The sequence below is a fragment of the Sphingomonas prati genome, assembly GCF_014643515.1.
GTDB lineage: Bacteria > Pseudomonadota > Alphaproteobacteria > Sphingomonadales > Sphingomonadaceae > Sphingomonas_R > Sphingomonas_R prati.
Genome location: NZ_BMJP01000002.1, coordinates 226,666 through 451,326, shown reverse-complemented (window position 1 = coordinate 451,326; position 224,661 = coordinate 226,666). Strand labels below are relative to the sequence as shown.

Here is a 224,661-nt window from a genome sequence, read left to right as displayed (position 1 = left end):
GAAATGGTGATCGAAAAGGCCAAGCGGCTGGTCGAGCACAAGAAGGATGTCGTCATCCTGCTCGATTCGATCACGCGTCTCGGCCGCGCCTACAACACGGTCGTGCCGTCGTCGGGCAAGGTCCTGACCGGCGGTGTCGACGCCAATGCGCTGCAGCGTCCGAAACGTTTCTTCGGTGCCGCGCGTAATATCGAGGAGGGCGGCTCGCTCTCGATCATCGCCACCGCGCTGATCGACACGGGCAGCCGGATGGACGAGGTCATCTTCGAAGAGTTCAAGGGCACCGGTAACTCGGAAATCGTGCTTGATCGCAAGATTGCCGACAAGCGCATCTTCCCGGCGATCGACATCGGCAAGTCCGGTACCCGCAAGGAAGAGCTGCTGGTCGACAAGACCAAGCTCAGCAAGATGTGGGTCCTGCGCCGTATCTTGATGCAGATGGGCACGATCGACGCGGTCGAGTTCCTGCTCGACAAGATGAAGGACTCCAAGACGAACGAAGATTTCTTCGATTCGATGAACAGCTAAGCGACAGGGCAGGACAAGCACCATGATGGAACTCTGGGGTCATATCGTTAGCGACTTCTCGAACATAACCCAGCCGTCACAGCTGGCGGCGTTCGGGCAGGTTCTGCTGATCGACATCATGCTGGCCGGCGACAATGCAATCGTCGTCGGTGCGCTGGCCGCCGGCCTGCCCGCGGATCAGCGCCGCAAGGTCATCCTGATCGGCATCGCGGCGGCCCTTGTGCTGCGCGTGATCTTCGCACTGCTCGTGACGCAGCTGCTCGCCCTGGTCGGCCTCGTCTTCGCCGGCGGCATCCTGCTGCTCTGGGTCGCGTGGAAGATGTACCGCGAGCTTCAGCCCGGCGCGTCGGCCGAGGATGGCGACAGCAACGAAGCCACCCTCAAGAAGCCGCGCAGCTTCGCGCAGGCCGCCTGGGCCGTCGCGCTCGCCGATGTGTCGATGAGCCTCGACAACGTCCTGGCAGTCGCCGGCGCCGCGCGCGAACATCCCGGCATCCTGGTGCTCGGCCTGATCCTGTCCGTCGCGCTGATGGGCATCGCGGCCAACGTGCTGGCCCGCGTCATCGAACGCTATCGCTGGATCGCCTATATCGGTCTCGCGGTCATCGTCTACGTCGCCGGCAAGATGATCTACGACGGCCTGATCGACCCCACCGTCGGCGTCCTCACCCTCTTCAACTGAGCCCAACGAAAGGGGGGCGGTGTCACTCGACACCGCCCCCCTTTTTTATGTCTGCAAAAGATGAATAGCGGGTTGGCGTCCTAAACTCCCTCCCCCCACCGGAGGGAGGGTCGGGGAGGGGGGCCGAAATGGACGGAACGTCGGTGCGTGTCCAGGCGGACACAGCAAACCTTCAACGCGTCACCAAGAAACACCCCCCACCCAACCCTCCCCCCGGTGGGGGGAGGGCTAAGCACTACCCGATATACTCGGCGAAAAACGCCTCGGTCCGGCCATCGGCCAACCGCGCCGCATCGTCCACGCGCCGCGACCCGGACGTGGCCGCAAAGCCATGATCCACACCGGCATAGTCATGGATCGTGACGTGGGAATTGGACCCCAGCCCCTCGCCGATCGCTTCGCGCGCGGCCGCGTCGATGAAGTGATCGTCACCCGCGAAATGCAGCATCAGCGGCTTGCCGATCGCATGCGCCTCGCCCAGCTTCTGGTTGATGCCGCCGCCATAATAACCGACGCTCGCATCCGCATCGGTCCGCGTCGCGGCCAGATATGCGATCAGCCCGCCCAGGCAATATCCGACCACGCCGACCTTCGCCGCGTCGCCCCGCGCCGCCTTGATCGTCGCCTCGACGTCGCGCATCGCCGCGTCCAGATCGAACTGCTTGTAGAAGCCGAACGCGCGTTCCATCTCCGCCGGCACATCGGGGTCCAGCTCGACACCCGGCTCCATCCGCCAGAACAGGTCCGGCGCGATCGCGAGGTAGCCGAGCGAGGCCCAGCGATCCGCCTTCTCGCGAATCCCGGCGTTGATCCCGAAAATCTCCTGGATCACGACGATCGCGCCCTTCAGCGTGCCGTCCGGCTGCGCGCGATACGCCGGCATCATGTCGTTGCCGTCCAGCGTCGCGATTTCGATGCGGTCACCCAATGCTCTTCTCCAATAACTGCTTGCTGCCTATCTACAGTGGGATGCCGCACCCGGCCATCCCTCGACAGGGCGGTCGGCGGATGCGATGCCGGACGGCGACAGCGGAGAGAGACCCCATGAAGATCACAGTCGACGTCGATTGCACGCCGCAGGAAGCGCGCGCTTTCATGGGCCTGCCCGATCTCGAACCGCTGCACGCCGCCTATCTCGACAAGATGAAGCGCAACATCGACGAGGGGATCACCCCGGACTCGCTCCAGGCAGTGCTGAAGAGCTGGGCGCCGATGGGCGAAGCCGGCCTGATGCTCTGGAAGCAGCTGTCCGACCAGATGGGCAAGGCCTCGACGCGCAAATAACCGCGGTGACCGACACGATCTTCGCCGTCTCGTCCGGCGCCCCGCCGGCCGGGATCGCCGTCGTGCGGATCAGCGGCCCGTCGGCCGACACGATCGTCCGCGCCGTCGCTGGTCGCGCCGCCGCACCGCGCCGCGCGACGCTGCGCACCTTCCGCGACGGGGCAGGGGAGGTCATCGACCAGGGCCTCCTCCTCTGGTTCCCCGGATCCGCCACCGCGACCGGCGAGGACCTCGCCGAATTCCACCTCCACGGCGGCCGCGCCGTCGTCGCGCGCATGCTCACGGTCCTGGCGACCTTCCCTGCCTGTCGCCTCGCCGACCCCGGCGAGTTCACCCGCCGCGCCTTTGCGAACGGCCGCATCGACCTGCTCGAGGCCGAAGCGCTCGGCGACCTCCTCTCAGCCGAGACCGAACAGCAACGCCGCACCGCGCTCGCGATGGCCGACGGCACGCTCGGGCGACAGGTGGACGCCTGGCGCACCGCGATCCTCCGCCTCGCCGCACAGGTCGAGGCCAGCCTCGACTTCGGCGACGAAGACCCCGAAGTCCCGGACGGCATCGGCATCGCGACCCAAGCCGAACACATCGCCGCAGCCCTCGCCACCGCACTGACTGCCCCCGAGGTCGAACGGGTCCGCGACGGGATCGCGGTCGTGCTCGCCGGCCCGCCCAACGCCGGCAAGTCCAGCCTGCTCAACCGCATCGCCGGCCGCGACGCCGCGATCGTCTCCGCGACCCCCGGCACGACCCGCGACGTCGTCGAGGTCCCGGTCGCGATCGACGGCACTGCCTATCTCCTGTCCGACACCGCCGGCCTGCGCGATGGCACGGACGAGGTCGAACGGATCGGCATCGCCCGCGCCCGCACCCGTATCGCCGACGCGGATCTGCTGCTCTGGCTCGGCGACGATCCACCCCCTGCGCATCCCAGCACGCTCTGGCTCTTCCCCCGCGCCGACGCCCGCCCGGACCAGTCCCCGCCGGACCGTCTCGCCGTATCGAGCGAGACAGGGCAGGGGCTCACCCCCCTGATCGCCTGGATGCAGGCGCGCGCCGCCACGCTCCTCCCCACCACCGACGCCCACGCCATCTCGCGCCGCCAACGCGCCGAACTGACCGAAGCCCACCTCGCCATGCGTGACGCGGCGACCGAAACCGACGCCGTCCTCCAGGCCGAGGCGCTCCGCCGCGCCCGCCTCGCGCTCGATCGGCTCACCGGCCGCTCCGGGTTCGAGGACCTGCTCGACAGCCTGTTCGGGCAATTCTGCCTGGGCAAATGATTGTTCCACGTGGAACAACGTCAACCACAGGTGCAAATCCGCGTCGACTTTGCTACGCGCCGGATATGGAACAGGCTTATGATGTCGTCGTCATCGGTGGCGGCCACGCCGGGTGCGAGGCCGCGGCCGCGGCCGCACGCCTCGGCTGCACCGTCGCGCTGGTCACGATGCGGGCCGACCGGATCGGCGCGATGTCGTGCAACCCCGCGATCGGCGGGATCGGCAAGGGCCACATCGTCCGCGAAGTCGACGCCTGGGACGGCATCATGGGCCGCGCCGCGGACGCCGCCGCGATCCACTACCGCATGCTCAACCGCAGCAAGGGCGTCGCGGTCCACGGCCCGCGCATCCAGGCCGACCGCACCCGCTACGCCGCCGCCGTCCAGTCGGCACTCGCCGCCTACCCGAACCTGACGGTGGTCGAGGCCGAGGTCGACACCCTCGTCCGCACCGGCGACCGCATCACCGGCGTCAGAACCCGCACCGGCACGCTCGCTGCGCAGTCCGTCGTGATCGCCACCGGCACCTTCCTTGGCGGCATCCTGCACAGCGGCATGACCGCCACCCCCGGCGGCCGTGTCGACGAACGCGCCGCGACCCGACTCGGCCAGCAGTTCCGCGACTTCGCCCTCCCGATGGCGCGCCTCAAGACGGGCACCCCGCCGCGACTCGACGGTCGCACGATCGACTGGGCCCGCCTCGACCGACAGGCCAGCGACGCCGAACCCTGGACGATGTCGCCCGACACGCAGACCTCGCGCCTGCCGCAGGTCCACTGCGCCGTCACGCGCACCAACCTTGCCACGCACGACATCATCCGCGGCGCGCTCGATGTGTCGCCCCTGTTCTCCGGCCGCATCACCGGCTCCGGCCCGCGCTACTGCCCGTCGATCGAGGACAAGGTCTTCCGCTTCGGCGACCGCGACGGCCACCAGATCTTCCTCGAACCCGAGGGGATCGACACGCACGCGGTCTATCCCAACGGCATCTCCACCTCGCTCCCCGCGTCCGTCCAGCAGCAGTTCCTGTGCACCATCGCCGGCCTCGAACAGGTCGAGATCCTGCAGGCCGGCTACGCGGTCGAGTACGACTATATCGACCCGCGCGCGCTCGACGCCACGCTCGCCGTCTCCGGTTTCGCCGGGCTCTACTTCGCCGGCCAGATCAACGGCACGACGGGGTATGAGGAAGCGGCCGGGCAGGGGCTCGTCGCAGGCCTCAACGCCGCCGCCCACGCCCGCGCCGCCGACACCATCCTGTTCGATCGCACCGCCAGCTACATCGGCGTCATGGTCGACGACCTGACGTTGCAGGGCGTCACCGAACCCTACCGCATGCTCACCGCGCGCGCCGACAACCGCCTCCACCTGCGCGCCGACAATGCCGAAGTCCGGCTCGCCCCGCAGGCGATCGCCACCGGCGCCGTCCGCTCGACCAAGCGCCACGCGATCGAACGCCGCGCCGAGGCCCGCGCCGACGTCCGCGCCACGCTCGACACCGCGATGACGCATCCCCCCACCGCCGCCACGCTGCGCCAGTCCTTCTCCGGCCCCGACGCCCTCGCCACGGTTCAAACCGCAGTCCCCGCCACGCGCGACCACCCCGACGCGATCGTCACCGAGATCATCGCCGACCTGCTCTACGAGCCCTATGTTGAACGGCAGCGCGCCGACGGCCGTCGCCTGCTCGGCGGTGCGAACCTGCCGCTCGGCCATGTCGACTATGCCACCATCGGCGGCCTGTCCGCGGAGATGATCGAGAAGCTGCGCACCGCCGCCCCCGCCGACCTCCAGGCCGCATCGCGGATCCGCGGCATCACCCCGGCGGCGCTCACCGCGATCCTCGTGCAGGCGCGCCGCGCGGCATGACCGAGACGCCGCAAGATCTGCTCGCCGCCTATGCCGACCTGGTCCGGGACGAGGCCACGCGCCAGAACCTCGTTTCGGCCGCCAGCCTCGACGCGTTCCAGACCCGTCATATCGACGACAGCGCGCAGCTGCTCGATCTCGCCCCCCCCGGCGGCCGCTGGCTCGATATCGGCTCCGGCGCCGGCCTCCCCGGCATTGTGCTCGCGATCCTTGGTGCGGAGGTCCGGCTCGTCGAAAGCCGCCGCCTGCGTGCCGAGTTCCTCGCCCACTGCATCGAAACGCTGGGCCTGAAGGACCGCGCCACGCTCCACGCCGGACGGATCGAGACGATGGAAACCGAGCGCTTCGACCGCATCACCGCGCGCGCCTACGCCCCGCTGCCCAAGCTGCTCGACTCCGCGGTGCGCTTCTCGGACCGCAACACCGTCTGGATCCTTCCCAAGGGCCGCACCGCGTCGTCGGAACTGGATACGGTCCGCGGAACATGGCAGGGTGAGTTTCGCGTCGTCCCCAGCCGGACCGATGCCGACGCCGCGATTGTCGTGGCGACCAACGTCCGCCAGAACGTCCGCCGCAAGGAGCCGCGATGATCCGCATTGCCATTGCGAACCAGAAGGGCGGCGTCGGCAAGACCACGACCGCGATCAACATAGGCACCGCGCTCGCCGCATCCGGCTGGCGCGTGCTGCTGATCGATTTCGATCCGCAGGGCAATTGCTCGACCGGCCTCGGCATCCACCAGAACGAACGCGGCGCGTCGAGCTACGAGGTCCTGCGCGGCGACAGCACGCTGGTCGACGCCGCGATCCCCACGAAGGTCCCGCGGCTCGACCTCGTCCCCGCCACGGTCGACCTGTCGGGTGCGGAGATCGAGCTGATCGATTTCGAGCATCGCACCCACCGGCTCGATGCCGCGATCAACGCCGCCCCCCCCGGCCGCTGGGACGTCTGCCTGATCGATTGCCCGCCCTCGCTGGGCCTGCTGACCATCAACGCGCTGGTCGCCGCCCGCCTGCTGCTCGTACCGCTGCAGTGCGAGTTCTTCGCGCTCGAGGGGCTCAGCCAGCTGCTCACCACGTTCGAGCGGATTCGCTCGCGCTTCAATCCCGGCCTGTCGATCCTCGGCGTAGCGCTCACCATGTACGACAAGCGCAACCGCCTGTCGGAACAGGTGGCACAGGATGTCCGCGCCTGCCTCGGCGATGTCGTGTTCGAAACCGTCATCCCGCGCAACGTGCGGCTGTCGGAAGCGCCCAGCCACGGTCTGCCCGCGCTGATCTACGACCATCGCTGCTCGGGGTCGGAGGCGTATATCGCGCTGGCCCGCGAACTGATCGGGCGTCTGCCCGCGCCGGCCAAGGCGGCTTGAGAGGATGAGAATGAGCGGCGACGGGACCAGCGTCAGGAAACGGCCCGGTGGCCTCGGGCGCGGCCTCTCCGCGTTGCTGGGGGAGGTCGAGCGCGAAGCCCCGGTTGCCGCCGACGGACAGCGCAGCCAAGGCGTCCAGTCCGTCGCGATCGCCGCGATCCATCCGCACCCCGGCCAGCCGCGCCGTCACTTCGACGAAACCGCGCTGGAGGAACTGGCGCAGTCGATCGCGGTTCGCGGCGTCTTGCAACCGATCCTCGTCCGCCCGCATGACGGCGGTTACCAGATCATCGCCGGCGAACGCCGCTGGCGTGCGGCGCAGCGCGCGCACCTGCACGAGGTGCCGGTCATCGTCCGCGCGTTCGACGACGTCGAAACGCTCGAAGTCGCGCTGATCGAGAATATCCAGCGGCAGGACCTCAACGCCATCGAGGAAGCCGAGGCCTATCAGCGGCTCATCACCGACTATGGCCACAGCCAGGAAGCGCTCGGCAAGCTCGTCCACAAATCGCGCAGCCACGTCGCCAACCTGGTCCGGCTGCTCGACCTGCCCGAACCGGTCCGCAACGACGTGTCAACCGGCGCGCTCTCGATGGGCCACGCCCGCGCGCTCGTCACCGCCAAGAACCCGATGGTCCTTGCCCGCCAGGTCATCGACCGCGGGCTGTCCGTCCGCGAAACCGAACAACTCGCCCGCGACGCCCGCGCGCCTCGTCAACGCACCGGGGTCCCCGCGAAACCCGCCGCCCCCAACGAGGACATCCAGTCACTCGAACGCCAGATCGGCGACCTGCTCGGCCTGAAAGTCACGATCGCCCACAGCGACGACGGCGGCAGCGTGACGCTCCGCTACGCCACGCTCGATCAGCTCGACATGATTTGTCAGCGCCTGAGTGGCGAGGCGATCTGAGGGGCGATCGTCGAAGGCTGCGGTTTACGCCAATCGAGCGAGGTGAGCCCCACGAGTAGAGGTCCAACCCCCCAACCCGTTTGGTTCGAGCCTGTCGAGAACTCAGTGCAGAGTTCTCGACAGGCTCGAACCAAACGGATTTGGGCTAAATCCCAAGCCTAACAACCAAAACCCCGTCCATCCCCAGCGAAGTCGAGGGACCCTTCGAGCGCAGTCGAGAAGCCCGCATTGCCCCACGGCTGCGCCCGGAGAAGCGTGGCATGACTGCGCTAGGCACGGACGGACTTGAGAGCGCTGATTTAAATAGGCCGGAAGGCTAACCTCGAACAGTTCCCCGGCGAAGGCCGGGGCCTAGGTGAAACCCCTCCACCAAGGCCCCGGCCTCCGCCGGGGAACAACAAAACCTACCCCCGCCGCCGCGCCTGCCGCCCGATCGCGAACAGCTCCTCACCCAACCCGGCACCCCCCGCGGACCTCGAAGACTTCGCATCCCGCTCAGCCCCCGCCAGCCGCTCCAGCGCGCGTGCCAGTGCCGGCGGGCTCCACCGCGTCACCTGACGCTCCACGATCCCGCGTTCCTTGAAGAACACCGCCTTGCCGGCCCCCGCCATCGCCTGCGTGACATTCGCCCCACCGGCCACCTCCGCCCGGATCGCGGACAGCAGCAACACCCGCCGCACCAGCGCACGCAGCACCGGGATCGCCTCGCCCGCCGCATCGATCCGGGTCAGCGCCGCATCCAGCGCCGCCAGATTCCCATCGAACGTCGCATTCACCAAAGCGCCAACGTCGCCCTCTTCGGCGTCGGCGGATAGCGACGCGAACCCCACCGCATCCAGCTCCACCGGACGGTCCGGCGCCGCATCCAGGAACAGCGCGAACTTGTCGATCTCCTGCGCCAGCAGCGCACGATCCCCGCCGCTCGCCGCCGCCATCCGCTGCGCGATGTCCGGGCTCATCCGAACCCCCCGCGCTTGCCCCATGCCGAGCGCGATGCGGTCCGCCTCCGCCCCCTCGGGCAGGTAGGAGATGCACGCCATCACATCGAGCCGCGCCGTCGCCAGCTTCACCAGTTTGGCATCCTTGCGCAGCGCGCCCGCCACCACGATCACCGGATTGCCCGCGCCCGGCGCCTCCATCAGCGCCTCGGCCGCCTCGATCATGTCGTCGCCCGCCGGCTCGACGCGGATGTAGCGCTTGTCCCCGAACAGCGACATCGCCATCGCCTCGTCCGACAGCCGCGCCGGGTCCGCCTTCAGCCCCGCGCCGCTCAGGTCGATCCGCTCGGCCCCCGCCATCGCCTTGCCCAGCCGCGCGGCAAGCTCGCGTGACCCAGACTCGTCCGGTCCGTAGAGCAGGAACATGCGGACCGCGGGGTCCGGCTTGTCCAGCGCCCGCTCCATCTGGGGGCGCTTCAAAATCACTTGGGTGGTGCCGTCCGCTGCGCATAGAGCGCGAGGCGCGCCACGATCTGGTCCGCGATGTCGCCCGACAGCCGTTCCAGCGCCGTCTCCTCGGCCGCGATCAGTGCATATTCCGAACTCACCACGTCGATGCCCGCATCCGAACTGGCGGTCGCGTCGAGCAGCACCGTGCCCGCCGTCGCATCGACCAGCCGGTAGCGCGCGCGGAGAGTCCGCCGCTCGCGCGTCACGGCCTGGTCGGTCCGGATGCCGAACCCGGTGATCTGGTCGTCCAGCTCGACCTCGACCCGCGTCTTGGCACCCGCGCCGCCGGTCAGCCGGGTCGCCAGCGCACCCTGCATGAAATAGCCCGCCTTGCCCGGGATCGGCGCGACCGCAACATCGGCCAGCGCCGTCGCCACAGGGCCGCTTCCACCACCGGCATAGACCGGCCGCAGCCCGCATCCGGACAGCATCACCGGGGCAGCCAACACCGCCAGGACGAAGCGCAGGCGCCTCATGCGACGATATTCACGAGGCGGCCGGGCACCACCACGATCTTGCGCGGGGTCGCGCCGTCCAGCACGCGGATCACCTTCTCGGATGCCATCGCCATCGCCTCCAGCGCGCCCTTGTCCGCGTCCTTCGCGGCCGTCAGCGTATCGCGCAGCTTGCCGTTCACCTGTACCGCGATCGTGACCTGATCGTCGACCAGCATCGCCGGGTCGACCGCCGGCCACGCCGCATCGGCGACCAGCCCGTCGCGACCCAGCCTCGCCCACGCTTCCTCCGCCAGATGCGGCACCATCGGCGCGACGAGCAGGATCAGCGTCTCCGCCGCCCGCGCCCGGTCCGGACCCGCGGGGGCCTTCTCCAGCGCCGCGACGAAGCTGAACAGCTTGGCCACCGCCTTATTGAACTGCAGCGCGTCGATATCGTCCGCAATACCCTGGATCGTGCGATGCCGCAGCCGCTCCAGCTTCGGCGCAGCCCCGTCACCCGCCGCACCCGGCTCGGTCAGCCGCCACACGCGCTGTACCAGCCGCCACGCACCCTCGATCCCGGCCTCGCTCCAGGGCAGGTCGCGCTCCGGCGGGCTGTCGGACAGCATGAACCACCGCACCGCGTCCGCGCCGTACTGGTCGACGATCGGCCCCGGATCGATCGTGTTCTTCTTGGACTTGGACATCTTCTCGACGCGGCCGACCGTTACGGCCAAGCCCGTCGCCGTCTCGAACACACCCTCGTCGCGCCGCTCGATATCATCGGGCGACAGCCATTTCGGCACGGTCAGCACTTCGCCCGTTTCGGTCCGTTCCTCGACCGTGCGGGAATAGGTCTCGTGCGTCACCATCCCCTGCGTGAACAATCCGGCGAAGGGCTCCGCCACGTCCAGCCGCCCGATCCGGTTCAGCGCGCGCGTCCAGAACCGCGCATAGAGCAGATGCAGGATGGCATGCTCGACCCCGCCGATATACTGCCCCACCGGCAGCCACTGTTCGGCCACCGCCTTGTCGAACGGCTTGTCGTCCGGCTGGCTGGCGAAGCGAATGAAGTACCAGGACGAATCGACGAACGTATCGAGCGTATCGGTCTCGCGCCGCGCCGGTGCCCCGCACGCCGGGCAATCGACATGCTTCCACGTCGGATGGCGATCGAGCGGATTGCCCGGCACGTCGAACGTCACGTCCTCCGGCAGCACGACCGGCAGCTGCTCGGTCGGCACCGGCACCACGCCGCACGCGTCGCAATGCACGATTGGGATCGGCGTGCCCCAGTAACGTTGCCGCGACACGCCCCAGTCGCGCAGCCGCCACACGGTGGTGCCTTCGCCCCAGCAGCTGGCCTCCGCCCGCGCGATGACCTCCGCCTTCCCGGCCTCCACGGTCATGCCGTCCAGGAACCGCGACTGCACCAGCACACCAGGCGCACTGTCCGCCTCGTCGCCCACCGGTGCATCCGCCAGATCGGCGCTGGCCGCCACGACGCGGGTCACGGGCAGCTGGTACTTCCGCGCGAAATCCAGATCGCGCTGGTCGTGCGCCGGCACGCCGAACACCGCGCCCGTGCCATATTCCATCAACACGAAGTTCGCGACGAACAGCGGCAGCGTCCAATCCGGATCGAACGGATGCACCACGCGCAGTCCGGTATCGAAGCCCAGCTTCTCCGCCGTCTCGACCTCGGCCGCCGCGGTCCCGGTCCGCTTGCACGCCGCGATGAAGTCGACCAGCGCCGGATCGTTCGCGGCCAGCGCCTGCGCGATCGGGTGATCCGCCGCGATCGCCGCGAAACTCGCGCCGAAGATCGTGTCCGGCCGCGTCGTGAAGACTTCCAGCGTCTCATGCCCGGGCAACGGATCGCTGATATCGAACCGAAACTTCAACCCGCGGCTCTTGCCGATCCAGTTCTCCTGCATCGTCCGCACCTTGGCGGGCCACTGGTCCAGGTCACCTAGCCCGGCGAGCAGGTCGTCCGCGAAATCGGTGATCCGCAGGAACCACTGGCTCAGCTTGCGCCGTTCCACCAGCGCGCCCGACCGCCATCCGCGTCCGTCGATCACCTGTTCGTTGGCCAGCACCGTATGGTCGACCGGGTCCCAGTTCACCGCGCTTTCCTTGCGGTACACCAGCCCATGCGCGAACAGGTCGAGGAACAGCGCCTGTTCCTGCCCGTAATAATCCGGCTCGCACGTGGCCAGCTCGCGGCTCCAGTCGAGCGCGAAGCCCAGCCGTTTCAGCTGGGTCCGCATGTCGGCGATGTTCGCGCGCGTCCAGGCGCCCGGATGGACACCCTTCTCCATCGCGGCGTTCTCGGCGGGCATCCCGAACGCGTCCCACCCCATCGGGTGCAGCACCTCGTGCCCCGTCATCCGGCGATAGCGCGCCAGCACGTCGCCCATCGTATAGTTGCGGACATGCCCCATGTGGATCCGCCCGGACGGATAGGGGAACATCTCCAGCACGTAGCTTTTGGGCTTCGGGCTCGCGTCGTCCGCCTCGAACGTCCCGCGTTCCGCCCAAATCACCTGCCAGCGCGGATCGGCGTCGAGCGCGTTGAACCGCACCGGGGCGGACCCCTGCGGCCCTCCCGTCGTCTGGCCTTCAATCGTCACGCGCGGATCAGCCGGCAACGGCGGTACGGCGCAGGTCGCGGGCCTTGGTCAGGATCACCTCTTCCAGCTTCTGCACGGTGGCCGCCTGCACCGGCGCCTCCGCCCAGCGCCCGCCCTGATACACTTCGCGCGATGCCGCGACGCGCAACGCGTCGGCGCGCAGGTCCTGGTCGAGGATCGATACCGTCACCTTCATCCGCTCGGACGGCAGCGCCGGGTTCTGGTACCAGTCGGTCACGATCACGCCGCCGTTGGAATCGACCTGCCCCATCGGCATGAACGACAGCGTGTCGAGCGCGGCGCGCCACAGATAGCTGTTCACCCCGATCGTCGTCACGCGCGACGGGGCCATCGCGGTCGCGATGCGCGCCTTGTCTTTGCCGCCGCCGCATGCGGTAAGCGCGACGAGGCCGAGGATGAGCGCGGGGGTGAACAGACGCATGACGGTACCTCGATAGGCAACAGGGCAGGGTCGTCCGAAGACGACGGGATCGCCCTTGTTATAGAGCCTCGGCCTACGCCCGCAAGCACGCGCCCCTGCAGTCCGCCCGAACCCAGATTGTGGAGTTGATGCAACAGGGCTGCCGATATTTGCGGGGCTCGCTGGTGACGGGCAACCGCCATGTGCTAGCGGGGTTTGCAAGGGGTGCAGGGAATGAGGACCATGGCGGCGAATCACGCCATTGCTGGGATGACGGGGGCACTGGGTGCGCTCGTCCTGCTTGCGTCCGTCGCCCTTCCGTCGGGCGCCGACGCGGCAACGCAGCGTCGTCGCATTTCCGGTGCCTCGGGCATCTCGCTTCCGTCGGCCAGCGGCATCGGGTCGTTCACCCCCGCCGCCGCCGATCCGCGCCGCGCTGCGCTGGCCGGCATGTCGGGTCTGAACAGCAGCGGGTTCCGCTTCACGCCGTCCACCACGATCGGCAGCCGCCGCGCCGTCACCGTCGCGGTCCGCGCGCGCGCCGCCAATGCGCGGATCGAGGCGCAGCGCGCCGGCATCATCACCAACGTCGCCAACCTGTCGCTCGCCCCGTCGGCGTACAGCCTGGGCGCGTCGGTCGGCTGGAAGAAGTTCGCGCTGTCCGGCGATTTCGCCAAGACCGAGGGCAATCTGCTCCCGATCGACAACGAGGCGATCGACCTCGGCGTCAGCTACACGAACCGCAAGTGGAGCACCAAGCTGCAGCTTGGTGCGGATCGCGTGACGGGCTCGCGCCCGTCGCTGCTCGGCGCGGATCAGACCTATTCGGTCGACCTCGGCGGCGCCTATGCGCTCACCCGCAACCTCGATCTGGCCGGCGGCCTGCGTTACAAGACGCAGCGCGAGCGGCTCGACGCGACCGCCGACCAGCGTCGCGACAGTCAGGCACTCTACATCGGGACCGCCTTCCGCTTCTGATCCCGGCTCGACGCTCTCGCCGAGCCCTTACAGAAACGCATCGATCCCGGCCCACCCATAAGCCGGCAACCCCCGTGCTCGCGCCGGATCCATCCCGCCCAGCGCCACGACCGGCACGCGCGACTGCCGCGCCAGCAACCCGAACCGCACCCGGCCCAGGCCCGCGGCCCCCGCATGCGACCGCGTTGCGAACACCGGCGACAGCAGCACGCAGTGCGCCCCGCGCCGCCACGCCCGCACCAGTTCCGCCGCATCATGCGCGCCCATCGTCCGGATCCGCGCCGCACCAGCGGCCCCGCCATGTACCCCGTCCGCCCGCCAGCCGCGCGCCTGCACCGGCGTCCCGGCCAGCACCAGCACCAGCCCCCGCCGCCGCGCGATCCGCCGCACCCGCTCGTACAAGGTCCGCCGCCCCGCGACGCCGTAATGGCGAAAGATCACGCCCGCCCCGCGCGGCAGCCGTTCGATCGCCGGCCACATCGCCTCGCCCATCCGCGGGTCGGTCATCAGCCACAGCGTGGGAAGTGCTGGCGTACGGGCGTGGCGCGTCGGCATCGGCCCCTGTATAGCGCGCGCGATGAACTCCGATACGTCCCCCGCCGCCCGCCTGGCCGACGCCACCACCCGCATCGCGCGCGCCGCCGCGTTGCGCCCCGCGCCGCACCCGGTCACGCTGATCGCGGTCACCAAGACGCGGAGCGCGGACGAGATCGCCCCGCTGATCGCCGCCGGCCACCGCGCCTATGGCGAAAACCGCGTCCAGGAAGCCGAATCGAAATGGCCGGCGCTCCGTGAGGGGCATGGCGACATCGCGCTCCACCTCGTCGGGCAGTTGCAATCGAACAAGGCCGACGCCGCCGTCGCGCTGTTCGATGCGATCCACAGCGTCGACCGCCCCTCGCTCGTCACCGCACTCGCCCGCGCCATGGACAAGGCCGATCGCCGGCCCGACTGCTTCATTCAGGTCAACATCGGCGCGGAGGAACAGAAGGGCGGCTGTCCGATCGCCGACCTGCCCGCTCTGCTCACCCAGGCGCGCACCGCCGAGCTACCCGTCGCCGGCCTCATGGCCGTCCCGCCCGCATCGGTCGAGGCCGCCCCCTATTTCGCGCTGCTCGCGAAACTCGCCCGTGACCATGGTCTAGCCGGGCTCAGCATGGGCATGTCGGAAGATTACGAAACCGCCGTCCTGATCGGCGCCACCCATGTCCGCATCGGCACCGCGCTGTTCGGCCCGCGCGCTTGAGATCGCCGCTCACGGCGCGAGTGTAAGCGAGGCGATCACTTCTGCTGGCCGATAGAAGAGTCTGTGTCAGCTGCCTATAAATCCCAGCCGAGCTTCGTGCGGTCTGCTCGCACTGCGGAGACGCGCCCGTTCTCCCGGCGCTCGAACCCGAGCGTCCATTGGATCGCGAGCGTGAAGACGGACGGCCAGCGAGGTTTCACCACTGCCGCGCAACTGAAACCGCCGGAACCCCCGGTCGAGCATGACCCACCCTGGTCGCGCACAACTTTGTCGATGCGTGAGACAGTCGGGTTCTGGCCGAGCGCGGCACGCCACGCCGCCTCATGGCGACGGATAGCAAGATCATCGTCGTCGATATTGTTAAAAATGCCATCATGTGATGGTCCCCCGCTGCACCCGCTCAGCGCAAGGCAGGCAATTGCGGCGGCGAGCGACGACGAACCGGAAGCCATGTGCGCTACAGATCAGAAGCGCACGCAGTTTACAATGAGCGGCTCAAACCGTTGATATTGGTCGCAGGACGGCACGGCGAGGGGCACTGGGGCAGGGACGTCGTTATGCGCTGGGCCCCCCGAGCACCGACACAAATGGCCATGCCCGGCAACACGCTCGCTGCGAACGAGGTCCCGTTCAGCGCGACGCCGTTTGCGTCGGCGTCGCAACCGCCGCGACCTGCTGCGTGGTCCGGCATTCGCTGACCACCACCGGGTAGGACAGGTCCGTACTGCGCATCAGCGCCCCCGGTGCGGCCGCCCGGCATGCCACGACCGAGCTGTAGCGCGCCGGCTCCACGCGCACTTGCTCGCACCGGCTCTGGCCGTCGCCACACCCCATGATCGCCAGCACGTAGAGGATCGGTTCCATCGCATCTGCCCCATTTGAATGGCGTCGAAACCGGCCCTGCGCTTTCCGGTTCCACGCCGTCGTTGGTGCCGCGCGCGAAAAGCCCTATCTACGACGGAATGCCGCCAGACACCGCCCCCGCCGCGCCGATGCCCGACAAGGGTTTTCGGACCTTCGCCCGCTTTCTGCCCTATCTCTGGCCGAAGGATTCGCCGGCGCTGCGCGTCCGCATCGTCGTCGCATTGTTGTTCGTCCTCGCGTCGAAAGCGGTGCAGGTCTACGGCGCGCCGTTCGCGCTGAAGGGCGCGGTGGATGCGATGGGCCTGCCCGGCGGATCGCAAACCGTGTTCCTCGTCCTGATGCTCGTGGTGGGCTATGCCGCCGCGCGCTTCGCCAGCGTGCTGTTCGACAATCTGCGCAACGCGGTGTTCGAACGGGTGGGGCAGGACGCGACCCGCCGACTGGCGGCCAGCGTGTTCCGCCACCTCCACGCGCTGTCGCTGCGCTTCCATCTCAACCGCCGCACCGGCGCGGTCACCAAGGTCGTCGAACGCGGCACCAAGAGCATCGACACGATGCTCTACTTCCTGCTGTTCAACATCGCGCCGACCTTCCTCGAACTGGGGCTGGTGCTGCAGATCTTCGGATCGCGGTTCGGCTGGGAACTGGTCGTCGCCACGCTGGTCATGGTCGTGCTCTACATCGCCTACACCCGCGTCGTGACCGACTGGCGCAACAAGCTGCGCGAACAGATGAACGACCTCGACACCGGCGCGGTGGCGCACGCGGTCGACTCGCTGCTCAACTTCGAGACGGTCAAATATTTCGGCGCGGAGGAGCGCGAGGCGCGCCGCTACGACCGTGCGATGACGCTCTACGCCGGCGCCGCGGTGAAGAACGAAACGTCGCTCGCCTATCTCAACATCGGTCAGTCGCTCATCACCAATCTGATGATGGCGGGCGGCATGGGCTTCGTCGTGTGGGGCTGGTCGCGCGGGCGCTTCTCGGCCGGCGACGCGGTGCTGGTCAGCACGCTGCTCGCCCAGCTGTTCCGCCCGCTCGACCTGCTCGGCATGGTCTACCGCACGCTTCGCCAGGGCGCGATCGACATGCGTGCGATGTTCGACCTCATCGACACCCCATCGGAGGTCGTCGACGCGCCCGACGCCCCCGCGCTCGCCGTGTCCGGGGCTGCGATCCGGTTCGATCATGTCCGGTTCGGCTATGACGACGATCGCACGATCCTGCACGGCATCGACCTCGACGTGCCGGCCGGCCACACGTTGGCGGTGGTCGGGTCATCCGGCGCGGGCAAGTCGACGCTCGCCCGCCTCATGTTCCGCTTCTACGACATCACCGGCGGCCGCATCACGATCGATGGTCAGGACATCGCCGGCGTTACGCAGACGTCGCTGCGCGCCGCGATCGGGATCGTCCCGCAGGATACCGTCCTGTTCAACGACACGATCGGCTACAACATCGCCTATGGCCGCGAAGGGGCGTCGCAGGCCGAGATTGAGGCTGCCGCCCGCGGTGCCGCGATCCACGACTTCATCGCCTCGATGCCGCACGGCTACGAAACCAAGGTCGGCGAACGCGGCCTGAAACTGTCGGGTGGCGAGAAACAGCGCGTGGCGATCGCCCGCACCTTGCTGAAGAACCCCCCAGTGCTGATCCTGGACGAGGCGACCAGCGCACTCGACAGCCGGACCGAAGCCGACATCCAGGAAACGCTCACCCGCGTCTCCGCCCGCCGCACCACCATCGTCATCGCCCACCGCCTCTCGACCGTCGTCGACGCCGACCAGATCGTCGTGCTGGAGGCCGGCCGCGTCGTCGAACGCGGCACCCACACCGACCTCCTCCGCCGCGAAGGCGCCTACGCCGCCATGTGGTCCCGCCAGGCCAACGAACAGGAAGAGGCCGTCGCCGCCGAGTAGGGCTGTCCTACAGGGGCGGGTGAGGGGTAGCGTCCACGCATGCCGCATCAAACTCATCGGTCTGCAAAGCCACCTCCGACCAAAGCAAAGCCCTCTCCCCACCGGGGGAGGGTTGGGTGGGGGGCCGCCCTAGACGCAACCCCACCGCCACACGCACCCGACAAAGCCATCAAAGCCCTCTCCCCTCCGGGGAGAGGGCTGGGAGAGGGGAACAACGCCGAAGACGATCATGACAGGAATCCAACCACGGTCATTACGATATCGCAACGAACACCATGTCACCTACGCCGCTAACCCTTCAACACACCGCAACTTCCTCAACTTCGCCTCAAGGCCAGCTCACCCAACATGGTCAGTACGACCCGATCGCAACCCGCTCAAACACCGCAACTTCCTCAACTTCGGTCCACCCAAACCCGCAAAAACCCTAGTTTCCCGCCATTCCCACACCACCCCCTTTCCAACCCGCAACTTCGCCCCACCGCACCCGACCGACGACGCTGGCAACGCCCGCCGCCCCGGCCTATGTGGACGGCGTGCGCAATCCACTCGACGTCCTCCACGAAACCTTCGGCTATTCCAGCTTCCGCGGCCGGCAACAGGATGTGATCGATCGCATCATGGCCGGCGTCCACACGCTGGCCGTCATGCCGACCGGCGCGGGCAAGTCGCTCTGCTACCAGGTGCCGGCCATGGCCCGCCCCGGCACCGGCCTCGTGATCTCCCCGCTGATCGCGCTGATGCACGATCAGGTCCGCTCCGCCTCCGCCGCCGGGATCAAGGCAGCCGCGCTTACCTCCGCCAACGACGACCGCGAAGAGACCGTCCGCCGCTTCCTCGCCGGCGACCTCGACCTGCTCTACGTCGCCCCGGAACGCGCGTCGGGTGAGGGGTTCCGCCGCATGGTGGACCGCGTCCAGCTCAGCCTGATTGCCATCGACGAGGCACATTGCGTCAGCGAATGGGGCCATGATTTCCGCCCCGACTACCGCCTGCTCCGTGCGCTGGTCGAGGATCACCCCGAGATCCCCCGCCTGGCGCTTACCGCCACCGCGGATCGCCACACCCGCGACGACGTGCTGGCCCAGCTCGGCATTCCCGCCGACGGCCTGATTCTGGCCGGCTTCGATCGCCCGAACATCCGCTACAGCATCAGCCCCCGCGACGGCCTGCCGACCCAGCTGGCGCAGATCGTCCGCGACACGCCCGGCCCCGGCATCGTCTACGCCCCCACCCGCGACGCGACGGAAAAGCTCGCCGCCGCGCTCGCGACCAGCACCGGCCGCCCGACGCGTGCCTATCATGCCGGCCTCGACGCCGCCGTCCGCGCCCGCAATCAGGAAGCGTTCGTCACGTCCGAGGACATGGTGATGGTCGCCACCGTTGCGTTCGGCATGGGCATCGACAAGCCCGACGTCCGGTTCGTGGCGCATGCCGGCCTGCCAAAATCGATCGAGGGCTATTATCAGGAAACCGGCCGCGCCGGCCGCGACGGCGACCCCTCCGTCGCCCACCTGTTCTGGGGCGCGGACGATTTCGCCCGCGCCACCCGCCGCATCGCCGACGACATCGGCGAGGACCGCCAGCGCAGCGAACGCCAGCGCCTGGCCTCGCTCGGTGCGTTGGTCGAAGCCGCGGGCTGCCGCCGCGCGATCCTGCTCCGCCATTTCGGCGAAAACCCGCCTGCCGCCTGCGGAAACTGCGACAATTGCCTCAACCCCCCGTCCAGCATCGACGCCACGGAAGCCGCACGCAAGCTGCTGTCCGCCGCGTTCCGGACGGAGATGCGCTACGGCATCACCCACCTCACCGACGTGCTGGCAGGCCGCGACACCGAAAAGATCCGCACGCTTGGCCATGACAAGCTGTCCGTCTTCGGCATCGGCACCCCGGACGATCTGGCGCTGATCAAGCCGGTCGCCCGCGCGCTGCTCGCCCGCGATGCGCTCCGCTCCGACGACTATGGCGGCCTCTCCTTCGGCCCCGGCGCGCGCGCACTGCTGAAAGGCGAGGAAACCCTCGCAATCGTCAAACCGGCGGTTCGCGCTACCCGCCGCCGCGGCAGCGCCGTTGCCGACGAACATCCGCATGACCCGGTGTTCGAGACGCTGCGCGCCTGCCGCCGGACGCTCGCCAAGGAACTCGGTGTCCCGCCATACGTCATCTTCCACGATGCGACCCTGCGGGAGATGGCAGCGATACGCCCGACATCGCTCGCCGCGCTTGGCCGCATCTCCGGCGTGGGCGCGCGCAAGCTCGAAGATTATGGCCGCGCGTTCCTCGATGCGCTGAACGGCTGACACGACCAGGAGACCGTCATGTACCGCAGACTCGACGACAGCATGGGTGTGGCCGGCCAGCTGATGCCGGACGAACTGCAGGCAATCGCCGACGCAGGCTATCGCACCGTCATCAACAACCGCCCCGATGGCGAGGAAGCCGGCCAGCCGTCGACCGAGGAAATGGCCCTGGCCGCCAAGGCCGCCGGTTTGGATTATCATGCGATCCCGATGGGGCAGGCGGGCATGACGGAAGCGATGATCGATGGGACGGTCAAGGTCCTGCGTCGTGCCGACGGCCCGGTCCTGGCCTTCTGCCGCTCCGGCACCCGCTCGACGCTGCTCTGGGCCGTTGCGCGTGCCCGGCTGGGCGATGCGCCCGCCACGCTGTTCGAGCGCGCAGGTGGGGCGGGCTATGACCTGACGCCGGTGCGGAGCCTGCTGACGCCCGAATGAGGCGACCCCGGTCCATCTAGTCGCGTAAGCAAAAAGAAGCCGGCGGGGTTAGCCGCCGGCTCAGTGGTTCGCAGGAGGAACCTCTTGGGGGGATGCCGCTGCGGGCATCCCCGAACTGGTCAATAATTGTAGGCGCGCTCGCCATGCTCGCCGAGGTCGAGGCCTTCGCGCTCTACCTCCACCGAAACCCGCAGGCCGGTCAGCAGCTTGGCGATGAAGATCGCGATGACGGTGCCGACTGCAGCCCAGACGATCGTGGTCCCGACCGCCATCAGCTGAACGATCAGCTTCGCCCCCATGTCGTAATCCGCAGCACCCGGGCCGCCGAGCGACGGAGCGTAGACGATGGCCGTTCCGATCGCGCCGACGATACCGCCGACACCGTGGATCCCGAACGCATCGAGCGCATCGTCATAGCCGAGCTTTGGCTTGAGCACCGCGACCGCATAGTAGCAGATGATGCTCGCGACCGCGCCGAGCACGATGGCGCCGAACGGTCCAGAATTGCCCGCCGCCGGGGTCACTGCGACCAGCCCGGCGATGATGCCCGAGCAGAAACCAAGTGCCGAGCTCTTGTGGCCACTGACCCGCTCGACAAGCATCCAAACGAGGCCCGCTGCAGCGGTGGCGACGAAAGTGTTGATCATTGCCAGAGCGGCGGAGCCGTTGGCCTCCAGCGCGGACCCGGCGTTGAACCCGAACCAGCCCACCCAGAGCAGACCTGTGCCGATACCAGTCATCGTAAGCGAATGGGGTGCCATGCGCTCCGTGGGGTAGCCAATTCGCTTGCCCAGGATGATCGCTGCGACCAGCGCCGAGACGCCGGCGTTGATGTGGACGACCGTACCGCCTGCGAAATCCAGCGCACCGAGCACGAAGAAGTAGCCGGTCGAAGCCCAGACCATGTGCGCAATCGGGAAATAGACGATCGTCAGCCAAACCGCGGCGAACGCCATGACCGCCGAGAACTTGATCCGTTCGACGACCGACCCCAGCACCAGCGCGACCGTGATGGCAGCGAAGGTCATCTGGAAACAGATGAAGACATATTCCGGGATCGCGACACCGGAAGTAAAGGTCGCTGCGGTCGATGCGGGAGTCACGCCTGCGAGGAATGCCTTCCCGAAGCCGGAAATGACCGCGTTGCCGCCGTCACCGAACGCCATGGTGTAGCCCCACATGACCCAGATGAGCATGGCGAAGGCAGCCGCCGCACCGATCTGCGTCATCGTCGACAGCATGTTCTTGGACCGCGTGAGGCCACCGTAGAACAGCGCCAGACCCGGCAGGATCATCAGCAGCACGAGAATGGTGGACATCATCATCCACGCCGTATCGCCCTTGTCGACGGTCGGCGGAGAGGCGGCAGCGGCTGGCGCCTGCAACGCGGCATCCTGCGCCCATGCCGGCAGCGCAAAGAAAGCGGCTGCCCCGGCTCCGGCCGTTATCGCGGCGATCCTTTTTATCATGGTCATGGTCTACCCCCCTGGGTTAAAGCGCGATGTCGCCGGTTTCGCCGGTCCGGATGCGAACGGCTTCGACGAGGTCGAGGACGAAGATCTTGCCGTCGCCAATTGCCCCGGTATTTGCCGCGGCCTGCGTCGCTTCCACGACACGGCCGGCCAATGCATCCGGGCAGGCGACCTCCAGCTTGATCTTCGGCACCATGTTTGTGCTGTATTCAGCCCCGCGATAGATTTCCGTCTGGCCCTTTTGGCGCCCGAAGCCCTTTACTTCGGTTACCGTCATGCCTTGGACACCCAGCAGCGACAGTGCTTCACGCACCTCGTCCAGCTTGAATGGCTTAATGATCGCAATCACGAGTTTCATGGCCGCCCCAGTCCGTTGCCCCGGAACGAAACTAGCAAAGACCGTGCCAGCCAGATTCGTTAGGGGAGGGACGGTTTACCAAAGCATGTCGCCAGCGGCCTGCTTAAAAAATAGGCGTTATCGAGCTGACGCTTATTTAACGAGCAACCCTCAACGGGGGTCGACGGCCTTCTGGCCTCATTAATGCGTGGCGTCTGCGACGAGTGCGTCGATGAGAATTTGACGGATGGCCGTCAGCTCGGCGATTCTGGCGCTGACCTTTTCCTCCGCTGGCTCGACGGGAGCAATGACAGGAGGGACGATCGAGGGAGGGCCATCGGTGAGGAGTTTCTGGACGCCGCGTATCGTGTACCCCTCGTTACTGAGGAGGGCATGGATTTTCCGCGCCAAATCGACGTCCGCTGGCCGATAAAGGCGTCGGTTCCCGGCGCGCTGTAACGGCTTCAGTTGGGGAAAGCGCCCCTCCCAATATCGCAACACATGCTGTGCGATGCCGAGTTCCGCCGCGACTTCGCCGATCGTGCGAAATGCCGTGGCTGATTTCGTGGGAGGCTTTTGGGGACGTTCGTCGGTCATGCGCCTCGATCAGTGACCACGCGCAATGCGATCCCGCGTGATCTGACTCGCCCTGAACGTCAAAACGCGGCGCGGTGCGATTGCAACCTCGACGCCGGTCTTTGGATTGCGGCCGACGCGCTCGCCTTTGTCACGCAGGATGAAGCTGCCGAAGCCGGACACTTTCACGTTTTCCCCACGAGAAAGGGAGCCGCACATTTCGGACAGGAGCTTCTCGACGATCCGAGCAGCGTCAGCGCGTGCGAGACCAATTTCGCCATGCACCCGATCGCTGAGATCGGCGCGGGTCAGTGTGTCGATATCGGTCATGTCTCGTTCCCTGCCGGTGCGTTCTCGCGGTCTAAATCGATCGCCGTCGTCAGACAAGCGTGCGTCCGTCGTCAGAGCCGGATTGCCGCAGCGCCCCATGTGAAACCGCCACCCATTGCTTCGAACACAACTAGATCGCCTGGCTTGATCCGTCCGTCTCGCACGGCCACGTCGAAGGCTAGCGGAACAGACGCGGCCGATGTGTTCGCATGGATATCGACGGTCACGATGACCCGTTCCTTGGCCAAGCCGAGCTTTCGGGCCGTTGCGTCGAGAATGCGACGATTGGCCTGATGCGGCACGATCCAGTCGACGTCCGCGATCTCAAGCCCCGCCCGATCCAGAACTTCGTGCATGACCGACGCGAGGTTGGTCACCGCATGTTTGAAAACCTCGGGACCCTTCATGCGCAGCTTGCCGACCGTGCCGGTGGTCGACGGGCCACCATCGACATAAAGTAGCCCGTTATGACGGCCGTCGGCATGCAGGCTGACTGACAGGATACCGCGGGGTTGCGCGGACGGCTGCGCGTCTTCAACCGCCAACACGACCGCGCCGGCGCCATCGCCGAACAGGACGCAGGTACCGCGATCCTCCCAGTCCAAGATCCGACTGAACGTTTCAGCACCGATCACGAGCGCCGTCTTGGCGGAGCCCCCACGGATCATGCTGTCCGCAACCGACAATGCATAAAGAAAGCCAGAGCAGACGGCCTGTACATCAAACGCGATGCAGTCGGTCACGCCAAGCGCTGCCTGGACCTTCGTCGCGGTAGCCGGAAAAGTCTGGTCCGGCGTAGCCGTCGCCAGCACGATCAGGTCCACCTGATCTGCGGCTATGCCTGCCGCCTCCAATGCACGGCGCGCAGCATCCGTAGCGAGGGTCGCGGTCGTCTCGCCTTCGCCCGCGATATGACGAAAACGGATGCCGGTGCGCTCGACGATCCATTCGTCCGAGGTGTCGACAGTCTCGGCCAGTTCCGCATTCGAGACGCGGCGTACCGGTAGAGCCGAGCCGCTTCCAGCAATCCGCGCTCGGCGCACACTCGGCCCGTCTGTCACTTTCCGCCGCCGGTGATGATCGGCGAGCGGATCGATGCAAGGTCCTCTGTCACTAGCCGGGTGATGTCAGCCTCTACCAGTTTCACTGCAACACCGATTGCGTTGGCAACACCCTGCGGACTGGCGCCGCCGTGGCTTTTCACAACGATGCCGTTCAGGCCGAGGAAGACCGCGCCATTATGATTGTTCGGATCGAGATGATGGCGGAGCAGTTCGGTGGCCGGGCGGGAGATCAGGAACCCGATCTTGGACCGGATCGAGCTTGCAAACGCGCGCCGCAGCAGGTCAGCGACAAACCGCGCGGTGCCCTCAATCGACTTCAGCGCGATGTTACCGGAGAAACCGTCCGTCACGATCACATCCGCCTCACCTCGGCCAAGACGGTCGCCTTCGATGAAACCATCGAACTGGATCGGCAGGTCGGTCGCGTCGCGCAGCGCCTGCGCGGCGTCACGAAGTTCGTCCGTGCCTTTGAGCTCCTCGGTGCCAATGTTGAGCAACCGTACTCGTGGCCGTTGGAGGCCCATCACGGTCCGGGCATAGGCCGCGCCCATCACGGCAAACTGCACCAGATTCCTCGCGTCGCATTCGGTATTGGCACCGAGATCGAGCAGGACGAGGTCATTGTCACCAAGCGTAGGCAGCAGCGCCGCCAATGCTGGCCGATCGATGCCAGGCATCGTCCGCAACGCCAGCTTGGACATTGCCATCAAGGCGCCGGTGTTGCCGGCCGATACGCTTGCTCCGGCCTCGCCAGTCTTTACGGCAGCAATCGACAGTCCCATCGAACTGTCTTTCGCCCGCCTAATAGCCTGACTTGGCTTGTCTTCACCGGAAATGACGTGGGGAGCGTGAACGATGCTCGAACGATCGGCCAAGATCGGAAAACGCGCGCGTTCTCGCTCGATCCCGGCTGCGTCGCCGAACAATGTGATCGTCAGATTCGGATCTGCGCGGACAGCAAGCGCTGCCCCTTCGACCATTGTTGCGGGGCCGGCATCGCCACCCATGGCATCAAGCGCGATCCGCACCGGTGTGGTGACCGATCGTCCGTATTGCGAAGGACGGTCGCCCATCTGATCAATGCCGTCGGATCAGGCTTCGATCGCGACGATCTCGCGCCCGTTATAGTGGCCGCAGGAATTGCACAGGTGATGCGGACGCTTCAGTTCGCCGCAGTTGGGGCATTCCTGAAACGACGCGACCGTGAGCGAATCGTGGCTGCGGCGCATGTTGCGCTTGGACGGGGAGGTTTTTCTTTTAGGGACGGCCATTTCGGCACCTGTTCCAATATCTGTCGAAACTAAGAAGCAACGCGCTTCGCGCTACGCGACCATCGGTTCATACCAGAACCGCGGGTCGATCGGGCAAAGCTCGTCGAGAGCCGCGGACCTATAGCGATTCGCCTTCGAGTTGCAAGCGTAGCGACCGCGTGCGACAGGCTTGGTACCAAACGGGCAAGGATATGACGTGACGCTGACCTATACGCTGATGTTCGCGGTTGCGTTCGCGTTGATCAATCTCTGGCTGGCGTTCCGGGCCGGGAAAGCCAGGCTCGGGGCCAAGGTTTCGATCGGTGACGGCGGCAATCCGTTGCTCGCGGCCCGCATGCGGGCACAGGCGAACTTTCTGGAATATGTGCCGCTCGCGCTCATCCTCATCGGGCTGATCGAAATGCGCGTTGGCCCGTCGCAGATCCTGTTCGGTCTTGGCATCGCGCTTGTGCTGGCGCGAGTCGCGCATGCCTTCGGGATGGAGCGGCCGGTGCCCAATCCGTTCCGAGCGGGCGGCATTCTGGTGACGTTCCTCGTCACGATCGCCCTGATCGTGTGGGGCGCGCTGCTGCTGTACGGGGTCGTCAGCTGATTGCGGACCTGACCGCCTCTAGCGGTTGAGCGCGGGGTCACCGACGAAGGGGTTGGTGCGGCGCTCGTGCGCGAAGCTGGACGGCGGACCATGTCCGCAGACGAACGTCGTCTCGTCGCCCAGTGGCCAAAGCTTGGTTACGACCGAATCGATCAACGTATCATGGTCGCCGAGCGGGAAGTCGGTCCGGCCGATCGACCCTTGGAACAGTACGTCCCCGACCTGAGCGAAGCGGGACGGGGCGTGATGGAAGATGACGTGGCCGGGTGTGTGACCGGGCGTGTGGTAGACGTCCAGGGTCAGGTCGCCGACGGTGACCGTATCGCCATCCTCGAGCCAGCGATCGGGTTCGAACGGCTCGCCCTCGATCCCGTAGGCGCGACCGTCCTCGTCCAGTCGGGCGATCCAGAAGCGATCCGCCTCCTGTGGGCCTTCGATCGGCACACCGATCTGTTCTGCCAGCAGGCCCGCGGCCCCGGCGTGATCGATATGGCCGTGGGTCAGCAGGATCTTCTCGATCGTGACGCCGTGCTGCTTTGCCGCTGCGATCAGACGCGGACGGTCGCCGCCGGGATCGATCAGGGCACCGCGCATTGTGGCGGTGCACCACAGCAGCGTGCAATTCTGCTGGAGCGGGGTGACCGGGATGACGGTCGCGCGAAGTGGGGTCGTGGACATATCGTTCAACTGCCCTCCGCCGCCGAACGGTGCAAGTCGGAACGCTTCCGTCAGTTGGGCCGGGCCTGGTCCGTGCCTGTGGCGAGGGCCGCGTCAGCCGGGTTTGCCGGTGCGGGTGCTGCTGCGACCGGATCGGCGGGCGCAACGATAGCTGCGGGGATGATCGGACGGTGCGGTGCCAGCAAGGCAGCCGTTTCGATGATATCGAGCGCCCGCCGCGCGCTGACATAGCGCCGTGCCTTGATGATCCATGCGCCAGCCAGCGCACGACCGGGCAGCCGGGCTATCTCCGCCAGCGCCGTGTCGACATGACCGGACTCAAGCTGGCGACGTGCGCGCGTGAGGCGATCGACAGGCGCGACCGACGGTACGGAAGCGCGACGGACAACGACCAGCCCGGCGAGTTCCCGGCGAACTCCCTGCCACCAGCTGTCGTCCGTACCGCGCGCCAGTAGGGTCGGTGCGATCTCGTCCATGCCGGTCTGCAATTCTTCCAGCGTCACCGGTTGGCGCGACGCGGACAGGATCGTCGCCACGGCTTGTGGTTGATTCCCACCGAACCGCTCACGGAGCAGCCCTTCGATATAGCCGAGCTGCCCGCCGCGATCGAGCGCGCGCCGGGCCGCGAACGCGACGAGCAGTCCTTCCGCCCGCTCCGCATTGCTGGAGCTTTCCGTGGTGCGCTCGGCAAGTTGAGCAATCCCCTGTTCGGTCCGTTCGACGCGGCGCGCCAGATCGGTCGTTACGGCGACCGCCTGCGTTACCGATCGCGGAACGGGCGCGTCGTGGATGACCACCGGCGCCGCTACCACCGCGGGTTCAAGGCCAATCAGGCGGCGTGCGGGCTCCGACCGCTGCAACACATAAACGGCGAGCACCGCACCAATGACGAGCGTCACAACGACGGCGAGCAGCACCCAGAGCCACGTCCGCGATCGTTTTACGGTCTGTGCGGGCTGATCCCAATCGTCGTTCATCACCGCTCCAGCGTCCCGTTAGGGTCCTGATCGCACAACATCCGCGCCGCCGCAAAGAGCGCGTCGTCGGTCGGTACGTTCGCGATCTCCACTCCGGCCCAGCCGACGCCCGCCGCATCGGCGACATTCTGGCTGAAACAGGCGAGCCGAACGGTCGCGCGTGATCGCTTGGCATGGTCCAGCAAAGTGCCGAACACGCGCGCAGCGCGCGGGGAATGAAGCAGAGCAACCGCGTGATCGTTGAGCGCCAGCGCCGCGGCGGTGGGCAGATGTTCCACGGCATCGGCAACGTAGACCGCAATGTGTCGGATCGTGAGGAGGGGGTGACCGACCGCGACATGGTCCTGCCCGCAAAGATGGAGAATCTTTTGCTGTCCGCTGGCCGCCAACATCACCGCCGCGGCGTTGCCATCCTTTTTCCCGGTAGCGAGGTTCGCGAATCCCGCCAGACGGGCCGCTTCGGCGGTCGCGGTGCCCACTGCCTGGACCGGCAACGTTCGATATTGCGTCAGACCGTCTCCCCCCAATCGAACCGCCGCCGCGCTGGTCAGCAGCAGGGCGTCGATCGTCGCTGGGTCGGGAGGCGACCAGGGCAGGCTGCGGTAGTAGAACAGCGGCGCCACTACCGTGTCGAATCCAAGGCGGATGGCGCGCGCGGCAGTGGCTTCACCCCCAACCTGCGGCCGCAGGATGAGCAGTTTCACGGTGCGAAAAGTGTTCGCAGCGCCGGCGGTGCCAGGTCGAGCAACCTATGGGCAAGGCCTGCGGCCATCGTGGCATGGGCTTCCGGGTCGTCACCGGCCACGGTCGCCTCGCCGGACTCGCAAAGCGTACCGTCCATCGACAGGATCTCCGCGCGCAGCCGCCAGTCGGTCCCGTCGCGTGTCATCAGGGCCGCGACCGGAGAACGGCAATCCGCGCCGAGCTCCGCAAGGAAAGCGCGTTCGGCGACGACCGCCAGGCTGGTATCGCGGTGATCGATGGCGGCAAGCAAGAGGCGGATATCCTGCGCGTTGCCCAGCGTCTCGATACCGACCGCACCTTGCGCGGGGGCGGGCAACATCTCGGACGTCGCGATGGCGTGGCCGATCGTGCCGTGGCCGAGCCGGTCCAGGCCTGCCGCGGCGAGGAGCGTCGCGTCCGCCTCACCCGCCTCCAGTTTTGCAAGCCGCGTGGCCACATTGCCGCGGAACAGGACGGTCCGGATGTCCGGCCGGGCCCGCGCCAGTTGTGCGGCGCGACGCGGCGACGAGGTGCCGACGCAGGCGGAGGGGGGGAGGGCGGCGACCGTTTCCGCACCGATCAGCCGGTCGCGGACGTCGGCGCGCTCCAGCATCGCCGCGATGACGATCCGTTCGGGACGGATGGTCTCGACGTCCTTCATCGAATGGACCGCGAAATCGATATCCCCGTCGAACAGCGCGCGGTCGAGTTCCTTGGTCCAGAGTGCCTTGCCCCCGACTTCAGCCAGTGCGCGGTCCTGGATCCTGTCGCCCGACGTGCGGATCGGGACGATGGTGATCGCGTCCGGTGCTAGGTCGTGCGCGGTGGTGAGGGCGGCGACCACCATGCGCGCCTGCGTCAGGGCAAGCGGCGATCCACGGGTTCCAAGGCGGAGCGGCAAATTCATGCCCAACCGCCTAATCGGTAAGCGGATGCTCCGCAATTCGGTCCGTGGCCTGTACGCAATCGCGGTCGCGTGGCAAAAGCCACCATGACCCTGATCCTAGGCCTAGAATCGAGCTGCGACGAAACGGCGGCGGCGCTTGTGCAGGGCGATCGTACAATCCTGTCGCACCGGCTGGCCGGACAGGAGGCGGCGCATCGTCCCTATGGCGGCGTGGTACCGGAAATCGCGGCGCGTGCGCATGTCGAGATGCTGATGCCGCTGGTACAAGCGGCGCTGGCGGACGCGGGGTGTGCGTTAGGCGATGTCGATGCGGTGGCGGCAACCGCGGGACCGGGGCTGATCGGCGGAGTCATGGTCGGGCTGGTCACGGGCAAGGCTCTCGCGCTAGCGGCGGGCAAGCCCTTGATCGCAGTCAACCATCTGGAGGGCCATGCGCTCAGCCCGCGGCTGTCCGATCCGGATCTCGAGTTCCCCTATCTCCTGCTGCTGGTGTCGGGCGGACATTGCCAGTTGCTATTCGTCGAGGGGGTCGATCGTTATCGCCGGCTGGCGACGACCATCGACGATGCGGCGGGGGAGGCGTTCGACAAGACCGCAAAACTGCTCGGGCTGGGGTTTCCGGGCGGCCTGGCAGTTGAGATTGCGGCGCGGCGGGGGGATGCCGCCAAGGTGCCGTTGCCGCGACCGCTGCTTGGATCGCCGGACCCGCATTTCTCGTTCGCCGGGTTGAAGAGCGCGGTTTTGCGGGCGCGGGATGCCGGGGTGCATGATGCCGACGATATCGCTGCGTCGTTCCAGCAGGCGGTTGTCGATTGTCTCGTCGATCGGACCCGGCGGGCGCTGGTCCATGCTGAAGGTGCGACCGCTCTGGTCGTGGCTGGCGGGGTAGCGGCGAACGGGGCGGTGCGGGGTGCGTTGCAGGCCGTTGCGGCGGCGGCGGACCTGCGTTTCGTGGCGCCGCCCTTGTGGTTGTGTACCGACAATGCGGCGATGATCGGTTGGGCCGGGGCGGAACGGTTCGCGGCCGGGTTGTTCGATCCGCTCGATATCGCCGCTCGTCCGCGTTGGCCGTTGGACCCATCGGCGGAAAAGGCACGTGGTGCGGGGGTGAAGGCATGATCGGAATCTTGGGTGCGGGTGCGTGGGGAACCGCGCTGGCGCAGGTGATCGCGCAGAACGGCGAACCGGTGCTGCTGTGGGCATTCGAGCCCGAGGTCGTGGCTACGATGAACGAGACGCGGCGGAACCCGGTCTATCTGCCAGATCGGCCGTTGTCGGACGCGATCCGCGCGACCGGGGACCTGGCGGCGCTGGGCGGGTGCGATCTGGTGCTGGTTGTGCCGCCGGCACAGCATCTGCGCGGGTTGCTGGCACAGGTGCCCGGGACGGCACCACGGATCCTGTGCGCGAAGGGCATCGAGGCGGGGACCGGCATGCTGATGTCGGAGGTTGCGGCGGAGGCCGCACCTGGTGCAGCGGTGGCGGTCCTGTCGGGGCCGACTTTTGCGCATGAGGTAGCGGACGGGCTGCCGACCGCGGTGACGCTGGCCTGCGAAGATGCCGCGTTGGGGGGTATGCTGGCGGGGCGGATCGCGCGGCCCGGTTTCCGGCCTTATCTCAGCGATGACGTGATCGGGGCGGAGATCGGTGGGGCGGTCAAGAACGTGCTCGCGATCGCGTGTGGGGTCGTGGAGGGGGCGGGACTCGGGCAGAATGCGCGGGCGGCGCTGATCGGCCGGGGCTTTGCCGAGATGACGCGGTTCGGACTGGCGCGGGGTGCGCGGTCCGAAACACTGGCCGGGCTGTCGGGGCTGGGCGATCTGGTGCTGACCTGTTCCTCAGTCAGCTCGCGCAACTTCTCGCTGGGACGCGGGCTCGGGTTAGGGCAGTCGGCCGCCGCGTTGCTCTCCGACCGGCGGACGGTTGCAGAGGGCGCCTCCACTGCACCGGTTCTGGAGCAGGCCGCGGCAAAGGTCTGCGTCGATATGCCGATCGTGTCGGCGGTATGTGCTCTACTGGCGGGGCGGCTGGGCGTGCAGGAGGTCGTCGATCGGCTGCTGGCACGCCCGCTGAAGAGCGAGACGGTCTGACGGGTCAGAAGTCCCAGGCGATGCCCTTGCTCTCCCAATCCCCGTAGCGGGTGGGCTCGAGGCCCTTGGGGCCGCCGCTTTCCGACTCCGGATGGATCGGCTCGGGTGTCGGCACCGGGGGGTTGGGCGACAGGTTCTTCGGCGGTACGAAATCGGCGGGGCGGGGCACGGCGCATCTCCTGTCGGTCGGCGTCACTGGCATGTGGGTACCGCATGGGCCGCGACAAGGGTCCAGGGCGATCAGTCCGCGCCGTTTTCCAGCAGCAGCTTCAGGCGGTAGACCAGTTCGAGCGCATCGCGCGGGCTGAGCGTGTCGGCGTCGGTCGCGGCGAGCGCGGCGTGGAGCGGATCGACCTTCGGTTCCGCCGCCGCGGCGGCCGCGAACAGCGGCAGGTCGTCCAGCCCCGCGGCCAACCCGCCTGTCGCGTTCCGTCCGGCCTCCAGCTTGGCCAGCACCGCGCGGGCGCGGGTCACGACCGGGGCGGGGAGCCCGGCGAGCTTGGCCACGGCGAGGCCGTAGCTGCGGTCCGCCGGTCCGCGGACCAGTTCGTGGAGCAGGACCAGTTCGCCCTTCCATTCGCGCGCACGGACATGGTGGAGCGTCAGCGCATCGAGCCGTTCCGCCAGCCGCGTGAGTTCGTGATAGTGCGTCGCGAACAGGCAGCGGCAGCGGTTGCGGTTATGGATCGCCTCCACCACCGCCCAGGCGATGGCCAGGCCGTCATAGGTCGACGTGCCGCGCCCGACCTCGTCAAGGATCACGAAGCTGCGCTGCGTCGCCTGCGCCAGGATCGCCGCGGTTTCGACCATTTCGACCATGAAAGTCGATCGGCCGCGCGCCAGATTGTCGGACGCGCCAACGCGGCTGAACAGGCGGTCGACCAGCCCCAGCGTGGCGGAGGTGGCAGGCACCGGGCTGCCCGACTGTGCGAGCACCGCAATCGCGGCATTCTGGCGCAGGAAGGTGGATTTGCCGCCCATATTGGGGCCGGTAACGAGCCAGAGCCGGCTGTCCTCCGACAGGGAGCAGTCGTTGGCAACGAACCGTCCGCCGGCACGGGCGACCGCCTGTTCGACAACCGGGTGGCGGCCGCCGACGATCTCGAAACAGTTGTGATCGACCAGTGTCGGGCGGCACCAGCCGCCTTCGGCCGCACGTTCCGCCAGGCCGGTGGCGACGTCCAGCCGGGCGAGTGCGTCGGCGGTGGCGGCGATCGCATGGCGGCGGTCGAGCACCGCCTGCGTCAGTTCTTCCAGATGTGCCGCCTCGGCGGCCAGTGCGTGGGCACCGGCCTGCGCGACCTTGATGGCATGGTCGTGCAGGTCGGCGGCGTTGAATCGCACTACGCCGGCCAGCGTCTGGCGATGGGTGAAGCCGGAGTCCGCCTTCATCAACGGATCGGCGTGGCGAGCGGCGACTTCTACATGGTAGCCGAGCACGCCGTTGTGCCGGATGCGCAGCGTCGCGATGCCGGTCTCGGTGCGGTAGCGCGCCTCCAGTGCCGCGATCGCGCGCCGGCCGTCGCCGCCGGAGGCGCGCAGCGTATCAAGTGCGGCGTCGTAACCTTCCGCGATGTAGCCGCCCTTGTCGGCATCGACCAGTGGCATCGGGACGAGCGCACGGGACAGCTGGTCGACGAGCGCGCCGTGCCCGGCGAGCCGGGGCAGCAGCGACGCGAGCAGCGTTGGGGGATGGTCGATCTGCCCGAGCCGGTCGTGCAGGTTGCGGGCTTCCGCCAGTCCGTCGCGGAGCTGCCCGGCGTCACGCGGCGAACCGCGGCCGGCGGCGATCCGGCCGAGCGCGCGGCCGATGTCGGGCTGCGCCTTTAACGCGCGACGCACCGCATCGCGGAGGCTGGAGTCCGCTTCGAACAACCCAACCAGATCGAGCCGCGCCTCGATCGCGGTCCGGTCGGTGAGCGGGGCGGCGATGTCCGCGCGGAGCAGGCGAGCACCGGCCCCGGTCACTGTGCGATCAACGGAATCTAACAGGCTACCGCGCCGGCCGCCGTCGCTCGCCTGCGTCAGCTCCAGGCTTTCGCGCGTCGCGGCGTCGATCAGCATATGGCCGGCGGCCTGGCGACGCTCCGGGGGCTGCAGGAACGGCAGCGTGCCCTGGCCGGCATTGTCGAGATAGGCGAGCAGCCCCGCCGCCGCCGCCAGTTCGGCGCGCGAGAAGGCGCCGTAGCCATCGAGCGTCGCGACGCCGAACAGCGACTTCATCCGGGCCTCACCAGCCGCGGCATCGAAACGTGCGCGCGGGCAGGGATAGGCGCCGTCCGGGGCGTCTTCCAGCGTGTCGGGTACGACGATCTCGGCCGCCGACAGTCGCGCCAGTTCAGCGTCGCGCTGACTCCGCGGCACGCAGCCGATCTCGAACCGGCCGGTCGAGATATCCGCCGCCGCCATGCCGAGTTCGCCGTTCGCCTCCGCCAGCGCGACCAGCCAGTTGGCGGCTTTCGCATCGAGCAGCGACTCCTCGGTCAGCGTGCCGGCGGTGACGACCCGCACGATTCCGCGGGCGACCAGCGACTTGGACCCGCCGCGCTTCTTCGCCTCCGCCGGGCTCTCGGTCTGTTCGGCGATGGCGACGCGGTGCCCGGCCTTGATCAGCCGCGCGAGATAACCCTCCGCCGCATGGACCGGGACGCCGCACATCGCGACCGGCTGCCCGTCATGCGTGCCGCGGGCGGTGAGCGCGATGTCGAGCGTGGCGGCGGCGGCCTTTGCATCGTCGAAGAACAGCTCGAAAAAGTCGCCCATCCGGTAGAACAGCAGGCAATCCGGCACCTGCGCCTTCAACACATGATATTGCGCCATCATCGGCGTGGCGGCACCGCTGTTCGCGCCTCCGTCGGTCTGTTCGGTTCGTGCCATGTGCGCGAGTCCTAGCCCGTCCGGCGGCTGGAATGAAGCGGCGACACGTCGTGGTGCATCGCGGCTTGTCCCCTCCGGCCGTTTCCCCCACTACGATCGCAACAGACGAGGGACCGTATGAGCAACATCCAGTTTTCCGAGCGCGAGGCGCTGCTGTTCCACAGCCAGGGCCGGCCGGGCAAGATCGAGATTGTCGCAACCAAGCCGATGGCGACGCAACGCGACCTGTCACTGGCCTATTCGCCGGGCGTCGCGGTGCCCGTGCTGGCGATCGCCGCCGATCCGGCGACCGCCTACGACTATACCGCCAAGGGCAATCTGGTCGCGGTGATCTCTAACGGCACCGCGATCCTGGGCCTGGGCAATCTGGGCGCGCTCGCGTCCAAGCCGGTAATGGAAGGCAAGGCGGTGCTGTTCAAGCGGTTCGCCGACGTCGATTCGATCGATATCGAGCTGGCGACCGAGGATGTCGACAAGTTCATCGCCGCGGTCGAGCTGATGGAGCCGAGCTTCGGGGGGATCAACCTGGAGGACATCAAGGCGCCGGAATGCTTCGTGATCGAGCAGACGCTGAAGGAGCGGATGAACATCCCGGTGTTCCACGACGACCAGCACGGCACCGCGATCATCGCGGCGGCGGGGCTGATCAATGCGTGCCACCTGACCAACCGAGAACTGGGCGACATCAAGGTCGTGGTGAACGGCGCGGGTGCGGCGTCGATCGCGTGCACCGAACTGGTGAAGGCGATGGGGGTGCGCGCCGACAATGTCGTGATGTGCGATTCCAAGGGCGTGATCTATGCCGGCCGCACCGAAGGCATGAACCAGTGGAAGTCGGCGCATGCGGTGGCGACCGACGCGCGGACGCTGGCTGACGCCGTGGCCGGGGCGGACGTGTTCCTGGGCCTGTCGGTCAAGGGCGCGCTGACGCCCGACATGGTTCGGTCGATGGCGGCGGACCCGATCATCTTCGCCATGGCGAACCCGGATCCGGAGATCCTGCCGCCCGATGCCAAGGCCGTGCGCTCCGATGCGATCATCGCGACGGGTCGGTCGGATTATCCGAACCAGGTCAACAATGTGCTCGGTTTCCCGTTCATCTTCCGTGGCGCGCTCGACGTGCGGGCGACCAGCGTGAACGACGAGATGAAGATCGCCGCAGCCCGCGCGCTCGCTGATCTGGCGCGGCAACAGGTGCCGGAAGAGGTGGCGATCGCTTACGGCGGCGTCGCGCCGAAGTTCGGGCGTGAGTATATCATTCCTGCGCCGTTTGACCCGCGCCTGATGGAGATCGTGCCGGCCGCCGTTGCGCAAGCCGCGATGGATACTGGTGTCGCGCGTTTGGCGATCCCGGACATGGATGCGTACCGCGAGACGTTGAAGGCGCGGTTGAACCCGACGACGTCGATCCTGCAGCTCGCCTACGAAGGCGCGCGGCGGAGCCCGAAGCGGGTCGTGTTCGCCGAGGCGGAGGAGGAGACCGTCCTGCGCGCGGCGATCGCGTTCCGCGAGGCGGGGCTGGGTACGCCGGTGCTGGTCGGGCGCGACGAGGTGCCCGACAAGCTGCGCGCGCTGGGCGTCGACGATCCGTCGACCTACGAACTGCACAACAGCCGCAATTCGCCGCTGATCGAGCGGATGGTGGACACGCTGTATGCGCGGCTTCAGCGGCGCGGCTACCTGCGGCGCGAGGTCGAGGCGCTGGTCAACCAGGATCGCAACATCTTCGGCGCGCTGCTGCTTGAACTCGGCGAGGCCGATGCGATGATCACCGGCGTGACGCGCACCTATGCGCAGACGTTGCGGCAGATCCTGCGCGTGATCGATCCGGTCGACGGACGGCGGCCGTTCGGCATTCACGTGATGGTCGGGCGCAGCCACACGGTGTTCATGGCGGACACGACGGTCAACGAACGGCCCGACGCCGCGGCGCTGGCCGATATCGCCGAGCAGACGGCGGAAGTGGCGCGCCGGATGGGGCAGGAGCCGCGGGTGGCGTTCCTGAGCTATTCGACGTTCGGCAATCCGGATGGCGAATGGGTCGACAATGTCCGCGATGCGGTCACGATCCTCGATGGGCGCGAGGTCGCGTTCGAATATGAGGGGGAGATGTCCCCCGACGTGGCGTTGAACCCGGCGGTGATGAAGAACTATCCGTTCAGCCGGCTGTCCGGGCCGGCCAACGTGCTGGTGATGCCGGGGCTGCAATCAGCCAACATCTCCGCAAAGCTTATGCGGGAGTTGGGCGGCAATTCGGTCATTGGGCCGATGCTGGTCGGGCTGAAGCACCCGGTGCAGATCGCGACGATGTCGGCGACGGCGAGCGAGCTGGTGACGCTGGCGGTGTTGGCGGCGGGCGGAATCGCTCGGTAATCGAAGCGAGGCACGTCATTCCGCCGGGATGACGTGCCGGACTACCCGCTGTTGCGCAGCGCGGTCGCGATCGCGTTGATCGACAGCTGGATGCCTTCGCGAACGCGGGGGTCGGTTTCGCCGGCGCGGTGGCGTTTGAGCAGCTCGATCTGGAGCAGGTTGAGCGGTTCGATATAGGGCAGCCGCAGCCGGATCGAGGCGTCGAGCGCGGGGTTGCGTTCGAGCAGGCGGGTCTGGCGGGTGATGCCGAGCAGGCCGGCCTCGGTCGCATCCCAGGCCGAACGGATGCGGCCGAAGATCGTGGTGGCGAGGTCCTGGTCCTCGACCAGCACGGTGTAGCGTTCGGCGAGGTCCATGTCGGACTTTGCGAGCACCATCTCCAGATTGGCGAGCGTCGCCTGGAAGAAGGGCCAGCCGGCGACCATGTCGCGGAGTAGCGCCTTGTCCTCGAATCGCGCGAGCGCATCGCCGACGCCGTACCAGCCGGGCAGCATGACGCGGGCCTGTGCCCAGCTGAACACCCATGGGATGGCGCGCAGGTCCTCGATCCGGTCGGATTTCGTGCGGCTGGCGGGGCGGGAGCCGATCTTGAGATCGGCGATCTCGGCGATCGGCGTGAATTGGCGGAAGAAGGTGCGGAAGCCGTCCGTGCCGTAGACCAGTTCGCGGTATCCGGTGAAGGCATCGTGCGACAGCCGGTCCATCGCGGCGGAGAAGCGCGCGGTGTCGGCGGCGCTGAGCGTCGGGGCCTCGAGCGAGGCGAGCAGGGTGGCGGCAGTCGTCGCTTCGAGATTGGCGATGGCGCTTTCGCGGGTGCCGAACTTGGCGGCGATGACCTCGCCCTGTTCGGTGATGCGAATGCGGCCCTGGACCGTTCCGGGGGCCTGCGCGCGGATTGCGGCGAAGGACGATCCGCCGCCGCGCCCGACCGCGCCGCCGCGGCCGTGGAACAGCTGCATGCGGGTGCCGGACTCGGCGAAGACGTCGGCCAGCGCGCGGCTGGCGCGGTTGAGGCTCCAGACCGAGGTCAGGTAGCCGCCGTCCTTGTTCGAGTCGGAATAGCCGACCATGACCTCCTGATGGCCGCGGGCGGCGGTGATCGCGGCGATTTCGGGCAGCGCGAACCAGTCCCGCATGACGGCGGGGCCGGCCTCCAGATCCTCGATCGTCTCGAACAGCGGGACGACCATCAGGTCGGAGCGGGGAGTCGCGCCGCCTTGGTAGAGCCCGGCTTCCTTGAGCAGGACGCAGACCTCGAGCAGGTCCGAGACGGTCGCGGCTTTCGAGATGATGTAGGTCGTGATCGCCTGGTTGCCGTAGCGGCGGTGTGCCTCGGCGGCGGCGCGGACGATCGCCAGTTCGGACGTCGTTTCGTCGGAATACGTGGCAAAAGGTGACGACAGCGGGCGGGGGCTGGTCAGTTCCTCGCGCAGGATCGCGACGCGGGCCGTTTCGTCGAGGGCGAGATAGTCGGGGGCGACGCCGGAGGCGGCGAGCAGTTCGGCGACGACGCGTTCGTGAACGTCGGCATTCTGGCGGAGGTCGAGCGTGGCGAGGTGGAAGCCGAAGGTTTCGACCGCGCGGATCAGGCGGCTGAGCGCGCCGCCGGTGGCGAGCAGCCCTTCGCCCGATGCCGCGAGACCGCGAGCCAGTTCGACGAGGTCGGCGCGGAACGCCTGCGGGTCGGGGTAGCGATCACCTTCAAGCGTGGCGGGGCGGGGCGGTTCGTGGCCCATCAGGTGGCGATAGGTGGCCGCCAGGCGCGCGTAGATGCCGCTGACCGCGCGGCGATAGGGTTCGTCGCGTCGGGCAAGCGCGTCGTCTTCGCTGCGGTCGGCGAGGGCGGTGACGGCGTCGGTGGTGGTGGTCAGTTCGGTCGAGATCGACAGTTCCGCGCCGAGTGCGTGGAGGCGGTCGAGATAGTCGGTCAGGACCGCGTTGCAGGCGCGGCAGAGTGCGGATTCGAGCGTGTCGGCGTTGACGTTCGGGTTGCCGTCGCGGTCCCCGCCGATCCAGCTGCCGGGGCGCAGGAAGCTTTTCGGGCGATGGCCCAGCGCGCGTTCCCAACGGCCGTACAGCGCAGGCAGGACGGGCAGGAAGACGTCGCTGAGATAGGCGAGCGCGGTTTCGACCTCGTCGGCGACGTAGAGCCGTTCGCGGCGGAGCGGGCGGGTCTGCCAGAGGAGCGCGATCTGGCGGGCGATCGCGGCGTCGATCATGTCGCCGTCGGGGGTTTCGGTTTCGCCCGCGTCGCGCAGCGCCATGAGTGCGGCGATGCGGTTGCGGTGGTCGATCATGCTCTTGCGCCGCACTTCGGTCGGGTGCGCGGTCAGGACCGGAGCGATTAACGCCCGGTCGAGCAGGGCTGCGGCATCGGCGCGCGAGACGCCTTCGGCGGCCAGCCGGTCGAGCGCGGAGGCCACGTCGGCGCCCGGTTCGGCGGCGACGCCCTGGCGGTCTTCCGCCAGATTCGCGAGCATCGAGAACAGCATGAAGCCGCGGACGAAGGCGAGCGTGTCGTCGAGGCCGAGCGTGTCGAGGCCGGCGTCGATCGCATCCGCCCCCGCCACGCCGCGCGCCCGATCGACCGAGACCGAGCGGATATGTTCGATCCGGCGGAACAGCTCGTCGCCGCCATAAGCGCGGATGACGTCACCCAGGATCCGCCCGAGAAAGCGGATGTCGGGGTTCTGCGCGATGGGGAGCGATGTGGCCATGCCCCATGCTGCTATGCGGCAGCATGGGGGTCAATGCCCTCCGTGGGCGGATGCGGGGAGGGGGTGTCGGGTGCTCGAAATTTCGAGGTTTGGAGCGTTTACGAGGCCTTTGTGGTGGCAATCCAGGCATCGACGCGGCGTTCGAGGATGTCGAGCGGCAGCGGGCCGCTCTTCAGCACGACGTCGTGGAAGGCACGGACATCGTATTTCGACCCAAGTTGCGCCTGCGCGCGATCGCGCAGTTCGCTGATCTTCAGCCGGCCGACGAGGTAGGCCGTCGCCTGGCCCGGATAGACGATGTAGCGTTCGATCGCCTTCACGATCCCGCCGGGCGCGTCGGCGCTGTTGTCCTTCACATATTGGATCGCCTTCTCGCGCGTCCAGCGCTTGTGGTGGAGGCCGGAGTCCACGACGAGGCGGATCGCGCGGTGCAGTTCGAGCTGGAGCCGGCCGAAGTCGCGATAGGGATCGGTGTAGAGCCCCATGTCCTTGGCGAGCTTCTCCGAATAGAGACCCCAGCCCTCGGTATAGGCAGTGAACCCGCCATAGCGGCGGAACGGCGGCAGTTCGGTTAGCTCGGTCTGGATCGCGCGTTGCAGGTGATGGCCGGGAATGCCCTCATGGTAGAACAGCGCCTCCACCTCGAACAACGGCATGTCGGCCATGTCGTAGAGGTTGGCGTAGTAGGTGCCGGGGCGCGATCCGTCGGGGGCCGGGCTCTGGTAGAACGCCTTGCCGGCTGATTTCTCGCGGAACGGTTCGACCGCCTTCACGACCAGCGGTGCCTTGGGCAGCACGCCGAACCACTGGGGCAGCTTGGCGGTGACCGCGGCGCGCGCCTTTTCCGTCTCGGACAGATAGAGCGCTCGGCCTTCGGGCGTGTTGGGCGCATAGAAGCGCTTGTCGGTGCGCATCAACTGGAAGAAGTCCTGGAGCGACCCCTTGAACCCGACCTGCGTCATGATCCCCTGGATTTCGCGGTGGATGCGCGCGACATTGTCGAGCCCGACCTGGTGAATCTGGTCGGGCGTCATCTCGGTGGTGGTGTAGTTCTTGAGGCGCTCGGCATAGTAGCCGGCGCCGTCCTTGAACCGCCAGATGCCGTCGTCGGTGCCGGCAGTCTTTTCCTGTGCGGTCATCGCCGCGATCAGCCGGTCATAGGCGGGCTTCACGACCTGGATCATCGCGTCGGCGCCGGACTTCAGGATCGCCGCCTTGTCCGCCGCGGGAATGGCGAGCGCGTTCACCTTGGTCTTGAGATCGGCAGAGAGGGGGGCGTCGGGGCCGGGGCCGAACGGCGCGCCGGTGATGACGTTGCGCGCGTCGGAGATGACATACGGGTAGACCCATTTCGGCGGCTGGACCCCCGCCTGCGCACGGCGGGCGGCGGTGGCGATGGCGGAGTCCATGACCGGGCCGATCGCGCGCAGCCGGCTGACATAGGCGTCGGCATCCGCGCGGTTGGTGATGCGGTGGATGTTGATGAGGAAGGCGGGCAGCCGGCTCTGCACGCCGTTCATCTGATCGAACACATACCCGTTGTCGCGGTAGGCCCAGGCGGCGCGGCGGCGATCCGCCTGCTGGACGAACAGGTCGTAGGACAGCCGGCTTTCGGGCGAGAGCCTGGCCGGGTCGAACCGGCGTTTCATGTCGGCCAGCGCGGCTTCGTCCGCCTGATAGTCGCGCAGGCGGGCAGCGTCGCTGGGATCGTCGAGCTTGCCATAATCGGCGTCGCGGATGCCGCGATAGGCCTTGCCCTGCGGACTGCGCGCGAGCTGTGCCTTGTCGACCGCGTCGAAGAAGCTGGCGAGTGCGGCGTCCTGCGCACCGGCGGCGGGCGTGGCGGCGGGCGTCTGGGCCGGCGTGGCGGATGCGGGCAGGGCCGCGGCGATGGTGCCAGCCAGAAGCATGGTGACGAAGCGCATGATCGTGAAACCCCCTATATCTGCGCCCAAGCCTAGCGACCTCGGCCGCCGCCTGCCATAGCGTCGCCATGCGCGCCTTCGATCTTGTCCGCCCCCTGCTGTTCCGGATCGAGGCGGAGCGGGCGCATGCCCTGACCATCGCCGGGCTGGCGCGGTTGCCGGAACGGGCGCCGGCGGACGACGCGGCGCTGGCGACGACGGTGGCGGGCATCCGCTTTCCGAACCCGGTCGGGCTGGCGGCCGGCGTCGACAAGAATGCCGAGGCGGCGACCGGTTTCCTGACGCTGGGGTTCGGCTTCGTCGAGGTCGGCACGCTGACCCCGTTGCCGCAGGACGGGAACCCAAGGCCGCGGCTGTTCCGGCTGCCCAAGGACCGTGCGGTGATCAACCGGATGGGGTTCAACAATGGCGGGCTGGACGCCGGGCTGGCGCGGCTGAGCGCGCGGCGGCCGAAGGGGATCGTCGGCGTCAATGTCGGCGCGAACAAGGACGCGGCGGACCGGATCGCGGACTATGCCGCCGGCGTGGCGCGTGCGTCGACCGTGGCGGATTATGTGACGGTGAACATCAGTTCGCCCAACACGCCGGGCCTGCGCGGCTTGCAGAGCGGGAGCGAGCTGACCGCGTTGCTGGCGGCGGTGCAGGGCGCGCGGGGGGCCGTGCCGGTGTTCCTGAAAGTCGCGCCTGACCTGGATCGCGCGCAGATCGACGGGATCGCGCGCGCCGCGATCGACAGCGGGATCGACGCGCTGATCGTATCGAACACGACGATCGCGCGGCCCACGCTGCGGTCGCGCCATGCGGGCGAGGCCGGCGGGCTGTCGGGTGCGCCGTTGCGGGAGCCGGCGTTGCAGTGCCTGCGCGATTTCCGGGCGGCGACGGGCGGGCAGTTGCCGCTGATCGGCGCGGGCGGGATCGGATCGGCGGAGGATGCCTATGCGCGGATCCGAGCGGGTGCGTCGCTGGTCCAGCTCTATTCGGCGCTGGTGTATGAAGGGCCGGGGCTGGCGCGGCGCATGACGCGGGCGTTGCCGACGCTGCTGAAGCGCGACGGGTTCGCGTCGGTCGCCGATGCGGTCGGGACGGGGTAGCACCCGATTATCGTTGCCGCGGTGGCGGTCGGGCCTAGGGTATCGCGACACGGGCCGGGCAGGAGCGGACATGCGGCAACTCGAACATTTTCCGAACCTGGTCACGATGTTCTTCACGCGGGCGGCGGAACGCGGCGATGCGCCATTCCTGTGGGTGAAGCATGACGGCGTGTGGACCGCGACAAGCTGGCGCGCGGCGGCGGAGCAGGTGGCGGTGCTGGCCGCGGCATTGCGCGACATGGGGCTGGAGCGCGGCGACCGGGTGATGCTGGTGTCCGAGAACCGTCCGGAATGGTGCGTGGCGGACCTGGCGATCATGGCGGCGGGGTGCGTGACCGTGCCGACCTACATCACCAATACCGAGCGCGACCATGCCCATATTCTGAGCGACAGCGGGGCGCGGGCGGTGATCGTGTCGACCGCGAAGCTGGCGCGGGCGCTGCTGCCCGCGGTCCTGCGGTCGACGCATTGCGACCTGATCGTCGGGATCGAGGCGATGGGGGTGGGGCAGCAGGCCGGCAATGTGCGGTTCGCGGACTGGCAGGCGATGATGATCGCCGGGACCCCGGATCTGAAGGCCTGTGCTGCGGGGGCGGACTTCGAGCGCGGGGACCTGGCGTGCGTGATCTACACGTCGGGCACGGGTGGCGCGCCGCGTGGGGTGCAGCAGCATCACGGGGCGATCCTGCAGAATGTCGCGGGCTGCGTCGATGTCATCTCGACCGATTTCGGGTGGGGGGACGAGGTGTTCCTGTCGTTCCTGCCCGCGTCGCACGCCTACGAGCATAGCGGCGGGCAGTATTTCCCGATCGGGCTGGGCGGGCAGATCTATTATTCCGAGGGGCTGGAGAAGCTGGCGAGCAATATCGAGGAGGTGCGGCCGACGATCATGGTCGTCGTGCCGCGGCTGTTCGAGGTGTTGCGCACGCGGATCCTGAAGCAGGTCGGCAAGCAGGGGCGCGTGCCGAACTATCTGATGAGCCGTGCGCTGGCGATCGGGGCGGGGCGGATGGCGGGGCGGCCGCGGTGGCGCGACAAGCCGATGGAGCTGATCCTGTCGCGGACGCTGCGGCCCAAGATTTCCGCAAAGTTCGGCGGGCGGTTGAAGGCGATGGTGTCGGGCGGGGCGCCGCTGAACCCGGAGGTGGGCGTGTTCTTCGATGCGCTGGGCGTGACTCTGTTGCAGGGCTACGGCCAGACCGAGGCGGCGCCGATCATCTCGTGCAACCGGCCGTCGGCGGGGATCAAGATGGATACGGTCGGCCCGCCGCTGAAAGGCACCGAGGTGCGGATCGGCGAGGACGGCGAGATCCTGGTGCGCGGCGAGTGCGTGATGCACGGTTACTGGCGGAACCCGGCGGAGACGGCGCGGGTGTTGGTGGACGGCTGGCTGCACACTGGCGACATCGGCCATATCGACGACGCCGGGCGGGTGGTGATCACCGACCGCAAGAAGGACCTGCTGATCAACGACAAGGGCGACAATGTCGCGCCGCAGCGTGTGGAGGGGATGCTGACGCTGGAGCCCGAGATCCTGCAGGCGATGGTTTACGGCGACCGGCGGCCGCATCTGGTGGGGCTGATCGTGCCCGATCCGGAATGGGCGCGGGAGTGGGCGGCGGCGCAGGGGGTCGATCCGGCGAAGGTGGCGGAGGATCCGGGATTCGCCCGTGCGCTGTCGGCCGCTGTGGACCGCGTGAATGCCGGGCTGTCGGTGACGGAGAAGGTACGGCGGATCGTGGTGGCGGACGAGCCGTTCGCGATCGAGAACGAGGAACTGACGCCGTCGATGAAGATCCGCCGGCACGTGATCCGCGCGCGGTACGGCGCGCGGCTGGACGCGCTGTACCGGAAGTAGCGGCTACTTCGCCTTGGCGTAGGGCGTGAACGTGCCGAGGCCGCAGGAGCCCATCGGCATGCGCGACCCGCGATCGACGGACGAGATGATGTCGCCGCGGCACAGCCGGGTGGACGGCGTGCGCGAGACGATGATCGGGTCCGACCGGAAGCCGCAACCGCCGGCTGGCTGGTTCACGTAGAGCAACTGGCCCGTACGGTAGACGATCGTGTCGGGGTTCGAGAGCGTATCGGAGCTCCGGACGCGGGGCAGGTCGATACAGTCGACCGGCGCACCGGCGACGCGGTCGCCGATCAGCTTGTCGAGCGCAGGGGTGCGGACGATCGGCACGTCCGCCGCGACGGCGGGGACCGATGCGGCGGCGATGAGGAGGGCGGCGGACAAGCGGATCGACATGGCGGGGAGTCTCCTGGCGCGAAGCGGTTACCCGCGGAAATCGTCCTTGGCGGCGCGGTGGCGGGCAAGCGTCGCGACGTCGGGGGCACGGACGAAGGGGTTGGTGGCGCGTTCCAGCGCCACCGTGGTGGGGAGGGTCGGTTTGCCGTCCGCGCGGAGGCGGTCGATCTCCGCCGCGCGGTCGCGGATGGCGGCGTTATCGGGTTCGGCGACCAGTGCGAAGCGGGCGTTGGCCGCGCTATATTCGTGCGCGCCGTAGATCAGCGTTTCACCGGGCAGCGCGGCGATGCGAGTGAGCGCGTCGTGCATCTGGGCAGGCGTGCCCTCGAACAGCCGCCCGCAGCCCATGACGAAGATGACGTCGCCGGAGAACAGCATCGCGGGGTCGGCGAAATGATAGGCGATGTGGCCGTTCGTATGGGCCGGGACCGCCATGACGGTCGCGCTGAACGCGCCGATCGTGACACTGTCGCCGGCCGACACGGTGCGGTCGAGCGTCGGGATGCGGTCCGCCTCCGCAGCCGGGCCGGTGATGGTGCAGCCGGTCGCGGCCTTGATCGCCGCGTTGCCGCCGACATGGTCGGGGTGCCAGTGGGTGTTCCAGATCTGGCCGATCGTCCAGCCGCGCTCCGCCGCCGCGGCAAGGACCGGTTCGGCCTCGCCCGGGTCGATCACGACGGTGTCGCCGCTTGCGTCATCATGCAACAGCCAGACATAGTTGTCCGAGAGTGCGGGGACGCAGGCGACGTCGATCATCTTACCAGGTCCCGGTGTTGGGCATCGAGGCCCAGGGTTCCTGCGGCGGCAACGTGCCGTTTTGCAGCAGCTCGACCGAGATGCCGTCGGGCGTCTTCACGAATGCCATGTGGCCGTCGCGCGGCGGGCGGTTGATCGTGACGCCGGCGTCCGACAGCGTCTGGCACGTCGCGTAGATATCGTCGACCTGGTAGGCGAGATGACCGAAGTTGCGGCCCGAGCCATATTCCTCCGGGTCCCAATTGTGAGTCAGTTCGACCTGCGCGTCCTCCTGCCCCGGCGGGGCGAGGAAGATCAGCGTGAAGCGACCCTTTTCATTCTCCATCCGCTTGACCTCTTTCAGGCCGAGCAGCTGGAAGAAGCGGATGGTGGCGTCCGGGTCCGAAACCCGGATCATGGTGTGGAGATAGCGCATTCCACGTACTTAGGAACCGCGGCGGCGGGTGCAATGCCGGGGGCGTCAGCGGCCGACGGGAGAGACCGGTTTGAGCGGCATCTGGGCGATGCGGGCGGCTTCCTCGGTGATCTCCGGCGCCCTCGGATCGCGGGTGCGTGCCTCGGCCAGGTCGCGGACCGCGCGGCGCTGGTCGCCCTGTCGGCGGGCGAGCGCGGCGGACAGCAGCCAGGCGAGCGGGTCGGCGGGGACGAGCTTCAGCGCCTGATCGAGGTCGATACGTGCGGCAGGCAGGTCGTTCAGCGCGACACCGGCGCGGGCGCGGTCAAGATAGGCCTCGCCGCGCATGACGTCGGTCAGCACGGGGAGGGAGAGCGCCTTGTCGAGATCGCCGCGCGCCTTGGACGGATCGTCGGCGGCGAGTGCGGCATTCGCGGCCTGCACCCAGAGCGCGGCGGCGCGGCCGTCGCGGGCGGCCTCCGCCTCGGTCGCGGCTTGCGCGAAGGCAATTTCGGCGGGGGCCCATTTCTCCTGCGCGACATAGGCGAGGCCGAGGCAGAGCCGGGCGGGGAGGCCGCCATTGGTCGCGGCCCAGCGTTCGCCCTCCGCCACTGCGGCGGCGGCGTCGGTCTTGATGAGCGCGGTGCAGGCTTCGAAGCGCTTGGTCGCGACGGTGGGCGGCGCGGCGGGGCCGGCGGCGGCCTGAAGCAGGAGGAAGAGAGCGATCATAGCGTGTCCAGCAGCCGGTCGACCGTCGCGATCAGCAGGGCGATATCCTGCGGCCGCGACAATCGGTGATCGCCGTCCTTGACGAGAATCGTCTGCACGTCGGCTGAACGCAGCGCGTCGGCGAGGCGGAGGCTGATCGCGAACGGCACGTCGCGGTCGGCCTGTCCGTGGAGCAGGCGGACGGGGACGTCGAGCGCGATCGGTGCGTCGAGAAGGAGGGACGCCTGGCCGCTTTCCCAGAAGCGCTGGGTGATGACCATCGGGTCGCCATAGTCGGACGGTTCGACGAAGCGGCCGTCGCGCGCCATGATCGCACGGGCGGCGTCGCCATAGCCCCATGCGGTGAAGTCGGGTGCGGCGGCGATGCCGACGAGGCCTGCGATCCGATCGGGCCGGGCAAGCGCGACGAGTAGCATGAGCCAGCCGCCCATCGACGAGCCGACGAGCATGATGGGGCCTTCGACGACGGTATCGATCAGCGTGAGGACGTCGTCGCGCCAGTCGGTGAGACTCTGATCCTCGAACGCGCCGTCGCTGGCGCCGCAGCCGGCATAGTCGAGGCGGAGCATCGCGCGGCCCGTGTCGGCGGCCCAGGCGTCGAGCGCGAGCGCCTTGGAGCCGGTCATGTCGGACGCGTAGCCGGGGAGGAAGACGATCGTCGGGCCGGTGCCGAGGCGGTGGTGGTAGCTGAGCGCGGGGCGGTCGGGGCGGGTGTGGGTTGGCATGCTGGGGGTGTAGCATGGAATTGGTGGGTGAGGTGTTGCGTCTGGGCCCCGGCCTTCGCCGGGGAACAGACGCTAAGGTCAGGCCTGCGGGTCGATATCCAGACCCGCGCGGCCGGCGGTTGCGGTGCGCGTCGGGGCGTGGGGTGGTTCGATCTCGGCGGGTTCGCGGACCTCGAGCTGGCCTTCCCACTTGGCGACGACCACCGTGGCGATCGCGTTGCCGACGACGTTGGTGCCGGACCGGCCCATGTCGAGGAACTGATCGACGGCCAGGATCAGGATCAGCCCGGCCTCGGGAATGCCGAAATTCCCCATGACGGCGGAGATCACGACGAGGCTGGCGCGCGGCACGCCGGCCATGCCCTTCGACGTGATCATCAGGATCAGCACCATCGTGATCTGCTGCCCCACCGAGATGTCGATGCCGTAGAGCTGCGCGATGAACAGGCTGGCGAAGGTCATGTACATCATCGACCCGTCCAGATTGAACGAGTAGCCGAGGGGCAGGACGAAGCTGGCGATGCGGCGCGGCACGCCGAACCGGTCGAGCGCCTCGAGCGTGCGGGGGTAGGCGGCCTCCGACGATGCGGTCGAAAAGGCGAGCAGGATCGGTTCGCGGATGTAGCGGATCAGCAGCGTGATGCGCGGCCCGATGAAGACGAACGCGGCGAGGAACAGCACCAGCCAGAGGATGGCGAGACCGAGATAGAAGCTGCCGATGAACTTGCCGAAGGTCAGTAGGATCGTGAGGCCGTTGACCGCGACCGCGTGGGCGATCGCGGCGAACACCGCCAGCGGGGCGGCGCGCATGACGTAGTCGGTGATCTGCAGCATCAGCGCGACCAGCGATTCCATGCCGCGCACGATGGGCGACGCCTTCTCGCCGATGGCGGTCAGTGCCACGCCGACGAACAGTGCGAACACGACGATCGGCAGGATGTCGTTCTTGGCCATCGCGTCGAAGATAGAGGTGGGCACGATATGAGTCAGGAAATCGTGGAGATTGAACGCCTTGGTATCGAGGCCGAGCGTTTCGGTGACCGGCGGCAGCGGCAGCGAAAGCCCGCGGCCGGGGCCGAGCAGGTTGACCAGGATCAGCCCCAGCGTCAGCGAGACGACGGTGGCGGACAGGAACCACGCCATCGTCTTCGCGCCGATCCGGCCGAGTGCCGCGGTGTCGCCCATATGCGCGATGCCGACGACGAGCGTCGAGAAGACGAGCGGCGCGATGATCATCTTGATCAGCCGCAGGAAGATGTCGGTGACGATCGTGAAGCCGTCGGTCGCGCCCTTGATATCAGCGGGGGCGATCATGGCGTTCATCACGAACCCGACGACGATGCCGAGCACCATGCCGATGAGGATGTAGAGGGTCAGGCGCTTGGCCAAGGCGTGGCTCCGATATGGTGTCGGCCGGGGTTAGAGCGGGAAAGGCGGGGCAGGGTCAAGTTTTGTGGGTTGGCCAGCCTGTTACCAGAGCCGGATTTCGCGGGCTGTTGCATCCACCCCCGACCCGCTCTCCTGGAAGGGAGGGGCTTTGCCGGCGTGACTGGAACCGGCGCAGGGTGTATGCGTCGGAGCAGGATGATTGCTTTATTTGCTTTGGCCGCCGTCACCAATATCGCGGCACCGACGCCGCGGCCGGGGTGGTTCCTGTGTGATTCGGTCGATGTCCCCGTGGCGGCATTGGTCGGCCCGGTGGAACGCGGGCAGAGCCTGATCAGTACCGTTTCACGTGGAACGGGCAAGGTCGTGACGCGGCGTTTCGCGGTCGGGCCGGCGGAGGCGGGGATGAGCCAGATCCATTATCCGCTGACGCTGGCGGGGCGGCCGGCGGGCGATCTGCATTATGTTCAGCCGGCGGTGCTGGCCGATCCGACGATGGCGCGGACGCCGACTTTTACCTCCGTCACGCTCGATGGGCGGACGATGGGGTGCCGCTGGGTCGCGAACACGGTGTTCATGGGGTTGACCGCGCGGCGCAGTTTCCTGGTGACGGAGGATGGCCGGCAGATCGTCTATCGCAGTTTCGACGCGGCGGATGAGGGCAAGGTCGTCCAGACCGCCGGCCTCGGGCGGAGCAACGCCGCGACGCTGACCGTCGGCGGCGGGGTGCGCAGCCGGGTGGGCAAGGCGACGCGGTTCCGGTTCGTGAACCGCGGCTATCGGTACGACGTGACGGTGCCGGATACTGGCGCGGCGCGGGTGTCGGTCAGCCGCAGCGGGCGGTTGCTGCAGACCGAGACGTTGCTGGGCTATACGCTCGCGAAACCCTGACAGTCCTGACTTGCCCCCCGTTGCCGCGCTGGCGCATAAGCCCGGCCATGACACAGATGTTCCGGATCACCCTTCCCGACGGCTCGTTGCGTGAGGTGCCGGCCGGCACGACCCCGGCCGATATCGCCGCGGCGATCGGTCCCGGCCTGGCCAAGGCGGCGATCGCGGCGCGTGTCGACGGCGCGGTGCGCGACATCATGCGGCCGTTCGAGGGCGACGCGCAGCTGGCGCTGATCACCGCGAAGGACGAGAAGGACGCGCTGGAACTGGTGCGCCACGATCTGGCGCATGTGATGGCGGAGGCGGTGCAGCACCTGTTCCCCGGCACGCAGATCACGTTCGGCCCGGCGACCGACGACGGCTTCTATTACGACTTCGCGCCGAAGGACCGGCCGTTCACCGAGGAGGACCTGCCCGCGATCGAGGCGGAGATGCGGGCGATCATCGCGCGCAACGAGCCGTTCGTGCGCGAGGTGTGGAGCCGGCAGCAGCTGATCGACCGCTGGACCGAGCAGGGCGAGACGTTCAAGGCCGAGTGGGCCGCCGAGCTGCCCGAGGGCGAGGAGCTGACGATCTACCGCCAGGGGGCGTGGCTCGACATGTGTCGCGGGCCGCACATGGTGTCGACGGGCAAGCTCGACCCCGCAGCGTTCAAGCTGACGCGGGTGTCGGGCGCGTATTGGCGCGGTGACCAGAAGAACGCGATGCTGAGCCGGATCTACGGCACCGGCTGGCTGAACAAGAAGCAGCTCGACGCGCACATGACGCGGATCGAGGAGGCGGCCAAGCGCGACCATCGCCGCATCGGGCAGGAGATGGACCTCTTCCACCTCCAGTCCGAAGCGCAGGGATCGGTGTTCTGGCATCCCAACGGCTATCTGCTCTGGCGCCAGCTGGAGGCGTATATGCGCCGCCGGCTGGATGCAGCGGGCTATGCCGAGGTGAAGACGCCGCAGTTGATGGATGCGCGCCAATGGGAGGCATCCGGCCATTGGGGCAAGTACCGCGAGAACATGTTCGTGGTGCCCGACGAGGTGCCGAACACCGAGGACGAGGGCCCGGTGCTGACCGGCGAGGGCGACCTGATGGCGCTGAAGCCGATGAACTGCCCGGCGCATGTGTTGATCTTCCGCCAGGGGATCAAATCGTACCGCGACCTGCCGATGCGGCTGGCGGAATTCGGCTGCTGCCACCGCAACGAGCCGCATGGCGCGCTGCACGGCATCATGCGCGTGCGGCAGTTCACGCAAGACGACGCGCATATCTTCTGTCGTGAGGACCAGATCGTCGAGGAGGTGCGGCTGTTCTGCGACCTGCTCGACACGGTGTACAAGGATCTCGGCTTCGACAGCTATGCGATCAAGTTGGCGCTGCGGCCCGACAAGCGGTTCGGGACCGAGGAGATGTGGGACCGGGCGGAGGGCAATCTGCGCGATGCGGTGCGCGCCGCGGGGCGGGCCGGGCCGGAATATGGCTGGGAAGAGCTGCCGAACGAGGGCGCGTTCTACTCGCCGAAGCTGGAATTCCACCTGACCGACGCGATCGGGCGGACGTGGCAGTGCGGGACGATCCAGCTCGACTATGTCCTGCCCGAGCGGCTCGACGCGAGCTATATCGGCGAGGATGGCGAGCGGCACCGTCCGGTGATGCTGCACCGCGCGATCCTGGGGACGTTCGAGCGGTTCCTGGGCATCCTGATCGAGCATCATGCCGGGCGCTTCCCGCTGTGGCTGGCGCCGGTGCAGACCGTGGTGGCGACGATCGTGTCGGATGCCGATGATTATGCGGGTGAGGTGATGAAGCAGCTGGCGGCGGCCGGACTGCGCGCGGACCGCGACGTGCGGAACGAGAAGATCAACTACAAGGTGCGCGAGCACAGCCTGGCGAAGGTGCCGGTGCTGCTGGTGGTCGGCAAGCGCGAGGCGGAGGAAGGCACGGTCGCGATCCGCCGGCTGGGGAGCCAGGCGCAGACGATGATGCCGTTGGCGGACGCGATTGCGATGTTGCGGACGGAGGCGTTGGCGCCGGATCTGGTTTGAGGGTTGGGGCGCGGTAGTGCGCCAACCCTTTGACCCACACTCCGACCCGTTTGGTTCGAGCCTGTCGAGAACTCAGCGCGGAGTTCTCGACAGGCTCGAACCAAACGGCGTTGGTGGGGTGGCTTGTGACTTGTTGTAAGGTTTAGCTCAGCGCCGCACACGCCGTTGCGATGCGCTTGCAGGCTTCGGTCAGGAGCGCCTCGGACGTGGCGTAGCTGATCCGGAAGGCGGGGCTGAGTCCGAACGCGGCGCCGTGGACCGCGGCGACGCGGGCTTCGTCGAGGAGGTAGGTGACGAGCTGTTCGTCCGTCTCGATCGTGGCGCCCTTCGGCGTGGTCTTGCCCATCAGGCCGGACACGTCGGGATAGACGTAGAACGCGCCCTCCGGCGTGGGGCAGGCGATCCCGGGGATCGCGTTCAGCAGCCGGACGACCAGGTCGCGGCGGCCCTGGAACGCGGCGTTGCGTTCGGCCAGGAAATCCTGCGGGCCGTTGAGCGCCGCGACCGCCGCGGCCTGCGCGATCGAGCAGGGGTTGGACGTCGACTGCGACTGGAGCTTCGCCATCGCCTTGATCAGCCAGGTCGGGCCGCCGGCATAGCCAATCCGCCAGCCGGTCATTGCATAGGCCTTGGAACAGCCGTTCATCGTCAGGGTGCGATCGTAGAGATCGGGGCAGACCTGTGCGATCGTGGCGAAGCGGAAGCCGTCATAGACGATGTGTTCGTACATATCGTCGGCCAGGATCATGACGTGCGGATGGCGGCGGAACACCGCGCCGAGCGCCTCCAGCTCGTCCGCGCCGTACGCCGCGCCGGTTGGGTTGGAGGGTGAGTTCAGGATCACCCACTTGGTGCGCGGTGTGATCGCGGCCTCGATCTGGTCGGCGGTCACCTTGTACTGCTGATCCGCGCCGGCCGGCACGATCACCGGGGTGCCGCCCGCGAATTCGACGATGTCGGGGTAGCTGACCCAATAGGGTGCCGGGATCACGACCTCGTCGCCCGCGCCGACCGTGGCGACCAGCGCGTTGAACAGCGTGTGCTTGCCGCCGACGTTCACGCTGATCTGGTTGGCGGCGTAGGTCAGGTCGTTGTCGCGCAGGAACTTCGCGGCGATCGCGGCCTTCAGTTCGGCGGTGCCGTCGACATTAGTGTATTTCGTCTTGCCCGCGCGGATCGCGGCAATCGCGGCATCCTTCACGAAATCGGGCGTGTCGAAGTCGGGTTCGCCGGCACCCAGGCCGATCACGTCGATGCCCTGCGCCTTCAGGTCCAGCACGCGGCTCGTCATGGCGAGCGTCGCGGACGGCGTGATGCGATCGAGGCTGGCGGAGGTCGTGGTCATGTCGCGGGGCCTTTGCGTGCCGGGGCGTCCGGCGGGGGCGCGATAGCCCGTGCAGGCGCAGCTTTCAACCGGTCGACGGCACCAATCGCGCAACGATCAGCCCGCGGACCGCATTGCCGACGAAGAACCCGTTGCGCAGGTCGTCGCGGGTGAGAGTTGCGGTCTCCGCGCGGCCCTCCTTCAGCAGGTGCGTGCACAGGACGCCGGGTAGCAGGCCGCCATCCGGCGCAGGCGTCTGGAGCGGGGCGGCCGCGGAGCCGACGAACAGGCTGGTGAAGCTGCCCTCCGTCAGGCGGCCGTCGGGGCGTTCGAACAGGACCTCCCACGTCCCCGCCGCGGCGCGGGCCGCGTCGTAGAAAACGCGGTCGCTTGTCTTGTGGGTTAGCCGGAAATCGGAGGGATCGACCGGCAGCGGGACGATAGCGACACCGACGGGGCCCGGCGGGGTGAGCGGCAGCGGGGTGGCGACGATCGAGACCGCGCCGGACCGCGCCAGCATCAGCCTGACGCGCATGTCGGATTCGAGCCGGAAGGTGGCGGCCTGCAATTCGTTGCGGACGTCGTGGCGGTCGAACGCGAAGCCGAGTGCGGCGCAGGATCGTTCGAGCCGCGCCATGTGAAGGTCGAGGTTGCACAACCCTTCGAGCGGATCGAAGCGCATCGTTTCGATCAGGTCGAACGGGCGCGCGCCGGTGCCGACGAACCGCGCCTTGGCCTGGGCCTCCGCCCATTCGGCCGCGACGTTCGAGTCCGCGACGATCCCGGAGCCGAGGCCCATCATGGCGGTCGCGGTGCCGGCGTCGATCCGGAGCGTGCGGATCGCGACGTTGAACGCGGCGTCGCCGTCCGGGGCGATCGCGCCGATCGATCCGGTGTAGACGCCGCGGGGCCAGGGTTCGACGGCGGCGATGATCTCCATCGCGCGGATCTTGGGCGCGCCGGTGACCGATCCGCACGGGAAGGTTGCGGCGAGCACGTCGACCGCGTCGCGGCCCGGCGCGAGCGTGGCGGTGACGGTGGAGGTCAGCTGGTGGATCGTCGGATAGGTTTCGACGGTGAACAGGTCGGGGACCGCAACGCTACCCGCCACCGCGACCCGTGCCATGTCGTTGCGGAGCAGATCGACGATCATGAGGTTTTCGGCGCGCTGCTTGGGGTCCGTCGCCAGATCGCTGGCGGCGGCTGCGTCACGTGCCGGATCGGGGTCACGCGTCGCGGTACCCTTCATCGGGCGGGCGGTCAGGCGGTCGCCGACGACCGTGAAGAACAGTTCGGGCGAGCAGGAGAGCAGGTGGCGCGCGCCGTCCCAGACCAGTGCGCCCCAGCCGCCGCCGGCCGCCGCGCGCAACCGGGCGTAGAGCGCCAGCGGGTCGCCCGCGACGCGGATGTCGGCGGGGAAGGTGAGGTTCGCCTGGTAGATATCGCCGGACGCGATGCCGGCCTGCACCTGTTCGAACGCAGCGGTGTAGTCGGGGAAGGCGATGCGCGGGACGACCGGGCCGGTCGCGGCGCCGGCGGGGTCGGGGAGCCAGTCGGCGGCGACGACGGGCTCGCCGTGAGCGAACAGCCCGAACCAGCCGAGCGGCATTCCGGCAACGCCTGCCGTCATCAGTCGGGGTTCGAGAGCCGCGCCGGCACCATAGGCCAGGTAGCCGGCGGCATGGAGGCCATCGGCGCGGGCCTGCCGCAGGGCGTCGAGCAGGAGGGGGATGTCGGCAGGCGTGTCGGCCTGCACGACGCGGACCGGGTCGCGGTAGAGCGTCGCGTGGCCGTCCGGGCGCTGGTCGTCGATCAGGACGAACGGAGCGGTCATGACAGGCCCAGCCGTTCGCGTTGTGACCAGCGGACCATCATGAGCACGGACACGACCGCCAGCCCGCTCGCCAGGCCGATCCAGACGCCCATCCCGGCCATACCACGGTAGAAACCGAGCCAGACGCCGACGCCCAGCCCGATAACCCAGTAGCCGACCAGCGCGAACGCCATCGGCCAGGCGGTGTCGTGCAGCCCGCGCAGCATGCCCGCGCCGACCGCCTGTGCGCCGTCGACGACTTGGAACAGCGCGGCGATGGCCAGGAACGAGACGGCGAGCGCCACCACCTGCGCATTGGCGGGATCGTTCACGTCGAGGAACGCCGAGACAAGCAGCCGCGGGATTGCGAGCAGCACGGCGGCCATCAGGCACATGAACCCGGTGGTGAGCACGAACGTCGTCCAACCGGCGCGTGCCACGCCCGCCCGGTCGCCGCGCCCGCTGGCGAGGCCGACGCGGACCGTCACCGCCTGCGCCATGCCGAGCGGGACCATGAAGCAGAGGGCGGCGATCTGGATCGCGATGGCGTGCGCGGCCAGTGACGCGGTGCTGAGCAGGCCCATCAGGAACACCGCGGCGTTGAAGACCGTCACCTCCAGCGCGAGCGTGATCGCGATCGGCAGGCCGAGCCGCCAGAGCTGGCCGAAGCGCGGCCAGTCGCTCCGCCACCAGCGGCCGAACAGATGGTAGCGCCGGAACCGGCGGTCGACCAACACGACGGTCGCCAGCCCGCCAAACATCAGCAGGTTGGCGATCGCGCTGCCGATGCCGGCGCCGACCAGCCCGAGCGCGGGAATGCCGAACGCGCCGAAGATCAGCACCGCGTTGATCCCCGCATTGGCCAGGATCGCGAGCGCCGCGATGCCGAGCGTCCAGCCGGGTCGCCCGACCGCGGCCATGAAACTGCGGAGCACGAGGAAGCCGTAGGCCGGCAGCAGCCCCCACATCGTCGCGCGGACAAAGCCCTGCGCCGCGCGGGACAGCGCCGGGTCCTGCCCCAGCGCGATCAGGATCGCGGCGGCATGCCACAGGATCAGCCAGAACGGCACGGCGAGCACGAATGCGGACCACAGCGCCTGTCGCACCGTGCGGCGCACCTCGCGCACCGAGTTCGGCCGCGCGCCGAGCGTGCGCGACAGCATCGGCGAAGCGGCGGTGACCACGCCGGTGCCGAAGAACAAGCAGGCGGTGATGAGGTTCACGCCGAGCGCGCCGGCCGCGAGCGTCGCCGGCCCGACGAGGCCAAGCAGGGCGACGTCGGTGGCGTTGATCGCCGCCTGCGCCAGGTTGGTCAGCACCAACGGCGCCGCCAGCGCCAGCGTGGCACGGATTTCGCTACGGGTGGCCGGCGACATGAACCCCCTTACCGAGCCCGGCGCGGATCGTCACCCCGTCGGGCGTTTTGCGCGATTTGGGCGGTCGAACCCGCCATTGCGGTTGGGTTTGGACCGATTGTCCGGGCGGCGCGGCGGTCCTTGCAACCGGGGGGGCGGGCCACGACGTAACTCCTACGAACATTGCGTGAACCACGAGGCCTGCTATGACCATCCGATCCTCCATCGTTGCCGCCACCGCCGCCGGGATCATCGCGGTGGGGATGCTGAGCACCGTGTCCGCCGCATCCGCCGAAGTCGCGGTGCGGACGCCCGTGCCGGCGGTCGATCCGGCGGTGCCGGCGAAGATGCAGACCGCGGTGTTTGCCGGTGGCTGCTTCTGGGGCGTGCAGGGCGTGTACCAGCGCGTAAAGGGCGTGACGTCGGCGGTGTCGGGTTATGCCAATGGCGCGGCGAACACGGCAAATTACGACACCGTGTCGGGTGGCGAGACCGGCCATGCCGAGGCGGTGCGCGTGACCTATGATCCGCGTGTGGTAAGCTACGGCAAGCTGTTGCAGGTGTATTTTTCGGTCGTGGCCGATCCGACGCGGCTGAACGCACAGGGGCCGGACCACGGGACGCAGTACCGTTCCGCGCTGATGCCGACCACGCCGGCGCAGGCGCAGGTGGCGCGCGCCTATATCGCGCAGTTGAACAAGTCGGGCGTGTGGAAGCGACCGATCGTCACACGGATCGAACCGATGAAGGGCTTCTATCCGGCCGAGGCGTATCATCAGAACTACCTCGTCAATAATCCCTACTCACCGTACATCCGGGTCAACGACCTGCCGAAGGTGAAGGCGTTGCAGAGCTTCTACCCGGCGCTGACCCGGCCGCAGCCGGTGCTGGTCCGCGGGTGACCCCGATCGGTCGGGTACCGGTTGGCGAAGGGGGTCCGACCGCCCATCTTCAGGTCATGACAGATGACCTGCTTCACCTCGGCCTCGTCGACGACGATGCGATTGCGCTCGACCTAGCGGCGCTGGACCTGGCCGCGCTCGACCATCCCGGCGTCGATATCGATCCGGCGATCGACCTGCTTGCCGCGATCGCGAACGGCGTGCGCGCGGCGGGTGGCGAGGCGACCGACGGTCCGGCCCGCGCGGCCGTGCTGGCGGAGGTCATCGCCGGCCAGTTCGGGTTCGTGGGCGACCGCGACAGCTATGACGATCCGGCCAATGCGGACCTGATCCGCGTGATCGAACGGCGCCGCGGCCTGCCGGTCAGCCTGTCGATCCTGTATGTCGCCACCGCGCGGCGGATGGGCTGGACGGCCGATGCGCTCGACGTGCCGGGCCATGTGCTGGTGCGGATCGGTGGCGACGGCGCGTTCGTACTGATCGATCCGTTCCGCAGCGGCATGGTGATCGGCATGACCGCGCTGGCAGCATTGCTGGGGCGGCACGAGACGGGTGCGGTCGCGCCGATGTCCAACCGGTCGGTGCTGGTCCGCCTGCTGCTGAACCAGGCGACGCGCGCGGAACAGGCCGGGCATGCAGGGCGGGCGCTGACCCTGTTCGAGCGGATGACGACGATCGCGCCGGGTGCGGGCCATGCGTGGTGGGAGCGGGCGCGGCTGGAACTGGCCGGCGGGCGGGTCACCGCGGCGCGGGCGAGCCTGAGCGCGATGCTGGAAATGACGCGCGAACCGGTGCGGCGCGCGCAGATCGGCGATGCGCTGGCGGCACTGGCCGGGGCGGACGGCTAGCAATCGGTCGTTACCGGCGCTTCTCTTGGTCGGGCACCCTTTCGCAAAGGCACCAAATCGCCTATATCAGTGGCATAGACGAACGGTCCGACAGGAGAAACGACCATACCCCCGATGATGCCCCGCCGCGGTTTCGCGCCGACGCCTTCCCCGCTGAACGGCCCCCGTTTCAACGAATTCATCCAGAGCCAGAAGGTCCGGGTGATCGATGAGAACGGCGAGAATCTGGGTGTGATGTTCACGCGCGAAGCGATGGAGCAGGCGCGCGAAGTGGGGCTCGACCTGGTCGAGGTGTCGCCCAACGCCGATCCGCCCGTCGCGAAGTTCCTGGACGTCGGCAAGTTCAAGTACGAGACGCAGAAGAAGGCCAACCTCGCCCGCAAGAGCCAGAAGACGCAGGAGATCAAGGAGATCAAGATGCGTCCGAACATCGACGATCATGATTATGATACGAAGATGAAGAAGCTCAACGAGTTCATCGACGAGGGCGACAAAGTCAAGGTGACGCTGCGGTTCCGCGGGCGCGAGTTGGCGCACGGCCAGCTGGGCATGAACCTGCTCCGCCGCGTGCAGGACGATGTGGTCGAGACCGCGAAGGTCGAGCAGCATCCCCGCATGGAAGGCCGCCAGATGCTGATGGTGCTGTCGCCCAAGTAACGCGACTCGTATCATTTCGGATCGGTCGAGGCCGTCCGCCCCAAGCCGGGGCGGGCGGCCTTTCTGCATCTGCGCTGTCGGTAGGTCGGCATTGACGCTGCGTCAGAGGGCCGGCTCGACGCTGGTCATGCTGCAATCGCGAACGTCGGCAAAGACTTTCGTCTGTTGCTAACATGACGCAAAACTGCCTTTTTGTTAAAATTACCACGGTTTCGGCTGGCGTCGCTTTACAGATCGCTTTACGTTCACGGCAACACAAAACAAAAAAGTGTTCGGGAGAAGATGATGCGTAAAGCCTTGTGGCTGCTGTCCACCTGTATCGTCACGATTTCTGCCCCAGCGATGGCGCAGGACAATAGTGGCACTCTACCAGCCAGCCCTGCCAATACTACCAGGCCCGCCGGGACCGGTACCGAAGCCGGCGCGGTCCAGTTGGGCGGTACCGCCGGTGCGATCGTCCCCGCGGACCCGGCATCGCCCGCCGCCAGCGGCGTCAACGACCCGAACAGCCCGAACTACGATCCGAGCACGATCGTGATCACCGCCACCCGCCGCGCGAGCCCGCTGTCGGACGTGCCGATCGCGGTGACCGCGGTGACCGCCGCATCGCTGCAGAACAGCGGCGCCACCGACATCCGCCAGCTGAACCAGCTCGCGCCGTCGCTGCTCGTGTCGTCCACCGGCAGCGAGGCGAACGGGTCCGCGCGGATCCGCGGCATCGGCACGGTCGGCGACAATCCCGGCCTGGAAAGCTCGGTCGCGGTGTTCATCGACGGCGTGTATCGCAGCCGGACGGGTTCCGGCCTGAACGAGCTGGGCGAGATCGAGCGCGTCGAAGTGTTGCGCGGTCCGCAGGGGACGCTGTTCGGGCGTAACGCGTCGGCCGGCCTGATCAACATCGTGTCGAAGAAGCCGTCCTTCACCCAGGAAGGTTACGGCGAGGCGACCTACGGCAATTATGATTTCCTGCGCCTGTCGGGCGGCATCAGCGGCCCGATCGGCAAGAGCGGGATCGCGTACCGGCTGGACGGGATCTACGTGAAGCGTGACGGCTTCTACAAGAACGTGACGCAGGGCGGCGACAGCGAGTCGCGGATCAACGACCGCAATCGCTACTTCGTGCGCGGGCAGCTGCTGTACGAACCCTCCGACGATTTCTCGGTCCGGCTGATCGGCGATTATTCGCGACGCAACGAAAGCTGCTGCGGCGCGGTGTTCGTGGCGACGCGCGAGAGCGTCGACCCGACCGCGAACCCGGCATCCGCGACCGGCGGCGTCAACACGGACGGAGCGAGCGTGCAGTCGGCGACCAACCGGATCGTCGACATCCTGAACAACCCGTATTTCAGTGCGAACATTCCGACGCAGGCGAACCTCGATCCATACAACCGTGAGGTTTCGGTCACGCCTGGGCGGACGTACAAGAATCTGACGACCGACTGGGGCGGTTCAGCCCAGTTCGACTGGGATCTGGGCCCCGGCACGCTCACGTCGATCACCGCGTATCGCCAGTACAAGGCCGGCGGCGCGGCGGACGTCGACTACACCGCGGCGGACCTGGTCTATCGCGGTGACGACAGCGACAATTACCGGCAGTTCAAGACATTCAGCCAGGAAGCGCGCTTTCAGGGCTCGGCGTTCAGCGGCGTGCTCGATTTCCTTGTCGGCGGTTACTACTCGAACGAGAAGCTACGGCTCGTCGACAACATCAAATTCGGTACGCAGTACGGCCAGTTTGCGGCATGCCGCATCGTCGCGACGATTAGCCCGGTGGCCGCGCTGCGCGCACCTGGTTCACCGGGCTGTCTGAGTGCGGCGGGCCGTGCGACGTTGACCGGTGCGTTCGGAGCGGCGGCGCCGACGATCCTGCGCGGGATCGATAATCTCGGCACGATCAGCGACAAGGGCGACAACCGCGCCGTCTACAACCAGCGCAGCGAGAACTACGCGTTCTTCACGCACAACATCATCAACATTACCGACACGCTGAGCGTCACGCTGGGCGCGCGCTACACCAACGAGACGAAGAAGTTCGACGCGAATTTCAACAACGACAACACGATCTGTCCGACGCAACAGGCGCTGCTCGGGCCGTTGCTCGCCAACCCGGCACTGGGTGCGATCGCCGGCGGGATCGTGACGCTGAGCTGCCAGGGCAACAGCAGTCCGGCGCTAAACGCGCTGAACCTGAACAGCACGCGCAAGGAAGATGAGTTCACCGGCACGGGTGTGCTGTCTTGGAAGCCGACCGCGCGGGTGCTGACCTACGCATCCTATTCCAAGGGGTACAAGGCGGGCGGGTTCAACCTCGACCGCTCGGCACTGGGCGGCGCGAACGGCGTGTTCAGCCCGCGCACCAATGCCGATGCGGACGGTTTGCAGTTCGAGCCGGAAAAGGTCGACGCCTATGAAATCGGCGCGAAGTACAGCAGCCGGCACTTCAACCTGAACGTCGCGGCGTTCCGGCAGGAGTTCAAGACGTTCCAGCTGAACACGTTCAACGGATCGATCTTCATCGTGCAGAACATCGCGGCCTGCAAGACGAGCCTGAACGGCGGCGATACCGACAACAGCCGGGCGACCGGCACCTGCACCGGCGGCACGAAGGCCGGCGTGATCTCGCAGGGTGTCGAGGTCGAAGCAGCGCTGTTCCCGGTGCGCGATTTCCAGGTTTCGGCGGGCTACACCTATGCCGATACGCATTACCGGCGGAACCTGGTCGGTAGTTCGAGCGGCGTCGCGCTGGACCCCGCACTGTTCCTACTGTCGGGCCGGCAGATGTCCAACTCGCCGAAGAATGTCGTAACGGTGTCGGCCACCTGGACGCCCGAACTGACGAGCAGCGGCATCCACGGGCTGGTCTATGCCGACACGCGCATGACGTCGGCGTACAATACCGGGTCCGACCTGTTCCCGGAAAAGGCGCAGGAAGGGTTCGCGGTCGTCAATGCGCGCATCGGCTTGCGCGGGCCGGCGAACGCTTGGGCGCTGGAGCTGTGGGGGCAGAACATCTTCGACAAGCAGTATCAGCAGGTGGCGTTCAACGCGCCGTTCCAGGGCGCCAACAGCGTCGCGCAGACGCAGGCGTTCGGCGTGACGGCGAACCAGCTGTTCGCAAGCTATCTGGCCGAGCCGCGCACCTTCGGCGTGACTGCGCGGACGAAGTTCTGAGGCGGGGCGAGCGGTTCGTTTCCCTTGCCATCCTGAAGGATAGTTAGGGGATCGGAAGACGGGGCGGGTGATTCCTGCCCCGTTTTGGTGTGGGTTGCAGCGATCAGGCTGCGTAGCATTTGTCCATGTAGGCGATCCTGACGACGCCGGTGCGGTGCGTGGCGTCGGCGAGGAAGTTTTCCATGGAAGTCTTGAGCAGGCGGAGTTCGTCGCGCGACAGCCAGCCCTGGATGCGGCCCTGCTGCACGGCCCAGCAATCGGCGGCGGCTTCGTTCGGGCCGAAAATCTGGTGCGCGCACTCGTGCGTGTACCAGAAGAGCTGTTGCGCGCGGGGCAGGTCGAACACGCGGGGGTGGAGGTAGATCCGGCCGCGGGCGGCGGCGGCGATGTCGTCGATCGGCTGGATCATGGTATCGACCGGGCCGCAGGTGGCGCGGTAGCCCGCGAGCAGCAAGGCGCCCGGGAGGATGATAAGCTGCGCTGCGGCCGGCCGCGGAATGAATAGCAAACCGGACGCCGCGATGCAGGTCAAGACGTGCTTCATCATGGTGAAACCGGTGGCCAAACGAAGGCGGGCGCTGCGGCGTGCTGGGCGTTGTGGTTGTGACTGAACTGGCGCGCGCACGGTCGGCGTGGCGTGGTTACCTTGATCTTTGGGTTGAAACGTCATCGGCATTGCACAGGCGACTGCTGCGCGTGGCGCATATGCATCGCCATGTCTGCTGGGGCCGAAACGGCGCGATGGGTTACGGAGATCAAGCATTACGCGACTTTCGCATCCGAACAGTGGTGCATCTCGAGCGGGCTGCTCAAGACGCCCTGACCGGACTTAGGGACAAAGGTATAGTGTATGTTAAGTTACAAAGCGGAGACTGATATCAAATAAAATATAGGTTTATCGTAAGTTTGATAAAACGAGACATAATTATGCAATCACCAAAATGAATGATTTGTATATTATCAGTAATGCCAGTTAAATATGACTTGGACTATTCGATATAGTTACTGCGAGAATAGGCGAATCTCGCGGGCTGAACTCTGACGAGTTGGCCGAAGGTCGGCCTAATGCGCGGGGCCGTCATTGGGATGCCAGCCTGAGTTCGGGGATTGCGAAGACGGTCCGGAGCGGCTTCGTTTCGGGCAAAATGTAAACGATGCCGACGGTGCCGGTGAACAGCGGCTTCACAACGTCGTCGTAGAATTTGGGCGGCACGTTGACACAGCCAAACGAGATGCGGTTGTCGGCGACGGACGCGGACGCAAGCCGCTCCGCGCGATGATCCACGCGGCGACCCACGATGACGCGGTGCATCGAGAGCGCGCTGTCATAGTCGATCCATAGAATGTCCTGTTCCAGATCGTGGCCAATGGCGGCCTGGAACCGGCCAGCGGGTGTCGTCCGCTCAGCCGGCGTGATCGTCGCGAGCTTGCGCTGACCGATGCCGGGAACGGTGTCGTCGCCGCGTGCCATGCCGAGCAGGGCGGGAGCCCCGCCGCGCAACGTGCCGGCCGCGTCGAACGCCAGAACGCGCGCATTCACCTTGTCGATGATGATGAAGGGCATGGCCTGGTTATCGCCCGAGGCCATGACCCATGTCGCGGTTTCGCGGGCGTCGCGGGAAAGCGTTTCGCTTTCAGGCCAGCCTTTGTCTGTGGGTCCGTCAGGCGCCTGCACGGCGGTCGCCGGTGTTGCGGCGAACGCTGGCAATTGAAACATCGTGACCAGGCCGAACGCCGCCGCCGTCAGCCGCACCGCGCCATGCCGCCAGCCGAGGGCCGTCGTCTTGCTCGGTGGGTTGACGGTGCGTGCCATATCAATGCCGCGCCTGCTTGCGGGGGTAGACCGGCACGACCGGACGGACAGGCGGTGTAGGCGTAACCGGTGGGACGTAGGCAGGCGTTTCGACAACCGGCGGGGCGGGCGGGGGTGGTGTCTTCACGCCACCTTCGACGACGTCAATCGGTGGGACGAACGTGAAGCCGATCGGCACGATCGGAACCTCAACGAACGGACGGATCGCGTTCGGCAGGTCGGGGACCGGGGTTGGCACTGGCGTCGGAACCGGAGTTGGTACCGGCGTCGGGACCGGAGTTGGCACTGGCGTCGGGACCGGAGTCGGTACTGGCGTTGGAACCGGGGTTGGCACTGGCGTCGGAACCGGGGTTGGCACTGGTGTCGGAACCGGAGTTGGCACTGGCGTGGGAACCGGAGTTGGCACTGGCGTCGGGACCGGAGTTGGCACTGGTGTCGGAACCGGGGTCGGCACCGGAGTTGGCACTGGCGTCGGGACCGGAGTTGGCACCGGCGTGGGAACCGGTGTCGGGACCGGAGTCGGGACCGGAGTCGGGACCGGAGTTGGCACTGGCGTGGGAACCGGGGTTGGCACTGGCGTGGGAACCGGAGTTGGTACTGGCGTGGGGACCGGTGTTGGCACTGGCGTGGGAACCGGAGTTGGCACTGGCGTGGGGACCGGTGTCGGGACGGGCGTCGGGACCGGAGTTGGTACTGGTGTCGGAACCGGAGTTGGCACTGGCGTGGGGACCGGTGTCGGGACTGGCGTGGGGACCGGAGTTGGCACTGGCGTCGGGACCGGAGTTGGCACTGGCGTGGGGACCGGTGTCGGGACGGGCGTCGGGACCGGAGTTGGTACTGGTGTCGGAACCGGAGTTGGCACTGGCGTGGGGACCGGTGTCGGGACGGGCGTCGGGACCGGAGTTGGTACTGGTGTCGGAACCGGAGTTGGCACTGGCGTGGGGACCGGAGTTGGCACTGGTGTCGGAACCGGTGTTGGCACTGGCGTGGGGACCGGAGTTGGCACTGGCGTGGGAACCGGAGTTGGCACTGGCGTGGGAACCGGGGTTGGCACGGGCGTGGGGACCGGAGTTGGCACTGGCGTCGGGACCGGTGTCGGCACTGGCGTGGGAACCGGTGTCGGGACGGGCGTCGGGACCGGAGTTGGCACTGGCGTCGGGGCGGCGGTGATGGTGCCGGTGGTGCGGAAGACGCCTGGGGTGCAGCAGGATCCGGCCAGCGCATACTGGTCCGCGTTCGGGCCGGCCAGCGTGTAGCCGGTGTAGGTGATGCCGACCGTGCCCGGGTTCGCGCTGTCGAACGTCGCGGTCGAGTCCGCGGCGCCGACGACCGTCACGCCGGTCGGCGAGCCGGATGTGGCGGTCGTGTTGAAGGTCGTGAACGTCACGTCGGTCGTGCCGTCTTCCTGACGCGTTGTGGTCGGGAACAGCAGCATCCGCTGCGTGAGTGCAGCCCCTTCGGTCAGCACGAAGCGCGTCGAGAAATCGGTCGGCGTCGAATAGGAGACCGGGTTGTAGTTGATCGTGACCGGGGCGGCCGTGACCGTAGTGGGCGGCGCCAGCGCGGTGAACACGATTGTGCCGCCGTTGATGCCGGGCCCGGTGCCGTCCCCGCCCGAGATGAGTGTGAGGCCGACCGGCAGGCCGAGCGACTGCGCCGGGACCGTCGTGCCGCGGGTCAGCGTGATCGCGGCGTCGATCGTCACGTCATGCCCGGCGCACAGCGCGATGTTGCCGTCCGTCGTGGTGATCGCGTGGTACACGTTCACATTCTGGCCAGCGTTCAGCAGAATGCTTCCGTTCGTGGTCGTCATCGGCGCGTTGACGTTGATGTCGCGGCCGCAGCAGGCGATGATGTTGCCGTTGGTCGCGGTAATCGCGTTGTTGATGTTCAGGTCACGAAACGCGTTGAGCGTCAGCGTGGTCGGGACGCCCGCCGCGGTCCAGGCAACCGCATCGTTGACGAAGATGTCGCCATTGCCGGTGGTGGTGTCGCCGGCGGCCGGGATCGTGCTGATCGTGACGCTGGTGTTGACCAGCTGCGCCGAGAGCGTCGACCCGGCGATGTTGCCGCCCGAACCGATGATGAAATCCTGCGGATCGATCAGCCAGCTGCCGGTCGTGCCGAGCGGCGCGACGGTCGAGACGCGGACCGTGTCGGCGATGCGGACGTTGGCGGCGGAGGTTTCGATGAAGCCGCCATTGCCGCCGTTGGGCGCGCTGGCGTCGAGATCGCCGCTCACCGTCACGGTGCCGGTCTTCATGTCGCCGAGCAGCATGATCGTGCCGGCGCGGTTCTGGAGCGTGCGGGCCTGGATGATGCCGGTGTTGTTGACGGCGGTGTGGAGCAGGTCGCCGGCCGCCTGCGCGGTCATCAGCACGCGGCCGCCATCGGCGCGCAGCACGCCGCCATTCTGGACGAGCGCGTTCACCGCACCCTTGTCGATCACGACGTTGAGCAGGCCGTCGCCCGCGACGTCGAGCGTGATTGCTTCGCCGCCGGCCAGCACGACCGTGCCGAAATTCGCCTGGATCACGCCGCCATTGCCGACATTCGCACCAAGCAGCGCGACATAGCCGTTATCGGCGGTGATCGTGCCGTCGTTCTGGACGCTGGCGCGGCTGTTGCCGGTGAATTTCATGCGGCCCGCCATGAAATCGGCGTCGGAGATGTTGAGCGTCGAGGCGATCAGGCCGCCGACGTTCACGTTGGAGCCCTTGCCGAACAGGATGCCGTTGGCGTTGCTCAGGAACACCTTGCCGTTGGCGGACAGGTTGCCGAGGATGACGGACGGGTCGGCGCCGGTGACGCGGTTGAGCGCGACTGAGTTGCTGGTCGGCTGTTCGAAGACGACGCTGTTGCCCTTGCCGATCGAGAAGGAGTCCCAGTTGATCGCCGCGCGATCGCTGCCCTGCGTCACGGTCAGCGTGCTGCCGTTGGTCGCGAGGCTCGCCTGGCCTTGCGTCACCTGGCCGCCGGACGGCAGTGTCTGCGCACTGGCGGCGGCCACCGGGACGACCGACCCGGCGAAACCGACACCGATCAGCCAGGCGAAGCGGGCGAGCCCCGTCGTGCGGAAGAGGCCGGCGCGGCTGAAGCGGGAGGCGGCGGTGGCGGGGGGGCTGCTGATCCCGAGCGATGGAAGGGCGGTCATGCGCGGTATCCTTGATGGCGGCGGATGGCCGCAGAGATCGGGGTGAGCAACACGATCAGAATGACTTCGAAATCTGGAACCAGGCGCGGCCGGACTTGTCCGGGGCGGACGTGGCGTCGGCATCGCTCAGCTTGCGCGCATAGGTGGCGCGGGCGGCGAGACCGTAGGGACCGGCCCAGGCGACGCTAGCACCGTAGGCGCTGCGTTTCGCGCGGTTCTGTCCGTCGAACCACGGATTCTTGGCGAACCGGACTTCACCCGCGTCGACGAAGCCGAACAGCTGGAGATTGCCGGGCACGACCTGCGGCAGGTTGAGCCGCGCCTCGACCGTGGCGACATAGCCTTCGTCGCCGTAGGCCTCGCCCTCCGGATAGGCGCGGACGGCGTAGGCGCCGCCGAGTTCCATCCGCTCGGAAATGTCGAGATTGTTGAACGCGACCTGGCCGCGGACCGAGCCGAATAGCGAGAGCGGGCCGGCGACCGTCTGAAGCCGCGCAAGACTGAATTGCAGCTTGCCGTAGCCACCGTCGATGCCGGCGGTTTGCGCGTCGGCGGCGCGGTCGACCGCACCGCGGATGTCGATGTTACCGACCACGACGCTAGCGGAATAGGCGTTCCAGCCGCCGCCGAGCAGCGTGTCGTGCGAGTCCCCGCTGAACCCGATGGACGCGACCTGCGCACGGCGGCGGCCGATTGTGTCAACGCTGTCAATTTTGTCGGTGAAAGATTTCACGTCGCCGCTTGCGACCAAGTAGAGGTTGTTGTTGCGCGAGCGGATCAGCGGATAGCTGGCGTAGATGCTGCCGACGTCGGCGTTGCCGCTGGCGTCCAGGCTCTTAAATTCCTCGCCGAGATCATAGTCGAGATGCGCATAGGCGATGCCGACCGTGACCGGCCCGACGAGCGTCTGGTATGCGGCGCGCCCATAAGCGAGGCCGTCGAACGAAGTCAGTACGCGCAGGCTGACGAGATCGCCAGATCCCGTCGGGTTGTTGAAGTTGATCGTGCCGCCGGCACGGTAGGCGCCGGTGTAGCGGTTGCCGGCATTGTCCGCCTCGACCGTGCCGGACACGGCGCGGCCGGGGACGACGTCGACCAGCAGGTCCGACGCGCCGACGTCGGTGCCGGGGCTGAGTGTGGATTTCACGGCGACGCCGGGGACGTCCGACAGGATGAGCAGCCGGCGTTCAAGCGGGGCGGAGGCGACGGGATCGCCGACGTCGAGCCCGGACATGATCCCGCGCGGCACGCGGTCCGCCAGCTTCGCCTCGTTGCTGATCTTAATCGCGCCGTAGTGGCCCTCAAGTACCGCGATGGTCACCGCGCCGCTCTGGAGATCCTGTTCGGGCAGATAGGCCTGCGCGACGAAGTAACCGCGGCTGTTATAGTAAGCGGTGACTTGGTTCGCGAGCGTCTTGAGACCGGCCATGTCGAGGTCGGTATTGGGCGCGAACGATGTCGCGGCGATCAGTTCGGATTCGGGAAACAACGTCGCGCCGGTGATGCGCAGCGACCGCACCCTGGCCCGGACCCCTCCCGCGGGCGGCAGAGCGGTCTGCGCCGTGCGATCGAGAGGCAGGTCTGGCGTCGGCTTGGCGGCCTGCGGCACAGGCGGGATTTGCTGCAGCTGACCACCGGCGCCCACGGGCACCTGCGCATCCGCGGCCTGACCCAGCCCGACCACGGCAACGGGACCGACGACTGCGAGAGTGGCTGCCCGACGGATCGACTTCAACATGAGCACCTCAAAAACACTGCAGGAAAAAGGGCACACGTCTCCCATCCGCAGCAGCGGGAGTCGTCGACAGTAGGGGGCGGGCATCAGCAGCCGGTCGCGCAACGCGATGGACGGATAAGCCCCGGTCCCATCGACGCGAAAGTCGCTTTTAAAATGATGACCTAGCGGGACGATCGCTTTGCGACCTGTTCTCCACCGAAGGTATAACTCATGTAAGCTACGACGTTACTAATACAAGTTAAATCGCGTCGGAGGCTTTCATGTATGGCACTCCTCGTTACGGCGTCCCAGGGTACGGACGTTTCGACGATAGGGTTGCAGACAATAATATTCGGTTAAAAAATACTCAGGGCCGTTACGACTTTAGTAAGGCAGCACAGCAACTTAGGTTCTGCGCAGAAAAGTAAGAAAAATATGAGAACGAATTTTGCTTTTCATGATTTACGCGGTGAGATGAAAAAGTGAGCGCTACCAATTCTACGTGAAGTTGCTTAGTAATTTTTGTCAGTGATCCAGCAGCAAACACTAGCAGGTGATATTCAGTGGCGAATCGCGATTCGCATCGCCGCTGTCATCGATTGATAATGAGTAGACGATGGCCGACATCCTGATCCGCAAGTTGAGTCGTTGGGTGAAGTTCGACGCCGCGGAACGCGCGGCGCTTGCCAAGCTGGCGGTCGCGAGCCGTCCGGTTGTCCGTGGACAGCATCTGATCCGCGAAGGCGATGATCCGACCCACGTCTTCCTGATCCTGGATGGTTGGGCGCAGCGTTACAAAGTGTTGCCGGACGGGAAGCGGCAGATCGTGGCGTTCCTGATGCCGGGCGATCTGTGCGACACGCATGTCTTCATCCTGGAAAAGATGGACCACAGCATATCGATGATGTCGCCTGGCAAGGTCGTGTCGATCCCGGCCGACGACATGCTGGCGATCATCAACGCGTTTCCGCGGATCGCGCAGGCGCTGTGGTGGTGTACGCTGGTCGACGAGGGGATCCTGCGCGAGTGGCTGGTCAACATCGGCACGCGCGAAGCCTATAGCCGGATCGCCCATCTGTTCTGCGAACTCTATGTGCGGGCAGGTGCGGTGGCGCGTGGCGGAAACGGTGATTTCTTCATGCCGCTGACGCAGGCCGATGTGGGTGAGGCGCTGGGCCTGACCGCGATCCACGTCAACCGGACGATCAAGGCGCTGAAGCAGAGCGGACTGGTCGATCCCGCCAAAAGCCGGCTGCGAATGCTGGACTTCGACGCGTTGAAGGCGGTCGGCGGGTTCGACGAGGCGTATCTACACGCGCGGCTGGTGCCGATCCACGACTGACGCGCGCGACGCGGGCCGGAACAGTCGGGGTCGGTCAGGCTTTGGAGCCATGACACTGAACCCGGCCGATTTTTCCGAAGGAAACACCATGTCCGTACGCGCGATCACCGTTCGCAATCCCGCCACGCTCGACAGCCTGACGCCGGCCGACCTGCCCGATATCGGTGCACCGGGGCGCGGCGAGATCGCCGTCCGGCTGCATGCGAGTTCGCTCAACTTTCACGACTATCTCGTTGCGAACGGGACGATCCCGGTCGAGGACGGGCGCGTGCCGATGTCGGACGGCGCGGGCGAGGTGACCGCGGTGGGCGACGGCGTGACGGAGTTCGCGGTCGGCGATAGCGTGGTGTCGACGTTCCATACGCTGTGGGCGGCGGGGCCGTGCCCGGTCGGCGATTTCCGGCGCGTGCCGGGCGACGGGATGGACGGTTATGGCCGGCAGGCGGTGGTCGTGCCGGCGGACTGGTTCACGCTCGCGCCCAAGGGATACAGCCATGCGGAGGCCGCGACGCTGACCTGTGCCGGGGTGACTGCGTGGCGCGCGCTGGCGACGGACGGGCCGCTGCTCGCCGGGCAGACGGTGCTGTGCAGGGATCGGGTGGCGTGTCAGTCTTCGCGCTGCAGTTCGCCAAGGCAATGGGCGCGGTGGTGGTCGCGACCTCGTCGTCGGACGAGAAGCTTGAGCGGCTGAAGGCGATGGGGGCGGACCATCTGATCAACTACCGCACGACGCCGGAATGGGGTGAGGCGGCGTATAAGCTGACCGGCGGCGTCGATCATATCGTCGAGATCGGCGGGCCGGGCACGCTGCCGCAGTCGATCGCGGCGCTGGGGCTGGGCGGGCATATCGCGCTGATCGGCGTGCTGACCGGCTTTTCGGGCGAGATCCCGACGGGCATGTTCATGGGCAAGCAGGGCCGGTTGCAGGGTATCACGGTCGGGTCGCGGCGTGATCAGCTCGACATGGTGAAGGCGATCGATGCGATCGGGCTGAAGCCGGTGATCGACCGGAGCTTCCCGCTGGAGGCGCTGGCCGACGCGTTCCGTTATCAGGAGAGCGGCGCGCACTTCGGCAAGATCGGGGTGGATATCGGGTGATCTGCCCAGTTCGGGCGTAATTTGGGCATCGAGGCTGTGGAGACCTTTGCGCGGAGTTCTCGACAGGCTCGAACCAAACGGGGCGGTCAGGCCACCGCGGCGAGCGAGCCTTCGCCTTCCGCGGCGGCCAGCAGCAGGCGCTCCATGGTGCGTAAGCGGGCGGGGGCGATGAGTTTGTCGCCGACGAGGTCGGTCAGGTAGAAGACGTCGACCGCGCGTTCGCCGTAGGTGGCGATGTGGGCGGAGTGGATCGTCACCTTCGACTGGAAGAAGGCGTGGGCCAGCGCGTTGAGCAGCGCCGGGCGGTCGCGGGCGTTGACCTCCACGACCGTGTAGCGGTTGGACGCCTTGTTATCGACGATGACCTGCGGTTCGATCTCAAACGCCTCGGCGCGTGTGCGGGCCATGGGCTTGGCGGCGAGCCGGTCGGCCAGCCGGTTGCGGTTGGCGAGCGCGTCGGCGATCCCGGCGCTCAGCCGATCGAGCCGCGAGGGTTCGTCGAACGGCTGCCCGAACGGATCCTGGACCAGCAGATTGTCGAGCGCCATGCCGTCGCGCGTCGTGTGGATGCGCGCATCGATGATGTTGCCGCCGGCCAGATGGACCGCGCCCGCGATACGGTAGAACAGCCCCGGATGGTCGCCGGCATAGACGGTGACGAGCGTGGCGCCGCGTTCCGGATCGGCGGTGGCGACGATCGACAGCGGAAGTTGTGCCGCGTCGGCGCTTTCGACCAGCGCCGCGTTGCGCGCGACGACATCGGCGGGCTCGGCGACCCAATAGGCCTCCGGCAAACGCCGCGCATAGGCGTCGAACGTCGCATCGTCCCAGCCCAGTTCGGCGCGGAGTTGCGCCTGCTTGGCCTCGATCCGTTCGCCGCGGCCCTTCTGCTTGTGGCCGAGGCGGAGCACTTCCTCGCCCGCTTCGTACAGGTCGGACAGGAGCTGGCGTTTCCAGCTGTTCCAGACGCCGGGGCCGACCGCGCGGATATCGACGATGGTCAGCATCAGCAGCAGGCGGAGCCGCTCGGGACTTTGTACGACGCCGGCGAAGTCGAGGATGGTCTTGAAGTCGGACAGGTCGCGCTTGAACGCGGTGGCGGACATCAGCAGGTGGTGGCGGACGAGCCAGGACACGGTCTGCGTCTCGGCCGCGGTCAGCCCGAAGCGCGGGCAGAGTTTCTCCGCGACGGCGGCGCCCAGGATGCTGTGATCGCCGCGGCGGCCCTTGGCGATGTCGTGCAGGAACACCGCGACATAGAGCACGCGGCGCGACACGAGCCGCGCGAACAGTTCGGTGGCGATCGGGTGGTCGACGTCGAGCGCGCCCTTTTCGATCCGCGACAGCAGGCCGATGGCGCGGAGCGAATGTTCGTCGACGGTATAGTGGTGGTACATGTCGAACTGCATCTGCGCCACGACACGGCCGAAATCCGGCACGAAGCGGCCGAGGATGCCCGCTTCGTTCATCCAGCGCAGCACCGTTTCGGGGTCGCGCGGACTGGTCAGAATATCGAGGAACAGCGCGTTGGCGCGCGGATCGGCGCGGACGGCATTGTCGATCAGCCGGAAATCGCGCCCCGCCTGACGCATCGCGAGCGGGTGGATTTCCAGGCCGTGGCGGTCGGCGAGCGCGAACAGCTCGATCAGCCGGACGGGGTCGGCCAGGAAATGGTCGGGCTTGGGCAAGGCAAGGCGGCCGCGATCGAGCGTGAAGCCGTCGATCCGCCGCCGCAACCGGATCGACGGCATGCCGAACCGCCGCCCGCGGCCGGCGAACGTCTCGTCGAGATGGGCGAGGAACACCGCGGTCAGGTCGCCGACCTGTTTTGCGGTGAGGAAATAATGCTGCATGAACCGTTCGACGCCGGACCGGCCGGGGCGATCGGCATAGCGCATGCGCGCCGCGACCTCACGCTGCACGTCGAAGGTCAGGCGGTCTTCGGGCCGGTTGCTGAGGATGTGGAGGTGGCAGCGGACCGCCCAGAGGAAGTTCTCCGCACGCTGGAACCGGCGCAGCTCCTCGCGGGTCAGCAGGCCCTTGCCGACCAGGTCGGGCAGTTCGCTGACGCGGTAGGCGAACTTGCCGATCCAGAAGAGCGTGTGGAGATCGCGCAGGCCGCCCTTGCCCTCCTTGATGTTGGGTTCGACGACGTAGCGGCTGTCGCCCATCCGGACGTGGCGCGTGTTGCGTTCGGCCAGCTTGTCGGTGACAAAGGCGCGCGCGGCGGCGGACCCGTCGCGGATCTCGCGGTCGAACCGGCGGGCGGCTTCCTCGTACACGACGTTGTCGCCCCAGACGTAGCGCGCCTCGAGCAGGGCGGTGCGGATCGTCAGGTCCTCGCGCGCCATGCGGATCATGTCGTCGAGGGAGCGGCTGCTGTGGCCGACCTTCAGCCCGAGATCCCACAGCGTGTAGAGCATCGATTCGATGATCTGTTCGCCCCAGCCGGTTTGCTTGGAGGGGGTGAGGAACGCGATGTCGATGTCCGAATGGAGCGCCATTTCGCCGCGCCCGTAGCCGCCGACCGCGATCAGGGTCAGCCGTTCGCCGGACGAGGGGTTGGGGTTCGGATAGAGACAGGTGACGGTGAAGTCGGCGATCAGCCGGAGCATCTGGTCGGTGAGATAGGCGTAGCCGGCCGCGACCTCCCGCCCGCGGCTGGGGTGGAGCGCCAGCCGCGCGGCCATTTCGGCACGGCCGCGGTCGAGCACGCCGCGCAGGATCGCCACCGACGCCGCGCGCATCCGGCTGGTGTTGGCGGGCGGGATCGCGGCGAGCAGATCGGCGACGGTGCGGCGATCGACGATCGTGCGGCGGTCGGGCAGACTTTCGAAACGGGTGGCCATGGCGGTGGCCTTAGCAGGCGTGCGTCGAAAAAGCCTTACCGTTGGCTGGATCGGCCGGATGGGTGGTTTCGCCGCGCGACACGCTCTAAGGCCTCTGCGGATGACGAAACAGGACGATCCGCCCGGGACACCGGCCCGCCGCGCCGCAATGCGACTGCTCGATGCGGTGTTGCGCAAGGGGTTGCCGCTGGAGGCGGCGATGGCGTCGGCGACCGCGGAGCTGGACCGCGCGGACGATCGCGGCTTTGCGCATGCCATTGCGGCGGAGGCGTTGCGGCGCCTGCCGGACCTCGACGCGCTGATCGATTCGGCGACGCCCAAGCCGATGCCCGACGATGCCAAGCCGCGCTTTGCGCTGCGCATCGCGCTGGTCCAGGCGCTGGCGCTGAACACGCCGGCGCATGCGGCGATCGCGACGGTGCTGCCGCTGGTCGATGGCGGGCCGCGGCGGCTGGTCCACGGGGTGTTCGGCACGCTGATCCGGCGGGGCGACCGGTTGCCCGATCCGCCGCATCTGCCGGTCGCGGTCGGCATCCGCTGGGCGCGCGCGTGGGGCGATGCCGCGGCGGAGGCGGCGCGTTACGGTATCGCGCAGCCAGCGCCGATCGACCTGACGCTGAAGGTCGACGACGCCGCGCTGGTCGCGGAACTGGGCGGCGTCACGCTGGCGCCGCGTCACGTCCGGCTGCCGGCCGGGACCGCGGTGGAGGAACTGCCCGGTTACGGCGAGGGACGCTGGTGGGTGCAGGATATCGCCGCGTCGCTGCCCGCCCGCCTGATCGGTGCGGCACCGGCGGGCGGGACGGCGATCGACCTGTGCGCCGCGCCGGGCGGCAAGACGATGCAGCTGGCGACGGCGGGCTGGGACACGACCGCGATCGACCTGTCGCGCACGCGGCTCGGCCGGTTGATGGAGAATATGGACCGGGTCGGCGCCAAGGCGCGGATGATCGTGGCGAACGCGGCGGTCTGGTCGCCGGATGCCGCCGCCGACGTGGTGCTGCTCGACGCGCCCTGTTCGGCGACGGGCATCTTCCGCCGCCATCCGGAGGTGCTGCACCGCGCGCGGCCACGGGTGATCAAGGAACTGGCGGAACAGCAGGCGCAGTTGCTGGCGCATGCCGCGACGATGGTGCGGCCGGGCGGGCGGCTGGTCTATGCGACCTGTTCGCTGGAACGCAGTGAGGGCGAGGAGGTGGCGGACGCGTTCGCGGTGCCGGGTTATGCGATCGATCCGGTGCGCGTGGACGAGCTGCCGCACGGGTTTGCGCCGGATGCGGCGGGCTATCTGCGCGTGCCGCCGGGGACGCTGGCCGAGGCGGGCGGCGCGGACGGGTTCTTCGTCGCGCGCTGGAGGCGCGAGGCGTAGCGCGAGACCGACTTCGGCTCTCTTGCACCGTCCCGGCGCGCCCGATACAGCTTTACCATGTCACGCCCCATCCTGATCGCGCCGTCCATCCTCTCCGCGGATTTCGCGCGGTTGGGCGATGAAGTGCGGGCGATCGGCGCGGCGGGCGCGGACTGGGTGCATTTCGATGTGATGGACGGGCATTTCGTACCGAACATCTCGATCGGGCCCGGGGTCCTCAAGGCGATCCGGCCGCATACGACGCTGCCGATCGACGTCCACCTGATGATCGCGCCGGTCGACGTCTATCTCGATGCGTTCGCGCAGGCCGGGGCGGACCGGATCAGCGTGCATGTCGAGGCCGGGCCGCATATCCACCGGACGGTGCAGCGGATCCGCGACCTGGGATGCAAGGCCGGCGTCGTGCTCAATCCCGGCACGCCCGCCAAGATGCTCGACTACCTGATTGACGATGTCGACATGGTGGTGGTGATGAGCGTGAACCCCGGTTTCGGCGGGCAGAGTTTCATCACCAGTCAGCTCCGCAAGATCGAGGCGGTGCGGCGGATGATCGACAAGACCGGCCGCGAGATCCACCTGCAGGTCGACGGCGGGATCGATGCCGAGACCGCGCCGCTGGCGATCGCCGCCGGGGCGGACGTGCTGGTGGCGGGTACCGCGACGTTCCGCGGCGGGCCGGGTGCCTATGCGGGCAACATCGCCGCGATGCGCGGGCCGGTTGGCGTGGCCCCGGCAGAGCCCACCCCCGCCGCATGAGCGACACCGGGCCGAGCGATGCGATCGAGCCCGGTCGGCAGTTGATCCGCGTGGGCGGCGAACAGGGCGTATCGCTAGGCGGGCGGCTGGCCGCGACGTTGCAGCGGCTGGCGTGGCGGTCGCCGCTTCATTCGCTACGGCTGCGCGGGCGCTATCCGTTGAAGCTGCTGGCGGTGCCGGTCGATCCGATCCCGGGCCATGCGGGCGACGGGACGGAGCTGCTGGAGGGCTGGTTCCGGCATCGCGGGGTGGCGGTGGAACTGGCGATGGTCGATTTCGGCAATCCCGCGACGATCCCGGCGGCGCTGGTCGATCATATCCAAACATTCGGATTCCTGCGCGACCTGGCCGCCGCCGGGCCGCGCGAACGGACCGCGCCGATCGCCGAACTGATCGTGCGGCAATGGCTGGGCGCGCATGGCGGCGGGGTGACCGATGCGGGCTGGCGGCCGGACCATTGGGGGCGGCGGATCCTGGCGTGGGGCGCGCATGCCCCGCTGATCCTGTCGTCGCACGATATCGTCTACCGATCCGCCGTGCTGAACGCGCTGGCGCAGGGCGCGCGGCATCTCGACCGCGGGGCGGACAAGGCGCCGCCCGGACTGCCGCGGATCGCGGCGTGGGCGGGCGTGGTGGCGGCCGGGCTGCTGATCCCCGGCGGCGACGTGCGGCTGGCGCACGGCGAGGCCGGGCTGGGCAAGGCGCTGGCGACGAGCGTGCTGGCGGATGGCGGGCTGACCAGCCGGTCGCCGACTGCGCAGCTGGAGCTGGTCGAGCTGCTGTCGCAGCTGAACGCAGTCTATGCGGCGCGGCGGCGCGACGTGCCGGAGATGCTGTCCGCGGTGCTGGCGCGCGCGGTGCCGGCGTTGCTGGGCGTGACGCTGGGCGATGGCGGGCTGTCGAGCTGGCAGGGCGGCGGGCCGGTGTCCGCGGCGCGCGTGGCGCAGGCGGTGACCGCGTCGGGCGTGCGCACCCGGCCGCTGCGCCAGGCGCGCGACTGGGGGTATCAGCGGCTGTCGGCGCAGGGGACGCTGCTCGTGGTCGATGCCGCGCCGCCGCCGGTCGCGCGGCTGTCGACCGGGGGCTGTGCGTCGACGCTGGCGTTCGAGATGTCGGACGGGCCGCGCCGGCTGATCGTCAATTGCGGCGGCAGCACGGGGCTGGCGTCGTTGCCGGACGACCTGACCGAGGGGCTGCGCACGACGGCGGCGCATTCGACGCTGACGCTGGCCGATACCAATTCGACCGCGCTGCACGCGGACGGGTCGTTGGGTCGCGGGGTGAAGGAAGTGGAGCTCGACCGGCAGGAGCTCGACACCGGCAGCCGGATCGATGCGTCGCACGATGGCTATGCGCGGCGCCACGGGCTGATCCACCGGCGGCAGCTGATGCTGTCGTCGGACGGGCGCGAGCTGCGCGGCGAGGACGTGCTGCTGCCCGCGCCGCGCCGGCGGCGGTCGGGCAGCGACGGGTTCGCGATCCGTTTCCACCTTGCGCCGGGGATCAGCGCCTCGGTGACCGCGGACGGGCAGGGCGCGCTGCTGCGGTTCCAGGACGGCGGATCCTGGCAATTCCGATCGCGCGGCGGCGCGCTGGCGGTGGAGGACAGCCTGTGGATCGACCCCGCCGGCCGCCCCCGCGCGACGTGCCAGCTGGTGCTGACCGGCGAGGTGCCGCCGGGTGGCGCCGAGGCGGGGTGGGTGTTGCGGAAGATGGCTTGAGGCGCGGTAGGCGCCGCATTTCTTCATCTTTCGCGGTCAAGGCGGGGGGGTGTTGGAGCACCGCAGGACGGAATCGCCAAATGATCGACGAGAAGGGCAGGGGCGTTCCGGGCACACCGTTCGGTCGCAGGCGCCCGATCGTCGTCCGACCTCAGTCACAAGACGCAGGCACTGAACCGGTGCCGTTATCGCGCCTCGGCGACGACGCAGCGGCGGCCGCATTTGCTGCAGATTTGCGGCAACGCGGGTTGGCGGCACGCGGACTGGAGCGCGACCTGATTCAGGAGGTGCCGCTGTTGTACGGATCGTCCGGGCGGCTTGAACCGCAGGGTGATCCGGGAATTGTCCTGGCCGCGATGCATCGCGACGACATGGTTCGCCGCAATGGGGGTGGCATTCCTGTTGCGACGCGCCGTGCCCGGGCGTTCCTGCCGTACGAGCGTGAGATGGCCGGTTTGAGCCTGCTGTTCGTCATCCTCTATTGGTTCGGTGTCCTCGACTAGGCGACGAAACTGCCTGAGATCGGCCGTATTTGCGTGGAAGCCGGGTGACCGCGGTGGCGTGTCGCGCTAAGGGGCGCGCGCCTGACATCATCCCCGGAGCTGATCCCATGACCGCCATTTCCATTCGCCGTGCATTGCTGTCGGTGTCCGACAAGAGCGGGCTTGTCGAGCTCGGGCGGGCGCTGGCCGCGCGGAGTGTGGAGCTGGTGTCGACCGGCGGGACGGCGAAGGCGTTGCGCGATGCGGGGCTGGACGTGCGGGACGTGTCCGAGCTGACCGGCTTTCCCGAGATGATGGACGGGCGGGTGAAGACGCTGCATCCGCTGGTGCATGGCGGGCTGCTCGCGGTGCGCGACGATGCGGCGCATGTCGCGGCGATGGAGGCGCACGGGATCGGCGCGATCGACCTGGTGGTGGTGAACCTCTATCCGTTCGCGCAGACCGTGGCGAAGGGCGCCGCGCGCGATGAGGTGATCGAGAATATCGACATTGGCGGGCCATCGATGGTGCGGTCGGCGGCGAAGAACCATGCGTTCGTCGCGATCGCGACCGACCCGGCGGACTATCCGGAGCTGATCGCGCAGATCGAGGCGGATGGTGGCACGACGCTCGACATGCGACGCAAGCTGGCGGCCAAGGCATTCGCCGCGACGGCCGCCTATGATGCGGCGATCGGCGCTTGGTTCGCCGAGGTGGACCAGGACGAGACCCTGCCGGCGAGCATGACGGTGGCGCTGACCAAGGCGGCGGAGTTGCGGTACGGGGAGAATCCGCATCAGCAGGCGGCTTTGTACCTGCCCGCGATCGGTGCGGCCGGGATCGCGCAGGCGGAGCAGGTTCAGGGCAAGGCGCTGAGCTACAACAACTATAACGACGCGGATGCGGCGCTGGAACTGGTGGCCGAGTTCCGCGACGGGCCGCCGACGGTGGTGATCGTGAAGCATGCCAATCCGTGCGGCGTGGCGTCGGCCGACACGCTGATCGATGCGTATCGCGCGGCGTTCGCGTGCGACACGGTGTCGGCGTTCGGGGGGATCATCGCGGTCAACCGGCCGCTCGACGGGCCGACGGCGGAGGCGATCAGCGGGATCTTCACCGAGGTCGTGGTGGCACCCGGTGCCGACGATGCGGCGCGCGCGGTGTTCGCGGGGAAGAAGAATCTGCGGCTGCTGCTGACCGGCACGCTGCCCGATCCGGCGCGCGGCGGGCTGATGCTGAAGTCGATCGCGGGCGGGATGCTGGTCCAGTCGCGCGATGCCGGCCGAGTGGCGGCGGCCGACCTGACCGTGGTGACGAAGCGCCAGCCGACCGCGGACGAAATGGCGGATTGCCTGTTCGCGTGGACGGTGGCCAAGCATGTGAAGTCGAACGCGATCGTCTATGCGCGCGGTGGGCAGACCGCGGGGATCGGCGCGGGACAGATGAACCGGCTGGAGTCCGCGCGGATCGCGGCGTGGAAGGCGAAGGATGCGGCGGACAAGGCGGGCTGGTCCACGCCGCTGACGATCGGGTCGGCGGTCGCGTCGGACGCGTTCTTCCCGTTCGCGGACGGGCTGATGGCGGCGGTCGAGGCGGGGGCCACCGCGGTGATCCAGCCGGGTGGATCGATCCGCGACGCCGACGTGATCGCGGCGGCGGACGAGTCCGGGCTGGCGATGCTGTTCACCGGAATGCGCCATTTCCGGCACTAGGTTCAGCGTTTGATCCCACCGTCATCCCGGCCTTGGCCAGTATGATGGTTCGGGATGTGCTAGGCCGTCGTCGCGGGCAGCGGGGCGGGGGTCTTGTGCCCCATCTTGAACAGGACGCGGTCCTCCGTGCCGAAGCCGCGGTACCAGATCACGGCACCGTAGGCGCCGAGGATCAGCGGGATGCCGATCACGAGCTGCGCCCATTCCGGTAGCAGCAGCGCGATCCCGCCGGCCAGGAGCGCAAGCGCCGTGGCGGGCACGAGCGCCCAGCGCCAGCCCGAGACGCGCGCGTCGAGCAGCCGGCGGAGCATCCGGGCCTTCACGACCGAGGCCATGCCGAGTGCGGCCATCAGCGCGATCGCGACGCCGGCGGCGGACACCGGATCGGTGCGCGGATCGGCGGAGACGGGAACCCAGCCGGTGCGGGCGGCCCAGGGCATGACGTGGCGGATCGCGTGGATCAGCACGACCGACAGCGCGGTCTGCATGACGATCATCCCCACCGACACCGCCAGGTTGCGGTAGCGCGCGACGTAGATCAGCGCCGACTCACTGACCGCCGCGGTGGCCGCGATCGCTTCGGCGGCAAGCAGGAAGGCGAGCGCGCCGGTGCCGACGACAAAGCTCGGCCCCATCAGGCCCATCACCGCCTCGCCCGGGATGGCGAGCGCGAGGGCGATGCCGGTCTGGGCGGCGATGATCCAGAAGCCGACCTGGCGCACCTGGTGGGCGACGGCCGCCTTGTTGCCGTCCGCCAGGTTCTGCGTGATGACGGGGCCGAGGATCGGGTCGAAGCTGGTCTTGAGCTTCTGCGGCAGCGAGGCGACCTGTTGCGCGGCCCAGTAGATGCCGACGATCTGCGGCGCGAAGAAAATGCCGAGGATGTAGATGTCGATGCGGCGCGAGCCCCATTCGATCGCGTCCGCGCCCGCCAGCGGCAGGTTGCGCCGCGCGATGCCGGCCAGTTCGCGCGGTCGCGGGCGCCAGCCGGTCGGGCGGCCGTAGCTGCGCCAGAGCGGGATGATCGAGGCGACGAACGCGGCGATCGTCGACAGCACGTAGGACAGGATCAGTCCGTCGCGGATCGAGTAGAAAGACAGTGCGAACGCCGCGATGCTGATCGTCCAGGGCTCGATCAGCGCGCGTGCCTTGACCGTAGCGCCCACGTCGCCGCGATAGGCGAGGGCCGCGAGCGCGATGTCCGACCCGGCCCAGCCGAAGACGGTGAGCGGGAGCAGCCAGTCGAGCCCGTTGATCCGGCTGTTGGGGAACATCAGGTCGGGGATGAAGATGAGGAGCGCGGCGGCGGCGGCGGACCCGACCATGCCGACGAGCATCGCGTCGTAGACGATGTGGACGTGCGGGCGATCCTTCGCACGGGTCAGCTGCTGCGCCAGCCCGCGTTTCAGGCCGAGTGTGGCGAGCTGGGCCGCGAATTCCACCGTGATCGTGGCGAGCGCGAAACGGCCGAGCGCATCGGTGCCGTAGATGCGACCCGCGATGAACAGGAACGGCAATCGCGCGGCCAGGCGCAGCAGGAAGCCGAAGAAGTTGGTACGGCCGCCCTTGGCCAGCGCCTCGATATCCGCGCCGGGCGGCGGCGCGGATGCTGTGGGGGGCGCGGCGCGTGCGGCGTCAACCACCGCGGGACGCCGAACGGCCGGGCGCGATCAATGCGCGGCGCCCCAGCTTTTGCCCGTGCCGATTTCGACGCCGAGCGGGACGGAGAGCGTCACCGCGGGTTCGGCGGCGCCGGCCATCACGTCGCGGATCACGGCGGATGCGGCGTCCACTTCGGACGGATCGAGTTCGAACACCAGTTCGTCGTGGACCTGCAACAGCATGCGTACGGTACGCAGCCCCGCCAGTTCGAGTTGCGGGCCGACCCGGACCATCGCGCGCTTGATGATGTCGGCCGACGTGCCCTGGATGGGGGCGTTGACGGCCTGGCGCTCGGCCGACTGGCGTTCGCCCACCGTCTTGCCGCGGATGCCGGGCAGGTGCGTCTTGCGGCCGAACAGCGTGGTGACATAGCCCTTGGCACGGACCTCGGCGATCGTGTCGGCCATGTAGGTTTTCACGCCGGGGAACCGGTCGAAATAACGGTCGATCATGGCCTGCGCCTCGATCCGGTCGGTGCCGAGCCGGCCGGCGAGACCGAAGCTGGAGATTCCGTAGAGGATCGCGAAATTGATCGTCTTGGCCTTGCCGCGCGTGTCGCGGTTGACCTCCCCGAACAGTTCCTGCGCCGTCAGGCTGTGGATGTCGTCGCCGTTCGCAAACGCGGCGCGCAGTTGCGGCACGTCGGCCATGTGTGCGGCAAGCCGCAGTTCGATCTGCGAATAGTCGGCGGCGAGCAGGACCTTGCCCTCCTCCGCCACGAACGCGTCGCGGATGCGGCGGCCCATTTCGGTGCGGATCGGGATGTTCTGGAGGTTCGGGTCGGTCGAGGACAGCCGCCCGGTCTGCGCGACGGCGAGGCTGAAGCTGGTGTGGACGCGGCCGGTTTCCGGGTTGATCTGCGCCTGCAACGCGTCGGTATAGGTCGACTTGAGCTTCGACAGCTGGCGCCATTCGAGCACGAGCCGCGCCATGGGGACGCCTTCGGCAGCCAGCCGTTCGAGTTCGGTGACGTCCGTGGAATAGACGCCCGACTTGCCCTTGCGGCCGCCCTTCAGACCCATCCGGTCGAACAGCACCTCGCCGAGCTGCTTGGGGCTGCCGATCGTGAACGGGCCGCCGGCGGCTTCGTGGACCTGGCCTTCCAGCACGGCGATCTGCGTGGCGAACTCGGCCGACAGGCGCGACAGTTCGGCGCGATCGACCTTGATCCCGGCGCGCTCCATTTCGGCCACGACGGTGACGAGCCGGCGATCGACCGTCTCGTAGACCTGCGTCGCAGCCTCCGCGGCCAGCCGGGGTTTCAGCCGCCGCCAGAGGCGGAGCGTGACGTCGGCGTCCTCCGCGGCATATTCGGTGGCCTGCGGCAGCGGCACCTTGTCGAACGTGATCTGCGCCTTGCCGGTGCCGCAGATCGATTTGAAGCTGATCGTGTCGTGCGACAGGTGGACCTTGCAGAGATCGTCCATGCCGTGGTTGCGCAGGCCGGCGTCGAGATCGTAGCTCAGGATCATCGTATCGTCGGCGGGCGTCACGTCGACGCCCGCGCGGCGCAGCACGACGAGGTCGTATTTCAGGTTCTGGCCGATCTTGAGCACCGTCGGGTCGGTAAACAGCGGGCGGAGCCGGTCGAGTACGACCTCGCGCGGCAGCTGCGTCGGGACTTCGGACAGCAGGCCGTCGCCGACATGGCCGATCGGAATGTAGCACGCCTTGCCCGGCGCGATCGCCATCGACACGCCGACCAGCGTGGCACGCATCGAATCGATGTGGTCGGTCTCGGTATCGATCGCGATCGTGCCGACGGCGGTCGCTTCCGCGATCCAGCGGTCGAGCGCCTCCTCCGTTACGACGCACTCATAGTCCTTGTGGACGAAGGCGGGCTCGTCGGTCGCGACGGGCGCGGGTGGCGGCACCGGTTCGCCGATGACATGGCCGTCGGTGACCTTGAGCAGCAGCGACTTGAAGCCCTGATCTTCGAGGAACGCCCGCAACGGGGCGGGTGGAATGCCCTTGAGCGCGAGATCGGCGAGCGGTTCGGGCAGCGGGTGATGGCAGGCCAGCCGCACCAGCTCGCGGCTCAGCCGCGCGGCATCGGCATGATCGATCAGCGACTGGCGGAGCTTGGGCTTCTTGATCGTGTCGGCGGCGGCCAGCACGGCTTCCAGATTGCCATGTTCCTGGATCAGCAGGCTGGCGGTCTTCGGCCCGATGCCGGGGACGCCGGGGACGTTGTCGACCGCGTCGCCCATGAGGGCCAGCACGTCGCCGAGCTGGCCCGGCGTGACGCCGAACTTCTCCTGCACATAGTCCGCGCCCAGCCGGCGATTGTTCATCGTGTCGAGCATGTCGAGCCCGGGTTCGATCAGCTGCATCAGGTCCTTGTCGGAACTGACGATCGTGACCTTCCAGCCCTCCGCAAGCGCGGCCTTGGCGTAGCAGGCGATGATGTCGTCGGCCTCAAGCCCGACGGTTTCGATGCAGGGGACGGAGAAGGCGCGCGTCGCCTCGCGGATCACCGGGAACTGGGGGACCAGATCCTCGGGCGGCGGCGGGCGGTGCGCCTTGTATTCGGCATACATGTCGTTGCGGAAGGTGTGCGACGACGCGTCGAGGATGACCGCCAGATGGGTCGGGCCGTCCGACGTGTGGAGTTCGTCCACCAGCCGCCACAACATGGTGGTGAACCCGTAGACCGCGCCCGCAGGCTCGCCCTTGCGATTGGTGAGCGGCGGCAGCCGGTGATAGGCGCGGAAGATATATCCGGACCCGTCGACGAGATAGAGGTGATTGTTCGACACCGACGCGATGTAGCAACGTGGCGGGCGCTTGGCGACTGGGACTTGAGGGGTGCGTTTGCACTGGTTCGGGGTGTCTGGCGGCGGCCCGCCCGGGCCGGTTCAGGGCACCAGGATCGTGTCGATCGCCTCGGGCGCCGTCTCGGGATAGTCGAGCGTGTAGTGGAGGCCGCGGCTTTCCTTGCGGGAGAGCGCGGAGCGGATGATGAGGCGGGCGACCTCAACGAGGTTGCGCAGCTCGATCAGGTCCGCGGTGACGTGGAAGGTGCCGTAATATTCCTCCGTTTCCGCGGCGAGCAGTTCGATGCGGTGGAGCGCACGTTCGAGGCGCTTTGTGGTGCGGACGATGCCGACGAAATCCCACATGAAACGCCGGATCTCGCGCCAGTTGTGCTGGACGACGACTTCCTCGTCCGAATGCGAGACGCGGCTTTCGTCCCAAGGGCGGATGGCGGGGGGCGTCGGCAGAGTGTCCCAGTTGGCGTGGATATGGTCGGCCGCGGCCTCGCCGAACACGAAGCATTCGAGCAGCGAGTTGGAGGCGAGGCGGTTCGCGCCGTGGAGGCCGGACTGCGTCACCTCGCCCGCGGCGTAGAGGCCGGGGAGGTCGGTGCGGCCGTCGAGGTCGGTCAGCACGCCGCCGCAGGTGTAATGCTGTGCGGGCACGACCGGGATGGGTTGCGTGGTGATGTCGATGCCGAGCGTCAGAAGCTTGGCATGGATGTTGGGGAAATGTTCACGGACGAATTCGGGCGGGCGGTGGCTGATGTCGAGATGGACATAGTCGAGGCCGAGCCGCTTGATCTCGTGATCGATCGCGCGCGCCACGACGTCGCGCGGCGCGAGTTCGGCGCGGGGATCGAAATCGGGCATGAAACGGTGGCCGGAGCCGGGGAGCAGCAGATGGCCGCCCTCGCCGCGCACGGCCTCCGTGATCAGGAAATTCTTGACCTCCAGATTGTAGAGGCAGGTCGGGTGGAACTGCATGAATTCCATGTTCGACACGCGGGCGCCGGCGCGCCAGGCCATGGCGATGCCGTCGCCGGTCGCCCCGCGTGGGGCGGTGGAATAAAGATAGGTGCGGCCCGCACCGCCGGTCGCCAGGATGGTCGCGCGGCCGGTGAAGGCCTCCACCCGGCCGGTCCCGCGGTCGAGCGCGTAGACGCCCCAGACGCGGCCGTCGCCGGAGTAGCGCACGCCGTTGCGGCCGGTGATCAGGTCGATCGCCGCCATGTCTGGGACGAGCGTGATGTTCGGGTTGGCGGCGGCGGCTTTCTCCAGCGCCTGCTGCACCGCCCAGCCGGTCGCGTCGTCGACATGGACGATGCGGCGGTGGCTGTGGCCGCCCTCGCGCGTCAGGTGCCAGCGTTCCGATTCGCCGGGGTTGAAGGGCACGCCGAGGGCCGCCAGCCGCTCGATCGCGGCGGGCGCGCCGCCGATGACATATTCGACGGTGCGGCGATCGTTCAGGCCGGCGCCCGCGACCATCGTGTCCTCGATATGCGATTCGAACGTGTCGCCGGGTTCGAGCACCGCGGCGATGCCGCCCTGAGCCCAGGCGGTGGAGCCTTCCGACAGGCCGCCCTTGGCCAGCACGACCACGCGGTGGTTCTGCGCCAGGTTGATCGCGGCGGTGAGGCCGGCGGCACCGGAGCCGATGATGACGATGTCGTAGTGGCGGGGGCCGGTGGGTGCGTCGGTCATGCTGCTTCTATTGTCTCCGACCCGCTTTCCGGCGGCGTTTGGTTCGAGCCCGTCGAGAACGCCGTGCAAGGTTCTCGACAGGCTCGAACCAAACGGGTTGGGGCGCAAGGCCCTACGTAACGGGGATCAGGTCTTACGCCGCGTCGGCCGCGCGGGTGAGGTTAAGGAATACGTCCTCGAGGTCCGCTTCGCGCGTGGACACATCGACTATGCCGAGCCCCGCGGCCTGGAGCGCGGCGAGCACTTCGCCGGCGTTCACCTTGTCCTTGGAATAGGTGATGACGACGGTGCGGTCGCCCTTCAGCGCGATCTTTTCGAAGCAGGGTGCGACGGGTGCGACGGTCAGGTCGCGGTCGACGGTGACCTCGACGACCTTTTCCTGCGCGCGGGCGAGGAGTTGCGGGGTCGGTTCGTCGGCGATCACGCGGCCATGGTTGATGATCGCGATCCGGTCGCAGAGCTCCTCGGCCTCCTCGAGATAATGGGTGGTGAGGACGACGGTGACGCCGCCGGCGTTGAGTTCGCGCACATAGGCCCAGAGCTGCTGGCGCAGTTCGATGTCGACGCCGGCGGTCGGTTCGTCGAGGACGAGCACGGGCGGCGTGTGGACGAGCGCCTTGGCGACGAGCAGCCGGCGTTTCATGCCGCCGGACAGCGTGCGGGCATAGGCGTTCGCCTTGTCCTCAAGATGCACCGCACGCAGCAGTTCCATCGTGCGGCGCTTCGCCTTGGGCACGCCGTAGAGCCCGGCCTGGATCTCGAGCGATTCGAAGGGCGAGAAGAACGGGTCGAACAGGATTTCCTGCGGCACGATGCCGATCGACGCCTTTGCGTTGCGCGGGTGCGCGTCGATGTCGAAGCCCCAGATCTCTGCGCTGCCGCTGGTCTTGTTCACCATGCCGGATAGGATGTTGATCATGGTCGACTTGCCCGCGCCGTTCGGGCCGAGCAGGCCGAAGATCGTGCCGCGCGGAATATCGAGCGAGACGCCGTCGAGCGCGCGCTTGCCCCCCGCATAGGTCTTGCAGAGATTCTGGATGCGGATCGCGGCTTCGGTCATGCGTCTGCGCATAGCGGGCGGCGGGGCGGGTTGAAAGCGGAACGCCGGGGGAAATGTAGCGCTGGCGTGGGCTTCGACGCGATTGATGCGCTTGCGGGGGTCACGCGCGGTTGGTAACGCGGGGACATGACTGGAACCGCGCCCGAGACATCCCGTGTCACCACCGCCCGCATCGTGTGCGACGGGGCGACCGATATCGTTGGCGGCGCCGCGCTCGGCCATCCGCGCAGCTGGTTGCAGATCGACGAGAAGGGCTATGTCGACTGCGGTTACTGCGATCGGCGCTTCGTGCTGATCGGTGGGCCGGCCGATACCGGCGCGGGTGAGGCGGCCCCCGGCGGGACGATCAACACGCGCGAGACGCAGGTCGGGGATGTGCAGGGCGGCTGACGCTCCTATATCCGGTCGATGACACAGACCGATCCCCGCGCTTTCCTCTACCGCGATACGCTCGATCCCGATGCGGCGCTGCGCCTGACGGCGGAGACGCTGAAGGGCTGCGACGACGGCGAGCTTTATCTGCAATATATGGCGTCGGAGAGCTTCGGGTTCGACGATGGGCGGCTGAAGACTGCGGATTTCAATACGCAGGCGGGGTTCGGCCTGCGCGGCGTGTCGGGCGAGACGATGGCGTTTGCGCATGCCAACGAGCTGAGCGAGGCCGCGATCCGGCGGGCGGGCGAGACGATGACGCTGCTCGACCCCGCGACCGGCGCACGCAGCGCGCCGCCGCGGCGGACCAATGCGGGGCTCTATACCGGTGACGATCCGCTGTCGGCGATCCCGTTCGCGCGCAAGGTGGAGCTGTGCCAGCGGATCGATGCGGCGGCGCGGGCGCGCGATCCGCGCATCGTGCAGGTGTCGGTCGGGCTCGGCGGATCGTGGAGCGTGGTCGAGATCGTGCGGCCGGACGGCTTCGTCGCGACCGACGTGCGGCCGCTGGTGCGGTTGAACGTGACGGTCGTGGTCGAACAGAATGGCCGGCGCGAGAGCGGTTTCCACGGGCTGGGCGGGCGGTATCTCTACGACGACCTGTTCGACGAGGTGGTGTGGAGCCGTTCGATCGACGAGGCGCTGCGCAGCGCGCTGGTCAACCTGGAGGCGGTAGCGGCACCGGCGGGCGAGATGACCGTGGTGTGCGGCGCGGGCTGGCCGGGCGTGCTGCTGCACGAGGCGATCGGGCATGGGCTGGAGGGTGATTTCAACCGCAAGGGATCGTCCGCATTCGCCGGGCGGATCGGTGACCGGGTGGCGGCGCCAGGCGTGACCGTGATCGACGACGGATCGATCGCGCACCGCCGCGGGTCGCTGACCATCGACGACGAGGGCACGCCGACGCAGCGTAACACGCTGATCGAGGACGGGATCCTCAAGGGCTATATCCACGACCGGTTGAATGCGCGGCTGATGGGCGTAGCGCCGACCGGCAACGGGCGTCGGCAGAGCTTCGCCCATGCCCCGATGCCGCGCATGACCAACACGTTCATGCTGGGTGGGCAGGACGATCCGGAAGAGATCATCGTACGCGCCAAGAACGGTATCTACGCGCGCAACTTCGGCGGCGGTCAGGTCGATATCACGAGCGGCAAGTTCGTATTCACCTGCACCGAAGCGTACCGGATCGAGAACGGGAAGCTGGGCGCACCGATCAAGGGTGCGACGCTGATCGGCGACGGGCCGTCCGTGCTGACCAAGGTCCGCGCGATCGGCAACGACATGGCGCTGGACGAGGGCATCGGCGTCTGCGGCAAGGGCGGGCAGTCAGTGCCGGCGGGCGTAGGCCAGCCGACGCTGATGATCGACGGCCTGACGGTAGGCGGGACGGCCTGACGAAGCCGCGATAGCCATACCCTCCGAGCGTCAGCCGACCTGCGGCTTGGTCGTTTTTGGACGATCGGCGGGAGTGGCCGTGGCTTTCGGGCGGCAGATCCGGGTCGAGGGCTGGCAGGCCGTTCCGACGTTGGAGCAGGTTCGCTTGCCGTCGACGGTGGTGCAGGCGCGGCATTCGCGCTTGACCTCGGTGCAGAGCTGGGGCGTCGCAAGCATGAGTGCCAAGGTAAGCAGCATCGTCGTGGTGCCCCGTACGGAAGTGTCTCTATATCCGCAGCTAACGGGTAGCCGATGTGCCAACTCCAGTCGCGGTCTTCGGCAGCGCGGTCGACATGTACGACAGCGGCCTTGGCTGTGGCGCAGAAGGCTGCGCACCCTTTTTCGGAACGGGGCGTTGCCGGTTCCATGTCTTTGATCGAACTCGCACGCTTTCCCGACCGGATCCTGGGTGAACTGGCGCGGGGGCGGCTGGCGGCGGACGGGATCGAGGCGGAGTTGTTCGACGAGGGGTTCGGGGCGCTGGGACTGGGCGTGATGGGCGGCGTGCGGCTGATGGTGGCGCCGCGTGATGTCGCCGCGGCGGGCGAGGCGCTCGGGATCCAGCCGGACGGCGCGGACGAATGACGCGGACGATCACCGTCGCGAGCTACAACATCCACAAGGCCGTCGGCACCGACCGGAAACGGCGGCCGGACCGGATCCTGGAGGTGCTGCACGAGATCGACGCCGATATCGTCGCGTTGCAGGAGGCCGACCAGCGGTTCGGCGCGAAGCTGACCGCGATCCCGATCGATCTGATCGCCGAACGGTCGGACTACCGGCCGGTCGGGTTCGGGGTGCGCCCCGGCGGGATCGGTTGGCACGGCAATGCGATCTTCGTGCGCAAGTCCGCGACGATCACCGACTGCCGCCCGCTGGACCTGCCCGTGCTGGAGCCGCGCGGCGCGGTGCTGGCCGATGTGCGGGTCGACGGCGCGGACGTGCGGATCGTGGGGATGCATCTGGACCTGTCGGGTCTGTGGCGGCGGCGGCAGGCGAAAGCGGTGATCGCGCATGTCGCGGCGTGCGAGCGGGCGATGCCGACGGTGCTGATGGGCGACCTGAACGAATGGTCGCTGCACGGCGGGTGCCTGCGCGATTTCGGGGGCACGTACCGGTTCGCGGCGACGGGGCGGAGTTTCCACGCCCGGCGGCCGATGGCGGCGCTGGACCGAATTCTGGTCGGACCGGGGGTGGAGGTGATCGATTCCGGGGTCCACCACAGCCACAAGGCGTCGCTGGCGTCGGACCATCTGCCGATCTGGGCCAAGCTGCGCGTGCCGGCCCCGTCGGGATGACGGACGTGGCAGCCCGGTGCTGAGCCTGCCGCGTGCTGCGATCCGCGTGCGGATCGAGCCGTTGCTGGCCGGGGACCGCAGCCTGGATCGGCCGAAGGGCGACGACGGGTTGTTCGGGCCGCGATCGGCGGCGTGGGCGGTGCATGGGGATGTTACCGCCATGTTGATCGGCGGGGTGTCATCCTTGCTGCTGCAGATGCTGCATCCGGCCGCGCTGGCGGGCGTGCTGGACCATAGCGATTTTCGGCGCGACATGCGTGGGCGGCTGCTGCGGACCGCGCGGTTCGTCGGCATCACGACCTATGGATCGACCGCGGCGGCGGAGGCGGCGATCGCGCGGGTGCGGCGGATCCATGCGGGCGTGAACGGGACCGTGCCGGGCGGCGCGGCGTACAGTGCGAACGATCCGGACCTGCTCGGCTGGGTCCATGTTGCGGAGACGACGAGTTTCCTGGCGGCATACCTTCGTTACCGAGACCCGTGGTTTCCGGCGCGGCGGCAGGACGCCTATCATGCCGAGATGGCGGAACTGGTGCGGCGACTGGGTGCGCGTGACGTGCCTGCAACCCGGCGCGCCGCGGCTGCGTATATGAGAAACGCGCGGGCAGAACTTCGCGCGGATGCACGGACGCGGGACGTGGCGCGGCTGATCCTAACACAGGCGGCGCCGGATGCGGTGGCCGTGCCGTTCCAGCGGCTGATGCTGGAGGCAGGGGTGGACCTGCTACCGCGGTGGGCGCGCGCGATGCACGGGCTGGACAGGCCGGTGCCGGTGCGCGTCGCGACGCGTACGGGCGCCGCAATGGCGGGCCGTGCGGTGTGGTGGGCGATGACGACGTAAGTAAGGGCTTGTTGATATTCGTTCGATAGATAGCATTCGCTGCATCGCTGACAGCCGGAAAGTCGATATGCGTGCTGCACCCCACCTTCTGAACGAGGACGCCAGGCTGGTGGCGCTGGCCGCGTACGACATCCAGCCGGGCGTCGAGGATGCCGCTCTGACGCGGATCGTCGGTCTGGCGGCGCGGATGTTTTCGACACCGGTCGCGCTCATTTCACTCGTCGGTCGCGATACGCAGCAGTTCGCGGCGCGGATCGGCGTGGACGCGTGCAGCGCGCCGCGCGACACATCCTTCTGCGGGCATGTGATCGCGCAGGACGACATCATGGTCGTGAACGATGCGACGCTGGACGTGCGGTTTGCCGACAATCCCAACGTCATGGACGGTCTTCGCGTCCGTTTCTATGCGGGCGTCCCGTTGCGGTCGCCCGACGGCTTCGCGCTCGGTACGCTGTGCGTGAACGATCACCGGCCGCGCAACGGCATGTCGGATGCGGACCGCGAGAATCTGCGGACGCTGGGTGCGCTGGTGACCGACCGGCTGGAGACGCGGCGGGCGGTGACGGCCGGGGCGGTCGAGCAATCGCGGTTCCAGAGCATTGCCGCGACGTCGCCGGACGGCATCGTCTGCGCCGACGACATGGGGCGGATCACGTTCTGGAACGCCGGTTGCGAACGGGTGTTCGGGTTTTCGGCGGAGGAGGCGATCGGCCGGCAGATCGACCTGATCGTGCCGGCCCGGATGCGCGGCGGGCATGACGGGGGCCTGCGCCGCGCGGCGCTGGGCGGCCCGACGTTCATGGTCGGCACAACAGTGGAGCTGGACGCCGAGCACAAGGACGGGACGGAGTTTCCGATCGAGCTGTCGCTGTCGATGTGGCGGGAAGGGACGCAGGCGAGTTTCGGGGCGATCATCCGCGACATCCGCGAACGGCGCGCCAACGAGACGCGGCTGTTCAACATGGCGCATCTCGACGGGCTGACCGCGTTGCCGAACCGTGCCGTGATGCTGACCCGGATCGGCGAATGCATGGCGGCGAACGAGCCGCTCGCCGTGCTGATGCTGGACCTGGACGGGTTCAAGAACGTCAACGACACGCTGGGCCACACCGCGGGCGACGTCGTCCTGCGCGAAGTGGCGCGGCGCGTGCTCGAATGCATCCGCCCGATCGATACCGTGGCGCGGCTGGGCGGCGACGAGTTCGCGATCATGATTCCCGGCGCGGGCAGCGCGCGTGGCACGGTGGGCGCGGTGGCGGACCAGATGATCGCCGCAATCGGCGCGCCTTATGTGATCGACGGGCAGGTGATCCATATTGGGGCCAGCATCGGCATCGCGTCCGCGCCCGACGACGGGGACCATGCCGAGGACCTCCTGTCGGCCGCCGACTTGGCGATGTACCATGCCAAGGGCGAGGGGCGGAATTGCCGACGCTTCTTCACGCCGCCGTTGCGCGATGCAGTCGTCCACCGGCGCGCATTCGAAGGGGAATTGCGCCGTGCGATCGACCAGGGGGAGTTCGAGCTCTTCTACCAGCCGCAGGTGCGGATCAGCGACGGTGTGCTGCTTGGCGTCGAGGCGCTGCTGCGCTGGCGGCATCCGGAACAGGGGCTGCTGGAGCCGGCGCGGTTCCTGTCGACGATCGAGAACGGCCTGCTGGCGCCTGATGTCGGCCGCTGGGTGCTGGAGACCGCGTGCAACCATGCGGTGGCGTTGCGCGCGCGGATGCCGGCGCTGGTGATGGGCGTGAACCTGTTCGGGGCGCAGTTCCGCACCGGGCGGCTGGCCGAGGATGTGATCGGGGTACTGGCCCGCACCGGCCTGCCGCCGACCGCGCTGGAGCTGGAAATCACCGAGAATATCGCGCTGCGCCACGACGAGACGATGCTGCCCCCGCTGAAGGTGCTGCGCGAACTGGGCGTGGGCGTGGCGTTCGACGATTTCGGCACGGGCTTCGCGTCGCTCAGCCTGCTGAAACGCTATCCGCTGACCCGGTTGAAGATCGATCGCAGCTTCATCCGCGAGATCGGCACGGATCGGTCCGACACCGCGGTGGTGAGCGCGATGGTGTTCCTGTCGCGCGGGTTGGGCATCGAGGTGATCGCGGAAGGCGTGGAGACCGAGGAACAGCGCGACCTCTTGCGCGCCTGCGGGTGCGACGTGGTGCAGGGGTATTTGTACGGCAAGCCGATGGCGTTGAGCGACCTGCATGACTTTATCGGAATGCAGTTGCGGATGGTGGCGTGACGCGGCGTGTTGCCGTGCTGATCTGATTCGCTGGGTGGGGTTCCGGGCTTAGCGGACGCGCTCGGCTTCGCCCGACGGGTCCCTAGGGTTCGCTCGGGATGGACGGATTGGTCAGATGCCTGGATCGTATCTTGTGGCGTCAGGCCAGCCAGTCGGACAACAAAAAAACGGCCCAGCTTGCATTAGCCGCTCACGTCTCGTCCTACCAGTTCGGAAACTGGAGCGGGCGAAGGGATTCGAACCCTCGACCCCAACCTTGGCAAGGTTGTGCTCTACCCCTGAGCTACGCCCGCTCGGCGCTGTTCGCTTGGGAAGTTCGTTCGAACCACCCTGCGGCAGGCGGCGGCTAATATCCGCAGCATCCCCGGTCGGCAACCCCTTATCTTTGCGCATGTGCGAAAAGCCGGCGGGGCTTGGCATCGGGGCGGGCCGCGCCACATAGGGGGCGACGGAACGACAGGGGAGACGGTGACGGTGGCGACACTTGGCATGACGGCAGCCGAACGCGAGGCGATCGAGGGTTTTCGGCGCGACGTGGTCGAACCGTCGATGGACGCGCTGGTCATCGTGGATTTCTGGGCGGACTGGTGCGGGCCGTGCAAGGCGTTGACGCCGCTGCTGGAAAAGGTCGCGGCCGATTATGCCGCGCGTGGCGTGAAGCTGGTCAAGGTCAATGTCGACGAGCAGAAGGCGGTCGCGGCGCAGTTTCGCATTCAGTCGCTGCCGACGGTCTATGCGATCTTCCAGGGGCAGCTGGTCGCCGACATGACGCCGGCGCGCACCGAGGGGCAGCTGACCCAGATGCTCGACCAGATCCTGAAGCAGCTGCCGCTCAAGACCGATGCGGCCGCGGCGGAGGCGGACCTGCTGCCGCTGATCGCGATGGCCGAGGAAGTGCTGGAGAGCGGCGACGCGGAGCGCGCGCTGTCGATCTACCGCCAGCTGGGCGAGATGGCGCCGGACAACCTGACCGTCGTGGCGGGTGAGGCGCGTGCGCTGTTGCTCGGTGGTGCGGTGGACGAGGCGGCGGAGCTGCTCGATTCGGTGCCGGCGGAGAAGGCGAACGATCCGGCACTGATGCAGGCGCGCGCGGCGCTCGCGCTGGCGAAGGAAGCGGCACCGGTCGATGACCTGGCACCGCTGGAGGCGCGGATCGCCGCCGATCCGGACGATCATGAGGCGCGTTACGAACTGGCCGGCGCGCTGATGACCAGCGACCGCGACCGGGCGGCGGATGTGCTGCTCGAATCGATCGGGCGCGATCGGGAGTGGAACGAGGGCGCGGCGCGTGCGCGGTTGCTGACCTTGTTCGCGGCGGTCGGGCTGATGGACCCATGGGTCGGGGCGCAGCGCCGGCGGCTGTCCGCGGTCCTGTTCACATGAGCGAGGGCAAGCGCCACCGCCTGTCGGTCTTCCCGCTGACCGGGGCGCTGCTGTTCCCGCGGGCGCAGTTGCCGTTGCATCTGTTCGAGCCGCGGTACCGCGCGTTGATCACCGATGCGCTGGCGCGCGACCGGCGGATCGGGATGGTGCAGCCGCGGGAAGGCGGCGACGATCGGAAGCCGGCGCTGTACGATGTCGGCTGCGTCGGGCGGATCGCGCAGTTCGAGGCGCTGGACGACGGGCGGTTCAACATCGTGCTTGAAGGGATCACGCGGTTCCGGATCCTGAGCGAGATGGACGTCACCACGCCGTTCCGCCAGGTGCAGGCCAGTTTCGACGATTTTGACGACACAGCCGAGCCGGACCCGCTGGCCAGCGTGCTGCGCGCCGACCTGGAACGCGAATCGCGGCGCTTCGCCGATGCGCGCGGGTATCAGCTCGACTGGGACGCGGTGACCCGGCTCGACGACGAATCGCTGGTGAACGGCATCGCGCAGATCGCGCCGTTCGATGCGGCGGCCAAGCAGGCGTTGCTGGAGGCGCGGACGATCGTCGACCGGGCGGATTTGATCGTGCAGTTCCTGCTGTTCTTCCGCCTGCGCGACGGGGACGACGACGGGGCGACGATGCAGTGAGCGTCGGCCCCGGTCCGGTGCTGGTCGCGAAGCTGGTGTGCCCGCGGACGCGGACGGCGTTGCGCTGGGATGCCGCGCGCGGGTTGCTGGTGTCGGACAGTGCGGGTGTTGGGTATCCGGTCACGAACGGCGTGCCGGTGCTGCTGGTCGAGGCGGCGGTCGCGATCTGATCGGCCCGGGGTATGCGGGGCCTCTTACGTCGCCCGCCCGATCCCGCTATGCGGCCCGGCATGAACCACCATCTCGATCCCGTGCTGCTCGCCAAGGCGGAGACGCTGACCGAGGCGTTGCCGTATCTGATCCGCTACGCCGGCGCGACGTTCGTCGTGAAATATGGCGGCCATGCGATGGGCGACCCCGCCGCCGCGGAGGATTTCGCGCAGGATATCGTGCTGCTGAAGGCGGTCGGGATCAACCCGGTCGTGGTGCATGGCGGCGGGCCGCAGATCGGCGCGATGCTGAAGACGCTGGGCGTCGAATCGACGTTCGTCGACGGGCTGCGCGTGACCGATGCGCGGACCGCGCGGGTGGCGGAGATGGTGCTGTCCGGCCAGATCAACAAGGAACTGGTCGGCTGGATCGGCCATGCCGGGGGCCGCGCGGTCGGGATTTCGGGCAAGGACGGCAATGCGGTGACGGTCGAGAAGGTGCGCCGCACGCGGATCGATCCGGTCAGCGGGGTCGAAGAAGCGGTCGACCTGGGCTTCGTCGGCGAGCCGGTCGATATCGATCGGCGGCTGTTCGACACGCTGTCGAAGGCGGGGATGATCCCGGTGGTGGCGCCGATCGGACTTGGGCCGGACGGCGAGACGTACAATGTGAACGCGGATACGATGGCGGGTGCGCTGGCGATCGCGCTGGGGGCGGAGCGACTGTTCCTGCTGACCGACGTGGCGGGCGTGCTGGACAAGGAAAAGGCGCTGCTGACCGACCTGACGCCGGCGGCGATCGCGGCGCTGCGGACGGACGGGACGATCACGGGGGGGATGATCCCGAAGCTTGAGACCTGCGTTGATGCGGTCGAGGGCGGGGTGGACGCCGCGGTGATCCTGGACGGGCGCGTGCCGCACGCGATGCTGATCGAGATCTTTACGCGCCAGGGGGCGGGGACGCTGGTGCGGCGGTAGGGTTCACGCGAGCCCAGCCTGCCATTGCCCGGCATCGCCGCCCCGGCTAAGGCCTTGGGCAATCCACTCGCACATGCGGAGCCGCCATGATCGCCATCCTTGAGATCATCAAACTTCTGCTCGGGCTGCTGCTGTACATTATTATTGCGCAGGCGATCCTGAGCTGGCTGATCGCGTTCAACGTCATCAACACGTCGAACGATTTCGTGCGGCAGGTGCTCTATGCGCTCGATCGCATCACTGAGCCGCTGTACCGGCCGATCCGCAAGATCCTGCCCGATTTCGGGGCGCTCGACCTGTCGCCCATGGTGGTGATCCTGCTGATCTACATCCTGCGCGCGATCATCATCCCGAACATTGAATTGAACCTGATGAGTTGATCGGATGACCGCACGCATCATCGACGGGAAGGCGTTCGCCGCCACCCTGCGCGGCCGCGTCGCCGAGGGCGTGGCGGCGTTCCGTGAGGAAACGGGGCGCGCACCGGGGCTGGCCGTCGTGCTGGTCGGCGCGGATCCGGCGAGCGACGTCTATGTCCGGTGGAAGGGCAAGGCGACGCTCGCGGCCGGTATGGTCGGGACAGAGCATCGCCTGCTTGCCGAGACGACGCAGGAGGCGTTGCTGGCGCTGGTGGCGGAGCTGAACGCCGACGCGGCGGTGGACGGGATCCTCGTCCAGCTGCCGTTGCCGGGCCATATCGATTCCGCGGCGGTGATCGCCGCGATCGATCCGGACAAGGATGTCGACGGGTTCCATGTCGTCAATGCCGGGCGGCTGGCAGTGGGGGCGGACGGGTATGTGCCGTGCACGCCGCTCGGCTGCGCGTTGTTGCTGGAGGATGTGCTGGGCGACCTGTCGGGGCTCGACGCGGTCGTGATCGGGCGGTCGAACATCGTCGGCAAGCCGATGGCGCAGCTGCTGATCGACCGGAATTGCACCGTGACGATCGCGCACAGCCGGACGCGGGACCTGGCGGCGGTGGTGCGGCGTGCGGACATCGTGGTGGCGGCGGTCGGGCGGCCGGAGATGATCCGCGGCGACTGGTTGAAACCCGGCGCGACCGTGATTGACGTGGGCATCAACCGGGTCGAGGATGCCGCGGGGCGCCGGCTGGTCGGTGACGTCGCGTATGACGAGGCGCTGGCGGTGGCCGGTGCGATCACGCCCGTGCCTGGCGGGGTGGGGCCGATGACGATCGCGGTGCTGCTGCGCAACACGCTGGTCGCGGCCCATGCGCGCGCCGGGCTGGCGAAGCCGGCGATCTGATGCTCACGCTCTTCATCTCCGCCTTCGTCACATTCTTCGTGGTGATCGATCCGCCGGGGTGCGCGCCGATCTTTGCGGGCCTCACGCGCGGCACGTCGCCCGATCATCGCCGGGCGATGGCGTTCCGGTCGGTCATGGTGTCGGCGGGAATCCTGCTGGTGTTCGCGCTGGTCGGCGAACGGTTCCTGTCGGCGATGGGGATCAGCCTGGACGCGTTCCGGATCGCGGGCGGCATCATGCTGTTCCTGATCGCGCTAGAGATGGTGTTCGAGAAGCGCACGCAACGCCGCGAGGAGCGCGCCGAGGGCGTGCTGCGCGAGGCGGAAGCCGAAGCGCGGACGATGGAGGAGGAGGATATCTCCGTCTTCCCGATGGCGATCCCGATGATCGCCGGGCCGGGATCGATCGCGACCACCATGCTGCTGACGTCGCGCGCGCACGGGCTGGCGGAGACCGCGATCGTGTTCGCGGCACTCGGGTCGATGTTGCTGATCCTGTTGCTGGCGCTGCTGGCCGCCGGGCCGCTGATGCGCGTGCTGGGCCACAAGATCGAAGCGATGATCACCCGCATTCTGGGCGTGATCCTGGCGGCGCTGGCCGCGCAGTTCGTGATCGACGGGATCCGCCAGAGCTTCGCCTAAACGGGGTCTGCGTCGAGCGAGACGTTACCCCGGTGCAAATTTGGAACCTTTGCCTCGACGCGGGGAGCAAAGAGCCTGACAGCCCCTGGTCCCTCTCTTGCTCTTTTGCCAGCGCTGGACAAACATTCGTTTGAACGGCGGGGACAAGATCCGGAGTTCGAACGATGCAGAGATTTGTAAAAGCTTCGCGAGATAATTGGTTTTACGCTATTCTCCCGGTCTTGTTTGCTGCTGCGTTAAACTTTCGTGCAACACATCCATGGGACGATCAGCCGCAATTTGGTGAGGCGGTTACACTCTTTGATTGGTGTATTTTCGTGCCTTTTATCTATGTGGCTTGCTATAGAAACATGCCTCGGCGTGCTCTGGCGATACGAGCACTTGCGATCGCGTGTGGAGGTATATGGATCGCCGGAAAGATTGTTCCTGATCCAGCAGAAACGATCCTCACACAATGGAGCTGGTTGCGTGGTGTCGGCATTGCCGTGCTGGTGCTTGCCGAAAGTGCTGCTCTGATTGCAGTATTACGTATCGCGTTTGGTTCTGCGCCCGACGCAACTGAGCTGGAGCGGCAGGGTATGCCGCCGCTGCTCGCCAGAATGATTCTGGCCGAAGCGCGTTTGTGGCGTTGGGTTTGGGACCGCTTGCGAGGAAAGTAGGCTGCGCAACGAAGGCAGCCTGTCATCCAAAATTGTTTGTTCCCAAAACATCATGATCGGGAACGCCTGCGCGTCCCTGATGCGGAAACCACACATTTCGGATCCGGCGCGCAGTCGCGGAAGAACAGCGCGTTTCACTAAGCACAAATTCGCTGCGAATGGGTTTGTACGCTGCCAGCCTATTCGACCCGCCGCCACAGCTTGAAGGGCGATCCCGCCGGCAGCGGGACGGGGGTGAGCCAGGCGGGAACGCGGTTGCGGGCCAGCTGCCAGTAGAAGCCGCCCTTCGCCTCTGCGTTGTAGATCGTCGATTCGGACATGCCGGGGCAGATCAGGAGGAGCGTCGCGCCGTGCTTTGCCATGATGGCGCGGGCCTGATCGGGTGAACCGCGGAAGGCGTGGATGACGTCGAGGATCGCGGTCTGGTTGCGATGATAGGGGCCGGCGATGGCGCGGTGGTGCGTCATCGCGATCAGCCGGGGGCCGAGATCGACGAAGGTCAGCACGGTCGCGGTGGGGATACGCGCGATCGGGCGGAGTGCAGGGAGCGTCGGGCAGCGGCGGTTGGCCAGGGCGACGCGGTTGCGGTAGGTCGGGGCCGGACCGGTCTTGCGAGCTTTGCCCGTCGTGGCACCAATGGGTGCAGTAGGGGTGGCCGCTTCGTTCGGGATCGCGCGGACGACAATCCCGGCGATCGTGCCCGATAGCAGCAGGAATGCGGCAATCGTACCGCCGACCCGCACAACCATCAGGCGGTGATGCGCGAGGCGGGGCAGGACGAACCAGGCAAGGCCCGCGATGCCGGGCACCGCGAGAATCTGGGCCGGCGGACCGGAGCGCGTCTGCCACGCCATCAGCGCCGCGGACGTCAGGCCCAGCAGCGCGACGGTGGCCCAAGCCGGGAACAGCACGGTGCCGCGTGTGCGCCACAGCATCAAGGCGTAGCCGACCAGCCCGATCACCGGCGGCAGTCCGACCGGGAACCAAGTGCGCCAGCTATGTGCGTAGAGCGGGCGGACTTCGTTGATGTGGACGAACCAGAGCGCGCGCAGTTCGGGGCTCAGCCGTTCGGGCGTGCCAAGGCATTGTGGCCAGGCGAGCGCGAACGCACCTGCCACGACGATCGCCGCCGCCACCGCCGCGGCCAGCCGAACGCCACGACGATCGTCGCGGATCGCGGCCAGTGCCACGAACAGTCCGCCGCCGAGCAGGGTGGCCGACAGCCAGACCGGCGAGAGCGCATCGCAGACCGGCAGGCGATTGTCGTAGGAGGCGAACAGCGCGAAGCCGAGCGCGCTGCCGAGGCCGAGCGCGATACCGTGCGCGGCCATGCGCGGCGCCTCAGCGCGGTCCCATACCCAGCGAAGCGCGACCGCGCCGGTCGCAAGCGCCAGATAAGGGAGCATTTCGAGCCCGATGGTCAACGACAGCGCGATCGCGCCGCCCGCGACCAGCCCGCCGCGGCGGCGCGCCGGATCGACGCTGCCCGCGACGGTGGTGGCGAGCAGTGCGAGCTGCCACCCGTGGTGATCGATCCGGGTCGGCATGTACATGAGCAGCATCGTGCCCATGCAGAAGAACATGGCGGCCCCCAGCGCGAAAGCGGAACGATCGATCAGCCGCCGGACGGCGAGCACAGAGGAGAACAGCGCAAGGCCGAGCGGGATCAGCGGTGCCACCGCGACGGCTATGCGGACCGCATCGAACGCGCCGACGAACGGCCGCGTCAGCAGGATCAGCCCGGCGATCGGCAGGTCGACGAACCGCGACCAGTGGATGCTGGCACCGTGCGGCGGATCGAGCTTGTACTGGCGCAGGTCGTACCACCCCTGGCCGGACAGCCAGGCGTTGACCTGTGCCAGCCGGATATTGTCGTCGGTATCGGCCAAGCCGAGCCAGTGGATCTGGCCCCATTTCATGTACAGCATGACGACGGCGCCAATCGCCCAGAACAGCAACGTCCAGCGGACCCAATAGCGGGCGGCATCGTCGATCGGCGTCGTCGTGGGCACGGCGTATCCTTGGGTAACTCGGCCCCGGCGGGCAGCGCGCTATGGAACCACGTTCGGCGCGCGACAACCATGTTTGACGTGCAGTTCGTTCAGTCCTAGCGCGCATGCCAACCGCATGACCGCTCCGCTCTCCCCCTCCCGCGACTCGACGACCGGCCTGGTCGCCCGGATCCGCGCCTTCCTGTCCGGCACGGGCGGCCAGTTCGTGCGCTATGCCATCACCGGGTTCGGCATCACCGCGCTGTCCGCCGCAATCTATTGGGTCCTGGCGACGCCGCTGCACGTCCATCCGCAACTGGCCAATCTGGCGGGTTATGCGGTCGCCGTGTCGCTCGGCTACGTCATCCACAGCCGGTGGAGCTTTCGCGGGCACGGCAGCCGCGAGAACACGCTGCGCACCACGGTGCGGTTCCTGACCGCGTCGCTGATCAGCCTGGGGTTGAACAGCGCGTGGATCTGGTTGCTGGTTCATCGTTTGGGCGGGCCGACATGGTGGCCGATCGTGCCGATCCTGTTCGTGACACCGGTGGCGATGTTCTGGCTCAACCGGCTATGGGTCTTCGAATGACAGACCCGTACAGTGTGCCGAATCCCACAGCCGATTCCGAATGGACAGGCGAACCGCGCCCGTTGGTGACGATGATCGTGCCGGTGAAGGACGAGGAGCAGGCGATCGCGACGTTCGTCCAGCGTGTGACCTTGGTGCTCGACTCACTGGCGGAGCCGCGCGGCTGGGAAATCCTGTTCATCGACGACGGATCGACCGACGCGACGCTGCCCGCGATCATGGCCGCCAACCGCGCCGACCCGCGGGTCCGCGCGCTGTCGCTGTCGCGCAATTTCGGCAAGGAAGCAGCGCTGTCCGCCGGGCTGGACGTGGCGCGCGGCGAGGTGTCGATCCCGATCGACGTCGATCTGCAGGACCCGCCCGAGGTGATCGGCGAGATGATCGCCAAATGGCGCGACGGATACGAGGTCGTGTACGGCGTGCGGCGCAACCGGGCGAGCGATACGCTGCCCAAGCGGTTCACGGCGGATTTCTACTATCGCGCGCACAACTGGCTGTCGGCGGACAAGATCCCCGAACATGCGGGCGATTTCCGGCTGCTCGACCGGAAGGTGGTGGAGGTGATCCGCACGATGCCGGAGCGCAACCGGTTCATGAAGGGGCTGTTCGCGTGGGGCGGGTTCCGCCAGACGTCGGTCGAATATGACCGCGTCGAACGGACGCTGGGCACGACCAAGTTCAACTACTGGAAGCTCTGGACGCTGGCGATCGACGGGATCACGTCGGCCTCCACCGTGCCGCTCCGCGTCTGGAGCTACCTGGGCGCGTCGATCGCGATGGTCGGGATGCTATACGCGGTGTATGTTGGCGTGCGGACGCTGGTGTACGGATCGGATGTGGCGGGATATCCGTCGCTGATGATCGCGGTGCTGTTCTTCGGCGGGTTGCAGCTGGTGTCGCTGGGCGTGCTAGGCGAGTATGTTGGCCGCATCATGGTCGAGGTGAAGCATCGGCCGATCTACGTGGTGCGAACCCGGATCGGCATGGATGGCGGCAGCGACGGCAAGGCCGGGGGAATGCACTGATGGATGCGAGCATCTACGCACGGATGGCCGAGATCGACGGCGAACATTGGTGGTTCGCTGCGCGCCGCCGGATCGTGGCTGCGCTGATCGAGGCGCAGGCCCCGCGCCGGTCCGGCATGCGCATCCTGGAAGTCGGGTGCGGCACGGGATCGAACATCCCGCTGTTGCAGGGTTACGGCACGGTCGATGCGGTGGAGCCGGACGATTTCGCGCGCGCGTTCGCCAGCGACCGGAGCGGGATCGCGGTGAAGGGTGGCTACCTGCCCGATGGCGTCGCGCTGGACGACGGGCATTACGACTTCATCGTGCTGCTCGACGTGCTGGAGCATATTCCGGGTGATCTGGAGGCGCTGACCGCGCTGCGCCGCAAGCTCGCGCCCGGCGGGCGGTTGATGGTGACGGTGCCGGCCAACCCGTGGATGTGGAGCGCGCACGATGCGGCGCATCACCACCAGCGGCGCTATACCGCCGCAACGCTGGCGAAGGTGTTCGGGCAAGCCGGGTTCCGCGTGCGCCACCGCAGCCATTTCAACACGCTGCTGTTCCCGCTGATCGTCGGTGTGCGGTGGCTGCACAAGCTGACCGGCAAGACCGGGGGGGACGACGATGCGATGCCGTCGCCGCGCATGAACCGCCTGCTGGAACAGGTGTTCGGCGCGGAACGTCACATCGTGGCGCGCGGATCGCTGCCGTTCGGGGTGTCGCTGGCGCTGGTGGCCGAGCCGGCCTGAGGCTTGGCTGGCACTGGGGCGGGCACGACGCGGTAGAGGATGCCGCGGGTGCGGCCGTGCCAGACGGGAACCAGGTCCGGATAGCGGAGCCAGCCGGAGCGCGGCATGTCGATCAGCCAGAAATGATCATAAGCCGCGCGCGGGAAGTTGCGGAGCGTGTCGGCAAGTACCGGTTCGCCGCGGCGACGGCATTTGAGCGGGCGCAGAAGCTGCGTCGGATCGCCCCCGAACCGCCCGACATGCGGGTTGCGGATCGTCAGGAGCTGCGCGCCGGCCATCGCCCACTGGCCGTTCACGAACGCCTGGCGGCGTCCGATCGCGAGGCTGCCGAGATGGTCCATCCGCGAATAGCTCCAGCTGCCCTGGCAGGGGAGGTTGACCAGCACCATCACGCGCGCGCCGATCGGCAGATGTTCGACGGCCGCGAGCTGCTCGTCATAGGCGCGGTCGAGCCGGGCATAGTGGAGCGTGTGGCCGGTCAGCCGGACGACCAGGAAGGCGAGCGCGGCCACCGCGAGCGCGGGGCGCCACCAGCGCGCATCGCCGATCGGGCGCAATGCCACCACCGCCACCGCCAGCGCATAGGGCGCCATCCGCATGTCGGCATAAGCGGAGCCGAGCAGCACGCGTGGCAGAAGCGCGTAGGCAGCGAACAGGAACAGCGCGGCGAGCCCCAGCGTGCGGTTGTAGCGGAAACCGACCCGCGCGACGCCGAGGCCGAGCAGGATGAACACCACGCTGACGCAGGCGATGTCGTACGGACGATAATCGTCGCGCAACGCCGCCAGCAGCCAGGCATATTTCCAGGTGGCGGTATAGCCGCCGGTCGTGCCGGCCACCGCACCGGAGCGCCAGACGAGCATCAAAATCATTGGCGGGACGAGCGGGAGGCAGGCGAGGCCGGCGTGCCAGACGGTGCTGAACAGGTTCCGTTTTGCCGTGCCTTCGCCGGTGTCGTCGCGCATGCGGACCAGTTCGGCGGCCGCGGCGAGGAGGCACAGGACCGCCCAGCCGTAGCTGTGGCAGACCCAGATCGCGAGGCCGATCGGCACGAACAGCGCCGCCCGCAACCGCGTGCGCCCCGTCCGGCCGAGCCGCAGCCAGTATCCGAACGCCAGGAAGGCGAGCGCCATCGACAGTGCGAAATTGGCGAACCCGAACTGGAACGGATAGCCATAGGCGAACGGCAGCGCGAAGGCGGCGCTGGGCGGGATGCGGCCGTGCGCTTCCTTCGCCATCCACAGCAGGCCGCCCGCGGTGAGCGGCGGGATCAACAGCACGATCAGCTTGACCGCGGGTTCCAGCCCCATCAGCCGCGACAGCGGCACGATGAGCAGGTCGATCCCCATATTGCCGATCAGGCCCCATTCGAACCCGTAATAGCGTTGTAGAAAGGGCGAGCCGGCGCGCTCCAGCTCGACGCCGTAGCGCCCGATATGGCCCAACAGGTCGGTGATGGGGGGAATGTCGGGCCAGAGCAGCGGTACGGCCATCAGGCACGCCAGCCCGATCGCGTACCACCGCGACTGCCACCAGGCGCGATCGGTCATGGACCCCGCCTGTATCGAAGCGCAGGGGCGGCGGGAACCGGTAATTGGTGGGTCGGGTCGCGGTTTTGCGCGGTTTAACTGGGGTGGCGTGGGCGGCGGTTTGCGGGTTGCGATGGCACTCCGGTCGGGGAGAAGGCGCACCGCTACTTCGTCATCCCGGCTTTCGCCGGGATGACGGTTTTGTCTCGATCGGCCCGGTGCTTCCCTTGGGGGCGGGCAGACCGTAAGGGCGGGCGATGGAACAGGCGCGGCTTTCCCGGACGATCGGTATCTTCGGCGCGCTCGGGCTGCTCGCGGTGGCGCTGTATTTCCGGTTTCACGGGTCGCTGGACGAGCCGTTCTGGCTGGACGAGGCGTACAGCGCCTATGCCGCGGGGAAGGGGTTCGATTTTCTTTGGCGTGTCGTGCCGGCGTACGAGACGCACCCGCCCTTCTATTATTCGCTGCTGCGCTGCTGGACTTTGGTGTTCGGCGACAGCCTCGCGGGGTACCGCTCGCTCGGTTATGTCTGCGGCATCGCGGTTCTGCCGGTGATCTGGCGGGCGGCGCACGATGCGGCGCGGCTGGCGCGGCTCGATGCGCCGCGGATCGCGTGGGGTGCGGTGGCCTATGCCGCGGTGTCGATCATGCTGGTCGCGATGACGCGCGAGGTACGGCCCTATCCGGTGATGATCCTGGTCTATGCCGGGACGTTGTGGGCGCTCATCCGGCTGGGCGCGGCGGCGGAGCGCGGGCGCAGCATCGCGGTTGGGCCGTATGCCGGCTATCTCGTCGGGCTGGCGTTGATGCTGTGGCTGCACAATCTGGGTGCGCTGTACGCCGCCGCGCTCGGGGTCGCGTTCCTTGCACTAGTGGTGCGTCCGGGGCTGACGGGGCGCGACTGGGCGCGGATCGTCGGCGGGCATGCGCTGGTCGCGCTGGTCTGGGCGCCGGCGGTGGCGATCCTGGCGGATCAGGCACCGACCTGGGTGTCGGCGACCTGGCTGACCTTTTCGTGGGACACCGTGCCGACCAGGCTGGCTATTCTGTATGCCGCGCCCGGCCTAGCGCCCGGCATTGCGTTGTTCGTGCTGGCGGGACTGGCGATCTGGCGGCTGGCGGACGGGGCGCCGCGGCGGCGGCTGGCGGCGGCGCTGTTCGCACTTGCGCTGGTGCCGCCCGCGTTGTCGATCGCGCTGTCCGCGCTGGTCGCGCCAGTGTTCATTGTACGGACCATGACGCCGGTCGCGGTGCCAGCGGTGCTGCTGCTGTCGATCGGGACGCTGGGCTGGACGGTCGGGTGGCGGCGCTGGGCCGGCGCGGGGGCCGGAGTGTTCGTGGCGTTCCACATGGTGGCGAACGATTTAATCGAGCGCGCGCGTGTCGGCGGGCAGCAGCATTGGTACGGCGTCGTCCAGTTCCTGGCCCCGCGCTGGCGGCCGGGCGACGTGCTGCTCGCCTATCCCAACGAAGGGGCGCTGCCGATGGTGTTCGCGTTGCGCGACCTGCGTGTGCCGATCGCGGTGCGGCCGGTGCCGACGCCGGTGCCGTCGATCGGCGTCGGCGGGTGGTATCCGACCGGCAGTCGGGGTGTCGTCTCGCTGCCGCGCGACCGGTTGCGGGCCATCGCGCGCGAGTCGGGGGTGCAGGCGGCACCGACCATCTGGCTGCTGCGGCTGGGGCCGCGGGCCTATGACAAGGGCGACATGTTCCTGCAGGAACTGGCGGTCGGGCGGCGGCCGGTGGCGCGGTTGTACTGGAACCCGATCGACCTGATCGCGCTGCGGCGGGTCGGCGCGACAGAGCGGCGGTGATGCGTGCCCCGGCGAAGGCCGGGGCCTAGGTGAAGCGGTTGCGTCTAGGCCCCGGCCTGCGCCGGGGCACGTTCTGGCGTCGCGCCTTACAGCCCGTCGCGGCGGCCGAGGAGGCGGAGGCGGAGGGCGTTGAGCTTGATGAAGCCCGCCGCGTCGCGCTGGTCGTAGGCGCCGGCGTCGTCCTCGAACGTCACGACCTTTTCGCTGTAGAGCGAATAGGGCGAGCGGCGGCCGGTGACGAAGACGCTGCCCTTGAACAGCTTCAGCCGGACGGTGCCGGACACCTTGTGCTGGCTATGGTCGATCGCGGCCTGGAGCATTTCGCGTTCCGGGCTGAACCAGAGACCGTTGTAGATCAGTTCGGCGTAGCGCGGGGCGAGTTCGTCCTTCAGGTGCATCGCGCCGCGATCGAGCGTGATCTGCTCGATCCCGCGGTGGGCGAGGTGATAGATCGTACCGCCGGGCGTTTCGTACATCCCGCGGCTCTTCATGCCGACGAAGCGGTTTTCGACCAGATCGAGCCGGCCGATGCCGTGGCGCTTGCCGAGTTCGTTGAGCTTGGCGAGCAAAGTGGCGGGGGAGAGCCCCTCGCCGTTCACCGCCACCGCGTCGCCGCGTTCGAAATCGATCGTAATCTCCTCCGGCACGTCGGGGGCGGTCACGGGGTCGTCGGTGCGCGAGTAGACATAGTCCGGGACCTCGTCCCACGGATCCTCGAGCACTTTGCCCTCGGACGAGGTGTGCAGGAGGTTCGCGTCGGTCGAGAAGGGCGATTCGCCGCGCTTGTCCTTGGGCACCGGGATCTGGTGCTGTTCGGCATATTCGATCAGGCGCGTGCGGCTGGTCAGGTCCCATTCGCGCCACGGCGCAATGACGCGGATGTCGGGGGCGAGCGCGTAATAGCCCAGTTCGAACCGGACCTGGTCGTTGCCCTTGCCGGTGGCGCCGTGGCTGACCGCGTCGGCGCCGACCTGCCGCGCGATCTCGATCTGGCGCTTGGCGATCAGCGGCCGGGCGATCGACGTGCCAAGCAGGTAGAGCCCCTCGTACAGCGCGTTCGAGCGCATCATCGGCATGACGTAATCACGCACGAATTCCTCGCGCAGATCGTCGATGAAGATATATTCGGGGCGCACCCCCATCAGCTCCGCCTTGGCGCGGGCGGGCTCCAGTTCCTCGCCCTGGCCGAGGTCGGCGGTGAAGGTCACCACCTCGCACTGATATTCGGTGGCGAGCCATTTCAGGATCACGCTGGTGTCGAGGCCGCCCGAATAGGCAAGCACAACCCGCTTCACGTCCGACATGTCCGTCCCTTCAACCCGTAAATTCGCGCGCGCCTTGCCATCCGGGGCCCGCGCATTCAAGCGCCATACAGCGAGGGCGCGCCATGGGGCGTACCCGTACGACCGTGACCCGACCGTTGCGAGAAGGAAAACCGATGCGTCCGATAGCCCTGATGCTGCCCGTCCTCATCACCCTGGCCGCCGCGCCCGCTTTGTCCGCGCCCGCGGCCAAGCCCGTGAAGGGCACCGGCGACGTGACCCGCGCGCAGATGCAGGCGGAGGTCGACGGCGTGTTCAAGCTGGCCGACACCAACAAGGACGGTTTTATGAGCCGCGCGGAATTCGGCAAGCGGATGGGCGTGGTGTTGAACCGCACGCCGCCCGGCACGAAGAATGCGCCGACCGCGAAGGAGGCGCAGGACATGCTGAACGCCGCCAACGCCGCGTTCAAGGCGGTCGACACCAATGCCGACGGCAAGCTGAGCCCGGCGGAGGCATCGCGCCGCCCGCTGCGCGCGTTCGACATGGTCGATGCCAATCATGACGGCATCCTGACGGTGGCGGAGAAGATCGCCGCGCGGAAGCCGGGCGCCGGCGCGATCCCGGATCGCAAGCTGGCCCCCGGTCGTTGAGCCAACCTGAAACGAACGGAGCGATGCGATGCGGATAATGATGACGATCATGGCGCTGGGGACCGGCGCGGCCGCGTTCGCGCAAGCGCCCACTGGGCCGGCGCGCGGGCCGGACTTCATGCCGCGCGCCGCGGCGGAGGAGCGCGCGACCGGGCTCAGCCGCATGCTGGACGCCGACCGCGACGGCGTGGTCAGCCGGGCGGAGGTCGATGCGTGGGCGACGAAGAACAGCGTGCCGCCCGCGATGGTGGACGCGATGTTCAGCGATGCCGACACGAACCGCGACGGGCGCATCACGTTGGCCGAGCAGAAGGCCGATGCGCTGCGCAGCTTCGACGAGGCCGATACCGACCATGACGGGCGGATGACGGGCGCGGAGCGTGCCGCGGCGGAGGCGAAGTATTCCGCCGAACCGGAGGCGGCTGCGACGCCTGCGCCGTTGCCGGTTCCGGTGCGGAAGCGCTGAGTTGTTGCGTTCCCCGGCGGAGGCCGGGGCCTGGGTGGTGGTGTTTCACCTAGGCCCCGGCCTCCGCCGGGGAACGTGTGTCGGTCAGCCCTTGGCGCGGAGGTCCTGTTCGGCCGGCGCGATGTAGTCGCGGGTCAACGGCAGGGCCCAGCGGCTGCGGGTGTACTGGATCTGGTAGTTGCACATGCCACCGTGGCGGAACGCGCTCATCGCGCCGGCGAGGTAGAAGGTCCACATGCGGTAGAAGCGCGCGTCGAACATCGCCTCGATCTCCGCCTTGTGCTTGACGCAGCGGTCGTACCAGTGGCGGATGGTGAGCGCGTAGTGGACGCGGAGCGTTTCGACGTCGGTCGAGATCAGCCGCTGCGATTCGCTGGCGGCGACGATCTCCGACAGCGCGGGGTTGTAGCCGCCGGGAAAGATGTAGCGCGCGGTGAAGGCGTCGGTCTGGCCCGGGCCGCCCATCCGGCCGATCGTGTGGAGCAGCATGACGCCGTCCTCCACCATCAGCGAGCGGCATTTGGCAAAAAAGGTGCGGTAGTTCGGCACGCCGACATGTTCGAACATGCCGACCGACACGATCCGGTCGAACGTGCCGCTGAGTTCGCGGTAGTCGATCAGTTCGAACTTCACGCGGTCCGCGACGCCGGCTTCCTCCGCGCGGCGGCGGGCGGTCTTAAGCTGTTCTTCCGACAGGGTGATGCCGAGCACGTCCACGTCGGCGACGCGGTTCAGGTAGAGCGCCATGCCGCCCCAGCCGCAGCCGATGTCGAGCACGCGCTGGCCGGGTTTCAGGTTCAGCTTGGCGGCGATGTGTGCCTTTTTGTCGAGCTGCGCCTGTTCCAGGCTGTTGTCCGGATCGGTGAAGTAGGCGCAGCTATATTGCCGGTCGACGTCGAGGAACAGGTCGTAGAGCCGGTCGCCGATGTCGTAGTGATGGGCGACGTTCTGCTTCGACTTGCCGATCTTGTTGATGGAGTCGAGCCGCGTCGCGATGGTGCCGGCGATCCGCTTCATCGGGCTGCGCGCGCCGAGCTGGCCGCCGCCGCGTTCCCATTTGCCGTTGGCGCGGATGAGGTCGATCAGGCCGGCGATGTCGCCCTGTTCGATCACCATGCGGCCGTCCATCCAGGCCTCGGCCGCGCCGAGCCGCGGATGGCGCGCGATGTAGTTGCCGACCTTCCGATCGGTGAAGCGCACCACGATCGGCATCCGGTCCGGGTCGGGCGTGCCGTAGTCGTACCGCTTGCCGTCGCCGTCGATGATCGACAGCTGACCCTGTTTCAGCGCCTTGCGCGCGAATTTATCGAACAGCCACATCTGTGCACGCCCCGTTGATTCGAGGGGGTATTGCCAGCGTGGTCAGTTGGCGTCGATGCAAAAACCGTCAGCGCCTGTGTCCCCCCTCTCCCCAACCCTCCCCCCGGTGGGGGGAGGGGGCCGGTTGTGTCCAGGGAAAGCCCTCTCCCCTCGGGGAGAGGGTTGGGAGAGGGGTGACACGCGTGCCGCCCTTTATGTCAGCCCAGCGCCGCCTGCTTCTCGTCCGCGAGCTGGTCGAGCTCGGCGCGGCTCTTCTTTTCCGATGCCGACTTCAGCTGGCCGCACGCGGCCATGATGTCGCGGCCGCGGGGGGTGCGGACGGGGGCGCTGATGCCGGCTTCGAACACAATGTTGGAGAAGCGCTTGATCCGTTCCGGGTCGGAACATTCGTAGTTCGCGCCGGGCCAGGGGTTGAACGGAATCAGGTTCACCTTGGCCGGCAGGTCGTATTTCTTCAGCAGGCGGACCAGTTCGTAGGCGTCGGCGTCGCTGTCGTTCTTGTCCTTCAGCATCACATATTCGAACGTGATGCGACGCGCATTGTTGGCACCGGGATAGTCGGCGCAGGCCTGGAGCAGCTCCTCGATCCCATATTTGCGGTTGAGCGGGACGATCTCGTCGCGGACGTCCTTGGTCACCGCGTGGAGCGAGACGGCAAGGTTGACGCCGATCTCCGCCCCGGCACGTGCCATCATCGGCACGACGCCGCTGGTGCTGAGCGTGATGCGGCGGCGCGACAGGCCGAGGCCCGCGCCGTCCATGACGAGTTTCAGCGCATCGCGGACATTGTCGAAATTATAGAGCGGCTCGCCCATCCCCATCATGACGATGTTGGTCAGCATGCGCCCCTCGGGCTGGCTCGGCCATTCGCCGAGCGCGTCGCGCGCCAGCATGACCTGTCCGACGATCTCGGCCGGCGTCAGGTTGCGGACCAGCCGCATCGTGCCGGTGAAGCAGAAGCGGCAGTTGAGCGTGCAGCCGACCTGGCTGGAGACGCAGAGCGTGCCGCGGTCCGCATCCGGGATGAAGACCATCTCGTAATCCTGGCCGTCGTCGGTGCGGAGCAGCCACTTGCGCGTGCCGTCGCTCGACACCTGCGCCTCGACGACTTCCGGCCGGCTGACGACGAACCGCATGGCGAGCCAGCCGTGCATCGACTTGGCGATGTCGGTCATCAGCGTGAAATCGACGACGCCGCGGTTGTAGATCCAGTGCCACAACTGCTTGGCGCGGAGCTTGGCCTGCTTGGGTTCGAGCTGCGCGGTTTCGAGCGCGACGCGCAGTTCGGCCTGCGACAGGCCGAGCAGGTCGATCCGCCCGTCGGCGCGCGGCACGAGCGCACGGGGGACGGGAACCGGATCGATATGACCGGGGATAGGCATGTGAAGTGTCATGATGCCGCCGATATAGGCGAAAACGGTAGGTTTCGCCAGACGGGCGGCGTTACGCCCGGTCCATCCGGCGGCCGAGTGCCACGAAGAGGTAGATGAGCGGCGGGACCAGCACGATCGATAGCACGACCTTGGCCAGCATCTGCCCGGCGAGCAGCGCGCCGATGTCGCGTTCGCCAAGGAACGAGATCGAGATGAAGAGGAGGGTGTCGATGACCTGCGACGCGGCGCTGGCGATCATCGCGCGGAGCCACAGCAGGCTGCCGGCGCCCGCGGACAGGCGCGAGAAAATGTAGACGTTGAGCGTCTGCGACGTGCCGTAGGCGATGAGGCCGGCGATCATCATGCGCGCGCCCTGTCCGACGACGATCGGGAAGGCGTCGATCGCGGGCGGATACATGCCGGGGTCGGTGGGCAGCGCCAGGACGAGCTGGATCAGCAGCGCGGACATGATGAGCGGCACGAAGCCGTAGCGCACCATCCGGTCGGCGGCGGCGCGGCCGTGCAGTTCGGCGATCGCACTGCCGATCACGACCAGCAGCAGGAAGGCGAAGATGCCGGCCTCCACCGCCAGCGGCCCGAGTGCCACCTGCTTCACGCCCAGGACGCCTGCGATGCAGGTCATGCCGCCGTAGAGGATGGAGAAGGCGAACAGCGACTTTGGAAACGGGGCGGATGGCGGGATCGTCATCGCCGCGGTGCTAACCGGTTTCCATGACCGGCGGAAGCCCGGAGCGTGGGAACTCGCCTGCAACCGCCTGGATTGACAGGGCGCGCCACCACGCCAAAGGCTGTTCGTTCTTCACACGACGTGTATCGTCGTCCGCGATCGACCCCGTGGCCGCCCGAGAAAGCCCCCGACCGACATGATGAAATTCCTGATCGGCCTTGCCGGCATCGCGGTGATCCTGGCGATCGCGGTCCTGCTGTCCTCCAACCGCCGGGCGATCCGGTTGCGCGTGGTGGGCGCGGCGTTCGCGTTGCAGGCCGGGATCGCGGTGCTGGTGCTGTATTCGAGCATCGGCAAGGTGGTGCTGGGCCAGATGTCCGGCGCGGTGGCCAACCTGCTCGGCTATTCGCAGCGCGGCACGGAATTCCTGTTCGGGACGCTTGCCAACCCGGCGATCGGCGGGCGAAGCTTCGCGATCTCCGCGCTGCCGGTGATCATCTTCTTCGCCAGCCTGGTGTCGATCCTCTATTATCTGGGCGTCATGCAATTCGTGGTGCGCTGGATCGGCGGGGCGATCGAGAAGGTGATCGGCGTGTCGAAGGTGGAGTCGCTGTGCGCGGCGGCGAACATCTTCGTCGGGCAGAGCGAATCGCCGCTGGTGATCCGGCCGTATCTGGCGGGGCTGACGCCGCCGCAGCTGTTCACCGTGATGGTTAGCGGGATGGCGGGCGTCGCGGGGACGATCCTGGCGGCCTATGCATCAATGGGGGTGCGGATCGACTATCTGCTGGCGGCCAGTTTCATGGCGGCGCCGGGCGGGATCCTGATGGCCAAGATTATGATGCCCGACGAGATCGCGCCGCCCGCGGGCGAGTTGCCGCTGGGCGACGCCAACGATCCGCAGCGCGAGGAGCATCAGATCGCGATGGCCGAGGCGACGCATGACGAGGAGCGGCCGGCGAACATCATTATGGCCGCCAGCCAGGGCGCGCAGACCGGCGTGCGGCTGGCCGTGGCGGTGGGCGCGATGGTGCTGGCGTTCGTGGCGCTGGTGGCGCTGGCCAACGGGTTGCTGACCGGCGTCGGCATGTGGTTCGGGGTGGAGGCGCTGACGTTCCAGCGACTGCTCGGCTATGTGTTCGCGCCGGTCATGTACCTGCTGGGCGTGCCGTGGAGCGAGGCGGGGATCGCCGGCGGGCTGTTCGGGCAGAAGATCGTGTTGAACGAGTTCGTCGCCTATATCGCGCTGGGCGAGCAGCAGGCGGCGCTGTCGCAGCGGACGGTGGCGATCGTCACGTTTGCGCTGTGCGGGTTCGCCAATTTCAGTTCGATCGCGATCCAGATGGCGGTGACCGGGAGCCTGGCGCCGAACCAGCGGACGATGATCGCGAAGCTGGGGCTGCGCGCGCTGGTCGCCGGGTCGCTCGCCAACCTGATGAGTGCGGCGTTTGCTGGGTTGTTGCTGGCGCCCTAGTCGTAATCCGTAGGGTCACCGATCTGTCACCGCCCGCGGGTATTTGCGGAGTCGGGAGGTGGCCTATGCGAACCGTTCTTCTGATCTTGTCGCTGCTGTGGATCGTGCCGTTGCTCGGGCTGACGATGGCGGCGCTGGCGGCCGGCGTGTCGCGGCGGGCGCGGTCCTTCCTTCATCGGACGCTCGTAACGGGCTGAACCGTTCGGCTGCGGTCTTGATGCGGCGGTTGTGGCGCGCCACGTCGTCGGCGGCAGGGGAACAGTTGAAGGAGCCGTCATGGCCGTCATCACCACCGCGCGCGTCGCGACGCCGAACGCGAGTCGCTATCTGCAGCAATTGTGCAAGCACTGGAGCCACCGGTTCGCGGTGAGCTTTACGCCCGAGGCGGGTGAGGTCGGCTTGCCGGCGGGGCCTTTGACCTTGGTGGCTGAGGCTGATGCGCTGGTGCTGCGCGCGAGCGTGGCGGAGGCGGAGCAGGTCGAGCGGGTGCAGGCGGTGGTCGCGGAGCATCTCGACCGGTTCGCGTTTCGCGAGGGTGGGTTGGTTTATGACTGGCGGGTCGAGGGGTAGGCGTTTCGCGAATCTCGCGGTTCTACCTGCTGCTTGGTCTTCTCGAGCCACTCCCCCTCTCCCAACCCTCTCCCCGTGGGGGAGAGGGCTTTTTGGTTAGCGGGTGGGGACGGGGGTTTCGCCTGAATAGTCGTAGAAGCCGCGACCGGTTTTGCGGCCGAGCCAGCCGGCTTCGACATATTTGACCAACAGGGGTGCGGGGCGGAATTTGGGGTCGCCGGTGCCGTCGTGCAGGACGCGGCAGATGTTGAGGCAGGTGTCGAGGCCGATGAAGTCGGCGAGCGTGAAGGGGCCCATCGGGTGGTTGAGGCCCAGGCTGACCGCTGCGTCGATGTCGGCGATCGTGGCGACGCCCTCACCCAGCGCGAAGCAGGCCTCGTTGATGAACGGCAGCAGGACGCGGTTGACGATGAAACCGGGCGCGTCGTTGGCGTGGACGACGGTCTTGCCGAGCGCTTCGGCATAGGCCTCCACCCGCGCGACGGTGGAGTCGGCGGTGGCGAGGCCGCGAATCAGTTCGATCGGGCGCATCACCGGCACCGGGTTGAAGAAATGAACGCCCATGAAGCGTGCCGGATCGGGCGCCGCCTGTGCCAGCCGCGTGATCGGGATCGACGAGGTGTTGGTCGCCAGGATCGCGTCGGACCCCAGCACCGCACCGACATCGGCAAAGATCTTGCGCTTGATGTCCTCGCGCTCGGTCGCCGCCTCGATCACCAGCGCGGCGTCGGCCATGGCGGCGACGTCGGCCACCGGTTCGATCAGCGCGACCGCGGCCTGCGCGGCGTCGGAGGTCAGTTTTTCCTTCGTCACGAGCCGATCAAGCGCGCGGGCGATGCCGTCGCGGCCCTTGGTGGCGGCCGCCATCGAGACGTCCGACAACAGAACGCGGTAGCCCGCCTGTGCCGAGACCTGCGCGATGCCGGCCCCCATCTGGCCCGCGCCGATTACGCCGATCGTTTCCATGGATCATCCTCACGCTGAACGCCCTGACCGGGCTTTGCACTCGCCCTACCGGCTCGCGCGGCGGCTCGCTAGGGTCATGGCGCGCGCGGCCGGGCCCGCTATGGTGCCGCAGTGCAGCGATTCGGGCGTGGCGGGGTGGCAATCCTTGCCCCGTTATGCTTTAGCCGCGCCAACTTTCCGCTGGACCCAGAGGACGCGATCCCATGAACATCCACGAATATCAGGCCAAGGAACTGCTCGCCAAGTTCGGTGTCGCGATCCCGGCCGGCTATGCCGCGATGACCGTCGACGAAGCCGTCGCCGCCGCCGAACGCCTGCCCGGACCGCTCTATGTCGTGAAGTCGCAGATCCACGCGGGCGGCCGCGGCAAGGGCAAGTTCAAGGAACTCGGCCCCGATGCGAAGGGCGGCGTGCGGCTGTCCAAGACGATCGACGACGTGCGCCAGAACGCGACGGATATGCTGGGCAACACGCTGGTCACGATCCAGACGGGCGATGCGGGCAAGCAGGTCAACCGACTGTACATCACCGACGGTGCCGACATCGCGAAGGAATATTACCTGTCGATGCTGGTCGATCGCGCGACCGGGCGGATCGCCGTCGTCGTGTCGACCGAAGGCGGGATGGACATCGAAGCGGTCGCACACGACACGCCCGAGCTGATCCACAGCATCATCATCGACCCGGTCGAGGGTTTCCAGCCGCATCACGGCCGCGCCGTGGCATTCGCGCTGGGCCTGAAGGGTGATCTCTACAAGCAGGCGATCAAGGTTTCGGGCCAGCTGTACGAGGCGTTCATCGCGTCCGACATGGAAATGCTCGAAGTGAACCCGCTGGTCGAGACCACGGACGGCGCGCTGCTGGTGCTCGACGCCAAGGTGTCGTTCGACGGCAACGCGCTGTACCGCCACAAGGACATCTTCGCGCTGCGCGACGAGTCCGAGGAGGATCCGGCCGAGATCGAAGCCTCGAAGTACGACCTGGCCTACATCAAGCTCGACGGTAACATCGGCTGCATGGTGAACGGCGCGGGCCTGGCCATGGCGACGATGGACATCATCAAGCTGAACGGGGCGTTCCCGGCGAACTTCCTCGACGTCGGCGGCGGCGCATCGAAAGAGAAGGTGACGGCGGCGTTCAAGCTGATCCTGTCCGATCCGGCGGTCGAAGGCATCCTGGTCAACATCTTCGGCGGCATCATGCGCTGCGACATCATCGCCGACGGCATCGTCGCGGCGGCGAAGGAAGTGAACCTGTCGGTGCCGCTGGTCGTGCGGCTCGAGGGCACCAACGTGCAGCAGGGCAAGGACATCCTGGCCAACAGCGGCCTGCCGATCGTCAGCGCCGACGACCTGGGCGACGCCGCGAAGAAGATCGTGGCGCAGGTCAAGCAGGCGGCCTGATCCGTCTGGGGGACTTGTTTGCCCCGGACGTCATATGTGCCCCGGCGGAGGCGGGGCCTGGGTGGAGTCGTTTTATCCAGGCCCCGGTCTGCGCCGGGGCACAACTGTAACGGCGATAGAAGCGTGGGGCGTTTTGACCTGGTCCGCCCCCTTTACGTTTACGTAAAGCGCCTGCTATGGGCCGATCAATCGCGCGGGGCGTTTGAGTCTCCGCCACAGCGTCATGTCGGAGGATAGCGCCATGAAGATCCTGGTGCCCGTGAAGCGGGTGATCGATTATAATGTGAAGCCGCGGGTTAAGGCGGACGGGACGGGCGTCGACCTGGCCAACGTCAAGATGAGCATGAACCCGTTCGACGAGATCGCGGTCGAAGAAGCGATCCGGCTGCGCGAAAAGGGCGCGGCGACCGAGATCGTGGCCGTGTCGATCGGCGTGCAGAAATGCCAGGAGACGCTGCGCACCGCGCTCGCCATGGGTGCGGACCGCGCGATCCTGGTGCTGACCGAGGATGTGGTCGAGCCGCTGGCGGTCGCCAAGATCCTGAAGGCGATCGTGGACGAGGAGCAGCCCGGGCTGGTCATCCTGGGCAAGCAGGCGATCGACGACGACAGCAACCAGACCGGCCAGATGCTGGCGGCGCTGCTCGGCTGGGGCCAGGGCACGTTCGCGTCGAAGGTCGAGGTCGCGGGTGATACCGTGACCGTGACGCGCGAAGTGGATGGCGGCGCCGAGACGGTGAACCTGAAGACGCCGGCGATCGTGACGACCGACCTCCGCCTGAACGAGCCGCGTTATGCGTCGCTGCCGAACATCATGAAGGCGAAGTCGAAGCCGATGGCGACCAAGGCGCCGGCCGATTACGGCGTCAACACCACGCCGCGGCTGACGACGTCGAAGGTGGTCGAACCGGCGAAGCGCGTCGCGGGCATCACGGTGCCTGACGTCGATACGCTGGTGGCGAAGCTCAAGGATATGGGAGTGGCGGCATGAAGACGCTCGTCTGGGTCGAACATGATGGCGCGGCCGTAAAGGACGCGACGTTGTCGGCGGTGACCGCCGCCGGCGAAATGGGCGAGGTCCACCTGCTGGTCGCGGGTCAGGGCGTCGATGCGGTGGCGCAGGCCGCGGCGCAGATCGCCGGCGTGGGCAAGGTGCATGTCGCGGACGACGCGGCTTATGCGCATGCGCTGGCCGAGAATGTCGCGCCGCTGGTGGTCGAGCTGATGGGTCACCACGATGCGTTCGTGGCGCCGTCGACGACCAACGGCAAGAACATCGCGCCGCGCGTGGCGGCCCTGCTGGACGTGTCGCAGATCAGCGACATTCTGTCCGTCGAGGGCGACGGCGTGTTCACGCGGCCGATCTATGCCGGCAACGCGATCGCGACCGTGCAGTCGTCGGACGCCAAGCTGGTCGTGACGGTGCGCGGCACCGCGTTCGCCAAGGCGGCGGCAAGCGGCGGCGCGGGCGTGGTCGAGGCGGTTTCGGCCGGCGGCGACCAGGGTCTGTCGAGCTTCGTCGGATCGGAGATCGCGTCGTCGGATCGGCCGGAGCTGACGTCGGCCAAGATCATCGTGTCGGGCGGACGGGCGCTGGGTTCGGAGGACAAGTTCCACGAGCTGATCGATCCGCTGGCCGACAAGCTGGGCGCGGGCGTGGGCGCATCGCGCGCCGCGGTCGATGCGGGCTATGCGCCGAACGACTACCAGGTCGGGCAGACGGGCAAGATCGTGGCGCCGGAAGTGTATGTCGCGGTCGGGATTTCCGGCGCGATCCAGCATCTGGCGGGCATGAAAGACTCGAAGGTCATCGTCGCAATCAACAAGGACGCGGACGCGCCGATCTTCCAGGTGGCCGATATCGGGCTGGTCGGTGACCTGTTCACGGTGGTGCCGGAGCTGACCGCGAAGCTGTGACGGGGACGATGGCGGGGCTCGTCGGGCTGCTGTCCGGCGTGCCTGTCCGGGTTTTCGCGCTGCTGTTGCTGGTAGTGAACGGTGCAACTCTGCTGCTTTTCCGGCACGATAAGCGATCAGCCTTGGCGGGGGCAAAGCGGGTGTCGGAGCGACGCTTGCTGATGCTGGCAGCGATCGGCGGGACCCCGGCGGCGTTCGCCGCCCGCCGGCTGTTCCGGCACAAGACGCTGAAGCAGCCTTTCTCCAGCCGGTTGGAACGGATTGCCGTGTTGCAGGCGATTGCGGTCAAGTCCGTCGTGCTGTTCGCGCTGCTTTTGGGGGGTTAAAAACCGGAGAGCAGCGTCGCCACGTTCGAGCCGAGTGCGTCGACCGCGTAGCCGCCCTCCATCACGATGACGGTTGGGAGGCCGGTAGCGGCGATGCGGTGGGCCATTGTGGCAAAATCTTCGGTCTTTAGGGCGAAGCCGGAGATCGGGTCGCCTTCGTAGGTATCGGCGCCGAACGACAGGACGAGCAGGTCTGCGCCGCTGGCTGCGATCAGGTCGAGCGACCGGTCGAGCGCCGGAGCGTAGTCCGCCCAGCCGGTGCCGCGCGGCAGGATGATGTTGTGGTTCGCGCCGAGCCCGTCGCCGGCGCCATGTTCGTCTGGATGACCCCAGAAATAGGGGAAGTCGGTGTGCGGATCGGCGTGGATCGACACGAACGTCACGTCGCCGCGATCGTAGAAGATGTCCTGCGTGCCGTTGCCGTGGTGATAGTCGACGTCGAGAATCGCGACACGGCGGCCGGCGCCGACCGCGGCCTGCGCGATGATCGCGGCGTTGTTGAGGAAGCAGTAGCCGCCGGCATAGTCGCGCCCCGCATGATGGCCGGGCGGGCGGCAGAGCGCGAACGCGCTGCGGTCGCCAGCCAGGACATGGTCGAGCGCGGTGAGCGCAGTCTGCGCGCCCCAGTAGGTCGCGTCCCAGGTGCCGGCCCCGATCGGCGTGACCGCATCGGCGGTGTAGCGGCCGAGCAGCGCGTCGATGCGGGTGAGGTCGAGCGGGCGGCGGCCGACGACGGGCCAGGCATAGCCGATCGCATCGCCGGTGCGACCCGCGGCGAGCCAGCGGTCGTGCGCCTCGGTCAGGAACGTCAGATAGGCCGGGTCGTGGACCGCGGCGAGCGGGGCCATGCCGTGATCGGTGGGCGCGACCGTGTCGCCGATCGCACGGAGGATGCCGGTGGCGCGCGCGGGCGTGTCGGCGTGGGCGGCCAGCGCGCCGTTGAAGAATTCATGGACCGGGCGGTGGCCGAACTGGCGATCGTCGAAGACGGTGATCATGGGGCAGGCGTTTCCGGACGGATAAAGGGCGACGGCGGCCGGGGTCAGCGGCGGACGGGGCCCATGACCGGCTTGGCGGCCTTGGCGGGTTTCGCTTCGTCGAGGATCTTGAGCAGAGCGGTGCCGCGGCTGTCCTGCGCGGCATAATCGCGCGCGGTCTTGCCGGCGATGCGATCGGGGCGGGTCGGATCGGCCCCTTGCGCGATCAGCAGGCGGGTGAGCGCCGGATCGCGGGCCTGCACCGCCAGGATGATCGGCGTTTCGCCGCGCGTGTTGATCGCATCGACCGCCGCGCCGTCCGCCAGCAGCGCGCGCGCACCCTCGACATAACCGATCTGGGCGGCGAGCAGCAGCGGGGTGTTCCCCTCCCGATCGCGGATGTCGACGCTGGCACCCTTGGACAGGAGGTAGCCCAGCCAGCCGCTGTCGCGCCGCTTGACGAGGATATGGAGCGCGGCCTCGCCGGTCGTATAGTCCTTGGTGTTGATCATCTGCGAACCCGGCCGCTCGACCGCCTCGGCGACCTTGGGCCCGTCGCGGTCGCGCACCGCCTTCAGGAAGGCGAAGCTGTCGGTGAACTGCGCCGTGGCCGGCGTTGCGACAGTCGTCAGTGCGCAGAGGGCCGCGGTCAAGACTGCCAGCATTCGCTTGTTACCCGTCATCCGCATCCCCAAGTCCCCTGTGATGCCCAAACCCTTGCTCCGACGGCCTTATCAAAGCATGGCTGGCCCCGCCATGAACAACACGCACCTCCTTGCAGCCCCTGTGCTGGCGTTCTGCCTCGTGCTGGGCGGATGCGGGTCGAAGCCGGTGGAGGAAGCGCCGCTGGCCGGCGCGGCGATCGGCGGGGCGTTCGCGCTGACCGATCAGGACGGGCGCGCGGTGACCGACGCCAGCTATGCCGGCAAATATCGCGTCATGTATTTCGGCTACACCTATTGCCCGGACGTCTGCCCGCTCGACGTGCAGCGGCTGATGGCCGGGTATCGGGCGTTTGCGAAGGCGGACCCGGTGCGCGCTACCAAGGTGCAGCCGATCTTCGTCTCGGTCGATCCGGCGCGCGATACGCCGACGGTGGTGAAGCAGTTCGTCGGCGCGTTCGGGGCGCCGCTGGTCGGGCTGACCGGCACCGATGCGCAGATCGCAGCGGTCGCGAAGCGCTATGCCGTGATCTATTCCAAGGAGGCTGGGCCGAAGCCCGACGCGTATCTGATGAACCATAGCCGGATGGCGATGCTGTTCGCGCCGGACGGGAAGCCGGTCGCGTTGCTGCGCGCGGACGAGAGTGCGGATGCGGTGGCGGCCGATCTCGATCGCTGGGTCGTATGACGGACGCCCCGCGCCCGTTCTGGGAAACCGTGCCGCTGACCAAGATGAGCCGGACGCAGTGGGAATCGCTGTGCGACGGCTGCGGCAAATGCTGCATCCACAAGCTGGAGGACGAGGAGACGGGCGAGGTGTTGCCGACCAACGTCGCCTGCCGGTTGCTCGACCGCCGATCGGGGCAGTGCAGCGATTATCGCCGGCGCCACGCGTTCGTGCCGGAATGTGTCCGGCTGACCCCGGCGAAACTGGACCAGCTCGACTGGCTGCCGTCGACCTGCGCGTACAAGCTGATCCGCGACGGGGCGCCGCTGTACGACTGGCATTACCTTATTTCGGGCGACCGTGAGGCGGTGCACCGTGCGGGCGTGTCGGTGCGCGGCTGGACGGTGTCGGAGGACGATGTCGGCGACTTGGAGAACCACATCATCGAGCGCGAACTGTAGCGGCATGACAGGGGCGCGACCGTTGCGACACGGACTGTCGCTGCTGTTGCTGAATGTCGCCGGGACCGCTGCGGGGCAGGGGACGACGTCGGCCGATGCATTGGCGCGGTCGCGGGCGCTGACGGGAGCCGCGACGCCCTGTCCGCGGCAGGGCGTACGATCGGACTCGATCACCGTCTGTGGTCGGCGGACGGAGGAGCTTTACCGGATCCCCGACGTGATCCGGGCGGAGCCGCAGCCGCGCAAGGCCGGCGCTGCGACCGCGTGGGGAACGCGCAATGCGTGGGCGGAGGAGGCGGCGCGGAGCGGGCGTCCGGACAGCAGCAGCCCGGACGGGGCGGGCGGGCAGAGCGGCCTGATGAAGCAGATGCGCCGCGAATGGGAGCTGGAGCGTCAGGCGATTGAAGCACGCCGTGAAACCAAACCCGAACTCGAGCCGCCGCTGCCCGAGCCTGAACTCCAGCCGCAAAGCTAGCGCCGGACTGCGCGAAAAGCCGGTTCGCGGGCGACTTGATCCGTTATAGATCGGCGCGATGAGTCTGTTTTCGCGCCCTGCCCCCAAGTTGCCGTCATTCGGCGATGCGCCGCTGGTCGTGCGGCGGATGGCGCAGTCGAAGGCGTTGCGGCTGCGGGTCGATCCGCGTGACCGGTCGGTGCGGCTGACGATGCCGGCGCGCGGGGCGTTAAAGCCTGCGCTGGCGTGGGTGGAGAGCAAGCGCGACTGGATCGAGGCGCAGCTGGCGGCGATCCCGAGTTGTCCGGCGATCGGTCCGGGGGCGGTGATCCCGTACGAAGACGGCGCGCTGCCGGTCCTGTGGTGCGCCGATGGGCCGCGGACGCCGCGGCGCGATGCGGACGGGTTGCACCTCGGTGGGCCGGAGGAGCTGGTCGCGCGGCGCGTGCTGCGTTGGCTGGCGGCGGAGGCGCGGCGCGTGCTGGATGCGGAGACGCGCGAATATGCGGCGCTGGCGGGGGTCGCGGTGGGCGCGGTCGGGATCGGTGATGCGCGGTCGCGGTGGGGGAGTTGTTCGTCGGGGGGCGACATCCGCTACAGCTGGCGGCTGATCCTGGCGCCGCCCGCGGTGCGGCGCGCGACGGTGGCGCATGAGGTGGCGCACCGCATCCACATGGACCACAGCGCGGCGTTTCATGCGGCGGTGGCGCGGTTGTACGGGCGCGATCCGCGCGTGGAGCGGGAGTGGCTGCGGCGCAATGGGGCGCTGATCCAGGGATATGGGCGGCAGGCTTAGCGTCGTCGTAGGTGCCTAGGTCAGCACCTGTACGAGCGGCTCGATACGCCAGCGCAGGTTCTCGACAGGCTCGGACCAAACGGATCAGGGACGGCATCCGTTTGATACGGTCGCGCGCTAGAACTGTTCGTCGGGGTCCGGGCGGTCGTTGCGGGGCTGGCGTTCGTAGCGTGGCGCGCGTTCGGGGCGGTCGCCGCGGGTGAGGACGCCGTCGAGCCATTGCCTGTCGAGTTCGGGGCCGCGCGGCTCCGGGGCGGGGGCCTGGGGTTCGGAGTCGTCTTCGACCGGTGCGCGGGGCGCGGGGGGAGCGATGTCGACGGGGGCGGTCGGTTCGCCGTTCTCGTCGACGAAATTCTGGTCGGGCTCGCCGAAATAGGCTTCCTCGTCGGGCTCGAGCTGCCATTCGGGCAGCGTCACGTCGGTATTGAAGCCAGGATCGGGACGGTTCGCGACGGCCTGCCGCATGAAGGCGGCGAAGGCGGCGGCAGGAGCGCGGCCACCCTGCAACCCGCCGACCGGCTTGGCGTCGTCGCGGCCCATCCAGACGCCGGTGGTGAGCCCGCTGGAGAAGCCGAGGAACCAGCCGTCCTTGTTGGACGAGGTCGTGCCGGTCTTGCCCGCGACAGGGCGGCCGATCTGCGCCGCACGGCCGGAGCCGGTGTTGACCGCGGTCTGGAGCAGGTCGGTCATCTGCGCCGCGACCTGGGGTGCGACAAGCACGCGGGTGTCGTCGGCGCGATGTTCGTACAGCACCTCTTGCGTGCCTTGCTGCACCACGCGCAGGATGCCGTAGGGCATGACCGCGACGCCGCCGCTGCCGACCGAGGCGAAGGCGCGCGTCATGTCGATCAGCCGGACGTTGGAGGAGCCGAGCACCATGGCGGGGTGGGTGTTGATCGGCGTGGTGATGCCGAACCGGCGGGCCATGTCGGCGACGGTATCGAACCCGACCTGCTGCCCGATCCGCGCGGCGACGGTGTTGATAGAAAAGGCGAACGCGGTGCGCAGGTCGATCTGGCCGGAGAAGCGGCGCGATGCGTTGCGCGGACTCCACCCGTCGATGTTGATCGGCGCATCGACGACCGGGGTGGACGGCGTCATTCCCGATTCGAGCGCGGCGAGATAGACGAACAGCTTGAACGCGGATCCGGGCTGGCGCTCGGCCTGTGTCGCGCGGTTGTAGATCGACGAGACATAGTCCTTTCCGCCGACCATCGCGCGCACCGCGCCGTCGCGGTCGAGCGAGACGAGCGCTGCCTGCAGCCCGGCGGGGGTGTTGGCGCGGATCGCGTTGTCGGCGTCGCGCTGCATGCCGAGGTCGAGCGTGGTGTAGACGTCGATCGGGGCGGTCGTCTCGTCGATCAGGGTGTCGAGCTGCGCCAGTGCCCAGTCGGTGAAGTAGCGCACGCTGTTGCGCTTGGGTTCGGGGGCGAGCTTCACGTCGGCAGGGTCGGTCTCGGCCTGCTCGGCGTAGCTGATCTTGCCGGCGTCGCGCATGACGGACAGCACGACGCGCGCCCGTTCGACCGCGGCCTGTGCGTCGGCGCTGGGGGAGTAGTTGGAGGGTGCCTTGAACAGGCCGGCCAGGATCGCGGCCTCGCCCAGGCTCAACCGCGTGCCGGGGTGGCCGTAGAATTTGCGCGATGCAGCATCGATGCCGTAGGCGCCGCCGCCGAAATAGACGCGGTTGAGGTAGAGTTCGAGGATCTGACGCTTCGAGAATTTCCATTCCATCGCCATCGCCAGGATGATCTCGCGGATCTTGCGGCCGGCGGTGTAGCTGTTGGTCAGGAAGATGTTGCGGGTGATCTGCTGCGTGATGGTCGACGCGCCCTGGAGGCGGCGGCCGGTGCCGCGCCGTTCCCAGGCCGTCTTGGCGGAACGCGCCATGCCGATCGGATCGATGCCGGGATGGCGGTAGAACCGGCGATCCTCCACCGCGACGACCGCGTCCTGCATGACGGACGGGACCTGATCGATCGGGATCCATTCGCCGGGGGCGGGGCCCATGTTGACGATCTGGGTGCCGTCCGCCGCCAGCACGCGGATCGATTGTCCGTTGGGGCTGAGCTTCAGCTCGTCATAGCCGGGCAGCGAGGCGACCGCGATCAGGACCGCGATGAACGTGCCGACCAGGCCGGCGACGCCGATCGCGACCAGCCATTTGACGATGGTCCCGAACCGCTTGCCGCGGCGAGGCTCGGGATTGGCGGCGGGGGAGCTGGGGGAGCGTGCCATCTATGGTCCGTCGGATTAGACGGGTTGCGATGGCGCGACAAGCGGGGACCGGCGGGACGGTGGGTAACGGGGGTTGGCCCGTTTGCCCCGACCGGAAGGGTGATCCCGGCTTGCGCCGGGATGGTCGGTCAGTCCTCGCGCGGTTCGAAGGCGAGTGCGGCGGAATTCATGCAGTAGCGCAGGCCGGTTTCGCCGGGGCCGTCGGGGAAGACGTGGCCGAGATGCCCTTCGCAGGCGGCACAGCGGACTTCGGTGCGGACCATGCCGTGGGCGCGGTCGACATGCTCGTCGACGGCGCCGTCTTCGGCGGGGGCGGTGAAGCTGGGCCAGCCGCTGCCGGAGTCATATTTCTGCGCGCTGTCGAACAGCAGGGTGCCGCAGGCGGCGCAATGATACTCGCCGGGTGCCTTGTTATCGTTCAACGGGCCGGTGAAGGCGCGTTCGGTGCCGGCCTGGCGCAGCACCTGATACTGTTCCGGGGAGAGGGTGGCGCGCCACTCGGCGTCGGTTTTCTCGATTTTTTCCATGAGCTAAATTTGGGTAGCGTGCCGTGTTCCGTCAATGGCCGATGCGGGTGGCGCGCGCGGCGATGCGGGCGATACCGGGAAGGGCGGCGAGCAGGCCGGTCATCGGGCCGCGCCAGCGCGGATGTTCTGCCATGTGGCGGATCGTGGAGGCGACGAGCAGCGGGCGGCGCGACCGGGCGGCGAAGTCGCGTTGCCAGGCCTGTGCGCCGGCGGGTCCGGTCTTGAGATAGGCTCTGGCTGCGGACGCGCCGCTGGCGAGGGCGATCGCGACGCCGTCGCCGGCGAGCGAGGCGATGACGGCGGCCTGGTCGCCCAGCCGGAAGAGGTTGGGTTCGGTCTCCCCCGTGCGCCAGCCATAGGGCACGCCGGCGATCGCGACCCAGTCCTGCGCGGTGGCGGCGCGATCGGCGAGCAGCGGAGCGTCGTGGGCGACGTCCGCGAGCAACGCGTCGACGCCGCCGGGGCCGATGCGGTCGGCGCTGGCGGACAGGCAGAAATTGGCGCGGCCGTCCTCCTGCAACAGGATGCCGGCATAGCCGCCGTCGAAGGCGTGCAGTTCGATCATGCCGCTGAGGGCGGCGGTGAGCTTGGGTGAGAGCGGCAGCGCGGTGCGGAAGCCGATCGAGGGGGCCAGGGGCCGCGGGCGGGCGAGGCCGCGCAGGTCGTGCTTGCCGGTGGCGAGGAACAGCGCGTCGCCGGTCGCGGTGTCGCCGTCGCGCAGGCGGAGCGTGGTGCCGGTCGCGTCGCGGATCGTGATGCCGCGATCGATGCGGGCGCCGGCGGTCGTGGCGGCGGCAAGGAGTGCCTCGTCGAGGATGCGGCGCGAGAGGCCGGCGGCGGGGTGGGGGAGCGCGGTTTCGACGATGCGGCCGCCTGCGATCACGCGGACGCGGGTGATGGGGTGTGCCCCGAGTGCGGCGGGATCTATGCCCAGCGCTCGGAGACTGGCGAGCGCGTCCCAGCCGAGGAAGGCGCCGCAGACGACGTCGTGCGCGCCCGTGGTCCGTTCGAGCAGCCGGGGGGCCGCCCCGCCGCGGGCGAGCAGGATCGCGGCGGTTGCACCGGCGGGACCGCCGCCGGCGATCAGCGGGGTCATCGCAACCGTTCCACGCAGAGCCGAAACGGGAAGCGCCGCACGACCTTTGCCGCGGGGCCGATGCCGGCGTCGACGAGGATCGCGTGCCATTCCGCCGGTCGGAAGGCGCGGGCGATCGACAGCCGGCCGTCGGCGCGGACGATCGGGTGCCAGCGCATGACGGTCGCGAGCAGCGGATAGCCGGCATGGGCGAAGGCGTGGCGGTGGAGGTCGTTGACGATCCAGCCGGCGGCGGCTTCGGCCTCCATGAAGCGCAGGAAGGCGCGGAGTTGCGGCGCGGTCATGTGGTGCGCGACGAGGCTGGAGGCGACGATATCGAAACCGCCACCCGCAAGATCCGCATAGTCGCCGGTGCGGTAGTCGATGGTCACGCCGGCGGGTGTCGCGGCGCGGGCGGCGGCGGCGCTGTTGGGGTTGAGGTCGATCCCGACGAGGTCCGCGACGATCCCGCGTTTCGCCGCCCAGCGCGCGATGGCGCGGAGCATGTCGCCCTCGCCATAGCCGACGTCGAGCAGGCGGAAGCGTTTGCGCGTGCCCACGGCGCGGGCGAGAAAATCGAGCGTCGGGCGGCGGGCCATGGTGACGGTGTTGACGGTGGCGAGATCGGCCAGGACGGCGCGGTAGTCCGCTTCGGGCAAGTCGGGCGCGTCCATCGCCTCCTCGGCGGTGCTGCGGGTGGCCAGGCTCATGCGCGGTGGAACCGGAAACCGTCGGCGGCAAGGCCGGGGCCGAACGCAACCGCGAGGCCGTTCCGGGCATCGGGGCGGTCGAGCAGGTCGGCCAGCACGAACATCAGCGTGGCCGACGACATATTGCCGTAGCGTTTCAGCACGGAGCGCGAAGCGTCGAGTGCGTGGGGGTCGAGCCCGAGCGCGCCTTCGACCGCGTCGAGGATCGAGCGGCCGCCGGCGTGGACCGCCCAGGTGTCGATCGCGGCGACCCCGTCGGGGAACAGCCGGTCGCGGAAGGCGGGGTCGGTCAGCGCGCGGCCGATATGGCCGGGGACCTCGCCCGACAGGTGCATCGCAAAGCCGGTGTCGCCGATCGCCCAGCGGATGAGGTGCGCAGTGTCGGGCAGGGTGGCGGCGAACGGGCGTTCGATCGCGAAGCCGGCGGGGTCAGCGGTGACGAGCGCGGCGGCGGCCCCGTCGCCGAATTGCAGCATGGCGAGCAGCGGTTCGAGCTCGCCCGCGGGTTGCAGGTGGAGCGTCGAGAGTTCGACCGTCACCACCAGCACGCGTGCCGCGGGTTCCGACCGGACGATGTGGTGTGCGGTGCGCAGCGCCACGATCGCGGCGTAGCAGCCCATGAAGCCGACGAGCGTGCGTTCGACCGCGGGATCGAGCCCGAGCCGGTCGGCCAGGATCTGGTCGAGCCCCGGGGCCATGAAGCCGGTGCAGCTGGCCACGACCAGATGGGTGATCGCGTCTAGCGGGGTCTGCTCGGCCAGCGCTGCGATCGCGGCGAGCGCGAGCGGCGGGGCGGCATCGGCATAGATCGCCATGCGCGCCGACGTCGGCGGCAGCGGATCGACCGCGTAGAAGCCGCCGTTCGCGACCGGTGATCCGCCGGTGGGGGTGGGGGGCAGCACCGACCAGCGTGCCGCGATGCCCGCGCGCTGGTCCATCCGGCGGAACAGTGCGGCCGCGCGACGGTCGCCGGCCCCAATTCCTCCCGGCGCCTCAAGGCGTGCCGCGGCCCAGTCGACGAAGGCGCGGTGGATGTCGTGGGACGGGACGGCGGTGCCGATCGCGTGGATATGGGCGGTGGACGGCGGCACGCGGGCTCCCGGTTGGACAACAGTGGATGCTAATACGGATCGCGCGGGCTGTCGGTTCAAATATGCAGCGCGGATGTGGACATTCGGTCCCGGACGGGGGCAGTGCGGGGCGATGGAACAGGCGGCCGCAACCGAACACTATGACGCGATCGTGCTGGGCGCGGGGGCGGCCGGCATGATGGCGGCGCTGACCGCGGGGCAGCGCGGGCGGCGGGTGGTGGTGATCGACCATGCCGATGCGCCGGGGAAGAAGATCCTGATCTCCGGCGGCGGGCGGTGCAATTTCACCAATATCGGCACGGTGCCCGACCGGTTCGTGTCGAAGAATCCGCATTTCGCGAAGTCCGCGCTGGGGCGCTACACGGCCGCGGACTTCATCGCGCTGGTCGATCGGCACGGCATCGCGTGGCACGAAAAGACGTTGGGGCAGCTGTTCTGCGACGGCAAGGCGCATCAGATCGTCGACATGCTGGCGTACGAGATGCGTGCGGGCGGCGTGGAGCTGCGGCTGGGGCACCGGATCGAGTCTGTGACGCGCGACGGCGAGTATGTCGTAATCGCGAACGGGACTCGGTTCACGGCGGCGTCGCTTGTGGTGGCGACGGGCGGCCCGGCGATCCCGCAGATCGGGGCGACCGGCTATGCCTACGACCTGGCGCGGCAGTTCGGGTGCAAGGTGGTCGAGCCGCGGCCGGCGCTGGTGCCGCTGACTCTCGGTGGCGATGCGCTGGCGTTTCGCGGGCTGGCGGGGGTCGCGCTCGATACGGTGGCGAAGTGCGGGAAGGCGGCGTTCCGCGAGGCGTCGCTGCTGACGCACAAGGGGCTGTCCGGGCCGGCGATCCTGCAGATCTCGTCCTATTGGCGGCACGGCGACAGCGTGGCGATCGACCTGTTGCCCGAACGCGATGCGACGGCGGCGCTGCTGGAGGCGAAGCGGATGCGGCCGCGGACCGAGCTGCGCCGCGTGCTGGCGGACCTGCTGCCCGATCGGCTGGCCGGCGTGGTCGCGGACGCGCTGGCGATGCCGGGCAACATGGCAGACCAGCCCAATGCGAAGCTGGAGGCGGCGGGGCGGCGGCTGAATGGCTGGGACTTCACGCCGAACGGGACCGAGGGGTTCGCCAAGGCGGAGGTGACGGTGGGCGGGGTCGATACGGCCGGGATGTCGTCGCGCACGATGGAGGCGAAGGCCGCGCCGGGCCTGTATTTCGTGGGCGAGGCGGTCGACGTGACGGGCTGGCTGGGCGGGTATAATTTCCAGTGGGCGTGGGCGAGTGGATGGAGCGCGGGTTTGGTGCTATAGGGCGCGATTACTCCCTTACCCGATCCGGATAATCTATGCCTTTTTCCCAACTGCCCCCCTTGCTGGCGGCGGCGTTGACCGAACGCGGTTACGAAACGCCCACCGCCGTACAGTCCGCCGTGCTGGAGCCCGACGCCGTCGGCCGCGACCTTCTTGTGTCCGCCCAGACCGGTTCCGGCAAGACGATCGCGTTCGGCTTGGCGTTCGCCGCCGAGCTTCTGCAGGGGGAAGAGCGGTTCGGTTATGCCGAGAAGCCATTGGCGCTGGTCGTGGCCCCGACGCGCGAGCTGGCGTTGCAGGTCGAGCGTGAGCTGAAGTGGCTGTATCTGCAGACCGGCGCGCGGGTCGCGTCGTGCGTCGGCGGCATGAACGTGCGGCAGGAGCAGCGCAATCTGGCGCAGGGCGCGCATATCGTGGTCGGGACGCCGGGCCGGCTGCGCGACCATCTCGAGCGTGGCAGCCTGGTGCTCGACGGCCTGCGTGCCGTGGTGCTGGACGAAGCCGACGAGATGCTGGACCTTGGGTTTCGCGACGATATCGAGCAGATCCTCGACACGACGCCGGACAGCCGCCGCACTTTGCTGTTCTCCGCCACGCTGCCGCGGCCGATCGTCGATCTGGCGCGCCGCTACCAGAAGAACGGCCACCGTATCGAGACGATGGCGCGCGGCGAATCGCATGCCGACATCGACTATATTGCGATGACCGTCGCACCGGCCGACATCGAACATGCCGTCGTGAACGTGCTGCGCTACCAGGAAGCGCCCGGCGCGCTGGTGTTCTGCGCCACGCGCGACAATGTGCGCCGCATGCACGCCAGCCTGGTGGAGCGCGGCTTTGCAGCCGTGGCGCTGTCGGGCGAGCTGTCGCAGTCGGAACGCAGCCATGCTTTGCAGGCGCTGCGCGATGGCCGGGCGCGGGTGTGCGTCGCCACCGACGTCGCCGCGCGCGGCATCGATCTGCCCGGGCTCGAACTCGTGATCCACGCCGAACTGCCGGTGGGTGCCGATACGTTGCAGCACCGTTCGGGTCGTACCGGCCGCGCCGGGAACAAGGGCGTCTGCGTAATGATCGTCCCGTTCCCGCGCAGGCGCCGGGCCGAGGGCATGATGCGGACCGCCAACATCCGCCCACGGTGGGAGAAGGCGCCGACCGCGGACATGATCCGCGAGAAGGATCACGAGCGGCTGGTCGAGACGATCCAGCCGGGTGCCGCGGCCGAGGACGATCTGGCGGTCGCACGCGCGCTGCTCGAGAAGCATCCGGCCGAGGATATCGCGGCGGCGCTGGTGCGGTCGTACCGTGCCCGCCTGCCCGAGCCGGAGGACATGTTCGCCGACAGTGATCAGCAGGTCGCGCAGCGCATGGAAGGCCCGCGCCAGGGGTTCGAGGACACGATCTGGTTCCGGATGGACGTCGGCCGCCGCGGCAATGCCGATGCGCGCTGGCTGCTGCCGCTGCTGTGCCGTCGCGGGCACATCACCAAGAGCGAGATCGGCGCGATCCGGATCGGTGATTCGGAGACCGTGTTCGAGGTCCGCCGCGAGGTGGCCGAGCGTTTCGCCGAAGCGCTGCGCCGGACCGCGGGCGGCGAGGACGATGTCTCGATCGAACCGCTGGGCGATCGCCCGCCGCCGCAGCAGACCCGCGTGCGGCGCGGTCCGCCGCCGGCGCGTGGCAACGGTGCGCCGAAGTATCAGCCGAAGCCGTATCGCGGTCGGAGCTGATTACTGCCCTTAGCCCCTCTCCTTTAGGGGAGGGGTTAGGGTGGGGCTGAGCGCTTCAAGCCTACGACGTTGCGGGTGAGGTGCTGCTGCCCCCACCCCATCCCCTCCCCTGAAGGAGAGGGGCTTAGAAACCGAAGAGCCCCAGACACAGAAAAGCCGGACTGGGGTGATCCCCGGCCCGGCTTTTCTATGATGGTGCGGTCAAGAAGACTCGAACTTCCACGTCCTTTCGGACACAACGACCTCAACGTTGCGCGTCTACCATTTCGCCATGACCGCACATCAGGGACCTTGCCACGGCGAACCGCGACATTGGTAGGCGGCGGTCTCTAGCAGCGGTGTCGGCCGATCGCAACCGCCTTTGGCCGGTGACCCTTTCCGATGCGACCGGACGCGTGACGCGGGGCGGGGGAGGCTGTACCGAGCGCGGCGTGAGGATGTTTCCGACAGCTTGGCAGGACGAGGCCAGAGCGCTGACCGCGCTGGCGTGGCCGGTGGCGCTGGGCAGCCTCAACTGGACGTTGATGCACCTGATCGACGTCGCGGTCGTCGGCCGCGCGGGGGTGGACGAGTTGGCGGCATTGGCCGCAAGCAGAAGCGTCACGTTCGTCATGATCGTGATGGGGCTGGCCGCGCTGGTCGGCGTGCTGGTGTTCACCGCGCGGGCGGACGGGGCGCGCGATCCGGCGCAGACCGGCGGCTGTCTGCGCGTCGGGCTGATCTATGCGGTGCTGCTCGGCGCGCTGCTGGGCGGGACATTGTGGCTGGAGGGCGAGGCGATGCTGCGCGCGGCGGGCGTGGCGCCCGCGCTGGTGCCGGAGGGCGGCGCGGTGGTGCGCGCGATGGCGGCGGCGATGCCCGCGCAGCTGATCCTGATCGCGACGGGATATTTCCTGGAGGGGATCAGCCGCCCAGGGCGCGTGACGGTGGTGAACTTGATCATGCTGCCCGCCAATGCGGTGCTGGCCTGGGCGTGGGTCGGCGGACATGCGGGCCTGCCGGCGCTGGGCGCGGTGGGCGCGGCGCATGCGACCGCGACGGTGTCGGCGCTGGGCGCGGTCGCGTTGCTGGGGGCGACCTGGACCGTGTCGGATGCCGGGCCGCGGCGGATTCGCGACCTGTCCGTGGCGGCCTGGACCGCGGCGTTGCGCGATGTGCCGCAGGTCGCGCGGTTCGGCGTGGTGCCGGCGCTGACGTCGGCGCTGGAGCTGATCGGTTTCGCCTGGCTGATCGTGCTGTCGACGCGGCTGGGCGATGTGGCAGCGGCGGGGTTTCAGGCCATGTTCTCGCTCCACAATCTGGCGTTTGCGACGGCGCTGGGGTTCGGATCGGCGGCGGGCGTGCGGGTCGGGAACGCGGTCGGGGCGGGCGAGCCGGAGCAGGCGGTGCCGCGCACGCTGATCGCGGTCGCGCTGGCGGCGCTGGCGATGGGCGGGATGGGTGCGATCCTGTGGCTGACCGCGGACTGGATCGTGCCGCCGCTGTCCGCGCCCGACCCGGCGGCGATCCGGATGGGGATCGTGCTGGTCGCGACGCTGGCGCCGTTCATGCTGTTCGACGGGATTCAGCTGGTGCTGGTCTATGCGCTTAGGTCGCTGGGCGATCAGGTGGCGGCCGGGGTGAACGGCGTGGTGGCCTATTTCGGGGTGACCGGCGGGCTCGGCTGGTGGCTGTACGTCGCGGGCTGGGGCGCGCCGGGGCTGGCGCTGGCGTGCGGCGGCGGGATGGTGGCGGCCGCCGCGTTGCAGGGCGCGCGGTTCGCGGTGATCGCGCGGCGGCTGGGGCTCAGTTCGCGATCGGTTCCGCCAGACGCAAGCTGACGTCGGCCGATCCCTTCGGCACATCGACCGCGGCGCTGTCGAAATCGACGCTGGCGCCGGGTTGCAGCGTGCGGGCGGGCCGCGTGATCGTCCAGCTATAGACCGTGCGGCGCGACGCATCGCGCAGTTCGGCGCGGATGTCGGGCACCGGCTGGACCGTGTCGGTCGGGTTGATCACGACGCCGCTGACCTCCAGCAGTTCGTTGCCGCTTTCCATCACGCGCCGTTCCTGGCGCAGCGATTTGACGTAGAGTTTCTGCGTGCTGCCGGTGGCGAGCCCCACGCGGCCGGCCATGTCGCCGGGGACGAGCACGAGCAGCGCCGCGATCGCCGCGATCAGCAGGACACCGACCAGCACCGCGATCAGCGTCCAGAGCTTGGCCGGGTTGCGGCGCGGGCGGAACGGCGGGGCGTGCGCGAACGGGTCGATCCCGCTGCGCGCGGCGAGGTCCTCCTCGCCGTAGACGCGGCGTGGGTGATCGGCGGTCGGGGTCGGCGTGGGTGCGGCAACCGGCGGCGGTGCGACCGGGGCGGGCTGTGCGGCGACCGGGGCCGGAGTCGGCGCGGGTGTGGCGGCAACGGTCGGCAGCGGTTCCGTGGCCAGAACCGTGGCGGGGGCCGATTCGAACCAGCTGTGGCGGCAGGCGGCACAGCGGACCTGGCGGCCCGTGGTGCCGATCGCCGTGTCCGGGACCAGATATCGGGTGGAACAGGCGGGGCAGATGAGGATCATCGGTTTCCGGACGGTCTGGCAACGGGGCGGGGGGTCTCCGGATCGATAAAGCACCTTGTCCGCATCGCGGCAAGCGGCGCGGCGCGATGGTGCGGTCGGTGGTCGCTCAAGACCCGCCGGCTTGCGGAGCGGACCCGCGCCATGCCAAGGCGGACGCGGAAGGGAGGGCCATGGGCAGCATCGTCCGGTTCGAGAATGTCGGCCTGCGCTACGGCTCGGATGGAGGATCGGATGGCGAGACGCTGTCCGACCTGAACTTCGCGCTTGCGCCGGGGGCCTTCTATTTCCTGACCGGCGCGTCCGGCGCGGGCAAGACGTCGCTGCTGCGGCTCCTCTATCTGGCACAACGGCCGACGCGCGGCGTGATCCAGCTGTTCGACGAGGATGTCGTCACGGTGCCGCGCGAACGGTTGCCCGGGTTTCGCCGGCGGATCGGCGTGGTTTTCCAGGATTTCCGGCTGATCCCGTATCTGTCGGTGTACGACAATGTCGCACTCCCGCTGCGCGTGGCGGGGGTCGAGGAACGCGACCTGGATGCGCCGGTGCGCGAGATGCTGGCTTGGGTCGGGCTGGCGTCGCGATCGGATGCGCTGCCCGCGACATTGTCGGGCGGGGAGCAGCAGCGCGTGGCGATCGCGCGTGCGGTGATCGGGCGGCCGGAGATTCTGGTCGCGGACGAGCCGACCGGGAACGTCGATCCGGAGATGGCCGGGCGGCTGCTCCATCTGTTCGATGCGCTCAACCGGCTGGGCACGACGATCGTCGTCGCGACGCACGACATCCATCTGCTGTCGCGCGTGTCGAATGCGCAGACGTTGCGGCTGGAGGCGGGGCGGCTGTCCGATCCGACCGGCGCGCTGCGTTATCCGCCGCGGACCGGCGCATGAAGCGGCTGCTCGCGCTGTTCCCCTCCGTGCGCGCGGCCGACCGGCGGTTGCTGCGCGAGGGGCGGCTGTCCGGGCCGATGCCGTGGGTGCTGGCGATCATGCTGTTCCTGACGACGCTGGCCGCGGCGGGCGGGCTGGCGCTGAGCCAGGCGGCGCGCGAGATCGGCGGCGACCTGGCCAACCGCGCGACCGTGCAAATCGTGCAGGCCGATGCGGCGGCGCGCGAACGGCAGGCGGCGGCGACGCTGGAGGTGCTGCGCCGCGACCCCGCGGTGACGAGCGCCGACCGGGTGGGTGCGGCCGAAATGGCGACGCTGCTGGAGCCCTGGCTGGGCGCGCAGGGGACGGACGACCTGCCGCTGCCGGTACTGATCGACGTCGGGCTGGCGCGGGCGGATGCGGTGCCGGCGCTGGCGGCGGGGTTGCGGACGGTCGCACCCGATGCGGGGATCGATGACCACCGTGCGGCGCTGGCCCCGGTGTCGCGCCTGATCGGCACGTTGCGCTGGCTGGCGCTGGCGATCGTGCTGCTGATGGTGGGGGCGACCGGGTTCGTGGTGGTGCTGGCCGCGGCGTCGGCGCTCGATACGCATCGCGGGACGATCGATGTGCTGCACCTGCTGGGCGCGACCGATATTCAGGTCGCGCGGCTGTTCCAGCGGCGGATCGCGCTCGACGCGCTGTTCGCCGGGCTGATCGGGCTGGGGGCGGGCGTGGCAGTGCTGGCGCTGCTCGGGCGGCAGCTGGCGGGGCTGGGGTCCGAACTGGTCGGGTCGGTGTCGCTGCCGTTCTGGAGCGGGGGCGTGCTGGTCGCGTTGCCGCTGGCGACGACGTTGCTGGCGGCGGCAACGGCGCGCTGGACGGTGGTGCGCGCGCTGGGGCGGCTGCTGTGATCGTCCGGCTGGGATCGCTGGTGCTGGTGGTGTGGGCGCTGGGGTTCGTGTGGTTCACGGTCGCGTTGCCCGGGCCGGGGCCGGACCTGCGCACCGACGGGATCGTGGTGGTGACCGGCGGGCCGGGGCGGATCCAGCGTGGGGTCGCGTTGATGGAGGCCAAGCAGGCGCGGCGGATGCTGATTTCGGGCGTCGACCGGCGCGTGCGGCCGCGCGATCTGGTGGCGGAATATGGCGTGCCGCGCCGGCTGATCGCGTGCTGCATCGACCTGGGCGACGAATCGGTCGATACGCGCAGCAATGCGGACGAGACCGCGGCCTGGGTGGCGCGGAACCGGTACAAGTCGGTGCGGCTGGTGACGACCGACTGGCACATGGCGCGCGCGCGGTTCGAGCTGCGGCGCGTGCTGGGTGACGGGGTTGCGGTGGTGCCGGACGGAGTGCGGAGCGAGCCGAGTTTCGTGGTGCTGATGACCGAATATACGAAGTATCTGCTGCGGCGCGTGGCGGCGCCGTTCGGGTATTGATGCGCCTGTTCCCCGGCGCAGGCCGGGGCCTTGGGTGGCGGCGTTTCACCTAGGCCCCGGCCTGCGCCGGGGAACGAACCTGGTTTGATTTGAGAGAGACTTTCGACCCATGGCCCTGATCCGATCGATCCTGTTCGCGCTGTTCTTCTATCCGGGGTCCGTCGGGGCGGTGACGCTTGCGCTGATCGTGGCGCCGCTGGGGACTGCGCCGGTGCTGAAGGTCAGTCTCGGCTGGGCCTATTGGCACCGCTGGTGCGCGCGGTGGCTGCTCGGCATCCGGATCCGCGTGGAGGGGGTGATCCCGCAGGAGCCCGCGCTGGTGGCGGCCAAGCACGAGTCGATGTTCGAGACGCTGGAGCTGATCATCCTCCTGCCCGACCCGGCGGTGGTGGTGAAGCAGGAGCTGACCGAAATCTTCGGCTGGGGCCGCGCGGCGCGGGCACACGGGGTGATCCCGGTCGACCGCGAAGGCTCGGCGACCGCGCTGCGCATCATGATGCGCGCGGCCAAGGCGGCGGTGGCGGCGGGTCGGTCGATCGTGATCTTCCCGGAAGGAACGCGGACGGCACCGGGCACGCGCGCGCCGCTGCGGCCGGGGTTCGCGGGATTGTACCGCACGCTCGGGTTGCCGGTCGTGCCGGTGGCCTTGGACAGCGGGCGGGTTTATCCCAAGGGGTTCGTGAAGCATTCTGGCACGGTGACGTTCCGGTTCGGGCCGCCGATCGTGCCGGGGCTGAAGCGTGAGGCGATCGAGACGCAGGTGCTGGACGCGATCAACGCGCTGAACGGGCCGGTGCGGCCGGCGTAGCCCCGGTCGACGCGCGGGCCTGGGACGTTTTGCCAATGGCGGGCGATCGGTGGATGGGGCACCAACGCGGTGACGATCGATCGGCTTTGGGGGCGTGCCGTGAACCAGGGTGGCGGGATGCGGTGGGCGGTCGCGGCGGCCTGCTGCGCGAGCGGAGCACTGGCGGCTGAACCGGTCGCCAGTCCCGCCCGGGTGCCGGATCGGCAGGTGGCAATGAACCGAGTCATGGCGGTGGCGGCGAGCGCGGGCTTGGCCGGGGAGATCGTGCTGGCCGACCGCGACGGGCCGATCCTCGATCGGGTGCGCGGTGCGGCCGACCGGGAACGCGGCCGGGCGCACCGGGTGGGCGACCGCTGGCTCTGGGCGTCGGTGACCAAGCAGGTGGTGGCCGTGCTGGTGATGCAGCAGGTCGAGGCCGGGACGCTGGCGCTGGACGGGACGATCCGGCGCTATCTACCCGACTGGCCGGGGGCGGCGGGGGACCGGATCACGGTGCGGCAGCTGTTGCAGCACCAGTCGGGTCTGCCGAACCCGAACGAGACGCCACCGAATGCGGACGAGGTGCCGGCATTCTATCTGGAAACCGGTGCGCGGATCGGGGACCGGGGGCGGGCTTATGGAATTTGCGCGGGCAGCGGGAAGCCCGCGGGGGCCGGGTTTTCATACAATAATTGCGATTATCTGGTTCTGGCGGCGATCCTGGAGCGGGTGAGCGGGAAATCGTTCGCGGCGCTGGTGGCGGAGCGGATCGCGCGGCCGCTCGGGTTGCGGACGTTGCGGATGGCGGGTGATCGCGTGCCTTGGGGTGGGGCGGCGGCGATCGGGTACACGGCGGGGGGCAAGCGCTATCCGGCGATCAATGTGGCTACCTATGGCGCCGCCGGGGGGCTGACCGGGTCCGCGCGGGATCTGGCGGCGTTCGATCGGGCGCTGATTGCGGGGACTTTGCTGTCGGCGGAAAGCCGGGCGGTGTTGTGGCGGGGTGATCCGAAGCTGGGATACCAGGCGCTGGGGGTGTGGTCGTTTCGGGCGCCGCTGGCCGGTTGTGCGGGGCCGGTGACGTTGATCGAGCGGCGCGGGGATGTGGCGGGGACGCAGGTGCGTAACGTCATTGCGCCGGCGCTGGGGCGGTCGGTTGCGGTCTTTACGAATGACGACAGCGTCGATTTTGGGGAGATCTGGCAGGGGAAGGGGTTGTCCCATGCCTTGCTGTCTGCCGCGTTCTGCCCGCCTGTGGGGTGAGGGTGTTCGGAGCGTTGCGCGGAGTTCTCGACAGGCTCGAACGGAACGGGGTGGGGTGTGATGTTTGCGGGGTTTCCGCTGGCCTTCGAGCGTAGCTTGGAGGGCCTGTCGGCTTCTCGGCTGCGCTCGAAGGGTCCCTCGACTTCGCTCGGGATGGACGGGGTGGGAGGCGTTACTTAACCACGGGAAGCGCGATGTAGCTGGCCTGCGAGGGCGCGTGGTAGACGCGTTGCGTGGCCTTCACATAGTCGGCGGGCTTGGCGTCCAGGATGTTGGGGACGAAGGTCTGCGGGTTGCGGTCGTAGAGCGGGAACCAGCTGGACTGGACCTGCACCATGATGCGGTGGCCGGGCAGGAAGACGTGGTCCGCGTCGGGCAGCGTGATGGCGTAGGGCACGACCTGGCCCGCCGGGACGGGCGTCGCCTTCGACGGGTCGTCGCGGTAGCGGGCGCGCAGGACGTCCATTGCGACGGCGAGCTGGTAGCCGCCCATCTCCGGCTTGTCGGGGACGAGATCGGGGTAGACGTCGATCAGCTTCACCACCCAGTCGCTGTCGGTGCCGCTGGTCGAGGCGAACAGGTGGGCGATCGCCTGGCCTGCGATCTTCACCGGCGCGGTCAGGACGGGGGTGGAGTAGGTCAGCACGTCCGACCGGCCGGCGGCGAACCGCTGATCGTCGACCAGCCATTGCCGCCAGGTGGAGCCCGTCGCCCAGGGCGAGATGTTCGGGCGCTGACGATAGGTGACCGGCTTGGCCGGGTCGGAGATATATTCGTCGTAGGCCGCGGCGGTCGCGGCGGGCGCGGTGCCGAGCGTCAGGCCGCTGTTCGCGGTCAGATACATCGGCGTCATGCCGGTGGCGCAGCCGGTGGTGCAGGCGAGCGGCCAGTCTGCGTGGCGGGTCCAGCGGTTGGTGCCGGTCTCGTACGCGGTGACGGGCGCGATGTCGGCGGCGGGCGCGCCTTCCTTCAGCTTGCTGTCGAGGAACGGGATCATCACGTCGCGGCGGAACGCCTTGCCGGTGTCCGACCCGAATTCGATCGCGCCGAGCCGCGTGGCGTCGCCATTGCCCTGACCGTGGTGCCACGGCCCGAGCACGAGGTGGGCGTTGCCGTTTGACCGTGCCTTCGTCGCGGCAAAAGCGGCGGGCGCGCCGTAGATATCCTCCTGATCCCACAGGCTGTCGACGAACAGCGTGGGGACGGTGAGCGGTGCCTTGGCGAGCAGCTTGTCGACCGCCTGTTCCTGCCAGAAGGCGTCATAGGCCGGATGCTGGAGGATGCGGTTCCAGAAGGGAAGCTGCTCCATCTTCATCGCGCGGCCGTAGGCGGCGGGCGAGCCGTAGGCCATGAACGTGTCATAATCGTCGTAGCGCGTGCTGTACCATTCGAGGTCGGACCCCTTGGTCGCGGTCTGCTTGTAGACGTAGCTCATCATTTCCTGGCGGAAGGCGCCGTTGTGGAACCAGTCGTCGCCCTTCCACACATCGACCATCGGGTTGATCGGGACGGACGCCTTCAATGCCGGGTGCGGGTTGATGAGGCTCATCAGCGCGGTGAAGCCGTCATAGCTGGTGCCGATCGTGCCGACCCGGCCGTTCGATTCGGGGACGTGCTTCACCAGCCAGTCGATCGTGTCGTAGGCGTCGGTCGCGTGATCGACCTTGGTCGGGTTGAGCGGACCCCGCAACGGGCGGTTCATGACATAGTCGCCGCCCGACCCGTCCTTGCCGCGGACGTCCTGCCCGACGATGATGTAGCCGGCGCGCGCCAGTTCGGCATAGGCGGGCGACAGATTCTGTTCGATCAGCGGACCACCGCCGCCACGGGCGAGCATCCGGTCCGCATCATAAGGCGTGCGATCGAGCATGATCGGGCCGCGCTTGACCGCGTTGGGGACGAGGATGACGGTGTGCAGCTTCACCCCGTCGCGCATCGGGATCATGACGGTGCGCTTCACATAATCGTAGCCGGTGCGGACCGGCACGAACGTCTTGGGCACATCGCCGCCGGGCGGGATCGCCGCGACCGTAGCAACCTTCGACTCGATCTGCGCAGCGGCGGCGGGGGCGAGTGCGGTGCCGAGCAGCAGGGCGGCGGCGACGAGGTCGAACGATTTGAAGCGCATGTGGGGCGGGTCCTCGCGGTCCGGTCAGGGCAAGCGCCCAAGGAACTACAAAGACCCGTCACTGTCCAACGATAACGCCCGCGGCCGGTGAGGGCAGCGGGTGGGCCGGTCACGCCTCCGGGAAGTCGGCGGCGAGCGCGGTGTCGCGGGCGGCCTCGATCTCCGCGAGGCGCTCATGCAGAGCCTTCACGACCGCGTCATAGCCCCATTTGCCGAGCACGAGGTGGCGGGGGGCGTCCGCCTGTTCGGTCAGCGCGATCATCGCGTCGGCGGCGCGGACCGGGTCGCCGGCCTGCGTGCCGCTGATGCCCGCGGTGTTCGTCATGCGTGCGCCGGCGGTTTCGGCATAGTCGACGATGACGTTGGGCGTCTGCTTCAGCGAGCGGCCGGCCCAGTCGGTGCGGAACGGGCCGGGTTCGACGCAGGTGACGGCGATGCCGAGCGGCGCGACCTCGGTCCGCAGCGCGTCCGAGAAGCCTTCGACCGCGTGCTTGGAGGCGGCGTAGTAGCCCGAGCCCGGGAAGCCGACCATGCCGGCGACCGACGTGATGTTGATGATGTGGCCGGCGTGGCGGATGCGCATGCCGGGCAGGACGGCGCGGGTGAGTGCGAACAGGCCGAAGACGTTGGCGTCGAACTGCGCGCGGATCTCGACGTCGTCGCCCTCCTCGATCGCGGCCTGGTAGCCGTAGCCGGCGTTATTCACGAGCACGTCGATGCGGCCGAAGCGATCCTCCGCAGCGGCGACGGCGGCGGTAACTTCGTTGCCGATCGTGACGTCGAGCGACAGGCCGAGCGCGCGGTTCGGATCGATCGCGACGATGTCGGCGACGCGGTCCGCATCGCGCGCAGTGGCGACGACGCGCCAGCCCTTGGCCAGCACGGCCTCCGCCAGCGCGCGGCCGAACCCGGTGGAACAGCCGGAAATGAACCAGACGGGGGTTTCTGCTGCGGTCATGGGGGTGTTCCGATCATGATGTGGGGGGAGGGTCAGCCGCGACGGCGGGCGAGCGCCTGTAACTTCGGCCGAACGCGCAGGAAGCGGATGTAGCCGCGTTCGAGCAGCGCCAGGACGCGCGGGTTGCGTGCGGCCAGACCGAGCGGGCGGAGCAGCGGGATGGCGCGCCACATCGCGGCGAAGGCGGCGGCACCGGACAGCAGGACGCCGTCTTCCCGCGCGTGGAAGCGCGCGAGCAAGGCGCCGCGATCGATGGGGCAGGACGTGTCATCCGACGTCGCGTCGACGAAATGGATCGCGCGGGCGCGGTCCAGCCGGCGCATCAGCGCGATTTCGCGCAGACAGAGCGGGCAACCGCCATCGAACCAGACCGTCAGTGTCGTCATGCCCTTCATATGGCGCGCGGGCGCCGCTATGCCAGCGGGGACAGCAGGAAAAGCCCGGGCGCGACCCTGGGCGTGAGAGGGCATGAGCATGCGGGTGGCGATCATCGGGGCCGGGATGGCGGGGCTGTCCTGTGCGGAGCGGCTGGTGGCGGGCGGGCACCAGGTGACGCTGTTCGACAAGGGGCGCGGGCCGGGCGGGCGGATGGCGACGCGGCGACTGGACACGCCGCTGGGCCAGGTGACGTGCGACATGGGCGCGCAATATTTCACGTTGCGCGATCCGGATTTCGCGGCGCGGGTGGCGCATTGGGAGGCGACCGGCGTCGTAGCGCGCTGGCCCGCGATGGGGGACGATGCGTGGGTCGGTACGCCGGCGATGAACGCGCCGCTGCGCGCGATGGCGGATGCGGGCGACGTGCGCTGGGGCACGCGGATCGATGCGATCGCGTGGCGCGTGGATGGCTGGGACCTGCAGGCGGGCGATGCGGTGCATGGCGGGTTCGAGGCTGTCGTGATCGCGGTGCCGGCGGAGCAGGTTCCGGCGCTGGTCGAGCCGTGGGTGCCGGCCTTTGCGGCGCAGGCGCGGGCGACGCCGTCGCTGCCGTGCTGGACGGTGCTGGCGGTATTTGATGCGGTGCTGCCGATCGGCGATGCGCCGGTGCGGCGGGCGGGGATCATCGACTTTGCCGCGCGGGGTGCGTCGAAGCCGGGGCGGGGTGAGGTCGAGGCCTGGACGGTGCATGCGACGGCGGACTGGTCGGCGGTACATTTGGAGGATGAGGCGGGGGAAGTGCAGGCGGCCGTGCTGGCGGCGCTTGGCGAGGTGGCGGGGGTGGCGTTGCCGGCGCCGGTGGTGGCAACCGCGCATCGCTGGCGGTTTGCGCGGTCGGGGGCCGTGGGGTGCGAGGCGTTGTGGGACCGCGCGACCGGGATCGGGGTGTGTGGGGATTGGTTGAGCGGGCCTCGGGTTGAGAGCGCCTGGGTTTCGGGGCGGCGGTTGGCGGAGGTGTTAGGGTAGCGTTGTAGTTCCCCGGCGGAAGCCGGGGGCTAGACGGCAGCGTTTCACCTAGGCCCCGGCCTTCGCCGGGGAACAGGATCGGTCACCAAGCGGCCCTGGGTCGTATCCCCGCGGAGGCGGGGATCCAGCTTCTTCGTTTTTGCTGTCGTTTTAGGGTTCGAGCTAGACCCCCGCGTCCGCGGGGGTACGGGTGGGGCGTGAGGGGCGGTTCGCGCGGAGCTCCGCCAGTGTCACCGGGCGGAACCCCTGCGCGTCGACGCCGACGTCATATTGGCGGGGCAAGGGTTTGAGTTTGCCGTGGCTGTGGCCGTGGAGGTTGAGCGTGCCGCGGTGTTGGCCGTTCCAGCTGCGGAACGGGTAGTGGCAGGCGACGATCGCGGTGCCGTCGATGTCGAGTTCGATGTAGTCGCGGGCGGACTCCCAGCCCGCGAGGTCGGCGATGGCCGGGGCGTCGTTGTTGCCGCGGAGCAGGTGCTTGCGGCCGTTGAGCTGAGCGAGGAGTGGGGCGACGTCCGAGAGCCGGCGCGCGACGTCGCCGAGGTGCCAGACCTCGTCGTCCGGGCCGACCGCGGCGTTCCAGGCGGCGATCAGCGCGGCATCCATGTCCGCCACGCCCGGAAACGGGCGGCGGTGGATATTGAGCGTGCGGTGGTCGCCGAAATGGGTATCGGCGGTGAAGAAGATCGCCATGAGCGGAGAGCGTTTCGCGACGGCTGCCGTTCCGTCGCGTGACGGCGACGGCACGAACCGGGCGGCGGGACGTTGCCGCCGCGACTGATGAGGAAACGACCAAGCGTGCCACTGCCGAAGACCCTGCCGAAAATTCACCTGACCGACGAGCAGCGCCGCCGTGCGATCTTTGCAGGCTGCGTGGTTGCGCTGCTGGCGCTGGCGATCCTGATGGGGATCGGGGTGGGCACCGGCGGGCCGGGGCCGCGTGCGGCGTCGCGCGCAGCGGGCGGGCAGGCGGGTCTGCGGGCGGGCGACGGGCGTGCGGCGGTGGTGGTGCCGCCGATTCCGAAGCCGGCGGTCGAGCCGCTGGAGCTGATCCAGCTGACTCCCGACCGCGCGCGGCTGATCAACTCGATGGTGCCGTTCGTGCCCGGCCCGGTGCGACCCGCGCCGCCGTTCAAGTTCGCGGGCAGCCCGGTGGACCGGATCGCGGCCACCGCGTGCCTGGCGACCGCGGTCTATTACGAGGCGGGCGACGATCCGGTGGGGCAGCGATCGGTGGCGCAGGTGGTGCTGAATCGCGTGCTCCACCCGGCCTATCCCAAGACGGTGTGCGGCGTGGTGTTCCAGGGCAGCGAGCGGCACACGGGGTGCCAGTTCAGCTTCACCTGCGACGGTTCGATGGCGGCGCGGCGGCCGTCCGACGTGGCGTGGAAGCGCGCCGAGGACGTGGCGGCCAAGGCACTGGCCGGGGATGTCGACAAGTCCGTGGGCTATGCGACCCATTATCACACCGACTGGGTCGTGCCGTACTGGAGCGTGACGCTGGACAAGCTGTCGCGCGTGAAGACGCATCTGTTCTTCCGCTGGCGCGGCTATTGGGGGACGCCGGGTGCGTTCCACGGGCGCTATGCCGGGGGCGAGGCGGTCGATCCGCGTGTGCCGGGTGCAGCCGCACTGGCGACCGCGGCGGGCGTGCCGGTGCTGCCGACGATGACCGAAGGACTGACCACGTTCGGCGTGCCGGCGATGCCGTCGGACGAGACGGTGTATCTCGAGAAGCGCCCGACGGTGACGTTGCCGGGCGTGCCGACGGCGGCGTTGAAGGGGCATGTGCTGCGCCTCGGGACGCCGGGCGGCACGGATTATGCGCTGGAGCTTTCGCCCGGTGCACCCGCCGACGGATATCCCGCGGTGGCGCAGGCGGTGTGTCGCGACCTGCCGGCGTGTACGGTGGGCGGCTGGCTGGACCCGGACCGTGTGGCGGATTCGGTGCCGTTCAAGCTGTCCGCGCTGCGCACCGCGACGTTCCTGTTCCACCGCCGGCCGGGGGAGCCGGCGGGGCGGAGCCACTGGAACTGCCGGCAGGTACCGCGTGCGGACAAGACGCAGTGCCTGCCGGGGACGGAATGAGCCCGGACGCGCAAACCGGCGGTTCGCGGCGGTCAAGCGAGACTGGCTTTGCCGCGCGGACGGGCGGCGGCTACAGCGGCGTGATGCCTGATATTACCATCGTTTATGAACATCCCGCCTGGTTCCTGCCGCTGTTCGCGGGGCTGGAGGCGCGTGGCATTTCGTTCGACGCGGTGCATGCCGATGGGCTGGTGTTCGATCCGGCCGATATGCGGCCGCCCGCGCCGGTGGTATTCAACCGGATCGCGATGTCGAGCTTCCTGCGCGCGCCGGAGCATCCGATCTTCTTTGCGCAGGCGCTGATGGCGCAGTGGCGCGCGGCCGGTGCGCGGGTGGTGAACGGTGCGGACGTGTTGGCCATCGATGCGAACAAGGCGCGGCAGCTGGCGCTGATCGCGAGGCTCGGCCTCGCCATTCCGGCGACGCGGGTGGTGCACCGCGCGGCCGATCTGGTCGCGGCGGCGGCGATGCTGCGCTTTCCGGTGGTGGTGAAGGCCAATATCGGCGGGTCGGGCGCGGGGATCGTGCGGTACGACAGCGCGGACGAGCTTGCCGCCGCGGTGGCGGACGGGACCGCGCCGAACAGCATCGACCGCGTGCTGATGGTGCAGGAATATGTGCCCGTGCGGGGCGGCGCGATCACGCGGATCGAGACGCTGGGCGGCAAATATCTCTATGCGATCGACGTGGATGGCGGCGGCGGGTTCGACCTGTGCCCGGCTGACGTCTGCCTGACCGCGCCGGGCAAGGCGGCGGTGTCGGTGGTGCAGGCGCATCCCGCGCCCGAACTGATCGCGGCGGCGGAGCGGATCGCGGCGGCGGCGGGGATGGATGTCGGTGGGGTCGAGGTGATGATCGACGACCGCGACGGGACGCCACGGTTTTACGACGTCAACGCGCTGTCCAATTTCGTGGCGGATCCGGTGGCGGTGATCGGGTTCGATCCGCACGACCGGCTGATCGACTGGCTGGCGGACCGCATCGTGGAGGCGCAGGCTGAAGGATTTGGGGCGTGAGATACGGGTATTGGATGCCGGTGTTCGGCGGCTGGCTGCGCAATGTCGACGACGAGCGGCCGGCGAGCTGGGACTATGCGCGCGACCTGGCGGTGCGGGCCGAGCAAATCGGGTACGACCTGACGCTAATCGCCGAGCTGAACCTGAACGATATTAAGGGCGTGGACCAGCCGGCGCTGGATGCATGGTCGACCGCGGCGGCGATCGCGGCGGTGACCAAGACCCAGGAGATCATGGTCGCGGTGCGGCCGAATTTCCACCAGCCGGCTCTGTTCGCCAAGGCGGCGGCCAATGTCGACCGGATTTCGGGCGGGCGGTTGTCCCTGAACGTCGTGTCGTCCTGGTGGGCGGACGAGGCCAAGCAATATGGCCTGCAGTTCGACGCGCATGACGACCGCTATGCGCGCACGTCGGAATGGCTGGACGTGGTGAAGGGGTTGTGGACCGAGGAGCGGTTCAGTTTTTCCGGGCGTTTCTATACGACCGACCAGGCGATCTGTTCTCCGAAGCCCGCGAAGATGCCGACGCTGTATGCCGGCGGCGAGAGCGATGCGGCCAAGGCGATGATCGCCGGGCAGTGTAGCGCCTATGTGATGCACGGCGATCCGGTGGACGCGGTGGCGCCCAAGATCGTCGACATGAAGCGGCGCGCGAACGGGCGGCCCATGACGTTCGGGATGGCGGCCTATGCCATCGTGCGCGACAGCGAGGCGGAAGCGCAGCGCGAGCTGGACCGGATCACGACGGTGCGCGACCTGCCCGCCGGGTACGATAATTTCGACCAGTGGCTGTCGGGGACGCAGCTGGAACGCGAGTTGAAGCTGCGCGAATATGCGGTGTCGAACCGCGGGCTGCGGCCGAACCTGGTCGGGACGCCGGAACAGCTGAAGCAGCGGATCGCGGATTATGAAGGCGTGGGGCTCGACCTGCTGTTGCTCCAGATGAGCCCGCAGGCCGAGGAGATGGAGCGGTTCGCGGCGCAGGTGATCCAGGGATGATCCGTCTCGACGGTGTGACGAAGCGGTTCGCGGGCGGCGCGGTGGCGCTGGACGATGTCGCGCTGGACGTGGCGCGGGGCGAGGTGTTCGGCATCATCGGCCGGTCGGGTGCGGGCAAGTCGACGCTGATCCGGATGCTGAACGGGCTGGAGCGGCCCTCCGCCGGGCAGGTGCTGGTCGACGGCGCCGACGTCGCGACGCTGGACGATGCCGCGTTACGCACGTTGCGCCGGCGGGTGGGGATGATCTTCCAGCAGTTCGGGCTGCTCGGGTCGCGGACGGTGGCGGACAATGTCGCGTTTCCGTTAAAAGTGGCGGGTATGGGCGCGGGTGACCGGGCCGCGCGGGTGGCGGAGTTGCTGGCGCGGGTCGGCTTGAGCGATCATGGCGCGAAATATCCAGCGCAGCTGTCGGGTGGGCAGAAGCAGCGCGTGGGGATCGCGCGCGCGCTGGCGACCGGGCCGGACATATTGCTGTGCGACGAGGCGACGAGTGCGCTCGACCCCGAGACGACGCGCGACGTGCTGGCGCTGATCGCCGACCTGAACCGCGACCTGGGGCTGACGATCGTGCTGATCACGCATGAGATGGACGTGGTGCGGCAGGTTTGCGACCGGGTCGCAGTGCTGCATGCCGGACGCGTGGTGGAACAGGGTGCTGTGGCCGATATCTTCCTCGACCCGCAGGCGGCGGAGACGCGCGCTTTGCTGGCCGAGGCTGGCGAGCAGGTTACGGCGGACTTTGCCGAGTTTGCCGGGCGGGTCGTGCGCTGGACCTGTCATGGCGACACGATCGGGCAGCCAGTGCTGACGATGGTGGCGCGGGAGACGGGGGCGGACTTCGCCATTCTGGACGGGCGGATCGGGCGGTTGCGCGACGAGCGTTACGGGCAACTGACGCTGGGCCTGTCGGGTGGCGACACCGATGCGGCGATCGCGGCGCTCGGCCGGTACGGGCGGGTCAGCGCATGAGCGGCTGGTTTGCGGATATCGTGTGGGCGGACATCGCGCAGGCGTGCCTCGATACGCTGGCGATGCTTGGCGGGTCGCTGGTGTTGACGATCCTGTTCGGGTTGCCGTTGGGGATCGCGCTGTTCCTGACGTCGCCGGGGCAGGTGTGGGCGAACCGGCTGGGCAATGGCGCGCTGGCGCTGGCGGTCAATCTGCTGCGGTCGGTGCCGTTCATCATCCTGCTGATCGTGATGATCCCGGCGACGGTGCTGCTGGTCGGCACATCGCTGGGGGTGGCGGGCGCGATCCCGCCGCTGGTGGTGGGGGCGGCGCCGTTCTTCGCGCGGCTGGTCGAGACCGCGCTGCGTGGGGTCGACCGCAACACGGTGGAGGCGGTGCAGGCGATGGGCGCCACGACGCGCGACCTGGTGTGGCGCGCGCTGCTGCCCGAGGCGATGCCGGGGATCGTGGCGGCGGCGACGGTGACCGCGGTGGCGCTGGTGTCGTTCACCGCGATGGCGGGCGTGGTGGGGGCGGGTGGCCTCGGCGACCTCGCGATCCGGTTCGGGTATCAGCGGTTCCAGACCGACGTGATGGTGGTGACGGTGGCGCTGTTGCTGCTGCTGGTGCAGGGGATCCAGATGCTGGGCGACCGGCTGGTGCGGCGGCTGGTGCGGGGCTAGGTTACTATCCCACCCGTTTGGTTCGAGCTTGTCGAGAACTCAGCGCAGGGTTCTCGACAGGCTCGAACTGAACGGCGGTGGGGTGTGAGGCCGGTTCTCGACAGGCTCGAACCAAACGGGTCTTGGGGTTTGGGTTCGTTCGGGTTTGGGTGGGTTTGGAGTAGATGATGCTGAGACGGACCTTGCTGGCGGGCCTCGCCGCCCTTTCGCTCACCGCATGCGGCGGGGGTGGCGGGGCTGCGGCCGATCCGAACGTGTTGACCGTGGCGGCGACGGCGGTGCCGCATGCCGAGATCCTGGAGCATGTGAAGCCGGCGTTGGCGAAGGAGGGCGTGACGCTGGAGGTGCGGACGTTCAACGATTATGTCCAGCCGAACGTGCAGGTCGCCGAAGGGCGGATCCTGGTGAATTATTTCCAGACCAAGCCTTATCTCGACGGGTTCAACGCGGCGCGGGGCACCAAGCTGCTGACGCTGGCGGGGATTCATGTCGAGCCGCTGGGGGCGTATTCGCGCAAGTGGAAGACGCTGGCCGCGCTGCCGAAGGGCGCGGTGGTGGCGATCCCGAACGACAGCAGCACAACCGGCCGGGCGCTGACGCTGCTGGCCAAGGCGGGGCTGATCCGGTTAAAGAACCCGGCCGATCCGCTGGCGACGGTCGGCGATATCGTCGACAACCCGCGCGGGCTGGTGTTCCGCGAGCTGGAGGCGGCGACCCTGCCGCGCGTGCTGGATCAGGTCGACATGGGGCTGATCAACACCAACTACGCGCTGGACGCCAAGCTCGACCCAACGCGTGACGCGTTGACGATCGAGGGCAAGGACAGTCCGTACGTCAATTATCTGGTCGGGCTGGCCCCCGCGGCGCGCGACCCGCGGGTGGTGAAGCTGATCGCGGCGCTGCGCAGCGACGATGTGAAGGCGTTCATCGCGCAAAAGTACAAGGGTGCCGTGATCCCGGCGTTCTGATCCTCAATCCAGACTGGAGACTCCCATGAAACTCCTCCGCTACGGCCCGGTGGGCCAGGAAAAGCCCGGGATGCTGGACGCGGACGGGCGCATCCGCGACCTGTCGGGCGTGATCTCGGACGTCACGCCGGCGACGGTGACGCCCGATGCGATCGCGCGGTTGCGGGCGATCGATCCGGCGTCGCTGCCGCTGGTCGAGGGCGATCCGCGTTACGGCGTGCCGGTGGCGGGGATCGGCAAGTTCCTGGCCGTCGGGCTGAACTATGCCGATCATGCCGCGGAGGCCGGGTTGCCGGTGCCGACCGAGCCGATCTTCTTCACCAAGGCGATCTCCTGCCTGACCGGGCCGAACGACCCGGTGATGAAGCCGCGCGATGCGACGAAGCTGGACTGGGAGGTCGAGCTGGGCGCCGTGATCGGCACGACCTGCCGCTATGTCGAGGAGGCCGACGCGCTGGCGCATGTCGCGGGCTATGTGCTGGTCAACGACGTGTCGGAACGCGGTTTCCAGAAGGAACGCGGGACGCAGTGGGACAAGGGCAAGGGGTGCGACACGTTCGGCCCGACGGGCCCGTGGCTGGTGACGCCGGACGAGGTGGGCGACGTGCAGGCGCTCGACCTGTTCCTCGACGTGAACGGGATCCGGCGGCAGACGGGGAACAGCGCGAGGATGATCTTCTCGGTCGCGCAGTGCATCGCCTATGTCAGCCGGTTCATCACGCTGAACCCGGGGGACCTGCTGATCACCGGCACGCCGCCGGGCGTGGGCGAGGGGCAGAAGCCGCATAAGATCTTCCTGGAACCGGGCGATACGTTGCGGCTGGGCGCGACCGGGCTGGGCGAGCAGCGTTCGACGGTGGTGGCGTTCGCCTGAGGTTTCCGAACCAAACGGGTCTCAGTGCGCCCGGCCGAAGTCCGCGCGCGGGTCGTCCTGGCCCTGTTCGAGGATGCCGCGGCGGATGGCGCGGGTGCGGGAGAAGAGGTCGAACAGCGTGTCGCCGTCGCCCCAGCGGATCGCGCGTTGCAGCATCGTGACGTCTTCGGTCAGGCGTTGCAGGATCTCCAGCACCGCCTCCCGGTTGTTCAAAAACACGTCGCGCCACATGGTGGGGTCCGACGCGGCGATGCGGGTGAAATCGCGGAAGCCGCCGGCGGAATATTTGATGACCTCGCTCTCGGTCACCTGTTCGAGGTCCGACGCGGTGCCGACGATGCTGTAGGCGATGAGGTGGGGGACGTGGCTGGTCACCGCGAGGACCAGGTCGTGGTGGTGCGCGGTCATCTCCTCGACCTGCGCGCCGAGCGATTCCCAGAAGGCGCGGACGCGTGCCGTCGCGACCGGGGGCGTATCGGCATCGGGCGTCAGGATGCACCAGCGACCGGCGAACAGCGTCGCGAAGCCGGCGTCCGGGCCGCTGTTCTCGGTGCCCGCGACCGGATGGCCGGGGACGATGATCGCGTGCGGGAGCGCGGCACGGAGCGCGGCGGCGACGCTGACCTTCGATCCGCCGACGTCGCTGACAATCGCGTCGGCGGGCAGGTCCGCGGCGATGTCCGCGGCCGCAGCCCCGATCGCGCCGACGGGGACGCAGAGCAGCACGAGGTCGGCGTCGAGCACCGCGGTGCCGGCCTGGTCGGTGATGTCGTGCGCGAAGCCGAGGTCGCGCGAGCGGGCGCGGACGGCGGGGTCGGCATCATGGCCGGTGACGCGTACCGTGGGCAGCGAGGCCCGGATCGCGCGCGCGACCGACGAGCCGATCAGCCCGAGGCCGATGACGGTGACGCGCGAGAAGGGGAGCATCAGGCGGCGGCGGCCATGTCCGCGATCGCCGCGGCGACCCCGCGCGTCTCCTCCTCCGTCCCGATCGTGATGCGCAGCGCGTGGGGCAGGCCCTGCCCCGGCAGCCAGCGGACGATGTATCCGCGCTCCATCAGCCCTTCGAACGCGGCCTGCGCGGTCAGCCGGCCCTCGAACAGGATCAGCGAGAAGTTCGCCTCGCTCGGCACGGCGCGCAGGCCGTCGATCGCGTTCATCGTGGTGGCGAACCAGGCGCGCCAGGTGGCGTTGTGGTCGCGGCTGCGGTCGACGAACGCGTCGTCGCCGAGTGCCGCGACGGCCGCCGCCTGACCCGCGGTGGTGACGTTGAACGGCGCACGGATCTTGTGCAACGCGGTGATGACGGGGGCGGAGCCGTAGCCCCAGCCGATCCGCTCTGCCGCGAGGCCGTGGATCTTGGAGAAGGTGCGCGTGACGAGCACGTTCTGTGCGCCGCGCGCGAGTTCGAGCGCGCCGTCGTCGGCGCCGGGTGCGAGATATTCGGCATAGGCCTGATCGATGACGAGCAGGCAGTCGGCGGGCAGTCCGGCGTGGAGGCGGGCGATGTCGCTGCGGTTGCTGTAGGTGCCGGTCGGGTTGTTCGGATTGGCGACGAACACGACGCGGGTCTTTGGCGTGACCGCAGCGAGCAGCGCATCGATGTCCGTGGCGTAGTCCTTGTCCGGGGCCACGACCAAAGTCGCGCCGACGCGGCGGGCGGCGATTTCGTAGACCGAGAAGCCGTAGCGGACCTGCAGGACTTCGTCGCCGACGCCGGCGAAGGCACCCGCGGCGAGATGCAGGATCTCGTCCGATCCGGTGCCGTAGATCACGCGTGTGGGGTCGAGGCCGTATTTGGCGGCGAGTGCTTCGCGGAGGAGCGTCGCGCCGGGATCGGGGTAGCGGTCGAGCGTCCCTGCCTCTGCGGCATAGGCGGCGCGGGCCGGCGCGCCGGTGCCGAACGGGTTCTCGTTCGACGACAATTTGGTCGCGCGGACGCCGCTGTCGGTGGTGGTGCGGCCCGGCAGATAGGGCGCGATCGCGTCGATCCAGGGCTTTGGAGCAGGTGCTGTCATGCCGGGGGCGATAGCGGATTGGGGAAGGCTCGTCATGTCGAAGATGGAGGGGGCGGGCAAATTAGCGCTTCGCTGATCGGGGGCGTCGGTGGGGTGGGAGGTTCGAAGGCGTGCGTTTGGTGTGGCGCGGGTCAATCACTCCCTCCCCCCGGTGGGGGAGGGAGTGATTGACAGCTTTCCTTGGCACCCCTAGCGCGCTGGGCATGTCCGAGGATGCCCGTTTCGGCCTTTCGCGCGTCGTGACGCTGCCCGGGCCGTTCGCGTTGGACGGGGGTGCGGTGCTGGCTGCGGTCGATATCGCCTATGAGACCTATGGCACGCTGAACGCCGAGCGGTCGAACGCGGTGCTGATCTGCCATGCGCTGACCGGTGATCATCATGTCGCGTCGGATCATCCGCGGACGGGGAAGCCCGGCTGGTGGACGCGAATGGTGGGGCCGGGGCAGCCGGTCGATCCGGCGCGGCATTTCATCGTGTGCGCCAATGTGCTGGGGTCTTGCATGGGATCGTCCGGGCCGGCGAGCGTCGATCCGGCGACGGGCCGCCCTTACGCGATGCGGTTTCCGGTCATCACGCTGCGAGACATGGCGCGGGCGCAGGCGTTGCTGATGGATCATCTTGGCGTGCGTGTGCTGCTGGCGGTGGTCGGCGGGTCGATGGGCGGGATGCAGGTGCTGGAATGGGCGGCGACCTATCCGGATCGGGTGCGGTCCGCTGTGGTGATCGCGTCAGCGGCGCGCCATAGCGCGCAGAATATCGCGTTTCACGAAGTCGGGCGGCAGGCGATCATGGCCGATCCGAACTGGCGCGAGGGCGAGTATTACGGGCCGGGCGATGTGCCGCCGACCGCCGGGCTGGCGGTGGCGCGGATGGCGGCGCACATCACCTATCTGTCCGAGGCCGGGCTGACGGAGAAGTTCGGGCGGCGGTTGCAGGCGCGCGAAACCAAGAGTTTCGGGTTCGACGCGGATTTCCAGGTGGAGAGCTATCTGCGGCACCAGGGGATCAGTTTCACCGACCGGTTCGACGCCAACAGCTACCTCTATATCACCCGCGCGATGGATTATTTCGATCTGGCGGAGGAGCATGGCGGGCGGCTCGCCAATGCGTTCGCGGGGTCGGCGACGCGGTTCTGCCTGGTGAGTTTCGACAGCGACTGGTTGTATCCGACGTCGGAAAGCCGGGCGATCGTCCATGCGCTGAACGCGGCGGGGGCGGCGGCGAGTTTTGTCGAGCTGTCGTCGCCGTTCGGGCACGACGCGTTCCTGCTGGACGTGCCGGAGCTGAACCGTGTCGTCGACGGGTTTTTGCGGGCGGTTGCGGCGTGAGCCTGCTGCGGCCCGACCTGGCGATCATCGCCGACAATGTTGCGCGGGGCGCGCGGGTGCTCGATATCGGGTGCGGCGGGGGCGAGTTGATGGCGGTGTTGCGCGACCGGCAGGGGGCCGATGCGCGCGGGATCGAGATCGACGGGGCGAATGTGTCGGCCGCGGTCGCGCGCGGGCTGTCGGTGGTGCAGGGCGATGCCGATACCGACCTGTCGGCCTATCCCGACGCCAGTTTCGACCATGCGATCCTGAGCCAGACGTTGCAGACAGCGCGGCGGCCGGACCGCGTGCTGGACGAGCTGCTGCGCATCGGGCGGACGGCGTTCGTGTCGTTTCCGAATTTCGCCTACTGGCGCGTGCGATGGTCGCTGATGTGGGGCGGGCGGATGCCGGTGACGGCAGCGCTGCCGGTCAGCTGGTACGAGACGCAGGATATCCACCACCTGACGATCGACGATTTCCGGGCGTTCGTGGCGGCGCGGGGGATTGTCGTGGAGGAGGCCTGGTTTCTGGCCGGGTCGCGGCGGTGTTCGGCGGTGCAGGCGAACTTGCTTGCGGAGCATGCGGTGTTTTTGTTGCGGCGGTGAGGTGGTGTTTGGGCTGGCTGTTTTCTCAAGCCACTGCCCCTCTCCCCAGCCCTCTCCCCGGAGGGGAGAGGGGGCCTGTTGCGCCTTGGGTGAAGCTTAGCGCAGGCGGGCGCCGACCTTCGTTGCGGCCGCGACCACCTTGTCGGCGATCGCGGTCAGCTCTGCGTCGGTGAAGCTCTTGTCGGTCGGTTGCAGCGTGACTTCGACGGCCACGGACAGGTCTCCGTCGGGGAGGACGAAGCGGTCGAAGATGCGGGCGTCGACGATGGCGGTCTTGTCTGCGCTGCGCACCGCGCGGACGAGGTCGTCGGCGACGAGCGTCGGGGCGACGACGAAGGCGAAGTCGCGGCGGACCGGCTGGAGCGCGGGGGGCGCGAAGCCGGGGCGGACGGGGCCGGTGCCGCGCTTCTGCGGGATCGCGTCGAGGTAGATTTCGCCCGCGACCGCGCTGCCGTCGAGGCCCATCGCGCGGGCGGTGGCGGGGTGGAGTTCGCCGAATTCCGCGAGGATCGTCTTGGGGCCGAGCCGGAGCGTGGCGGAGCGGCCGGGGTGGTAGACCGGCGAGACCGCGGCCATCACCTGGACCCGATCGACCGGCACGCCGGCGGCGGCGAGGAGGGCGAGCGCCTCCGCCTTCGCGTCGTAGGCATCGAACGTAGCGGGCTTGCCGTCACGCCAGTCGCGGCGGGCGCGGTCGCCCATTAGAACGAAGCCGAGCGTCGCGCGCTCGCCGTCCGCCAGGTAGCGGCGGCCGACCTCGAACAGCCGGATCGTCGCAGCGGCGCGATCGGCGTTGCGCTTCGCGGCGGACAGCAGGCCGGGAAGCAGCGAGGGGCGCATGATCTTGAGCGCCTCGCTGATCGGGTTGGTCAGTGCCCAGGCGCCGCCGCCGAACGCGTCGGCCTCGGCCTGCGCGATGAAGCTCCAGGTGACCGCTTCGGACAGGCCGCGGGCGGCGGCGGCGCGGCGGACGCGCCGTTCGAGCAGCTGGGCCGGGGTGGCGGTGGGGCGGGCGACGCCCTCGAACCGCGGCAGGGGGGTGGAGACGAGCGCGTCGAGCCCCTCGATCCGCACGACTTCCTCGACCAGGTCGGCCGGGCCGTCGACGTCACGCCGCCAGCTGGGGACACGGACGTTCCAGCCGGCATCGACGCCGAAGCCGAGCGCGGTCAGGATGCGGCGCTGGCGATCGGCGGGCACGGCCATGCCGGCGAGGCGCAGGCAGAGCGTCGGATCATGCGCGATCACGCTGACCCCCTCCGGCGGGGTGCCGGCCTTGACGACGTCGGACGCATCGCCTCCGCAGATCTGGCGGATCAGGTCGGTGGCGATGGCGAGGCCGTCGTCGAGGAACTGCGGATCGACGCCGCGTTCGAAGCGGGTGCGCGCGTCGCTGGTGAGCGCCAGCGCCTGGCCGGTGCGGGCGATCGTGGTCGGTTCGAAGAAGGCGCATTCGACGACGATGTCGGTCGTGTCCGCCGAGACGCCGGAGTGCATCCCGCCCATGATGCCGCCGATGTCGTGGACGGTCGTGTCGTCCGCGATGACGGTCATCGCCGGGGTGAGCGCATAGTCGCGGCCGTTGAGCGCGGTCAGCGTTTCGCCGGCCACGGCCTTGCGCGCGACGAGCCCGCCCTGGAGCTTCGCCAGATCGTAGACGTGGAGCGGGCGGCCATGATCGAGCATGACATAGTTGGTGATGTCGACCAGCGCGGAGATCGGGCGCTGCCCCACCGCAGTCAGCCGGCGGGCCATCCAGTCGGGCGCGGCACCGTTCGCGACGCCGCGGACCACGCGGCCGTAGAGCGCGGGGCAGCCGTCCGGATCGTCCGTGCGGATCGCAATGGGGCAGGGGAAGGCGGGTTTGATCGTGGGCACGACCAGCGATTTCAGCGTGCCGAGCCCGGCGGCGGCGAGATCGCGCGCGATCCCGCGGACGCCCATGCAATCCTGGCGGTTCGGCGTGATCGCGACGTCGATCACCGGATCGCTGAGCTGCGCATAGTCGGCGTAGGAGGTGCCGACCGGCGCGTCGTCGGCCAGTTCGAGGATGCCGTCATGCGCGTCGGACAGCAGCAGTTCGCGTGCCGAACACATCATGCCGCGTGATTCGACGCCGCGGATCGCCGCGACCTTCAGCGTCACGTCGAGGCCGGGCACATAGGTGCCGGGTGCGCCGAACACGCCGATCAGGCCGGCGCGCGCATTGGGGGCGCCGCACACGACCTGGAGCGGTTCGGGGCCGCCGGCGTCGACCGACAGGATCTGCAGCTTGTCGGCCTGCGGATGCGGGGCGGCGGTGAGGACGCGCGCGACGACGAACGGCGCGATGCGCGCGGCGGGATCGTCGATCCCCTCCACCTCCAGCCCGATCTGGGTCAGCCGTTCGGCGACCTGTTCGACGGTGGCGTCGGTTTCGAGATGGTCCTTGAGCCAGGACAATGTGAACTTCATGCCGAAATCCCCCCGGACAGCGTCGGCATGTCGAGCGCCGCGAAACCATAATGCCTGAGCCAGCGCAGGTCGCCGTCGAAGAACGGGCGCAGATCGTCCATCCCGTATTTCAGCATGGCGAGCCGATCGATGCCGCAGCCAAAGGCGAAGCCCTGCCACTCCGCCGGATCGAGCCCGCAGGCGGCGATGACCTTCGGATGGACCATGCCGGAGCCGAGGATCTCCATCCAGCCGCCGCCGGCCGCATCACCGCCGCCGCCGATCACGCGGCGGCCCTTTTCCCAGGTGAAGCCGACGTCGACCTCCGCCGAGGGTTCGGTGAAGGGGAAATAGCTCGGACGCAGGCGCAGGACGATGTCGTCGCGCTCGAAATAGGCCTTTACGAAGGTTTCGAGCGTCCATTTCAGGTGGCCCATCGTGATGCCGCGATCGATGACGAGCCCTTCGACCTGATGGAACATCGGCGTGTGGGTGGCGTCGCTGTCCGACCGGTAGGTGCGGCCGGGGGCGATGATGCGGATCGGCGGCTGCTGCGAAAGCATCGTGCGGATCTGGACGGGGGACGTGTGTGTCCTGAGAAGCATGCGCGGACCCGCGGGCGCGCTTGCGGATCCGGCCGGCGGCGCGGAGTCCGCGTCGACCGACGACGGGCTTTGCCCGGCGCTAGCTTCCTTATGCTCGTTGACCCGTTCCACATAGAAGGTGTCGTGCATCGCCCGCGCGGGGTGCGTCTCGGGAATGTTGAGCGCGGTGAAGTTGTGCCAGTCGTCCTCGATCTCGGGGCCGGTGGCGACCGCGAAGCCGAGGTCGGCGAAGATCTCGGCCAGTTCGTCCATGACCTGAGCCACCGGGTGGACCGAGCCGGCCGGGGGGAGCGCGACGGGCAGCGTGAGGTCGAGCCGTTCGGTGGCGAGCCGGGCGTCGAGCGCCTGCGTGTCGAGCAGCGCCTTGCGGTCGGCGATCGCGGCGGTCACTGCCTCGCGCAGGCCGTGGATCGCGGGGCCCTGGACGAGCCGTTCGTCGGGGGTGAGCTTGCCCATCGTCTTCAGCAGCGCGGTGATGCTGCCGCTTTTGCCGAGCGCGGCGACGCGGATCGCCTCCAGCGCGGGGGCGTCGGCGTCGGCGATCTGGGCCAGCCAGTCTGCCTTCTGATGATCGATGTCGTCCACGCGTCGCCCCTTGTCGCCGCCATGTCGGGCGGGAATCGTCCCGGAACCCGTAGTCGCGGGGGAGGGGCGGGATCAAGCAGCGGTTGTTACGGGGGTGCGCCGGGCCAAGGTAGCGCTGCCGTCCGGACCGGTCCGACGCGGCGCGGACTATGCAAACACAGGTTAACGAATCGGTCGCGCCATGAGACCGAACGACGAAGCGAGGGGCCTCGTCGATGAACTGAAATTGTTGTAAATTGTGCGTTCAACTGGGCGCAAGCGCGGGACGGCCCGCCGCCTGGCGCTGGCGCGGTCAAGGGGTCCGACATACCCGAGTGTCAACAACGGGGCGGGACGCGACATGACCACAACCACCAAGAACGCAGTCGGTTTCCTCGCTCTCATCTTTTTTGCGATGACCCCGGCCGCCGCGGAGGCCAAGAGCTTCGGTTGGCAGTGCGTTCCGTTCGCGCGGATGATCTCGGGCGTGAAGCTGTTCGGCAACGCGTTCACCTGGTGGAACCAGGCGGTCGGCAAATATGATCGCGGGACGGCGCCGAAGCCGGGCGCGGTGCTGGTGTTCAAGGCGACCGGCGCGATGCGGGTCGGCCATGTCGCCACCGTCAGCAAGATCGTCAGCGACCGCATCATCAAGGTGACGCACGCCAACTGGTCGCTGATCAACGGGCACCGTGGGCAGGTCGAGAACGACGTGACGGTGATCGACGCGTCGCCGGCCAACGACTGGAGCCAGGTGAAGGTGTGGTACGCGCCGATCAAGTCGATCGGGATCAAGGCGTATCCGGTCTACGGCTTCATCTATGGCGGCAAGGCGCTGGCCAAGGCGGCGGGCGAAGTCGCGAACGACGTGAGCGCCAAGGCCGACACCGCGACGGACGGCGAGAAGAGCGCCGCCTGATCGGGCGATCTGATTGCGCTTGTGATCCCCGGCCCGGCGGACCTATAGGCCGGGAGATATGGTTCCCTTTTCGTTCTGTGGCCACGAGCTGATGGCCTTGCCCCAGGGGGCGCTGTTCTGGCCCACGCGCAAGGCGCTGCTGGTGGCCGATCTGCATTTCGAAAAGGCGAGCTGGTTCGCGCGGTTCGGGCAGTTGCTGCCGCCCTATGACTCGATCGCGACGCTGGCCGACCTGACCGCGCTGGTCGCAGCGACCGAGGCGGCGGAGATCTGGTGCCTGGGCGACAGTTTCCACGACGTACAGGGCTGCGAGCGGTTGCCGGCGCAGGCGCAAGCGATGTTGCGCGGCCTGACCGAACGCACGCGCTGGGTGTGGATCACGGGGAACCACGATCCACTGATCGCCGACCATTGCGGCGGCACGGTGGTGGACGAGATGACGGTCGACGGGCTGGTCCTGCGCCACGAGGCGGACCCGCGCGAGACCCGGCCGGAGCTGTCCGGGCATTTCCACCCCAAGCTGCGCATCACGGTGCGCGGGCGGCGGATCGCGCGACGCTGCTTCGTGGCGACGGAGAACAAGCTGATCCTGCCGGCGTTCGGTGCGCTGACCGGCGGGCTGGATGCGGATCATCCCGAGATCGGGCGGGCGCTGGGGGGGCCGGGGCAGGCGCTGGTGCCGGTGGCGGACCGGATGCTGCGGTTTCCGCTGGCGGCTTGAGGCGTTGAGGAGTGAGGGGGGCTTCCTCCCTTTCCGCGACTAACCGTTTGTCCTGAGTAGGGGCTGAGCCTGTCGAAGACCCGTATCGAAGGATGGGTCGGGACTGACGCTTCGATACGAGCCCTCGGTACGCGCCGTTGGCGCTACTCGGTCTCTACTCAGCACGAACGGATCTTCGGATTTGCGTTTCAAACAGTGGAAGCTGGGCTGGGAGTGAGATCCTGCCGCGGTTTCCTACCGGCGTTTCACCTAGAAAATCCCCCCACCCCGGCCCTCCCCCCGGGTGGGGGGAGGGAGTTTGGTTACGCGTCCGGGCCCAATGTCGCATCGAGGTCGCGGGGGCGGACGAAGCGGGTGAGGGTGCCGCTGCCTTCGGAGATGTCGAACCAGTGATCGGCGTCGAAGCGCAGGACGGCGAGGCTGGCGGTCGGGAATTTCTCCTCCACCTTGTCGCGTTCGGCGTCGTCGGTACGATCGGGGACGAGCAGCAGGACGAGATCCTCCAGCCCCGGATTGTGGCCGGCAAGCAAGAGCGACTCGGCGCTGTCGTCCGCATCCTGCACGACGTCGAGCAGCGTTGAGGCGGAAGCGAGGTAGATCCGGCGGTCCCAGGCCGGGTCGATCGCGTGGCCGTAGCCGTCCGCGACCTGCGCCAGCGTTTCGACGACGCGGACCGCGGGGGAGGCGACGGCGGCGTCGAACCGCAGGCCCTGCGTACGCATATGCTGACCGACGGTGCGGCCGGCGCGCTTGCCCTTCGGGTTCAGGGGACGATCGAAATCGCGGGCGACGCTGTCGTCCCAGCCGGATTTCGCGTGGCGGAGCAGGATCAAGGTCTTCATAGGCTCCCCGGCGCGTCGATGGTGGCGGACTGATGCCCCGGTTTCGCGTCGAGGGAAAGGCGCGATGCGACGCGCGCCACCGCTTCGTCGAGCGTGAGGCGCGTTACGGCGACACCGGGCGGGAACGCGTCGAGCAGGCGCGACGGCATCGCGGCGGACAGGAGTACGAATAGCCCGCGATCGTCCGCCCGGCGGATCAGCCGTCCGAACGCCTGCGCCAGCCGCGCGCGCACGACGCGGTCGTCATGCGCGGAGCCGCCGCCGGCCGCGCGGCGCGCGCTGTGCAGCACGGTGGGGCGCGGCCAGGGGACGCCCTCCATCACCACCAGCCGGAGCGATTCGCCGGGGACATCGACGCCGTCGCGGAGCGCATCGGTGCCGAGCAGCGAGGCGCGCGGATCGTCGCGGAAGATATCGACGAGCGTGCCGGTGTCGATCGTATCGACATGCTGCGCATAGAGCGGCAGGCCGGCGCGGGCGAGGCGGTCGGCGATCCGCGCGGTCACGACCTTCAGCCGGGCGACCGCGGTGAACAGGCCGAGCGTGCCGCCGCCAGCCGCCTCGATCAGCCGGGCGTAGGCGCCGGCCAGTTGCGCCAGATCGCCGCGTTTCACGTCGGTGACGACCAGCACTTCGGAGCGGTTGGCATAGTCGAACGGGCTGGCGACGGCGAAACGACGCGGTTCGACGGAGATATGCGCGGTGCCGACCGCGGCGTCGGCCGTGGCCCAGTCGGACCCGCCGCGCAGCGTGGCGGAGGTGACGATGACGCCGTGCGCGGCCTTCAGCACGGTTTCGGCGAGCGGTTTGGACGGATCGAGCCAGTGGCGGTGGAGCCCGATGTCGAATTCGCGACCCTCGACCCGGTCGACCGCCAGCCAGTCGACGAAATCGGGATCGACCGGCCCGCCGAGCCGCCCGAGCAGCGCGATCCAGCCGCCGAGCATCCGGCTGCGCAACGTCAGCCCGCCGATCGCGCCCTCGATCCGCGCGCGGGCGGCGGCGTCCAGCCAGTCAGGGCCGTCCTCCAGCACAGCCTCGAGCCGCTGGCGGAGGCGGAGCATCGGGCCGACGAGTGCGTCGAGCGCCTGCACCGCGGGGGGGGCGGCCTCGACCAGCGGACCGTCCAGTTCGGCGGCCTCGGTCTCGATCCCGTAGCCGGCGTCGGCGGCGCGCGCGCGGGCGAACACCGTGTCGCGGACGCGCGCGAGCAGCGTTTCGATCGGGCCGAGCGGCAGGCCGTCGGCCATGCGGGCGAGCCAGTTGTCGGCGGGCAACGCGCCGGCCGCCTGGACCGCATCCTCGATCGCGAGGCCACCCGCCTCGTCATAGGAGCCGACGTCGGACAGCCGCGCGGACAGCCCGCGGCGGCGACCGCGCGCGTGTTTTTCGGGGCCCATGATCCAGCGGCGCAGCTCGATCGCCTCCTGCCCCGTCAGCGCGGCGGCGAAGGTCGAGTCGGCGGCGTCGAACAGATGATGCCCCTCGTCGAATACGATGCGGGCGAGCGGACGGCCCTCGTCGCGGCGACGCTGCGCCAGGATCATGACGAGCGCGTGGTTGGCGATGACGATGTCGGCGCCCTCGCTGGCGCGCGCGGCGCGTTCGATGAAGCAGCGCCGGTAGTGCGGGCAGCCGGCATAGACACATTCGCCGCGGCGGTCGGTGAGCGCGGTCGACCCTGCCTTGCGGAACAGCGTGGGCAGCCAGCCGGGCAGGTCGCCGCCGACCATGTCGCCGTCGCGGCTGTAGGCGGCCCAGCGTGCGACGAGGTGCGCGAGGATGGCGGCGCGGCCCTGGAACCCGCCCTGCAACGCGTCCTCCAGATTGAGCAGGCAGAGATAGTTTTCGCGGCCCTTGCGCACCACGACCTTTTCGCGGCGTTCGGCGGGATCGGCGAAAATGCGCCCTGTTTCGCGGTCGAGCTGGCGTTGCAGCGTCTTGGTGTAGGTGCTGATCCATACCGGGCCGTCAGCGCGCGCGGCGTAGAGCGCGGCGGGGGCGAGATAGCCGAGCGTCTTGCCGATGCCGGTGCCGGCCTCCGCCAGCAGGACGTGGGGGCGATCGTCCATCACGCGCGGGTCGAACGCGCGCGCGGCGGCGACGGCATAGTCGCGCTGCCCCTGCCGCGGTTCGGCCTGCGCGCCGACCAGCCGTTCGAGCGTGGCGACGGTTTCGACATCGCCGAGCACGACCGGGCGGGGTTGCGGGCGAAGCGCGCTTTCGTCCCATTCGGGCAGGCGGGAGAAGAGCCAGCGTTCGGCCTTGTCCGGGCGGGCGATGCGCGGCACCACCGCGACGCTCCACGGCCAGCGCAGGCGTTGCAGCGTGGCGGCGGACGTCCAGGCCCCCTCGCGTTCCGCCCAGCCGGGGCGGTCGAGCTGGTTGAGCAGCGCATGCGCGGCGACGAGCAGGAACGCGGCGGCGGCGGTCTCGTTTTCCGGCGGGTCGAGGCCAAGTGCGCGGGCGAGGCCGGCGGGGGTCGGCACGGCGAACTGGCCGGGATGGACGAAGGCGTAGAGTTCGAGCAGGTCGAGCCCGCTCAGTTCACCGTAGCCGAGCCGGGTGGCGGCGAGCGGCGCGTTGAGCAGCACGACGGGCGTTTCGGCGGCGTGGGCGATCGCCTCACCCCGGCCCACGGTGCGGACGCGGCCGTCCGCCTCCGCGATCCAGATGCCGCCATGGGTCGCGTGGAGCGCGCTGAAGGTCGGCGGCGGGATCATGCTTGCAACATAGGGAGGAGGGCGCCGGCTGTCAGGTCGGAGCCGGGGCGCGGCGTCAGTGGAAACCGTCGAGCGCGGCGACGAAGCCGGCGGCGTCGGGCATCCGATCGAAGTGGATGTTGCCGTCGAAATCGGCGGACGGATCATTTTCGCGCAGGATCATCGCGGCAGACCCCGTGCCGCGCTTGTCGGTGGGGCCGAGGATGCCGCCCGCGATGCGGCGTGCGCCGATCTCCATCACCGGATGACGCGACCAGGGGACGGTCCACAGGACGCGGCGGGTGGTGACCGTGACGCGCGTGAACGGCGCGCGGATGATGCCGGCGGCGAGCGCGAGGTTGTGGCGGAGCAGCAGCCATAGGACGAGCAGCGACAGCCCGCCGAGCAGAAAGGTGCTGGCCAGCGCGAAACGGAGCGCGCCGGGCGTCACGGGCGCGGGCCACCAGATCGCCCAGAACAGGAAGACGACGGACAGCAGCTGCGGACTGGCGAACCCGATGATGACCAGCGTGCCGGACGGCAGCGCGCGAAGCCCGGGCTGCGCGACATAGAGCGTGCGTTCCGGGCTGTGATCCATCCGCCGCGCCTGTTTCATGGGCAGCGCGGGCAGCGACCGATCGTCGCCGGACAGGATCTGGGGCTCTTGCGGGATGGGGTGTTCGGTCGCCATCGGATCTCCGTCGCGGTCCCGTGCCATACGCGTCGCCAGTGGGACGACAAGCGCGTCGCACGGCGCGCCCCGATGTTCTAAGGACTCGGATTCGATACGTAGAAGACACGGGAACATATGGCAAACGATCCGACGCTCCGCGCGGCCGCGCTGGACAGCAAGGCCTGGCCGTTCGAGGAGGCGCGCAAGATCCTGAAGCGGTATCCGGACGGCAAGCCCGCCGGCGCGGTGCTGTTCGAAACGGGGTACGGCCCGTCGGGCCTGCCGCATATCGGCACGTTCAACGAGGTGTTGCGGACCACGATGGTGCGCAACGCGTTCGCCGCGCTGTCCGACACGCCGACCCGGCTGGTGGCGTTCAGCGACGACATGGACGGCCTGCGCAAGGTGCCGGACAATGTGCCGAACCAGGCGATGCTGGCGGAGCATCTGGGCAAGCCGTTGACGGAGGTGCCCGATCCGTTCGGGTGCCATAAGTCGTTCGCGGATCACAACAATGCGTTGCTGCGCGCCTTCCTCGACCGGTTCGGGTTCGATTACGAGTTCGTGTCGTCGACCGAGCAGTATCGGTCGGGGCGGTTCGACGAGGGCTTGCGCGGCGTGCTGCGTAACTACGACGCGATCATGGGCGTGATGCTGCCGACTTTGCGGGCCGAGCGGGCCGCGACCTATTCGCCCATCCTGCCGATCAGCCCGACGAGCGGGATCGTGTTGCAGGTGCCGGTGACGGTCGTCGATGCCGAGGCGGGGATCGTGTCGTTCGAGGATGCGGGCGAGCGGATCGAGCGGTCGGTGCTGGGCGGTGCTGCGAAATTGCAGTGGAAGGTCGACTGGGCGATGCGCTGGGTCGAGCTGGGTGTCGATTACGAGATGTCGGGCAAGGACCTGACCGACAGCGTGACGCAGGCGTCGAAGATCGCGCGGGTGCTGGGCGCGCGGCCGCCGGAGGGGCTGACGTACGAGATGTTCCTCGACGAGCGCGGCGAGAAGATCAGCAAGTCGAAGGGCAATGGTCTCGGGCTGGACGAATGGCTGAGCTACGGGCCGGAGGAGAGCATCGCCTTCTATTCGTACCGCGAGCCGAAGAAGGCCAAGTCGCTGCACCTGGGGCTGATCCCGCGGGCAATCGACGAATATTGGCAGTTTCGCGGCAATTATCACACGCAGGATCTGAAGCAGAAGCTGGGCAATCCGGTGCATCACATCCACAACGGCGCGGTGCCGACGGGGACGTTGCCGGTGACGTTCGGGCTACTGCTGAACCTGGCCAGCCTGCCGGGTGTGGGCGAGCGCGAGACGATGTGGGCGTTCCTGCATCGCTATGACCCGACGCTGTCGGCGGAGACGCATCCGGAGCTGGACCGGTTGATCGATTATGCGATCGCCTATGCCGCGCATTTCGTGGCGGGGACGCTCAATCGGCGGGCGCCGAGCGAGGCGGAAGCGGCGGCGCTGCGCGATCTGGATGCGTTGCTGGCGGCGGACGCCGATGCTGCGGATGGGGCGGAAGGTGGCGAGGATCCGGCGGTGCGGTTGCAGAACCATGTCTATGACGTGGGCAAGCGGCATTACGGGAAGGAGGCGCTGCGCGACTGGTTCAAGGTCCTGTACGAGACCTTGCTGGGCGCGGAGCAGGGGCCGCGAATGGGGAGCTTCTTCGCGCTGTACGGCGTGGAACCGAGCCGGCGGCTGATCGCCGAGGCGCTGGCGCGGCCGTTCACGCCCGGTTCCGGTAGCGCGGCGTAGCAACGCAAGACCGGGCCCGATGGCGCGGGCGAGGCGTTCGCTAAGTCAGGTTCGATCCTTTCGGCCCGACCACAAGGAGACGAGACCATGATCAAGCAGATGACCGGACTGTGCGCCGTCGCGCTGATCGCAATGCCGGCGGTTGCCGCCACCCCGCGTGATATCCTGACGAACGCCGCCTTCAACGCGCGCGACAAGGCGACCGCGCTGGCGCAGGTGGCGCAGGCGGAGGCGGGCGCCAACGCCACGCTGGCGCGCACGCCGGGCGACCGCGAGGCGCAGCTGACCAAGGCGATGGCGATCGGGTATCGCGCGAAGCTGACCAAGAGCCGCGCGGATGCGGTGGCAGCACGCGACCGGTTCAACGCACTGGCCGCGGCGAACCCGCGCGATCCGGAAGCGCAGGCGGTGGTCGCCGGCTGGAACATCGATGCGGTGACGACGCTGGGCGGGTTCATTGCGAGCACCGCGCTGGGCGCGAAGAAGGCAACCGGGCTGGCTGCGCTCGACCGGTCGGTGGCGCTGGCGGGCAACCGCGCGATGTTCCCGGGGCTGGCGGCGCTGCTGCGGCTGACGCTGGACGGGGCGGATCCGAAGGCGCGCGGGCTGGCGGAGGCGGCGACGCGCGGTGCGACGCCGACGGCGCTCGACCGGGTGATCCAGCGGAGCGCGACGGCGATCCTGGTGCCGGTGCGGGCGGGCAATGCGAAGGCGGCGCAGGCGATGGCGAAGCAGCTACTGCCGTTTGGGCGGGTGGCGAAGTAGGGGTTCGGGCTTTGGGCTCGACGACCTCCCATAGATCCGTTTGTGCTTAGTAGGGTCCGAGTAGCGCTGTAGGTGCGTATCGAGGAGCCGTATCGAAGCATGGCCTCAGGTGCTGCGCGGTCCTTCGATACGGGTCTTCGACAGGCTCAGCCCCTACTCAGGACGAACGGTTGGTGCGTGAACCGACCAGAAGACTTCACCCGGGGCTGACGTCATCCGGATCGAGTCCGGGATGACGTGCCGCGGGCGTGTCGCGCTTACTTCTGCGAAGCGATCCAGCGGTCGATCTTGGACTCCAGAACCGCCATCGGAAGCGCGCCGGACATCAGGACCTGGGCGTGGAAGGCGCGGACGTCGAATTTGGGGCCGAGTGCCTGTTCGGCGCGGGTGCGGAGGCGGCGGATGGTGAGCTGGCCGATCTTGTAGGCGGTCGCCTGCGATGCGATGGCGATGTAGCGTTCGACCTCGGCGGTGGCGTCGGTGCGGCCCATGGCGCTGTTGTCGAGCATGTAGGCGATCGCCTTGTCCCGGCTCCAGCCCTTGGAATGGAGGCCGGTGTCGACGACCAGCCGCATCGCGCGCAGGATCTCGTCGTTCAGATGGCCGTAAAGCTGGTAGGGATCGGTGAACATGCCGAGTTCCGGCCCCAGGCTTTCGGCGTAGAGCGCCCAGCCTTCGACGAAGGCGGTGTTGCCGCCGAACCGCTGGAAACTGGGGAGCGCGCTGTTCTCCTGTGCCAGGCTGATCTGGAAATGATGGCCGGGCATCGCTTCGTGCAGGAACAGCGTTTCGAACCCCCAGGTGAAGCGCGAAGGTAGGTCGTAGGCGTTGTAGTAGAAGACGCCGGGACGCGTGCCGTCGGGCGTGCCCTGCATGTAGGAGCCGGCGGCCTCGCCCTTTTCCTTGAAGGCGGGGACGGGGCGGATATCGAGCGGCGATTTCGGGATGGTCGAGAAGTCGCGGCCGACCGTGGCCTTCACGCGCGTGTCGATCGCCAGGAACGCGTCGCGGATCGCCTCACGCGTGGCCGGGGCGAAGCGCGGATTGGTGCGCATATGTTCGAAGAACTGCGACAACGTGCCCTTGAAGCCGACGCGCGTCTTGATCGCTTCCATCGCGGTGTGGATGCGCGCGACTTCGCTCAGGCCCAGCGCGTGGATCGCGTCGGGGGTCATGTCGGTCGTCGTGGTCTGCGCCACTAGATATGTGTAGAGCGCGGGGCCGCCGGGCATTTCACCGAGGCCGACGCTGTCGCGCGCTTTCGGTAGATACTTGTCGCGGATGAAGTCGCGGAGCGCCACGTGCGCCGGGTTCAACCGGTCGCGGATGAATGCGGCGTAGGCGGCGGTGAGGCGGGTGCGGTCGGCGGCCGGGACCGCGTCCGGGAATTTGGTGACGGGCTTGTAGAAGGTCGACCCCTCGAGCCCCTGCGCGACCAGCGCGTCAAGTTGTGCCACGACGTTGCGCATCACGAGTTTCGGGTTGACGATGCCGTCCGCCATCCCCTGTTCCATGCGGCCCTGAGCCCGCTGGAGATAGACGATGTAGCCGGCGAGGCGCTTCAGATTGTCGTCGTAATCCTTGACCGTCTTGAACGGCGCGGCGCCGTCGCCGGACGAGACGTCGGGGACCAAGGTCTGGAAGCCGGACATATGGTCGATCGGCCGTTCGACCTGCGCCTTCAGCAGTGCGGGAGCGAACCCCTTGAGCGTCGTTTCGGTCTGGTAGCGGAAGACGTCGTAGGACAGCTGATCCTCGGGTGAGAGCAGCTTGCGGTCGATGCGGTTGAGCGCGGCGAGGTCGCTTTCGGCGGCGGCCTTCTCGGCGGCGTAGTAGCCGTCGGTGACGTAGTCGCCGAACTGGTCGGCATAGCGCAGGTCGCCGCGGAACAGCGCCTGGATCGGGTTGCGGCGGAGCATCGCCTCGTCGCTGTCACTGAACAGCTTGCGCAGCGCGGCGGCCTGAGGCGTCGACGCGGCGGTCGCGGCCGGCGGCTGCGCGGACGCGGCAAGCGGCAGGGCGAGGGCGATCGAGGCGGCGGCGAACAGGCGCATGGGCGGCAAACTCCGGCAGGGGTTGGCCGGAGCTACGCGCAGTCTGGCGCAACGACAAGCGACCCGGGAGCGCGTGGCCCCCGGGTCGTCCGGTCTTTGGTGGTCAGCCTCAGTAGAAGAAGCTGTTGTAGACCTGGACCACGCGGCCGTTGCGGGTGTTCACCAACACGACGTCGTTGCCGTAGCGCACCCAGCGGTTGACGCCGGTGACGCGCGGCAGGCGGTAGCGGTACGGATCGGCGATCACGTAGCGCTGGCCGTAGAATGCCGGCTGGAACTGATAGCCCACGGCGACCGGGCGGTAGCGCCAGTTGCGGCCCGGCGCGGCGTAGCGACCCTGGGTGAAGACGCGGCGGTTCTGCTGACGATACTGGCGCCAATCCTCGCGATACTCCTGGCGGGCTTCGCGGACGTCGCGGCGCTGCTCGCGCACGTCGCGGGGATTGCCGTAGCGCTGCGCCTGGCGGAGTTCGCGCTGCTCCTCGCGGATGTCCTGGCGGTCGCGGCGCAGCTCGCCCGGCTGGGCGGTGGCCATTGCGGGGGCGAGCGTGAGTGCCATCAAGCCGGCGATCAGAAACTTGCGCATGATGCTGGTCCTTCCTGTGTGGTTCGGCGGGGCGGTGTTCGCCGGTCCGTCCGATGATTGGGGGATAGGTGATTCGAACTGAACGGGTCGCGAATGGCGTCGTCAGCGAACTGAAAGGATCAGAGGAAGAACCCGTAGAGGATGTCTTCGATCAGCCCGGAGCGGATGTCGACAAGCGCGACGTCGTTATAGTAGCGCACCCAGCGATAGCCGCCGTAGGCGGGCGGCAGCCGGTAGAGTTCGGGCCGCGCGATCCAGTAGTTCTGGCCGTAGAAGGCCGGCTGGATCCGGTAGCCGGCCGACCAGCGGCGATAGCCGTAGCCCGACCCCTGCGGCCCGTAATAGCGCGGCGCGCGGAAGGCGCGGTCGTTGGTGCGGCGATAGGACTGCCAGTCGTAACGGTCGTCGCGCCGCCAGTCGCGGTTCCAGGCGGCGGACCCGCCCTGCCAGCGATAGCCGCCGCGGTCGTCGTACCGGTCGTAGCCGCCGGGGCGTCCGCCGCGTGGGCCGCCTTCGAAGCGGTCACCACGCTGACCGTCGAAGCGCGCGTCGCGGGGCTCGCGGCGGTCGTTGAAGCCACCGGGGCCGCCGCGGTCGCGCCGGTCGTCGCGGGGGGCGAAGCGGCCGGCGGGGCCGGGGCGCTGGCCGGGCTGGTCGAACTGACCGGGGGGTTCGGCACGGATCGGGCCGTCGGGGCCGCGGTCCTCGCGTCCATCGAAGTCACCGCGGTCCGCGCGGACGTCTCGGCCATCCGCTGCGCGCGGGCGGCGGTCGTCGGGGCCGCGGTCCTGCGCGAGCACCGGCGTGGCGATCGTCGCGCCGAGCAGCAATGCGGTGAGCATTTTGTGCATGGAATGTCTCCGTCACCGCAGGCGTGCGCGCCGCGGTCGGGACTCGTATCGCGGGGGGCGGCGATATGGATGCTGAACCCGTTCGTCAGCGATCCGACAGCTTCGCTACTCCGGCGGACGGGCGACCGTCATGGCCGGCACCGCGCGGGCCGCGTCGGCCGGGTCGATGCCGGGGGCGGGGCCGCCCTCCAGCGTGAGGCGGCCGGCGGCGACCGCGGCGGCGGCGCGGATCGCGCGGCGGATGCGGGGATAGGTGCCGCAGCGGCAGATGTTGGTGATCGCGGCGTCGATGTCTGCATCGGAGGGGTTGCCGTTGCGCGAAAGGAGCGCGGCGGCGGCCATGATCATGCCGGACTGGCAGTAGCCGCATTGCGGGACGGCCTCCGCGATCCAGGCCTGTTGCACCGGGTGGCCGCGGTCGCGCGACAGCGCCTCGATCGTGGTGACGAAGCTCCCCTCCAGCGTGCCGATCGCGACCTGGCAGGATCGCACTGCGTTGCCGTCGACATGGACCGTGCAGGCGCCGCACAGCCCCGCGCCGCAGCCATATTTGGTGCCGGTCAGGTTCGACGCATCGCGCAGCGCCCAGAGCAGCGGTGTCTCCGGATCGAGCAGGTAGCGGATGGGCTGGCCGTTCACGGTGAAACGCGTCATGCCGGTGGGATAGGCGAGGGAGGATGACGATGGAAGCCGCAAGCACCGGGACCGCACGGATCGTCGTGGCGCGCGACGGGACGGTCGCGCATGTCGAACTGGCGCGTGGTGACCGGCTGAACGCGATGGACGGCGGGTTCTTTGAGGAACTGGGCGCGACGTTCCGGGCGCTGTCGGGCGACTCGGGGGTGCGGGCGATCCTGCTGTCGGCACAGGGCCGGCATTTCAGCGCAGGACTCGATCTGGGCTGGGCGGCGGCGCAGTTTGCCGAGGTGGGCGATCCGGGGCGGTTCGCGGAGCGGCAGGTGCGCGATATCGCCTGGTTGCAGGGGGCGATCGACGCGGTCGAGGCGGCGCGGCAGCCGGTGATTGCGGTGCTGCACGGTGGGGTGATCGGCGGCGGCGTGGACCTGGCGTGCGCGTGCGACCTGCGCGTGGCGGCGGCGGATGCGTGGTTCCAGGTGGCGGAGGTAGATGTCGGCATCACCGCCGATCTGGGCACGCTGCAACGCCTGCCGCACCTGATCCCCGGCGGGATCGTGCGCGAACTGGCGCTGACCGGGCGGAAGATGGCGGCGGACGAAGCGGCGCGCTGGGGTCTGGTGAACCGGGTTGCGGCGGATCGCGACTCGGCGCTGGCGGCGGGGTGGGAACTGGCGCGGACGATCGCGGCGAAATCGCCGATGGCGGTGGTGGGGACCAAGCGGTCGCTGAACCACAGCCGCGGGCGGACGATCGAGGACGGGCTGCGCGATGTGGCGACGTGGAACGCGGCCACGCTGGCGAACGCCGATCTGGCGGCAATCGGGCGGGCGCGGGCGGCGGGGACGACCGCGACGTTCGCGGATCTGCGCGCCGGTCCGGGTTGAGCGCCCGGGTTGAATAATGGCGGCCCGACTGGTAGGGGCGTGCCCTTGATCGACGCGGGAGCCATTTCCGCGACGAATCCTATATAGTTAAATGGTGTGTCCGATCCGTAATGGGATGGGGCGGGCCGGTTCCCTTGGAGACACTAACCTCATGCAAATCATCGTCCGCGATAACAATGTCGACCAGGCGCTGCGCGCGCTCAAGAAGAAGCTGCAGCGCGAAGGTGTCTATCGCGAGATGAAGTTGCGCCGGCATTACGAAAAGCCGTCCGAGAAGCGTGCACGCGAGCGTGCCGCCGCCATCCGCCGCGCCCGCAAGCTGGAGCGCAAGCGCATGGAGCGCGACGGCGCCCGGTAACAGGCCCCTGTCGCTAATGTTGTTGCCAGTGAGGAAAGTGAACCCATGTCGGAAGTGACCGCCGTACCGCTGCGTCCGATCGCAAAGGGTTCGCTGACCAAGCTGTGGATCGGGATCGGCGTGGCATTCGCCGCGGCGATCGGGTTCGCCTGGGCCGGTACGCGCGCGCAGGTCGCGTTGGCGCAGCCGGCCTCGGAATTCATGGCGAGCAATGCGAAGAAGTCCGGTGTGCAGACGACGCCGTCGGGTCTCCAGTACCAGGTGATCAAGCCCGGCACCGGCCCGCGCGCCACGGCGCAGGACACGGCGATCGTGACCTATGACGGCAAGTTGGCCGACGGTTCGACGTTCGACGCGTCCGAGTCGCACGGTGGGCCGACGCCGATGCCGGTCGGCCGGATGATTCCGGGCTTCAGCGAAGGCCTGCAGCTGATGAACTCGGGCGCCAAGTACCGCTTCTGGATCCCGCCGGAACTCGGCTACGGCCCGCAGGCGATGCCCGATCCGCGGACCGGCAAGGTCGTGATCCCGGCGAACTCGCTGCTGGTGTTCGACGTCGAGATGCTCGGCATCGCGCCGCCGCAGCCCGGGATGGGTGGCATGGGCGGCATGGGTGGTGGCATGCCTACGGGCATGTGATCCCTCGCTTCTAATCGTGATCGAATCGGGTCGGACGCACCAGCGTCCGGCCCGTTTTCATATTGGTCACGCTCCGCGCCGCGCTGATCACGTGCTTCGGATGGATTGCGCCAGGACCCGGCCGCGCTAGTCTGTCGGCGCAGCGGGGGAGGGCCGGATGGAACGGGACGACGAGCGCGCCGACGACGCGTGGTTCGTCTATTCGCGCAGGGCGGGACGGATCTCGGCCGCGCCGGCGAACGCCAAGGGCTGGGTCGCGTTCCTGCTGTGCCTCGGCGTAACGATCGCTACCGGGCTGGCGATCGTCGACTATGGGCTTTCGGTGCATCCGGTAGTCGGCTTTGTTCTGCTGGTGGCGAGCATCCTCGCGAGCATCGGACTGACGATGGCGCTTGCGGTCGCCAAGGGGCGCCGGGTGGATTGATCGTCGGTCTGACGGACCGCCATCCCAACGGGTGAATATCGGCGTTTGCCGGCGGCACGTTGCGCTGCGTCAATGGCTCTGACGAGCGAACCGTCAGTTTTGGGGAAACGCGGATGAAGATGTCTCGACTGTTCCGGCGGCGTCGTCCGGCGGCCGCGGAGCCTGCGCCGGCGCCGGTCGCGCAGCCCGAACCGGTCGGCATCACGGACGACGATCGGCAGAAGATGGACTGCTCCTGTCGCTGGTCAACGACCGGTCGCAGCCGAACATCAACGCGCTGATCGAGACGGTCCGCAACATCGACATCCTCGCGCTGAACGTGAAGGCGATGGGCTATGACCTCGCGCGGCGGTTGGCCGCGACGTTGCCAACGGAGGGTGAGACGTCCGCGCGGCATGTCGGGCTGGCGTGCAAGCCGTCGACGCAGGCGACATCGAGAGCGACTGGGTCCGGCACTGGTGCGGCGAGCTGAAGATCCCGGTGATCTACCACCGCAAGATGTGGGAGTTCGGTTATATCCTGCAGGCGACGCACGACGGCGGGGCATTGCGGCCCGGCGCGCGAGGCCTGGGGTTTGGTTGCGGGTTCGAGCCGATCCCGAGCTACCTTGCCGCGCATCAGGTCGACGTCACGATGACGGATCTGCCGCCGGAGGACATGCGGACCGCCGGCTGGTCGACCAACAATGAATATGCCGCGACGCTGGAACATGCGCGGGCGGCCCATCTGGTGGATCGCGAGACGTTCGAGCGGCATGTGTCGCACCGTTATTGCGACATGAATGCCATTCCGGACGACCTGGCGGGCTATGACTTCTGCTGGTCGATCTGCGCGCTCGAACATCCGGGCTCGATCGATCTTGGGCTGCGCTTCGTCGAGGAGGCGATGAAGACGCTGCGGCCGGGCGGGGTGGCGGTCCATACGCTCGAGTTCAACATCGACGGGAATGGGCCGACGATCGACAACTGGATGACCGTGCTGTTCCAGCAGAAGCATATCGAGGCGCTCGCCGATCGACTACGCGCGCAGGGACATCAGGTCGCACCGCTGGACTTCGACGCGGGCAATGCGCCGATGGACCAGTTCATCGACCTGCCGCCCTGGCATGGCAGCACGAAAGGTCTGCTGAGCCAGGCGATGGGCCAGTCCTACCATCTGAAAGTGGGCGTCGACGGGTTCGTGGCGACATGTTTCGGGTTGATCGTAACCAAGGGCGATCGGGCAGCCGGAGCATCCGACTGACGATTGACGGGCGCGCAGGCGACGTACGCGGCCGACGCGGCATGGATGTGCCTATTCCAGACGCCCGGTGCCGCGTTGTGTGAAGCCCATTTTGCGGCGGGTCGCGTCCCAGGCGTCGTCGTTCGACCGCTCGATCGCGGCCCATTCCGCCTGCGTCCGGCATGTGCGCTTGGGCATGATGCTGCCCGTCGTCATGTCGCGGCGGCAGATCTTCTTGGGTTCCGACGCCGGTGTTGCGGCGGTCTGGACCGGATCGACGGCGAGCAGGGTCAGGAACAAGAGCATCGAACGGAGTCTCCCAGGGCGCACGCGGACAGGCACGTGTGGCCGGTGGACACCATGAGCGTCGTTCGCGCGGATGCCAAGCCGGGTACGCGCTGGGCGCCAGACAAGAAAAGGGCGCGGATCGGTTGCCCGGTCCGCGCCCCTGTCTGTCTTCACGCCGTGGCGCGAAGGGTTACGCCATGTGGCGCGAACCCTCCGGCAGGGCGGCCTTCGCCTGCGCGACGATCGTCGAGAAGACGCTCGCTTCGTGCATGGCGATGTCGGCCAGGACCTTGCGGTCAAGTTCGACGCCGGCCAGCTTCAGGCCGTGCATGAACACGCCGTAGGTCAGGCCTTCCTGGCGGACGGCTGCGTTGATGCGCTGGATCCAGAGCGCGCGGAACGTGCGCTTCTTAACCTTGCGATCGCGGTAGGCGTACTGCCCGGCCTTCTCCACCGCCTGGCGGGCGATGCGGATGGTGTTCTTGCGGCGGCCATAATAGCCCTTCGCCTGAACGAGGATCCGCTTGTGGCGGGCTTTGGTGGTTACACCACGTTTGACGCGTGCCATTTATCCGTACTCCCTCAGTTCAGACCGTACGGTGCCCAGAGCTTCACGCGCGGCGTATCGGCGGCGGCGAGGACACTGGTTCCGCGGTTGGTGCGGATGTACTTCGAGTTGTGGCTGATCAAACGGTGACGCTTGCCGGCGACGCCGTGCTTCACCTTGCCGGTTGCGGTGATCTTGAACCGCTTCTTGACCCCCGACTTGGTCTTGAGCTTGGGCATTTCTGTCTCCTTCGCAAATGCGACAGCTGTAAACGGCCACGGCAGCCCATATCGGCCGGACCGTCGTTCCAGATCGCGGAAGTGCGGGGCGTTAGGGAAAAGCGTCGCCAAAAGCAACCGCCCTGTGCCACAAGAGCCGCGACAGGGACCGTGCGTTGAGGGTTTTTCGAGAATGGCAGACACCGCAGCGGAACCGCGACCGGCCGTGACCCCGACTTCCACATCCACGACAGGGCGCCCGCGCGAGCCCGCCACGCTGTCGCTGGCCGTCGTGCTGGCGGTGGTGGCGAGCATCCTGGGGCTGATCGTGCTCGCCTGGACCGTGCTGTACGTCACCAAGGGGCGGTTCCTGAAGCCGTATTTCGAACGCTATGCCGGCGGCAGCGCGGAGCGGCGCGTGGCGGTGGCGGGCGATTTCCAGCTCTATTTCGATCCGTTCGACATCAAGTTCGTGGCGGAGGGAATCACCATCCAGAACCCCGAATGGGCGACCAAGGACGAGCTGTTCAAGGCGAAGCGCATCGACATGCGGGTGGCGTCGTTCCCGCTGATCTGGGGCACGCAGCGGGTGAAGCAGCTGAGCCTGGTCGACGGCGCGCTCGACATGGAATGGAATGCCGACGGGCGGCGCAACACCTGGACGCTGGGCGACCCGAACGAGAAGGGCGAGCCGTTCAAGATGCCGACGATCGTGCGCGCGAACGTGGCCGGCACGACGTTGCGCTACATCGATCCCAAGCTGTTCCTGCGCACCGATGTGAAGTTCGACACGTTGCGCGCGAGCGATACGCAGTTTGCGGATGATTTGCGCTTTACCGGCGACGGGACGCTGCGGCGGCGGCCGTTCACGATGCAGGGCGCGATCCTGTCGCCGAACGAGACGATCGCGGGTGGGCGCAACCGGCTGACCATGCGGGCGGTGTCGGGGCGCGACAAGCTGGGCGTCGACGGCACGCTGCGCGGGGCGACCGTGCTGGAGGGGGCGGACCTGAAGGTGCGGGCGGATGGCCCGAACCTGGCGGGGCTGTTCGAATTGCTGGGCGTGGTGACGCCCGAGACGCGGCGGTACACGCTGACGTCTGACCTGACCAAGGTGGGCGGGGAATGGCGTTTCACCCGGATGAAGGGTGGGTTCGGGGTCAGTGACTTGACCGGGCGCATGACGATCTCGCTGCCCAACGACCGGTTGCTCGTCGATGCGGACATCGTGTCGCGCAAGGTCGATATCGTCGATATCGGGCCGTTCATCGGGTACGAGCCGGAGGCGCTGGCGACGGTCGGCGTGAAGGCCGCCGTGCATCAGACGGGCAGCGTGCCGCGGCTGTTGCCCGATGCGCCGCTGCGTGCCGATTCGATCGGGCTGTTCGATGCCAAGGTGCGGTACAAGGTGGCCGCGGTGCGCGCGCCGAACCTGCCGGTGTCGAACGTGACGCTGAACCTGGTTCTGGACCGCAGCCTGCTGACCATGTCGCCGCTGACGTTCGACCTGGCGGGCGGGTTCGTGACCGCGGACGTGCGGCTGAACGCGCGGCGCAAGCTGGTGCGGACAAGTTACGACATCCGCATGTCGCCGACGCCGATGGGCAAGCTGCTCGCCGGGTTCGGGGTGGCCGAGTCGGGGACGACGGGCGTCATAAAGGCGCGGGTGCAGATGACGGGCGAGGGCGATTCGCTGCGCGCGTCGCTGGCGTCGTCGGACGGGCGGATCGCGGTGATCTTGCCGCAGGGGACGTTCTGGGCGCGCAACATCCAGCTGGCGGAGCTGGACCTCGGCACGTTCGCGCAGAAGATGTTCCAGGGGAAGCTGAAGGAGCCGGTGCAGATCAACTGCGGGCTGATCGGTTTCACGGTGCGCGACGGGATCGCGACGGCCGACCCGATCCTGATCGACACGCGCAAGAACGTGATGCTGGGCCGCGGCGGGTTCAGTTTCAAGGACGAGTCGATCGACCTGGCATTCCGCGCGGACAGCAAGAAGTTCAGCATGTTCGCGGGGCAGTCGCCGATCGGGATCAACGGCCATTTCGCGGCACCGGGTTACAAGGTGATCAGCCCGGAACTTCTGGCGCGGGCGGGCGCTTCGCTGGGCCTCGCGCTGGTCGCGGCACCGGTGGCGGCGGTGGTGGCGTTCGTCGACGTGGGCGATGCGAAGACAACCGCATGCGGGCCGGTGCTGGCGGGTGCGCGGGCGACGGCGCAGCGGACCGTGAAGGGTGACGCGCGGACCGACGTGGGCAAGGGGACGAAGGCCGAGGCGAAGTCGGAAGAGGGTGGGAAGCGGAAGAAGTTCTTGGGGATCTTCTGAGGCGTGCCCCGGCGGAGGCCGGGGTCTGGGTGAAGCGGTTTCACCTAGGCCCCGGCCTGCGCCGGGGAACAGCTGAGGTCGTTTAAGGCAGTCTTACGCGTTGATCAGGGTCAGGACTGGGTCCAGCAGGCTTGGGTCGCCGACGGCGATGACCTGGCCGTTGCTGTTGGCGTCGAGCGGGTTGCCGGACCAGTCGCGCATGACGCCGCCGGCGCCCTCGACGACGGGCACGAGCGCGGCGAAGTCGTAGAGTTGCAGGCCCTGTTCGACGATGACGTCGCCGTGGCCGGCGGCGAGGAGGGCGTAGTTGTAGCAGTCGCCGCCGAGTGCGGTGTCGCGGACCGCGGCGCGGACCCGATCGAACGCGGCGCCGCCGGGGCCGTCGAACAGCCAGGGCGAAGTGGTGGCAAGGAGCGCGTTGGCGATCGCGGGGCAGCTGCGCGTAGTGACGGGGACATCGTTCAGCGTGGTGGGGCGGCCGTGCGCGCCGACCCAGCGTTCGCCGGAGATCGGCTGGTCGATGACGCCGAGCACGGGGCGGCCCTGTTCAAGCAGCGCGATGAGCGTGCCGAAGATCGGGCGGCCGGCGATGAAGGCGCGCGTGCCGTCGATCGGATCGAGCACCCACACGCGGTCGGCATCCTCGCGCACGCGGCCATATTCCTCGCCGATGATGCCGTCTTGTGGGGCATGTTCGGCCAGGACGGCGCGGATCGCGCGTTCGGCGGCCTGGTCGGCTTGGGTGACGGGGGAGGCGTCGGGCTTCGTCTCGATGTCGAACCGCGCGCGGAAGAAGGGGCGGATCGCGGCACCCGCGGCGTCGGCGAGCAGGTGGGCGAGGCGGATATCGGCGTCGGTCATGGGCGCCGTCATCGCGATATCGGCGACGTTACGCAACCGTCCGACACCCGTCGCGCGGCGGCGAAAGGCATGATAGCATTCGGTTAATGACGGCGGGGGGGACCGGTTGGATGCCAGGTAGCGAGACGAGCGACACGCCCGACGAGATCGGGCGGCTGTACGACGAAGTGCGCGCTTTGCAGGCGCAGATCGCGGCGCGGGACGAGCGCGTGGCTCCGCGGAACGTGACCGGCGTGGTGGTCGGTGTGGCGGCGGGGGTGCTGGCGCTGGCCGGGGGCGCGTTCCTGTTGCTGACGATGGAGGTCGTGTCGCTGCCGAGCTGGGACGGGGCGGGCCGGATGATGGCGTCGCGCGCGGCCGTCGGGATCGTGGAGCGGATCTTTACGGTTTACTGACCCTCCCCCCGATCGGGTTTGGTCGGGGGAAGGTGTCGGCCGTCTCGGCTGCGCTCGGAATAGGCGGGGTTTAGGGCCGCGCCTTAGTCGAAGAGGCTGGAGACCGAGCTTTCGTCGGCGATGCGCTTGATCGCTTCGCCGAGCAGCGGGGCGATGGTGAGGAGGCGGATCTTGGCCGAGCCGGCGACCGCGTCGGGCGGCATGATCGAATCGGTTATGACGAGTTCGCTCAGCGTCGATCCGTCGACGCGGGCGACGGCACCGCCCGACAACACGCCGTGGCTGACATAGGCGACGACATCCTCCGCCCCCGCGGCGCGCAGCGCGGCGGCGGCGTTGCAGAGCGTGCCGGCCGAATCCACGATATCGTCAACCAGGATGCAGAAGCGCCCGGCGACGTCCCCGATGATGTTCATGACCTCGCTTTCGCCCGGCCGTTCGCGGCGCTTGTCGACGATCGCCAGCGGGGCGTTGTCGAGCCGTTTGGACAGCGAGCGCGCGCGGACCACGCCGCCGACGTCGGGCGAGACGACGATGATGTTACGACCGGCGAAGCGCGCCTTGATGTCCGCCGACATGACCGGGGCGGCGTAGAGATTGTCGGTCGGAATATCGAAGAACCCCTGGATCTGCCCGGCGTGGAGATCGACCGACAGGACGCGGTCCGCGCCAGCGACGGTGATGAGGTTGGCGACGAGCTTTGCCGAGATCGGGGTGCGGGGGCCGGGTTTGCGGTCCTGCCGGGCATAGCCGAAATAGGGGACGACCGCGGTGATGCGCCGTGCCGACGAGCGTTTCAGCGCGTCGATGCAGATCAGCAGTTCCATCAAATTGTCGTTGGCGGGAAAGCCGGTCGACTGAATTACGAACACGTCCTCGCCGCGGACATTTTCGTGGATCTCGACGAAGACCTCCTCGTCGGCGAAGCGCCGGACGCTGGCCTGCGTCAGTTCGAGGTCGAGATAGCCGGCGATCGCCGTGGCGAGCCCGATATTGGCATTGCCGGTCAGCAGTTTCATCGCGTCATCCCCGCTCGTTACGCGGTCGCCATAACCGCGGGGGCGCGATCATGCGAGCCTTGTCGACGCATTGGGCGATGCGAATGGTCCCGCGCATTGCTCCGCATGGCCCGCCGCCCTAGGTACGCGACATGACCGAAACGCGTAAAATCGTCCTTGCCCAGCTGCCGCAGACGGTGGGCGACCTGGCCGGCAATGCCGACCGCATGCTGGCGGTGCGCGCGGACTACCGCCACGCCGACCTGATCCTGTTCCCCGAACTGCAGCTGATCGGATATCCGCCGGAGGACCTGGTTCTGAAGCCCGCGGTGCAGGCGCGTGCGGCGCTGGAGCTGGAGCGGATGGCGGCGGCGACCGCGGATGGCGGGCCGGCGATGCTGGTCGGTACGATCCGGGTGCGCGATGGGCTGCTCTATAACGTCGTCGCGGTGCTGGACAAGGGCCGCGTTGTGGCGGTGCGCGAGAAGCATGAGCTGCCGAACTACGGCACGTTCGACGAGAAGCGCGTGTTCGCGGCGGGGCCGTTGCCGGAACCGATCGATCTGCGCGGCATGCGGATCGGCCTGCCGGTGTGCGAGGATATCTGGTTCCCGACGGTGTGCGGGCATTTGAAGGCGGCGGGTGCGGAGATCGTGATCGCGCCGCATGGCAGCCCGTTCGAAGTGGAAAAGGACGATCTGCGTCGCGACGGGATCGCCGCGGTGCGGGTGCGCGAGACGGGGTTGCCGCTGATCTTCCTCAACCGCGTGGGCGGGCAGGACGAGCTGGTGTTCGACGGCGCGTCGTTCGTGCTGAACGGCGACGGGCGGGTCGCGCACCAGCTGCCCGAATGGGATGCGGCGGTGGTCGAGACGGTGTGGGACCGCACCGATGAGGGTGGTTGGGTGTGTCGGCCGGGTGTCGTGCATGCGCAGGACCCGGCGCCGGCCGATGCCTATCATGCGATGGTGGTGGGGCTGCGCGATTATGTCGAGGCGAACCGCTTTCCGGGGGTCGTGCTCGGCCTGTCGGGTGGGATCGACAGCGCGTTGTCGGCGACGGTGGCGGTCGATGCGCTGGGCGCGGAACGGGTGTGGTGCGTGATGATGCCGTCGCGCTTCACGGGTGACGAGAGCCTGTCCGATGCGGCGGAATGCGCGCGGATGCTGGGGTGTCGGCTCGATACCATCCCGATCGCGGCGGCGATGACGGCGTTCGACGGGATGCTGGCTGGGGTGTTCGACGGGCGCGCGCCGGACTTGGCTGAGGAGAATATCCAGTCGCGGATCCGCGGCCTGACGCTGATGGCGATCAGCAACAAGTTCGGGCCGATGCTGCTGACGACGGGGAACAAGAGCGAGATGTCGGTCGGCTATGCGACGATCTACGGCGACATGGCGGGCGGCTATTCCGTGTTGAAGGATGCGTACAAGACGTTGGTGTTCGAGCTGTCGCGCTGGCGGAACGCGCATGCGCCGCGGTTCGGGCTTGGGCCGCGCGGGCCGGTGATGCCGGACAGGGTGATCGACAAGCCGCCGTCGGCGGAGTTGCGCGAGGACCAGAAGGACAGCGATTCGTTGCCGCCCTACGACGTGCTCGACCCGATCCTGCACGGGCTGGTGGAGGAGGAGTTGTCGGTCGCCGAGCTGGTCGAGCGCGGGTTCGACCGCGAGACGGTCGTGCGGATCGAGCGGCTGTTGTACGTTGCCGAGTATAAGCGGCGGCAGGCCCCGCCGGGGGTGAAGCTGGGGCGGCGCAATTTCGGGCGCGACCGGCGTTATCCGATCACCAACGCGTTTCGTTCGGCATGAGCGCGCCGGAACAGGTCGTCACGCGGTTCGCGCCGTCGCCGACGGGCACGCTGCATGTCGGCAATATCCGCACGGCGCTGCTGAACTGGCTGTTCGCGCTCCGGCATGGCGGGCGGTTCATGCTGCGGATGGACGATACCGATGCGGAGCGGTCGACGGGCGCGTTTGCCGACTCGATCGTGGCGGACCTCGACTGGCTGGGGATGCGACCCGAGGCGATGGTGCGGCAGTCGGACCGGGATGCGCTGTACGAGGCGGCATTCGAGCGGCTGCGCGCGGCGGGGCGGGTGTATCCGGCATACGAGACGGCGCAGGAGCTGGACCTGAAGCGTAAGGTGCTGGCGTCGCGGCGGTTGCCGCCGATCTATGATCGCGCCGCGCTGGCGCTGACCGACGAGGATCGGGCACGGCTGGAGGCGGACGGCGTGCGGCCGCATTGGCGGTTTCGGCTCGATCATGACGCGCAGATCATGTGGGACGATCTGGTGCGCGGGCCGCAGTCGCTCGATCCGGCGCTGCTGTCCGATCCGGTGATCCGGCGGGCGGACGGGAGTTGGCTGTACATGATGCCGTCCGCGGTCGACGATATCGACATGGGCGTGACGCATGTCGTGCGCGGCGAGGACCATGTCACCAATACGGGCATGCAGGTGCAGATCTTTTCGGCGCTGGGGGCGGTGCCGCCGGCGTTCGCGCATGTGGCACTGCTGACCGGGGACGAGGGCAAGCTGTCGAAGCGGCTCGGGTCGCTCGGCTGCGATGCGTTCCGCGAGGCGGGGATCGAGCCGGCGGCGGTGGCGGCGTTGCTGGCGCGGATCGGGACGAGCTTGCCGGTGGAGCCGATCGCGGATCCGGCGGTGCTGGCGGAGACGCTCGATTTCGGGCGGTTCGGGCGGGCGCCGGCGCGGTTCGATTTCGACGAGCTGGCGGCGGTGAATGCGCGGATTGTCCATCAGCTGCCGTTTGTGGCGGTGGCGGATCGGCTGCCGGCGGGGATGGATGCGGCGGCCTGGAATGCGGTGTGCGGGAATTTGACGACTGTCGCCGATGCGGGGGCGTGGTGGACGGTGATCTCGGGGGAGATTGCGGTGGTGGCCGAGGGGGATCGTGGGTTCCTGGCGGCGGCGGCCGAGACGGCGGAGGGGATCGATTGGGGGGCGGACCCTTGGCATGCGCTGACCGCGGCATTGAAGGCGGCGACGGGGGTGAAGGGGCGGGCGTTGTTCCATCCGCTGCGGCTGGCGCTGACGGGGCAGGATTCGGGGCCGGATATGGCGGCGTTGTTGCCGATGATCGGGCGGGAGCGGGCGGTGGCTCGGTTGCAGGCTGCTGCTGATGGGTGATTCCACGTAACCGGACGTATCCCTGCGGATGCGGGGATCCAGGTTTGGCGTGATGGGGTGAGGTTGTTGTTGGGTCTTAGCTAGACCCCCGTGTCCGCGGGGGAACGGTTGAGGTGGGCGCCGAGCCTTGGCGGTCTGGGCTGGCGTAGGCTGCGGACTGCGCCTATCTTGGGACTATGGCAGTCTTTCCTCGTCCCAGTTCGCCGCGCCGCGTGATTGCGGATCTGAAGGCGTTCATCACGACCGGTGATCGCGATCATCGGACGCCGATCGCGATAATCTCGATCCTGATGCCGATGCTGATCATCGCCGGGTTCCTGCATGACAGCTATATGGAGCGGCCCGAGCCCGAGATGACGTTCATCGCGAGCTGGCCCGCGGACCGGACCGATGCGCAGATCGAGGCGCAGCAGAAGGTGGACGAGGCGGCGCGGGTGGCGCGCGTCAAGGCGCGCCAGCAGAGTTTCCAGAAGGTCGAACGCCAGTTGGGCATGTGATCGCGCCAGCGGGCGATGACGCGCGCTGGATGGCGGCGGCGGTCGCGATCGGCGAGCGTGGGCGCGGGGTGACGGCACCGAACCCGGCGGTGGGATGTGTGATCGTGCGCGACGGGTGCGTGATCGGTCGCGGCTGGACGCAGCCGGGCGGGCGGCCGCATGCCGAGGCGGTGGCTTTGGCGCAGGCGGGATCGGTCGCTGATGCGACAGTGTTCGTGACTTTGGAGCCTTGCGCGCATGACAGTGCGCGGGGACCGGCCTGTGCCGATCTGCTGGTGGCGGCGGGGCCGGCGCGGGTCGTGGTGGCTTTGGTCGATCCGGACGAGCGGACCGCGGGGCGCGGGATTGCGCGGCTGCGCGAGGCCGGGATCGTGGTGTATGTCGGGTGCGGGGCGGCGGGGGCGACGGCGTCGCTGGCCGGGTTCCTGATGCGGCAGCGCGCCGGCCGACCGCATGTGACGCTGAAGCTGGCGACCTCGCTCGACGGGCGGATCGCGCTGGCGGACGGGAGCAGTCGCTGGATCACCGGCGATCGTTCGCGTGCCCATGCGCATCTGGAGCGGGCGCGGTGCGACATGATCCTGGTCGGGGGCGGCACGCTGCGGATCGATGCGCCGCGGCTGGACGTGCGGATCGACGGGCTGGCGGATCGGTCGCCGCGGCGCGCGGTGCTGACGCGCGGCGCGGTGCCAGCGGGGTGGGAGCGGGTCGCCGCGCCCGAGGCGGTCGCAGGGCTGGACGGGGTGGACAGCCTGCTGGTCGAAGGCGGGGCGGGGGCGGCGGCGGCGTTTCTGCGCGCGGGGCTGGTCGACCGGTTGCTGCTGTACCGCGCCCCGATTTTGATTGGGGACGGGCAGGCGGCACTGGGCGATATCGGACTCGGCGCGTTGGATGATGCGCATGGGCGGTGGCGGTTGGCTGGCGCGCGGATGCTTGGCAGCGACCGGCTCGAAGTCTACGAGCGCGCTTGAGGATTTAGGGGCTTTCATGTTCACCGGCATCATCACGGACATCGGGAAAATCACCGCGGTCGAGGCGCGCGGCGATACGCGGCTGCGCATCGCATGCGGGTACGACATGGGCGGCGTGGACCTGGGCGCGTCCATTGCGTGCGCGGGCGTGTGCCTGACGGTGGTCGAGAAGGGGTCGGACTGGTTCGCGGTCGACCTGTCGGCCGAAAGCGTGTCGCGGACCGCGCCGGTGTGGAACGAAGGCCAGGCGCTGAACCTGGAGCGCGCCCTGAAGGTCGGCGACGAGCTGGGCGGGCATATCGTGACGGGCCATGTCGACGGGGTCGGCACGATCCTGTCGAAGGTGCCGGAGGGCGATTCGCATCGCTACGAGATCCTGCTGCCCGTTGCGATCGCGCCTTATGTGGCGGGCAAGGGATCGGTCACGATCGACGGCGTGTCGCTGACCATCAACAGCGTCGAGGACCGCGCGGACGGGCCGGTGATCGGGCTGAACATCATTCCGCACACCGGATCGGTGACGACGCTGGGCCTGCTGGAGGCGGGGCACAAGGTGCATGTCGAGATCGACGTGCTGGCCCGCTATCTGGGGCGGATGGAAGCGTTGCGGAGCCTGGCCAAGGCTTGAGTCCGTCCGGTTTGCAGTTTTCGAGGAAGAATGACGATGGCCCATATCCTGATCGTGGAAGCACGGTTCTACGACGCGTTGAACGACAGCCTGATCGCGGGCGCGCAGGCGGCCATCGAGGCGGCGGGCCATACGCACGAGACGGTGACGGTGCCGGGCGCGCTGGAGGTGCCGGGGGCGATCGCGCTGGCGGCGGAGACCGACCGGTACGACGGGTTCGTGGCGCTGGGCGTCATCATCCGCGGCGAGACCTATCATTTTGAGGTCGTGTCGAACGAGAGCGCGCGCGGGTTGATGGACCTGACGCTGGCGGGGGTCGCGATCGGCAACGGCATCCTGACCGTCGAGGACGAACAGCAGGCCTGGGTGCGCGCGCGGCCCACCGAGAAGGACAAGGGCGGCGAGGCGGCGAAGGCGGCATTGGCGATGCTTGCGCTGCGCGAGCGGTTTGCGGACTGACGCCTTCGGTCTGGCCGGGTCTGTCCCGTTTCATTCAAAAGGAGAGTATCGATGAAATCGATTGGTTTCATGCTGGGGCTGGTCGCGGTTGCGACCGGCGCGGCGGCGGCGGCGCCTGTGCGGCGTCCGGTGCCGATCACGGTCGGCGTCAACAATGAGCGGTTCACGCCTGCGCGGATCACGTTGCGGCGCGGCGTGTCCTATGCGCTGACCATTCGCAACCGGTCGGACCGGCGGCATAATTTCTCGGCACCGGAGTTCTTCCGTCTCGCGCGCGTCACGCCACGGGACGCCGTGCTGGTTCGTAACGATCGGGTCGACGTGAAGGCAGGGCGGAGCGCCACCGTGCACTTCCGCGCGCCGGACACGCGCAATGCTGTCTATCGTTTCCGCAGCACGAACCTGCGCGATGCGACGACGAACATGAAGGGCGAGATCCTGGTCCGGTAAAGGTCTGCGGCCCTGCCTCCGAATGAGGCAGGGCCACGGTTGGTCGATCAGGCGGCGGCAGTTTCCATCGCCGGGTAGTCGATATAGCCCTCGGGGCCCTGGCTGTACCAGGTCTTGGCGTCGTCCTTGGCGAGCGGCGCGCCCGTCTGGAGGCGGGCGACGAGGTCCGGGTTGCCGATGAACGGGCGACCGAAGCTGATCCCGTCGGCGATGCCGGTGTCGAGTTCGGCCTGCGCCTTGTCCGCGCTGTCATAGTCCGAATTGACGATCAGCGGGCCGGTGAAGACCTTCCGGATTTCGGGCGAAAGCTTCGGCACATCGGTGTTGCCGAACGTGCCGTCGGGGCCGGGTTCGCGCAGTTCGAGGAAGCCGATGCCGAGATCGGACAGCATCTGGGCGGCCGGCAGGAACAGCGCGGTCGGGTTGCTGTCGTCGACGCCCTGCGAATCGCCGTTGGGCGACAGGCGGACGCTGGTGCGGCCGGCACCGGCGACGGAGATGACCCGCTCGGTCACTTCGCGCAGCAGGCGAATGCGGTTTTCGACGCTGCCGCCGTAATTGTCGTCACGGAAGTTCGCATTGTCGCGCAGGAACTGGTCGATCAGATAGCCGTTCGCGGCGTGGATCTGGACCCCGTCGAACCCGGCGGCCAGCGCGTTGCGCGTCGCCAGTTCGTAATCGTTGAGCAGGCGAGGAATCTCGTCGAGTTCGAGCGGGCGCGCGACCTCGAAATCCTGCTTGCCCTCATAGGTGTGCGCCTGGCCGGCGGTCGCGGTGGCGGAGGACGAGACGGGCTGCGTCTTGATGACCGAGCTGTGGACCTGGCGACCCATGTGCCAGAGCTGCATCACGATGCGGCCGCCGGCGGCGTGGACGGAGTCGGTGACGGGCTTCCATGCGGCGACCTGTTCGTCGTTCCAGATGCCGGGTGCGTAGGGCCAGCCGAGCCCTTCCTGGCTGATGCCGGTCGCTTCGGTGATGATCAGGCCGGCGGTCGCACGCTGCGTGTAATAGTCGACCATCATGTCGACGGGGACATGGTCGCGCGTGGAGCGGCCGCGGGTGAGCGGGGCCATCAGGATGCGATTCGGGGCGGCGATGTCGCCGAGCTGGATCGGGTCGAACAGGGTGGGCATAGGTGGGGTCCTTCGTCAGTTCGTGTTGCGGTGCAAGATAGGGGCGCGGGTCTGCCATCGTCAGGGTCGGGGATGCGAGAAAAGCTATCCCGCGCAAAAGAAGTGCGGTCCGGGGCGGCGATAAGTGGCGGGATCGCTTGGTGTCGGCGGGGGTCGGCGCTATGTTATGGACATGACCGACAGCACCGCAAATCCGGCAGGCGAGCCGGCCCCGATCGCGCCGAGCGAGATGACGCTGGACGAGTTGCGCGAGGCGCTCGCGCCCGTGCTGCCGATGCATGCGGCGTTCGATGGCTGGGGCGAGGCGGCGCTGGCGCAGGCGGCGGACGAACTGGGCGTGCCGGCGGACCGGGCGCGGTTGGCGTTCCCGGGCGGGGCGATCGACATGATCGACGCGTGGTTCGCATCGATCGACGCCGAGATGGCGGTCCGCGCGCCGGCGCCGATGCTACGTGCGCGGAAGGTGCGCGATCGGATCACCCGGCTGATCGCGGCGCGGCTGGACGCGATGGAGATCCACCGCGAGGCGTTGCGGCGTGCGCTGGCGATCCTGGCGATGCCACAGAATGCGCCCCGCGCCGCGCGGCTGGGGTGGCGCGCGGCGGACGGGATGTGGCGGCTGGCCGGCGATACGGCGGTCGATCTGTCCTTTTATACCAAGCGGCTGACGCTGGCCGGGGTCTATGCCGCGACGCTGCTGGTGTTCGTCGACGACCAGACCGAGAATTTCGCCGATACGCGCGCGTTCCTCGACCGGCGGATCGCGGGCGTGATGCGGTTCGAGAAGCTAAAGGCGCAGTTGAAGCCCGATCCGGACCGGATGTTCAGCCCGGTGCGGTTCCTCGGCCGGTTGCGTTATCCTGCGTCCTGAACCGGGCAGGTTGCGCCGGGCGGAACGGATCGGGGCTGGCGTTCGTATTGGAATAATGATAATCATTCGCAAGCAAATATGTGAATGGACGTTATGCGCCTGAACGACCTGCCCCCGCGCGAAGCTGCGCTGATTCGCGTGATCGACTGGACCGCGCTCAAGGCGGGAGAGGCCCGGCGGATGCGCGAACTGGGCTTTGACGAAGGGGTGCGAGTCGAAACGCTGCACCGCGGGCCGATGGGGATGGACCCGATCGCCTGCCGCGTCGGCCGCATGACGATCGCGCTGCGCCGCAAGACGGCCGCCGCCGTGTCGGTCGAGCCGTTTCCGATGGCGGCGGAGTGAATTCAGCACCGCTGGTCGCGCTCGTCGGGAACCCCAATGCCGGCAAGAGCGCGCTGTTCAATGCGCTGACCGGGGCCCGCCAGAAGGTGGGCAATTATCCCGGCGTGACCGTGGAGCGCAAATCCGGGCGGATGGCGTTGCCTGACGGTCGCCCGATCGAGCTGGTCGACCTGCCCGGCACCTATAGCCTGGATCCCGCCAGCCCCGACGAGCAGGTGACGCGCGACGTGGTGGTCGGGAAGCAGGAGGGCGAGCGGTTGCCGTCCGCGCTGGTGGTCGTGCTGGATGCGACGAACCTCGACAATCACCTGCGCTTTGCGTTGCAGCTGATCGCGCTCGGCCTGCCGGTCGTGATCGCGCTCAACATGATCGACATGGCGAAGCGCGACGGGCTGACGATCGATGTCGCCGCGCTGTCCAAGGCGCTGGGCGTGCAGGTGGTCGAGACGGTCGCGGTGCGGCGGCTTGGGATGGATGAATTGAAGACCGCGCTGGCCACCGTGGTCGGCGACGGGACGCGGACGGTGCGTGCGGGTGCGCCGCCGGAACATGACATTGTCACGTTGCAACGCCGGGCGCGCGCGATCGCGGTGGCGGCGACGCAGGAGGAGAGCCTGGAGCGGCGCTGGACGCACCGGCTGGACGCCGTGGCGCTGCATCCGGTCAGCGGGCCGATCCTGCTGGCGGTGATCCTGTTCGTGATGTTCCAGGCGGTGTTCTCCTGGTCCGAGGCGCCAGTCGGGTGGATCGAGGCCGGGTTCGCGTGGGCACAGGATGCGGTGCGATCGGTGCTGCCGGCGGGGATCCTGCGGTCGCTGCTGGTGGACGGCGTGATTGCGGGTATCGGATCGGTGCTGGTGTTCCTGCCGCTGATCCTGATCCTGTTCCTCTTCATCCTGGTGCTGGAAGCGTCGGGATATATGGTGCGCGCCGCGTTCCTGATGGACCGGGTGATGGCGGGCGTCGGGCTGTCGGGGCGCGCGTTCATCCCGCTGCTGTCGTCGTTCGCCTGCGCCATTCCCGGCATCATGGCGACGCGGACGATCGACGATCCGAAGGACCGGCTGACGACGATCCTGATCGCGCCGCTGATGACCTGTTCCGCCCGATTGCCGGTCTATGCGGTGATCATCGGGGCATTCATTCCGGCGCGTGAGGTCGGGCTGGGCGTGGGTTTGCAGGGGCTGGTACTGTTCGGGCTGTACGTGACCGGGATCGTGGCGGCGATGATCGCGGCGTTCGTGATCCGCCGGACGATCGCGAAGGGCGAGAGTGCCGGGTTCATGATGGAGATGCCGCGGTACCAGATGCCGGTGTTCCGCGACGTGGCGATCGGGCTGATGCAGCGCGCGTGGATCTTCCTGCACCGCGCGGGCACGCTGATCCTGCTGGCGACCGTGCTGTTGTGGGCGCTGCTGAGCTTTCCGCAGTCGCCGACCGGGCGCGATCAGGTGCGTTACTCGGCCGCGGGGCGGATCGCGAGCGGGCTGGAGACGATCGTCCGACCGATCGGGTTCAACCACGAGATCGCGCTGGCAATCATCCCGGCGATGGCCGCGCGCGAGGTGGCGGTGTCCGCGCTGGCGACGGTTTACGCGATCGAGGGGGCGGACGAGGTGCAGACCGAGCGGTCGCTGGTCGGGCGGCTGCGCGGGCGCTGGTCGCTGCCCACCGCGCTGGCGTTCCTGATGTGGTTCGTGTTCGCGCCGCAGTGCCTGTCGACGATCGCGGTGATCCGGCGGGAGACGAACGGATGGAAGTGGCCGCTTTTCAGCTTGGCCTATCTGTTCGGGCTGGCGTATCTGGCAGCTGGATTCACGTTCTGGGCCGCGACTGCGCTCGGATTATAGGAGCGGCCCCCATGGCAGGCGTCAACAAGGTCATCATCGTCGGCAATCTCGGTGCGGACCCGACGTCGAAGAGTTTTCAGAACGGCGGCAAGGTCGTCAACCTGCGCATCGCCACGTCCGACACGTGGAAGGACAAGAACACCGGCGAGCGCAAGGAAAAGACCGAATGGCATTCGGTGGCGATCTTCTCCGAACCGCTGGGCCGCGTGGCCGAGCAATATCTGCGCAAGGGCAGCAAGGTCTATATCGAAGGCAAGCTGGCGACCCGGAAGTGGCAGGACCCGCAGGGCAACGACCGCTATTCGACCGAGATCGTGCTGCAGGGCTTCGACGGCCAGCTGGTGATGCTCGACGGCCGCGGTGAAGGCGGGGCCGGCGGCGGCGGTGGCGCACGCGGCGGTTCCGGCGGTGGCGACGAGTGGGGCGCCGGTGGCGGCGGCTATAATGACGGCGGGAACGGTGGTTCCGGCGGCGGTGCGCGCGGCGGTGGCTCGTCCGGCGGCGGGTCGCGCACGTCGAGCGCGTTCGACAGCGATCTGGATGATGACGTTCCATTCTGAGGCGGGTGCAGTAAAGGCTGCAACTGCGTGAGTTAAGTCTCTGCCGGAATTCATATAATCGGATATTCCGCTGTAACTCGGCAATGTGGTTAGGCCAACTTAGAGGCGTGTTCATAGTTTTTACGACTATGAACATCTTCTGTGTTCATAGTCGATTTTGCGAGAGGGTGGCCCTTACCTCGTGGTGAACCATTTTGCTTGGTATCTAGCAGCCCTGGCGCTTATTCTCGGGTCCGCGGCGGCGATAGCGCGCGACGGACAAGGTCCTGTTTACATCGAACCTTCCGCCGCCGTTCTGAAGCCGGTCGATCATGCGTTCGGCAACTCAATCGATTTTCATGTCGACGCGACCGATGTCGCACACAAGATATTCACTGTGCGACAGCGCATACCCGTGGTCGCCGGGAAGATGACGACGCTGCTCTATCCCCGGTGGGAGCAAGCGAGCCACGGCCCAAGTCTGACCGTCACCGATCTTGCCGGGCTGTTCATCAAAGCCAACGGTAAGCCCGTGGGATGGCGGCGAGACCGGATCGATCCGCATGCCTTCCATGTCGATGTGCCCGCCAGCGTACGGACGATCGAGGTGCGCTTCCAGATGGTCGCCGGAGGTGACTTGCTGACACCAGACATCGTGACTGTGCCGTGGCAGCGCCTCGTCCTGTATCCAGCGGGCTGGTATGCCCGCAATATCCCCATCGCTGCCACCCTGGTCCTGCCCGCGGGGCTAACCGCGTTTACCTCGTTAGAGGCGAAACGCAGCGAGGGCGCTACGCTTCACTTCGCTAAGACCAACTTGGAGACGCTGCTCGACTCGCCGGTGCTCGCGGGCCGCCACGCTGCGCGGCTAGCTCTCACCGCAGGTAGAGAAGGCGCGGTGTCGCTCGATCTCGTGGCAGCGCGGCCGAGCGACCTTGTCGTACCCGCCGTCCGCATCGCCGAGTTGCGGCAACTGATCACGCAGATACGCGCGGTCTTTGGTCCCGTGCCTTTCCACCGCTACGACATCCTCGCGCGCCTGAGCGACGATGGCTCGTCGGGTGGGACCGAGCATCGGGCGTCGAGCGAGGTCGGGCTGGCGTCATCGCATTTTCGCGAGTGGCCGAGCCAGTTCCTCTTCCGCGACCTGATCGCGCACGAGATCGTCCACGCCTGGAATGGGTTATATCGTACGCCCGCCGACCTGTGGGCGCCAACGCCGAACGTCCCCGTCGCGAGCAGTATGTTGTGGGTGTATGAAGGGCAGGCCGAGTTCTGGGGGCGCGTGCTCGCGACGCGCGCTGGCCAGTTCACGCCGTCCGAGCTGCGCGACCGGCTGGCGATCGAGGCGGCCGAGATCGCCGCGCGACCAGGCCGGGCCTGGCGGCCGCTGGCGGACGACGTCAACTATCCCGCGTTCATGCTACGCCAACCGGTGCCGTGGCGCGACTGGCAGCGACGCCGCGACTATTACTCGGAAGGCGTCATGCTGTGGCTTGCGATCGACGCCGAACTGCGCGAGCGTAGCGGCGGACGCCACGGCATCGATGCGTTCGCGCGCCGCTTCTTTGCGGGGGCGACCCCTGACGCGCCAACCCGGACCTACAAGTTCGATGACATATGCCGCACGCTGAACGATGTCGTTCCGCACGACTGGTCGCGGTTCCTGGGCGGTTGGATCAATGCGCACGACGAGCTCGACACGACGATCGGACTAAGGCGCCACGGCTGGCGTCTGGCCTTTACCAGCATGCCAACCGCCGCCTTTCGCGCGAGCGAGGACGAGGCCGGCGTCACTGACCTCTCCTATTCCATCGGCCTCACCGTCGCCGGTAGTGGAGTGGTACGGTCCGTGGGTTGGGATGGACCTGCCTTTCGTGCCGGCATGCGGCCGGGCGTGCGGATCGTGACGGTCGGCACGGCGCAGTTCGGACGCGACGCGTTGTTGGCGGCCGTGCGTGGTGCCGCGATCCGCCCGCTTGTTCTCACGATCGAACAGGATGGACAACGTTCCGATCGCACCATCCATTACGCGGGCACGCTGCGTTATCCACGGCTCGAACGGGTGAGTGACCGGGCCGACACGCTCGCGACACTGCTCGCCCCACGTTGACGGGTCATGGCGCCGCCACGACCGCAGCGGCAGCCGACCGGGTGAGCGACGCGGTGGCGGGATGTGCGACGACCGTTAGCGTATGTGACGGGGGGTTCTGCTGGCTCTGAGCCGTCATGCGAATGGCAGCGTCAGGAGTCTTCCGCCCTCCTGTTCAAGTCGCGCGAGATAGGCGGCGTGATCGACAACCTGATACGGGAAGAACAGCCCCGGCCGCGTTGCGGGTTTGCCATCCAGGCCAGTCAGACGCTCGAGCAGCATGCTCACACCAAGGGCCGTCAGTGGCGCTGCGCCGCCCGGATGGAACACGGCGTGGCGGCGGCGGAGTGACGCGCCCGCTCCGTCGATACCGGTGAGTTCGATGATGATCTCGGTCGATTTTGCACCGCCCGCGCGTCGGCTTGAGCTGACCCCCGTTCCGATGGCGAACGAGACATCGCGCGCGCCGGTGACCGCCGCGAGGCCGGCAATGTCGATCGACGAGAAGCCGGCCGCATCGATGACGGTGCCATCGGTGGCTTGAAACGCGCAGCCCGCGTCTTCGCTGCTGCGCCAGACATAGGCCCCGTCCGATCTTGCGAGAACGGACGGCATGACGGTCGCGAGGCGTTCGAAATCCTCCGCGACCGCTGGGCCGCCCTGGTCCTCGTCATCGACCAACGCGCCGATCCGGATGGTTTCGACGCGGGCAAAGGCCTCTGCAAATGCAAGGGTCGAGATGGTGGTGGCGCCGACGAGCCATTCATAGCCCAGCACCATTGCCGCGGCATCGGGGCGCTGCATATGGATCGCGACCTCCGGTGCAATCTCGTAAATTCCGGACGAGATGCTGAGGTGAGGAATACCGCGGGCATGGGCGTAGCGCAGTCCGGACAGCCGTTCGTCACCATAGAAGACGGCGACCGCACCGATTCGTCGATCGCCAAGGCCGAGGTCTTCGGCGTGGGAATCGATGATCACCGCTTCCGCGTTGCCCAGCACGCTTGCAACCTCCTGCGCCTTGGACTGGCTCCGTCCGCCGATCAGCAAGGGAACATCAGGGTGGTGCAGGCGCAGGGCCTTTGCGGTGAGCCGACCGATTTCGCCGGAACCGCCCATGAGCAGGATGGGTGAGAAGGACATTGACGCGTCTCCCGTTGGAGCCAATAAGCTACGATTCGTAGGTAGCACTAACCTACTATCAGTAGGTTTGGCAATAGGGCGTTTCTTGATGGCAGATACGAGCGATGTTTCCCCGCAACGGGGCCGCCGGCTTTCGAAGGCCGATCGGCATCGTCAGCTGCTCGATGCGGCGCTTGAGGTGATCCGCACGGAGGGCGCCGATTGCCTGACGCTGGGGCATCTAGCGATCCGTGCGGCCGTGTCGAAACCGGTCGTCTACGACCATTTCGGGTCACGATCCGCCCTTCTGATCGAGCTGTATCGCTGGATCGACACCGACCGAATCGACACGTTCCGCCGAGCGATGGCTACCGCCGCGAAGGGACGCGACGAGACGATCGCAGCGCTTGCCGACGCGTATATTCGCTGTGCGGCCGATCTGACGGGCGAGTTCCACATCGTCGGCGCTGCCCTGACCGGAAGCCCGGAAAAAGCCAACGTGTATGACGAGCTGCTCGGCCAGTCCGTCGCGATGTTCGTTTCCGTCCTTCAACCGTTCAGCCGACTGTCCGAAAGCGCGGCGACACGCCTTTGCACCGGCCTGGTTGGCGCGGGAGAGGCGCTGTCGGTCGCGATCGTCCGTGGCAAGGTCGCCGAGGATGACGCAATCGCGACGTTCGGCGATATAATAAGCGGCTCCTTGCCATAACCGTAGGGGCATTCCGCGTCCTTAGAGTCGATCCTGTGCGGGGATCTGGTCGGTGCTGCCGCCTTTTTCTTTGCCCGATGCCGCGGCCCTGACGGCCGGGCAAAGCGCTCACGGCCGACCAATTCGATCAGCGGGTCGTGACCAAGACGGCGGGGGCGTATCAACGACACAGGGCATCCTGCGCATCAAAACGATCCGTCATTCCTGCGGGGGCGGCGCAGCGTCGGTCACCACGGGAGGGGACCGATCGTGGCGTGGGTGAACCCGCCGGTCGGCGCATCAGGCCCGAGCAGGGCCACGCGCACGGCCTCGGCCGCGCCTTCCGCGACGGTCTCCGTGCCGGCAAAGCTGGTCAGCCGCGTCTTGGTGTAGCCGGGCGAAACGGCGTTCACCTTGATTCCGTCGGCCTCAAGCTCGATCGCCATCGCAACCGTCAGCGCGTTGAGCGCGGTCTTCGACGCCGCATAGCTGACGTCGAACAGCGGCCGTAACGGCGAGCGCGGATCCGACACCACCGTCAGCGACCCGGCCCCGCTGGAGACGTTGACGATACGCGCGTTCGGTGTGATCCGCAGGATCGGCAGCATTGCCTGGTAGACCGCGAGCACGCCGAACACGTTCGTGTCCCAGACGGTGCGCATGTCGTCGAGCGAGACGACGCTTGGACGGTTGGCCGCGGCCAGTTCCTCGCCGGTCTGCTCCCGATCGCTGACGGTGGCGATGGCAGCATTCTGGATCAGGACGTCGAGGCGGCCGAACTCAAGGCGAACCCGTTCCGCGGCCGCTGTGACAGACGCTTGGTCCGTCACGTCGAGCTGAAGCGCAGCGGCGGTCGGTCCCACTTCGCTGGCAGCAGCTTCGCCACGCGCGAGGTTACGCGACCCCAGCAAGACGATGAAGCCCTTGGCGCTCAACTCCTTGGCGATCTGGAAGCCGATACCTTGATTGGCGCCTGTGACCAGCGCAACGGGTGAAGTCTGCATGGTGAATTCCTGACGGGGTGGTGATCGTTCGGATCGTTTTCGAGCGACCGCTCAGTACGCTCGTTCGGCGAAGAGCGGCGTTGCGTCCAAGACGACGACGTCGGCGATGTCCTTGGGTTCTCGCGAACAGCTCGTGACGACGGCGGCACGTCCCACGGCGGGTAGCGGCGTGGAACCTGCCTTTGCGGTTCCTGCCGAGGGCGTGCCGGCGATTGCCACAGCGACAGCGGCCAGGACTGCCCAGTGCGAAGCCTCCGACAAGGCGATTCTCCTTCCCGGTCAAACTAGGGTGCGCCGGGTATTTCGGCGTGCCCGATCTTGGAGAAGACTTGTCTGAATCTGTGGTATCGCTAGCAGGTGCCAGTCTTGTCGGCGCGGTTAGCGCGCGATTTAACGGGTGGTCCGGTGACAGGCGTGCCGTGAACCATGCACGATCCGGCACCTATGCAACCTGCAAAAAAGCGAACATACCCGCGCGCCCTGTGCCCCCGGCCGGTTACAACCGTCCCTCATGCTGCAAACCCTGGAAGAGCGTCGTCAGCCAGTCGGCGAACACGCGCGCTCTTGGCGATACGCTACGGTTGCCCGGATGCAGAAGCGACACTGGCATCGGTGGCGGCGGATGGCGGGGAAGGAGTGACACAAGCTCGCCCGCATCAAGGTGCTTCTGGATGCGATAGCGCGGCACCTGGATGAGCCCCATGCCGGCCAGGCCGGCCGCGGTGTATATCTCGGCGCCGCGGACCACGATGTCGAAGGGCATCATGACTTCCCGGGCCATGCCATCGACGGTAAAGTCGAGCGCATAAGGCTGGCCGGATGCGGACGCCAAATAGCCGACCATGCGATGCTGCGACAGGTCTTCGAGCGTTTCCGGTATACCATGACGATCGATATAGGCGCGGCTTGCGAGCGTCAGCTGTTCCGATACGGCGACCTGCCGGCCGACCAGCGACGAATCCGGCAACACGCCGGCGCGCAGCACGCAGTCGATCCCTTCCTCGACAAGGTCGATCATCCGGTCAGTCTCGCTGAGCCGCAGTTCGATGTTCGGATACCGCCGGATGAAAGCCGGGAGCGCAGGGAGCACGAAGAAGCGCGCTAGCGTTCCCTGCATATCGACGCACAGCGGGCCGCTCGACGTGCCGGCACGGAGGCCGCTCTCGACCTCGTCGAGATCGGCCAGAAGCAGCACGCAACGAGCATAGTAGACGGCACCGTCGTCGGTGGGGCGAACGGTGCGGGTTGTCCGTTCCAGCAATCGCGCGCCAAGCCGTGCCTCGAGCTGCTGGATGGCGCGCGTGACGGTCGCAGGCGGAAGCTGCAAATCCCGCGCGGCGCTCGAAAAATTGCCGCGCTCGACGATCCTGACGAACAGTCGCATGGTGTCGAAACGATCCATGGACCGTCACATGCCGTTTCCGAAACGGCACTTCAACGACTATTGTTGTTGATTATGGAATGGTGATTTTGGATCGGGCGATATTCTCCTCCGCGTGTTCCAGGCCTATTGTTGGCGCGATAGAAATCACGCGAAGGCAAGCCATGCTTTTCACGACGACGATGTCCGCCGACGGGCAACTCACCGCGGCGGCCGACGCGACCTTCCCGTCGACCCGTCGAGAAGAGGCGGGACTGCCGTCGTACCTCTGGACGGCCTGGTCCGTGGTCGGTTCGTTCGGCGCATTGCGCACGGGAGCCATCATACCTGCGCATCAGAAGAAGTGAGAGGCTCATGACGGATCGGTCGAACGACGAAACCATCGGGATCACGCGGCGGGAAACGCTGCACGGCGGTGCCGTGGCGTCACTCGCGCTCGCGACGCCGCCCGCACCCGCCGCCGCGCAGCTGCCCGCGCCTGCTCGCTTGCCCGCGCACGCGCGCGAGTTTGGCCTGCAGCTTGCGACCAGTATCAACGGGGAGCCGGTCTCGGTCGCCATCGACGCGCGGTCCTCGTTGCTAGACGTCCTGCGCGAAGGGCTTGGGCTGACCGGCGCCAAGAAGGGCTGCGACCATGGTCAGTGCGGCGCCTGCACCGTGCACCTCGACGGACGGCGTGTGGCCTCGTGTCTGACGCTCGCCGCCAAGGCGGACGGGCGCGAGATCGTGACGATCGAGGGTATCGCCGACGGCGAGACGCTGCATCCGATGCAACAGGCGTTCATCGATCACGACGCGCTGCAGTGCGGTTATTGCACGCCCGGACAGATCATGGCCGCCATCGCGTGCGTAAAGGAAGGTCATGCCTCGTCACGCGAAGAGATTCGCGAGTATATGAGCGGCAACATCTGCCGCTGCGGCGCCTATGTCGGGATCGTCGCGGCGATCGAGCAAGCGTCCACCAAGATGCGGAGGGCATGAGCGGTGCGGCAATTCACCTATACACGTGCTCGAACCACCGCCGAGGCGGTCACCGCGTTTGGACGGGCCGGCCGGGAGGCGCGCTATATCGCCGGCGGGACGTCGCTCTACGATCTGATGAAACTGGGCGTGGAGCGGCCGCTTCATCTGATCGATATCGCCGACCTCGATGAAATGCGGCACGTCGACACGGCGGGCGAGCGCCTGGTGTTCGGGGCCGGCGCGTTGATGGCCGATGTGGCGGAGAACCCCGTCGTTCGCCGCGACTATCCGATGCTTTCTGAAAGCCTTTCGAAAGCCGCGTCGCAACAGCTGCGCAACATGGCGACGGTCGGCGGCAACCTGCTTCAGCGGACACGCTGCCCATATTTCCGCCACGGTGCGGGCGGCATTTATCCCTGCAACAAGCGCGAGCCCGGCTCGGGCTGTGCCGCGATCGGCGGCCTCGACCGGGGACAGGCGGTGTTGGGAACGAGTAGCGCATGCACGGCGGTCTCGCCCGGCGACTGGCCGGTGGCGCTGACCGCGCTCGACGCGGTCGTCGAGCTGACCGGGCCGGCGGGGCCGCGCAGTCTGCCGATCGCGGATTTCTACCTGCTGCCCGGATCGACCCCGGATCGCGAATTCGCGATGCTCCCCGGCGAAATCATAACGGGCATCGCGGTGCCCAAGACGGCGGCTGGCCGTCGCTCGACCTATCACAAGATCCGCGACCGCGAATCCTATGCCTTCGCCCTGACCTCGGCCGCCGTCGCGCTGACCATCGACGGGGGCCGGATCCGCAAGGCGCATGTCGCGATCGGCGGGGTCGGCACACGACCATGGCGCGCGCGTCAGACCGAGGTACTGCTCGAAGGTAGGCCGCCGACGCGGGAGGCGGCGCTCGCCGCCGCTCATGCCGCCTTCGCCGGTGCCCGACCGGGCAAGGAGAACGCCTTCAAGCTGGAACTCGGTGCCAGAACGATCGCCGATGCCGTCGTTATCGCCGCGGAGAGGAAAGTCTGATGTCGATCGAACGCAATCCCGACCGTCCCCGCATCGACGCGCGCGAGAAGGTGCTGGGCAAGGCGCAGTTCGCCGCCGATCGACCCGTGCCGGGGCTCCTCCATGCGATGACCGTCCCGGCGGCCATCGCGAAGGGCGACATTACCGCGATCGACGTCGAGCGTGCCGCGGGCGTACCGGGCGTGGTTCGCGTTTTCACCTGGCGCGATTTCGCCGACATCCGCGAGACGCCGGCCACGCGGGGGGGCGGCGGTGACAAGCCCGGCTACCAGCCGATGAAACGCCCTTCCGTGCGCCATCGCGGCGAACCGGTCGCGTTGGTCGTCGCAGAGACCCTGGAGGCGGCGATCGAGGGGGCCGAAGCGGTGTCCGTCCGCTATCGCCCGTCCAGCTTCACCGCCTCACGCGAGCAGCCGGGTGCCGAACGCGAGCCGGTCACGGTCGATCACCGTGCGGGCGATGCGCCCGCCGCGTTCGCCGCCGCGACCAGCAAGCTCGACGTCACCTATCTGCACCCGCAACAGCACCATAACCCGATCGAGATGATCTCGACCACTGCGGCGTTCGTGGACGGCAAGATCGTCGTCATGGAAGGCACGCAGAATTCGGCGGCCTTCAAATTCGGCATTGCCGGCATGCTCGGCCAGGATCCGCAGTCGTTTGAATCGAGCAGCCCGTATGTGGGCGGCGGATTCGGCCAGAAGAACCAGTTGCAGCAGCAATCGGCGCTGGTTGTGCGCGCGGCCATGCTGCTCAAGCGGCCGGTCAAACTGGTGATGCCGCGCAGCCAGTTGTTTCACACCGCAACCTACCGCCCGCTTAGCCGCCACCGCGTGCAGGTCGGCGCCGGCGCCGACGGCAAGTTCGAGGCGGTGCTGTACGACATCGAGCAACAGAATAGCCGCTTCGACCAGTTCGGGGCGGCGGCCGGCGAACATGTCAGCCGCATGTACGCTACGCCGAACTGGCGATCGACCAACCAGCGCGTGCGGGTCGACGTCCAGGCCCCTGCGCACCAGCGCGCACCGCAGGAGCATCCCTCCAGCTACGCCACCGAATGTGCCTATGACGAGCTCGCCTACGCGCTCGGCGTCGATCCACTCGAACTGCGCGTGCGCAATGATACGCAGCACGATCCGATCACCGGAAAGCCGTTCACCTCCCGCAACCTCGCCGAATGTCTTCGCCGCGGGGCGGCCCGGTTCGGCTGGGATCGCCGAAAGAAAGAGCCGGGCTCGATGCGCACACGCGACGGCATGCTCGTCGGGTTCGGGGTCGGCGCTGGTGCCTACAAGGCGTCGATGTCCCCTGCCGTCGCCAAGCTTCGCGTGAATGCGGACGGCAGCTCGCGGTTGGCGATCACAGGGCACGAATTCGGCCAGGGCATGCGCAGCGCGGTGGCGGCCGAGCTGATCAACGTCCTGGACATTGATCCCAACCGACTGGAGATCGCACTGGGCGACACCAGCGTCGCACCCCAGCATATCACGGTCGGGTCATGGGGGTGCGCCAGCTCCGCTCCCGCCGCCCGCGCCGCCGCCGAATTGCTGCGCTCGAAACTTGTCGAACTGGTAGGCGCCGGCCGGGCAAAAGGGCCGGTCGCATCAGCGATCGCACGCGCCCGCCGGCCGTTCCTTGAGGTCGAGGTCTCGCAAGCCGGCCTCGAACAACCCGCAACGGTGTTCCAGCGGCTCAACTCCGGCATGCCGGCGCCGGTGGGTCCCGAATATAAGCAGTTCACGGCGTTCAGCTGGATCGCGCATTTCGCCGAAGTCCATGTCGAGCCGAGCACCTGCCGCGTGCGCGTGCCACGCGTGGTCAGCGTGTGCGATTGCGGCCGTGTCCTCAATCACCGCACCGCACAGAACCAGGTTCGCGGCGGCGTCGTCTGGGCATTCGGTGCCGCACTCCGTGAAAGCGCCGAGATCGACGCGCGCTTCGGCCGCATTCTCAACAACGACCTGGCCGACTACGTCCTGCCCGTGAATGCCGACATCGGCGAGATTGATGTCGAGCTGCTGGACGTGCCGGATACCAATTTGAATATCTCGGGCGCGAAGGGCATCGGCGAAGTGGCCATGGTCGGCGCGACCGCGGCCATCGTCAACGCGGTCTATCACGCCACCGGCAAGCGGGTTCGCCACGTGCCGATCCGGATCGAGGATCTTCTTTGAACGGGCTCGAATCGTTCGAGCGGACACGTTTCGTCAGAGGAGCTTTTGCTGCGCTGCCTGGGAAACCGTCCTGGCGCGGGACCGAAATCAGCCGTCGAGGCGGGCGTCATAATCTTGTTGATGCTGCTGTATCTCAACCATGCGACTGGTCGTCCACGTGAACAAGGCGGCGAACGGCTCGTGAAGAGAGCGGCCCAGCGGCGTCAGGGCATATTCGACGCCCAGCACGCGGCCCTCGATGACGGTGCGAGAAATCATGCCGTTGCGTTCGAGCTTGCGCAGCGTGTGGGTCAGGACACGCTGCGTCACGCCTTCGAGCCGCCGCTTGATCGCATTGAATCGCTGGGGCTCGCGGAGCAGAACCGCCAGCACCATCATCGACCATTTCTCCGCGATCTGGTCGAGGATGGCCCTGCTCGGGCAATCCGCGCGGAAGACGAAATAGTCGTCGGGAAACGGGGTATCGTTCACCATACCAGGGATGCTCGATGTGCGTAATTGATGCGAGGTATCGAATGAATACCTTGTGACGAGGCTTGGGGCAAATCGTCTCTTGCCAGATGCCAACAAGGACGATCATGACCGAGCTCACTTACACCAAATTGCGCGTCACCCTGAATCACAGGGTGGCCAAAGTCGTCATCGACAATCCGCCGATCAACGTTCTCGACGTAACGCTGATGGGCGAGGTGCGTCACCTTCTTGCCTCGCTCCACAACGATCCGGAGATCCGCGTGATCGTTTTCGAAAGCGCCGATCCCGAGTTCTTCGTCGCCCATGTGGACATGACGTTGGGGGAGCAGCCCGAAGCCTTGAAGGCGTTGCAACGCGACGTTCCGACAGGGCTCAATCCGTTTCAGGCATTCGCAGAAGCGCTGCGTGCACAGTCGCAGGTGACAATCGTCAAGCTGGCCGGTCGCGCGCGCGGGGGCGGCGCGGAGTTTGTCGCCGCCGCCGACATGGCGTTCGGCGCGGAAGGGCGTGCCGGACTGGCGCAATGCGAGGCGCTGATGGGCATCATACCCGGCGGTGGTGCTACCCAGTATCTGAGCCAGCGGATGACACGCGGGCGGGCACTCGAGGTCATTCTCGGCGCCGACCTCTTCGATGCCCGGACGGCCGAACGCTATGGCTGGATCAATCGTGCGCTTCCTGCTGATGAACTTGACGACTTCGTCACCCGCATTGCCGAAAACATCGCGGCGTTACCGGATGGCGTCATCGCCGCGGCAAAGCAGGCCGTGCCGCACATCGTTCCCGGCGACGGTTTCGAACGTGAAAGCAAAGCCTGGATGGACCTCATATTCAGGCCGGCGGTCGGTCAGCTCATGACGGATCAGCTGAAGGCGGGCGCCCAGACGCGTGACGGCGAACGCGACCTCGAAAGCCTGCTACGCGGGGTGATCGCGCGTTCCGCCTGAACCGGGTGCCCGAGCGGTCCCTCCGCACCGCTCGGTTTCCCCCAACGAAACGGAGGCCGAGAATGCCGCGTGCCCGATTGGGGTCCCGATCCAGAAGGACTTAAAGCTGCACTTGAAAATCGGTCACCGCGGGACATATGATGACCACTGGTCATATTAGATGACCAGTGGTCATAGGTGGTAGATATGGTAGTGTCCTGGGCGATGGTCACAGGGGCGTCGGGCGGATTGGGCGAGGCGATTGCCCGCCAGCTCGGCGCACGCGGCATGAACCTTCTGCTGACCGCACGCTCGGTCGACAGGCCGGAGACGATCGCCGCGTCTATACGAGCAGACAGCGGCGTCGAGGTGCGGACCTGTCCAGCCGATCTGTCGCAGCCTGGAGCCGCCGATGCGCTCGACCAATGGCTTGGCGAAAACGGCATCGAACCGGACGTGCTGGTCAACAATGCGGGCTTCGGAATGCACGGAGCGTTCGTGGAACAGGACTTCGATCGGTTGCGCGCCATGATCCAACTCGACGTGATGGCGCTGACCGAACTCACCCATCTGCACGCCCGGCGGATGCGCGTGCGGGGCGGTGGCCATATCCTGTTGGTGGGCAGCATGGCAGCCTACCAACCCGTGGCCCTGCTCAGCGCCTATGCCGCCGCCAAGGCCTATGTCCTGGCATTCGGCGAGGCGCTGCACGTCGAGCTGGCGCCGATCGTCACCGTCACGGTCCTGTCGCCCGGTCTTATGGACACGGGCTTCAACGCCGCATCCGGCTACAGCACGCCGGCGTCGTTGAAGCGCATGGAGATGTTACCGGCCGACGTGGCGCGGATCGGCCTCGACGCCCTGTTCGCGGGCAAGTCGGGGGTCATCGCCGGACGACTGAACAAGGTCATGGCGCTTGCCAGTCGCGTGGTCCCGCGGCACTTTTCGGCGAGGAGCCAGTACGACATCGCGATGCGACAGGGCCGCCAGAGTGGCTAAAAAGGCGTTCGCCCGCGAAGACAAGGACGACCGTCGCCGGCTGATCCTTGCCACTGCCGCCCGACTGTTCCTGGAAGGGGACGGAACCCTGCCGTCCGCCGCCCGGATCGCCGCGGCCTGCGACTTGGCCAAGGGAACGATCTATCTCTACTTCAACACCAAGGGCGCAATCTTCGCGACCTTGCAAACGGACGGCTGGCGCGGTCTGCGCGACGCGGTGGATCGGGTGACCGCGACGGTAACCGCGACCCCCGACGCGATGGTCGCCGCAATCATCGCGGGCTTGGTAGACCATCTTCGCCGCCATCCCGAACTGCTGTCGCTGGACGCACTCGGCCATGGCGTGATCGAACCCAACATGGTTGTCGGCGAATTGGCAGCGTTCAAAGCGAGACAAATGGCCATGCTGGCCGTCGCCGCCGATCGCCTGGACCACGTGCTCGCGCTGCCGGCCGGCAAGGGGTTGAAGATGTTGCTGCGCAGCTATGCGCTGATCCGGGGGATGTGGCAGTCGCTGCCGTCCAGCGCCGCCACCGAGACTGCGTTCGACTTCCATGCAGAGGTGGCCGAAGCGCTGCACGAATATTGGCGAGGCGCGCTCGCCGGCCACAGCTTCCAGATTGGAACGTAGAGCAGCGGGGCGCACATGGTCCCGGAACCCGTCCCGGTCGCGGACCAGGCGAAGAATTGGCGGCGGTGAACGGGGCTATCCCCGTTCGGTCGTGGCATCGGAACGTTCGGATACGAGCGCCTGAATTCGGTCCGCAACGAGACCGCTGACCGGATTGTAGATCACCATCGACAGATCAGGGCGTCCGTCCACCGCGAACGCCGAATATTCGAGCGTGATCAGGCCGAGACAAGGGTGCCGGCGCTGCTTTAGACCGTCGCCATGCCCGCGGACGTCGTTGTCCTGCCACATGGCGGCGAACTCCGGGCTGAGCCGGCTGAGTTCCTCCACCAGCGGCACGACCTCGGCCAACGCACCGGCGCGCGCCGACTCCGCCCGGAAAACCGCAACGACGTAGCGGGCGACGCTCTCCCAATCGGGCTGGGTGGCCCGGCTGTGCGGATCGCCGAAGATCAGGCGGAGGATATTCCGCTCGCTTGGCTCCAGTGCAGCATAGTCGGTCAGGACCACGGCGGCGGCCTTGTTCCAGGCGACGACATCCCAAGTCGCGGTGCGGATGAAGGCGGGGCTCGCCGTCATAGAGTCCAGCACGCGCTGAAGTCGTGGTGTTACGCCGTTGGGCGCTCGATAGCGTACATCCGGCATCCGTCCGAGCCCGAGCAGGAAGACGTGCTCGCGCTCGGCCTCGGTCAACATCAGCGCCTGAGTGATGCGATCGAGCACGCTTGCCGACGGCGCACCGCCGCGGCCTTGCTCGAGCCAGGTGTACCAGGTCGTGCTGATGTTGGCGCGCTGCGCCACCTCCTCACGACGGAGCCCGGCGGTCCGGCGTCGCGCAGGCGGCAGACCCAGTGCAGCCGGATTCAGCCTCCCTCGTCGGTCCTTGAGATAAGCGCCGAGCGCGCTTTCATGCGCCGAATCGGAGTCCATCCTGTTAAGCCTTATACCCGGATAATGTCCCTACTTTACCCTCTTAGCTCGATCCTATCTAGAAGTGATCATCAAGTCAGTGGAGAAAGATCATGCGCGTATTCGTGACGGGTGCGACCGGTTTTGTCGGCTCTGCCGTTGTCGCAGAATTGCTCGGTGCCGGGCACCAAGTCCTGGGACTGGCCCGCTCGGAAGCCTCGGCCGAGGCGTTGATGCAGGCCGGCGCCGACGTCCAGCGGGGATCGCTTGAGGATCTGCAAAGCCTGAAGGCCGGCGCGGCGGACGCGGACGCGGTAATCCACACCGCTTTCGATCACGACTTCACGCGCTTTGCCGAGAACAGCCAGGCGGATCGGCAGGCGATCGAGGCGCTGGGCGAGGCGCTGATCGGGACGGAGCGCCCGCTGCTGGTGACCGCGGGGGTCGCGCTGCTCGCGCCGGGCCGAGTTGCGGTCGAGGCGGACAGGCCACCTGCCGATCCCGACTACCCGCGGCAATCCGAAGCCGCTGCGGCGGCGCTGGTCGAGCGCGGCGTCCGCGCGTCGGTCGTCCGCCTGCCGCCGTCAGTGCACGGAGTGGGCGATCATGGCTTCGTGCCGATGCTGGCGGCGATCGCGCGCGAGAAGGGCGTCTCGGCCTATATCGATGATGGCGAGAACCGCTGGACGGCGGTTCACCGGCTCGACGCTGCGCAGGTCTACCGGCTTGCCCTCGAACACGGCGCGACGGACCGGGCCTATCATGCCGTCGCCGAGGAGAGCATCCCGTTCCGGGCGATTGCGGAAGCGGTCGGCCGTCAGCTCGGACTGCCGGTGCGGTCGGTGTCGCATGAGTCTGCGGCCGAACATTTCGGCTGGTTTACGATGTTCGCCAGCATGGACACGCCTGCGTCGAGCGAGCGTACCCGGACGCTGCTGGGGTGGTCACCGACCGAAGTCGGGCTGCTCGCCGAACTCGAACGTCCCGGGTATTTCGAGCCGGCCGCCGCCTGAGCACCTTCATCCTGTGGGTCATGCGGAATCAAGTCTGACTGCATCGCCATGACGGCCCCCGGAACACGTCTTGGCCAGCTCTGCTATCGACGGCGTGCTGGCCGGGACGCTCGGGTGGTGCAACAGGCTGTTGGCCGCGAAAGGACCAGAGTGGTCATAGGCGTATCGAGCCGCGGCCGGCAGCGCGCCTCGACTGCGATAGTGCAAAGTTTCCTCCATGCCGCGCTCGGAAAGGATCTCCTATGCGCAGTATAGTTCGTGGACTGACCGTTTCGATCGTGCCGGCTGTCGCGCTGATGGCCCTCACGCCAGCGAACTCGGACACCTCACGGGCGTCCGCCGCGCCGCAAGCGCAGCTGCCAAGCACGACGCTGCCTGTCACCCCCAACGGGATGATCGTCGCGCCGGCGGAGACGCTGGTTCGTTTCCGCCCACTCATCGCCTCCAGTCCGAACGGGCCAAATATTCTAGAACTCGAAGGCGATTCGAGGCGGGGACCATCCGTAACGCTGTTCCGTTACACGAACGGTTACACGGGCAGCCGGACGCTCCACACCCACAGCCATACCTATCGCAGCATCCTCATAGAGGGTCAGATGAAGCACTGGGACGCGAGCGGGAATGAGGCGACCGCGCCCGTCCTCGACCCAGGGTCCTATTGGCGTCAGCCGCGCGGCCAGCTTCATGCCGACCATTGTCTCAGCCATCGTTGCGTCGCGCTCGTGACCTTCGAAGGTGCCATCGACGCGGACTTCCCCGGTCCTCACTGAGGCCAGGGGCACACCACCGCCGAGACGATTACAGGGTCTCGACGAGCCCGCAGTACGGGTTCGCAGCGGACCGACGATAACATCGTGCGTCCGCACTGAAAAAGGTTAGCGCTTCATCGCGATAGCACGCGACACAGTCGATCGCAGATGCGGCCGAAAGCGTATTCCAAAGATCCCTTGTCTGAAGCATCGAGATGCGCCGCCTCATTGTGACCTCGCGCGGTGCGACGCGGGCAAAGTGTATCCCCTGATAACAGGGTGCATTGCGGCGACTGGGTCGCTGATCGAGATTATGCTGCCGGTCAGGGAGAGACGGAATGACGGACGACATCGGCGAACTGAAGGCGTTCGTGGCCGTTGCGGGTGCGGGTGGGTTTCGCGAGGCGGCGCGCCTGTTGCAGGCAAGCCCGTCCGGCCTGAGCGAAGCGGTCCGTCGCCTGGAAACCCGGTTGGGCGTGCGCCTGCTGCACCGGACGACGCGCAGCGTGCTTCCCACCGAGCAGGGCGAGCGTCTTCTCGAGCGGGCCGCGCCGGCCTTTGCCGAACTGGCCGATGCGCTGAAGACCGTGGCATCGGCGCGCGATCAACCCGCCGGCGTCCTGCGCCTCAATGTGCCGACCAACGCCGCCCGTCTATTCCTGCCGCGCGTCGTGCCGCGCTTTCTTCAGCGCTATCCTGAAATATCCGTCGAGGTAATGGCCGAAAGTGGCCTGGTCGATGTCCTAGCGGCCGGATGCGACGCCGGGATACGCTACGACGACCGGCTCGCACAGGACGTGATCGCGATACCCATCGGCCCGCGCCGGCAACGCTTCGCGACTGCGGCGTCCCCCGTCTATCTCGAACGCCATGGTCGGCCGCAACATCCACACGACCTCCTGAAGATGGACTGTATGCGGGGACGGTTCGGTCGCGGGAACCTGGAGGTTTGGGAGTTTGAGCGCGGCACAGAGGCGTGTCGCATCGAACCGAAGGGACCGCTGATCTACAGCGCCGGAACCGCGGTCGATATCGGGGTCGCGTCGGCGATCGCCGGTCTGGGCGTCGTGCACCTGTTCGAGGATTGGCTGCAGCCGTATCTCGACAGCGGCGAACTCGAACCTGTGTTGCAACCTTGGTGGCAGTGGTTTTCAGGACCCTATCTCTATTATTCGGGTCGCCAGCTCGTGCCATCGCCCCTCCGGGCCTTCATCGATTTCCTCAAGTCGGACGAGCGGGGGGCTTCGTAGGACAGCATTATAACATCGCGTCAACGCGCATCATGCTGGATACTGTCGAATAACCTACCGAGATCTGTACAGGTCGTGCGGAACCGTGAACGGCGGCGGACTATTGGGCGGTAGTCGGGGCCGGTCGGCGACGGTTTAGATGGCTAGCGTTCGTTCCAGCGAACAGACCTGTGCATCGTCCAGCAGCTTATTGGGACAGCGTGCTTCGCCTACTTCCGTTTTCGGCCGCCTTGAGGCGGACTGGTCCAACAAGGAACGGGAAGACGAAGATGATGGACGAAGTTCATGGCAAGGTCGCGCTGGTGACCGGCGGCAACCGCGGGATCGGCAAGGAAATCGCGCTCGCTTTGGCCCGGGCGGGCACGGATGTGGCGATCACCTACCGATCGAACGAGGAAGAGGCACTGTCCGTGTTGGAGGACATTCGCCGGATGGGGAGACGGTCGGCGGCGCTCAGGCTCGACCTCAATCAATTGGCGGATCTGGACGGCTTCATCGACGCGTTCGGGTGGCTGCTGGCGCGGGATTTCGGCGGCCGGCAGCTTGATTACCTCGTGAACAACGCCGGGTTCGGCAAGGCGATACCGATCGAAAAGCTGACCTTCGCGGACTTCGACACCTTCAACGACGTCCATTTCAAGGGCGTCGTGTTCCTGACCCAAAAGGTGCTTGCGATGATGCGCGACAATGGCGGCGTCGTCTTCATCACGGCGGCAGGCGACCGCTACAACGTGCCAGGCTACGCCGCCTATGCTGCCTGCAAAGGCGCGATCGAGGTGTTCTCGCGCTATGTCGCCAAGGAATATGGCGCGCGCGGGATCCGCTCGAACAGCGTCGCGCCGGGTGGGATCGTGACCGATTTCAACAATGCCGCGATCCGAAGCAACGCGCAGGCACAGGCGTACATCATAGGTCAGACGCCGATGGGCCGGTTGGGTCATGCAGACGATATCGGTGATGTCGCCGCCTTCCTGTGCAGCGATGCCGCGCGGTGGATGACCGGCCAGCGCCTCGAGGTGACCGGCGGTTTCAACCTCTAGATCAGAAAGGGGCGCTTGCAGCGCCTGTCCGGGCGGAACGTTACAGCATCGCGGGCCGAGATCGGTCGTCGGACCGGCCGGCCCGCGCCAATCCATGTATTTTCGTCACCGGAACGGCTTGTTCGCACTGCGCCGTGGCCACTTACCGCTGCGTCACGGTCGCAGTCGCCTGGACCGAACGTCTGAGGCCGGCGATGCTGGAGATCGGAGGCTGTCCGAAGGCTCGACGATATTCGCGGCTGAATTGAGACGGACTTTCGTACCCGACATCATAAGCCGCCGAGGCAGCGTCCAACCCGCTCACGATCATCAGGCGACGCGCTTCGTTGAGTTGCAGATGTTTGCGATATTGGACCGGGCTCATCGTTGTTATCGTCTTGAAGTGGCGATGAAGCGTGGACACGCCCATGCGTGCAATTTCGGCGAGCGCATGGGTGGATTGCCGCTCGCGAAAGTTCTGCCTGAGCCAATCAAGCGCGCGGACCACCCCGCTCGAAGTGCCTTCGATCGAAGCGAGGGTCCGCAGGCGCGGGCCGATCGGGCTGGTGATCAGGCGGTAGATCAGCTCGCGCTGGACGGACTCGGCGAACAGTCCGATTTCGGCCGGCCGTTCATCAAGGCGACAGAGACGTAACAGCGGATCGAGCAGATCCGCAGTTACGTCCGCCCGAGCAATGCCGAGCGGCGTCGCCGCGTCGATCTCCTCGACGCCGGCAACCGCCAGCAGCGCGCGGACAACGGCGAGGTCGATCCCGAGCAGAATGCCGAGATAGGGCGCCGTTGGGCTGGCCTGCGTGACCCACGCGGTGACCGGCAGATCGATCGAAGTCAGGAGAAACTGCGTGCTGCCGTAATCGAATGTGTGATTGCCCAGCACGACCCTCTTCCTGCCGGCGACAACCAGTGACAGGCTGGCATCCATCACCCCGACATGGGGGGGCGTCGGCGCCGTGTGACGGTGGAAGGTGAGGCCGGGCACGCGACTTCGCGTGGCGCCATGATCCGGCGCCCACCGATCGAATCCGGTGATCAGGGATCGCCGCAAATCTTCGATCATCATTTTAGGCGATCTCTCGAAATGGTAGACCGGACCCGTGGTGCCGGAGGGCGAAAGACTAGGTCGTTCAGGCCCCGCCGACAATCAGAAGCGCTCGGAAAAGAGAGGATTGGGCAATCATTTGGTGAGTTCGTGCTACTGCTGCCTTGTCGTATTCCGTTAGATCATCATCGGCGCACGATCTTCTACCGTGCCGATGGAGATGACGTATGCGATACAATATGTTCGGTCGGACAGGGCTGCTGGTATCGGAGTTGAGCCTCGGCACAATGACGTTCGGCATCAGCCAGTGGGGCGGCATCGGGGGCGTCGATCAGGCGGGCGCCGACCAGCTCGTTCGGTGCGCACTCGACGCCGGCGTCAACCTGCTCGACACGGCCGACGTCTACTCTGGTGGCCAGTCCGAGGAGATGACCGGCACGGCACTCCGCAACCTTGGTATCGCGCGGCAGGACGTGCTGGTCGCAACCAAGACGTTCGGACAAGCGAGCGACGCCCCGAACGACCGTGGCGCTTCGCGGGCGCATATCATCGACAGCCTTCACGCCAGTCTGAAGCGGATGCAGCTCGATCATGTCGACCTCTACCAACTGCATGGCTTCGACCCGCTCACCCCGATCGAAGAGAGCCTGCGCGCGCTCGATCATCTCGTTCGCCAGGGCGCGGTCCGCTATATCGGCGTGTCGAACTGGGCGGCGTGGCAGATCGCGCAGGCCATGGGAATGACCGAGCGACTCGGTCTGGCTCCTCTCGCAAGCGTACAGGCCTATTATTCACTCGCCGGGCGCGAGATCGAGCACGAGATTGCCCCCTTCCTCGCGGCGACCGGCCTGGGTCTTGTCTGCTGGAGTCCGCTGGCCGGCGGAATGTTAAGTGGCAAGTTCGACCGCGATACTGAAGGGAATGACTCGAGCCGACGCGCGACCGTGCCATTCCCGCCGGTTGACGTCGACCGCACCTACGACCTGATCGACGAGCTGCGCACGATCGCCCGGTCGCACGGTGCCTCGGTCCCGCAAGTCGCACTGGCCTGGCTGCTCCACCGCGAGATCGTCTCGACCGTGCTGCTCGGCGCGAAGCGGGTCGATCAGTTGGAGGACAATCTGGGCGCGACCGCAATCGAGCTGTCGCAGGCCGATCTCGATCGTCTCGAGACCGCGAGCAAGCTCGCGCCGGTCTACCCGCAGTGGATGCAGTCCATATTCGATGGCGGGCGGGGCGAACAGATCGCTGCTTTGGGCCAACGCAGCCGTCGATGATCGCGGCGGAGGCGATCGGCGCGTCCGGGCGGAGCATGGTGGAGCGAGTGTCGGGGGCGTGATCGCATACTCGACACCGACGGGGCTGGTCTGCCCCTCCGCTTTCAACTGACGGCAAAGCGGAGAGGCGAGGTCATCATGCGTTGTTGTATTCCCATGTGCCGCTCGTACCCAGCGCGTGTTCGAATGACTTTCGACCATTGCCGGCGAGCCATGTCGTGAACGATTGCATCTCGGGATTAATCTGACGCAGCATATCGAGGTCGGCGTGTCCGGCGAGCGGACCTTCATCCAGCAAGGCGGTCAGCTTGCTCAGAAATTGGTTCGCGGCAAGGACGGCGTCCGGGAACCGCGCGTATGTAATCGGGCGACCGGCCGCCTTCGTGAACAGCGTCTCCAGATCGTGGCCCGTAACGGTATCGCTCGCAATCTCGAACGTCGTTCCGCCAAATCGCGCCGGATCGTTGAAGACCGCAGCGACGAACTTGCCGATGTCTTCCACGGCGATGAACTGCATAGATTGGTCCGGCTTGGGAAAGAAGGTGAAGTGTCCTTCGTCCAGCCCGAAACCCGGCATCACCAGCATCTCCATGAAAGCAGCCGGGCGTACGATGGTCGATGTCATGGGCAGCGTGCGGATATGAGCTTCGATCCGAGCCTTGCTGTCGAAATGCCCCAGCCCCGTCGGCTTGTCACCGACGGCCGCGCCCGAAGTGTAGACGAAGTGTTCGACGCCGCTCCCGTTGGCCAGATCGGCGATACTGATACCGTAACGGACCTCATCCTCATCGCTCAGTTCGCCTCCGGGCGAACTGGGTTGCACGCTGAAAACGCCGTGAACGCCTTCCATGGCATGCTGGATGGCGGCGGTATCGGCCAAATTACCCTGTACGAGTTCGGCGCCGGCATCGCGAAGCGCGACTGACTTCGCCGAGGCGGTATCCCGAACGAGCGCACGAACGGGCCAGCCTGCCTTCAGAAGTGCCGCCGTAACCGACCCGCCTTGCTGACCGGTCGCGCCAAAGACCAGGATCGAATTTTTGATATCGGACATGATGAACCTCTGCATCTACAAGGGTTGCCCATATATACTGATGGCAAGTTGCTGAAAGACGGCACAAGCTTCGCCCTCAGGCACAGGAATGATACCCGTGGACAAGTTGATTCATGGTCGACCCTATGAGGAGACGAACGAGGGGCCCCGGTTCAGGCCGTGCGTTCCCAACGGCGTTCTCGCGCGGCTCGGCGACAAATGGACGATCCTGGTCATGTCGCATCTTGCGGTCGCGTCCGGGCACCGGCTGCGCTTCTCGGCGCTCAAGAACGGGATCGAAGGGATAACGCAGCGGATGCTGACGCTTACCGTCCGCAATCTGGAGCGCGACGGCCTGCTGGTGCGACATTATTTCCCCGAGGTGCCGCCGCGCGTTGAATATGAACTTACCGAAATGGGTGCCAGTATGCTGCCCGCTCTGGAGGGCTTCACGTCTTGGATACGGGAGAATTGGCCTGAAATCGCCAAGACGCGCGCGGCCTATGATGAGGCGCAGCAGTGAATGTGATCCGAAGGTTTCGCGATTCTAAAGCAACCGCCGAACATTTCGCGTCCGGCGGTCGTCCTATGTCCCTTGGGTCACGGCATCTAGCGCTGTCCAGATCGGCTGGTACTTTCGCAATCCGGGCAGTCGGCATTGCGAGCCGCTGCAGTTAGCAAGCTCAAGACGATGCCCGTCCAGGATTTACGGAGACATAGCCGGCGGGGTTCGGACGTTGGCCGATCATGGCCGTTGGCTTTTCCCGGTGGGGTCGGGACACGTCGCGGGCGGGCAGGATCTCGAGCGCGGCCAGCAGCGGAGCGTGACCTTCCCGTTCGAACTTCTCCGCCAGCCCCTTGAACTGGGCGATCGCCTCGTCGCCCATCTGGACGCGTTTGCCTTCCCTCATCAGGTCACCGCCGTTGGCCTCGAAAACGGCGTTCAGGTAGAGCGCCTGATCCGTCGGGGTCGTCATGCCGGCCAGCCTGGCGAGTATGACCATCTGGTGATCCTGGGGTGCGTGTTTCCCGCCACCGAGGACGGGCGACGCCAGAACCGAGATATCACCGGTCGCGAGCGCGCGCTGGCAGAGGTGCTGGTTCAACGCATCGCACCGCTTGCGGTCTAGGTCCGTCGGGATACGAGCGGGTTGCACGTAACCGAGGCCGGTCAGCATGAGCAGCGCACTCAGGATCTTGCGAACATCGAAGCCCCCCATTCCCGGAAACTCGCAGAGTTCGGAGATCGTCTTCGCCACGTAGCGCCGGGCGGCTAGTGCCTCGATCAGCGGCCCGTAGATATGTTCGTCGAGCTCGAGGTCACCCACCGGTGTGGAATGTTCCAGTTTCGTCAGTTCCTTAGGGACCGTCAGCGTGAAGCGTTCCTGATTCCACACGGTGCGAGCTTCTATCCCGACCAACTGACGCGGCCCCTTGACGAAGATGTCCATGCGGAACTTCTGATTGACGACATAATCCCTGACAGTCTGCTTCAGCAGAGGATGCTCGATGTCGGCGATGAGCTGGCGGGTCGGCAGATCCATCGAGAACTCGTCGATATGATCGAGGAGGCGTGCTGCGGCCGCGAAGGACAGCTTCGCTTCGCTCAGGGACGCCGCGACATCCGCAAAGGTCGTGATGTTCCAGTCCTGATTGAGATATTCGTGACCCAGATAATTGCGGTTCTGGCTTTGGAGGCCCCGAACAAACTGTTCCAGAACGGGGTTTTCGGTGAAATAGGCCGCTCCGGATGCGGCGACCTTCTGGACGTAGCGCAGCGCGCCATCGATCTGTCCGGCCGCTCCGCCGATCTCCGAACCCGCATACCGCATGTGCTGTGCCATCAAATGCCGGACGGGCATTTGCGCAGCCCAACCGGGCTGGCAATTGTAGCTGAGACACACCAAGCCACCGACGCGCAGGTTGTTGCGAACGATGTCGCAGATCAGCGAGCGGTTCCGTTCGGATATCCAGCTCCAGACGCCGTGCAGCACGATGAAGTCAAAGATGGGAAGGTCGTCCCGCGCCGCGAATTCCGCAAACGAGTCGTCGAACAGGCAAAGGTCCGCGCCCGAGGCGTCGGCCAGCGTCGCCGCATGCGCGGCGTGCGACGGGTTGAAGTCGGTGCCCCAGAACGCGCCGCCGGACGCCGCGGCATGGACGTTGATTGAGACGCCCTGCCCGAAACCCAGTTCGAGGTAGACCGGATCCTTGACCGGGGGCGGTTGAATGCCTGCTGCGATGCAGGTGAGGCGAAGCATCGCCGGGTTCATCTCCCGATAATAGCCGTGTGTATAATCGAGGCCGGTGAAGTAACCTTCGGTCCAGTTCATATCACGGTCCTTCACTCAGCGGGCGCAGCCGACCGAAAAGTGGCGCGCAAAGTAGGAGAAGATTATGAGCCACTATAGCCAGACACGGAAAAATGCGCCGAGCCGGTCCGTCGCCTGATCAACATATTCGGGTTTGTCGTACAATTCGTAATGCCCGGCGCCGGCGATGACGGTGAAGTCCTTCCGGTTGCGCGCCCGGTGCCAGAGGTCCTCGCCATCCTCGTAGGAAAAGGTGGTGCCTCGCCGCCCTGCAACGATCACCTGCAGCGGTTGCGGCAATAGCTCCGCGACAAGATGAAACGCGTCGAAACCGAGCAGCAAGGCGTTGCTGCGGAAGAGCAGACGGTTGCTCGCGTTGGCGTTGTAGCCGGGCGGGGTGCGATAATAGGCGATCGCCTCCAGCGTATCGGGATCGACGATCCCGGCTGCCTCGGCGTCATCGAGGCTGTCCGGAAGCCACGGATCGCGGCGTTCCGCCCCGCCGCGCGCTTCGGCGGTGCGTTGCCGCCCGACAGCAGCGAGGGTCTCATCGATCGCGCCGTCCGTGACCTGCGCCTGTCGAAAGGCTCGCCCGATGTTCACCGGAACGACGGTGCCGACCGCCTTGATCCGGCGCTCGGTCAAGGCGGCTTTGACGGCATAGCCACCCCCCGCGCAGATGCCGAGCACACCGATCCGCTCTTCGTCGACATAGGCGAGAGTCACGAGGTAATCGATCGCGCAGCAAACGTCCTCGACCCGCGCGGACGGGTCTTCGAGGTCGCGTGGCTCTCCGCCGCTCTCACCTTGATAGGACGGATCGAAAGCGAGGGCGACAAAGCCCTTGGCGGCCAACCTGGCGCCGTAGGTGGCGCCGATCTGCTCCTTCACGCTGCTCCCCGGCGTGACGATGACGATCGCCGGATAGATGCGGCTCTCGTTGAAGCCGTGTGGCAGGTGCAGGACGCCGATCACGTCGACCGGTCCCGCCTCGAACGACACAATTCGGGTTTCGTCGGCCATTTCATTCTCCGGTTCAACGGTAAGCAGGGGTGGTCGACGCGAGCCGCATCCGCCGGTGCCTGGCCAGACGGGTCACGATGAAGAAACCGGCCAACAGGGCGAGGATGGTTGCGCTCACCACCGTCGCATTGGTCGGGCCTCCCAACTGCACCATCACGAAGCCGATCGCGATGAACGTGGTGTTCCAGACGGTGAGTCCGGCCAGGGTCGCCACCGAGAGCCGCCGCCAGTCGTGCGGCGTGGCGCCAGCGATCAGCGGTGCCACGAGCCGCGCGGCGGGCAGGAGCTGCGCGACGAACGGCAGTGCGCCGCTCCGGCGTTGCAGGCCGCGCAGATAACGACCGAGACGGTCGCGACGGCGCAGCAGCCGGCGGATGCGGATCGCCCGCCCTTCTCCAGCCGCGAGCCGGATGCCCAGCCGATAGGTGGCGAACGCGCCCGCGCCACTGCCCAGGACGGACAGGATGATGGCGGCAGGCAGGCCCCATGCCCCCTCCGCCGCAGCGACGCCGATCGCGGCGTAGAGGCCATGGGAGGGCAGAACCGGTACGATCCGCTCGAAGAGCGCCATGAGGAAGACGCCTGCGATCCCCAGCGGGGCTGCGAACAGCAGGATGTTGCCGAGCGGATCGTCCGTCACGGTCGTCAGAACCGGTAGGAGAGCATGACGCCGGCGGCAGGCTGCCACCGGCTGCCCTCGTCGGTGATCGGACTGTCAGCGATGTCGCCGACCAGATAACTCGCACCGGCGCGTGCCGTGATGCCGACCTGGGGGCTGAACCAGTAACCGGCCGTCACGCCCGCGCCGACGTCCCTGATCCCTGCGTCCGGACGATAAGCGGCGAGGCCGCTGGCCCTAGCGCCGGCGGCATCAATGCCGAAATATGTGCGGGTATAGTCCTGGTCCGCCCAGGTGGTCTGCGCGCCGAAGGAGAGCGAGACGTCCGCGTTGCGGACGGCCGTGTAGTTGGCGCTTGCGGTGGCGAGGAGGCCGTTATGGGTTTGCGACACGTCGTGGACCACGGAAAGCTCCATCTGGAGCGAGCCCTGACCGAGCTGGTCGCCGCCGATGCGATAGCCGACGAACGCGCCGGCCTCGATCGCGGTGTCGATCTCCGGCAACAACCCAACGCGACCGTCGGCGTCATTGCGCGGAAGACGCACGCCGAGCACCGGTCCGAATGCAAGGCGCGAGTCCGGGACGACATCGACGCGGAGGCCAGTGCCACCCATCTGGACGTTGACGCCGCGCCACTTGATATCGGCGAGGACGAACGGAAGCACGCGCATGTCGCCGGACCCGTCAAATTCGGGAACGACACCGGGGCCGATGGCGACCACGCCGTGCGGCGCGCCGTCGTCAGGAGGACCGGCCTGCGCCTGGGCGACGCCGGCGCTTAGCGCGGCAACACCGCAGGCAAGAATGGTCGGGAGGAGGTTGCGCATGCACGATCCTTTCTGGGAAGGGTGGTAGTAAGGCCACCGACGGGCCCGTTGCCGGACTCTCCGTCGGTGGCCCGCGGGGCCGCCCTGGGGGGAGGGGGCGACCCCGCTACGGAGCTGCGAGACGGGGCATCCCGCAGCTCCGATCTCAATCGGCCGCGGACGCTGCGTTGAGCGGCGGCTTCGATGAAACTGTGCGCGTGCGCTGCATCCAGGCCGGGTATTCCGGCGCCAGCGCGCTGGCGGCCTGAAGCTCGGCAATGTCGGCCGCGGTGAGGACCACCTCGGTCGCGCCGACATTGTCGTCGAGTTGCGCGATGTGCTTGGCGCCGACGATCACGCTGGTGACGTGCGGTTGATGCAGGAGCCAGGCAAGCGCGATCCGGGCGACGCTGACGCCCCGGTGCGCCGCGATGCCTTCCATGACGTCGATCACGGCATAAGCATGATCCATCGGCACCGGTGGAAAGTCGAAGGTCGTGCGCCGGCTGCCATCTTCGCCCGGCTTGTCACGCCCGTACTTGCCGCTGAGCAGGCCGCCGGCCAGCGGGCTCCAGACCAGTAGCCCAAGCTTCTCGGCCTTGATGAGCGGCACGAGTTCGCGCTCGAGATCGCGCCCGGCGAGCGTGTAATAGCTCTGCGTCGTGGCGATCTTGGCGAGGTTCAGGCGTTCGCTGTGACCAAGCGCGCGCGCGATCTGCCACGCCGACCAGTTCGAGACCCCGACATACCGGACCAGTCCCTGCCGCACGAGGATGTCGAGCGCCGCGAGGCTCTCTTCGATCGGGGTGACGGTATCGATGTTGTGAAGCTGATAGAGGTCGATATGGTCGACCTGGAGGCGTTTCAGGCTCGCCTTGACGCTGTCGAGGATATGTCCGCGCGAGTTGCCGGCGTCGTTCGGACCGGTTCCCATCGGCCCGCACACCTTCGTGGCGATCACGACGTCCTCGCGCCGGACCCCGAGGTTCCGGAGCGCCTGGCCGACGATTTCCTCCGACGCCCCGGCCGAGTAGATGTCGGCGGTATCGATGAAGTTGATGCCGTGATCGAGTGCGCGGGAGATCAGTGCCTGCGCATCGTCGAGCTGGACATTGCCCATGTTCGCCCAGACACCCTGGCCGCCGAACGTCATGGTACCGAGGCAGAGTTCGGAGACGAACAGTCCGGTATTGCCGAGGGTCTTGTACTGCATGGAACAGGTCCTTGGTGGGGTTCGGCGGACGGCGAAGCGGTCAGCGCGTTCGCAGCACGACGGCGATGCGGCGGTTGGCGATCAGATAGGCGAGGCCGGTCAGGACGCTGGCGGCGGGTACGATCAGCAGCCCGAACGACAGGCCGCCCGGAACCTGCGCTGCCGTCGCCGCGTCGCTGACCATGCCGACGAACAGCGGCCCGAGCGCCGGCCCGAGCAGACCGGAGGCGATCATGCCGAGACTGGATGCCATCCCTTCATTGCCTTTTCCGGCAACGAGATGGCTGGCGCCGAACGACCATGGCAGCAGGAACGAGAAGGACAGCATGGTTGGCACCATCAAGGCGATGGAGAGCCATGCGACTGGGACGAACAGCGCCGCGCTCATCGTCACGCTGGCGATCAGGAACAGCGCGGCCGGCGGCCCGAGCACACGACCATGACCCGCGCGCACCAGTCGGTCGAACCAGCGTCCGCCACCCAGCGTGCCTATGATGCCCATCAGTCCCTGGAGAAGCCCGAAGGCGAGTCCTGCCTCGCTGGTGCTGAGGCCGTGGGTGCGCATGAGGAAGGGCGCGCCAAAAGCGTAGAAGGGCGCTCCGGCGAACCCGGCCCCGATCGCGCCGATGAACAGCCAACGAAAGCCCGGGGAAGAAATCAGGCGCAAGCTCGATCGAAGAAAGGGCTCGCGGGCGACCGAAACGCTTTTCAGCGGTGGGGTCGGTCCTGCGACCGCAAGCACCAACACCGCGAGGAGCCCGCCTAGCGCGCCGGCGCCGAGCAGCACGGTCTGCCACCCCAGCGTGTCCCCGAGCGCGCCGCCGACGGCAAATCCCGTCATCGTGCCGATCGGGATCCCCATCGAGAAGATGCCAATGGCGAGGCCGCGGCGTTCGGGCGTGATCTTGCGGGCGATCAGCGCATGCCCTGACGGGGTCGCACCGGCTTCGCCAAACGCGACGCCGAACCGCGTGAACGCAAGAAAGAGAAAGCTGGTGGCGAGGCCACCGAGCGCCGTCATTGCGCTCCAGATGACAATGCAAGCCACGAGGACGAGACGTGGTGATCCACGGTCGGAGGCGCGCGCAAGCGGCAGCGACAACAGCCCATAGCATAGCGCGAAGGCTATGCCCGTGAGCAGACCGATCTGCGTATCACTCAACGATAGGTCGGATTTGATGGACTCGGCAAGAATGAATGGAAGTATCCGGTCGATCTGACTGAAAGCACTGACAAGGAATAGCGCGATCAGGAGCAGGATTGCTCGTGCGCTTCCGATATATTCGTCATCCGTATCTTTCCGAACGCTTGAAGCGTAATTTAGGACAGGTATTGACGGGGCTGCGATTTCTGTCATGTTCATCGCTCACCTCGCTTTGTTTGGCACCAGCAAGCTAGAGGGAACGACCGATGACCAGAATGCCGGAAACCGGAAAAATATTGCCTTTTCCTACAATGGACCCGGCCCGGGTGTCCGCGGCGCGCGGCGCGTCGCATAGTCGCCTTGGCGGGCATGGCGGGTCATCAGCGCTTCTGACGGCGGTCAACACCTTCATGGACGGGCACGGCGGCGAAGAGGGATATTTCCCGGTGCCGGACACCAATGTTCACATGGTCCGGTCGTTTCATCACCGGGACAGTCATTTCGTGTATCAGCCGTCGCTCTGCATCACGCTGCAGGGGGCCAAGGAGATCCTCGTCGGTGACGAGACGCTTCGCTACGGCCCGATGCAGTGTCTGATCGTGAGCATGGATATTCCGGCGCATGGACGGATCGTGGCCGCAAGCCAGGACGAGCCCTTTGTCGGCATCGCGATCGGGTTCGACGTCGTCATGATGCGCGAAGTGCTGCAAGAACTCGACTCCCCGCCGGCCCCGTCCGCGAGCGCCGGCCGAAGCGTGTTCGTGGCCAACGTCGACGGGCCGCTGGCCGATTGCGTCATGCGCATGGTCCGCCTGACGGACACGCCCAAGGCCATCCCGATCCTCTACCCAGCCGTAATGCGCGAATTCTATTACTGGCTGTTGAGCGGTCCGAACGGTGCCGAACTCTGCAAGCAGGCCATGCCGGACTCGCACCTGGAACGCGTCGCGCGGGCCATTCACCTGCTGCGAAACAACTTCGCACAGACGTTGCGCGTGGAGCAGCTTGCGGAGGTCGCACATATGAGTGCGTCCTCGTTCCACCAGCATTTCAAGGCGATGACATCGATGACGCCGCTGCAATTCCAGAAGCAGCTTCGTCTGTTGGAGGCACGCCGACTGATGACGGCGGATGCAATCAATGTCGCGGAGGCGGCCTACCAGGTCGGCTACGAAAGCGCGTCCCAGTTCAGCCGCGAATATTCGCGTCAGTTCGGTGTTGCGCCGAAGCGCGATGTCATGAGCCAGAAGGCCGCTTTGGCATAGCACTCAAAAGCAAAGCCGGCCTAGAATACGGGCGCGCAGCAGGTCTGCGCGCCCGTTCGTCCTTTTGCGGGATCGCCGAACGCTCGGCTCCTTGAAGAAACGGGCAAGTCTTCTGCAAGTTCGGGCATGGTGCTTCGCGGCGTCCTGCCGGACCATTGGGCAACTCTGATCGATGGAGAAGCCCAATGTTCATGGACCTTTCATACGCGGCGATCGGCAAGATCGGCGCCGCGGCCCGGCCAATCATCGCCAAGCCCGCGAACGGACGTTCGTGGGACATGTTCCGGTTTCTGCTCGAATGGTTGCGCGACCCGGCCGGCACCGCGGCGGTAGCGCCATCGGGGAAAGCGCTGGCTTCCTTGATTACGCACCGGATCGGGCGAGAGACCGGTGCGGTCCTCGAGCTCGGCCCCGGAACCGGGGTGTTCACTCAAGCTCTGGTCGATCGGGGTGTCATCGAATCCGACCTGACACTGGTCGAGCAGAACCAGACCTTCGTCCGGCTGCTCCGGCAGCGCTTTCCTCGTGCGACGGTCCTCAGCATCGACGCCGCCGGTCTAGGTCGTTCCCAGGATGTGGGAAGCCGCAAGTTCGGGGCGGCCGTTTGCGGGCTCGGTTTGCGGAGTATGGATCCCGAACAGGTCGAGGCGATCATACACGCTGCCTTTGAGCGCCTGATGCCCGAAGGAGCGCTCTACCTGTTCACTTATGGTTGGCGATGCTCCGTTCCGGACGACATGCTCGATCGGCTCGGCCTTGTCGCCGAACGCGTCGGGACGACGCTACGCAACGTACCACCGGCCTCCGCTTACCGCCTCGCCCGTCTTTCGGCAGTCCGCTGATGCTCGCGTGGATTCAGCAGGAGCGCGACCGTTCGATGAAGGTGGATTATCTTCTAGTCTGGGCGGCGAACGCGGCCATAGTCGCGGTACTACCGGCGAAACTCGGGTGGTCTGGCGCCCCGCTATTGATCTTCCTCACCTACGCGGTGACCGCCGGGATCGTGCTGACGCTCGCCGAAGACCTGCGCTATGCCACACTGGCTTTCACCCGTACCGATATTCGAAGCTACCTGAAGGTGCGCGTCGGGCTTGTTGCGGTTTTTGGCATTGTCCCGTTCCTGCTTGGTCGCGCGCTCTCATGAGATCGGTGTCATACCTGCAGGAATGGGCATGCTTTCTGAAGGTTCGGGCGTTTCCCGTCCAATCGGACGCGCATATCCTGCCCGGCATGATCATCGCTGAAGTCCGGGCTTAGGCCATGTCATACTCCCTTACGGTCAACGGACAGGTCCGCCACGTCGATGAGGACGGGCAAACGCCGCTCCTTTGGGTGCTTCGCGACACGTTGAAGCTGCCGGGGACGAAGTATGGCTGTGGCATCGCACAATGCGGCGCCTGCACGGTCCATGTCGATGGTCAGCCGATGCGGTCCTGCTCGCTTGCGCTGGAAGCCGCGGCAGGATCGCAGATCGTCACGATCGAGGCGGTCGACGGCCCGCAGGCCGACGCCATACGCGATGCCTGGGTCGCCCGCGACGTGCCGCAATGCGGCTTTTGCCAGTCGGGCCAGATCATGAGCGCGGTCGCGCTGCTGCGAAGTGTTCCCAAGCCCACCGACGCGGACATCGATATCGCCATGAGCGGCAATATCTGTCGCTGCGCGACGTATAACCGCATTCGCGCGGCGATCCACGATGCTGCCGGGTCCGCCCAGTCGTGAGGTGGCGTCGCGCCTCGGGTGAGCGACGTCGCCGGCGGTTCGGCTGCCTGCCCATATTGGCGCTGGTTATCGCGGCGATCGTCCTGGTGCTGGCGATCGTCCTGCGCCCCCAGCCATTGCCGGAGGCGCAGGCGCTGCCCGCCAATCATCGGTCAATCGAGACTGCGCAGCTGCGCCCCGCCGCGGCGTTTGCGACTATTACGGACCCGGCGGTTCGATCAGTCGCGCTGTTCGAGGAAGCGGGGCGCGTCATCCAGCACCCACGCTGCATGAACTGCCACCCGCGGACCGACCGACCCACGCAGACCGATGCGATGCGGCCGCACATGCCCTGGGTCACGCGCGGCCCGGACAATGCGGGTGCGGCGACGCTGCGCTGCACGACCTGCCATCACGATGCGAACTTCGCTGCCTCGGGCGTACCCGGCAATCCCAAGTGGAAACTCGCGCCGATCGAGATGGCCTGGCAGGGTAAGACGCTCGGGCAGATCTGCCGGCAGATCCTCGACCCCGCGCGTGCGCACATGGGACGCGATCAACTGCTGCAGCACATGGCGAAGGACGAGCTGGTCGGCTGGGCGTGGCACCCCGGCGGCAAGCGTACCCCCGCGCCGGGGACGCAGGCCGAGTTCGGCGCGCTCATCGACGCGTGGCTGAAGACGGGTGCGCGATGCCCCGCATAAGCCACCAGCGAACAGGAGATCGGCCGTGATCGAAGCCCCCGCGCCCAAGCGGCGCTTCCGCATGACGCGCCGCAGGATGATCCTGGGCGGGACGCTGGCGGGCGGGGCGCTCGTCGTCGGATACACCGCCACGCACCCGATGCAGGTCGCCGGTGCCATTCTCCAGGGCGGCGGGTCCGATCCGGAGCCGAGCGCCTTCGGGCCGTTCATCCGGGTCACGCCCGATGGCTGGACGACGATCGTCAACCGGCAGCAGGAACTGGGCCAGGGCATTCACGCGGGCATGGCTGCCATGATCGCGGAAGAACTGGACGCCGACTGGGACCGGGTCCGCGTGATCGATGCGCATTCGAACCTCCGCGCTTATGGGATGCAGGGGAGTGCGGGATCGAACTCGATCGCCAGCAACTGGGATCTGATGCGCACCGCTGGCGCAGCGGCGCGCGCGATGTTCGTCGCGGCGGCGGCGATGCGCTGGAGCGTCCCGCGCAATCTGATCACCGTGCGCGACGGTGTCGTCTCGCACCCCGGGTCGAACCGGTCGGCGACCTTTGCCGAGTTGCTGGCCGAGGCGGCACGCCAGACCCCGCCGCAGCAGCCGTCGCTCAAGCATCCAAAGGACTATCGCCTGATCGGCACAGATCGCGTGCGGCGCAAGGACAGCTTGCCCAAGAGCACGGGTGCGCAGGTCTACACGCAGGATGTCCAGCTTCCCGACATGCTCGTCGCGATGGTCGCGCACAGCCCGCGCTTCGGTGGGCGACTGGCCAAGTTCGACTCCTCCGACGCGCGCAAGGTGAAGGGCGTCGTGGACGTCATCGCGATCGAAACGGGCGTGGCGGTGGTCGCGGAAAACACCTTCGCCGCCCGGCAGGGACGCGACGCCCTCAGGACCGAGTGGAACGACAGCGCGGCCGAGACGCGCTCCACGCCCCAGCTTGTGAGCTATTATCACGACATCGCCGCCGGCCGTACGGACGTGGAGCCGAGCGAGTTCCACAGCAAGGGGGAGGATGCAGCCGCCTTCGGTGCCGGCACGATCGAGTTCGCGTTCGACTTCCCCTACCTCGCCCATGCTCCGATGGAGACGATGGATTGCGTCGCCCAGGTCGATGGGTGGGACGTGAAGATCATCTCTGGGTCGCACCTGCCCACCGTCGATCAGGTGCAGGCGGCCCGGGTCGCGGCCACCATTCCCGGCCGCGTCGAT

The 224,661-nt window shown here is 67.8% G+C and carries 214 protein-coding genes, 2 tRNA genes and 1 pseudogene (2 of these 217 cut by a window edge); 124 read left to right on the top strand and 93 right to left on the bottom strand.

The features are described 5' to 3' along the window. Nucleotides 1-528: the final stretch of a transcription termination factor Rho gene (gene rho, locus IEX50_RS09990; RefSeq protein ID WP_157176628.1), read on the top strand. 729 nt of this gene lie to the left of the window's left edge; only the last 528 of its 1,257 coding nucleotides appear in the window; its start codon lies off the left edge, out of view; it ends in the stop codon at nt 526-528. Between the two features lie 22 nt (nt 529-550). Next, nucleotides 551-1,210 carry a TerC family protein gene (locus IEX50_RS09985; RefSeq protein WP_157176629.1) on the top strand — a complete coding sequence of 220 codons (660 nt, stop codon included), beginning with the start codon at nt 551-553 and terminating at the stop codon, nt 1,208-1,210. Between the two features lie 235 nt (nt 1,211-1,445). Here the strand turns inward: IEX50_RS09985 and IEX50_RS09980 are convergent, their stop codons facing one another. Then, nucleotides 1,446-2,138, bottom strand: coding sequence for a dienelactone hydrolase family protein (locus IEX50_RS09980; RefSeq protein ID WP_373285300.1), 693 nt, complete (start codon nt 2,136-2,138; stop codon nt 1,446-1,448). A gap of 116 nt (nt 2,139-2,254) precedes the next feature. Here IEX50_RS09980 and IEX50_RS09975 point away from each other — a divergent pair, with 116 nt between their 5' ends. From IEX50_RS09975 to IEX50_RS09950, 6 genes are all read left to right on the top strand, one after another. Next, nucleotides 2,255-2,494 (top strand): DUF6489 family protein, encoded by a 240-nt coding sequence (locus tag IEX50_RS09975; RefSeq protein WP_157176630.1) that lies wholly within the window; start codon nt 2,255-2,257, stop codon nt 2,492-2,494. A 5-nt stretch (nt 2,495-2,499) separates the two neighbouring features. Next, on the top strand, nt 2,500-3,774 hold the full coding sequence (gene mnmE / locus IEX50_RS09970) for a tRNA uridine-5-carboxymethylaminomethyl(34) synthesis GTPase MnmE (protein ID WP_157176631.1): 1,275 nt from the start codon (nt 2,500-2,502) through the stop codon (nt 3,772-3,774). 65 nt (nt 3,775-3,839) lie between these two features. Then, nucleotides 3,840-5,642 carry a tRNA uridine-5-carboxymethylaminomethyl(34) synthesis enzyme MnmG gene (gene mnmG / locus IEX50_RS09965; protein ID WP_157176632.1) on the top strand — a complete coding sequence of 601 codons (1,803 nt, stop codon included), beginning with the start codon at nt 3,840-3,842 and terminating at the stop codon, nt 5,640-5,642. Further along, complete coding sequence (gene rsmG / locus IEX50_RS09960; RefSeq protein WP_157176633.1) at nt 5,639-6,232, top strand: 16S rRNA (guanine(527)-N(7))-methyltransferase RsmG; 594 nt, start codon at nt 5,639-5,641, stop codon at nt 6,230-6,232. The genes mnmG and rsmG overlap by 4 nt, the downstream gene beginning before the upstream one ends. After that, on the top strand, nt 6,229-7,011 hold the full coding sequence (locus IEX50_RS09955) for a ParA family protein (RefSeq protein WP_157176634.1): 783 nt from the start codon (nt 6,229-6,231) through the stop codon (nt 7,009-7,011). Before rsmG ends, IEX50_RS09955 begins: the two co-directional genes overlap by 4 nt. 10 nt (nt 7,012-7,021) lie before the next feature. Further along, nucleotides 7,022-7,921 (top strand): ParB/RepB/Spo0J family partition protein, encoded by a 900-nt coding sequence (locus IEX50_RS09950; protein ID WP_157176635.1) that lies wholly within the window; start codon nt 7,022-7,024, stop codon nt 7,919-7,921. A 404-nt stretch (nt 7,922-8,325) separates the two neighbouring features. Here IEX50_RS09950 and holA read toward each other — a convergent pair whose 3' ends face one another. The 4 genes from holA to IEX50_RS09930 are packed head-to-tail and all read right to left on the bottom strand — an operon-like array spanning nt 8,326 to nt 12,881. After that, nucleotides 8,326-9,345: a DNA polymerase III subunit delta gene (gene holA, locus IEX50_RS09945; RefSeq protein ID WP_373285299.1), complete on the bottom strand. Its 1,020-nt coding sequence runs from the start codon at nt 9,343-9,345 to the stop codon at nt 8,326-8,328. Beyond that, the gene (gene lptE / locus IEX50_RS09940; protein ID WP_157176637.1) at nt 9,342-9,845 is read right to left on the bottom strand and encodes an LPS assembly lipoprotein LptE; all 504 of its coding nucleotides are present in this window, start codon (nt 9,843-9,845) and stop codon (nt 9,342-9,344) included. Before lptE ends, holA begins: the two co-directional genes overlap by 4 nt. Further along, entirely contained in the window at nt 9,842-12,391 is a 2,550-nt protein-coding gene (leuS, locus tag IEX50_RS09935) for a leucine--tRNA ligase (RefSeq protein ID WP_157176839.1), read from the bottom strand. Before leuS ends, lptE begins: the two co-directional genes overlap by 4 nt. A 55-nt stretch (nt 12,392-12,446) precedes the next feature. Beyond that, nucleotides 12,447-12,881 carry a DUF3576 domain-containing protein gene (locus tag IEX50_RS09930; RefSeq protein ID WP_157176638.1) on the bottom strand — a complete coding sequence of 145 codons (435 nt, stop codon included), beginning with the start codon at nt 12,879-12,881 and terminating at the stop codon, nt 12,447-12,449. A gap of 222 nt (nt 12,882-13,103) precedes the next feature. On the opposite strand from IEX50_RS09930, the gene IEX50_RS09925 reads away from it, so the two are divergent. Next, nucleotides 13,104-13,838, top strand: coding sequence for a porin (locus tag IEX50_RS09925; protein ID WP_229673869.1), 735 nt, complete (start codon nt 13,104-13,106; stop codon nt 13,836-13,838). Nucleotides 13,839-13,865: 27 nt separating this feature from the next. On the opposite strand, the gene IEX50_RS09920 is transcribed toward IEX50_RS09925, so the two are convergent. After that, nucleotides 13,866-14,393 carry a thiamine phosphate synthase gene (locus tag IEX50_RS09920; protein WP_229673867.1) on the bottom strand — a complete coding sequence of 176 codons (528 nt, stop codon included), beginning with the start codon at nt 14,391-14,393 and terminating at the stop codon, nt 13,866-13,868. Between the two features lie 22 nt (nt 14,394-14,415). Here IEX50_RS09920 and IEX50_RS09915 point away from each other — a divergent pair, with 22 nt between their 5' ends. Then, nucleotides 14,416-15,084: a YggS family pyridoxal phosphate-dependent enzyme gene (locus tag IEX50_RS09915; RefSeq protein WP_157176639.1), complete on the top strand. Its 669-nt coding sequence runs from the start codon at nt 14,416-14,418 to the stop codon at nt 15,082-15,084. 74 nt (nt 15,085-15,158) lie between these two features. Here IEX50_RS09915 and IEX50_RS09910 read toward each other — a convergent pair whose 3' ends face one another. Both IEX50_RS09910 and IEX50_RS09905 read right to left on the bottom strand, forming a co-directional pair. Beyond that, nucleotides 15,159-15,536, bottom strand: coding sequence for a hypothetical protein (locus IEX50_RS09910; RefSeq protein WP_157176640.1), 378 nt, complete (start codon nt 15,534-15,536; stop codon nt 15,159-15,161). A 178-nt stretch (nt 15,537-15,714) separates the two neighbouring features. After that, nucleotides 15,715-15,948, bottom strand: a complete 234-nt coding sequence (locus IEX50_RS09905) for a hypothetical protein (protein ID WP_157176641.1) — start codon at nt 15,946-15,948, stop codon at nt 15,715-15,717. Between the two features lie 98 nt (nt 15,949-16,046). On the opposite strand from IEX50_RS09905, the gene IEX50_RS09900 reads away from it, so the two are divergent. From IEX50_RS09900 to IEX50_RS09890, 3 genes are all read left to right on the top strand, one after another. Next, complete coding sequence (locus IEX50_RS09900; RefSeq protein WP_157176642.1) at nt 16,047-17,867, top strand: ABCB family ABC transporter ATP-binding protein/permease; 1,821 nt, start codon at nt 16,047-16,049, stop codon at nt 17,865-17,867. A gap of 536 nt (nt 17,868-18,403) precedes the next feature. Further along, nucleotides 18,404-20,167: a DNA helicase RecQ gene (recQ, locus tag IEX50_RS09895; protein ID WP_157176643.1), complete on the top strand. Its 1,764-nt coding sequence runs from the start codon at nt 18,404-18,406 to the stop codon at nt 20,165-20,167. Between the two features lie 18 nt (nt 20,168-20,185). Continuing rightward, entirely contained in the window at nt 20,186-20,602 is a 417-nt protein-coding gene (locus IEX50_RS09890; RefSeq protein ID WP_157176644.1) for a protein tyrosine phosphatase family protein, read from the top strand. Nucleotides 20,603-20,721: 119 nt separating this feature from the next. Here the strand turns inward: IEX50_RS09890 and IEX50_RS09885 are convergent, their stop codons facing one another. The 7 genes from IEX50_RS09885 to rpmF all read right to left on the bottom strand — a co-directional run bounded on the left by IEX50_RS09885 (nt 20,722) and on the right by rpmF (nt 25,652). After that, entirely contained in the window at nt 20,722-22,077 is a 1,356-nt protein-coding gene (locus IEX50_RS09885; RefSeq protein WP_157176645.1) for an ammonium transporter, read from the bottom strand. Nucleotides 22,078-22,093: 16 nt separating this feature from the next. Continuing rightward, complete coding sequence (locus IEX50_RS09880; protein WP_157176646.1) at nt 22,094-22,432, bottom strand: P-II family nitrogen regulator; 339 nt, start codon at nt 22,430-22,432, stop codon at nt 22,094-22,096. 180 nt (nt 22,433-22,612) lie between these two features. After that, entirely contained in the window at nt 22,613-23,008 is a 396-nt protein-coding gene (locus IEX50_RS09875) for a MerR family transcriptional regulator (protein ID WP_157176647.1), read from the bottom strand. A 9-nt stretch (nt 23,009-23,017) separates the two neighbouring features. Continuing rightward, a complete protein-coding gene (locus tag IEX50_RS09870; RefSeq protein ID WP_157176648.1) occupies nt 23,018-23,317 on the bottom strand; it encodes an integration host factor subunit alpha in 300 nt (99 codons plus the stop codon). A 71-nt stretch (nt 23,318-23,388) separates the two neighbouring features. Then, nucleotides 23,389-24,360: a beta-ketoacyl-ACP synthase III gene (locus tag IEX50_RS09865; RefSeq protein ID WP_157176842.1), complete on the bottom strand. Its 972-nt coding sequence runs from the start codon at nt 24,358-24,360 to the stop codon at nt 23,389-23,391. A gap of 14 nt (nt 24,361-24,374) precedes the next feature. Continuing rightward, nucleotides 24,375-25,454, bottom strand: a complete 1,080-nt coding sequence (plsX, locus tag IEX50_RS09860) for a phosphate acyltransferase PlsX (protein WP_157176649.1) — start codon at nt 25,452-25,454, stop codon at nt 24,375-24,377. Nucleotides 25,455-25,472: 18 nt separating this feature from the next. Next, nucleotides 25,473-25,652, bottom strand: coding sequence for a 50S ribosomal protein L32 (gene rpmF, locus IEX50_RS09855; protein WP_157176650.1), 180 nt, complete (start codon nt 25,650-25,652; stop codon nt 25,473-25,475). A gap of 196 nt (nt 25,653-25,848) precedes the next feature. Here rpmF and IEX50_RS09850 point away from each other — a divergent pair, with 196 nt between their 5' ends. Continuing rightward, entirely contained in the window at nt 25,849-26,244 is a 396-nt protein-coding gene (locus IEX50_RS09850; RefSeq protein WP_157176651.1) for an MAPEG family protein, read from the top strand. An 18-nt stretch (nt 26,245-26,262) separates the two neighbouring features. Here IEX50_RS09850 and IEX50_RS09845 read toward each other — a convergent pair whose 3' ends face one another. The 4 genes from IEX50_RS09845 to hemC are packed head-to-tail and all read right to left on the bottom strand — an operon-like array spanning nt 26,263 to nt 29,529. Continuing rightward, entirely contained in the window at nt 26,263-26,922 is a 660-nt protein-coding gene (locus tag IEX50_RS09845) for an MBL fold metallo-hydrolase (protein WP_157176652.1), read from the bottom strand. A 50-nt stretch (nt 26,923-26,972) separates the two neighbouring features. Beyond that, complete coding sequence (locus IEX50_RS09840) at nt 26,973-27,899, bottom strand: hypothetical protein (RefSeq protein WP_188699457.1); 927 nt, start codon at nt 27,897-27,899, stop codon at nt 26,973-26,975. Continuing rightward, entirely contained in the window at nt 27,899-28,603 is a 705-nt protein-coding gene (locus tag IEX50_RS09835) for a uroporphyrinogen-III synthase (RefSeq protein WP_157176654.1), read from the bottom strand. The genes IEX50_RS09840 and IEX50_RS09835 overlap by 1 nt, the downstream gene beginning before the upstream one ends. Continuing rightward, nucleotides 28,600-29,529: a hydroxymethylbilane synthase gene (hemC, locus tag IEX50_RS09830; protein ID WP_157176655.1), complete on the bottom strand. Its 930-nt coding sequence runs from the start codon at nt 29,527-29,529 to the stop codon at nt 28,600-28,602. Before hemC ends, IEX50_RS09835 begins: the two co-directional genes overlap by 4 nt. An 84-nt stretch (nt 29,530-29,613) precedes the next feature. Here hemC and tsaD point away from each other — a divergent pair, with 84 nt between their 5' ends. Then, nucleotides 29,614-30,648 (top strand): tRNA (adenosine(37)-N6)-threonylcarbamoyltransferase complex transferase subunit TsaD, encoded by a 1,035-nt coding sequence (gene tsaD / locus IEX50_RS09825; RefSeq protein ID WP_157176656.1) that lies wholly within the window; start codon nt 29,614-29,616, stop codon nt 30,646-30,648. Then, on the top strand, nt 30,645-31,619 hold the full coding sequence (locus IEX50_RS09820; RefSeq protein ID WP_157176657.1) for an NAD(P)H-dependent glycerol-3-phosphate dehydrogenase: 975 nt from the start codon (nt 30,645-30,647) through the stop codon (nt 31,617-31,619). Before tsaD ends, IEX50_RS09820 begins: the two co-directional genes overlap by 4 nt. 4 nt (nt 31,620-31,623) lie before the next feature. Here IEX50_RS09820 and IEX50_RS09815 read toward each other — a convergent pair whose 3' ends face one another. Continuing rightward, nucleotides 31,624-31,788, bottom strand: a complete 165-nt coding sequence (locus tag IEX50_RS09815; RefSeq protein WP_229673863.1) for a DUF1674 domain-containing protein — start codon at nt 31,786-31,788, stop codon at nt 31,624-31,626. A gap of 71 nt (nt 31,789-31,859) precedes the next feature. Next, nucleotides 31,860-34,442, bottom strand: a complete 2,583-nt coding sequence (gene mutS, locus IEX50_RS09810) for a DNA mismatch repair protein MutS (protein ID WP_157176843.1) — start codon at nt 34,440-34,442, stop codon at nt 31,860-31,862. A 171-nt stretch (nt 34,443-34,613) separates the two neighbouring features. Here mutS and IEX50_RS09805 point away from each other — a divergent pair, with 171 nt between their 5' ends. Continuing rightward, nucleotides 34,614-36,869 (top strand): NADP-dependent malic enzyme, encoded by a 2,256-nt coding sequence (locus tag IEX50_RS09805; RefSeq protein WP_157176659.1) that lies wholly within the window; start codon nt 34,614-34,616, stop codon nt 36,867-36,869. Nucleotides 36,870-36,910: 41 nt separating this feature from the next. On the opposite strand, the gene ppc is transcribed toward IEX50_RS09805, so the two are convergent. Further along, on the bottom strand, nt 36,911-39,586 hold the full coding sequence (ppc, locus tag IEX50_RS09800) for a phosphoenolpyruvate carboxylase (RefSeq protein WP_157176660.1): 2,676 nt from the start codon (nt 39,584-39,586) through the stop codon (nt 36,911-36,913). A 98-nt stretch (nt 39,587-39,684) separates the two neighbouring features. Then, nucleotides 39,685-41,511: a DUF885 domain-containing protein gene (locus tag IEX50_RS09795; RefSeq protein WP_157176661.1), complete on the bottom strand. Its 1,827-nt coding sequence runs from the start codon at nt 41,509-41,511 to the stop codon at nt 39,685-39,687. Nucleotides 41,512-41,579: 68 nt separating this feature from the next. Between IEX50_RS09795 and IEX50_RS09790 the strand changes: the two genes are divergently transcribed. Both IEX50_RS09790 and IEX50_RS09785 read left to right on the top strand, forming a co-directional pair. Beyond that, a complete protein-coding gene (locus IEX50_RS09790) occupies nt 41,580-42,602 on the top strand; it encodes a quinone-dependent dihydroorotate dehydrogenase (protein WP_157176662.1) in 1,023 nt (340 codons plus the stop codon). 70 nt (nt 42,603-42,672) lie between these two features. Then, nucleotides 42,673-44,460: an AMP-dependent synthetase/ligase gene (locus IEX50_RS09785; protein WP_157176663.1), complete on the top strand. Its 1,788-nt coding sequence runs from the start codon at nt 42,673-42,675 to the stop codon at nt 44,458-44,460. 3 nt (nt 44,461-44,463) lie between these two features. On the opposite strand, the gene IEX50_RS09780 is transcribed toward IEX50_RS09785, so the two are convergent. The 6 genes from IEX50_RS09780 to IEX50_RS09755 form a co-directional block, all read right to left on the bottom strand. Then, entirely contained in the window at nt 44,464-44,856 is a 393-nt protein-coding gene (locus IEX50_RS09780) for a hypothetical protein (RefSeq protein ID WP_157176664.1), read from the bottom strand. A gap of 27 nt (nt 44,857-44,883) precedes the next feature. Continuing rightward, nucleotides 44,884-45,612, bottom strand: a complete 729-nt coding sequence (gene gloB, locus IEX50_RS09775) for a hydroxyacylglutathione hydrolase (protein ID WP_157176665.1) — start codon at nt 45,610-45,612, stop codon at nt 44,884-44,886. 1 nt (nt 45,613) lies between these two features. After that, complete coding sequence (locus tag IEX50_RS09770) at nt 45,614-46,027, bottom strand: VOC family protein (protein ID WP_157176666.1); 414 nt, start codon at nt 46,025-46,027, stop codon at nt 45,614-45,616. A gap of 45 nt (nt 46,028-46,072) precedes the next feature. Beyond that, on the bottom strand, nt 46,073-46,735 hold the full coding sequence (locus tag IEX50_RS09765; protein ID WP_157176667.1) for a tetratricopeptide repeat protein: 663 nt from the start codon (nt 46,733-46,735) through the stop codon (nt 46,073-46,075). Then, on the bottom strand, nt 46,732-47,460 hold the full coding sequence (locus IEX50_RS09760) for an alpha/beta fold hydrolase (protein WP_157176668.1): 729 nt from the start codon (nt 47,458-47,460) through the stop codon (nt 46,732-46,734). Before IEX50_RS09760 ends, IEX50_RS09765 begins: the two co-directional genes overlap by 4 nt. Nucleotides 47,461-47,538: 78 nt before the next feature. Further along, entirely contained in the window at nt 47,539-48,849 is a 1,311-nt protein-coding gene (locus IEX50_RS09755) for a dicarboxylate/amino acid:cation symporter (protein WP_157176669.1), read from the bottom strand. 195 nt (nt 48,850-49,044) lie between these two features. On the opposite strand from IEX50_RS09755, the gene IEX50_RS09750 reads away from it, so the two are divergent. Further along, nucleotides 49,045-49,737 carry a hypothetical protein gene (locus IEX50_RS09750; RefSeq protein WP_157176670.1) on the top strand — a complete coding sequence of 231 codons (693 nt, stop codon included), beginning with the start codon at nt 49,045-49,047 and terminating at the stop codon, nt 49,735-49,737. A gap of 47 nt (nt 49,738-49,784) precedes the next feature. Beyond that, nucleotides 49,785-51,776 carry a threonine--tRNA ligase gene (gene thrS / locus IEX50_RS09745; RefSeq protein WP_157176671.1) on the top strand — a complete coding sequence of 664 codons (1,992 nt, stop codon included), beginning with the start codon at nt 49,785-49,787 and terminating at the stop codon, nt 51,774-51,776. A 142-nt stretch (nt 51,777-51,918) separates the two neighbouring features. Here the strand turns inward: thrS and IEX50_RS09740 are convergent, their stop codons facing one another. From IEX50_RS09740 to IEX50_RS09730, 3 genes are all read right to left on the bottom strand, one after another. Next, complete coding sequence (locus IEX50_RS09740; RefSeq protein ID WP_157176672.1) at nt 51,919-53,121, bottom strand: pyridoxal phosphate-dependent aminotransferase; 1,203 nt, start codon at nt 53,119-53,121, stop codon at nt 51,919-51,921. Nucleotides 53,122-53,185: 64 nt separating this feature from the next. Further along, nucleotides 53,186-54,934: an aminodeoxychorismate synthase component I gene (gene pabB, locus IEX50_RS09735; protein WP_157176673.1), complete on the bottom strand. Its 1,749-nt coding sequence runs from the start codon at nt 54,932-54,934 to the stop codon at nt 53,186-53,188. Further along, the gene (locus tag IEX50_RS09730) at nt 54,931-56,289 is read right to left on the bottom strand and encodes an MATE family efflux transporter (RefSeq protein WP_157176674.1); all 1,359 of its coding nucleotides are present in this window, start codon (nt 56,287-56,289) and stop codon (nt 54,931-54,933) included. Before IEX50_RS09730 ends, pabB begins: the two co-directional genes overlap by 4 nt. Before the next feature lie 185 nt (nt 56,290-56,474). Here IEX50_RS09730 and msrA point away from each other — a divergent pair, with 185 nt between their 5' ends. The 4 genes from msrA (at nt 56,475) to IEX50_RS09710 (ending at nt 61,846) form a co-directional block, all read left to right on the top strand. Then, nucleotides 56,475-57,170 carry a peptide-methionine (S)-S-oxide reductase MsrA gene (gene msrA, locus IEX50_RS09725; protein WP_157176675.1) on the top strand — a complete coding sequence of 232 codons (696 nt, stop codon included), beginning with the start codon at nt 56,475-56,477 and terminating at the stop codon, nt 57,168-57,170. A gap of 56 nt (nt 57,171-57,226) precedes the next feature. Then, nucleotides 57,227-58,018, top strand: coding sequence for a transglutaminase family protein (locus IEX50_RS09720; protein WP_157176676.1), 792 nt, complete (start codon nt 57,227-57,229; stop codon nt 58,016-58,018). A 114-nt stretch (nt 58,019-58,132) separates the two neighbouring features. Continuing rightward, the gene (gene infC / locus IEX50_RS09715; protein ID WP_373285298.1) at nt 58,133-58,675 is read left to right on the top strand and encodes a translation initiation factor IF-3; all 543 of its coding nucleotides are present in this window, start codon (nt 58,133-58,135) and stop codon (nt 58,673-58,675) included. Between the two features lie 285 nt (nt 58,676-58,960). Next, nucleotides 58,961-61,846 (top strand): TonB-dependent receptor, encoded by a 2,886-nt coding sequence (locus tag IEX50_RS09710; RefSeq protein ID WP_157176677.1) that lies wholly within the window; start codon nt 58,961-58,963, stop codon nt 61,844-61,846. A 103-nt stretch (nt 61,847-61,949) separates the two neighbouring features. Here IEX50_RS09710 and IEX50_RS09705 read toward each other — a convergent pair whose 3' ends face one another. The 4 genes from IEX50_RS09705 to IEX50_RS09690 form a co-directional block, all read right to left on the bottom strand. After that, the gene (locus tag IEX50_RS09705; protein ID WP_184075114.1) at nt 61,950-62,390 is read right to left on the bottom strand and encodes a hypothetical protein; all 441 of its coding nucleotides are present in this window, start codon (nt 62,388-62,390) and stop codon (nt 61,950-61,952) included. 534 nt (nt 62,391-62,924) lie between these two features. Further along, nucleotides 62,925-63,659 (bottom strand): L,D-transpeptidase, encoded by a 735-nt coding sequence (locus IEX50_RS09700; protein ID WP_198350657.1) that lies wholly within the window; start codon nt 63,657-63,659, stop codon nt 62,925-62,927. Between the two features lies 1 nt (nt 63,660). Beyond that, nucleotides 63,661-66,813 carry a two-partner secretion domain-containing protein gene (locus tag IEX50_RS09695; RefSeq protein WP_188699455.1) on the bottom strand — a complete coding sequence of 1,051 codons (3,153 nt, stop codon included), beginning with the start codon at nt 66,811-66,813 and terminating at the stop codon, nt 63,661-63,663. Between the two features lie 55 nt (nt 66,814-66,868). Beyond that, nucleotides 66,869-68,551, bottom strand: a complete 1,683-nt coding sequence (locus tag IEX50_RS09690; RefSeq protein ID WP_157176680.1) for a ShlB/FhaC/HecB family hemolysin secretion/activation protein — start codon at nt 68,549-68,551, stop codon at nt 66,869-66,871. Nucleotides 68,552-69,146: 595 nt separating this feature from the next. Between IEX50_RS09690 and IEX50_RS09685 the strand changes: the two genes are divergently transcribed. Together IEX50_RS09685 and IEX50_RS09680 are read left to right on the top strand one after the other, a co-directional pair. Then, nucleotides 69,147-69,872 (top strand): Crp/Fnr family transcriptional regulator, encoded by a 726-nt coding sequence (locus IEX50_RS09685; protein WP_157176681.1) that lies wholly within the window; start codon nt 69,147-69,149, stop codon nt 69,870-69,872. Between the two features lie 88 nt (nt 69,873-69,960). Further along, nucleotides 69,961-70,970 (top strand): annotated as a pseudogene (locus IEX50_RS09680) (zinc-dependent alcohol dehydrogenase family protein). 86 nt (nt 70,971-71,056) lie between these two features. On the opposite strand, the gene IEX50_RS09675 reads toward IEX50_RS09680, so the two are convergent. Then, the gene (locus IEX50_RS09675; RefSeq protein WP_157176682.1) at nt 71,057-73,819 is read right to left on the bottom strand and encodes a [protein-PII] uridylyltransferase; all 2,763 of its coding nucleotides are present in this window, start codon (nt 73,817-73,819) and stop codon (nt 71,057-71,059) included. Between the two features lie 100 nt (nt 73,820-73,919). On the opposite strand from IEX50_RS09675, the gene IEX50_RS09670 reads away from it, so the two are divergent. The 5 genes from IEX50_RS09670 (at nt 73,920) to purH (ending at nt 79,859) form a co-directional block, all read left to right on the top strand. Beyond that, nucleotides 73,920-75,188: an RsmB/NOP family class I SAM-dependent RNA methyltransferase gene (locus IEX50_RS09670; protein ID WP_157176683.1), complete on the top strand. Its 1,269-nt coding sequence runs from the start codon at nt 73,920-73,922 to the stop codon at nt 75,186-75,188. A 57-nt stretch (nt 75,189-75,245) separates the two neighbouring features. Continuing rightward, the gene (rpe, locus tag IEX50_RS09665; protein WP_157176684.1) at nt 75,246-75,944 is read left to right on the top strand and encodes a ribulose-phosphate 3-epimerase; all 699 of its coding nucleotides are present in this window, start codon (nt 75,246-75,248) and stop codon (nt 75,942-75,944) included. Further along, nucleotides 75,941-77,665: a heparinase II/III family protein gene (locus IEX50_RS09660; RefSeq protein WP_157176685.1), complete on the top strand. Its 1,725-nt coding sequence runs from the start codon at nt 75,941-75,943 to the stop codon at nt 77,663-77,665. The genes rpe and IEX50_RS09660 overlap by 4 nt, the downstream gene beginning before the upstream one ends. Before the next feature lie 80 nt (nt 77,666-77,745). After that, nucleotides 77,746-78,168, top strand: a complete 423-nt coding sequence (locus IEX50_RS09655) for a hypothetical protein (protein ID WP_157176686.1) — start codon at nt 77,746-77,748, stop codon at nt 78,166-78,168. Between the two features lie 107 nt (nt 78,169-78,275). Continuing rightward, nucleotides 78,276-79,859, top strand: a complete 1,584-nt coding sequence (gene purH, locus IEX50_RS09650) for a bifunctional phosphoribosylaminoimidazolecarboxamide formyltransferase/IMP cyclohydrolase (RefSeq protein ID WP_157176687.1) — start codon at nt 78,276-78,278, stop codon at nt 79,857-79,859. Nucleotides 79,860-79,918: 59 nt separating this feature from the next. Here purH and IEX50_RS09645 read toward each other — a convergent pair whose 3' ends face one another. The 4 genes from IEX50_RS09645 to IEX50_RS09630 form a co-directional block, all read right to left on the bottom strand. Further along, nucleotides 79,919-81,502 (bottom strand): lipopolysaccharide biosynthesis protein, encoded by a 1,584-nt coding sequence (locus tag IEX50_RS09645; protein WP_157176688.1) that lies wholly within the window; start codon nt 81,500-81,502, stop codon nt 79,919-79,921. 27 nt (nt 81,503-81,529) lie between these two features. After that, nucleotides 81,530-84,280 (bottom strand): DNA polymerase I, encoded by a 2,751-nt coding sequence (polA, locus tag IEX50_RS09640; protein WP_157176689.1) that lies wholly within the window; start codon nt 84,278-84,280, stop codon nt 81,530-81,532. A gap of 99 nt (nt 84,281-84,379) precedes the next feature. Continuing rightward, nucleotides 84,380-85,981, bottom strand: a complete 1,602-nt coding sequence (nadB, locus tag IEX50_RS09635; protein WP_157176690.1) for an L-aspartate oxidase — start codon at nt 85,979-85,981, stop codon at nt 84,380-84,382. A gap of 133 nt (nt 85,982-86,114) precedes the next feature. Then, nucleotides 86,115-87,041, bottom strand: a complete 927-nt coding sequence (locus IEX50_RS09630; protein ID WP_157176691.1) for an ABC transporter ATP-binding protein — start codon at nt 87,039-87,041, stop codon at nt 86,115-86,117. 126 nt (nt 87,042-87,167) lie between these two features. Between IEX50_RS09630 and IEX50_RS09625 the strand changes: the two genes are divergently transcribed. Both IEX50_RS09625 and tldD read left to right on the top strand, forming a co-directional pair. Beyond that, nucleotides 87,168-87,431: a zinc-finger domain-containing protein gene (locus IEX50_RS09625; RefSeq protein WP_157176692.1), complete on the top strand. Its 264-nt coding sequence runs from the start codon at nt 87,168-87,170 to the stop codon at nt 87,429-87,431. Between the two features lie 18 nt (nt 87,432-87,449). Next, a complete protein-coding gene (gene tldD, locus IEX50_RS09620) occupies nt 87,450-88,871 on the top strand; it encodes a metalloprotease TldD (protein WP_157176693.1) in 1,422 nt (473 codons plus the stop codon). A gap of 30 nt (nt 88,872-88,901) precedes the next feature. On the opposite strand, the gene IEX50_RS09615 is transcribed toward tldD, so the two are convergent. Next, nucleotides 88,902-89,108: a hypothetical protein gene (locus tag IEX50_RS09615; protein WP_157176694.1), complete on the bottom strand. Its 207-nt coding sequence runs from the start codon at nt 89,106-89,108 to the stop codon at nt 88,902-88,904. 168 nt (nt 89,109-89,276) lie between these two features. Here IEX50_RS09615 and IEX50_RS09610 point away from each other — a divergent pair, with 168 nt between their 5' ends. The 4 genes from IEX50_RS09610 to IEX50_RS09595 all read left to right on the top strand — a co-directional run bounded on the left by IEX50_RS09610 (nt 89,277) and on the right by IEX50_RS09595 (nt 93,297). Next, complete coding sequence (locus IEX50_RS09610; protein WP_157176695.1) at nt 89,277-89,495, top strand: putative signal transducing protein; 219 nt, start codon at nt 89,277-89,279, stop codon at nt 89,493-89,495. After that, on the top strand, nt 89,492-90,208 hold the full coding sequence (locus IEX50_RS09605; RefSeq protein ID WP_157176696.1) for an endonuclease/exonuclease/phosphatase family protein: 717 nt from the start codon (nt 89,492-89,494) through the stop codon (nt 90,206-90,208). Before IEX50_RS09610 ends, IEX50_RS09605 begins: the two co-directional genes overlap by 4 nt. A gap of 16 nt (nt 90,209-90,224) precedes the next feature. Beyond that, nucleotides 90,225-91,049: an oxygenase MpaB family protein gene (locus IEX50_RS09600; RefSeq protein ID WP_229673861.1), complete on the top strand. Its 825-nt coding sequence runs from the start codon at nt 90,225-90,227 to the stop codon at nt 91,047-91,049. A 67-nt stretch (nt 91,050-91,116) separates the two neighbouring features. After that, nucleotides 91,117-93,297 (top strand): putative bifunctional diguanylate cyclase/phosphodiesterase, encoded by a 2,181-nt coding sequence (locus tag IEX50_RS09595; RefSeq protein WP_157176697.1) that lies wholly within the window; start codon nt 91,117-91,119, stop codon nt 93,295-93,297. Between the two features lie 218 nt (nt 93,298-93,515). On the opposite strand, the gene IEX50_RS09590 is transcribed toward IEX50_RS09595, so the two are convergent. Beyond that, nucleotides 93,516-93,590: transfer RNA gene (locus tag IEX50_RS09590), tRNA-Gly, on the bottom strand. Between the two features lie 181 nt (nt 93,591-93,771). On the opposite strand from IEX50_RS09590, the gene IEX50_RS09585 reads away from it, so the two are divergent. From IEX50_RS09585 to IEX50_RS09550, 8 genes are all read left to right on the top strand, one after another. Then, complete coding sequence (locus IEX50_RS09585; RefSeq protein ID WP_229673859.1) at nt 93,772-94,680, top strand: tetratricopeptide repeat protein; 909 nt, start codon at nt 93,772-93,774, stop codon at nt 94,678-94,680. Then, complete coding sequence (locus IEX50_RS09580; protein ID WP_157176698.1) at nt 94,677-95,315, top strand: LON peptidase substrate-binding domain-containing protein; 639 nt, start codon at nt 94,677-94,679, stop codon at nt 95,313-95,315. Before IEX50_RS09585 ends, IEX50_RS09580 begins: the two co-directional genes overlap by 4 nt. Next, on the top strand, nt 95,312-95,485 hold the full coding sequence (locus IEX50_RS09575) for a Trm112 family protein (protein WP_157176699.1): 174 nt from the start codon (nt 95,312-95,314) through the stop codon (nt 95,483-95,485). Before IEX50_RS09580 ends, IEX50_RS09575 begins: the two co-directional genes overlap by 4 nt. Nucleotides 95,486-95,533: 48 nt before the next feature. Next, nucleotides 95,534-96,442 carry an acetylglutamate kinase gene (argB, locus tag IEX50_RS09570; RefSeq protein WP_157176700.1) on the top strand — a complete coding sequence of 303 codons (909 nt, stop codon included), beginning with the start codon at nt 95,534-95,536 and terminating at the stop codon, nt 96,440-96,442. An 86-nt stretch (nt 96,443-96,528) separates the two neighbouring features. Continuing rightward, nucleotides 96,529-96,822 (top strand): YggT family protein, encoded by a 294-nt coding sequence (locus tag IEX50_RS09565; RefSeq protein ID WP_157176701.1) that lies wholly within the window; start codon nt 96,529-96,531, stop codon nt 96,820-96,822. Nucleotides 96,823-96,826: 4 nt separating this feature from the next. Continuing rightward, the gene (gene folD, locus IEX50_RS09560) at nt 96,827-97,708 is read left to right on the top strand and encodes a bifunctional methylenetetrahydrofolate dehydrogenase/methenyltetrahydrofolate cyclohydrolase FolD (RefSeq protein ID WP_157176702.1); all 882 of its coding nucleotides are present in this window, start codon (nt 96,827-96,829) and stop codon (nt 97,706-97,708) included. Continuing rightward, nucleotides 97,708-98,349, top strand: a complete 642-nt coding sequence (locus IEX50_RS09555) for a MarC family protein (RefSeq protein WP_157176703.1) — start codon at nt 97,708-97,710, stop codon at nt 98,347-98,349. The genes folD and IEX50_RS09555 overlap by 1 nt, the downstream gene beginning before the upstream one ends. Before the next feature lie 164 nt (nt 98,350-98,513). Further along, a complete protein-coding gene (locus IEX50_RS09550) occupies nt 98,514-99,008 on the top strand; it encodes a hypothetical protein (protein ID WP_157176704.1) in 495 nt (164 codons plus the stop codon). Nucleotides 99,009-99,187: 179 nt separating this feature from the next. Here the strand turns inward: IEX50_RS09550 and IEX50_RS09545 are convergent, their stop codons facing one another. After that, nucleotides 99,188-101,020 carry an AcrB/AcrD/AcrF family protein gene (locus tag IEX50_RS09545; RefSeq protein ID WP_157176705.1) on the bottom strand — a complete coding sequence of 611 codons (1,833 nt, stop codon included), beginning with the start codon at nt 101,018-101,020 and terminating at the stop codon, nt 99,188-99,190. A gap of 115 nt (nt 101,021-101,135) precedes the next feature. Here IEX50_RS09545 and IEX50_RS09540 point away from each other — a divergent pair, with 115 nt between their 5' ends. The 3 genes from IEX50_RS09540 to IEX50_RS09530 all read left to right on the top strand — a co-directional run bounded on the left by IEX50_RS09540 (nt 101,136) and on the right by IEX50_RS09530 (nt 103,344). Further along, the gene (locus tag IEX50_RS09540) at nt 101,136-101,588 is read left to right on the top strand and encodes a GtrA family protein (protein WP_157176706.1); all 453 of its coding nucleotides are present in this window, start codon (nt 101,136-101,138) and stop codon (nt 101,586-101,588) included. 71 nt (nt 101,589-101,659) lie between these two features. Beyond that, nucleotides 101,660-102,613, top strand: coding sequence for a glycosyltransferase family 2 protein (locus IEX50_RS09535; RefSeq protein ID WP_229673903.1), 954 nt, complete (start codon nt 101,660-101,662; stop codon nt 102,611-102,613). Continuing rightward, nucleotides 102,613-103,344, top strand: a complete 732-nt coding sequence (locus tag IEX50_RS09530) for a class I SAM-dependent methyltransferase (RefSeq protein ID WP_157176708.1) — start codon at nt 102,613-102,615, stop codon at nt 103,342-103,344. Before IEX50_RS09535 ends, IEX50_RS09530 begins: the two co-directional genes overlap by 1 nt. Here the strand turns inward: IEX50_RS09530 and IEX50_RS09525 are convergent. Continuing rightward, the gene (locus tag IEX50_RS09525) at nt 103,278-104,894 is read right to left on the bottom strand and encodes a hypothetical protein (RefSeq protein WP_184075118.1); all 1,617 of its coding nucleotides are present in this window, start codon (nt 104,892-104,894) and stop codon (nt 103,278-103,280) included. The two genes, IEX50_RS09530 and IEX50_RS09525, sit on opposite strands and share 67 nt — an antisense overlap. 236 nt (nt 104,895-105,130) lie before the next feature. Here IEX50_RS09525 and IEX50_RS09520 point away from each other — a divergent pair, with 236 nt between their 5' ends. Continuing rightward, complete coding sequence (locus IEX50_RS09520) at nt 105,131-106,687, top strand: glycosyltransferase family 39 protein (protein ID WP_157176709.1); 1,557 nt, start codon at nt 105,131-105,133, stop codon at nt 106,685-106,687. 86 nt (nt 106,688-106,773) lie between these two features. Here IEX50_RS09520 and IEX50_RS09515 read toward each other — a convergent pair whose 3' ends face one another. Next, nucleotides 106,774-107,991, bottom strand: a complete 1,218-nt coding sequence (locus IEX50_RS09515; protein ID WP_157176710.1) for an argininosuccinate synthase — start codon at nt 107,989-107,991, stop codon at nt 106,774-106,776. Nucleotides 107,992-108,125: 134 nt separating this feature from the next. Here IEX50_RS09515 and IEX50_RS09510 point away from each other — a divergent pair, with 134 nt between their 5' ends. Further along, nucleotides 108,126-108,602 (top strand): EF-hand domain-containing protein, encoded by a 477-nt coding sequence (locus IEX50_RS09510; RefSeq protein WP_184075120.1) that lies wholly within the window; start codon nt 108,126-108,128, stop codon nt 108,600-108,602. Between the two features lie 28 nt (nt 108,603-108,630). Beyond that, the gene (locus tag IEX50_RS09505; RefSeq protein WP_157176712.1) at nt 108,631-109,068 is read left to right on the top strand and encodes an EF-hand domain-containing protein; all 438 of its coding nucleotides are present in this window, start codon (nt 108,631-108,633) and stop codon (nt 109,066-109,068) included. Nucleotides 109,069-109,152: 84 nt separating this feature from the next. Here IEX50_RS09505 and IEX50_RS09500 read toward each other — a convergent pair whose 3' ends face one another. From IEX50_RS09500 to IEX50_RS09490, 3 genes are all read right to left on the bottom strand, one after another. Further along, nucleotides 109,153-110,388 (bottom strand): SAM-dependent methyltransferase, encoded by a 1,236-nt coding sequence (locus tag IEX50_RS09500; RefSeq protein ID WP_157176713.1) that lies wholly within the window; start codon nt 110,386-110,388, stop codon nt 109,153-109,155. 197 nt (nt 110,389-110,585) lie between these two features. Beyond that, nucleotides 110,586-111,770, bottom strand: coding sequence for a dual-specificity RNA methyltransferase RlmN (gene rlmN, locus IEX50_RS09495; RefSeq protein ID WP_157176714.1), 1,185 nt, complete (start codon nt 111,768-111,770; stop codon nt 110,586-110,588). Between the two features lie 61 nt (nt 111,771-111,831). Further along, nucleotides 111,832-112,470 (bottom strand): queuosine precursor transporter, encoded by a 639-nt coding sequence (locus tag IEX50_RS09490; RefSeq protein WP_157176715.1) that lies wholly within the window; start codon nt 112,468-112,470, stop codon nt 111,832-111,834. 178 nt (nt 112,471-112,648) lie between these two features. Between IEX50_RS09490 and IEX50_RS09485 the strand changes: the two genes are divergently transcribed. The 3 genes from IEX50_RS09485 to IEX50_RS09480 all read left to right on the top strand — a co-directional run bounded on the left by IEX50_RS09485 (nt 112,649) and on the right by IEX50_RS09480 (nt 114,493). Continuing rightward, nucleotides 112,649-113,923, top strand: coding sequence for a NupC/NupG family nucleoside CNT transporter (locus IEX50_RS09485; protein WP_157176848.1), 1,275 nt, complete (start codon nt 112,649-112,651; stop codon nt 113,921-113,923). A 65-nt stretch (nt 113,924-113,988) separates the two neighbouring features. Next, nucleotides 113,989-114,120 carry a hypothetical protein gene (locus tag IEX50_RS17670; RefSeq protein WP_260160608.1) on the top strand — a complete coding sequence of 44 codons (132 nt, stop codon included), beginning with the start codon at nt 113,989-113,991 and terminating at the stop codon, nt 114,118-114,120. Between the two features lie 79 nt (nt 114,121-114,199). Beyond that, complete coding sequence (locus IEX50_RS09480) at nt 114,200-114,493, top strand: DUF2218 domain-containing protein (RefSeq protein WP_157176716.1); 294 nt, start codon at nt 114,200-114,202, stop codon at nt 114,491-114,493. Nucleotides 114,494-114,589: 96 nt separating this feature from the next. On the opposite strand, the gene IEX50_RS09475 is transcribed toward IEX50_RS09480, so the two are convergent. Then, a complete protein-coding gene (locus IEX50_RS09475; protein ID WP_157176717.1) occupies nt 114,590-115,459 on the bottom strand; it encodes a 3-hydroxybutyryl-CoA dehydrogenase in 870 nt (289 codons plus the stop codon). Between the two features lie 203 nt (nt 115,460-115,662). Here IEX50_RS09475 and sucC point away from each other — a divergent pair, with 203 nt between their 5' ends. The 4 genes from sucC to IEX50_RS09455 all read left to right on the top strand — a co-directional run bounded on the left by sucC (nt 115,663) and on the right by IEX50_RS09455 (nt 119,105). Beyond that, nucleotides 115,663-116,862 (top strand): ADP-forming succinate--CoA ligase subunit beta, encoded by a 1,200-nt coding sequence (sucC, locus tag IEX50_RS09470; protein ID WP_157176718.1) that lies wholly within the window; start codon nt 115,663-115,665, stop codon nt 116,860-116,862. Between the two features lie 241 nt (nt 116,863-117,103). Next, the gene (locus tag IEX50_RS09465; protein ID WP_157176719.1) at nt 117,104-117,853 is read left to right on the top strand and encodes an electron transfer flavoprotein subunit beta/FixA family protein; all 750 of its coding nucleotides are present in this window, start codon (nt 117,104-117,106) and stop codon (nt 117,851-117,853) included. After that, nucleotides 117,850-118,779, top strand: a complete 930-nt coding sequence (locus IEX50_RS09460; protein WP_157176720.1) for an electron transfer flavoprotein subunit alpha/FixB family protein — start codon at nt 117,850-117,852, stop codon at nt 118,777-118,779. The genes IEX50_RS09465 and IEX50_RS09460 overlap by 4 nt, the downstream gene beginning before the upstream one ends. Nucleotides 118,780-118,787: 8 nt before the next feature. Continuing rightward, on the top strand, nt 118,788-119,105 hold the full coding sequence (locus IEX50_RS09455; protein ID WP_157176721.1) for a DUF1294 domain-containing protein: 318 nt from the start codon (nt 118,788-118,790) through the stop codon (nt 119,103-119,105). On the opposite strand, the gene IEX50_RS09450 is transcribed toward IEX50_RS09455, so the two are convergent. Then, nucleotides 119,102-120,103: a histone deacetylase family protein gene (locus tag IEX50_RS09450; protein ID WP_157176722.1), complete on the bottom strand. Its 1,002-nt coding sequence runs from the start codon at nt 120,101-120,103 to the stop codon at nt 119,102-119,104. The two genes, IEX50_RS09455 and IEX50_RS09450, sit on opposite strands and share 4 nt — an antisense overlap. Nucleotides 120,104-120,147: 44 nt before the next feature. Beyond that, nucleotides 120,148-120,747 (bottom strand): ankyrin repeat domain-containing protein, encoded by a 600-nt coding sequence (locus tag IEX50_RS09445; RefSeq protein WP_229673857.1) that lies wholly within the window; start codon nt 120,745-120,747, stop codon nt 120,148-120,150. A gap of 91 nt (nt 120,748-120,838) precedes the next feature. On the opposite strand from IEX50_RS09445, the gene IEX50_RS09440 reads away from it, so the two are divergent. The 4 genes from IEX50_RS09440 to IEX50_RS09425 are packed head-to-tail and all read left to right on the top strand — an operon-like array spanning nt 120,839 to nt 123,122. After that, nucleotides 120,839-121,432: an SCO family protein gene (locus IEX50_RS09440; RefSeq protein WP_229673855.1), complete on the top strand. Its 594-nt coding sequence runs from the start codon at nt 120,839-120,841 to the stop codon at nt 121,430-121,432. After that, nucleotides 121,429-121,872 (top strand): YcgN family cysteine cluster protein, encoded by a 444-nt coding sequence (locus IEX50_RS09435; protein ID WP_157176725.1) that lies wholly within the window; start codon nt 121,429-121,431, stop codon nt 121,870-121,872. Before IEX50_RS09440 ends, IEX50_RS09435 begins: the two co-directional genes overlap by 4 nt. A 22-nt stretch (nt 121,873-121,894) precedes the next feature. After that, entirely contained in the window at nt 121,895-122,347 is a 453-nt protein-coding gene (locus IEX50_RS09430; protein WP_157176726.1) for a hypothetical protein, read from the top strand. Between the two features lie 58 nt (nt 122,348-122,405). Continuing rightward, nucleotides 122,406-123,122: a M48 family metallopeptidase gene (locus IEX50_RS09425; protein ID WP_229673853.1), complete on the top strand. Its 717-nt coding sequence runs from the start codon at nt 122,406-122,408 to the stop codon at nt 123,120-123,122. A 117-nt stretch (nt 123,123-123,239) separates the two neighbouring features. Here IEX50_RS09425 and IEX50_RS09420 read toward each other — a convergent pair whose 3' ends face one another. The 5 genes from IEX50_RS09420 to IEX50_RS09400 form a co-directional block, all read right to left on the bottom strand. After that, on the bottom strand, nt 123,240-125,360 hold the full coding sequence (locus tag IEX50_RS09420; RefSeq protein ID WP_157176727.1) for a transglycosylase domain-containing protein: 2,121 nt from the start codon (nt 125,358-125,360) through the stop codon (nt 123,240-123,242). 128 nt (nt 125,361-125,488) lie between these two features. Further along, entirely contained in the window at nt 125,489-125,887 is a 399-nt protein-coding gene (gene msrB, locus IEX50_RS09415; RefSeq protein WP_076068846.1) for a peptide-methionine (R)-S-oxide reductase MsrB, read from the bottom strand. Nucleotides 125,888-125,918: 31 nt separating this feature from the next. Next, nucleotides 125,919-126,983: an FAD-dependent monooxygenase gene (locus IEX50_RS09410; RefSeq protein WP_157176728.1), complete on the bottom strand. Its 1,065-nt coding sequence runs from the start codon at nt 126,981-126,983 to the stop codon at nt 125,919-125,921. Continuing rightward, complete coding sequence (locus IEX50_RS09405) at nt 126,980-127,672, bottom strand: methyltransferase domain-containing protein (protein WP_157176729.1); 693 nt, start codon at nt 127,670-127,672, stop codon at nt 126,980-126,982. Before IEX50_RS09405 ends, IEX50_RS09410 begins: the two co-directional genes overlap by 4 nt. Next, complete coding sequence (locus IEX50_RS09400) at nt 127,669-128,763, bottom strand: type III polyketide synthase (protein ID WP_157176730.1); 1,095 nt, start codon at nt 128,761-128,763, stop codon at nt 127,669-127,671. The genes IEX50_RS09405 and IEX50_RS09400 overlap by 4 nt, the downstream gene beginning before the upstream one ends. Nucleotides 128,764-128,875: 112 nt before the next feature. On the opposite strand from IEX50_RS09400, the gene IEX50_RS09395 reads away from it, so the two are divergent. Next, nucleotides 128,876-130,066 carry a BaiN/RdsA family NAD(P)/FAD-dependent oxidoreductase gene (locus tag IEX50_RS09395; protein ID WP_157176850.1) on the top strand — a complete coding sequence of 397 codons (1,191 nt, stop codon included), beginning with the start codon at nt 128,876-128,878 and terminating at the stop codon, nt 130,064-130,066. A 35-nt stretch (nt 130,067-130,101) separates the two neighbouring features. Further along, nucleotides 130,102-131,793 (top strand): DEAD/DEAH box helicase, encoded by a 1,692-nt coding sequence (locus IEX50_RS09390; protein ID WP_157176731.1) that lies wholly within the window; start codon nt 130,102-130,104, stop codon nt 131,791-131,793. Between the two features lie 193 nt (nt 131,794-131,986). Here IEX50_RS09390 and IEX50_RS09385 read toward each other — a convergent pair. Continuing rightward, nucleotides 131,987-132,072, bottom strand: a tRNA-Leu gene (locus IEX50_RS09385). 158 nt (nt 132,073-132,230) lie between these two features. Between IEX50_RS09385 and IEX50_RS09380 the strand changes: the two genes are divergently transcribed. After that, nucleotides 132,231-133,613 (top strand): MATE family efflux transporter, encoded by a 1,383-nt coding sequence (locus IEX50_RS09380; protein WP_157176851.1) that lies wholly within the window; start codon nt 132,231-132,233, stop codon nt 133,611-133,613. Here the strand turns inward: IEX50_RS09380 and IEX50_RS09375 are convergent. Continuing rightward, a complete protein-coding gene (locus IEX50_RS09375; protein WP_157176732.1) occupies nt 133,579-134,346 on the bottom strand; it encodes a zinc-ribbon domain-containing protein in 768 nt (255 codons plus the stop codon). The genes IEX50_RS09380 and IEX50_RS09375 overlap by 35 nt on opposite strands. Nucleotides 134,347-134,516: 170 nt before the next feature. Here IEX50_RS09375 and ftsE point away from each other — a divergent pair, with 170 nt between their 5' ends. From ftsE to IEX50_RS09350, 5 genes are all read left to right on the top strand, one after another. Continuing rightward, nucleotides 134,517-135,233, top strand: coding sequence for a cell division ATP-binding protein FtsE (gene ftsE, locus IEX50_RS09370; RefSeq protein WP_157176733.1), 717 nt, complete (start codon nt 134,517-134,519; stop codon nt 135,231-135,233). Continuing rightward, on the top strand, nt 135,230-136,126 hold the full coding sequence (locus IEX50_RS09365; protein WP_157176734.1) for a cell division protein FtsX: 897 nt from the start codon (nt 135,230-135,232) through the stop codon (nt 136,124-136,126). The genes ftsE and IEX50_RS09365 overlap by 4 nt, the downstream gene beginning before the upstream one ends. Then, nucleotides 136,123-136,653: a YdcF family protein gene (locus IEX50_RS09360; RefSeq protein WP_157176735.1), complete on the top strand. Its 531-nt coding sequence runs from the start codon at nt 136,123-136,125 to the stop codon at nt 136,651-136,653. The genes IEX50_RS09365 and IEX50_RS09360 overlap by 4 nt, the downstream gene beginning before the upstream one ends. A gap of 109 nt (nt 136,654-136,762) precedes the next feature. Continuing rightward, entirely contained in the window at nt 136,763-137,461 is a 699-nt protein-coding gene (locus IEX50_RS09355; protein ID WP_157176736.1) for a lysophospholipid acyltransferase family protein, read from the top strand. Nucleotides 137,462-137,530: 69 nt separating this feature from the next. After that, nucleotides 137,531-138,703 carry a serine hydrolase domain-containing protein gene (locus IEX50_RS09350; RefSeq protein ID WP_157176737.1) on the top strand — a complete coding sequence of 391 codons (1,173 nt, stop codon included), beginning with the start codon at nt 137,531-137,533 and terminating at the stop codon, nt 138,701-138,703. A 172-nt stretch (nt 138,704-138,875) separates the two neighbouring features. Here IEX50_RS09350 and IEX50_RS09345 read toward each other — a convergent pair whose 3' ends face one another. The 3 genes from IEX50_RS09345 to IEX50_RS09335 form a co-directional block, all read right to left on the bottom strand. Continuing rightward, the gene (locus tag IEX50_RS09345) at nt 138,876-140,831 is read right to left on the bottom strand and encodes a CocE/NonD family hydrolase (protein ID WP_157176738.1); all 1,956 of its coding nucleotides are present in this window, start codon (nt 140,829-140,831) and stop codon (nt 138,876-138,878) included. A gap of 109 nt (nt 140,832-140,940) precedes the next feature. Then, complete coding sequence (locus IEX50_RS09340; protein WP_157176739.1) at nt 140,941-141,789, bottom strand: oxidoreductase; 849 nt, start codon at nt 141,787-141,789, stop codon at nt 140,941-140,943. Between the two features lie 32 nt (nt 141,790-141,821). Then, nucleotides 141,822-142,175 carry a thiol-disulfide oxidoreductase DCC family protein gene (locus IEX50_RS09335; RefSeq protein WP_198350659.1) on the bottom strand — a complete coding sequence of 118 codons (354 nt, stop codon included), beginning with the start codon at nt 142,173-142,175 and terminating at the stop codon, nt 141,822-141,824. Between the two features lie 82 nt (nt 142,176-142,257). Here IEX50_RS09335 and IEX50_RS09330 point away from each other — a divergent pair, with 82 nt between their 5' ends. Then, a complete protein-coding gene (locus tag IEX50_RS09330; protein ID WP_308419290.1) occupies nt 142,258-143,193 on the top strand; it encodes an NAD(P)/FAD-dependent oxidoreductase in 936 nt (311 codons plus the stop codon). Between the two features lie 162 nt (nt 143,194-143,355). Here IEX50_RS09330 and IEX50_RS09325 read toward each other — a convergent pair whose 3' ends face one another. Continuing rightward, a complete protein-coding gene (locus tag IEX50_RS09325) occupies nt 143,356-143,883 on the bottom strand; it encodes a metallophosphoesterase (RefSeq protein WP_157176741.1) in 528 nt (175 codons plus the stop codon). A 105-nt stretch (nt 143,884-143,988) separates the two neighbouring features. Here IEX50_RS09325 and IEX50_RS09320 point away from each other — a divergent pair, with 105 nt between their 5' ends. From IEX50_RS09320 to IEX50_RS09290, 7 genes are all read left to right on the top strand, one after another. Beyond that, nucleotides 143,989-145,278, top strand: coding sequence for a cell wall hydrolase (locus tag IEX50_RS09320; protein ID WP_229673851.1), 1,290 nt, complete (start codon nt 143,989-143,991; stop codon nt 145,276-145,278). A gap of 83 nt (nt 145,279-145,361) precedes the next feature. After that, a complete protein-coding gene (locus tag IEX50_RS09315) occupies nt 145,362-146,294 on the top strand; it encodes an ATP-grasp domain-containing protein (protein ID WP_157176854.1) in 933 nt (310 codons plus the stop codon). Next, nucleotides 146,291-147,292, top strand: a complete 1,002-nt coding sequence (locus IEX50_RS09310) for an LLM class flavin-dependent oxidoreductase (RefSeq protein ID WP_157176742.1) — start codon at nt 146,291-146,293, stop codon at nt 147,290-147,292. The genes IEX50_RS09315 and IEX50_RS09310 overlap by 4 nt, the downstream gene beginning before the upstream one ends. Continuing rightward, complete coding sequence (locus IEX50_RS09305; RefSeq protein WP_157176743.1) at nt 147,289-148,263, top strand: methionine ABC transporter ATP-binding protein; 975 nt, start codon at nt 147,289-147,291, stop codon at nt 148,261-148,263. Before IEX50_RS09310 ends, IEX50_RS09305 begins: the two co-directional genes overlap by 4 nt. Next, nucleotides 148,260-148,925 (top strand): methionine ABC transporter permease, encoded by a 666-nt coding sequence (locus IEX50_RS09300; protein WP_157176744.1) that lies wholly within the window; start codon nt 148,260-148,262, stop codon nt 148,923-148,925. Before IEX50_RS09305 ends, IEX50_RS09300 begins: the two co-directional genes overlap by 4 nt. A 167-nt stretch (nt 148,926-149,092) precedes the next feature. Beyond that, entirely contained in the window at nt 149,093-149,893 is an 801-nt protein-coding gene (locus IEX50_RS09295) for a MetQ/NlpA family ABC transporter substrate-binding protein (protein WP_157176745.1), read from the top strand. A gap of 25 nt (nt 149,894-149,918) precedes the next feature. Next, nucleotides 149,919-150,767, top strand: coding sequence for a 2,4-didehydro-3-deoxy-L-rhamnonate hydrolase (locus IEX50_RS09290; protein ID WP_157176746.1), 849 nt, complete (start codon nt 149,919-149,921; stop codon nt 150,765-150,767). Nucleotides 150,768-150,788: 21 nt separating this feature from the next. Here the strand turns inward: IEX50_RS09290 and IEX50_RS09285 are convergent, their stop codons facing one another. Together IEX50_RS09285 and hisC are read right to left on the bottom strand one after the other, a co-directional pair. Then, nucleotides 150,789-151,694: a prephenate/arogenate dehydrogenase family protein gene (locus IEX50_RS09285; protein ID WP_157176747.1), complete on the bottom strand. Its 906-nt coding sequence runs from the start codon at nt 151,692-151,694 to the stop codon at nt 150,789-150,791. Further along, entirely contained in the window at nt 151,694-152,785 is a 1,092-nt protein-coding gene (gene hisC, locus IEX50_RS09280) for a histidinol-phosphate transaminase (protein ID WP_157176748.1), read from the bottom strand. Before hisC ends, IEX50_RS09285 begins: the two co-directional genes overlap by 1 nt. 203 nt (nt 152,786-152,988) lie before the next feature. On the opposite strand from hisC, the gene metX reads away from it, so the two are divergent. Then, entirely contained in the window at nt 152,989-154,113 is a 1,125-nt protein-coding gene (gene metX / locus IEX50_RS09275) for a homoserine O-acetyltransferase MetX (RefSeq protein WP_157176855.1), read from the top strand. After that, on the top strand, nt 154,110-154,700 hold the full coding sequence (gene metW / locus IEX50_RS09270; RefSeq protein WP_157176749.1) for a methionine biosynthesis protein MetW: 591 nt from the start codon (nt 154,110-154,112) through the stop codon (nt 154,698-154,700). Before metX ends, metW begins: the two co-directional genes overlap by 4 nt. Before the next feature lie 96 nt (nt 154,701-154,796). On the opposite strand, the gene pheT is transcribed toward metW, so the two are convergent. Then, the gene (pheT, locus tag IEX50_RS09265; protein WP_157176750.1) at nt 154,797-157,154 is read right to left on the bottom strand and encodes a phenylalanine--tRNA ligase subunit beta; all 2,358 of its coding nucleotides are present in this window, start codon (nt 157,152-157,154) and stop codon (nt 154,797-154,799) included. Then, entirely contained in the window at nt 157,151-158,323 is a 1,173-nt protein-coding gene (gene pheS / locus IEX50_RS09260; protein ID WP_157176751.1) for a phenylalanine--tRNA ligase subunit alpha, read from the bottom strand. The genes pheT and pheS overlap by 4 nt, the downstream gene beginning before the upstream one ends. 340 nt (nt 158,324-158,663) lie before the next feature. Here pheS and IEX50_RS09255 point away from each other — a divergent pair, with 340 nt between their 5' ends. Both IEX50_RS09255 and pdeM read left to right on the top strand, forming a co-directional pair. Continuing rightward, the gene (locus IEX50_RS09255; RefSeq protein ID WP_157176752.1) at nt 158,664-159,221 is read left to right on the top strand and encodes a CHAP domain-containing protein; all 558 of its coding nucleotides are present in this window, start codon (nt 158,664-158,666) and stop codon (nt 159,219-159,221) included. Between the two features lie 58 nt (nt 159,222-159,279). Continuing rightward, nucleotides 159,280-159,942: a ligase-associated DNA damage response endonuclease PdeM gene (pdeM, locus tag IEX50_RS09250; RefSeq protein WP_157176753.1), complete on the top strand. Its 663-nt coding sequence runs from the start codon at nt 159,280-159,282 to the stop codon at nt 159,940-159,942. 302 nt (nt 159,943-160,244) lie between these two features. Here the strand turns inward: pdeM and IEX50_RS09245 are convergent, their stop codons facing one another. The 3 genes from IEX50_RS09245 to IEX50_RS09235 are packed head-to-tail and all read right to left on the bottom strand — an operon-like array spanning nt 160,245 to nt 164,177. Then, nucleotides 160,245-160,784, bottom strand: coding sequence for a SixA phosphatase family protein (locus IEX50_RS09245; RefSeq protein WP_157176754.1), 540 nt, complete (start codon nt 160,782-160,784; stop codon nt 160,245-160,247). Beyond that, nucleotides 160,781-163,507 carry an ATP-dependent DNA helicase gene (locus IEX50_RS09240; protein ID WP_157176755.1) on the bottom strand — a complete coding sequence of 909 codons (2,727 nt, stop codon included), beginning with the start codon at nt 163,505-163,507 and terminating at the stop codon, nt 160,781-160,783. Before IEX50_RS09240 ends, IEX50_RS09245 begins: the two co-directional genes overlap by 4 nt. 55 nt (nt 163,508-163,562) lie before the next feature. Next, complete coding sequence (locus IEX50_RS09235) at nt 163,563-164,177, bottom strand: hypothetical protein (protein ID WP_229673849.1); 615 nt, start codon at nt 164,175-164,177, stop codon at nt 163,563-163,565. A gap of 117 nt (nt 164,178-164,294) precedes the next feature. On the opposite strand from IEX50_RS09235, the gene IEX50_RS09230 reads away from it, so the two are divergent. Continuing rightward, a complete protein-coding gene (locus tag IEX50_RS09230; RefSeq protein ID WP_157176756.1) occupies nt 164,295-165,923 on the top strand; it encodes a lysine--tRNA ligase in 1,629 nt (542 codons plus the stop codon). Between the two features lie 87 nt (nt 165,924-166,010). Further along, on the top strand, nt 166,011-166,688 hold the full coding sequence (locus IEX50_RS09225) for a hypothetical protein (protein ID WP_157176757.1): 678 nt from the start codon (nt 166,011-166,013) through the stop codon (nt 166,686-166,688). A 257-nt stretch (nt 166,689-166,945) separates the two neighbouring features. On the opposite strand, the gene IEX50_RS09220 is transcribed toward IEX50_RS09225, so the two are convergent. From IEX50_RS09220 to IEX50_RS09205, 4 genes are all read right to left on the bottom strand, one after another. Beyond that, nucleotides 166,946-168,742 carry a DUF885 domain-containing protein gene (locus tag IEX50_RS09220; RefSeq protein ID WP_157176758.1) on the bottom strand — a complete coding sequence of 599 codons (1,797 nt, stop codon included), beginning with the start codon at nt 168,740-168,742 and terminating at the stop codon, nt 166,946-166,948. Between the two features lie 109 nt (nt 168,743-168,851). After that, complete coding sequence (locus tag IEX50_RS09215) at nt 168,852-169,328, bottom strand: RcnB family protein (RefSeq protein ID WP_157176759.1); 477 nt, start codon at nt 169,326-169,328, stop codon at nt 168,852-168,854. Nucleotides 169,329-169,447: 119 nt separating this feature from the next. Continuing rightward, entirely contained in the window at nt 169,448-170,179 is a 732-nt protein-coding gene (locus tag IEX50_RS09210) for an RcnB family protein (protein WP_157176760.1), read from the bottom strand. A gap of 105 nt (nt 170,180-170,284) precedes the next feature. Continuing rightward, nucleotides 170,285-170,833 (bottom strand): (2Fe-2S)-binding protein, encoded by a 549-nt coding sequence (locus tag IEX50_RS09205; protein WP_157176761.1) that lies wholly within the window; start codon nt 170,831-170,833, stop codon nt 170,285-170,287. 29 nt (nt 170,834-170,862) lie between these two features. Between IEX50_RS09205 and IEX50_RS09200 the strand changes: the two genes are divergently transcribed. The 5 genes from IEX50_RS09200 to IEX50_RS09180 all read left to right on the top strand — a co-directional run bounded on the left by IEX50_RS09200 (nt 170,863) and on the right by IEX50_RS09180 (nt 174,365). Beyond that, nucleotides 170,863-171,702 carry an enoyl-CoA hydratase-related protein gene (locus IEX50_RS09200; protein ID WP_157176857.1) on the top strand — a complete coding sequence of 280 codons (840 nt, stop codon included), beginning with the start codon at nt 170,863-170,865 and terminating at the stop codon, nt 171,700-171,702. Nucleotides 171,703-171,853: 151 nt separating this feature from the next. After that, nucleotides 171,854-172,060 (top strand): 30S ribosomal protein S21, encoded by a 207-nt coding sequence (gene rpsU, locus IEX50_RS09195; protein ID WP_076068899.1) that lies wholly within the window; start codon nt 171,854-171,856, stop codon nt 172,058-172,060. Between the two features lie 45 nt (nt 172,061-172,105). Continuing rightward, the gene (locus IEX50_RS09190) at nt 172,106-172,699 is read left to right on the top strand and encodes an FKBP-type peptidyl-prolyl cis-trans isomerase (RefSeq protein ID WP_157176762.1); all 594 of its coding nucleotides are present in this window, start codon (nt 172,106-172,108) and stop codon (nt 172,697-172,699) included. A gap of 157 nt (nt 172,700-172,856) precedes the next feature. Further along, nucleotides 172,857-173,123, top strand: coding sequence for a hypothetical protein (locus IEX50_RS09185; RefSeq protein WP_157176763.1), 267 nt, complete (start codon nt 172,857-172,859; stop codon nt 173,121-173,123). A gap of 408 nt (nt 173,124-173,531) precedes the next feature. Further along, nucleotides 173,532-174,365, top strand: a complete 834-nt coding sequence (locus IEX50_RS09180) for a class I SAM-dependent methyltransferase (RefSeq protein WP_229673847.1) — start codon at nt 173,532-173,534, stop codon at nt 174,363-174,365. Between the two features lie 51 nt (nt 174,366-174,416). Here IEX50_RS09180 and IEX50_RS09175 read toward each other — a convergent pair whose 3' ends face one another. From IEX50_RS09175 to rpmI, 3 genes are all read right to left on the bottom strand, one after another. Then, on the bottom strand, nt 174,417-174,650 hold the full coding sequence (locus tag IEX50_RS09175; RefSeq protein ID WP_157176764.1) for a hypothetical protein: 234 nt from the start codon (nt 174,648-174,650) through the stop codon (nt 174,417-174,419). Nucleotides 174,651-174,822: 172 nt separating this feature from the next. Then, the gene (gene rplT / locus IEX50_RS09170) at nt 174,823-175,200 is read right to left on the bottom strand and encodes a 50S ribosomal protein L20 (protein ID WP_157176765.1); all 378 of its coding nucleotides are present in this window, start codon (nt 175,198-175,200) and stop codon (nt 174,823-174,825) included. 14 nt (nt 175,201-175,214) lie between these two features. Continuing rightward, entirely contained in the window at nt 175,215-175,418 is a 204-nt protein-coding gene (rpmI, locus tag IEX50_RS09165; protein WP_157176766.1) for a 50S ribosomal protein L35, read from the bottom strand. Nucleotides 175,419-175,590: 172 nt separating this feature from the next. Here rpmI and IEX50_RS09160 point away from each other — a divergent pair, with 172 nt between their 5' ends. Then, a complete protein-coding gene (locus IEX50_RS09160; protein ID WP_157176767.1) occupies nt 175,591-177,723 on the top strand; it encodes an AsmA family protein in 2,133 nt (710 codons plus the stop codon). Between the two features lie 93 nt (nt 177,724-177,816). On the opposite strand, the gene hisN is transcribed toward IEX50_RS09160, so the two are convergent. Continuing rightward, nucleotides 177,817-178,596, bottom strand: coding sequence for a histidinol-phosphatase (gene hisN / locus IEX50_RS09155; RefSeq protein ID WP_373285303.1), 780 nt, complete (start codon nt 178,594-178,596; stop codon nt 177,817-177,819). Nucleotides 178,597-178,694: 98 nt separating this feature from the next. Between hisN and IEX50_RS09150 the strand changes: the two genes are divergently transcribed. Further along, nucleotides 178,695-178,979: a hypothetical protein gene (locus IEX50_RS09150; protein WP_157176769.1), complete on the top strand. Its 285-nt coding sequence runs from the start codon at nt 178,695-178,697 to the stop codon at nt 178,977-178,979. Between the two features lie 83 nt (nt 178,980-179,062). Here IEX50_RS09150 and IEX50_RS09145 read toward each other — a convergent pair whose 3' ends face one another. Further along, a complete protein-coding gene (locus IEX50_RS09145; RefSeq protein WP_157176770.1) occupies nt 179,063-179,998 on the bottom strand; it encodes a ribose-phosphate pyrophosphokinase in 936 nt (311 codons plus the stop codon). Nucleotides 179,999-180,129: 131 nt separating this feature from the next. On the opposite strand from IEX50_RS09145, the gene IEX50_RS09140 reads away from it, so the two are divergent. From IEX50_RS09140 to IEX50_RS09110, 7 genes are all read left to right on the top strand, one after another. Beyond that, nucleotides 180,130-181,788 carry an NAD+ synthase gene (locus tag IEX50_RS09140; protein ID WP_157176771.1) on the top strand — a complete coding sequence of 553 codons (1,659 nt, stop codon included), beginning with the start codon at nt 180,130-180,132 and terminating at the stop codon, nt 181,786-181,788. Beyond that, nucleotides 181,785-183,131, top strand: a complete 1,347-nt coding sequence (locus tag IEX50_RS09135) for a glutamate--tRNA ligase (RefSeq protein WP_157176772.1) — start codon at nt 181,785-181,787, stop codon at nt 183,129-183,131. Before IEX50_RS09140 ends, IEX50_RS09135 begins: the two co-directional genes overlap by 4 nt. Nucleotides 183,132-183,307: 176 nt before the next feature. After that, nucleotides 183,308-183,628, top strand: a complete 321-nt coding sequence (locus tag IEX50_RS09130) for a hypothetical protein (RefSeq protein ID WP_157176773.1) — start codon at nt 183,308-183,310, stop codon at nt 183,626-183,628. Between the two features lie 29 nt (nt 183,629-183,657). Then, on the top strand, nt 183,658-184,599 hold the full coding sequence (gene ribD, locus IEX50_RS09125; RefSeq protein WP_157176858.1) for a bifunctional diaminohydroxyphosphoribosylaminopyrimidine deaminase/5-amino-6-(5-phosphoribosylamino)uracil reductase RibD: 942 nt from the start codon (nt 183,658-183,660) through the stop codon (nt 184,597-184,599). Nucleotides 184,600-184,615: 16 nt separating this feature from the next. Next, on the top strand, nt 184,616-185,227 hold the full coding sequence (locus IEX50_RS09120; RefSeq protein ID WP_157176774.1) for a riboflavin synthase: 612 nt from the start codon (nt 184,616-184,618) through the stop codon (nt 185,225-185,227). Nucleotides 185,228-185,263: 36 nt separating this feature from the next. Continuing rightward, entirely contained in the window at nt 185,264-185,686 is a 423-nt protein-coding gene (gene ribH, locus IEX50_RS09115; protein WP_157176775.1) for a 6,7-dimethyl-8-ribityllumazine synthase, read from the top strand. Nucleotides 185,687-185,737: 51 nt separating this feature from the next. Then, nucleotides 185,738-186,136: a cupredoxin domain-containing protein gene (locus IEX50_RS09110; protein ID WP_157176776.1), complete on the top strand. Its 399-nt coding sequence runs from the start codon at nt 185,738-185,740 to the stop codon at nt 186,134-186,136. 47 nt (nt 186,137-186,183) lie between these two features. Here IEX50_RS09110 and IEX50_RS09105 read toward each other — a convergent pair whose 3' ends face one another. Next, nucleotides 186,184-187,272 (bottom strand): alkene reductase, encoded by a 1,089-nt coding sequence (locus tag IEX50_RS09105; RefSeq protein ID WP_157176777.1) that lies wholly within the window; start codon nt 187,270-187,272, stop codon nt 186,184-186,186. 172 nt (nt 187,273-187,444) lie between these two features. Here IEX50_RS09105 and IEX50_RS09100 point away from each other — a divergent pair, with 172 nt between their 5' ends. From IEX50_RS09100 to IEX50_RS09080, 5 genes are all read left to right on the top strand, one after another. Continuing rightward, the gene (locus tag IEX50_RS09100; protein WP_229673845.1) at nt 187,445-188,143 is read left to right on the top strand and encodes a COQ9 family protein; all 699 of its coding nucleotides are present in this window, start codon (nt 187,445-187,447) and stop codon (nt 188,141-188,143) included. A 93-nt stretch (nt 188,144-188,236) separates the two neighbouring features. Continuing rightward, nucleotides 188,237-188,488: a FeoA family protein gene (locus IEX50_RS09095; protein ID WP_157176860.1), complete on the top strand. Its 252-nt coding sequence runs from the start codon at nt 188,237-188,239 to the stop codon at nt 188,486-188,488. After that, nucleotides 188,485-190,338, top strand: a complete 1,854-nt coding sequence (gene feoB / locus IEX50_RS09090) for a ferrous iron transporter B (protein ID WP_157176778.1) — start codon at nt 188,485-188,487, stop codon at nt 190,336-190,338. The genes IEX50_RS09095 and feoB overlap by 4 nt, the downstream gene beginning before the upstream one ends. An 11-nt stretch (nt 190,339-190,349) precedes the next feature. Further along, nucleotides 190,350-190,898: a single-stranded DNA-binding protein gene (gene ssb, locus IEX50_RS09085; RefSeq protein WP_157176779.1), complete on the top strand. Its 549-nt coding sequence runs from the start codon at nt 190,350-190,352 to the stop codon at nt 190,896-190,898. 184 nt (nt 190,899-191,082) lie between these two features. Next, the gene (locus IEX50_RS09080) at nt 191,083-192,990 is read left to right on the top strand and encodes a M61 family metallopeptidase (protein ID WP_198350660.1); all 1,908 of its coding nucleotides are present in this window, start codon (nt 191,083-191,085) and stop codon (nt 192,988-192,990) included. A 114-nt stretch (nt 192,991-193,104) separates the two neighbouring features. On the opposite strand, the gene IEX50_RS09075 is transcribed toward IEX50_RS09080, so the two are convergent. Further along, on the bottom strand, nt 193,105-194,112 hold the full coding sequence (locus tag IEX50_RS09075; RefSeq protein ID WP_157176780.1) for a Rossmann-fold NAD(P)-binding domain-containing protein: 1,008 nt from the start codon (nt 194,110-194,112) through the stop codon (nt 193,105-193,107). Here IEX50_RS09075 and IEX50_RS09070 point away from each other — a divergent pair. Then, a complete protein-coding gene (locus tag IEX50_RS09070) occupies nt 194,087-194,800 on the top strand; it encodes a TetR/AcrR family transcriptional regulator (protein WP_198350661.1) in 714 nt (237 codons plus the stop codon). The two genes, IEX50_RS09075 and IEX50_RS09070, sit on opposite strands and share 26 nt — an antisense overlap. A gap of 227 nt (nt 194,801-195,027) precedes the next feature. On the opposite strand, the gene IEX50_RS09065 is transcribed toward IEX50_RS09070, so the two are convergent. Continuing rightward, on the bottom strand, nt 195,028-195,783 hold the full coding sequence (locus IEX50_RS09065) for an SDR family NAD(P)-dependent oxidoreductase (RefSeq protein WP_157176781.1): 756 nt from the start codon (nt 195,781-195,783) through the stop codon (nt 195,028-195,030). 496 nt (nt 195,784-196,279) lie between these two features. Beyond that, on the bottom strand, nt 196,280-197,185 hold the full coding sequence (locus IEX50_RS09060; protein ID WP_157176782.1) for a LysR family transcriptional regulator: 906 nt from the start codon (nt 197,183-197,185) through the stop codon (nt 196,280-196,282). Between the two features lie 143 nt (nt 197,186-197,328). Between IEX50_RS09060 and IEX50_RS09055 the strand changes: the two genes are divergently transcribed. The 4 genes from IEX50_RS09055 to IEX50_RS09040 are packed head-to-tail and all read left to right on the top strand — an operon-like array spanning nt 197,329 to nt 201,324. Next, on the top strand, nt 197,329-197,511 hold the full coding sequence (locus IEX50_RS09055) for a hypothetical protein (RefSeq protein WP_157176783.1): 183 nt from the start codon (nt 197,329-197,331) through the stop codon (nt 197,509-197,511). Nucleotides 197,512-197,518: 7 nt separating this feature from the next. Then, nucleotides 197,519-198,145, top strand: coding sequence for a (2Fe-2S)-binding protein (locus IEX50_RS09050; protein WP_157176784.1), 627 nt, complete (start codon nt 197,519-197,521; stop codon nt 198,143-198,145). 3 nt (nt 198,146-198,148) lie between these two features. Continuing rightward, nucleotides 198,149-199,150 carry an FAD binding domain-containing protein gene (locus IEX50_RS09045; RefSeq protein WP_157176785.1) on the top strand — a complete coding sequence of 334 codons (1,002 nt, stop codon included), beginning with the start codon at nt 198,149-198,151 and terminating at the stop codon, nt 199,148-199,150. Continuing rightward, complete coding sequence (locus tag IEX50_RS09040) at nt 199,150-201,324, top strand: xanthine dehydrogenase family protein molybdopterin-binding subunit (RefSeq protein WP_157176786.1); 2,175 nt, start codon at nt 199,150-199,152, stop codon at nt 201,322-201,324. The genes IEX50_RS09045 and IEX50_RS09040 overlap by 1 nt, the downstream gene beginning before the upstream one ends. Before the next feature lie 87 nt (nt 201,325-201,411). On the opposite strand, the gene IEX50_RS09035 is transcribed toward IEX50_RS09040, so the two are convergent. Further along, on the bottom strand, nt 201,412-201,891 hold the full coding sequence (locus tag IEX50_RS09035; protein WP_229673844.1) for a winged helix-turn-helix transcriptional regulator: 480 nt from the start codon (nt 201,889-201,891) through the stop codon (nt 201,412-201,414). A gap of 11 nt (nt 201,892-201,902) precedes the next feature. Here IEX50_RS09035 and IEX50_RS09030 point away from each other — a divergent pair, with 11 nt between their 5' ends. The 3 genes from IEX50_RS09030 to IEX50_RS09020 all read left to right on the top strand — a co-directional run bounded on the left by IEX50_RS09030 (nt 201,903) and on the right by IEX50_RS09020 (nt 204,354). After that, nucleotides 201,903-202,745, top strand: a complete 843-nt coding sequence (locus IEX50_RS09030; protein WP_157176787.1) for an enoyl-CoA hydratase/isomerase family protein — start codon at nt 201,903-201,905, stop codon at nt 202,743-202,745. Between the two features lie 186 nt (nt 202,746-202,931). Then, nucleotides 202,932-203,723 (top strand): SDR family NAD(P)-dependent oxidoreductase, encoded by a 792-nt coding sequence (locus IEX50_RS09025; RefSeq protein WP_157176788.1) that lies wholly within the window; start codon nt 202,932-202,934, stop codon nt 203,721-203,723. Next, nucleotides 203,716-204,354, top strand: coding sequence for a TetR/AcrR family transcriptional regulator (locus IEX50_RS09020; protein WP_157176789.1), 639 nt, complete (start codon nt 203,716-203,718; stop codon nt 204,352-204,354). Before IEX50_RS09025 ends, IEX50_RS09020 begins: the two co-directional genes overlap by 8 nt. Nucleotides 204,355-204,429: 75 nt before the next feature. Here the strand turns inward: IEX50_RS09020 and IEX50_RS09015 are convergent, their stop codons facing one another. Continuing rightward, nucleotides 204,430-205,284 carry a helix-turn-helix transcriptional regulator gene (locus IEX50_RS09015; protein WP_157176790.1) on the bottom strand — a complete coding sequence of 285 codons (855 nt, stop codon included), beginning with the start codon at nt 205,282-205,284 and terminating at the stop codon, nt 204,430-204,432. Nucleotides 205,285-205,376: 92 nt separating this feature from the next. On the opposite strand from IEX50_RS09015, the gene IEX50_RS09010 reads away from it, so the two are divergent. The 4 genes from IEX50_RS09010 to IEX50_RS08995 all read left to right on the top strand — a co-directional run bounded on the left by IEX50_RS09010 (nt 205,377) and on the right by IEX50_RS08995 (nt 209,315). Further along, nucleotides 205,377-206,276 carry an SDR family oxidoreductase gene (locus tag IEX50_RS09010; protein ID WP_157176791.1) on the top strand — a complete coding sequence of 300 codons (900 nt, stop codon included), beginning with the start codon at nt 205,377-205,379 and terminating at the stop codon, nt 206,274-206,276. Nucleotides 206,277-206,518: 242 nt separating this feature from the next. Next, the gene (locus IEX50_RS09005) at nt 206,519-207,046 is read left to right on the top strand and encodes a DUF4437 domain-containing protein (RefSeq protein ID WP_157176792.1); all 528 of its coding nucleotides are present in this window, start codon (nt 206,519-206,521) and stop codon (nt 207,044-207,046) included. 317 nt (nt 207,047-207,363) lie between these two features. Then, complete coding sequence (locus IEX50_RS09000; protein ID WP_157176793.1) at nt 207,364-208,275, top strand: LysR family transcriptional regulator; 912 nt, start codon at nt 207,364-207,366, stop codon at nt 208,273-208,275. 272 nt (nt 208,276-208,547) lie between these two features. Continuing rightward, nucleotides 208,548-209,315 carry an SDR family NAD(P)-dependent oxidoreductase gene (locus tag IEX50_RS08995; RefSeq protein WP_157176794.1) on the top strand — a complete coding sequence of 256 codons (768 nt, stop codon included), beginning with the start codon at nt 208,548-208,550 and terminating at the stop codon, nt 209,313-209,315. A gap of 142 nt (nt 209,316-209,457) precedes the next feature. On the opposite strand, the gene IEX50_RS08990 is transcribed toward IEX50_RS08995, so the two are convergent. Continuing rightward, the gene (locus IEX50_RS08990) at nt 209,458-210,375 is read right to left on the bottom strand and encodes an AraC family transcriptional regulator (protein WP_157176795.1); all 918 of its coding nucleotides are present in this window, start codon (nt 210,373-210,375) and stop codon (nt 209,458-209,460) included. A 206-nt stretch (nt 210,376-210,581) separates the two neighbouring features. Here IEX50_RS08990 and IEX50_RS08985 point away from each other — a divergent pair, with 206 nt between their 5' ends. Beyond that, nucleotides 210,582-211,631: an aldo/keto reductase gene (locus IEX50_RS08985; RefSeq protein WP_157176796.1), complete on the top strand. Its 1,050-nt coding sequence runs from the start codon at nt 210,582-210,584 to the stop codon at nt 211,629-211,631. Between the two features lie 136 nt (nt 211,632-211,767). Here IEX50_RS08985 and IEX50_RS08980 read toward each other — a convergent pair whose 3' ends face one another. After that, the gene (locus IEX50_RS08980; RefSeq protein WP_157176797.1) at nt 211,768-212,685 is read right to left on the bottom strand and encodes an NmrA/HSCARG family protein; all 918 of its coding nucleotides are present in this window, start codon (nt 212,683-212,685) and stop codon (nt 211,768-211,770) included. Nucleotides 212,686-212,782: 97 nt separating this feature from the next. On the opposite strand from IEX50_RS08980, the gene IEX50_RS08975 reads away from it, so the two are divergent. Beyond that, a complete protein-coding gene (locus IEX50_RS08975; RefSeq protein ID WP_157176864.1) occupies nt 212,783-213,187 on the top strand; it encodes a winged helix-turn-helix transcriptional regulator in 405 nt (134 codons plus the stop codon). Between the two features lie 160 nt (nt 213,188-213,347). On the opposite strand, the gene IEX50_RS08970 is transcribed toward IEX50_RS08975, so the two are convergent. The 6 genes from IEX50_RS08970 to IEX50_RS08945 all read right to left on the bottom strand — a co-directional run bounded on the left by IEX50_RS08970 (nt 213,348) and on the right by IEX50_RS08945 (nt 220,000). Next, nucleotides 213,348-214,997 carry a methyltransferase regulatory domain-containing protein gene (locus IEX50_RS08970; RefSeq protein WP_157176798.1) on the bottom strand — a complete coding sequence of 550 codons (1,650 nt, stop codon included), beginning with the start codon at nt 214,995-214,997 and terminating at the stop codon, nt 213,348-213,350. A 72-nt stretch (nt 214,998-215,069) separates the two neighbouring features. Then, nucleotides 215,070-215,999: an alpha/beta hydrolase gene (locus tag IEX50_RS08965; RefSeq protein ID WP_157176799.1), complete on the bottom strand. Its 930-nt coding sequence runs from the start codon at nt 215,997-215,999 to the stop codon at nt 215,070-215,072. Nucleotides 216,000-216,012: 13 nt separating this feature from the next. Further along, on the bottom strand, nt 216,013-216,639 hold the full coding sequence (locus IEX50_RS08960; protein ID WP_157176800.1) for a DedA family protein: 627 nt from the start codon (nt 216,637-216,639) through the stop codon (nt 216,013-216,015). A 5-nt stretch (nt 216,640-216,644) separates the two neighbouring features. Further along, entirely contained in the window at nt 216,645-217,445 is an 801-nt protein-coding gene (locus IEX50_RS08955; protein WP_157176801.1) for a MipA/OmpV family protein, read from the bottom strand. Between the two features lie 145 nt (nt 217,446-217,590). Beyond that, nucleotides 217,591-218,637 carry an aldo/keto reductase gene (locus IEX50_RS08950; RefSeq protein WP_157176802.1) on the bottom strand — a complete coding sequence of 349 codons (1,047 nt, stop codon included), beginning with the start codon at nt 218,635-218,637 and terminating at the stop codon, nt 217,591-217,593. A gap of 40 nt (nt 218,638-218,677) precedes the next feature. After that, nucleotides 218,678-220,000 (bottom strand): MFS transporter, encoded by a 1,323-nt coding sequence (locus tag IEX50_RS08945; RefSeq protein WP_229673843.1) that lies wholly within the window; start codon nt 219,998-220,000, stop codon nt 218,678-218,680. Nucleotides 220,001-220,047: 47 nt separating this feature from the next. On the opposite strand from IEX50_RS08945, the gene IEX50_RS08940 reads away from it, so the two are divergent. The 6 genes from IEX50_RS08940 to IEX50_RS08915 form a co-directional block, all read left to right on the top strand. Next, nucleotides 220,048-221,046: an AraC family transcriptional regulator gene (locus IEX50_RS08940; protein WP_229673842.1), complete on the top strand. Its 999-nt coding sequence runs from the start codon at nt 220,048-220,050 to the stop codon at nt 221,044-221,046. A 185-nt stretch (nt 221,047-221,231) separates the two neighbouring features. Continuing rightward, nucleotides 221,232-221,888 carry a class I SAM-dependent methyltransferase gene (locus IEX50_RS08935; RefSeq protein WP_198350664.1) on the top strand — a complete coding sequence of 219 codons (657 nt, stop codon included), beginning with the start codon at nt 221,232-221,234 and terminating at the stop codon, nt 221,886-221,888. Further along, the gene (locus tag IEX50_RS08930; protein ID WP_157176803.1) at nt 221,888-222,190 is read left to right on the top strand and encodes a hypothetical protein; all 303 of its coding nucleotides are present in this window, start codon (nt 221,888-221,890) and stop codon (nt 222,188-222,190) included. Before IEX50_RS08935 ends, IEX50_RS08930 begins: the two co-directional genes overlap by 1 nt. Nucleotides 222,191-222,306: 116 nt before the next feature. Then, nucleotides 222,307-222,768 carry a (2Fe-2S)-binding protein gene (locus IEX50_RS08925; protein WP_157176804.1) on the top strand — a complete coding sequence of 154 codons (462 nt, stop codon included), beginning with the start codon at nt 222,307-222,309 and terminating at the stop codon, nt 222,766-222,768. Between the two features lie 56 nt (nt 222,769-222,824). After that, nucleotides 222,825-223,451 carry an Isoquinoline 1-oxidoreductase subunit gene (locus IEX50_RS08920; RefSeq protein ID WP_229673841.1) on the top strand — a complete coding sequence of 209 codons (627 nt, stop codon included), beginning with the start codon at nt 222,825-222,827 and terminating at the stop codon, nt 223,449-223,451. Nucleotides 223,452-223,476: 25 nt separating this feature from the next. Further along, nucleotides 223,477-224,661 carry the 5' portion of a xanthine dehydrogenase family protein molybdopterin-binding subunit gene (locus tag IEX50_RS08915; protein ID WP_229673840.1) on the top strand. 1,038 nt of this gene lie beyond the right edge of the window, so 1,185 of the gene's 2,223 nt are visible here — the first part of the coding sequence; the start codon lies at nt 223,477-223,479; its stop codon lies beyond the right edge, outside the window.

Coding starts and splice junctions, on each gene's coding strand:
- infC (WP_373285298.1), top strand. CDS start 58,133: ATGATGCCCCGCCGCGGTTTCGCGCCGACGCCTTCCCCGCTGAACGGC.
- msrB (WP_076068846.1), bottom strand. CDS start 125,887: ATGGAAAAAATCGAGAAAACCGACGCCGAGTGGCGCGCCACCCTCTCC.
- IEX50_RS09625 (WP_157176692.1), top strand. CDS start 87,168: ATGACTGGAACCGCGCCCGAGACATCCCGTGTCACCACCGCCCGCATC.
- IEX50_RS09120 (WP_157176774.1), top strand. CDS start 184,616: ATGTTCACCGGCATCATCACGGACATCGGGAAAATCACCGCGGTCGAG.
- IEX50_RS09395 (WP_157176850.1), top strand. CDS start 128,876: ATGGAACAGGCGGCCGCAACCGAACACTATGACGCGATCGTGCTGGGC.
- IEX50_RS09535 (WP_229673903.1), top strand. CDS start 101,660: ATGATCGTGCCGGTGAAGGACGAGGAGCAGGCGATCGCGACGTTCGTC.
- rlmN (WP_157176714.1), bottom strand. CDS start 111,770: ATGCCTATCCCCGGTCATATCGATCCGGTTCCCGTCCCCCGTGCGCTC.
- IEX50_RS09305 (WP_157176743.1), top strand. CDS start 147,289: ATGATCCGTCTCGACGGTGTGACGAAGCGGTTCGCGGGCGGCGCGGTG.
- IEX50_RS09200 (WP_157176857.1), top strand. CDS start 170,863: ATGGAAGCCGCAAGCACCGGGACCGCACGGATCGTCGTGGCGCGCGAC.
- ppc (WP_157176660.1), bottom strand. CDS start 39,586: ATGGCCACATCGCTCCCCATCGCGCAGAACCCCGACATCCGCTTTCTC.
- IEX50_RS09530 (WP_157176708.1), top strand. CDS start 102,613: ATGGATGCGAGCATCTACGCACGGATGGCCGAGATCGACGGCGAACAT.
- IEX50_RS09885 (WP_157176645.1), bottom strand. CDS start 22,077: ATGACCATGATAAAAAGGATCGCCGCGATAACGGCCGGAGCCGGGGCA.
- IEX50_RS08995 (WP_157176794.1), top strand. CDS start 208,548: ATGGACGAAGTTCATGGCAAGGTCGCGCTGGTGACCGGCGGCAACCGC.
- IEX50_RS09705 (WP_184075114.1), bottom strand. CDS start 62,390: ATGAAGCACGTCTTGACCTGCATCGCGGCGTCCGGTTTGCTATTCATT.
- lptE (WP_157176637.1), bottom strand. CDS start 9,845: ATGAGGCGCCTGCGCTTCGTCCTGGCGGTGTTGGCTGCCCCGGTGATG.
- IEX50_RS09030 (WP_157176787.1), top strand. CDS start 201,903: ATGACCGAGCTCACTTACACCAAATTGCGCGTCACCCTGAATCACAGG.
- IEX50_RS09845 (WP_157176652.1), bottom strand. CDS start 26,922: ATGTCCACGACCCCACTTCGCGCGACCGTCATCCCGGTCACCCCGCTC.
- argB (WP_157176700.1), top strand. CDS start 95,534: ATGCGGCCCGGCATGAACCACCATCTCGATCCCGTGCTGCTCGCCAAG.
- IEX50_RS09595 (WP_157176697.1), top strand. CDS start 91,117: ATGCGTGCTGCACCCCACCTTCTGAACGAGGACGCCAGGCTGGTGGCG.
- IEX50_RS08940 (WP_229673842.1), top strand. CDS start 220,048: ATGACCAGAATGCCGGAAACCGGAAAAATATTGCCTTTTCCTACAATG.
- IEX50_RS09345 (WP_157176738.1), bottom strand. CDS start 140,831: ATGCGCTTCAAATCGTTCGACCTCGTCGCCGCCGCCCTGCTGCTCGGC.
- IEX50_RS08985 (WP_157176796.1), top strand. CDS start 210,582: ATGCGATACAATATGTTCGGTCGGACAGGGCTGCTGGTATCGGAGTTG.
- sucC (WP_157176718.1), top strand. CDS start 115,663: ATGAACATCCACGAATATCAGGCCAAGGAACTGCTCGCCAAGTTCGGT.
- IEX50_RS09040 (WP_157176786.1), top strand. CDS start 199,150: ATGTCGATCGAACGCAATCCCGACCGTCCCCGCATCGACGCGCGCGAG.
- IEX50_RS09505 (WP_157176712.1), top strand. CDS start 108,631: ATGCGGATAATGATGACGATCATGGCGCTGGGGACCGGCGCGGCCGCG.
- IEX50_RS09565 (WP_157176701.1), top strand. CDS start 96,529: ATGATCGCCATCCTTGAGATCATCAAACTTCTGCTCGGGCTGCTGCTG.
- IEX50_RS09335 (WP_198350659.1), bottom strand. CDS start 142,175: ATGACGACACTGACGGTCTGGTTCGATGGCGGTTGCCCGCTCTGTCTG.
- purH (WP_157176687.1), top strand. CDS start 78,276: ATGACCGCCATTTCCATTCGCCGTGCATTGCTGTCGGTGTCCGACAAG.
- IEX50_RS09365 (WP_157176734.1), top strand. CDS start 135,230: ATGAAGCGGCTGCTCGCGCTGTTCCCCTCCGTGCGCGCGGCCGACCGG.
- IEX50_RS09840 (WP_188699457.1), bottom strand. CDS start 27,899: ATGAACGACGATTGGGATCAGCCCGCACAGACCGTAAAACGATCGCGG.
- IEX50_RS09205 (WP_157176761.1), bottom strand. CDS start 170,833: ATGACGCGTTTCACCGTGAACGGCCAGCCCATCCGCTACCTGCTCGAT.
- IEX50_RS09425 (WP_229673853.1), top strand. CDS start 122,406: ATGAGTCTGTTTTCGCGCCCTGCCCCCAAGTTGCCGTCATTCGGCGAT.
- IEX50_RS09500 (WP_157176713.1), bottom strand. CDS start 110,388: ATGTGGCTGTTCGATAAATTCGCGCGCAAGGCGCTGAAACAGGGTCAG.
- IEX50_RS09700 (WP_198350657.1), bottom strand. CDS start 63,659: ATGGCACGCACCGTCAACCCACCGAGCAAGACGACGGCCCTCGGCTGG.
- IEX50_RS09245 (WP_157176754.1), bottom strand. CDS start 160,784: ATGAAGACCTTGATCCTGCTCCGCCACGCGAAATCCGGCTGGGACGAC.
- IEX50_RS09870 (WP_157176648.1), bottom strand. CDS start 23,317: ATGACCGATATCGACACACTGACCCGCGCCGATCTCAGCGATCGGGTG.
- IEX50_RS09790 (WP_157176662.1), top strand. CDS start 41,580: ATGCGCGCCTTCGATCTTGTCCGCCCCCTGCTGTTCCGGATCGAGGCG.
- pabB (WP_157176673.1), bottom strand. CDS start 54,934: ATGACCGCTCCGTTCGTCCTGATCGACGACCAGCGCCCGGACGGCCAC.
- IEX50_RS09130 (WP_157176773.1), top strand. CDS start 183,308: ATGGCAGTCTTTCCTCGTCCCAGTTCGCCGCGCCGCGTGATTGCGGAT.
- IEX50_RS09060 (WP_157176782.1), bottom strand. CDS start 197,185: ATGGATCGTTTCGACACCATGCGACTGTTCGTCAGGATCGTCGAGCGC.
- IEX50_RS09875 (WP_157176647.1), bottom strand. CDS start 23,008: ATGACCGACGAACGTCCCCAAAAGCCTCCCACGAAATCAGCCACGGCA.
- IEX50_RS09240 (WP_157176755.1), bottom strand. CDS start 163,507: ATGATCCCGCCGCCGACCTTCAGCGCGCTCCACGCGACCCATGGCGGC.
- rsmG (WP_157176633.1), top strand. CDS start 5,639: ATGACCGAGACGCCGCAAGATCTGCTCGCCGCCTATGCCGACCTGGTC.
- IEX50_RS09550 (WP_157176704.1), top strand. CDS start 98,514: ATGCAGAGATTTGTAAAAGCTTCGCGAGATAATTGGTTTTACGCTATT.
- IEX50_RS09740 (WP_157176672.1), bottom strand. CDS start 53,121: ATGACCACGACCTCCGCCAGCCTCGATCGCATCACGCCGTCCGCGACG.
- IEX50_RS09295 (WP_157176745.1), top strand. CDS start 149,093: ATGCTGAGACGGACCTTGCTGGCGGGCCTCGCCGCCCTTTCGCTCACC.
- IEX50_RS09460 (WP_157176720.1), top strand. CDS start 117,850: ATGAAGACGCTCGTCTGGGTCGAACATGATGGCGCGGCCGTAAAGGAC.
- IEX50_RS09110 (WP_157176776.1), top strand. CDS start 185,738: ATGAAATCGATTGGTTTCATGCTGGGGCTGGTCGCGGTTGCGACCGGC.
- IEX50_RS08990 (WP_157176795.1), bottom strand. CDS start 210,375: ATGATGATCGAAGATTTGCGGCGATCCCTGATCACCGGATTCGATCGG.
- mutS (WP_157176843.1), bottom strand. CDS start 34,442: ATGATGGCGCAATATCATGTGTTGAAGGCGCAGGTGCCGGATTGCCTG.
- IEX50_RS09985 (WP_157176629.1), top strand. CDS start 551: ATGATGGAACTCTGGGGTCATATCGTTAGCGACTTCTCGAACATAACC.
- rplT (WP_157176765.1), bottom strand. CDS start 175,200: ATGGCACGCGTCAAACGTGGTGTAACCACCAAAGCCCGCCACAAGCGG.
- IEX50_RS08980 (WP_157176797.1), bottom strand. CDS start 212,685: ATGTCCGATATCAAAAATTCGATCCTGGTCTTTGGCGCGACCGGTCAG.
- IEX50_RS09510 (WP_184075120.1), top strand. CDS start 108,126: ATGCGTCCGATAGCCCTGATGCTGCCCGTCCTCATCACCCTGGCCGCC.
- IEX50_RS09955 (WP_157176634.1), top strand. CDS start 6,229: ATGATCCGCATTGCCATTGCGAACCAGAAGGGCGGCGTCGGCAAGACC.
- IEX50_RS09760 (WP_157176668.1), bottom strand. CDS start 47,460: ATGCCAACCCACACCCGCCCCGACCGCCCCGCGCTCAGCTACCACCAC.
- rpmF (WP_157176650.1), bottom strand. CDS start 25,652: ATGGCCGTCCCTAAAAGAAAAACCTCCCCGTCCAAGCGCAACATGCGC.
- IEX50_RS09135 (WP_157176772.1), top strand. CDS start 181,785: ATGAGCGCGCCGGAACAGGTCGTCACGCGGTTCGCGCCGTCGCCGACG.
- IEX50_RS09480 (WP_157176716.1), top strand. CDS start 114,200: ATGGCCGTCATCACCACCGCGCGCGTCGCGACGCCGAACGCGAGTCGC.
- IEX50_RS09330 (WP_308419290.1), top strand. CDS start 142,258: ATGAGCATGCGGGTGGCGATCATCGGGGCCGGGATGGCGGGGCTGTCC.
- IEX50_RS08950 (WP_157176802.1), bottom strand. CDS start 218,637: ATGCAGTACAAGACCCTCGGCAATACCGGACTGTTCGTCTCCGAACTC.
- thrS (WP_157176671.1), top strand. CDS start 49,785: ATGACACAGATGTTCCGGATCACCCTTCCCGACGGCTCGTTGCGTGAG.
- IEX50_RS09525 (WP_184075118.1), bottom strand. CDS start 104,894: ATGACCGATCGCGCCTGGTGGCAGTCGCGGTGGTACGCGATCGGGCTG.
- IEX50_RS09820 (WP_157176657.1), top strand. CDS start 30,645: ATGATCGGAATCTTGGGTGCGGGTGCGTGGGGAACCGCGCTGGCGCAG.
- IEX50_RS09900 (WP_157176642.1), top strand. CDS start 16,047: ATGCCGCCAGACACCGCCCCCGCCGCGCCGATGCCCGACAAGGGTTTT.
- ribH (WP_157176775.1), top strand. CDS start 185,264: ATGGCCCATATCCTGATCGTGGAAGCACGGTTCTACGACGCGTTGAAC.
- ribD (WP_157176858.1), top strand. CDS start 183,658: ATGGCGGCGGCGGTCGCGATCGGCGAGCGTGGGCGCGGGGTGACGGCA.
- IEX50_RS09695 (WP_188699455.1), bottom strand. CDS start 66,813: ATGACCGCCCTTCCATCGCTCGGGATCAGCAGCCCCCCCGCCACCGCC.
- IEX50_RS09095 (WP_157176860.1), top strand. CDS start 188,237: ATGCGCCTGAACGACCTGCCCCCGCGCGAAGCTGCGCTGATTCGCGTG.
- IEX50_RS09290 (WP_157176746.1), top strand. CDS start 149,919: ATGAAACTCCTCCGCTACGGCCCGGTGGGCCAGGAAAAGCCCGGGATG.
- IEX50_RS09055 (WP_157176783.1), top strand. CDS start 197,329: ATGCTTTTCACGACGACGATGTCCGCCGACGGGCAACTCACCGCGGCG.
- IEX50_RS09515 (WP_157176710.1), bottom strand. CDS start 107,991: ATGTCGGACGTGAAGCGGGTTGTGCTTGCCTATTCGGGCGGCCTCGAC.
- IEX50_RS09630 (WP_157176691.1), bottom strand. CDS start 87,041: ATGACCGAAGCCGCGATCCGCATCCAGAATCTCTGCAAGACCTATGCG.
- IEX50_RS09190 (WP_157176762.1), top strand. CDS start 172,106: ATGTCGGAAGTGACCGCCGTACCGCTGCGTCCGATCGCAAAGGGTTCG.
- IEX50_RS09490 (WP_157176715.1), bottom strand. CDS start 112,470: ATGACGATCCCGCCATCCGCCCCGTTTCCAAAGTCGCTGTTCGCCTTC.
- metX (WP_157176855.1), top strand. CDS start 152,989: ATGTCCGAGGATGCCCGTTTCGGCCTTTCGCGCGTCGTGACGCTGCCC.
- IEX50_RS09730 (WP_157176674.1), bottom strand. CDS start 56,289: ATGTCGCCGGCCACCCGTAGCGAAATCCGTGCCACGCTGGCGCTGGCG.
- IEX50_RS09605 (WP_157176696.1), top strand. CDS start 89,492: ATGACGCGGACGATCACCGTCGCGAGCTACAACATCCACAAGGCCGTC.
- IEX50_RS09615 (WP_157176694.1), bottom strand. CDS start 89,108: ATGCTGCTTACCTTGGCACTCATGCTTGCGACGCCCCAGCTCTGCACC.
- IEX50_RS09540 (WP_157176706.1), top strand. CDS start 101,136: ATGACCGCTCCGCTCTCCCCCTCCCGCGACTCGACGACCGGCCTGGTC.
- IEX50_RS09770 (WP_157176666.1), bottom strand. CDS start 46,027: ATGCGCTATCTCCACACCATGATCCGGGTTTCGGACCCGGACGCCACC.
- IEX50_RS09070 (WP_198350661.1), top strand. CDS start 194,087: ATGAGCAGGATGGGTGAGAAGGACATTGACGCGTCTCCCGTTGGAGCC.
- IEX50_RS09100 (WP_229673845.1), top strand. CDS start 187,445: ATGACCGACAGCACCGCAAATCCGGCAGGCGAGCCGGCCCCGATCGCG.
- rpe (WP_157176684.1), top strand. CDS start 75,246: ATGTCACGCCCCATCCTGATCGCGCCGTCCATCCTCTCCGCGGATTTC.
- pdeM (WP_157176753.1), top strand. CDS start 159,280: ATGGTTCCCTTTTCGTTCTGTGGCCACGAGCTGATGGCCTTGCCCCAG.
- IEX50_RS09890 (WP_157176644.1), top strand. CDS start 20,186: ATGTACCGCAGACTCGACGACAGCATGGGTGTGGCCGGCCAGCTGATG.
- folD (WP_157176702.1), top strand. CDS start 96,827: ATGACCGCACGCATCATCGACGGGAAGGCGTTCGCCGCCACCCTGCGC.
- IEX50_RS09300 (WP_157176744.1), top strand. CDS start 148,260: ATGAGCGGCTGGTTTGCGGATATCGTGTGGGCGGACATCGCGCAGGCG.
- IEX50_RS09160 (WP_157176767.1), top strand. CDS start 175,591: ATGGCAGACACCGCAGCGGAACCGCGACCGGCCGTGACCCCGACTTCC.
- IEX50_RS09315 (WP_157176854.1), top strand. CDS start 145,362: ATGCCTGATATTACCATCGTTTATGAACATCCCGCCTGGTTCCTGCCG.
- IEX50_RS09660 (WP_157176685.1), top strand. CDS start 75,941: ATGAGCGACACCGGGCCGAGCGATGCGATCGAGCCCGGTCGGCAGTTG.
- IEX50_RS09450 (WP_157176722.1), bottom strand. CDS start 120,103: ATGATCACCGTCTTCGACGATCGCCAGTTCGGCCACCGCCCGGTCCAT.
- IEX50_RS09340 (WP_157176739.1), bottom strand. CDS start 141,789: ATGACCGCAGCAGAAACCCCCGTCTGGTTCATTTCCGGCTGTTCCACC.
- IEX50_RS09930 (WP_157176638.1), bottom strand. CDS start 12,881: ATGCGTCTGTTCACCCCCGCGCTCATCCTCGGCCTCGTCGCGCTTACC.
- IEX50_RS09010 (WP_157176791.1), top strand. CDS start 205,377: ATGCGCGTATTCGTGACGGGTGCGACCGGTTTTGTCGGCTCTGCCGTT.
- IEX50_RS09065 (WP_157176781.1), bottom strand. CDS start 195,783: ATGCAGACTTCACCCGTTGCGCTGGTCACAGGCGCCAATCAAGGTATC.
- IEX50_RS09780 (WP_157176664.1), bottom strand. CDS start 44,856: ATGTCGATCCGCTTGTCCGCCGCCCTCCTCATCGCCGCCGCATCGGTC.
- IEX50_RS09910 (WP_157176640.1), bottom strand. CDS start 15,536: ATGGCTTCCGGTTCGTCGTCGCTCGCCGCCGCAATTGCCTGCCTTGCG.
- IEX50_RS09675 (WP_157176682.1), bottom strand. CDS start 73,819: ATGGCCACCCGTTTCGAAAGTCTGCCCGACCGCCGCACGATCGTCGAT.
- rpmI (WP_157176766.1), bottom strand. CDS start 175,418: ATGCCCAAGCTCAAGACCAAGTCGGGGGTCAAGAAGCGGTTCAAGATC.
- hisC (WP_157176748.1), bottom strand. CDS start 152,785: ATGACAGCACCTGCTCCAAAGCCCTGGATCGACGCGATCGCGCCCTAT.
- IEX50_RS09950 (WP_157176635.1), top strand. CDS start 7,022: ATGAGCGGCGACGGGACCAGCGTCAGGAAACGGCCCGGTGGCCTCGGG.
- rpsU (WP_076068899.1), top strand. CDS start 171,854: ATGCAAATCATCGTCCGCGATAACAATGTCGACCAGGCGCTGCGCGCG.
- IEX50_RS09555 (WP_157176703.1), top strand. CDS start 97,708: ATGCTCACGCTCTTCATCTCCGCCTTCGTCACATTCTTCGTGGTGATC.
- IEX50_RS09690 (WP_157176680.1), bottom strand. CDS start 68,551: ATGTTGAAGTCGATCCGTCGGGCAGCCACTCTCGCAGTCGTCGGTCCC.
- IEX50_RS09285 (WP_157176747.1), bottom strand. CDS start 151,694: ATGCTCCCCTTCTCGCGCGTCACCGTCATCGGCCTCGGGCTGATCGGC.
- pheT (WP_157176750.1), bottom strand. CDS start 157,154: ATGAAGTTCACATTGTCCTGGCTCAAGGACCATCTCGAAACCGACGCC.
- IEX50_RS09150 (WP_157176769.1), top strand. CDS start 178,695: ATGCCAGGTAGCGAGACGAGCGACACGCCCGACGAGATCGGGCGGCTG.
- IEX50_RS08945 (WP_229673843.1), bottom strand. CDS start 220,000: ATGAACATGACAGAAATCGCAGCCCCGTCAATACCTGTCCTAAATTAC.
- IEX50_RS09915 (WP_157176639.1), top strand. CDS start 14,416: ATGAACTCCGATACGTCCCCCGCCGCCCGCCTGGCCGACGCCACCACC.
- gloB (WP_157176665.1), bottom strand. CDS start 45,612: ATGATCGACGTCGCCTGCGTCCCCGCACTCTCGGACAACTATGTCTGG.
- IEX50_RS09455 (WP_157176721.1), top strand. CDS start 118,788: ATGGCGGGGCTCGTCGGGCTGCTGTCCGGCGTGCCTGTCCGGGTTTTC.
- IEX50_RS09580 (WP_157176698.1), top strand. CDS start 94,677: ATGAGCGAGGGCAAGCGCCACCGCCTGTCGGTCTTCCCGCTGACCGGG.
- IEX50_RS09445 (WP_229673857.1), bottom strand. CDS start 120,747: ATGCTGGCAGTCTTGACCGCGGCCCTCTGCGCACTGACGACTGTCGCA.
- ftsE (WP_157176733.1), top strand. CDS start 134,517: ATGGGCAGCATCGTCCGGTTCGAGAATGTCGGCCTGCGCTACGGCTCG.
- msrA (WP_157176675.1), top strand. CDS start 56,475: ATGACCATCCGATCCTCCATCGTTGCCGCCACCGCCGCCGGGATCATC.
- IEX50_RS09235 (WP_229673849.1), bottom strand. CDS start 164,177: ATGGCGACCGAACACCCCATCCCGCAAGAGCCCCAGATCCTGTCCGGC.
- IEX50_RS09410 (WP_157176728.1), bottom strand. CDS start 126,983: ATGACCCCGCTGATCGCCGGCGGCGGTCCCGCCGGTGCAACCGCCGCG.
- IEX50_RS09610 (WP_157176695.1), top strand. CDS start 89,277: ATGTCTTTGATCGAACTCGCACGCTTTCCCGACCGGATCCTGGGTGAA.
- IEX50_RS09685 (WP_157176681.1), top strand. CDS start 69,147: ATGGCCGACATCCTGATCCGCAAGTTGAGTCGTTGGGTGAAGTTCGAC.
- IEX50_RS09375 (WP_157176732.1), bottom strand. CDS start 134,346: ATGATCCTCATCTGCCCCGCCTGTTCCACCCGATATCTGGTCCCGGAC.
- IEX50_RS09255 (WP_157176752.1), top strand. CDS start 158,664: ATGACCACAACCACCAAGAACGCAGTCGGTTTCCTCGCTCTCATCTTT.
- hisN (WP_373285303.1), bottom strand. CDS start 178,596: ATGACGGCGCCCATGACCGACGCCGATATCCGCCTCGCCCACCTGCTC.
- mnmG (WP_157176632.1), top strand. CDS start 3,840: ATGGAACAGGCTTATGATGTCGTCGTCATCGGTGGCGGCCACGCCGGG.
- IEX50_RS09655 (WP_157176686.1), top strand. CDS start 77,746: ATGATCGACGAGAAGGGCAGGGGCGTTCCGGGCACACCGTTCGGTCGC.
- IEX50_RS08955 (WP_157176801.1), bottom strand. CDS start 217,445: ATGCGCAACCTCCTCCCGACCATTCTTGCCTGCGGTGTTGCCGCGCTA.
- IEX50_RS09720 (WP_157176676.1), top strand. CDS start 57,227: ATGACAGATGACCTGCTTCACCTCGGCCTCGTCGACGACGATGCGATT.
- IEX50_RS08925 (WP_157176804.1), top strand. CDS start 222,307: ATGTCATACTCCCTTACGGTCAACGGACAGGTCCGCCACGTCGATGAG.
- IEX50_RS09670 (WP_157176683.1), top strand. CDS start 73,920: ATGACGAAACAGGACGATCCGCCCGGGACACCGGCCCGCCGCGCCGCA.
- IEX50_RS09805 (WP_157176659.1), top strand. CDS start 34,614: ATGAGCAACATCCAGTTTTCCGAGCGCGAGGCGCTGCTGTTCCACAGC.
- IEX50_RS09025 (WP_157176788.1), top strand. CDS start 202,932: ATGGTAGTGTCCTGGGCGATGGTCACAGGGGCGTCGGGCGGATTGGGC.
- IEX50_RS09485 (WP_157176848.1), top strand. CDS start 112,649: ATGAAATTCCTGATCGGCCTTGCCGGCATCGCGGTGATCCTGGCGATC.
- IEX50_RS08970 (WP_157176798.1), bottom strand. CDS start 214,997: ATGAACTGGACCGAAGGTTACTTCACCGGCCTCGATTATACACACGGC.
- plsX (WP_157176649.1), bottom strand. CDS start 25,454: ATGGGCGACCGTCCTTCGCAATACGGACGATCGGTCACCACACCGGTG.
- ssb (WP_157176779.1), top strand. CDS start 190,350: ATGGCAGGCGTCAACAAGGTCATCATCGTCGGCAATCTCGGTGCGGAC.
- hemC (WP_157176655.1), bottom strand. CDS start 29,529: ATGAATTTGCCGCTCCGCCTTGGAACCCGTGGATCGCCGCTTGCCCTG.
- IEX50_RS09005 (WP_157176792.1), top strand. CDS start 206,519: ATGCGCAGTATAGTTCGTGGACTGACCGTTTCGATCGTGCCGGCTGTC.
- IEX50_RS09465 (WP_157176719.1), top strand. CDS start 117,104: ATGAAGATCCTGGTGCCCGTGAAGCGGGTGATCGATTATAATGTGAAG.
- IEX50_RS09215 (WP_157176759.1), bottom strand. CDS start 169,328: ATGCGCAAGTTTCTGATCGCCGGCTTGATGGCACTCACGCTCGCCCCC.
- IEX50_RS09920 (WP_229673867.1), bottom strand. CDS start 14,393: ATGCCGACGCGCCACGCCCGTACGCCAGCACTTCCCACGCTGTGGCTG.
- tsaD (WP_157176656.1), top strand. CDS start 29,614: ATGACCCTGATCCTAGGCCTAGAATCGAGCTGCGACGAAACGGCGGCG.
- IEX50_RS09175 (WP_157176764.1), bottom strand. CDS start 174,650: ATGCTCTTGTTCCTGACCCTGCTCGCCGTCGATCCGGTCCAGACCGCC.
- IEX50_RS09880 (WP_157176646.1), bottom strand. CDS start 22,432: ATGAAACTCGTGATTGCGATCATTAAGCCATTCAAGCTGGACGAGGTG.
- IEX50_RS08965 (WP_157176799.1), bottom strand. CDS start 215,999: ATGGCCGACGAAACCCGAATTGTGTCGTTCGAGGCGGGACCGGTCGAC.
- IEX50_RS09225 (WP_157176757.1), top strand. CDS start 166,011: ATGATCAAGCAGATGACCGGACTGTGCGCCGTCGCGCTGATCGCAATG.
- IEX50_RS09325 (WP_157176741.1), bottom strand. CDS start 143,883: ATGGCGATCTTCTTCACCGCCGATACCCATTTCGGCGACCACCGCACG.
- IEX50_RS09145 (WP_157176770.1), bottom strand. CDS start 179,998: ATGAAACTGCTGACCGGCAATGCCAATATCGGGCTCGCCACGGCGATC.
- IEX50_RS09795 (WP_157176661.1), bottom strand. CDS start 41,511: ATGCGCTTCGTCACCATGCTTCTGGCTGGCACCATCGCCGCGGCCCTG.
- IEX50_RS09710 (WP_157176677.1), top strand. CDS start 58,961: ATGCGTAAAGCCTTGTGGCTGCTGTCCACCTGTATCGTCACGATTTCT.
- IEX50_RS09925 (WP_229673869.1), top strand. CDS start 13,104: ATGGCGGCGAATCACGCCATTGCTGGGATGACGGGGGCACTGGGTGCG.
- IEX50_RS09185 (WP_157176763.1), top strand. CDS start 172,857: ATGGAACGGGACGACGAGCGCGCCGACGACGCGTGGTTCGTCTATTCG.
- IEX50_RS09075 (WP_157176780.1), bottom strand. CDS start 194,112: ATGTCCTTCTCACCCATCCTGCTCATGGGCGGTTCCGGCGAAATCGGT.
- IEX50_RS09015 (WP_157176790.1), bottom strand. CDS start 205,284: ATGGACTCCGATTCGGCGCATGAAAGCGCGCTCGGCGCTTATCTCAAG.
- IEX50_RS09975 (WP_157176630.1), top strand. CDS start 2,255: ATGAAGATCACAGTCGACGTCGATTGCACGCCGCAGGAAGCGCGCGCT.
- IEX50_RS09420 (WP_157176727.1), bottom strand. CDS start 125,360: ATGGCACGCTCCCCCAGCTCCCCCGCCGCCAATCCCGAGCCTCGCCGC.
- IEX50_RS09765 (WP_157176667.1), bottom strand. CDS start 46,735: ATGATCGCTCTCTTCCTCCTGCTTCAGGCCGCCGCCGGCCCCGCCGCG.
- IEX50_RS17670 (WP_260160608.1), top strand. CDS start 113,989: ATGCGAACCGTTCTTCTGATCTTGTCGCTGCTGTGGATCGTGCCGTTG.
- IEX50_RS09355 (WP_157176736.1), top strand. CDS start 136,763: ATGGCCCTGATCCGATCGATCCTGTTCGCGCTGTTCTTCTATCCGGGG.
- IEX50_RS09440 (WP_229673855.1), top strand. CDS start 120,839: ATGAACAACACGCACCTCCTTGCAGCCCCTGTGCTGGCGTTCTGCCTC.
- IEX50_RS09105 (WP_157176777.1), bottom strand. CDS start 187,272: ATGCCCACCCTGTTCGACCCGATCCAGCTCGGCGACATCGCCGCCCCG.
- IEX50_RS09475 (WP_157176717.1), bottom strand. CDS start 115,459: ATGGAAACGATCGGCGTAATCGGCGCGGGCCAGATGGGGGCCGGCATC.
- tldD (WP_157176693.1), top strand. CDS start 87,450: ATGACACAGACCGATCCCCGCGCTTTCCTCTACCGCGATACGCTCGAT.
- IEX50_RS09520 (WP_157176709.1), top strand. CDS start 105,131: ATGGAACAGGCGCGGCTTTCCCGGACGATCGGTATCTTCGGCGCGCTC.
- IEX50_RS09140 (WP_157176771.1), top strand. CDS start 180,130: ATGACCGAAACGCGTAAAATCGTCCTTGCCCAGCTGCCGCAGACGGTG.
- IEX50_RS09905 (WP_157176641.1), bottom strand. CDS start 15,948: ATGGAACCGATCCTCTACGTGCTGGCGATCATGGGGTGTGGCGACGGC.
- IEX50_RS08935 (WP_198350664.1), top strand. CDS start 221,232: ATGTTCATGGACCTTTCATACGCGGCGATCGGCAAGATCGGCGCCGCG.
- IEX50_RS09050 (WP_157176784.1), top strand. CDS start 197,519: ATGACGGATCGGTCGAACGACGAAACCATCGGGATCACGCGGCGGGAA.
- IEX50_RS09785 (WP_157176663.1), top strand. CDS start 42,673: ATGCGGCAACTCGAACATTTTCCGAACCTGGTCACGATGTTCTTCACG.
- IEX50_RS09390 (WP_157176731.1), top strand. CDS start 130,102: ATGCCTTTTTCCCAACTGCCCCCCTTGCTGGCGGCGGCGTTGACCGAA.
- IEX50_RS09405 (WP_157176729.1), bottom strand. CDS start 127,672: ATGAGCCTGGCCACCCGCAGCACCGCCGAGGAGGCGATGGACGCGCCC.
- IEX50_RS09750 (WP_157176670.1), top strand. CDS start 49,045: ATGATTGCTTTATTTGCTTTGGCCGCCGTCACCAATATCGCGGCACCG.
- IEX50_RS09380 (WP_157176851.1), top strand. CDS start 132,231: ATGTTTCCGACAGCTTGGCAGGACGAGGCCAGAGCGCTGACCGCGCTG.
- IEX50_RS09210 (WP_157176760.1), bottom strand. CDS start 170,179: ATGCACAAAATGCTCACCGCATTGCTGCTCGGCGCGACGATCGCCACG.
- IEX50_RS09230 (WP_157176756.1), top strand. CDS start 164,295: ATGGCAAACGATCCGACGCTCCGCGCGGCCGCGCTGGACAGCAAGGCC.
- IEX50_RS08930 (WP_157176803.1), top strand. CDS start 221,888: ATGCTCGCGTGGATTCAGCAGGAGCGCGACCGTTCGATGAAGGTGGAT.
- IEX50_RS09435 (WP_157176725.1), top strand. CDS start 121,429: ATGACGGACGCCCCGCGCCCGTTCTGGGAAACCGTGCCGCTGACCAAG.
- nadB (WP_157176690.1), bottom strand. CDS start 85,981: ATGACCGACGCACCCACCGGCCCCCGCCACTACGACATCGTCATCATC.
- IEX50_RS09220 (WP_157176758.1), bottom strand. CDS start 168,742: ATGCGCCTGTTCGCCGCCGCCTCGATCGCCCTCGCCCTGCCGCTTGCC.
- IEX50_RS09000 (WP_157176793.1), top strand. CDS start 207,364: ATGACGGACGACATCGGCGAACTGAAGGCGTTCGTGGCCGTTGCGGGT.